Consider the following 230,686-nt stretch of genomic DNA (forward strand, 5'->3'; position numbering starts at 1 on the left):
GTAAGTGAAAATAAATTATTTGATACATTTAACGCATTACAAAAAATTTGCCAAAATAATTAAAAAATAAAGAATACTTTTAGAATTGTTAGGGGGTCTTATGATTAAATTATTAACTTTAGAAGAAATTGAAAAATATAAAAGAGAAATTTCCGATATATACAAAGAAGTTTTTAAAACTGATGATTTTTCTGCTAATTTTTTAATTACTAGAATTGACGGTAGTTTAAAAAATAATATAAAAATTGTTGGAGCCTTTGAGGATGATAAGTTAATCGGATTTGTATATGGCTTTGACTTTTTAAAAGAAAATTGGTGGGCAATGCAAGTAGATTCACAGTTACCAAGTGGAATAGATTGGTATAAAGGCACTTTTGAACTTAATGAATTAGCTGTTATTGAAAAATATCAAGGTAGGGGATATGGAAAAAAATTGATGAAATGTCTAATTGAAAATTTTGAAGGAGATAAAATTTTATTATCCACTAAGAAATTTAATAATGATAAAATAATTAATTTTTACCATAAACTAGGATTTAGAGATTTAGTAAATCCATTTGAATATCCTAATGGAGATTATGAAACGTCAATTATATTATGTTTAAATAAATAGTTTTTTAAAATGATTAGATTAAAGTCTAATCATTTTTTTGCGCAATAAAGCAAAACAATAATAGATATTTATTATCAAATATTTGACAACGATTGCCTATAGTGATAAAATAAAATTAATAAGAAAATAATCATCAAAAATATTTTTTGGTTTTTTCTTATTGAAAATATATTTTAGGAGGTTTTTTATGATTACAGATGGATTTCAATTTGTTGCACTGTTATTTTTTGTTTCAGGTATAGTGATTTACTTGGAAAAGAAGTTTAAAAATGGAGTATTTTTTAAATATATTCCTGCATTGGTTATAATCTATTTTGGGGCTATGATTTTATCAACATTAGGTGTATGGGATATGAACGTAGAAAGTGTATCTAAAGCTAGAAGTGTTTTAAAAGATGCAATATTACCTTCAATGATATTTTTAATGTTGTTGAGAGCTGACCTTAGAGATATAGCAAAATTAGGCCCTAGAATGATAATTTCATTCTTTACTGCAACATTTACTATAATGATTGGTTTTGTTGTGGCATTTCTTATATTCAAGGGAAACCTAGCATCAAATGCACCTTTAACTTTTGGCGCACTAGCTGGAAGTTGGGTTGGTGGAACACAAAATATGGTTGCAGTACAACAGGCAGTAGGACTTGAAGGCTCAGGAATGGGTTATACACTATTGATTGACTCAATAGATTATTCAATATGGATAATGTTCCTATTATTCTTAGTTCCATTTGCAGATAAATTTAACAAGTGGACAAAGGCTGATACTTCAAAAATTGATAATATTAATGAACATTTAACTGCAAAATTTTCATCAATAAGTAAAGAGATAACTTTCCAAGATATATTTTTCTTATTGAGTGTTGCACTTGGAGTTACCGCAGTTACTGGAATAATAGGAAATGAAATGGTAAAAATTCCTGCTCTTGCTTTTATGGGAGCAACAGGTTGGACAATAATCATAACAACAATCTTAGGAGTTATTTTTGCGATGACACCACTTGCAAGAATTCCAGGTTCTCCTGAAGTTTCAAATGTCCTATTATATATGCTAATAGGATTAATTGCATCAAATGCAAATTTCTTAGAACTTACTCAAGCTCCAGCATATATTTTAGCAGGTTTTGTAATCCTTATAATTCATGGAATTTTGATGGCTATAATTGGAAAAGTATTCAAACTTGATTTATTCACTTGTGGTATAGCTTCTCTTTCAAATATAGGTGGAGTAGCTTCTTCACCGGTACTTGCAGCGGCATATTCACAATCATTGGTTCCAATAGCTGTATTAATGGCATTAATTGGGGTTATAACGGGAACTTTCTTTGGTATAGGAGTTGCAAAATTCTTGACGATGTTAGCTTAAAAATTGTTTTAATGGAATGGTCTATTTTATAGACCATTCTTTTTTGTGAAAATACAGATAATAAAAACTTGTAAAAAAAGTTCTTTTGGTATATACTATTTTGTGAATGTTTGAGAAGGAGTTTTATATGAAAAAAGCAATACAAATGTCCGAATCGATTGAAGTTGCAATATTTTTAGCATTAAGCGGTGGACTTATGGATGCATATTCATACCTTTTAAGAGGACAAGTTTTTGCAAATGCACAAACTGGAAATATGCTGTTATTAGGTGTTCATGCTTCTCAAGGAAATTGGGCAATGTGCTTAAAATATGCTTTTCCAATATCATTTTTTACTCTTGGAATTTTTTTAGCTGATTTATTTAGAAAAAAAGGAAATTTTAAATTACATTGGAGGCAAAATGCCGTTATTTTTGAGATATTTTTACTTATTTGTGTGGCTTTTATTCCCGAAAATATGAACGAAACAGCAAATGCAATGACATCTTTCGCTTGTGGAATACAAGTTCAAAGTTTTAAAAAAGTACGTGGAATAGATTTTTCTACAACAATGTGTATTGGAAATTTAAGAGGTGGAACTCACAATTTAGCTGAGTATTTTTATACAAAAAATAAAAAGTTTTTAGAATATAGCTTAATGTATTTTGGAGTTATATTATGTTTTATTATTGGGGCGATTATAGGTAGTAAATTTAGTAATATCTTAGGATTTAAAACTATTTTACTAAGTGCTTTTTCGCTTATTATTTGTGTATTTATTATGTTTATAGATAGAGAAAAATAAGGAGGATATTTTGTTTAATATAGTTTTATTAGAACCGGAAATTCCTTTTAATACTGGAGCTATTGGAAGAACTTGTGTCGCAACCGACACTAAATTACATTTGATAAAGCCTTTAGGTTTTTCGCTTGATGACAAAATGGTAAAGAGATCAGGACTTGACTATTGGGATAAGTTAAAACTTTTTGTCTATGAAAATATTGAAGATTTTTATGAAAAAAATCCGAATGCGAATATCTATTTTGCAACCACAAAGGCAAAAATAACCTATGATAAGGTAGAATATTCTCCAAATGATTATATTATGTTTGGGAAAGAGAGTAAAGGAATACCTGAAGAAATTTTAGTTAAAAACGAAGGACATTGTGTAAGGATACCGATGTGGGGAGAAATTCGTTCCCTAAATTTATCAAATTCGGTTGGAATAGTTTTATATGAAGCGCTAAGGCAACAAGATTTCTCAGAACTTGAAAAGTTTGGGAATCTACATAGATTAAATTGGAGTGAATAATGGACGAAGAATTATATGAATTATTAAAACAAAAAAGAAAAGTAGAAGCTGTAAAGTACGTTAGAAATAAATATGATATGGACTTTAAAAGTGCAAAAGAAACAGTTGATAAGTTGATAGAAAAAGTTGAATATTTTGATGAGAAAAATCTTGAATTATCAGAAGAAGATTTATTGTATAAAAATAGAAGTTTAGAGGAATCTGAAATATCTGATGATGACTTATATGCTTTGGTAAAGGAAAATAGAAAAGTAGATGCTATAAAATACGTAAGAGAAAAATATAATTTTGATTTAAAAATATCAAAAAATATAGTTGATAGTTTAGATATAAATGATCCAAAGACATTTACAGAAAAAAATATCATTTCTGCATCAAAGTCAATAAATTCTAATTATGGAAATGATTATACTAGTGAAGGCTATTCCTATGAAATGAGAAATGGAGAACAACATTACTATGTATATAAAGATGGAGAAAAAAGAGAAGTCAATAGGACTGCAATTCCTAGAGATATACTAAAAGGCTTTGAACAAAACTTTGAAAAATCCTCAGAAGAATATGAAGATAGAAAAACAAAAAGAAAAAATATTATTTTGGGGATTCTGTTAATTATAGTAATAGCAGGAATACTTATTTACTTTAATTAAAATTTGACATTCTAAAAAGAATAAGCTTTGATTATTAAGATAAGTTAAAACTTTTTGTCTGAAGAAATCAAAGTTTTTTACGAAAAAATCCAAATTCAAATATTTATTTTGCAAATACAAAAAGTAAAAATAACCTACGATAATGTAGAATATTTTTCGAAATTTAAAAAGTTTGAAAATTTACTTAGATTATATCGGAGTGAGTAATGGACAAAGTATTATATGATTTATTAAAACAAAAAAGAAAAGAAGAAGCTGTAAAGTATGTTAAAAATAAATATAATATGGATTTTAAAGATGCAAAAGAAACAGTTGACAAGATGACAAAAACCTTGGAATATTTTGAAGGAAAAAACCATGGATTATCAAAAGAAGACTTTCACGATATGTTTAAAAATTCAATTATTTCTAGGATATATGATAATGATTTATATGCACTGATAAGAGAAAATAGAAAAATAGAAGCTATAAAATATGTAAAAGACAAATATAATTTTGATTTAGAAAAAGCAAAAGCTATGGTTGATACTTTAGAGCCGGAGATGTTTACAGAAAAAAGTATTATTTCCACATCAAATTCTAATTCATCTAATTTTGAAAGTGGTTATAGTATTGGAAACTATTCCTATAAAATGATTGATGGAGAACAACTTTACTATACTTATAAAGACGGAGCAAAAAAAGAAGTAAATAGGGTTTCAATTCCAAAAGATATACTTAAAGATTTTGAAGAATCTGCAGATGAATACGAAGATAAAAGAATAAAAAGAAAAAATATTCTTTTAGGAATATTTTTAGTGATTATAATAACTGGAATACTTATTTACTTTAATTAAAATTTGACACTTTAATTTGTTTGTGTTAAAATTTAAATGATGTAGAGATATATCAAAATTAAATTAAAAATCCAGGAGGAAGGAATGTTAATTAGATAACTATTATGAAACAGAAATTTAATAGCTTTTTAGAACTCCTTTTTGAGTTGCAAGTGAATGTTGAAATGGCAATAAGTAGGTTGCCATTTTTTTGTGCTGTTGATTTTACAATGATTGTATTATTATGTATTGACTTTCATATTAATAAATTGTATAATTTAGCTTGATATTAGTGTAAAGAACATAATGCTATGTCATTAGCAATTATATATAAACACTAAAAATGAGGCTATGATTAGGTCTCAATTTTTTTATAATTGGAGTGGAAATTTTGAGGGGATATTTTTTAGCATCAATTTTAACAATTAAAAATTATAAGAGAATGTATTTTTTTGCTTTTTTGATGATTTTTGTAAATGTTTTTTTACAATTATCAGTTATTTATGCATTTCAAAATAATATGTATAGTGATTTTAAAATTATTATATATGTTGTTTTTTCATCATATATTTCTATCACATGTTCAATATATCGTACACCCATATTTTCTGATAAAATTATTAATGGAGATTACATAGTATATGCAATTAGACCTTTGAGATATATATCACAATTCATTTTTGAAGAATTATCTTTTTCGGTAAGTTTTGGAGTAATTTATAGCTTTATTCCAATTGTTTGTGCTTTGTTTTTTTTGAATTCAGGAATACATTTGAATTATATTATATTTTTGTTAAGTTATATATTAAGTTTAATTTTAGCGACAGAATTTACAATTTTTATATATAGTTTAACTGTTTTTACACAAAAAAATAGTGCAATAAAAGCCTTATTTCATTCGGTATGTGCATTGCTTTCAGGTAGTATGATTCCAATTGTTTTTTTGCCTGATGCATATATAAGAATTATACAATATTTACCTTTCGCATCAATAGTAAATACGCCAATTCAATTATTATTTGGTTCACAAAACGGAAATAATTTGATGCTTTGTCAAATTATATGGATTTTGTTATTCTATGTAGTTAATTTAATTATAGGTGAAAAAATATTAAAATTTCAAAGACATATAGGGGGTTAAGATGTTACAGGCATTAAAAGATTATTTTATTTTAATAAAAATTAGTATAAAATGCCAATTAAAGTACAAGCTGGATTTTTTTGTTCAGTTAATAATTTGGTCTATATATGCCTTTATTCCTATAATTGCTGTTGATATACTAATAAAAAAATTTGGAAATTTAGGAAATTGGACTCAATATAATATTTTTATAGGGTATGCGATTATTATGTTATCTTATGATTTTGCAAGAATGATTGCAAGAGGATTTGATAATTTTCACAATTATATTGAAAATGGTTCTTTAGACATAATTCTTGTTAAACCTTTAGGTGTTTTTTTACAGATTATGGGTAACGAATTTTTCTTGAGAAGACTTTCTGGAATTATTTCTTACATATTTTTACTTGTTTTATCTATCTCAAAATTAAATATTGAAATGAATAAATTATATGTTAGTGTTTTTATACTATTTATAGTAATATCCGTTGTTTTACTTTTCATTTCTTTACTTATTTTTTCTTCAATTTTTACACTTATTTTTAAAAAAAGGAATTTAATATCAGAAATACTTGTAGATAAGACAGCTTTTATTTCTTATATACCTACAAATATGTTGAATAAGATGGTACAAACTTTTTTGATTTATTTTATACCAATATATTTTTGTTATTATATACCAATGAATAAAATTTTTGCTTGTGATTTTTATGGAAGTATTATTCTTTCGATTTTTATTTCATTGTTGATTTCGATAAGTTATTTGTATATCATAAAAAAAATATTTATAAAAATTTTAAGAAGATTTTATGTTAGTAAAGGAAATTAGGAGTTAGCATTATGATTGAAATAAACAATTTAAAGTATTCATATGATAAATCTTTTTTTAGAAAAAAATTATCAAATTATAATATTGAAATAGAAAATTTATCCATTAAAAAAGGTTCAAAAATTACAATTTGTGGATTAAATGGTTCGGGAAAATCAACATTTATTAAATTGTTATCAGGAGTTTTGAGTGCAAATGAGGGAAAGATAAATGTTATGGGATTTAATCCTATTAAAGATAGAAAGGAATATGTAAAAAATATTTCAGTGATTTGGGGACAAAGAAGTGGATTGTGGCAGGATTTAACCCCTTTGGAAAATTTTGAAGTTTTTTCTAAGTTATACAGAGTAAATAAATTCGAGGCAAAAAAGATTATAGATAAGAGTATAGCTGAATTAAATTGTGAGAGTTTTGTTAATAGACAAGTTAGAAAACTTAGTTTGGGACAAAGAATTAAAATTGAAATAATTGCATCATTAATTCATAGTCCAAAAATTTTATTTTATGATGAAGCTTTTTTAGGTTTAGACTTTAAATCTAAAGCCAAAATTATAGAATATTTGAATAGATATATAGAAGAAAATGACGTTACTTTATTCTTGATTAGTCATGATATTGAAGATTTGGTTCAAATGTGTGATGAGATGCTTTTTTAGAAAAGGGAAGAGTTATCTTAAGAGATAAAATAAAAAATATTATTAATAAGGATTTAGAAAGAACCAATGTTAAAATAAACTTTTATGGGATGTTTAAATTTGATAATATAAAAGAATATATAGGAAATGAGATAATTATTATAAAACAGGCTGAGAATTTTATAGAATTATCAGTGATTGCATCTTTTAGTCGATCAAATTTAATTAGACTTTTGGCTAATGACAATAACTTGTTGAATATAGAATTTAGTCAGAATAGTTTAGAAAATGTCTTGTTACAAATAGTAAAGTAGAGGATTTAATAGATAAAAATAAAAAATAATTTGACACTTTAATTTGTTTGTGTTAAAATTTAAGTGATGTAGAGATATATCAAAAATTAATAAAAAATTCAGGAGGAAGGAATGTTAATTAGATAACTATTATGAGACAGAAATTTAATAGCTTTTTAGAGCTTAGTTTTTTGTTGCCATTTTAGTTATGCATTCCTTTTTGTGTTCTTTGTAGTACTCCTTTTTGAGTTGCAAAATGAATGTTGAAATGGCAATAAGTAGATTGCCATTTTTTTGTGGCTTAATTTAGGAGGATATATGCTTAGTATAAAAAATTTAACGATATATTTAGTGAAAGATTTAAGAACAGTAATTGAAAATTTTAGTTTTTCTTTAGAAAATGGAATGAAAGTTTGTATAATCGGAGAAGAGGGAAATGGAAAGTCCAGTATTTTAAAGGCGATAGTTGATGATGAGGGCTTAAAAGAATATGCAGAAATAAGTGGATATATAAATAAGTCTAATGAAGTTATTGGATATTTACCACAGATTTTGGAAACCAATATTTTAGATTTTTCAACAAAGTATTATCTTGAAAATAAGATTAAAGAAGAATTTTTTGACTACAATTTATTTTATAAATTGTTAAAGGAGTTAAATTTTGATGAAAATTTAATAAATGAAAAGCAAAAGATAAGTGAATTATCAGGTGGAGAAAGAATTAAATTTATTTTGCTTTGCGAACTTATGAAAGAACCGACTTGTCTTTTATTGGATGAGCCTAGTAATGATTTGGATATAAATTCTATTGAATGGCTTAAGAATTTTATAAAAAATATTGATATTCCAATAATTTTTATTTCTCACGATGAGGATTTGATTGAAAATTGTGCAAATGTAATTATTCATATTGAGCAACTTATGAGAAAACAAAAGCCAAAGATTTCAATTGAAAAGTTGGATTATGAAAATTATGTTGAAAACAGAGATAATGCTATTGAAAGACAGGAGAGAATTGCAAAAAAACAAAGAGAAGAATTTGATAAGAAACAAAGAAAATATCAGAAAATATATGAAAGAGTGCAACATGAAATCAGAAGTACAAAAAATGATTTTTGGGGGACAGAGCTGAAAATAAAAATGCATACTGTAAAATCTATCGGTAGAAAACTTGAAAAAGAAAAGGAGAATTTACTTGATTTTCCCGATTATGAAGAATCTATTTTTGTAAAATTTGATGAAAATGTAAATTATTCAACAAAAAAGGAAATTTTAGATTTGAATTTGGAAAAACTTGTCATCGGTTCTAAAATTTTGAGTGAAAATTTGGAATTAAAGGTATTTGGTACTGATAAAATCTGTATAATCGGAGAAAATGGAATAGGAAAGACAACTCTTTTAAAGATAATTTTGAAAAATGTAAAGAAAAATGTAAAGATTGCCTATATGCCTCAGAATTATGATGATAAAATGAATGTTGATATGAGTATTATAGATTATTTGAGTAAGACTTATGAAAAGGAAGAAACTACAAAGATTAGAACATTTTTGGGTTCAATGAAGTTTACTCCTGATGAGATGTTTCACAATTTAAAATCACTTTCAGGAGGACAAAAGGCGAAAATTTACTTTTTAAAAATGATTTTAGAAAATCCTGAAGTTTTGATTTTAGATGAACCTACGAGAAATTTATCTCCTTTTTCCTCAGTTGAAATCAGAAAATTATTAAAATCATATAAAGGTTCAATAATTTCAGTTTCTCACGATAAAAAATATATTAATGAGGTTTGTGATAAAGTTTATAGACTTAATAAAAATGGATTGGAACTAGTAATTTAAAAGAGAAAATACATTTTAGCAAAATTTTGACTACTTTTTGTATTTATGGTAAAATAAAGTTTGATAAAATCAGATTTTAACATAAAAGCGGAGGATATATGGATAAAATTTTTGATATTTTGGAGGGTATTTTTTCAGTTGAAACCTTTGGAAATTTAAAGCTATATGATTTAATGGCAATTATTTTTAAATATATTTTTGTAATTATTATCTATTATTTTATTTATAATATAATTAAAATGATATATTTTGATATTAGCACAACAAGTGAAATGAGTGAGGTTTCTAATACCTATCTAAAACTTATAAACAGAAAGGAAAGTCTTCCTTTTAAAGTTCATGAACATTATTATATAAATAATGAGACAACTTTAGGTCGTGGTGATTCTAATGATATTGTAATAAATGATAAATTTATTTCTAAGAAACATATGAGAATTATTAAAGAAGACGGAATTTATTATATTGAAGATTTAGGCTCTGCAAATGGGACTTTACTTAATGGAGAACCAATTACAGAGGCTATTGAACTTAAAGATAAGGATTTGATTGACGTTGGTCGAATTGAGTTCTTATTTGTAAATGAGGAAGTTGATGATGATTAGTAAAAAATTAAAGTCAAGATTTAGAACTTTAAATGTAAATTCCTATGTCAGCACAAAGAGCATTCAGGGACTATTGTTGTTCTTTCAGATTTTAGGGCTATTTCTAATTATGGCTAGGGATTTTGCGAATTTTGACAAAACTAAGTTGTTTTTTATGATTGCCTTGATTGGTTTTGTATATATTTCTGGAAAATTGGTACAAAAGTTTACTAGAGGCGATTATTATATAATGCTTATTGCAAATATGCTTTTTTCTATTGGAATTTTAGAAATTTACAGGCTGAATAATAAATTGGCATATAGACAAATTATTTGGTTTTGTATAGGCATTGTAGCCTTTTGGGTTATATATTTAATTTTAAAATATATAAGAATCTGGAGCAAAATGTACTATTTTTATGCTGGAATTTCGTATCTTTTATTTATTGCAACATTCCTATTGGGCAGTAGAATTAATGGGGCAAAAAACTGGATAAGATTGGGGAAAAATTTTGCTTTCCAACCATCTGAGCTTATAAAGATTGCTTTTGTTTTCCTTATTGCAGCTTATTATAAAAATAGAGAAAAGTTTGAAAAAGATATTTTTAAAAAATACAGTTTACATTTCTTTTTCTACACATTTTTAGGATTTCTATTTTTACAAAAAGACTTAGGGACTGTACTTGTGTTTTCAGGGGTGTTTATCTTTGCACAATATATGTACGAGCCACATAGAAAATATATTTTAATTAATCTTTTAGTTCTTTCTTTTGGAGCTATTTTAGGATATATTTTGTTTAAGCATGTTAAAGTAAGAGTAAAAATCTGGCTAGATCCTTTTAAATATGCCGATGGAATGGGATATCAAATAATTCAAGGTTTCTATGCAATTGCAAGTGGTGGATTTTTTGGAAAAGGTCTTGGACTTGGAAGACCTGATTATATTCCATTTGCAGAAAGTGACTATATATTTGCAAGTATTTGTGAAGAAATGGGAATTTTAATGGGAATGGGAGTAGTTATGTTGTTCTTAATCTTAACATATAGAGGGTTAAAAACTTCTATGGAACAACATAATAAATTCTACAAATATGTAGCTTTTTGTCTTTCATTAATTTTCGCTTTTCAGTCATTGATAATGTTCGGAGGAATTTTAAAGCTTATTCCTCTTACAGGAATAACAATTCCTTTTGTCAGCTATGGAGGTTCTTCAATTCTTTCAAGTTTCATCGCTTTGGGAATTTTACAGTATGCCTCTGAAGAGAATATATAGGAGAATATTATGATTGAAATAAAAAGATATAAAAGAGTTTTAACATTTATAAGTTTATTATTTATTTTAATTCTTGGATATATGACTTATTTTCAAGTTGCAAAAGCAGATAAACTTAAAAATGATGAAGATAATAAGAGAAATTGGGTTGATGATAATAAATTAAAAAGAGGAAATATTCTCGATTCTAATGGAAATATTTTAGCAGAAACTAAAACTGATGATAAAGGAGATAAATATAGATACTTTCCTTATGGGGAAGCTTATGCCCATATTGTTGGATATAATAGTAAGAAGTATGGAAAGACGGGAATCGAAAAGAAATTTAATACAACTCTTTTAAATAAACAAGATAAAACTCCTATCGGAGAATTAAAGAAAATCTTGGTTGATCAAAAAGAGGGTAATTCAGTAAAATTGACTACAAATACGGAATTACAACAATATGCCCTTTCTCTTTTGAAGGGTCATAAGGGCTCAATGATTTTGATGAATCCACAAACAGGATCAATAATTACAATGGCTGATATGCCGACTTTTGATCCGAATACAATAGAATCTAATTGGGCAAATATTATTGCTGATGAAGAAAATGCTCCACTTTTAGCAAGAAGTACTTCTGGCCTTTTTACACCAGGTTCTGTTTATAAACTAATAACAGGAACGGCATTACTTGAAAAGCTTAGTGGAAAAGATTTAAATTACAATGATAAGGGGTCAACAACTATCGACCATTACAAAATAAATAACTATGCAAAGGAAGCTAATGGAAATATAGATTTGAGAAAAGCTTTGGTAAAATCCTCAAACACATATTTTGCAGATCAAGTACAAAAAATTGGTGTTGATTCAATGATTGATGTAAGTAAAAGATTTATGTTTGGTCAAGAAATTCCTTTTGAATTAAAAACTGCAATTTCTCCAATACCATACAATGAAAAATCAACAGCTTTAGAGCTTGCTACTGGTGCTTTTGGTCAAGGGAAAGACTTAGTTTCTCCATTACATGTTGCTATGTATACAAGTGCAATTGCCAATGGTGGAAATATGATGAAGCCTCATATTGTAAGTGAAATTTTAGATCCAAGCGGAAAAATAATTGAAAAAATATCACCAGAAGTTTTATCAAAAGTTGCTGATAAACAAGTAATGGATACAATGAAAGATTATTTGAAATCTTCAGGAGATAAAAATTTCGTTGGATTTGTTAAAGGAAAGAAAGTTGCTGGTAAGACAGGAACTGCAGAAAAAACAAAGGATAAAATTCACTCTTGGGTAACAGTTTTTTATCCGGTAGATAATCCTACAATTGTTTGTACTGCATTTTTTGAAGAAGAAAACAAAATTGCTGCTGAAATGATTCCTCTTGTAAAAAAACTTGTAAATAAAGCTATAGAACTTGGATATTAGGAGTAAGAATGAATTATAAGGTGCTATTTAGAATTGAAAGGTTAAAACTTATAGACAAACTAAAGGCAAAAATAGTAAATTACAGAAGATATTGTGAAGAAATGGGAGATACTTGCGAGATTGAAATAGTTTGTGCCGGAAATGTGGTTACACATTTTTTAGAGGAAGATGAGTTTTTTAAGGATGAGAGTTTACAAGTTAAACTATGTAAAAATGCTTTAAATGGATTAAAACCAAATTATGAACAGAAAAATATTCAAATAGTTTCAGCAGGAATTGGAGAGGTAATCAAAAGAAAATCTGAAGGCTGGATTGAATATACAATAGAATAAAAATTTTTTGAAAAAGAATGTGCAAACATTCTTTTTTTTATAAAAATATTGATAAAAAGTGAAAAAAGTGGTAAAATTAATGTGTGAAATTTTAATTTTTTTATTTGGAGGATATGATGGAAAAATATAATTGGTCTTTGGAAAAGATTTACAAGAATTCAGATGAAGCAAGAGCAGAGATAAAACTTTGTGACGAATATGTTGAAAAAATATTAAAAGAAGAAAAAACTATTAAAAACTTAAAAAATATAATGGAATTATCTGAAAAGGCTAATAGACTTTTAGAAAAATTATATACTTATTCATATATGAAAAGAGATGAAGATAGTAGAGTTCCTGAATCTCAAAAATTAGCTTTAGAAGTAAATTCACTAGGAACAAGAGTAGGTTCAGCTATGGCATTTTTTGATCCTTTCTTAATGAGTTTATCTGATGAAGAATTAGAAAACTTTTACAAAGAGGGAGATAACGGAAAGTATAGAGTGTTTTTTGATAATATTTTAAGATTTAAACCTCATACATTAAGTGCAGATGAAGAAAAGCTTCTTGCAAATACTAGTGAAATGATGGGAACAGGTCAAAGCTCTTTTTATATGTTAAGTTTTGCTGATATGGATTATGGTAATATTGATAGCAAAGATGGAGAAAAATTAACTCCTGGAAATTATAATACTTTCCTTTTAGATGAAAACGAAGAAGTAAGAAAAGAAGCATTTGATAAAATGTATGGAACTATTTCAAGTTTCAAAAATACTTATGCAACAACACTATATAGTGCAATTAAGAATTTAACAATACTTGCTAAGGTTAAACACTATCCTTCAGCTAGATATATGGAATTATTCCAAGATTGTGTTCCTGAAAAAGTTTATGATTCTTTGATAGAAAGTATTGAAGAATATTTGCCATCTCTTCATAAATATTATGGATTAAGAAAGAAAGCATTAAAGAAAGATAAACAATATATGTGGGATGTTTCTATCAATTTGGAAAAAGAATTTGACCAAAAATATCCTTATGAAAAAGCAAGAGAACTAATAACTGAAGGTCTTAAACCATTGGGAGAAGACTATATTGAAGTTCTAAATAGAGGTTTTGATGATCGTTGGGTTGACGTTTATCCAAGAGAAGGAAAAGCTGGTGGAGCATATTCATGGGGAAGCTTTGATACAGATCCATATATCCTAATGAATTATACAGATACTTTAGATAGTATGTTTACATTAGCTCATGAATTTGGACATTCAATGCATAGTTATTATTCAAAATCAGACAATGACTATCTATATGCTCAATATAAGATTTTCGTTGCAGAAGTTGCATCAACTTTTAATGAATTAACTTTATTAGACTATATGTTGAAAAATGTTAAAGATAAACACGAAAAAATTTATATTTTAAACTATTATATAAATATGTTTATAGGAACAGTATTTAGACAAACTATGTTTGGTGAGTTTGAAAAGAATACACATTTAGAAGTTGAAGCAGGAAATGCCTTAACTGCTGATGATTTCACAAGAATAATGGGTGAATTAAATGATAAATATTATGGAGAAAATGTTGAAAAGAGTGAATTAGCTAATTACTTATGGGCGAGAATTCCTCATTTCTACACTAATTTCTATGTATATAAATATGCAACAAGTTTCTGTGCTGCAAGTTTCTTATCAAGCAGAGTAGTTAAGGGAGATAAAGAAGCATTAAAGAGTTATAGAAATTTCTTAAAAGACGGATGTAGACATCAACCAATAGAACAATTAATAGCCGCAGGAATAGATATGGAAGATAAAAATTCTATCAATAAAGCTCTAGATGTTTTCAAAGGTTTAGTTGACGAACTAGAAAAAGAATTAGAAGCTTAGAAAGATTTAAGGAGGGTTTTTTTCGTGTCTAAGAAAAATAATAAAAAGAATAAAATTGAAAAAAATTCTTCAAATTTTTCAGAGGGGGGATTTGACAAGTCTATTTTATCAGACTATTCTCAATGGAGAGAAGAATATTCCGAAAAAGAAATTTCTGAAGAAGATGTTCTCGAATCCACTACAGAACCAGAGGATAATATAGTTCAAGAAACGGACAAAGTCGATGATTTAGACTTTAAATCAAATCTTATTAATTCAGAAGTGGAAGACCATACTTTTTCAACTGATGAAGAAAAAGCAGAAATTACATCAAAGGCTGAAAAAGAAAAAGAGAACAAGGAAGAAAAGTACGAAGAAAAAGATAAAGAAGAAAATAATAAAGAAAAAGATAAAGACGACGAAGATGCGATTTTAACAGAAACACAAAGGCTTCAACTAATTTATGGGAATGTCGTTCCTCTACATGAAAGACGTCGTAGAGGAAGTAAATCCTCTAAACATAAAAATAAAGAGACTCATAAGGAAAAAAATGTAGAAGTTTTAAAAGATACTGATGGTGAAGAAAAAGAAATTTCTCAAGAGGAAGAAATTTCTCAAAAACCAATCCAAAGTGTTGAACAAAATGAAGTAGAAAAACCTATTGAAACTTCTGAGCCAGAAGATAAACCTAAAGAAAAAGAGTATTATCAGGCAGTAGATAATAAAGAGAAAAAAGAGACAATTAAGTATGATATGCCAAAAGTGCCAAAGATTTTAAAGATGATTTTTGCTTTTACTATAATTTTGGCAATTTCAACTGTTGGTTTCTTTGGACTTAAGGCATATCATTCACTTGGAGTTAAACTTCCTGGTATTTTATCAGGAGTTGAATCTAAAAAAATAGGATTTTACACATCAAACTTTGTTTTTAATGATAAAGTCATAGATAAGAATCAGGCAGAAAATTTGATTTCTATGTTTGAAGAAGATGAAACGAAGTTAGCTACAATTACAAAATGGCTTAAAGAAGATGCTGAAAATCTAAAGAAAGATGAAAATTACAAGAGTAATAGACCTGTTAGACTTCAAAAAAGTGGAAAAGTTTTAGGACTTTTTGATGATTATAAAATTTGTTTAGATCCGATAAAGTTGAAAGTCGAAAAAAATGAAGAGGTTCAAACTTCTATTTTGTTAAATGGTAAAGAAGAGGCTATTTCAGATAAGGAATATGAACTATTTCCTGGCAAATATACAGTTTTCTATTATGATAATAATGTGAAATTAAAAGAAGAATTTTCTCTTTTCTATGATGAAAAGTCTAGCGTTAAAACTGTGTCCTATGGAGCTGGAACGGAATATCAATTAGCGAATGAAGTTGAAAAACTAGATACTAATTCAAAAGAAAGTTCATTTAAAATTTTAACAAGAGATGAAAATAGTATTTTATTTGTAAATGATAAAAATACAGAGTTAACTGTAAAAGAATTTAATAAATTATCAGGAACTAATATAAAAGAGGGAGATGTTTTAAAAGTAGTAACAAAAATGCCTTGGGGTTATACTATATCAGAGGGAGTAACTTATTCTGGTGAAGGTAAAATAAATGTAAGCACATCTCTTACAGATAAAAGACTTTTAAATGTTGCAATTTCAAGGACTATTGAATTGTTGAGAGAAGATGTTCAATCAAGAGGTAAGAAAGATGCAAGTTTATTGACTATAATGACAGATCCATCATTAGGGGTTGAAAAGAGAAGAGTAGAGTCGTTGATAAATAGTGGAAGAGAATATGTCGGAGGCTATCCATCAATGGAATTTGACCTCAATTCGTTTGAAATTAGAGAACATGGCGACACTTATGAAATGTATATAGGTGGACATTTATTAGTTCAAGAGACAACTTATCCTCAAAATAATAAACCACCACAACTGTCATCAATTACTCCTGTAGAATCTACAGTAGGGTTCCATTTTATCTATGATAAAGAAAAGAAAAATTGGTATAGTAACATTTGGGGTTTCACAACAAGGACAATTACAAGAAATAATATAAAAAGTGTTGACTTATCAAAAGATATGATTGCAAGATAGAAAAACTGTTGAATTAATACAATCTCTGAAAGTTTACAAAAAGCTCATCTAAGTTAATTAGATGAGCTTTAAGTTTTTTTGTGTTTTATTTTTTATAAATTCTGTAATTTTTATTTAATTAATTCTCAATTGGAATTTAACTCTTTTTTATCAGATGCTTTATATTCAAGATGGTTTTTTGTGTCTTTTATTGTTTTGTCATTTATTATTTCTAAATCTAAATCCAAATTATCAGCTGTAATAAATTTTTTTCCATCTTTTTTAGTTATTTTTGCATTTTCATATATCATGTAACCAGCACCAGAGTTTGTTTTCTCATACATAACTAAATGATATTTTTTTGAATCAGAAGAATTTTCATTATCCTTAGTTTCTTCAATGGTAAATGCCTTTTCTTTTGAGATAAAAGATTTATCGCTTAGCTGTTCTATTTTTACTCCTTTTGCTGAACAAGAGCAAAAAATTAAAGTAACTAAAGCAAAGATAAAACATTTTTTAAAAAATTTTATCATATTATTGAATACCTTCAATATTATATTTAGCACTTTTGTACTATAAACTAATTATATCATAAAAAATAATAAATAAAAGACTAATAATTTTTGTGAAAATATGATATAATTATATGATAATAGTATTAGTTTAATAATGAAAAAAGAATTATTAAGCTTTTTTAGTAGTACACATAATTAAATTAGTAAAATTTGATTTTAAAATTAAGTTAGGAGCACTATATGAATATTAATATAGATATTATTTATCAAAATATTGAGTTTCTGATAAAAATGATTCTTGCAACCTCAATGGGAGCAATAATTGGTTTTGAAAGAAAGAGTAGAAATAAAGAAGCAGGTATTAGAACTCATGCAATAGTTTGTTTGGCATCTGCACTTATGATAATAGTTTCTAAATATGGTTTTTTTGATGTAGATGAATACGATGCAGCCCGTGTTGCTGCTCAAGTTGTTTCTGGAATTGGTTTTTTGGGAGCAGGACTTATTTTTATAAAAAACAATGCCGTAAATGGACTTACTACTGCTGCGGGAATCTGGGCGACTGCTGGAATTGGTTTAGCTATGGGAGCAGGACTTTATGGGGTAGCAATTGGGGGAACATTTTTAATTGTGATTATTCAAACTTTGATGCATAAAGATACTTTTTTGAATAAAGATCATTTGACTATTACTTTTGAAATAAGTTTGGAAGACAGTTTTAATACAATCAGAGAAATTCGTAGTTGTTTAGAAAGATTTAGACTTGAAATTCAAAATGTAGAAGTTGTTAAGAAGAGTAGATCTGTAATAGTTAGATTTTATACTGTAGTTCCTCTTGATTTTGAAAGAGAACATTTGGAAGATTTAATTTTTGATGATGATAGAGTTAAAAAGATAGAAATGTAGTTGACTTTTTCGGCTATTTTTTATATAATTATTTCAATATTTAATACTGAGCGTTGATTGTGCTTACAACACAGGAGCTCAAAAGTAATTGTGCTTAAACAATATGAGGCCTATGCGAAGAAAGGTGGTACCACGATAAGTCGTCCTTTCACAGTTTTAGGTCTTTTTTTATAGGAGGATTTTATGGAATACAAGAATATTTTTGAAGAGCTTGTAGATAGAGGATATTTTGAACAAGCTACTTATGAAGATGAATTAAAGGAGTTATTGTCTAAGGAAAGAGTAAAGTTTTATATAGGTTTTGATGCAACGGCAGATAGTTTGACAATTGGTCATTTTATTCAAATTATGGTTATGAAGAGAATGCAAAACTATGGTCATATTCCAATTGCGCTTTTAGGTGGTGGGACTACAATGATAGGCGATCCTTCTGGAAGAAGCGATATGAGAATGGTAATGACTGAAGAACAAATTAATCATAATGCAAAAAGATTTTTTGAACAACTTTCAAGATTTATTGATTTTTCAGATGGAAATGCTATTATAGAAAATAATAAAGATTGGCTTTTGGATTTGAATTTTATAAAATTTATGAAAGAAGTAGGAGTTCATTTTAGTGTAAATAAAATGCTAACTTGTGATGCTTATAAAAACAGAATGGAAAAAGGTCTTACATTCTTTGAATTTTCATATATGTTAATGCAAAGTTATGATTTCTTATACCTATACAGAAAACATGGTTGTAAATTGCAATTAGGTGGTAGCGACCAATGGAGTAATATACTTGGTGGATATGACCTTGTTAGAAAACTTGAACAAGATAAGGTTTATGCAATGACTTTTAAACTTTTAACAACTGCTGACGGTGTTAAAATGGGTAAATCTCAAAAAGGTGCTGTTTGGTTGGATGAAGAAAAAACTTCTCCTTATGAACTTTTCCAATATATGAGGAATGTTGATGATAGAGATGTTGAAAAGTTTTTACTTATGCTAACTTTCCTACCAACTGAAAAATGTAGAGAATTAGGAAAATACAAAGATGAAAGAATAAATGAAGCAAAAGAAATTTTAGCCTTTGAAGTAACTAAGATTATTCATGGTGAAGAAAAGGCTAAAAAAGCATTGGAAACTTCAAGAGCATTATTCAGTGGAGAACTTTTAGATGAAAATATGCCTTCAACAGAAATTAAAAAATCGGATTTTGAAAATGAAGAAATAGGAATTTTAGACTTGATTAGAACTTGTGGACTTTCAAAGTCTAATGGAGAAGCTAGAAGACTTATAGAACAAGGTGGAATTTCTTTAAATGGAGAAAAAATAACAGATACAAACACAAAAGTTTCTCTAAACTTAGAAGAAATTGTTATAAAAAAAGGTAAAAAAGTATATCACAGAGTAATTGCTTTATAGGGGATTTTGATGAAAAAAGAAGATGTTTATGTAGTAGGAATTGCTGGAGGCTCTGCTTCTGGCAAAACTACAATTATTGAAAAGTTGAAAAAACAATTTAAAGATGAAATTGTTATGATTAGCCATGATTTTTATTATTGGCCAAATGACGATAAGACTTTAGAAGAAAGAGCAAAGTTAAATTATGATCATCCTAAGTCTTTTGAAACTTCCAAACTTATTGAAGATATTAAGGTTTTAAAATCAGGTAAGGCAGTAGATTTGCCAATTTATGATTTTACAATTCATACTAGAAGCAAAGAAACTATGAGAGTATATCCAAAACCTGTAATAATCGTTGAGGGAATTTTAATTTTAGAAGATGTAAGACTTAGAGAATTAATGGATTTAAAGGTTTATGTCGATACTGATGCTGATGAAAGACTTATTAGAAGAATTTTAAGAGATACAAAAGAGAGAGGTAGAAGTCTTGAAAGTATTTTGACCCAATATCAAAATACGGTTAAGCCAATGCATGAGGAGTTTATTGAACCAAGCAAAAAGCATGCAGATATAATCATTCCTCGTGGTGGAGAAAACACTCCTGCCATAAAGATGTTGGTTCAACATTTAAAGACTTTTTTGGATAAAAATGAAAAAAAATAGTAAGACAAATGTATGTAGAATTTTAGATAGCAAAAAAATAAAATATGAATTTGTAGTTAGAGAAGAAGACAAAGAATTTGAAGAAATTGGAATAGACAGAAATATTTGTTTTAAAACACTTGTACTAGAGGGAAGTGATAAAAATCACTATGTCTGTGTAATTCCGATTGATGCTCATTTGGATTTGAAAAAGGCGAGTAAATTTTTTAAATTAAAAAGTATTAGGATGATTTTACAAAAGGATTTAGAACCTTTAACAGGATATGTTCATGGAGGTTGCAGTCCTGTAGGAATGAAAACTAAATTTAAAACAGTTTTTGATGAAACTGCAAAGAATATGGAAAAATTTCTTGTAAGTGCAGGTAAGGTTAGAAATTCAATTATAGTAAATCCTGTTGAATTTGCAAACTTTTGTGATGCGGATTTTACTGATTTGGTGGCAGAACAATGATAAATTGTATTATACTAGCAGGCGGAAATTCCAGAAGGATGACTTTTCCTAAAGAATATATAGAGCTTGAGGAAAAGTATTTAGTACACAATTCGATAGAAGTTTTAAAAAATATATTTGAAGATATAGTTGTCGTTTCAAATAATAAAGAGCATTACAAAGATTTAAAAGTTAGAGTTGTTAGGGATATTTTTTACAAGAAAGGTCCAATGGCTGGACTTCATAGTGGACTTTGTTATTCTAATAGTCAATTTTCTTTTTTGACAGCCTGTGATATGCCTAATATGGATGAAAAATTTATTAGATTTTTGATTTCAAAACTTGATGTAAATTTTGAAGGCATTGTTTGTCTTTCTAGTGAAGGAAAAATATTACCTATGAATGGAATCTATAAAAATTCTTTGAAAGAAAATTTAAGAGAAGAATTAATTAAAGATAATCTAAAATTTGTAAAATTTATTGAAGATAGTAATTTTAAATTTTTAGAATATGAAGAATGGAAAAATTTTGACGATAAAAATATATTTGAAAACTTAAATACTATAAAAGAATTGGAAGAATTTAAAAAGAAATTATTGACAATAAATAAAGATTAATGACGGTTTATACCGTCTTTTTTTGAATTTAATTAAAATATATTATCAAAATTAATACATTTTTATACGTTTTTTTAAATTGACAAAATACTGAAAAAGTTGTAAAATAGTAATTGTGAGCAATCACATTTAATTTTAAGGAATAATAATTTGATAATTGTAACTTGAAAATTTAATATGAGGAGGTGTGTAAGACTAATGCCAAAGGAATTTATATTACTTCCTGTTTTTTTGATTGTTGGTACTATTATTGGCTATGTTTTTAGAAAATTTACTTCAGAAAAACTTATAAACGGTGCCGAAAATCACGCAAAAAAAATTGTTGAAGATGCTATAAAAGAAGCTGAAACTAAGAAAAAAGAAAAATTAGTTGAAGCAAAAGAAGAAGCTCATAGAATAAGACAAGAAAGCGATAAGGAAAACAGAGAGAGAAGAAACGAAATTCAAAAATTGGAACGTCGTTTGATTACTAAAGAAGAAAATTTAGACAAGAAAAACGAAAATTTAGATAAGAAAAATGAACGTTTAAATAAAGAATTAAAGGCTTTAGAAGTTAAAGAAACTGAAATTGAAAAATTAGTTGAAAAGCAAAAAGAAGAACTTGAAAGAGTTGCCAATATATCATCTGAAGAAGCTAAAGAAATTATACTTGAAGAAGTTAGACAAGAAAGTATAAAAGATGCTGCAAATATCATTAGAGAAATTGAACAAAATGCTAGGGATAATGCAGAAAAAAATGCAAGATATATTATTGGAACAGCTATTCAAAGATATGCAGCTGATCAAGTTGCAGAATCTACAGTTAGCGTTGTAACTTTACCTAATGACGAAATGAAGGGTAGAATTATAGGTAGAGAAGGTAGAAATATTAGAACATTTGAAAGCTTGACAGGAGTAGATTTGATTATTGACGATACACCTGAAGCGGTTGTTTTATCTTCATTCGACCCAGTTAGAAGAGAAATTGCAAGACTTGCTCTTGAAAAATTGATTAATGACGGAAGAATTCACCCAACAAGAATTGAAGAAATGATTGAAAAATCAAGACAGGAAGTTGAAAATAGTATTAGAATTGCAGGAGAAGATGCTTGCGATCAAACTAATATTCATGGACTACATCCTGAATTGATAAAACTTTTAGGAAGATTAAAGTACAGAACTTCTTATGGACAAAATGTTTTGAAACATTCAATAGAAGTTGCACATTTAGCAGGAATGTTAGCTGCTGATATTGGAGCTGATGTTAAAATTGCTAAAAGAGGTGGTCTATTACATGATATAGGTAAGGCGATAGATCACGAAATGGAAGGAAATCACGTTGAATTAGGTGTTCAAATGGCTAAAAAATATAAGGAAAAACGTGAAGTTCTCCATTGTATTGAGGCACATCATAATGATGTTGAACCATCAACTGTTGAGGCACTTTTGGTACAAGCTGCGGATGCTATTTCAGCTGCAAAACCAGGTGCAAGACGTGAGTCTGTTGAAAATTATATTAAGCGTTTGGAAAATCTTGAAGCAATTGCAAATTCATTTGATGGAATTGAAAAATCTTTTGCAATTCAAGCAGGACGTGAAATAAGAGTATTGGTTAAACCAGAAGTTATTGACGAAGATAAGATGTTATTAACTTCAAAAGAAATTATTAAGAAAATACAAGAAGAACTTGAGTATCCTGGAACAATTAAAGTAAATTTAATTAGGGAAACAAGAGTTGTCGACTACGCTAAATAGTTTTTAAATTTGAAAACAAGAATGTTTATAGAAATATAGACATTCTTTTTTTATGCAAATTGAAAGTTTTTACATTTATGTATCTTAGATACATTCACTTTTGTTTTCAACAAAAGTGTGAGATCTCTCCACTCCACTTCGTTTTGGTCGAGATGACGTATAAGGGAGAGTGCTCATTTTAGAGCTAGACGTGAATGGTAAATAAACTTCAGAAGATAATAAAAAATTATTTAAAATAAAATATTTCACGTCATAGTTCTTTGCAGAGAAGATATCCCGACACGTCATTTCGACCGAAACGAAGCAAAGCGGAGTGAAGTGGAGAAATCTCATAACTTTGTTTACTTGTAAATAGAAGTAGGTCTGACGGGAGTTAATTGTATATATAGTAAAATAATTTACGTCATTTTCTATGCAAAGAAAGTCTCCTAACACGTCATCTTGAGCGTAGTGAAATGAAGTCGAAAGATCTCATATATTTGCTTGTTTACAAGCAAATATATGATGTATCAAAGATACATTTAGTTATAAAATTATTGATATTGTTTTGCAATTATGATATATTTATATTAATCAATCATTTTGTTTACAAATAATAGGAGTAAATTATGAAAAGAGAAAAGTTATCAGTTTTAGGGATTGGTCCGTTATATGTGGGTATTATACTGATTGTAACAAGTATTTTAATATTTTTACAAAATAAGGGTTATTTTAAAAATGGAGAAATTTCTTTTTTAAAAATACCTTTTATAATTATAGGTATTTTATGTATAGTTATAGGTATTGGACTGTGGGTTTCTGCAGTTATTAATTCAAGAATTTCTAAGAATATAAAGGAACTAAAATTGGTAACTACGGGAGTTTTTTCGGTTGTAAGAAATCCGATTTATTCAGCTTTTATGTTTCTTTGTTGGGGAATTTGTTTTGTTTTCAATAATTTATATTTTTTAATTACAATTCCAATTTATTGGGCTCTTTTGTCAATTTTAGTAAAAAATACGGAAGAAATATGGCTTAAAGATATTTTTGGAGAGGAATATCTGGCATATTGTAAGAAGACAAATAGATGTATCCCTTGGTTTTCTAGAAAATCTTGATTAACTTATTATTTAAATTTAGGGGGTAGTATGAGTAATTATTTTGATGAAGTTGCTAAAGTTTGGAATACTGAAGAGAGAAAAAATAGAACTTTTACCATATACGAAAAAATGTTCAAGTATTTAGGAAAAAATCTGAAAGAGAAAAAGGCTCTTGAAATCGGATCGGGAGATGGACTTCTTGCAACTTTATTATCTAAAGATTTAAAACATATTGATTGTATGGATACTTCTTTAAAGATGAGAGATGAGTCTTTAAAGAGAATAAATGAAATGGAAATAGAAAATATCAGTATAAATGATGATAGTTTTTTAGAAAATTCGAATGAAAAATATGATATAATTTACAGTTTAACTGCTTTTCATCATATTGTAGATGTAGATGCAGAGCTTAAGTTGTTAAGAAAACATTTGAAAGAAAATGGGAAAATAATTATAATGGATTTAGATACAGTTTCTCCTGACTTTCATAAGGATTTTCAAAACTTTGATGGACATGATGGATTTTCAAGAGAAGAAATGGAAAATTATTTTAAAAGAGCCTCATTTATTCCGAAAAAATATGAGATTTTATGGAATGGAAGAAGTAAGGAGATTGATTTTAGAATTTTCTTAATGGAAGGGATTTGTGAAAAACAAAATTAATAAGAACCTCCTTTCCATGATGCTTCGTATCAGTTGGGTTACTGTGAACCTTGTTGTTTCACAATAAAAAAGCCGAGTTGAAATTACAACTCGGCTTCTATGTTTAAGAAAAATTTCTATATTAGTTTTTTTCTTTAATATCATTCAAGATATTCTTAATATCTGTTAAGATTTCTTCTTGAGTCGGACCAGCAGGTGCTTCCTCAACTACTTCTTCTTTCTTTCTGCTTAATTTATTCATAGCTTTTACCATCATAAATATACAGAAAGCAATAATTAGAAAATCAATAACATTTTGAATAAATGCACCATATTTAAAAGCAACTTCAGCGATTTCTTTTGATGGATCTGCTGCTTTTAATACAATTTTTAGGTCTGAAAAATTAATTCCGCCTGTTAACATTGAAATTAAAGGCATTAGAACGTCATTAACTAATGATGTAACGATTTTTCCAAAAGCTCCACCAATAATCACACCGACTGCTAAGTCCATTACATTACCTTTTAAGGCAAACTCTTTAAATTCTTTTAACATAAACATCCTCCTAATAAATAAAATATGATAAAATGTGTTATAATAAAATATAAATACATTATTATTATAATTATCAAGTCTAGTATTACCCAATTATATAAAACTTAATCACTTAGGAGATAAATATGTTACAAAAAATTATAGTTAGTAACCGCGCTAGTGTAAAATTTTTTGAACTTTTAGAAAATGAAAATATTAAATATATAAAAAGTTTGAATAATGAAAAATTTAATAAAAATTATAATGACCATCCAGACCTTAGTATTGTAAAGATTGATGAAGATATTTATATAGAAAATTCTGTTTATGATTATTATAGTGAGTATTTGAGTGGATTTAATTTAAAAAAAGTGGAAGTTTCTAATTTTAAAAATGGAGAGAGGGTTTTAAATATTGCAAAAAATAAGAAATATTTTTTTCATAATGAAAAATTTACCACAAAAGAAATTTTTGAAAAACTTAAACTAAATAGAGAATATTTAAAGATAAATCAGGGATATGCAAATTGTAGTATGATTTGTTTTGAAAATCATATAATAACAAGTGATGAGGGAGTATATAAAACATTAAAAGCTGAGAATATCGATGTGGAACTTGTTACAAATGAAGGAATTATTTTAAAAGGATATAAAAACGGATTTATTGGAGGAACTTGTGGTTTTGTTTCCGATGATATTTTATTATTTTATGGTGATGTGACAAAATATCCAGATTATGATATAATTAAACGCGTAGCTGATGAAGAAAATGTGAAAATACTCTATCCTAAAGATGAAACTTTTGTCGATTTAGGTGGAATTATTTCACTCTGGAGGTAATTATGGGATTTATTAAACCGAGCAATGTTGTTGGTGCTATGGAACTTTTACCAAATGAGCAAATTTTGTTCGACAATGTTAAGAATATAATTGAAGATACTTTTAAAAAACGTGGATTTTTACCAATAGATACACCAGTTTTTGAAAAGAATGAAATTCTTTTGGCTAAAGGTGGAGGAGAAACTACAAAACAAATTTTTAAAATTGATTCTGAAAGCAAGGACATTTCTTTAAGATTTGATCTTACTGTGCCTTTAGCAAGATATGTTGCTCAATATTTTAGCGACTTGAATTTTCCTTTTAGAAGATATCATATAGGTAAAGTTTATCGTGGAGAGAGAAATCAAAAGGGAAGATATAAAGAATTTTATCAATGTGATATTGATGTTATTGGAAATGGGAAACTGGATATTAAAAATGATGCAGAGCTTCCTTATATAATCTATGAAATTTTTTCAAGAATCATTAATGAAAAATTTGCAATAAATTTTAGTAATTTAAAAATTATTAATGGACTTTTTGAAAATCTGGGTATAGATAATAAAGCTGATATGCTTCGAATAATCGACAAGATTGAAAAAATTGGTTTTGATAAAGTTGTAGAAGAACTTAAAAATACAGGACTTGATGATAATAGTTTAGAAAAAATTATAGAATTTATAAAAATTTCAGGAAGTAATGAGGAAATTATCGAAAAACTAAATTCACTTGGAATTTCTAATGAACTTTTTGAAAAGGGTGTTGAAGAACTTAAAGAAGTTTATGAATGTATGAAACTTTTTGGAATTCCTGAGGATTTTATAAGGATTAATCTTACAATTACAAGAGGGCTTGATTATTATACTGGAACTGTTTATGAAACATTTTTAGAAAATTATAGACAACTTGGAAGTGTTTGTTCTGGTGGAAGATATGACGATTTGGCAAGCAATTATACAAGTCAGATTTTACCGGGAGTTGGTATTTCTATCGGACTTACAAGATTGTTTTATCAACTACTTGATAAAAACTTATTTAAAGAAATTAAAACTAACAGTATAGATGCTTTGATTATTCCAATGGAAAATTGTTATGATTATGCTATAAAACTATTGAATAAATTTGAAAATAGTGGTAAAATAATACAAATATATTTTGAGGACGCAAAGATGAAGAAAAAAATATCTTATGCGGACAAATTAAATATTCCTTATATAATCATAGTTGGAGAAGATGAAAAGGTTAATAATACTTATACTGTTAAAGATTTAAAGACAGGAGAACAAAATACTGTTGATTTCGAAGGATTATTAAATTTAATATAGACGTTGAAGTAACGAGTAGGACTTAAGCGCTTTAAGAGAGAATGAAACGTGGCTGGAATTTCATTTAAGAATGCTATTTACCGAAAACTATTACTGAGTCTTTTATTTAATTAAGAAGTAATTAGGGTGGAACCACGAGTCATCGTCCCTACAGTTTTGTAGGGATGAGGCTCTTTTTTTATAGGAGGATAATATGGAAATGATTAAAGTTACATTCCCTGACGGGTCTGTTCATGAATTTGAAAAAGGTGTAAAGATTTTAGATGTTGCAATTAGCATTTCTGAAGGCTTTGCAAGAAATGTTATTGGTGCAGTTGTTAATGATGATATTATAAAAGGTTTAAGTGAAACTTTAAAAGAAGATTGTACAGTTAAATTTGTAAAATTTGAAGACAAAGAGGGAAAAGAAATTTTTTGGCATACATCAAGTCACGTAATGGCTCTTGCTATTCAAAGACTATTTCCTGATACAAAATTTGGAATAGGTCCTGCAATAGAAAATGGATTTTACTATGACTTGGATTCTGAACATAAATTCACACCGGAAGATTTAGAAAAAATTGAAGCAGAAATGAAGAAAATCGTTAAGGAAGGTTATTCTGTTGATAGAAAAGAAGTTGATAGAGACTTTGCCTTGAAATATTTTGCTGAAAAAGGACAAGATTATAAAATTGACTTAATTGAAGGCTTCGATAAAGATGCAGAACTTTCTTTCTATGAATTAGGAGAATTTACTGACCTTTGTAGAGGGCCACATCTTGTTGATGTTAAAAAGATAAAAGCAGTTAAACTTTTAAGTATAGCTGGTGCATACTGGAGAGGTAGCGAAAAAAATAAAATGCTACAAAGAATTTACGGTATCACTTTTGAAAAGAAAAAAGATTTGGATGAATATCTTGAATTTTTAGAAGATGCAAAACAAAGAGACCATAGAAAAATCGGCAAAGAATTGGGAATTTTTATGATTAGCCAAAATGTAGGTGCTGGTCTTCCATTCTGGTTACCTAAAGGTGCAACAATTAGACGTGTAGTTGAAAGATATATAGTTGATAAAGAAATTGAATGTGGATATGAACATGTTTATACTCCAATTCTTGCTAATGTTGACCTATATAAAACTTCAGGTCACTGGGATCACTATCAAGACAGCATGTTTCCACCAATGGACTTAGGAAATGGAGAATTATTAGTTTTAAGACCTATGAACTGTCCACATCATATGGAAATTTACAATAATGATGTTCATAGTTACAAGGAATTCCCTATAAGAATTGCTGAACTTGGAATGATGCATCGTTATGAAATGAGTGGTACACTTTCAGGATTACAAAGAGTTAGGGAAATGACTTTAAATGATGCTCATATCTTTGTTCGTCCTGATCAAATTAAGGAAGAATTTACAAGAGTTGTAAATTTAATGAAATCAGTTTATGAAGATTTCGATATAAAGAATTTCAGATTCAGATTGAGTTATAGGGATCCTGAAAATAAAGAAAAATACTTTGATGATGATGAAATGTGGAATAATGCTGAAGCAATGCTTAAGAGTGCAATGGATGACTTAGGATATGAATACTTTGAAGCAAAAGGAGAAGCTGCTTTTTACGGTCCTAAACTTGATGTTCAAGTTAAGACTGCAATTGGTTTAGAAGAAACTCTTTCTACAATTCAACTTGACTTCTTATTGCCGGAAAGATTTGACTTAACTTATGTTGGAGAAGATGGAAAGAATACTCATAGACCTGTTGTAATTCACAGAGGAATTGTTTCTACAATGGAAAGATTCATAGCTTATTTGATTGAAGAATATAAAGGAGCGTTTCCAACTTGGTTAGCCCCTGAACAAGTTAAGATTTTACCTATTTCTGATAAATTTAATGACTATGCAAATGAATTACAAAAAGAATTTGCTAAAAAAGATATAAGAGCAGTCGTAGATGACAGAGCAGAAAAAATCGGATTAAAAATCAGAGACGCACAACTTGCTAAAATCCCATATAGTTTAATCGTTGGAGAAAATGAAGTAAACGAAAGAACAGTTTCCGTTAGAAAACGTGGAGAAGGAGATAAGGGATCAATGAAATTCGAAGCATTCCTTGATAAAATTTTGGAAGAAGTAAATTCTAAAGTTGTAAAATAGTAAAAAATTGTAAACAAAAAAGCTATTGAAGTAAAACTTCAATAGCTTTTTTTGTGAAACAACAAGATTTTTACTAACCCATCCAATAAGATACATCTTGGTAGGTCTTATTCTTATTGAGATAACCCTATGTAAACAATTAGAACAAGTGGGTTAACTGTGTTAACATCATTATTAATGCTATGAAATTATTTATAAAATGACCAAATATACAAGGCAACAAAGATTTTGTCTTTTCGTATATTAAGCACCCTATAAAACTTGGAACTATATACAATGGAACTAAATACAATCCGTCATGAATCATCGCAAATATAAAAGCGGAGATTAATGCTGGTATGTATATTCTTAAAATTTTTCCTTGATCATGAAAAATTTCGTGAAAAAATGTAAATATACCATATTTAAATACAATTTCTTCTCCAATTGGGGCTGAAAATAATAGATTTATTATTAATAATATCTTATTATATTGTAAAGCTCTGAAAATACCTTGGCTATTTTCACTTTTAAAACTTAGTCCAAATAGTCTATAGACTTGTGAGATGATAATATTCCACAAAATCATAAATATGCCTAGTCCAACTCCGAGTAGCAGTAATTTTACTAAAGTAGCTTCAGATTTTTTTGCTGAAATACTATCAGTTCTTTTTCTACTTAATAAAATACCTATTATAAATGTTATAAGTGTTGTAATAGAAATTACTACACTTATAAAGACATCCTTAAATATTTCTTCATCTTCCAATATAAATTTATTGTTTTGAAAGAATTTTATTGCGATTGGTGAATTCATCATACTTCTAGGATAATCTCCATCTACTAAAAAGAAAAAAATTATCGCAGCAATAATAAACGGAGTTATAAAATAGTTTATAACTAAAATTAAAGATTTTAAATTAAACCTTTTTGTTGTGCTATTCGAACTTGATAAATTTACATTTTCTATAGAATTATCCATCGCTTCCACCTATTATTCGTTATCCACACCTTTTTCTTTTGAGTATTCAACTAGATTATCATAATTTTCCTTTGAAATTATAATCTTACCAGTTTTTCTTGAAATACAATTTCTATCTATTAATTCATTCAAATATCTATACATTGTTCTTTCATTAATTCTCAAATAGTCCGAAATTACTTTTTTTGTTAGAGTAATTCTCACAGGAAATTCTACATCGACACATTTTGATAAGAAAAATTCAATTAAGTTTTTCTTTCTTCCGTAATTCTTAGTTAAATCGAATGTAGCAATGGAATGTTTTGCAAAATCTAATAAGAAATGGTTGTAAATTTTTAGAAGTTCAATACTCTCAGCTTCTTGTTCAAATCTTTCAACAGGAATTCTGATAAGTCTTGTATCTTTAAAAAATGCAACACTCTTATAGAAATCGTGTTTATTATCCATAAATTCAAGTAAACCAAATATAGAAGTGTTTGTTATATGATTAAAAACAATTAATTCACCAACTGGAGTGAAATGAACAACATTCGCACTTCCTCTAACTAACAAATATAAATAATCCAATTTGTCGTTTTCTTTTATTATTACAGTCTTTTTCTTAACTTTAAGAACAGTAAATTCTGAATATAATCTTCTGTCAGTTTTTAAATCAAAAGTCTTATCTATTAAAACTTTTCTTAACAATGTAACTAATTTACTCTCCATTAATGTCCCTCCTTAATATTATTGTACAATAATATTATAATATAAAAATGACAAAAAATAAATATAAAAATGCAAAGATTGTGAAAAAAATTTTAGTAAAAAATATTATATTTTGAATGTTTTCAGCAATATCATATCAATAAAAACGATTGAGAATTGATTGATAATTATGATAGTATAATAGTTAAGAGAGATGATTTTTAATTAAATAATTTTTGTTAAAACACTCTCGAAATATAATTAAAAATCAATACTATTATTTTATGTTTTTAGACTGATAATAGTGAATTTTTTTAGAATGAGTCTATTATGAGTAAAAAAACTGCTACTTTAAGTATTTATAGATTTTATTGCAGAGTTGATACTTGTAGTTGTATTGTGGTTAACAAAAATTGATATTACTACTTATGTTAAAATCGTTTCCCCATTTGGTCAAGTTTTGGTTGCAATGTTAAAAATGATTGTAATACCTGTAATATTCTTGTCCTTAATTGACGGGGCGGCTTCAGTTCCAACTAAAGAGTTTGGGAAAGTAAAAACTTTACTTGATATAATTGATGTTGCTATTTATAATCTTACAAAATATGAATCTTTCAGCAGATCAAATATCTATCATGGTTGAACTTGCTCTAGGAATTAATCCTATACTTGATATGTTTGAAACAATGAATAACGTTACAGGAGATATAGTTTGTACATACAGTGTTGCAAAACTTTCAGGCTTGGTCGATGAATAAAATGAATAATAAAATTTATAATTAATCTACGAGGTCACTGAAAAATCATTGGCTTTTTTATGTATTTAAAATTACTATAAATAGAATTGTTATTAACTGTTTCGAAAGGGTATATATTTTGCAAATACATATTGTTTTCAATAATATAGGAGGTGCGATTTGAAAGAAAAAGTTGGAAAAGTATATTCAATAGCCGAAGATAATAAAGCACTAGAAGGATGTACAATATCAAAAGAGGTACATGCAGGAGAAAATTACATAGCATATTTTTCTATGGCAGAAGATACAGATATAAGTGCAGAATTATTCCCTTATTACAAGCTGTTGATTGTAGCAGAGGGAGAGCTTGAAGTATATGGATTTTCTGAAAATATTAAAATAGTAAAAGTAGGAGAATGTATTGTAACACCGATTGAGGTTCCAGTTGGTATGAGAACTAAATCAGGAGCAATATTCACTGAAATTGCAATAAAAAAGGAGGACTTTATGAATAAGTTAGTAAAAGCTGGAGAAGTTTTTAAATTAGGAGAATTACTACAATACCAAGAAGGGAAAATTGTAAATATGGACGTAGTCCACAATGATAAAATGAAATTTGTATTAATGGCATTTGATGCAGGAACAGGTCTTTCAGAACATTCAGCACCGGGAGAAGCAATAGTATTTGCATTAGACGGTGAAGGAATAATCGGATACGAAGGAACAGATAATGTTATAAAAGCAGGAGAATGCTTCCATTTTGCAAAAGCTGGCAGACATTATGTAAAAGCCGAAAAAAATTTCAAAATGGCTTTACTTTTGACTTTGGAATAAACAGAGAAAATGTTAAAATAAATTAAAACGACCGTATGGTCGTTTTTTGTTTAAAATACAGTGGTTTTTTATATTTAAAAAAGTCGTAATCTAGAGCCGATAAAAGTTTTTTGTTTTTTTCAAAAAATCTCAAAATATTTTCTTAAAAAAGACAAATTACAGTATCATTTTGAGGATTATTCATATATAATATGGGTAAATAGTAAATGACTTTTTGACATAAAATTGGAGGTATTTATGATTTCTAAAATAAAAACATTGGAAGAAGCTAGAGAATTATCAATGAATATAATTAAGGCTAAGGATTTAACTTATGAGCAAAAGACTTCACAACTTGCAAAGCTTGCAGAGAATTTGAATGATTTTCCTGAAAGTTCAGTTAATGAGAGAATTTTTGAAATTTCTGAAAATGGAGGTTTCTGCGATTTGTGGGAAGGTCATGCACCTTATGCACCGAGATACATTTGCCCTAATTACCAAAAACTTTTGGATGAGGGCTGTAAGTTTTTACGTCTTGAGAAGGCTGAAACTTTACTTGATGCTATTAATAGTTTATTGATTTTTTATCATCATGTTCCTTCTATAACTAGATATCCAGTTTATATTGGGAAAATTGATAAGCTTTTAGATCCATTTATTACAGATAGAGAAGAGGCTAAAAAATTAATTAAATGGTTCTTAGTTTCTTTAGATAGAACAATTAATGACAGTTTTTGCCATGCAAATATTGGTCCTGAAAAGACTGTTGCAGGTGAAATTATTTTAGAATTACTTCCAACTTTAAATAATGTTACTCCAAATATGACAATTCTTTATGATGAAGATATTACACCTGACGATTTTGGAGAAAAGGCAGTTTATGCATCTCTTTTAACTGCAAATCCTGCTTTTGCTAATGATAAATACTATAGAAAAGATTTTAATGGAGATTATGCAATAGCAAGTTGCTATAATGGTCTTCCAATTTCAGGTGGAGCATTTACTCTTAGCAGATTAAGACTTGGTTCTCTTGCTAGAAGTTCAAGTTCAAAAGAAGATTTCTTTGACAGAGTTTTACCTGAAGCAATAGATTTAATGTGTAATTTCATGGAAGGGAAAATCAGATTTTTAGTTGAAGAAACTCCTTTCTTTGAGGAAAATTTCTTAGTTAAAGAAGGTTTTGTTGAATTAGATAGATTTGTTGGACTTTTTGGAGTTGTAGGACTTCATGAATGTGTTCAAAAACTTTTAGAGTTTGAAAGTAAAGATTTAGTTTATGGAAAAGACGATTACGCCAATGATTTAGGGATAGAAGTAATGGATTTTGTAGAAAATAGAGTAAATTCATTCGAAAGTAAGTATTCTACTTTCTGGAATCATAGATTTATGCTTCATTCACAAGTTGGAGCACAAGATGATATGGAAGATAGTGCGGGTGTTAGAATTAGAATAGGTAAGGAAATTCCTATGTATGACCATATTAAACATTCAGCTTTATTCCATAAGTATTTTCCATCAGGAATTGGTGATCACTTTCCATTTGATGAAACAGCTGAAAAAAATCCTGCTGCTGTTTTAGATATTTTTAAGGCTGCATTTAGATTAAATATGAGATATATTTCCTGCTATGGAGAAAATGGAGATTTGATTCGTGTTACTGGATATTTGGTTAAGAAATCCGATATGCAAAAATTCATTGACGGAGAAAGAGTTAGCTATGATACAGTTCAATATGCAAGAGAAGCCTTTGAAAAGTATCATTTATTAGAACGTAAGGTTAGAGATGTCAAATAAAGGAATTATAAATAAAATAATAGATATGTCGGTAGTAGACGGACCTGGAAACAGGACGTCTATTTTCCTACAGGGTTGTAATTTCAACTGCTTTTATTGTCATAATCCTGAAACTATTAAACATTGTATAAATTGTATGGAATGTATTCCTTCTTGTCCAACAAAGAGTTTGACGAATGTAAATGGAAAAATAGTTTGGAATGATAAGACCTGTATAAATTGTGATGAATGTATAAGGGTTTGTAAACATCTTTCAAGTCCGAAGATATACAATTGGACAGTTGAAGAAACAGTCGAAAGAATAAAAAAGAATATGCCTTTTATTAGAGGAATTACAGTTAGTGGAGGAGAATGTACTCTGCAACATACTTTTTTAACTTCTCTTTTTAAAGAGGTTAGAAAACTTGGTCTTACTTGCTTTGTTGATACAAATGGTGGAATACCTTTAAAGAGACTTCCTGATTTTGTTGAAGTTTCAGATGCTTTTATGCTTGATATAAAGGCTTTTGATAATGAGGAACATCTTTTTATAACTAAAAGTAAGGTTGATGTGGTTTTAGAAAATGCTGATTATCTTGCAAGTATTAATAAACTATTTGAGATAAGGACTGTAACAATTGCCGGAATGGACAATAGAACTACAGTTGATAAAATTACAAAGATGCTTTCCAAATACATAAAAATGGGACATAAAATTAGATATAAAATTATAAAATACAGAAAATATGGAGTTAGAGAAGAATACAGTATGTTTTCTGCTCCAACAGATGAAGAAATGGAAGAATTAAAAGAAATAGCTCTTCAAAATGGATTTGAAGATGTTATTATAGTATAATCAGTAATATAAAAAAGAACTATGTGTTAAGCATAGTTCTTTTTGTATAGAAAATATTAATGTATAGGTGATTTAGAATAAGATATATCTATTATACTTTAAAGTCATTATATGATAAAATAATGTTGTATATTTATTTATAAACGGAGGATATTTATGAAAAATAAAAGCATATTGGCTTTAGCATTGCTCTGTGGATTTTCTTTTTCACAAGTAAGTTATGCTGATAGTGAAACCGTGATTTACAACAAAGATGGAATTGCCGTAAATTTAATCGCTGATGGCGAAGGAATTTTTAAGATTTCTGTTGAAAACAAAACTTCAAAAGACATTGTTGGAGTTAGAGTAAAGACAGAAGATATAAAAGGCCTTAAAATTATTAGTGGAAAAGAACTTGAAATTGGAGATATAAAAGCTGGAGAAAAGAAAGTTTTAGAAAATGAAAAGTTACAATTTGAAGTTGTAGAAGCTATCAAGGATGGAGTTAATAAAGGTAAACTTGCTAAAACTGGAATCTCTGGAGTTTATAAAATCAATGTAACAATAGCAGTTGCAGGAATTATTGGAGTTGTTTGCGTATTAGTTTCTAAAAAGAGAAATGCAAAAAAACTTTTATCATTTGCAGTTGGTACAGGCATTTTGATGTCTTCAGTTTTTGCTTATAATTCTAATGCAGATGGAATTTATAAAAATTCTGCTGATTTATCCGGAAAAATTGAGATAAAAGGAAAAACTTATGATTATGTTGGCGTTTTAATGTGGAATGATGCGTCTTCAAAAGTAGATGAAAATAAACCAAATGAAAACAAACCTGACGAAAACAAGCCAGATGATAATAAACCTGATGAAGAAGAAGATAAAGTTGTTGAATTTGAAGATAAAAATTTAAAACAATTCATTCTTGATAAGTTACATGCTTATAAAGGTGAAGATAGTTTTGAAGCTGAAATGAATGAATACAACTTTAAACTAAACGATAAGTCATATAGAAAAGATAAAAATTCAAATGAAATCTATAAGAATGATTTGGAAAAAATTGAATCTATTGGAATTAGAGGAATGAATGCTGCTGAAGATGACCTTATAGAAGTTAGTAGTATCAAAGGTCTTGAATATTGTAAAAATTTAAAGACTCTTACAATTTCATCCGGAGAAATTCCTGATGATAATGAAGAAATTAGATATTCTGAGGGAGCTATTAAGGATTTAACACCTCTTGCAGGACTTAAAAATCTTAAATTATTAAGACTTTCTCATAATGAAATATCTGATGTTTCTCCTTTAAAGGATTTAACTCAATTGAAACATTTATTTATTTCACATAATAATATTTCTGATATTAGTTCGTTGAAAGATTTAACTAATTTAGAAGATTTTGACTTTGCAGTTAATAAAGTTCCTAATATGAGTATTGTTAAGAACTTTACAAAATTAAAGCTATTAGATGTATATTCAAATAAGATTTCAGATGTTAGTCATGTTAAAAATCTTGAAAAATTAACTTATTTAAGAGCTGACAACAATAATATTGAAGATATTAGTGCTTTAAAAGATTTAAAATTATTAGAAAATTTAGATTTAGGAAATAACAAGATTAAAGATATTTCTGTTATAAATGGATTAACTAATTTAACTAAATTGAGTTTGAAAGGCAATGATTTAGATAGTATTAATTTAGATAAACTTGCAAAACTAGAAGATTTGAATCTTGAAAATAACAAAATTTCGGATATTTCTTTCTTAGAAAAAGTAAATAAATTGACAAGCTTGAATTTGAATAAAAATAATGTAGAAAATATTGAAGCCGTAAGTAATTTAAAAGATTTAGTTTATTTATATTTAAAAAATAATAAAATTTCGAATATTGATGCTTTAAAATCTTTAAATAAACTTTCAAATTTAACTTTATCTAATAATAATGTTTCTGACATTTCTGCACTTAAAGATTTGAATGAACTTTCAAGTGTTAAAATTGATGGAAATAAAATAAAAGATTTTTCACCTATAAACGATAAGAGCAGTATATTTGAGAAAGTTATTCACAATCAAAATATTGATTTAGAAAAAGTTGAAGTTAGCGAAAAAACTTTTGAAGTTGAAAATCCTTTTGTTGGACTTGAGAAGATTGCTAAAGGTGGAAATATTAAGATTAGCAGTGAAACTGAAGGAGTTACAGTAACTTTAGAAAATGATAAATTAAAGTTCAGCTTAACTGATGAAGCTATGGAAAGCATTAAGGAAAGTTTGAATTTAAAAGTTAAGTTTGAATTTGAAAACGAAATGGATTATGCAAATAATCCTACTATATTAAATTTGAATGTAAAATTAGTAAAACCAGCTAAAAAATATGTTGAAATTGAAGATGCAAAACTTTTAAAGGTAATAAATAAAAATTTAGATAAAAATAGAGTTGATAATCAAAAAGTTACGATTGAAGAAATGGAAAGTTTAACAGAATTATCAATCTTTTTAAAGGAAGATGGAAGAGCTGATTTTAGTGAAAATGCAAAATATTCAATACTTGGAAAACCAACAAGTTTAAAAGGAACCAAGGATTTTAAATTTGCTGTTACAAGAGGTATGAAGAGCATTAAAGGCTTGGAATATGCAAAAAATTTAAAGAAGTTAAAATTAAATGAAAATGAAATCTCAGATATTTCTCCACTTAAAAATTTAACTAAATTGGAATATTTGGAAATTCAAAGAAATAGAATTGTTGATATAAATCCGTTAAAAAATTTAACTAATTTAACATTTTTGAAATTATATAACAATTTAATTGAAGATATAACACCACTTTCAAATCTAACTAATTTAACAGGATTGGATTTACATTATAATGTAACTGTTGAAGGAAATGAGAGTCATAAAATAATATCTAAGGGAATTACTGATATTTCTGCTTTAAAAAATTTGAAAAACTTAACATTCTTAGATTTATCAGCTAATAGAATAGAAGATGTTTCAATTCTTAAGGATTTTGATAAAATAGAACACTTAGATTTTTCAGGAAATAGAGTTAAAAACTATGAAGGACTTGGAAATTATATTGCTGAAAGATTGGAAAAAGCTTTAAATGAAGGTATTGGAAGTATTCAATTTTCAGGACAAGGGATTAACTTTGGATCAACTGTTGAAGTTAAGGGAAAAGAAGTTTCTTTTGTAACTCCTTTTAAAGGAATTAAGGAAGTTGGAAATTCATTAGCTAAAGCATTTGGGGAAGATGAAGTGATAAATCTTTTTGACGAAATAAGTTCAGGAGTAGAAGGAATTGAAGCTAGTTATGATTTAGCTACAAACAAGATAAATCTAACTTTTTCAGATGAAGTTATTGCTAGATATAAAGGAAAAGAATTAGATCTAAATTTAAAAATGTCATATGATGAATATACGTGGACATTAAAAAATATAAAATTAAAATTTGCAGAATAAAATAAAAATGGAAAAGGAGATTTAAAAATCTCCTTTTCGTATTTTATCTATTATTAAAACTACTTTTATGATATAATAATTATAGATTTATACCTTGTTATAAAGCTATAATTATTTCATCATAATTACATTAATTTAATTATCAAAAAGAAATTATGATTTAATTAAATGTAATTTATAATTTGAAATTAGGAGGGAAAATTTGTTAGAGATTATTTTAAATTCTTTAGAAGAATGTGATAACTTTTCTAAAAGATTTTCGAAAACTTTAAAAAAAGGCGACGTGATTTCTTTAATTGGAGATCTTGGAGCTGGAAAAACAACTTTTACTAAATTTTTAGGGAAAAATTTGGGAATTGATGAAGATATCACATCTCCAACTTTTAATTTAGTTAATTTATATTCTGGGAAGTTTGAGTTTAATCATATGGACTTATATAGAATCGACTCTCCGGAAGAACTTTATCAAATAGATTATGAAAACTACTTTTATCCTGATGGTATAACAATAATAGAATGGGCTGAAAACGCCGATTATTTATTACCTAAAAATTTAATTGAACTTGAGATTTTAAAAATTTCCGAAAATTCAAGAAAGATTGTAATTAAAGGAAAAAATAAAAGAGAAATGGAAATTATAGAGGAATTAGAATGAAAATTTTAGCGATAGATACTTCAACAACTCATAGTTCATGTGCTGTTATGGAGGATAATAACATTGTTGGGGACTTTAGTATTAATCAAAGTATGAGCCATAATGAGATTTTGCTTGTTATGGTTGATGAAATGCTTAAAAAATTAAATATTGATATAGAAGAGATAGATTTGTTTGTTGCAGTTACTGGTCCGGGGTCTTTTACAGGAATAAGAATAGGGGTTACGGTAGTAAAGGCTTTAGCAATGGCTTTGAATAAGCCGATAGTTGCTGTAAATACTTTAGAAGCTCTTTCTTTTGGAGTGTATTCAGATAAAAAGAAAATTCCTTTAATTGATGCTAGAGGAGAAAGAGTTTATTACGGAGTTTATGAAGGGATAAATAATACAAATATAGTTGCTCCTGCACTTTTAACTATTGATGAGCTTTTGGAAGAGATTTCAGATAAAGGAGAATTTATTTTTGTAGGAGATTGCGTTAATTTATATAAAGATCGAATTTTAAAAAATAAGAATTTTGAAATTACTCCTGCTTGCTTAAACAGTTGTATTTCAAGAAATGCCTGTGTTATTGGTAAACATAAATTTGAAAGTGGAGAGATTTCAGATTGTTTTAATTTAAGTCCTGAATATGTAAGACTTTCACAAGCTCAAAGAGATATGGAAAACAAAGGTAAGTAAATGATTTTATATAGATATGCTGAAAATAAAGATGTGTTTGATATTCTATCTTTAGATAATGAAAATTTTTCCAACAATTTTGATGAAGCATTTTATTTAGAATATATACAAAATCAAAGAGTCATTGTAGCAGAAAAAGAAAAAAATGTAATTGGATATATTCTATTTAATCAAATTTTAGATGAAGCTGAAATATATAAAATAGTTGTTTCTAAAGATTTTAGAAAAAAACAGATAGCTTTTAAAATTATGGAATTTTTTCAAGATGAATTAAAGAAAAATGATGTTAAAAAGATATTTTTAGAAGTTAGAAAAAATAATATTCTGGCTATTAATTTATATAAAAAATGTGGATTTATAGAGATTAGGGAGATTGTTGACTACTATAGCAATCCGAAAGAAAATGGAATTATGATGTTAAAAGAGGTAGTTTGATGGATGATATAAAAATTATGGCGATAGAGAGCAGTTGTGATGAAACAAGTGTTGCTGTCGTCAAAAATGGAAGAGAAGTTATTTCTAATGTAATTTCTTCTCAAATAGATATGCATAAAAAGTTTGGGGGAGTAGTACCTGAGGTTGCAAGTAGAATGCATTTAGAAGTAATCAATAATATAGTAAGAGAGACTTTGGAAGAAGCGAAAATTACTTTAGATGATATAGATGCAATAGCTGTAACTAAAGGTCCTGGTCTTGTTGGAGCTTTGCTTGTTGGAATATCAGAAGCAAAGGCATTATCTTATGCTTGTAAAAAACCACTGGTTGGAGTAAACCATATGAAAGGACATATCTGTGCGGCTTTAATAACTCATAAAGAGCTAGAGCCTCCATTTATTTGCCTTTTAGTTTCCGGAGGACATACTTATTTAGTACATGTAAAAGACTATAATAATATGGAAGTAATTGGAAAGACAATTGATGATGCCTGTGGAGAAGCTTATGATAAAGTTGCTAGATGTTTAGGAATGAATTATCCAGGTGGACCTGAAGTCGAAAGACTAGCAAAACTTGGAAATGATGAAGCGATAGATTTTCCAAGAGTAATGCTTGATAAAAACAGCTATAACTTTAGTTTTAGTGGACTTAAAACCGCTGTACTCAATTATTTAAACAATAAAAAACAAAAGAATGAAGAAATATCTAAAGAAGATGTATGTGCAAGTTTTCAAAGAGCAGTTTTTGATGTGTTGATTTATAAGACTGAAAAACTAATGAAAGAGAAAAACTTAGATACCCTTATCGTATCAGGGGGTGTATCTGCAAATAATACTCTAAGGGAAGAAATAAATAAAATGTGCGAAAACAATGGTTTTAAATCATATTTCCCTGATAAAATACTTTGTACAGATAATGCGGCTATGATTGCATCATCAGGTTATTATGAGTATATATCAGGTGTAAGAAGTGATTTAACATTAAATGTTGAGCCGAATTTAGAATTGTAAAATTATAAAAAAATTTTTTAAAAAAGTGTTGACAATGAAAAAAATAAAGTGTATAATATTCGAGTAACTGTTTGAGAGATACCGTTCAAAGAATGATTTAATCACATTAAAAATTTCAAAAAGGTATTGACAAATCACAAGTTATGATATATAATTATTAGGCAGTCAATTTTAGAGTAAGATTGATTGATGAGGCCCCATGGTCAAGCGGTTAAGACATCGCCCTTTCACGGCGGTAACCCGGGTTCGAATCCCGGTGGGGTCACCATTTTATTTTAGTAGGTTTATTGGTAATATTTGGGCGCATAGCTCAGTTGGGAGAGCATCTGCCTTACAAGCAGGGGGTCATAGGTTCGAGCCCTATTGTGCCCACCAAATATGGCCTGGTAGTTCAGTTGGTTAGAATGCTAGCCTGTCACGCTAGAGGTCGTGGGTTCGAGTCCCATCCAGGTCGCCAATAAATATGCTGGTGTAGCTCAATTGGTAGAGCAACTGACTTGTAATCAGTAGGTTAGGGGTTCAAGTCCTCCCACCAGCTCCAATCTACTTTTAGTAGATTATATGGAGGAGTTCCCGAGTGGCCAAAGGGGACGGACTGTAAATCCGTTAGCTGCGCTTTCAGTGGTTCGAATCCACTCTCCTCCACCAATTGAATTTTTGTTAAGACCATAAAGTTTGAGTTTATATGCGGGTGTAGCTCAGTGGTAGAGCCCCAGCCTTCCAAGCTGGTTGCGAGGGTTCGATTCCCTTCACCCGCTCCATTTTGCACCTATAGCTCAGCTGGATAGAGCAACGGACTTCTAATCCGTGTGCCAGAGGTTCGAATCCTCTTAGGTGCGCCAACCTTTGGGGTATAGCCAAGTCGGTAAGGCACTAGACTTTGACTCTAGCATTCCGCAGGTTCGAGTCCTGCTACCCCAGCCAATTTTATGATTCATTAGCTCAGTCGGTAGAGCACCTGACTTTTAATCAGGGTGTCCGGGGTTCGAATCCCCGATGGATCACCATTCATGGAGAGGTATCGAAGTGGTCATAACGAGGCGGTCTTGAAAACCGTTTGGGTTCACGCCCACGTGGGTTCGAATCCCACCCTCTCCGCCACAATGGAGAAATACTCAAGTGGCTGAAGAGGCTCCCCTGCTAAGGGAGTAGATCCTTTACGGGATGCGAGGGTTCAAATCCCTCTTTCTCCGCCAATAATTTGGGCCTTTAGCTCAGTTGGTTAGAGCGCCCGGCTCATAACCGGTAGGTCCCGGGTTCAAGTCCCTGAAGGCCCACCAAATTATCTGAAGATATTTCTATTTTAGAAATATCTCTTATTTTATAGAGCTAAAAAGGATTGGTATCGTAGGGGTATAGTTCAACGGTAGAATGTCGGTCTCCAAAACCGCTGATGAGGGTTCGATTCCTTCTACCCCTGCCATTTACATAATATAAAGAAATCATAATATTAAATATGCCCAGATAGCTCAGTCGGTAGAGCAGAGGACTGAAAATCCTCGTGTCGGTGGTTCGATTCCGCCTCTGGGCACCAGATCTGTGATTCGAGAAATCTGTTACGGATTGCTATTATTTTCCTGCTAATGCAGGATTTTTTTTGCCCATTTTTAAGTAGTTTTATAATTTTAAGCCCAGATAGCGAAAAGTCGGTATAAGGAAGTGGCAAAAACAACGAAGTTGTTTTTAGGCAATGCCTTAGTTTAGTGCGAAGCACGATAAGATGAGTTATGAAAAGCTAAAAAAGTGAAGATACTAAAAAGTAAATAAAATGAAAGTGTTAATAAATAGTTATCAGCTGGAAGAGTCAGAGGACTGAAAATCCTCGTGTCGGTGGTTCGATTCCGCCTCTGGGCACCAGATCTGTAATTCGAGAATTCTGTTACGGATTGCTATTATTTTCCTGCTTAAGCAGGATTTTTTTTACTCATTTTTAGATTTTTTTAAAACAAATATAAAAGCTGTTGATTTATTCAACAGCTTTTATATTTCTCTATCTTGTAGTTTTAGATTTTTTCTAAATTCTGTAGGTAACATTTTTTGATATTTTAAGAAATTACGATTAAATGTTTTGACTGTGTTATATCCAACTTCAAATGCAATATCGGTTATTTGCATATCTGTTTTTAACAATAATTTTGTAGATTTGTTAATTCTTACAAAATTTAAGAAATTCTTAAAATTTTTCTCTACATAGTATATAAATAGTTTATTAAGTTCTATTAAAGATATTGAAAAATCTTTACAAATTCTTTCTAAGTCAATATCATCACTTGAATTTTTTACTACATAGTTTAATATTCTGTAAAATTTTCTTATATTTTCTATTTGGCAAATTTGTGAAACTCTTTGAAAAGTTTGCCTGTATTTATTAGGATTTTGTCCCGTTCTTGCTGTAAATACTTTTGAAAGATGGGAACGGTCTGAAAATCCCGTTATTTCTGCGATTTCTTCTATGTCCAAATCCGTATATAAGAGCATATCCATTGTCTTTCCAACTCTCATCTCATTTATTAAAGTATTAAAAGAAAGACCAGTTGTTTCTTTTACATATCTATTTATTGTCGATTCACTTAAGAAGAATAATTTTGAGATAGAAGAAATGGTTAGTTTTTCGCTTAGGTGAGCATGTATATATCTAAAAATATTGATTTTATCAAAGTTTTCATCAATCCTTTTTGTTTTTTGTGTATCCTCATTTTGCATTCTTCTATATGTAATAATCAAGTCTATTATTTTATTTAAAACATAAGCTGAAGAAATAGGATTTTCGTTCTTATTATATAATGTAGAATCTTCTCCTAATTCAGCTCTTAGTAAGTCAAAAACATTAGAAAAATATTTAAATTGTTCATTTGTACATTGGATTACAGGCTTATCATAGAACGAATTAATTAAACTTAGGTTTTCAGCATCTACATTGTAAAATGATTTTATTATTTTATTTGCACTATCAAAATTGTATTTTAGAATAAAATATTGTATAGTCTTTGAAACTTCAATAACTTCAGTATATTCCCAAGGCAGAATACATACTAAAGTTCTGTCTTTTATTTCATATATATTATTTTGTATTCTCATCTTTGCAGTGCCTTTTTTTATTAGTAAAAATCTAGCAGATTGATGAAAAAGACCTTTTGTTGGAGATGTTATTATTTCTCTGTCTATACTATACATACTTTCTTCATTTATATATGAATTAGCTTTGTTTTGTATTTCAATTCCTTTTTGTTTACTCATAAATACTCCTATTACAAATATGATAAGTTGTTTTTATATGTACACTATAAGTATAAATCATAATCGAATTTATGTAAAGATAAAAATATAAAAAATGTCTTTTTGCAAAATATTGTATTTAATACAAGCATTTTAAAATTATTATAAAATAACAATTAGATAATATCAAGATATATTAATCATTAAAAGACTATTTATTTATAAATTAGAGTAAAAATAAGTCGTTTTTTGTTGTATAAAAATTTTTAAATTTCAATTTGTAAAAAATAAATTTATAAAAAAATTATGTTGACATATACAGAGCTATCATAATCCTTAAATATAGCTAAATTTATGATGATAAAATAAATAGAAAGTAATACAAATTTTATTAAATAAAATGTCCTGAATTTTTTATAAGATATAGTATAATAAATATGTATTGAATACGTTTGTCGTATCAAAAAATTTTTTTAAAGGAGAAATGTTATGAGCAAAAACTTAAGAGGAAGAAATTTCCTAACATTATTAGACTTTACAAGTGATGAAATTCGTTACCTTTTAGATCTTTCAAGAAATTTTAAAGATTTAAAGAGAAGTGGAACTCCTCACCGTTATTTAGAAGGAAAAAATATAGTATTATTATTTGAAAAAACTTCAACAAGAACTCGTTGTTCTTTCGAAGTTGCAGGAATGGACTTAGGTATGGGAGTTACTTACTTAGATCCAGGTTCTTCACAAATGGGTAAAAAAGAATCTATTGAAGATACTGCAAGAGTTTTAGGAAGAATGTATGACGGTATTGAATACAGAGGATTCAGCCAAGAATTAGTTGAAACTTTAGGAGAATATGCTGGTGTTCCAGTATGGAATGGTTTAACTGATAAATTCCATCCAACTCAAATGTTAGCGGACCTTTTAACTATTGAAGAAAAATTTGGATATTTAAAAGGATTAAACTTTGTATATATGGGAGATGCAAGAAACAATATGGGTAATTCACTTATGATAGCTTGTGCTAAGATGGGTGTAAACTTTACAGCTTGTGCTCCAAAAGAATTATGGCCTGAAGAAGAATTAAGAGAAAAAGCTTTAGAAATCGCTAAGGCTACTCATTGTACAGTAAGATTCGAAGAAGATGTTAAAAAAGGAACTACAAATGCTGATATAATCTACACAGACATTTGGGTATCAATGGGTGAACCAGACGAAGTTTGGGCTGAAAGAATTAAATTATTAAAACCATACCAAGTAAACAAAGAAGTTATGGCAAACGCTAAAGAAACTGCTATCTTTATGCACTGCTTACCTTCATTCCATGATCAAAAAACTGTTATCGGAAGACAAATTTTTGAAAAATTTGGTATTCCTGAAATGGAAGTTACTGATGAAGTTATTGAAGGACCACAATCAGTTGTATTTGATGAAGCTGAAAATAGAATGCATACTATAAAAGCAGTTATGTATTCTACTTTATGGTAAGAGGTACAAATGGGAAAGAGAATAGTTGTAGCTTTGGGGGGTAATGCTTTAGGCAATACCCCTTTAGAGCAATTAGAGAAAGTAAAAATAGCTGCCGATATAATTTCTGATTTAGTTAAAGATGGAAATGATGTTATAATCGGACATGGAAACGGACCTCAAGTTGGAATGATTAATTTGGCAATGGATTATTCAGCAAACGGAAAAGAAAAAACTCCTTTAATGCCACTTGTTGAATGTGGAGCTATGAGTCAAGGATATATAGGTTATCATTTACAACAGGCTTTAGGTCAAGCTTTTAAAGAAAAAGGAATTAATAAAACTGCTGTTTCTGTTGTAACTCAAGTTGAAGTTGCAGAAGATGATAAGGCTTTTGAACACCCAACTAAACCAGTTGGAATGTTCTATACAAAAGAAAAGGCGGATGAACTTGCAAAAGAAAAAGGATTCACTTTTGTTGAAGACTCAGGAAGAGGATACAGAAAAGTTGTTCCTTCACCAAAGCCATTAAATATTGTTGAAATTGATGCTGTTAAGAAAATGGTTGATGCTGGACTTGTAGTTATAACTGTAGGTGGTGGCGGAATACCTGTTGTTAAGAAAAATGGCAAATTAGTAGGAATTGATGCTGTAATTGATAAGGATAAATCAAGTGCGAAACTTGCAGCAGATTTAGATGCTGATTTTCTTTTAATTTTAACTGCTGTTGATAAAGTTTGTATTAATTTCAATAAACCTGATCAAAAAGAATTGGATGAAATAAATGTTGAACAAGCTAACAAATATATCGCAGAAGGACAATTTGGCAAGGGAAGTATGCTTCCAAAAGTTGAAGCTTGTTTGGAATTTGTAAATGGATCAGAAAATAGATGTGCCATTATTACTTTACTTGAAAAAGCATCAGATGCTGTAAAAGGTCTTACAGGAACTAAAATAGTTAAGTAGGAGGGCATTTTGAACAATATATCACATAGAACAAGTTTTTTAGCAAAAGTTGCACTTTTTATTGTAGCGATTTTATGGGGGACTTCGCTTACTGTAGTTAAAAGTGCAGCAGATGTACTTAAACCGAACTTTCTTTTAGGTGTTAGATTTACCATAGCAGGAATTGTTTTAGCAATTGTTTTTCATAAAAAACTATTTAAAGCTAGAAAAGATGAATTGGTTTCAGGAGCTATTATTGGAATATTTTTATTTATGGCTTATTCCAGTCAAACTTTGGGAGTTACATTTACAACACCAGGACGTAGTGGATTTTTGTCAGCGTCATATTGTGTAATTGTACCTTTCTTATATTGGATAACTAACAAAGTTAGACCTGACAAATTTAATGTATCTGCCGCAATTTTTTGTATAGTTGGAATATTTTTTATTGCTATGGCAGGAGAGAGTGGATCTATTTTTAATTCAAGTTGGACAGCAATTTATGGAGATGCACTTGCACTTTTAAGTGGACTTTTGTTTGCAGGCCATATCGTTATGGTTACAAAATTAGGAGTTGGGAAAGATCCTTTTGTGCTTACAATTATGCAATTTTTAGTTGCGGGGGTTCTATCTTGGATAACTACATTTGTTTTTGAAAATAATGCTGGAATGCAACTTACATTAAGACCAATGCTTGAAGTTTTATATCTTTCTGTAATGTGTACTGCTGTTGCATTATTATTACAAAATTTAGGGCAAAAATATACAGATCCAAGTAGCGCAGCTATAATATTAGGCTGTGAGTCAATTTTTGGTGTCGCTTTTCCAGTTGCACTTGGAATTGAAAGTTTAACTGTTAAATCAGTTATTGGTTTTTGTTTGATTTTTATTGCTATAATAATTTCAGAAACAAAATTATCTTTCATATTCAAAAAGAAAGACAAAGAAATTGAAAACAAAGTTTAGAAGTCTTAGGACTTCTTTTTTGTTGCAAAAAAATTTGAAATTCTTGATTAAATAAGAGTGTTACATATAATCTAGGGTAAATACTAAATATTGACTTTTATGCTTTTGTATGCTAGTATAAAAACAAGTTTTAGGGCATTGAATATGTCCTTTTGTCATATAGGAGGGAATATGATTAATATAGATGTTTTATTGATTTTAAATTGTATAGTATATGTCCATGATTTTGAAAAAGACGATGTACAAGAAAAATTAGTTGGAAAAAATATATTTGAAATATTTGATTTTATTAGAAATATAAAGGATGAATCAGGCAATTATCCTGGAGAAATACATGAAAATGAGTTTTTAAGTATTTTAAATACAGTAGATCATAATAGAGCGATTTATGAAAAAATAAAAATAGTAGATATTGATAATTCAGTTTATGGAAATGCTTCAGGTAGTGATAGGGTAGTAAATGTAACTTTTCAGTTTGGAGACAATTTGATTATAGTTTATAAAGGAACCGCTGGAGATTACGAATGGAAGGATAATGTAGAAGGAACATATAATATAACAGATACAAAACAACAAAGAAGAGCATTAAGATACTTCGATGAAATGGTTAAAAAGTTTAAAGATATAAAAAATATATATGTTTCGGGACATTCAAAAGGCGGAAATAAAGCTCAATATATTGGAGTTTTAAGAGGAGATATGTCTAAACTTAAAAATATTTATTCCTTTGATGGACAAGGATTTAATACAAATTTTATAAACAAGTATAGTAAAGAAATTGAAAATAATAAATATAAAATTTTTAATATATGTAATGAATATGATTATGTAAATATCATAATGCATTCGGTATCTAATAAGATTTTTATAAAATCTATTACAAATGTCGGAAATGAAGATAATAGATATTCTAAAATTGTTCATAGATTGGGAGGGGTTCATTCTCCATATTCAATGTTTAAAAAAGAAAATGGAATTTTAACCTTAAATGATGTTGTTGAGCAAAGCGAACTTATGATAAATTTTGAAAAACTTTTTGAATTCTATAATGCTAATATGGAAGAAGAAGATAATAAGTTTATGTATTATAGGATGTCATTATTGATGATGGATTCTGGTAAGGAAGTTTTCGGGACAGAATGTCCTACTCCTCCAAAGGGATTTTTTAAAAGATTTTCAAAGCTTACTAGGGAGTTTACAAAAAACGAGAGTGAACTAAATTCTTCTCAAATCATAAGGCTTTTTAAACCTATTTTTTCAGATATAGGTTCTATAATAATAAAAGGGAAAATTTCAAACTAAGGATTTAAAAATATATTATTTTAGTTTTTTAAAAACTGCTCATTTAGAGTGGTTTTTATTTTTTTACTTATGCTTTATTTTCGACGTATATTATAAATTATTTTTGTGAAAAAAATTAGAAAAATGTTGACTTTTATATATATAAATGTTAAAATATTTAGGTACATTTAATAATGTATAGTTATGTGCATTTTTAAAAAAAGATATTTAAGGAGGTGAAGAAATGCCAACTATTAACCAGTTAATTAAACAAGGAAGACAAAAAGCTGTAACTAAATCAAAAGCACCAGCATTAAGTTTCAATTTTAATACTCTTAAAAAGAGAAGTACTGCTAGTGAATCACCACAAAAAAGAGGTGTATGTACAGCTGTAAGAACTGTAACTCCTAAGAAACCTAACTCAGCGTTACGTAAGGTTGCCAGAGTTAGATTAACAAATGGAATGGAAGTTGCAGCTTATATTCCAGGTATAGGTCATAACCTTCAAGAACACAGTGTTGTGCTTATTAGAGGGGGAAGAGTAAAGGACCTTCCAGGGGTTAGATACCATATAATCAGAGGTACATTAGATACTGCAGGAGTAGCTAACAGAAAACAAGGAAGATCTAAATATGGAGCTAAAAGACCTAAATAATTAAACTGATGTGGCAGAAATGTTTTATTAATTAGAGTTTAACTTTATAATACATACATTTGTGTGCTTATCAGCAAGAAAATCGCTGAGTACCAGTGATACTACTAATATAGTAAGGAGGGAAGAAAGGTGCCAAGAAAAGGACATGTTCCAAAGAGAGAGGTAATGCCAGATCCGATTTATGGTGATGTGGTTGTTACTAAACTTATAAACAACATTATGCTTGACGGTAAAAAAGGAATTGCTCAAGCTATCGTTTACGGTGCATTTGAAATCGTAAAAGAAAAAACTGGCGAAGAACCAACTGAAGTTTTCAGAAAAGCTTTAGAAAACATAATGCCTGTTTTAGAAATTAAAGCAAGACGTATAGGTGGGGCAACATACCAAGTGCCTATTCAAGTTAGACCTGAAAGAAGACAAACTTTAGGTTTAAGATGGTTAGTAACTTACTCTAGAAATAGAGGAGAAAAAACTATGAAAGAAAGACTTGCTAAAGAAATTTTAGATGCTGTTAACAACACTGGAGCAAGTGTTAAGAAGAGAGAAGACACTCACAAGATGGCTGAAGCTAACAAGGCTTTTGCACATTACGGATTCTAATATAGGAATTTTATTTAAAAGGAAAGGGGAAATGCTATTGTGGCAAGACAATATTCACTTGAAAATACAAGAAATATTGGTATAATGGCGCATATCGATGCTGGTAAAACAACAGTAACAGAAAGAATGCTTTATTATACAGGAAAGATCCACAAAATAGGTGATACTCATGAAGGTGCTGCACAAATGGACTGGATGGAGCAAGAAAAAGAAAGAGGTATCACTATTTGTTCAGCTGCTACAACATGTGTATGGAATGATACAAGAATTAATATCATTGATACTCCAGGACACGTTGACTTTACTGTAGAAGTTGAAAGATCTTTAAGAGTTCTTGACGGCTCAGTTGCACTTTTTGATGCGAAGAGCGGTGTAGAACCACAATCAGAAACTGTTTGGAGACAAGCAGATAAATATGGCGTACCACGTATTTGCTTTATAAATAAAATGGATGCTACTGGAGCTAATTATTATGACTCTATCGAAACTATTAAGGATAAGTTAAAAGCTAATCCAGTTCCTGTTCAAATTCCTATCGGAGCTGAATCAGAATTCGTTGGAGTAATTGACCTAGTTTCAATGCATGCCATTATTTATAAAAACGACTTAGGTACAGATATTGACGAAACTGATATTCCAGATGCTTATAAAGACAAAGCAGAAGAATATCGTCAAAACTTATTGGAATCATTAGCTGAAACAGATGAGTTTATTATGGAAAAATATTTAGAAGGGGAAGCTATTTCACCATCTGAATTAAGAGAAGCAATTAGAAGAGCTACTATAAATCTATCAATAAACCCAGTACTTTGTGGTTCAGCTTATAAGAACAAAGGGGTTCAACCTCTATTAAATGCTATCGTGGCTTATATGCCATCTCCATTAGACATTCCAGCTATTGAAGGTGTGGATGATAATGAAGAACCTGTGCAAAGACATGCTTCAGATGAAGAACCTTTCTCAGCATTAGCATTTAAAATCGTAGCTGACCCATTTGTTGGAAAGCTTGCATATTTCAGAGTATATTCAGGAACTTTAGAATCAGGTTCTTATGTATATAACTCAACAAAAGGCAAAAAAGAAAGAATTGGTAGAATTCTTATGATGCATGCTAACAAGAGAGAAGAAGTTGATAGCGTTTCAGCTGGAGACATCGCTGCAGCAGTAGGTCTTAAAGATACTACAACTGGAGATACTCTTTGTGATATGAATAGCCATGTAATTCTTGAAAAAATGGAATTCCCAGAACCAGTTATTTCTGTTGCTATAGAACCAAAAACAAAAGCATCTCAAGAAAAAATGAGTATAGCTTTACACAAATTAGCAGAAGAAGATCCTACTTTTAGAACTTATACAGACGAAGAAACTGGACAAACAATCATTTCAGGTATGGGTGAATTACACTTAGAAATCATCGTTGACAGACTTTTAAGAGAGTTCAAAGTTGAAGCTAATATAGGTAATCCACAAGTTTCTTACAGAGAATCAATTTCTCAAGGTGCAGAAGCTGAAGGAAAATACATCAGACAATCTGGTGGTAGTGGACAATACGGACACTGTAAAATTAAAATTGAACCTCAAGAAGCAGGTAAGGGCTTTGAGTTTGTAAATAATATCGTAGGGGGAGCTATTCCAAAAGAATATATCGGACCTGTTCAAAAAGGTATTGAAGAAGCTACTCAAGCAGGTGTACTTGCAGGATATCCAGTTTTAGATGTTAAAGTTACTTTATATGATGGTTCATACCATGAAGTTGACTCATCTGAAATGGCATTCAAAATTGCAGGTTCAATGGCATTTAGACAAGCAGTTGCAAAAGCTGCACCAGTTCTATTAGAACCAATGATGAAAGTTGAAATAACAACTCCAGATGAATATTTAGGAGATGTTATGGGAGACGTTTCATCAAGAAGAGGTAGAATTCAAGGAATGAATCCTAAAAATGGAGTTCATGTACTTGATGCATATATACCTTTAGCAGAAATGTTTGGATATGCAACAGACTTAAGAAGTAATACTCAAGGTCGTGCAACATATTCAATGCAATTCGATCATTATGAAAAAGTGCCTCAAGCAATTGCTGAAAAAGTAATTGGCGAGAGAGCAAAAAAATAGATTAGGAGGACATTAGTAAAATGGCTAAGCAAAAATTTGAAAGAACTAAACCACACGTTAATATCGGAACTATTGGTCACGTTGACCATGGTAAAACTACTTTAACTGCAGCTATCACTTTAGTATTAAACAAAAGATTTGGTACTGGTGAATTCGTTGATTATGCAAATATCGACAAGGCTCCAGAAGAAAGGGAAAGAGGAATCACAATTTCAACTTCTCACGTTGAATACGAAACTGCAAAAAGACACTATGCACACGTTGACTGTCCGGGACACGCCGACTATGTTAAGAACATGATTACAGGTGCTGCACAAATGGACGGTGCTATCTTAGTAGTAAGTGCTGCTGATGGTCCAATGCCACAAACAAGAGAACATATCTTACTTGCAAGACAAGTAGGCGTTCCTAAAATTGCTGTATTCTTAAACAAAGAAGACCAAGTTGATGACCCAGAATTAATCGAACTTGTTGAAATGGAAGTTAGAGAATTATTAAATGAATACGAATATGATGGAGATAACACTCCAATCGTAGTTGGTTCAGCATTAAAAGCACTTGAAGAACCAGATGGAGAATGGGGAGATAAAATTGTTAAATTAATGGAAGCAGTTGATGATTATATTCCAGAACCAGTTAGAGATGTTGATAACCCATTCTTAATGCCAGTTGAAGACGTATTCTCAATCACTGGTAGAGGTACTGTTGCTACAGGTAGAGTAGAAAAAGGTAAAGTAAAAGTTCAAGATAACGTTGAATTAGTAGGTTTAACAACTGAAAGAAGAACAGTTGTTGTAACTGGTGTTGAAATGTTCAAGAAGATGTTAGACGAAGCTGCTGCTGGAGATAACATTGGTCTTCTATTAAGAGGTGTTCAAAGAAACGAAATCCAAAGAGGACAAGTTCTTGCAAAACCAGGAACAATTAATCCACATACTAAATTCGAATCAGAAGTTTACGTATTAACTAAAGAAGAAGGTGGAAGACATACTCCATTCTTCTCAGGATATAGACCACAATTCTACTTCAGAACAACTGACGTAACTGGTAATATCCAATTAGAAGACGGCGTTGAAATGGTTATGCCTGGAGATAACGCTAAATTCATAATCGAATTAATCACTCCAATCGCTATTGATGAAGGTTTAAGATTTGCCATCAGAGAAGGCGGAAGAACAGTAGGTTCAGGAGTTGTTACTAAGATTTTAGGATAATAATCTGAATATTTAAAGGGGAACTGTATGGTTCCCTTTTTTGTTGTTCAAAAGAATTTGAAATATGAAATTATTGTGGATATTTATTTTTAAAGAGAATAATTATACAATAAACTTTATTTGTTTTCAGTTTTATATACTTCAAATTATCAAAAAAATTAGAAAATATAAAGATGATTTTTTAAGTTACCTTGCCTTGCAAGTTTTTAGTTTTTGTGTTAATATATCTAAAGAAATCGTTTTTATTTTAGGAGGGATTATGAAAAAAGAAATTAGAATAATATTTGTAATAGGCTTTAGCTTATTTGCAATGTTCTTCGGTGCCGGAAACCTGATATTTCCAACATTTTTAGGATATAATTCAGGTTCATATTGGCCTATAGCATTTATTCTATATATGGCGGCTGATGGGCTTTTGGCAATGATATCACTATATACTGTTTTTTGTTGTGGAGGTATAACAGAATTTGTAAAACCTTTGGGAAAATATTTGGGGACAATAATCTTAGTTTGTATCTCTTTGTGTATAGGACCTTTAGTTGCAATACCAAGAACTGGTGCGATTACTTATAATTTAGGAGTTGCTAATTTTGGATTTAAAAACTTAGTTATAACAACTGCAGTATTTTTTATTGTTACATATTTAATTTGTATTAAATCTGAAAAAATAGTTGATTTTATAGGTAGATACTTAACTCCTACTTTACTTGTATTTTTAATTATTATGATTATAACAGGAATTATTTCTCCAGTTGGAGAAATTCTACCAGGTGAAAATTTACAACAAGTTATGTATGACTCTTTTATAAATGGTTTTCAAACCTTAGATGGACTTGGAGCTGGGCTTTTTAATGCCGTTATAGTAAATGCTTTGATTTTCTATAAGATTAAAAAGGAAAGAGAAAAAAAGGTAATTCTATCTTCATCAATTATAGCTTTTATATGTTTAAGTATTGTTTATGGAGGACTTTGTTTCTTAGGTGCAAGTTCAAAACTTAATGTAGAAGGAGCAAAGAACGGAACAGCTATTTTACTAAACTTTACTAATTTATTATTCGGTAGATCTGGAGTTTTAATGCTTTCTGTTATAGTTATTTTGGCTTGCCTTACAACTTCAGTTGCTCTTACAGGTGGAGTTGCGGAGTATTTTTCAGAGTTAATTCCTAAGATTCCATATAAAATTTGGGTCATAATTGTTTGTTTTGCAAGTTTTGTTTTCTCTTGTCTTGGAGTAGATGCAATAATAAAATTGGCAGTTCCACTTTTATTTACTTTGTATCCTCCAATAATAATTTTAATTTTGACAAGTGTAATTAGAAATAAAATTTCTTGTAATAGAGCTATAAAATATTCTGCTATAGTTGCAATAATTATTGGATTTATGACTGTATTAAATGACACATATGGAATTTTAGAATTTATAAAATTATTACCACTTAGTTCCTTAAGTTTTGGTTATTTGATTCCGTCTGCAATAGTTTTTGCTATTGTTGCATTATTTGAAAAGAATACAGGAGATCATATTGATGTTCCTAAAGTATTAAATGCTAGAATAACTTTATATGATGAAGATGTTGGAATGCTTTATTATATATCTGAAAAGATTGACGAACCTAAGTCAGAAGTTATAAGAAAAGCAATCAAAAACTATTATGACGAATTAAAAGATAAAGAATAAGAATAAGAAAAAGAAAAGGTTGAGGATTTTACTCCTCAACCTATTTTCTTGAAAAAATTTACTTTTTCTTCGCTTGATTTGCAACAGAATTTATTTTTGCATTTATTTCATCTTGATTTCCTAAGTAATATTTATCTATAACTCTAAAATTGTCATCAAATTCGTAAACTAAAGGAATTCCTGTAGGAATATTTACAGAAATAATTTCTTCATCTGTTAAATTATCTAAATATTTAACCAATGCTCTTAATGAGTTTCCATGGGCAGCTATTAAGACTCTTTTACCATCTAACATATCCTTTTTTATAACTTCTTCGTAATAAGGAATAACTCTCTCAATAGTATTTTTTAAACTTTCATTGTAAGGCAATTCACTTTTATTAACATTTCTGTAAGGTTCTTGATTATGAGGACATCTTTTATCATCCTTATCAAGTGCAGGAGGTGGAACATCAAAAGATCTTCTCCAAAGTTTTACTTGTTCTTCTCCATATTTTTCAGCAGTTTCAGCCTTATTTAAACCTTGTAATGCCCCATAATGTCTCTCATTTAATTTCCAAGTTTTTATAACAGGCAACCACTGTCTGTCCATTCTTTCTAAAACAATATTTAAAGTGTTAATTGCTCTTTTTAGATAAGAACAGTAGCATACATCAAAGTCGTATTCATTTTCTTTTAGAGAAAAACCTGCTTCATTAGCTTCGATAATTCCTTTTTCTGAAAGGCCTACATCTGTCCAGCCAGTAAATAAATTCAACTTATTCCATTCACTTTCTCCGTGTCTAATTAAAACTAATTTCATTTTCAAAAACTCCTTTAATTTTTCTTATACTAATTATATTATAAAAAACGAAACTTTACAAGAAAAAACTTGTCTAATATCAATTTTAATGATAAAATAATAGTTGGATTTATTTGTTTTATGGAGGATTTATGTTACGAAAACATTTATATAGAATAAGGGCTATGCCATACTTATTATGGACGATTATTTTTACGATAGTGCCTTTGTTTTTTATAATTTATTATTCTTTTAAAGTAAAAGATGAAAGTTTTGTTTTCACTTTGGATAATTACAAAAAGTTTTTCACACCAACTTATGTGAAAATAATTTTAGTATCTTTAAAATTATCCTTGATTTCAACTTTTTTATGTCTAATTTTGGGCTACCCTGCAGGACTTCTTCTAAGTAGGATTAAGTCTCAAAAGAGGAGAAATATTTTAGTTTTACTATTTATTATGCCTTTATGGACTAACTTTTTGCTTAGAACATACTCTTGGATGAGTATTTTTAGAGAACAAGGAATTATAAATCAAATGCTTATAAATATCGGAATTATAGATAGTCCTATAAAGTTTTTAAACAATAATTTTGCAATTATTATAGGAATGATTTATAATTTTTTACCTTTTATGGTACTTCCAATTTATATCGCACTTATTAATATCGATAAAGAATATATAGAATGTGCAAGAGATTTGGGAGCTAGGGGAAAAGATTTATTTTTGAGAGTTATTTTTCCACTAAGTTTTAAGGGAGTAATTTCTGGTTGCATTATGGTCTTTATGCCTTCTGTAACAACTTTCATAATATCAGACTTACTTGGTGGAAGTCAAAATATGCTAGTAGGAAATTTAATTCAAAGAGAGTTCTTACAGGCCAGAAACTGGGAAACAGGCTCAAGCATTTCTCTAATTATGATTCTTATAATTTTTGTAAGTCTTATGATTTTTAGGTTGTTTATAAAGAAATCAGATAATGAATTTGCAGAAGGATTGAAGATATGGTAAAAAAATATACTGGGAAAATATATCTTGCTTTGTGTTATATATTTTTATATATGCCAATTATATTTATGATGGTTTTTTCGTTTAATGAATCCAGATATAATAAAGATTTTACAGGTTTTAGTTTGAAATGGTATGTAGAACTTTTTAAGGATGAATCCGTTATGAGAGTTTTTTTTCAAACGCTTGTAATAACAGCAATTGCAACTATTTTTGCACTTATAATTGGAACTATCGGAGCTTGGTCTATATACCGAGCTTTTAATCCAAAGCTAAGAACTTATTTTACAAATGTAACATATCTTCCACTTATTCTACCTGACATTGTAATTGCAATTGGAATGATAATTTTATATGTATTTTTCCAACTTAATTTTGGATATTTTACTATAATTTTAGCTCATATAATATTTAATGTTCCTTTTGTAGTCTTTGCGATTTTACCAAAATTACTGACTTTTGATAAGAGTCTTTATGATGCAGGAATGGATTTAGGAGCAAGACAGTTTCAAGTGTTTAAAAGAATTGTTTTACCACAATTAATACCTAATATAATCATTGGAGCATTAGTTTGTATAACTATGTCCTTAGATGATTTTACTGTTAGCTATTTTACTTCAGGGAATGGAGTTGCAACACTTTCGGTTAAAATCTATTCGATGACTAAGAGGGGAATTAGTCCTAAAATAAATGCATTATCAACATTGCTTTTTGCAATAATAATTATTATATCAACAATAACTTATGTATTTAAAAATAGAGGAGTAAAAAATGAAAAAATTTAAAAGCTTATTAGCATTATTATTAGTTTTTGCTACGACTATATCATTTACAGCTTGTGGAAAAAGCGAAAAGAAAGAGGATAAAAAGGAAGAAAAGACAGAAGAAAGTACAGAGAAAAAAGTTTTAAATGTAACTAATACTGATCTTTTCATAGATCCTGAAACAATCAAGGAATTTGAAAAAGAATATAATTGTAAAGTAAATTATACTTTTTTTGAAGAAAATGAAGAATATTATACTAAATTAAAAAGTGGTGCAGAAAAATATGATGTAATCGTAGCAAGTGACTATATGGTAGATACTATGATTAAAGAAAATATGTTGGAAAAATTAGATAAAAGTAAAATTCCAAATATGGATAAAGTTAAAAAAGAATATAGAAACTTAGTTTTTGACCCTACGAGTGAATATTCTGTTCCATATACAATAGGAAATATCGGAATTGCGTATGATAAGTCAAAACAAGAAAAAGTTGACAGTTGGGCTGACCTTTGGAGCGAAAAAAATAAAGGTGAAGTTGTAATGTTAGACGGAAGTAGATTTACAATGGCAATAGCGATGATTAAAGAAGGATTAGATCCAAACTCAACAAAAGTTGAAGATATTGAAAAAGCCAAAAACTCTTTAATTGCTCAAAAGAAAATAGTTAAAAATTATGTTGGTGATGATCAAGCAAAAGATAACTTAATAAATGGAGATTCAAAATTAACTTGTATTTGGGGTGGAGAAGCTCTACTTGCAAAAGATGAAAATAAAAATGTAGAATTTGTTTTTCCAAAAGAAGGGGCAATCTTTATCTTTGATAACTGGGTAATCCCTAAAGTTTCAGAAAATAAAGAATTAGCAGCAAAGTTTATTGACTTTATGTCAAGACCGGAAATTTCTGCAAGAAATTGTAACTTTGTAAAATATGGCTCACCAATTGATGGAGCTAGAGAGCTTATGGATGAAAACTTAAAAAATAGCGATATAGTATTTCCTAAAAAAGAAGTATTTGAAAAAGGTTATGTACTAAAAGATTTAGGAGAATCAAACGAAAAATTACAAGATGCTTGGACAGAAATAAAAGCAAAATAAATTAAAATAAGCAAAAGACATCATCTGGTGTCTTTTGTTGAATTGTGATTTACAGAAACGATATAGTGAAGTGATAATATTGTTACAACAAAAACAAAACGTTATCCTATTACAAATACCTTTGACAAGAAGTAATATTTTTGGTATACTGTGTGTGGCTGAAAATAGCTTAGAATTTATATTTTAGGAGGACAGGATGGAAGGTTCCGAAAAGAAAATTAGTTGGCAGTCCCTTGTATTTATGTGTTTCTCAACACTTTGGGGATTTGGAAATGTTTTAAACGGATATATCTACTTTCATGGTACACAAGTTATATTTTCTTGGATACTAATGTTTGCATTGTATTTTGTTCCGTATGCACTTATGGTTGGAGAACTAGGTTCTACATTTAAAGATTTAGGTGGTGGAGTAACTTCTTGGATTCAAGAAACTACTAACTCTAAATTGGCTTACTATGCAGGTTGGACTTACTGGGCAGTACATATTACTTATATTGCTGGTAAAGGTTCAGGTGGTCTTAAAGCTTTAAGTTTTATGATTTTTAGAGATGCTAAAGCATATGATAGTATTCCTACAATCTATGTTCAATTAGCTACATTTGGTGTATTGCTATTATTCTGTTATTTAGCAACAAGAGGTTTAAGCCCTATTAAGAGATTAGCAACACTTGCAGGTTCAAGTATGTTTGTTTTAGGTATTTTATTTATTCTTATGATGTATGCTGCACCTGTAATTAATCCAAATGGTGGATATTTAAAATTGAACTTCGCATGGAATAACTTATTCCCTAAGATTGACTTGAACTATTTAAGTAGTTTATCAATTTTAGTATTTGCTGTTGGTGGTATTGAAAAGATTTCACCATATGTAAATAAAATTGAAGGAGATTCCGCAAAAGAATTCCCTAAAGCAATGATGTTTGCAACTTTAATGGTTGTTATTAGTGCTATCTTTGGTACTGTTGCAATGGGACTTATGTTTGATATCAACGAAATTAATGCAAGTAAAGAAGCGTTTGACTCTTATGCAGCAAATGGTGCTTATTGGGCATTCCAAAAATTAGGACAATACTATGGTGTTGGTGATTTATTATTAATCATTTACTCAGCAGCTAATACTGTTGGACAATTCTCAACATTATTAATAAGTATTGATGCTCCTTTAAGAATGTTATTAGAAGACCCTAATGCAAGTCAATACATCCCAACAAGATTGTTAAAGAAGAACGAAAAAGGTGCTTATGTAAATGGTATTGCATTAGTTGCTATACTTGGTGGAGCAATTATATTAGCTCAATCATTTGTTCCAGGAGCAACTACAGTTCTTAGACAACTTACTCGTCTAAACGGTGTAGTAATGCCAATGAGATATATGTGGGTATTCGTTGCTTACTTTGCTCTTAGATATGGTAAAGAAGAACTTGACAGACATTATAGATTTGTTAAAAACAGAGGAGTCGGATTGTTCTTTGGTGCTTGGTGTTTCTTAGTAACATTAGCTTGTTGTTTACTTGGAATGTACTCAAAAGACAGCTTTGAAATGGTCTTAAAGATTATAACTCCTGCAGTTTTAGTTGCTTTAGGTTTAATCTTACCAGTTCTTAGAAAAAGAGAAGACAATAAATAAATTTAGATAATAAAGGAATAAAGGAACTTTGGTTCCTTTATTTTCTTTAAAATATATTTACTGATTTTAAACCATTTAAATAGGGTAAATTAAATTTTGATAGGAGGTATTGATATGAATGATATTAAAATTTCAAAAGAATTATTAACTTTTATTGATTCAAGTAAAAGTATGTTTCATACTGTTGATACAATGAAAAAATATTTTGACAAAGCTGGATATACATTTTTACCAGAAAATGAAAAATGGAATATCAAAAAAGGTGGAAATTACTATACTACAAGAAATAATTCAAGTATATTAGCTTTTCAAGTAGGAAAAGAACTTAGTGACTATCATTTCCAAATAACTGCTGCTCACAGCGATTCTCCAACATATAAAGTAAAAGCAGTTCCAGAAATGGACGCGCCAGGAGAACATTTAAAATTAAATGTTGAAGGTTATGGTGGAATGATTGACTCAACTTGGTTTGATAGACCTTTAAGTCTAGCTGGTAGAGTTTTGGTTAGAGAAAAAGGAAAAATTGTAAATAAATTATTCTATATCGATAAAGATATTTTAATGATACCAAATGTTGCAATCCATTTAAACAGAGAAATAAACAATGGATATGCTTACAATAAGCAAATTGATTTATTACCTTTATTTTCTGCTGGAGAATTAAAAAAAGGTGATTTTGATAAAATGGTTGCAGATGAATTGGGTGTCAAAGTTCAAGATGTTGTTGCAAAAGATTTATTCTTAGTAAATCGTCAAAGACAATGTATTTGGGGATATAAAGATGAATTTGTTTCAACACCTAAACTTGATGACTTACAATGTGCATTTACATCAATGAAAGCATTTTTAGAAGCAAAAAATTCAAAAGCAATAAATGTTTGTGCAGTTTTTGATAATGAAGAAGTTGGCTCAAACACAAAACAAGGTGCAATGTCAACATTTATGAAAGATGCTCTAAAGAGAATTAATGCTTCTCTTGGATTTGGAACTGATGAATATCATCAAGCAGTGGCAAAATCTTTCTTAGTAAGTTGTGATAATGCTCATGCTGTTCATCCAAATCATCCTGAACTTTATGATCCAACAAATGTAACTTTTATGAACAAAGGTATCGTTATAAAAGAAGCTGCAAATCAAAAATATACAACAGACGCTTTCAGTAGAGCAGTATTTTTAGAAATTTGTAAAAAAGTAAAAGTTCCAACACAATTCTTTGCAAATAGATCCGATAAAGTTGGTGGTTCAACTCTTGGAAACCTATCAAATATTCAAGTTAGCTTACATGCTCTTGATATTGGGGTTGCTCAACTTGGAATGCACTCAAGTTTTGAAACTTGTGGAATTAAAGATACAGGATATATGGTTACAGCATTAAAAGAATTCTTCTCAACAAATATTAAAATTGATGGTTCTGATGGAGTGATTTTTGAATAATGGCAAGAAGAATTACACCGAAGGAAATGTCAGAAGATAAAGCCAAAATATCACTGACAGGATTAACCATTATTATGATGGGAACTTTGTTTATATATTTTTTATGGGCTGTTATAAATAGTAAATTTTTAGTTAATTTTAGTATAGATGCATTAGTTGGAGTAGTTGCTCTTGTTATTTTAATTAGAAATTTAAAAATAAAATACAGTATAATAAAAAAATATACAAGTGAAAAACAATTTATGATTTTAGATTTAGTCGCTTTTGCTCTATGCCTTTTAATAAAAGTTGTAGTGCAAATTCCTTTTGATTTTTCTTTAATCATTTTGTTAATTTCACATTATGCTACAAAGCAAATATTTAATAAAATGGTAAAATAAATCACATGGTTATATTGTTTTTACAGAATAAAAATTAGAGAGGATTGTTTTGAATAATTCTCTCTTTTTGTTTTCTCAAGTTAAAATAAGGGTATTCTTTAACTAGATATAGAGGAGAGGTAAAATTAATTTAGAAGTATTAAAAATAAATTTAAAGGAGGATTTTTATGAAACCATTTATTTACAATATTCCTGTTAAGGTATATTTTGGAGAAGGACAACTTTCCAATCTTGGAAGAGAATTGTCAAAATATGGAAAAAAAGTTTTATTAACTTATGGAGGAGGTTCCATTAAAAAGATAGGACTTTACGATGAGGTTATAAAAGAAATAAGAGATGCAGGACTTGAAGTTTTTGAACTTTCAGGGATAGAACCTAATCCTAGAATAGAATCTGTTAGAGAGGGTGCTAGAATATGTAAGGAAGAAAATATTGATGTGGTTCTTGCTGTTGGTGGAGGCTCAACGATTGATGCCTCAAAATTTATTTGTGCCGGAGCGAAAGTTGATTTTGACCCATGGGATTTTCTTGATTTAGAAAAAAGAGCAGAAATAGAAGATGCACTACCTCTTTTAACTATATTAACACTTTCAGCAACCGGTTCTGAAATGGATAATGATGGAGTTATTTCAAACCTTAAAACAAATGAAAAATTAAGCAATGGTTCAATGTGTATGTTACCAAAAGTTTCATTTCTTGACCCCAAAAATACATACAGTGTAAGTGAGTATCAAACTGCTTGCGGTTCAGCAGATATTTTAAGTCATATACTAGAAGTTTATTTTACAACAGAAAATGATTTGTTTATGCTTGATTGTGTTATGGAAGGTCTTATGAAAACAGTTATAAAATATGCTCCGATAGCTATGAAAGACCCTACAAACTATGAAGCTCGTGCTAATTTAATGTGGGCATCTTCCTGGGCAATAAACGGTTTTATAAATGGAAGTAAATCAACTGCTTGGAGTTGTCACCCAATGGAACATGAACTTTCAGCTTTTTATGATATTACTCATGGACATGGACTTGCAATATTAACTCCACGTTGGATGCAATATTGCTTAAATGATGAAAATATATACAAATATGTTCAATTTGGAGTTAATGTTTTTGGCATAGATAAAAATCTTTCTGATAGAGAAATATCAGAAAAAGCCATTGAAAAACTTTCAGAATTTTTATTTAATGACTTAAAATTACAAAGTACATTAAAAGATGTAAATATTGATGATAAAAATTTTGCTATTATGGCTAAGAAGGCTTGTAAGGGAAAAGAAAGTATAAAAGGCTTTAGAGAATTAACCCCTGAAGATATAGAAAATATTTATAGAATGTGCTTGTAAACTTTAGTAAAATTTTTAATAATAATTAAACAAAAACTCGTCTAACATGTTTAGATGAGTTTTTTTATACAATATAGAATATTCGATATGAAAATAATTTAATAAAAATTTTTTCATAATAAAAAGCTCCATAAATAATAAGTACAATATTTTAAAATTACAGTTATACAATCTTAAATTATCTTGCTATATAATATAATTTTATTTTATATCAATATAAGATGAAAAATACTAGTTATTATATTTGACAAATAATAATAATTATGATATTCTTGTGATAACGATTTACCAAGAGATAAAATTAAATAGATAAATTATTTTTTTCGAGATATATCTTATATATAAGCTTTTAGTGATTTTTGTTTTGGGAGGTAGTTATGTGTAATTTGTTTTTTAAATATTTTATAAAACAGAAGAAAAATATTTTATTTCTTATTATAATTATAATTATTGGAACTGTTATATCTTCTGTTTCAAAAATTGAAAATAATAAAAATAAGGAAGAACGAATTTATTCTAAAGAAAGAGCTATAGAGATATTTAAACAGGACATTAAAGAGGTTGATAAAGATTTAGAAAATGATAATATTTCAGATGAAGAAAAAACAGAATTAAATAATATGAAAAAAAGAAATATTGCCAATATACATAATTATGAAAAAACAATCCAAGACATTAAAACAGAAAATTGGCAAGCATTATATGAAAGTGAATTAAAGCATTCTTTAGATTCCAATGGAAATTTTGCTTTAAAAGGGTTTAGTACAAATGGAATAGATTATACTGCAAATCAATTGACAGTAGAGATAACTTATAAAATATTAAAGTATTTAACAGAAAATGACCTTCCTTCAGCTCATCCATTATATTTAGAGAAAACAGAGTTTGAACAACCTCGAACTTCAGAAGAAAGTAAACTTCTTGACTATTATAGCAAAAAAACATTAATTGGAACTTCACATAGATTATGGGACTTTTTTACAAATAATTTAGTATTAATCTATACTTTTATAATTGTAGTAACTTTTGGTATTTTATTTTCAAAACTGGAGGAGAGTCAAAATAAAACAATTAGATTTTTAAAGACATCGGGGGCAAGTAAATTTAGGATTGTATCGTCGGGGCTTTTCATAGGTGGAATTTTAACTATTTTGCTTGGACTGTTGATACCTGCAATATTTTTTGGAATAGAATTTTTAATAAGCGGGTCATCATCTTTTAAATATCCGATTACAACTTATATTGTAAAAAGTGATTATTTTTCACTTATGAGTTTTGGATATAAGATTGTTCCAATATCTGATGTTTTAATAAAAAGTTTGATTTTGTTCTTGCTCTATGGATTATTTATTTTCCTTATCACAAGTGCAATTTCAACTTTTGTAAAATCAAGTGTAAAATCCGTTATTTTATCCTTTGGACTGATAGCGACTTTGCAGATGTTTAATCAATGGTATAATCCGTTTTCATACTGGAGAGTTGGAAAAATAGCTGATGGTAGTATAAATTTTTTATTTAAAACTATTACTTACAGTTTTGATAAATCTTGTAAAATTTTAGCAATTGGAATTTGTATTTTAACAATTTTATTGATTTGTATAGCATTTGTTCAAGATAAAATAACTCGAAAATATGTATAATATATTTGACATATTAATTAAAATATGATATAAGTACATTAGAGAGTTTATTGGGTAAAACACATAATAATCATAATTAAAAAAGGAGATAATATTATGAAAAAAATATTAAAAAAATTTTGTTTGGTTTTATGCTTAATGGTAACGATTTTTTCTGTAATGTCTGTATCTATTACAGCAGAAGAAATTAAACAAAACAAGGAAGTTGTTCATCAATTAAGAACAGATGTTCTTCCTAGAAGAATATATATCAAAGATAAAATTTTTTACAATACAGGTGGATTGCCTAAAAAATACCGTTATCATGAAGAAACACACGATGGAGTCGTTTATAGCGGTAAGTTGACATTGACACAGTATCAAAGTACAGGTGATGGATATTTAGGTTTATATTCTGGATATATTTATAGATAAAAATACTGCTCAATAAACTCTCCCTATTTCTAGGAGGTAGTTATGTATAATTTGTTTTTTAAATATTTTATAAAGCAAAAGAAAAATATTCTATTCCTTATTATAATTATAATTATTGGAACTTTTATATCTTCTATTTCAATAATTGAAAATAATAAAAATAAAGAAGAGCAAATTTCTATCAGAGAAAGAGCTATAGAAATATTTAAAGAAGATATTAAAGAGGTAGATAAAGATTTAGAAAGCGATAATGTTTCTGATGAAGAAAAAACAGAATTAAATAATATGAAAAAAAGAAATATTGCCAATATACAGAATTATGAAAAAACAATCCAAGATATTAAAGATGGAAATTGGCAAGTATTATATGAAGATGAATTAAATAGTTTTTTAGACTCCGATGGAAATTTTATTTCAAAAGGATTTAGCTCAAAAGGTATAAGTTATACTGTAGATAAGTTGACAGTAGAGATAACATACGAAACATTGAAGTATCTAAAGGAAAATAACATTCATTCAGCTCATCCTTTGGATATACAGAGAACAGAGTTTGATCAACCTCGAACTTTAGAAGAAAGTAAACTTCTTGACTATTATAGCAAAAAAACATTAGTAGGAACTTCACATAGATTATGGGACTTTTTTACAAATAATTTAGTATTAATATATACTTTCATAATTGTTGTAACTTTTGGTATTTTATTTTCAAAGCTGGAGGAGAGTCAAAATAAAACTATTAGATTTTTAAAGACATCGGGGGCAAGTAAATTTAGGATTGTATCGTCGGGACTTTTTACAGGTGAAATTTTAACGATTATACTTGGATTATTGATACCTGCAATGTTTTTTGGAATAGAATTTTTAATAAGCGGGTCGTCATCTTTTAAATATCCGATTACAACTTATATTGTAAAAAGTGATTATTTTTCACTTCTGAGTTTTGGATATAAGATTGTTCCAATATCTGATGTTTTAATAAAAAGTTTGATTTTGTTCTTGCTCTATGGATTATTTGTTTTCCTTGTTACAAGTACAATTTCAACTTTTGTAAAATCAAGTGTAAAATCCGTTATTTTATCCTTTGGACTGATAGCAACGTTACAGATGTTTAACAAATGGTATAATCCGTTTTCATACTGGAGAGTTGGAAAAATTGCAGACGGTAGTATAAATTTTTTATTTAAAACAATTACTTACAGTTTTGATAAATCTTGTAAAATTTTGATAATTGGAATTTTTATTTTAACAATTTTATTGATTTGTATAGCTTTTATTCAAGATAGAAGGAGGAGTAAATATGCCTAGTTTGAGTATAAAAAATCTTACTAAAAGATACGGGGAAAATATAGTTTTAAATGATTTGTCTTTAGAACTTGAAAATGCAGAGGTTTGGGCTTTGGTTGCACCTAACGGAACGGGAAAAACTACTCTTTTAGATTGTATTACAAATTTGATTAGCTATCAATCAGGACAGATTGCTGTAAATGGTATAGATAATAGGGATAATGCTATTTTTAAAAAATTGTCGTATTTGCAAGATGCAAGTATATTATTTCCTAATTTAACAGGACTTGATCATTTGAAATTTGTAGCAAATATACAAAAATTACCAAAGACTAGAATAAAAGAAATTGTGAGTCTAACTAAGATTGAAAAATTTTATAAAAGACCTGTAAAGACATATTCTTTGGGAATGAAACAGAGATTACTTTTGGCTATTGCACTTATTAATAATCCTGAAGTTTTATTGCTTGACGAACCATTTAATGGACTTGATCCAAGCAGTCAAATTGAGCTTAGAGTAATGTTAAAGGAAATTTCGAAAAATGGAACTCTTGTAATTTTATCAACACATTTTTTAGGAGAAATTAGCCAATTAACTGATAATCTTCTATTCATAAAGGATAAAAAAATTGTAAAAAAGATTGTGGAAGATGAATTTCTGATCTATGCTATTGATACTACTTCTAATGAGCAATCTTTAGAAATTTTATCTCCATTTGTAGTAAGTGTTGAAATTGAAAAAGATATGATAATTTGCCAGTTTAAAAAGAATTCTTTTGACGATGCAATTAAGGCAATACAGGATAAAGGCATAAAATTAATTAAAATAAGAGAGCATATAAATGCGTCTGAACAGATGTATCAAAGACTGTTTGCTGAGTAGGTGAATGTTATGAATACTTTGATATTAGAATGTAAAAAATTTATAAGAAGTAGAGTATTTGTAGTAATTTTAGGAGTTATACTAGTTTTATTAGCTTCTCTATTTTATAAAAATTATTTAAATTATCAGCAAGTCGATGCCGATAAAAAGCATGAATTACTCATGATAAAAAAAGAAATAGGAGAAATTTTATATCCTGCTGACGGAAAGTCTCCTAGTATATATTCTGGTGATAAAGATAAAATGGATTTGTTAAAAAAATCTCTTGAAATATCAGAAAAGACTTTAAAGCTAAAGCATAGCGGAGACGATAGAGCTTATATGGAAAGTGCAATTTTGATGTACGAAAAAATCATTGAAATCAAAGAAAATGAAATAAATTTTTCTATGTCAAAAAGTTATGCACAACATGAAAAAGAAAGGCTATCCGAAATAATTAAAGTAAACGGAACTTATCAATATGAAGAAGCTCCGTTGGATGGAGTTTTAGTTGAATACAATAATATAAAGTATATTCTATCTGTAATTTTTTTGATGGCTCTATCTTATTTCTTTATAACAACTTATTTAGATTTTTACTATCATAAGGGATTTTTATTTACACTTCCTATAAAAAAGACGAGTTTTATAGTTTCGAAGGCTATTATTTCTTTTATTATTAATATTGTATTAATAATAAGTCAGTTTGGATTAAGTTTAGTTTTTTCATACTTTTGGAAGTGGAAAATTGCTTTTGATTACCCTGTTTTTCACGAGTTGGCTGGTGGATTTTTGCCTGTAAAAAAGGCTTTACTTAATTATATTGAAATAGAAATTGCAGTATGTTTTATTGCATTGCTTATTTCTACTGTTTTGTACAGTTTATATATTAAAATAAAAAAATAAATTTTTTTACTGTGAAATAGTTTGAAAATCATTTTACAGTATTTTTTTACTTTAATATTTTTTGATTTTGATAAAATTGTTTTATAAATTTTATGTATTTTATAGGGAAAATTTGTGAATTTATTTTTCTAAAGTGTTTTATTTTATTAAAATCTATGATATAATAATGTTGGAGTTTGTAAACGATTTAATTGTAATTATAAATTTATTTTTAAAGGAGTGATAAAATGTCAGCACCTACTATAAAAGATGTAGCTAAATTAGCAGGAGTTTCAATTTCTACTGTTTCAAGAGTTATGAATGAATCAAAACCTGTTAGTCCAGAATCAAGAAGAAAAGTTTTAGATGCAATAAAAAAATTGGATTTTAAGCCTAATGAATTGGCAAGAAGTCTTGTAATGAGAAAATCAAATATGATTGGGGTAATTGTTAAAGATATTGGTATTTCTTATATGGCTCAAATTATTAGAGGAATTGAAGAAATTGGAAGAATGTACAATTACGATATTTTGCTTTCTAGTACATATGGAGATATTGAAGTAGAGCATAAGATTATCGAATTTATGTGCACTAAACAGGTTGAAGGAATAATTATGATTAGTGAAAAAATTAATCCTGAAATTCTGTTTAAGTTGAAAAGTAAAAAAATTCCTTTTGTAAGACTTGATAAATTTTACGAATATACAGATGAACATACTGTAAGTATAGACTATAAATCAACTTGTAATAAAATGACTAATTATCTTATAGATGAAGGTCATGAAAGTATAGTTTTTATAAGCGAAGATGTTACAAGTAGAATTGGTAGAGAAAAACTTGCAGGATTTAATGAAGCTGTTGCACAAAGAAAAGTAAAATCAGCACTTATAAATGCAAAAGATATAACAGTTCAAACAGGATATGATATGGGAGAAGAAATTTTCAAACTTATCAAAGAAAATAATTCAACTGTTGTTTTTGCAAGTGAAGATGCTTTAGCTATCGGTTTTATTAGTTATTGTTACGATAATGGTCTTAAAGTTCCACAAGACATTTCAGTTGCAGGGTTCGGTGATGATATAATTGCATCAATTTATAGACCTGCCCTTACAACGATAGAAGAACCATATTATGATATGGGAGCAATCTCTATGAGAAAGTTGATTAAGGAACTTAGAAACGAAGAAAAATTAAAAGATGTTACAATCTTGCCTTCAAGAATAATTGAAAGAGGTTCGGTTGCAACATTCACTAAGAAAAATAAGTAAATAAATTTTAAAAATGCTCTTCTTTTTGAAGAGCTTTTTTTGAAATGAAAGAAGGTGATAGAATGGGGATATATTGGGCTGTTCGAGATGGCTTTAAAAAGGCAAAAACTAGATTTTTATTTGGATTAATTTTTGATATTCTTAGTAGTTTTATTTTGATATATATAATTACTCTTTCTGGAACTATTGTAGATTTGTTTAAAAGTCCAAATTTTGAAGCTGTTAAAGTTTATAAATATGTGGGTTTAATGGTTTTTTTAGGAGTAGTAAACTTCTTTGGCTTTATGACTTTTTCATATTTAGCCTATGGATCAGGTGCAAAGCTAAAAATGTATTACAAAGATATAATCTTTAGAAAAATCTTAAAAAAGTCTCCTGACTTTTTTCAAAAAAATACTGCAGGTGATGTAATCGGACTTGCAGATAACGAAACAAAGTATATATACGACTATTTTACTTTTGGAATTCTATTAGCTTGTGATTCTATTGTTATGCCTTTAATATGTGCAAGTTATTTGGTGTTTTTTATTTCTTGGGAGCTTACAGTTGCTGTTATGTTGCCATTTGTTTTTACTGCAATAATCACAAATAAAATTAGTAATAAAGTAGGAAAAGTTAATGAAGAAATGAATTTGACTTTTGGAAAGTCAAGTCAAGAGATTTTGGAAATAATTGAAGGAATAAAACTTATTAAAAGTTATGTAAATGAGGAAGTAAGACAAAAGAATATTTCTAAAATCATTAAATATTATTTTGACTTAGCTTTTATGGAAGTAAATCTTTGGATGTTATCATTTCTTTCAAACTCCTTTATAAGGTCAATTTCTATGGTTATTGGACTATTCTATGGAGCGTTTTTAGTAAGAAATGGTAGTATTACAGTTGGGAAACTTGTAACATTCTTTGGATTAGCTGAGATGTTGGCTTGGTCTTTTTGGGGACTTGGAGATTGTATAAATACTTATAAAAGAGCTTTAGTTTCTATAAATAGAATAAATCTTTTGCTAGATGATAAGACAGAAATAGAAAATGGGGATAAGATTTTAGATGATTTTTCTACTATGGAATTTAAAAACTTTTCTTTTAGTTATCCGGAAGATAAAGAAATTTCACTTAAAGACATTAGCTTTAAGTTAAATAAAGGGGAAACCCTTGGAATAGTTGGAAAAAGTGGAAGCGGAAAGAGTACATTAGTTAAACAGATTTTAAGATTTTATAATTTCGATAAGAATAAAATCTTTATAAATGACATTCCATATGAAGATTATGACATTACATCTGTAAGAAATAAATTTGGATATGTAAGTCAAGAGAATATTTTACTTTCTAAAACAGTCAGAGAAAATATTTTATTTGGAAGTATTGCAGAAAATGATGAAAAAATAATAAATGTTATAAAAAAGGCAGACTTTTACAAAGATATACAAAATTTAGAAAAAGGACTAGATACAGTTGTTGGAGAACGTGGTCTTGGACTTTCAGGAGGACAAAAGCAAAGAATTTCTCTTGCTAGAGCTTTGTATAGAGATCCTGAAATACTGATTTTAGATGATTCTTTTTCCGCCATTGATGCGAATACTGAAAGTAAAATTGTAAATTCTCTTAAAGAAAATAGGAGAGATAGGACTAATATAATTATTTCTCATAGAATTTCTGCAGTTGAACATTCTGATTTAATTTTAGTTATGGACAATGGAGAAATAATCGACAGAGGTACTCATGAAGAACTTATTTCAAGAGATTCTTGGTATAAGGAGCAGTTTGAGTATCAAAGTTTAGATAAGGAGGAAGATGATGAAAAATAGTAAATTAAAATTTTTAACTTCCTACCTTTTAGAAGAAAAATTTCTATTCTTTACAGGATCAATCTTTACTATATTTAGAGTTTTTCTCGATGTGTATTTACCAACTGTAATTTCATCAATTATAGATGCAGATTTAATGCATATGGAAAATTTTTACTCTTTTGTCGTTCAAAAAGCACTATTATATCTAGGACTTAATATATTAATTTTAGTGTTTTTATTTATTGTAAGAATTTCTTTTAACAAATTATCTTGCAATATCGCTTATAAGATACAATCTAGTTTAATAAGACATATGCAAAATTTCAAAATGCAATATTTTGATAGCTCTTATGCGGGAGATTTAGTTTCAAGATTTACAACAGATACTAATACAATTAAAGAATTATATCAAACACTTTTAAATGATTTGTTAGCTTTCGTACTAAATTTAGGAATGATGTTAACAGTTATGTTTTATATCAGTCCTTATTTATTATTAATAGTTTTGCTTTACTTACCTTTGATGTATATTGTAACTAAATATTATGGGGAAAAACTTACAGCAGTTACTAAAACAATAAGAAAGCATGAGGGGATAACAAGCTCAATTTATAATGAAACAATTAAATCATTACCTGTAATTCAAGTATATGGAAATGAAGATTTGATGATTGAGTCTTTTGAAAAAGAAAATAAAGAAGTTGAAAAGAATTATATTAAGAGGACTATTTTAAATGCTTTATTCTCATGGAATTTAATTGATTTTACTATGATTTTTACAAATGCCATGATAATCTTAGTCTTTACAATTCTAAAAATTAATGGATTGGGATTAAGTGTTGGTATCTTATATGTTTTAATTGAGTATAATAAAAGAATTTTAAGACTTTTTATGAACTTTTTATCACAAATAAATAGATATAAGACAGCACTCGTTTCTTGCGATAGAATAATTAAAATTTTTGAAATAGAAGAAGAAAAAACAACAGATAGAGCAATTGAACTTGAAGGAAATATCGAATTTAAAAATGTCGGCTTTGAATACAAAGAAAATGTTCCGGTTTTAAAAGATGTTAATTTTAAACTTGACAAAGGGAAATCCATCGCTTTTGTAGGAGCTACTGGAAGCGGAAAGTCAACTATAATGAATTTGATTTTAGGATTTTACGATAATCAAAAAGGAGAAATTTTACTTGACGGACAAAACATAAAAAATTTAAGCAAAGCTTCTTATAGAAAACAAATGGCAGTGGTTCTTCAAGACCCATATATTTTCACAGGAAGTATAAGAGATAATATAACACTTAAAGATGAAAGTATAATAGAAAGTGAAGTTTTAGATGCAATAGTAAAAGTTGGTGGTAAAAATCTTTTACAAAAAAGAAATAACAATTTAGATTATGAGTTGGCAATAAGCGGATCAGACTTATCTCTTGGAGAAAAACAAATCATTTGCTTTGCTAGAGCCATAGTAAGAAACCCAAAAGTTTTAATCTTGGATGAGGCAACTGCAAACATCGATACAGAAACAGAAAAAATAATTAATTATGGAATTGAAGTTCTAAAACAAGGTAGAAGTACGATGATTATTGCACATAGATTGTCCACTGTAAAAAATTGTGATACAATAGTTATGATAGAAAATGGAAAAGTTTTAGAAACAGGTACACATGATGAGCTTATCGCTCTAAATGGTAAATATAAAACTTGGTACGAAATTCAATCTGCAAAAGGGGACAATAATGAAGCAAGAGTATTATGATTTATATGATATAGTTATTAAAGATATAAATGCGGAAGGATATTTTGTTTATTCAAAAAAAGCAAAAAAACTCATCAAAGAAAAAACAAATATGACTGTTGATCAACAAAAAAGAGCATTTCAATTTTTTGAATTTATGGGCTATTTTAATCAGCATGATAAATTTCCAAAGATTTATATAAGAAGTAAAAAATTAAAAGGTGGTTGTTAATTAAAGAGAGCTGTGAAAACAGCTCTTTTTTGTTGGGGAAGATATAGTAAAAAACATAAATGGTATTTTATAAATAGAAAAGACGAAATTTTTTACGTTATAATACTTATCAAAGAAAAATCCAGAACACTTCATTTAGGACAAAATAAGTGAAGTGAATCTAGCCCTAACTTAGATTATTTACTTGTAAATAATCAATAGTAGGTCTGACGCAAAGATTGTCCAAATCTTGATTTGGGTACAATCGACTGCGGAAATCTCATACTTTTGCTTTAGCAAAAGTAAATGTATCGAAGATACATACTAAAATTATTATAGAGTTTCTTTCATAAATACTATTTTTTGTAAACAAGCAATAGTCGAGAAATCTCCTAAAGCCCCTGTTTTTTGCAATAAAAAAAGCAGATTGCTCTGCTTTTTACTAGTCCATATTATATCTTTTCTTGAATTTTTCAATTCTACCACCTTTTTCAACAAATCTTTGACGACCTGTGTAGAATGGATGTGAATCAGAACTGATTTCAATTTTAATTAATGGATAAGTGTTACCATCTTCCATTTCTATTGTTTCATTTGAAGTTTTTGTTGAACCACAGATGAATTTATATCCACTTGTTGTATCCATAAAAACTACTTTATTGTATTCTGGATGTATTCCTTTTTTCATTGTATTCACCTCGCTTAAATATTATAAATTAATCACTTCGCATATTATATCATATCGTAAAATATAAATCAAGTATTTTTAATATATAAATTAAAAATATTTTGAAATATACAATATCATACAAGAAATATTTTGTAAAACTACTTTAATGAATTTGCGTTTTTGTTTTAAAAATGTTATTCTTATTGTAGTATGATTTTAGGAGATAATTATGAGTAGAGCAGATGATATATTTATTTCAATGTGTAAAGATATACTTGAAAATGGAGTAGATACAAAGGGAGAAAAAGTTCGTCCTGTTTGGGAAGATGGAACAAAGGCATATACGATAAAAAAATTCGGAGTTGTAAATAGATACAATTTAGCCGAAGAATTTCCTGCATTGACACTTAGAAAAACAGCCATAAAATTATGTACTGACGAAATGCTTTGGATATGGCAAAAGAAGTCCAATAATATTAAGGATTTAAAGAGTCATGTTTGGGATGAATGGGCTGATGAAAATGGAAGTATCGGAAAGGCTTACGGTTATCAGCTTGGAGTTAAACATAAATATAAGGAAGGAATGTTTGATCAGGTTGACAGAGTTATTTATGACTTGAAAAACAATCCTTATAGTAGAAGAATAATTACAAATATTTACGTTCATGAAGACTTATCAGAAATGAATTTATATCCTTGTGCATATAGTATGACTTTTAATGTTACAGGTAATAAGCTAAATGCTATTTTAAATCAAAGGAGTCAAGATATTTTAGCAGCGAATAATTGGAATGTTTGTCAATATGCAATTTTGATTCATATGCTTGCTAGAGAATGTAATTTGGAAGTTGGAGAGCTTGTTCATGTAATAGCTGATGCTCATATCTATGATAGACATGTTCCGATTATAAAAGAACTTATTACTAGGGAAAAATTTCCTGCGCCAAAGGTTACTTTAAATCCAGATGTTAAAAACTTTTACGATTTTACATCAGATGATGTTATAATAGAAAATTATAAATGTGGAGAACAAATAAAAGATATTCCAATTGCAATTTAGGAGAAAATTATGAAAAGAAAAATTAATGTTTTTGATTATGCAAAAGAAATAATGTTAGCAGTTGAAAAAGGTGTCTTGCTTACTACAGAGTCAAAAGAAAAGATAAATACAATGTCAATTTCTTGGGGAACTTTGGGGATAGAGTGGAATAGACCGATTTTTACAGCATTTGTTAGAGAAAGTCGTTATACAAAAAAACTACTTGATGAAAGTGGAGAATTTACTGTAAATATTTTTTTAAATAATTTTGATAAAAATATAATTGGAGTTTGTGGTACAAAGTCAGGAAGAGATACCGATAAAATTAAAGATTTGAATTTAACTTTAGTTGAATCTGAAATTGTAGATGTTCCAGCTATTAAAGAATTGCCTTTAACTTTGGAATGTAAGGTTATTTATAAACAAAAACAGGATGAAAATGCAATACCAAAAGAAATAAAGGAAAAAAATTATCCTGAAAATGTGTCAGGAGAATTTTATGGAGCAAATAGGGATTATCATACAGCTTATTATGGAGAAATTGTAAGTGCATATATAATAGAATAAAATTAAATTTTTGTGTCAATTTTTTAAAATTGACACTTTTTTAATTGTGAAATTATAAAAATATATTGACAAAATTAATTAAATTATATAACATATAGAGAGTTTATAGATTATACGGAGATGTTTTTATGGAATATAGAATATTAAAAAGCGAAGAAATGGGAAAGGCATTCGCTTTGCGAGAGGAAGTTTTCGTAGATGAACAAAAAGTTCCACTTGAATATGAAGTTGATGACAGAGATAGTTTAGAAGATACAATTCATGTTGGAGTTTTTGAAGGAGATGAGCTTCTTGCAACTGCAAGGATTATGAATATAAATAAAGACATTGTCTATTTTGGAAGAGCTTGCGTAAAGAAATCTTGCAGAGGAAAGGGAGTAGGAAAGTTTTTATTTATAAGTATGGAAGAAACTGTAAAAAAATTTAAAAAAGAAAATGAAAAGAAGACAATTAGATTTTCAGCGCAATATCATGCAATGACCTTTTATGAAATGTTAGGTTATACTAAAGATAATGATAATATTTTTGTTGAAGTTGGAATAGAACATATTTCAATGAGTAAGATTGTGTAAGGAGTTAGTTTTGCATAAAAATTTAGTTATAGTAGAATCTCCAACAAAGGCTAAAACAGTTAGCAAAATGCTTGGAAGTAATTATAAAGTTGTAGCAAGTGTTGGACATATAAGAGATTTACCTAAAAGTAAAATGGGGATAGATATAGAAAATAATTTTGAACCTGAATATATAAATGTAAGGGGAAAAGCTTCTAAGATTAAAGAATTAAAAGAGCTTTACAAAAATTCAGAAAATATATATCTTGCAACCGACCCCGACAGAGAGGGGGAAGCAATTTCTTGGCATATTGCCTACCTTTTAGGTCTTGATATTAATGATAATAACAGAATAGAATTTCATGAAATTACTAAAAAGAGTATCAAAGAATCTATAAAAAATTCAAGAAAAATAGATATGAATTTAGTAAATTCACAACAAGCCAGAAGAGTTTTAGACAGACTTGTAGGTTATAAACTATCTCCAATTCTTTGGAAAAAAATAAAGAGTGGACTTTCTGCTGGACGTGTTCAATCTGCGACTTTAAAAATTATCTGTGAACGTCAAGAAGAAATAGACAATTTTGTTCCTGAAGAATTTTGGAAGATCGAAGGGATACATAATGTCCAAAATATAGAGTTTAAATCACTATATTATGGAGAATATGAAAATAAAAAAATAGTAAAAAAAGAAATAAAAAATGAAAAAGAGGCTTTAAAAGTTGTAGAAAAAACAGATAAAGATAATTTTATCGTAGAAGATGTAAAAAAGGTAAAAAAAGAGAGAAAACCACAACCACCTTTTACTACAAGTACATTACAACAAGAAGCGGGAAGAAAATTAGGTTTTTCAAGCTCAATGACCATGAGTATTGCTCAACAACTTTATGAAGGGATTAATGTTGGTAAAGAAGGCTCTGTCGGTTTAATTTCATATATGAGAACTGACTCAACTAGAATTTCATCAGAAATAGTTGCAGAGGCAATTGAGTATATTACCGAAAATTATGGGAAAAATTATGCAAGTAAAGGTAATGAGTACAATTTAAAGAAAAAGAATTCACAAGATGCTCATGAGGGTGTTAGACCTAGTAGTATTTTTAGAAGTCCTGAAAAAATAAAAAGCTATTTAACTGCAAATCAATATAAATTATATAAATTGATTTGGGAAAGAACAGTTGCTTCTCAAATGAAAGCTGAAAGTTATGAAAGCACACAAATAGTTTTAAATTCAAATAATTGTATCTATAAATTAAATGGAAGATACACTTTATTTGACGGATTTTCAAAAATATATACTTCAAGCGATATTAAAGATGAACCATTACCTAAATTAGAAGCTAAAGATGTAATAAAAGCTGAAAAAATAGAAAAGAGTCAACATTTTACAAAACCTGTTGCCAATTTTACAGAAGCTACTTTAGTTAAAAAACTTGAAGAAAACGGAATTGGAAGACCAAGTACCTATGCAAGTATTATAAACAGTTTGACAAGCAGATTTTATATTCTAATTGAGAATAAAAAAATCATTCCAACAGATTTAGGAAAAAATGTAAATAAGTTTTTAGTTTCTAACTTTGAAACAATTATAAATGAAAAATTCACTATGGAAATGGAAGAAAAACTTGATGAAATAGCTGAAAATAAAAAGGATTGGAAAAAAGTTATTTCAGATTTCTATGCCGTTTTTGAAACATTTTTGAAAAAGTCTGAAGGAGATTCTGAAGATTATAAAATAAAAGATGAAGTCCTTGACGAAAAATGTCCACAATGTGGTAAAAATTTAGTTATTAAAAAGACAAAATTTGGTAAATTTATTGGTTGTAGTGGCTTCCCTGATTGTAATTATATAAAAAAGGAAGTTAAAGATACTGGGGTAAAATGTCCTAAATGTGGTGGAAGAATAATAGAAAAAATATCCAAAAAGAGAAAAGTTTTTTACGGTTGTGAAAATTATCCTGAATGTAATTATGCAATTTGGGACAAGCCTATAGCTGATAAAAAATGCGATAAATGTGGGAAATTCTTAGTGGAAGTTAAAAACAGATTTAAACATGCACTAAAATGTTCCGACGAAAATTGTGATTTTGAGATTGATTTAAAGAAAAAGAAAAATGAAAAATAAAAGATTAGAACTTAACAAATTCGCTTTTCCACTTATGGTAAATTTTATTTTAAGTTATATTTTGGAGTTATCCGATATTGCTATCGTTGCAAGAGTTTCAACACCTGCATTTAATGCGGTAAATTTGATTTCTTCAACATTATATACAATAAGTGGAGTTTTAGGGGCGACTGCAATAATTATAAATACAAAACTTGGAGAAAAACTGGGACAGGGAGATGAAAAAGGTCTAAATTATGAATTCTTTTCATCTCTTGCTATCAATATTTTTATGGGAATTTTATTCTTATTATTGATGTTGCTCGGAAAGACATATTTTTTAAAAATATTCTATAATTTGTCTGGAGAAACTTTGGAACAGGGGATTTTGTTCTCATATCCTATGAGTTTTTGTGTCTTATTACAACTATGTTTATTTACATTTGGGGCATATTTTAGAATTTCAAATATGACAAAGTGGATTTTAATAGGATCTACTGTTTCTTCAGTTTTAAATTTGGGTTTAGATTATTTGTTCGTTCTTGGAAAGTTTGGTTTCCCAAAATTTGGAATTACTATGGTCGGATTTAGTACTGTTTTTTCAATGTTTGTAAATCTTTTAATTTATATTTTTGTATTGAAAAATAAATTAAATTTAAAATTTGAATTACTAAAAAGCTATTTTATAAATGGAATTAATCATTTTAAATTAGCTTTTCCTATTATGATACAGGAAATTTTTGACGGAACTATTTTTGTTATTATTTTCAATATGATTGTTATTAGAATAGGAAATAACGAATTTGCTGGATATTCAATAATTACAAATTTGATTATGTTTTTATTTACTTTTAAACATATCTATGGTTCTGCGACTTTGAGTTTAATAAGCATAAGTTCTGGAGAGAAAAACATTAGAAATTTGATAGATTATCCTAAAATTTCTGTTAAGATTACAACTGTATTATTTATCTTTGGAAGTGCATTATTCGTTATTTTTAGAGAATATTTACCTAAACTTATTACAGATGACGTTTCTGTACAAAATATTGCTACAAAATTTTTGATTTTTTTCTTAATTGCAAATATTTGTAGTTCATATTCATACATATATAAATGTGCTTTACAGGGTTTGAATAAAAATATGTTTTTATTAAAAACAACAGCAGGGGTAAATATCATAAGTCTTATTTTAATGTTGATATTAACACAAGTTTTTGATTTATCTCTATTTGGAGTAGCATTTTCACAATTTGTGAATGAATTTATCTTGAGTGTAATATTTTTGAAATATTATAGATATATTGTAAATGATAAATTTTATAATTTGACAAAAGATTAAATAATGTATATAATTTATTTGGTTAAAATATTTAGATTTTTTTATAAAAAACTTTTGGAGGCTGGTTATGAAAATATTAGTTGTTATTGATGTTCAAAATGATTTTGTTGATGGTAAGTTGGGAACTCAAGAGGCTATAAATATGATTCCTAAATTAAAGGAAAAAATTAAAAACTTTGACGGAGAAATTATTTATACAATGGATACGCATGATGATAATTACTTAAATACTCAAGAGGGAAGAAAACTTCCTTTGAAACATTGTATAAAGGGGACTGATGGTTGGGAAATTAGAGAAGGTATTTATAAAGAAAACTGTAAAATTTTTGAAAAACCTGGTTTTGGATCCAGCGACTTGGTTGAGTATTTAAAAAGCATAAACGAAAAAGAGAAAATTGAAAGCATAGAATTTGTTGGAATTTGCACAGATATTTGTGTGATTGTAAATACTTTAATGATTAAGGGCTTTTTACCTGAAGTTGAATTAATTGTAGATAGTAAATGTTGTGCGGGAGTTACTCCACAAAGTCATAACACAGCATTAGAAGCCATGAAGATGTGTCAAGTTGATATTTTGTAAAAAATAAATTATTTACTTAAGCAAAAAAACGCAAAAACACGATATGCAATAATATACTATTGTAATCGTGTTTTTTCTTGAAAATAGAGGTTGTATATGGTATAATAGACAATAATTAAAATAGAGCTTATCTATTTTGATTTTGATACATTTACTATATGGAGGTGAGATAATGGACTGTATATTTTGCAAAATTGTTAATGGAGAAATTCCGTCTAATAAAATTTATGAAGATGATGATATAGTTGCATTTAACGATTTATCACCTCAAGCTCCGATTCATTTTTTAGTAATCCCTAAAAAACATATAGAATCTTGTAATTTTGTAGATAAGGAAAATGTAGAAGTAGTTGAGAAAATATTTCTAAAAATTTCTGAACTTGCTAAAGAAATGGGATTTGATAAATCAGGTTATAGAATAGTTAATAATTGTAATGATGATGGTGGACAAACCGTTAAACACTTACATTTTCACGTTCTTGCAGGACGTAGTTTAAATTGGCCACCAGGTTAAAATTAAATATATTATAAAAATTTATAAATTTTATTAATTATACTAAAAAATATAGTGAATTTACTTGAATTTATATCAATTTTGTTGTATAATATGAATGATTATTTCTCAAGACAGTTTGTCTATATAAGAGAGGGGGGATATCATGGCAGAGATCAGAGTTGGCGAAAACGAATCTTTAGATAATGCGTTGAAAAGATTTAAAAGACAATGTGCACGTGCTGGAGTGCTTTCAGAATATAGAAAAAGAGAACATTACGAAAAGCCAAGTGTAAAGAGAAAGAAAAAATCAGAGGCAGCAAGAAGAAAAAAGAAAAAATTCTAAGCTGTTTAAAATTTAATTTTTTGAATTAAACTAAAGTCCTTTATTTAAAGGACTTTTTTTATTGCGAAGCAACAAGGTTCTCAGGCACCCACCCGATGCAAAGCATTGAGGAAGGGTGAGGTTCTTATACGTTTTTTAAATTTTATAGAAAATACAAAAGTGCACGTCATAATACTTAGTAAGGAAAAGCCCCTAACACGTCATCTCGACCGTAGTGAATCTAGCCCTAACTTTGTTTACTTGTAAACAAAAGTAGGTCTGACGGGGTAATTGTATCTTTAGATACAATTTGCTCTGGAAATCTCCTAAAGCTCTTTTACCATGAGACGTATATATTAGATGTATCTTCGATACATTTACTTTTGATTGTAAACAATCAAAAGTATGAGATTTCTCCGCTCCGTTTCACTACGGTCGAAATGACGTATAAGGGGTAACACTTTGTTTAATAGCCAGACGTTAAAGGTAAATAAACAATAATAATTTTAATCTTTATAGAAAATAAAAAAGTTCACGTCATAATACTTTGCAAAGAGAATCTCCCAACACGTCATCTCGACTGGAGCAGAGCGAAACGGAGAGATCTCATACTTTTGCTTTAGCAAAAGTAAATGTATCGAAGATACATAAAAAAATTATTTTATAATTTCTTTCATAAATGCTGTTGCTTGTTATAAGCAAAAATAAGTTTTAAAGAACTTTTATAAATACTTAATTTTGGAATAATCAACTACATAAATCTAGTTCTACGTAACGGAACTTTATGAGATTTCCATAGTCATTGTATTAGATAATACTACAATGACTATGTCAGACCTACTATTGAATATTTACAAGTAAATAATCAAAGTTAGTGCTAGATTCGCTCCGTTTCACTTTGATCAACTCAGGTCGAGATGACGTATAAGGGAGAAAACTTTATTTAATATTCTGACGTTAAAAGTAAATATCCTAACAACTTATTTTTAATTTATTTTCTTATTTAAAATATTGATTTTTATATAAACACTTGATATAATATAATAAACTGTTGTTTAAGGAGGTACTATGACAAAAAGAGAACAAGAACTTTTGGATATAATAAAAGAAAATCCTTATATTTCTCAAAACGAACTGGCTGATTTACTTAATATCAAGAGATCATCAGTTGCAGTTCATATTTCAAATTTGATTAAAAAGGGATATTTGGTCGGAAGAGCCTATGTGATTAACTCTAATTTATCAAAAGAAGTTTGTGTTATTGGTGGATGTAATATTGATTTTATTGCAAAAAGTTTTGAAAAAATTAATATGAAAGATTCCAACCCTGGAACTTTGGAATATTCTTTTGGAGGAGTTGCAAAAAATATCGCTGAAAATTTACTTAAAATGGGAATAGATAATAAATTTATTTCTGTATTTGGTGATGATGTCTATTCAAGAGAAATCAAAGATTATCTTAAAAAAATCGGATTAGATTTTTCAAACAGTAAATTTTTAACAAATAGAGGTATGTCAAATTATATTTCTATTTTGGATGAAAACAATGATTTATTTACTGCCATTTCTTCAATGGAAGTTTTGGATGAAATCAATATTGAATTTATCTCTAAACTTATTGATTTAATTAAGAGTTATAAATATATAGTTATGGATACAAATTTAAGAGAAGATGTCCTTGAATATATCTGTAAAAATTGCCCTAATTCAAAGATAATTGTAGATTGTGTTTCAAGAAAAAAAGCTTTAAAAATAAAGAAGTTATTGAAATATATTTACCTTATAAAGCCGAATATTTATGAAGCAGAAGAATTGACTGATATTCCTTATGAAAATGAAAGTGATTTAGAAAAGATTGTGAATGTATTTTTAAAAAAAGGGGTTAAAAAAGTTTTTATTTCGATGGGCGAAAAGGGAATTTTATATGCTGACAAAAATGAGAACGGAATTGTAAGGATAAATGAAAAACCAAAGATTGAAAATACTTCTGGTTGTGGAGATGCAGCTATGAGTGGAATAATCTTTGGAGTTGTTAATGAAAAAGATATTTTAGAATGTGCAAAACTTGGAAATATAGCAGGATTTATAACTGCACAATCTGTGGATACAGTAAGTGAAAATATAAGCGAAAAAAATCTATTAAATTTTGGAGGAAGTTATGAAATTAGAAAAATATTTAACAGTTAGTGAAGAAGTAAAAAATGCAATTAAAGAAAATAAACCTGTTGTAGCTTTGGAATCAACAATAATATCACATGGTATGCCTTATCCTAAAAATGTTGAAACAGCACTTGAAGTTGAAAAAGTTGTTAGAGAAAATGGAGCAATTCCTGCTACAATAGCTATTATAAATGGAGAAATTAAAGTTGGGCTAACAAAAGAAGAAATTGAAGTAATCGGAAAAGCAGGACTTAGTGTAACAAAAACTTCAAGAAGAGATTTAGCTTATGTTGTTGCTAATAAATTAAATGGAGCAACAACTGTTGCCGCAACAATGATTTGTGCAGAAATGGCAGGAATTAAAGTTTTTGCAACTGGTGGAATTGGTGGAGTTCATAGAGGAGCAGAAACTACTATGGACATTTCAGCAGACCTTGAAGAACTAGGAAATACAAATGTTGCAGTTATTTGTGCAGGTTGTAAATCAATTTTAGATATGGGACTTACTTTGGAATATTTAGAAACAAAGGGAGTTCCTGTTTATGGATACCAAACTAATATATTACCAGCATTTTACACAAGAGAAAGTGATTTTAAAGTTAGTAAAATAAATTCAGAAGAAGAAATTGCAAAAGTTTTAAAAGCTAAATGGGATTTAAATCTTAATGGTGGAGTTGTAATTGCAAATCCTATTCCAGAAGAATTTTCAATGGATAGGAAAGCAATTGACAAGACAATTTTAGATGCCTTAAAAGAAGCAGATGAAAATGGAATAAAAGGAAAAGATACAACACCATTCTTACTTGATAAAGTTCAAAAACTTACACATGGAAAGAGCTTAGAAGCTAACATCAGATTAGTATTCAATAACGCAAAACTTGCAAGTAAAATAGCAATAGAATATTCAAAATTAGCATAAAAAAGTCGGGGAATCCCGACTTTTTTTATACCTAAATACATTATAAATATTTGCATTTTTTTATGGATAATGATAGTATTTAAGTAGAAAATAAGTAATTTTTTTAGGAGGTTATTATGGCATCAAGTAAAGAATATTTAGAATATATTTTAGAACAGTTATCTGAACTTGAAGATATAAAATATAGGGCGATGATGGGAGAATATATTATCTATTATAAAGAAAAAGTTATAGGTGGAATATATGATGACAGATTTTTAGTAAAAGCCACAAAGAAAGCTATTGACTATGTTTCTGACGTACAATTTCAATTGCCTTATGAAGGAGCAAAGGAAATGCTATTAGTTGACGATATGGAAGATAAAATGTACCTAAAAGGCTTATTTGATACAATGTATGATGAATTACCTTTCCCTAAAGTAAAAAAGAAAAAATAAAAAGTAAAAATTTTGTTATAAATTAAAATGGATAGCATTTCGCTATCCATTTTGTTTTTTATTTCTCTTAGTTAAATTTTATTTACTTTGTTTAATTTTTGCTTGTGCCGCTGCAAGTCTTGCGATTGGCACTCTGAAAGGAGAACATGATACATAATCAATTCCTACAGAATTTAGGAATTCAATTGTATCAGGATCACCACCATGTTCACCACAAATTCCTACATGAAGATGAGGGTTTGTTTCTCTTCCAAGTTTGAAAGACATTTTTACTAATTTACCAACACCTTTTTGATCCAATTTTGCAAATGGATTAAAGTCGAATATTTTTTTGTTTTCATATTCATTTAAGAATTTTCCAGCATCATCTCTTGAAAAACCGAATGTCATTTGTGTTAAGTCATTTGTACCATAACTAAAGAATTCAGCTTCTGTTGCGATTTCATCAGCAAGTAGGGCAGCTCTAGGAATTTCAATCATTGTTCCAATTTTGTACTTAATGTTTTCATTTAATTCTTTTAAAGTCATTTCGATTTCTTCAACGATTTCTCTTTTAACATATTTTAATTCTTCAAGTTCTCCAACTAATGGAATCATTATTTCAGGAGTAATTGAAATATTCAAGTCTTTTTGTGCTTTTATTGCAGCATTTATTATGGCTTTTGCTTGCATTCTATATATTTCAGGATAAGTAACTGCTAGTCTACAACCTCTGTGTCCAAGCATTGGATTTACTTCTTCCAAATCTGTAATTACATCTCTTAGATGAGCTTCGTCGATATTCATTTCCTTTGCTAAGTTTTTAATATCTTCGTCTTCATAAGGTAAGAATTCATGTAGAGGTGGATCAAGCAATCTGATTGTTACTGATTTTTCTTTTAATACAGAGTAAATATCATAGAAATCTTTTTCTTGCATTGGTCTGATTTTTTCTAATGCTTCAACTCTTTGTTCAGTATTTTCTGAAAGAATCATTTGTCTTACAACAGGGATTCTATCTTTGTCAAAGAACATATGTTCAGTTCTACAAAGTCCAATTCCTTCAGCTCCAAATTCAACAGCTTGTTTTGCATCTCTAGGGTTATCTGCATTTGCTCTAACTCCTAAAACTTTAATTTCATTTACCCAATCCATAAAGATTTTAAAGTTTCCAGTTAATTGTGGATTTAATTTTTCAATTGCTCCTTTGTAAATAATTCCTGTTGTTCCATCAAGAGAAATTACATCTCCTTCTTTGATAACTTCGTTTTGAGTTTTTATAACTCTTTCGATTTCATCAACCTTGATTTCACTTGCTCCAGCGATACAACATTTACCCATACCTCTTGCAACTACTGCAGCATGAGAAGTCATACCACCTCTTGCAGTCAAGATACCTTCAGCTTCAACCATTCCTTCGATGTCTTCAGGAGAAGTTTCTTGACGAACTAAGATTACTTTTTCTCCTGCTTTAACTGCATCAACTATATCTTTTGAGTGGAAATAAACTTTACCACTTGCAGCTCCAGGAGAAGCGGCTAGTCCTCTTGCTAATATAGGTGTGTTTTTCACCATTTCAGCATTGAATATAGGGTGAAGAAGTTGGTCTAAACTCTTTGGTTCAACTCTTAAAATAGCTTCTTCTTTAGAAATCAATCCTTCATTAACTAAATCTACTGCTACATTGATTGCAGCATCTGTAGTTCTTTTTCCATTTCTTGTTTGTAATAAGTATAATTTACCTTTTTCAATAGTAAATTCCAAGTCTTGCATATCTTTGTAATGTTTTTCTAAAGTTTTTGCAATTCTTAAGAATTCATCATAAACTTCTGGCATAATTTCTTTTAGCTTTTCAATTGATTCAGGAGTTCTAATACCTGCAACAACGTCTTCGCCTTGTGCATTCATTAAAAATTCTCCGAATAATTTATTTTCTCCAGTACTTGGGTTACGAGAGAAAGCTACACCAGTACCACTTGTGTTACCCATATTACCAAATACCATTGCTTGAACATTTACAGCAGTTCCTAGTGAATCGTCAATACCGTTTAATTTTCTATAAACGATAGCTCTAGGATTCATCCAAGATTTGAAAACTGCTTTAATAGCTATGATTAATTGATCAATTGGATCTTGTGGAAATTCTTTGCCTGTTTCTTGTTTAAAAATTTTCTTAAATTTTTCAACTAAAATTTTTAAATCTTCAGCAGTTAATTCAGTATCCATTTTTACATTTTTTTCTTCCTTGATTCTGTCAAGTTCATTTTCAAAGTAAATTTTTGGAATTTCCATAGCAACGTCACTGAACATTTGGATAAATCTTCTGTAGCTGTCAAATGCAAATCTTTCATTGTTTGTAGAATTTGCAAGACCGATAACTGATTTATCGTTAAGACCTAAGTTAAGAATAGTATCCATCATACCAGGCATTGATATAACGGCACCACTTCTTACAGAAAATAATAGAGGATTTTCTGTACTTGAAAAACTTTTTTGTAGCTTGCTTTCACAGTCTTTAATATGAGTTTTAATTTCTTCAATTAGACTTTCAGAAATTTTTTCATCATTTTTGTAAAAATTATTACAAGCTTCTGTAGTAATAGTAAAACCAAAAGGAACATTTAGTCCAATGTTAGTCATTTCGGCAAGGTTGGCACCTTTACCGCCCAATAAAGCTCTCATATCTTTATTGCCTTCATCAAAATTGTAAACAAATTTGCTCATTTTTTTCCTCCAATTACTTATTAATTTTTAATAGATGTTTTAAGATAATGTCAGCTGTTTCTTCGATAGCTTTTGCTGATACATCTATTACAGGACAGCCTATTTTTTTCATTATTCGGCTAGAATATTCAAGTTCTTCAAGTATTCTATTTGAATTTGAATAAATACTATTATCAGGGAGACCTAAAGATTTCAGTCTTTCCTTTCTTATGCTTTCCAACTTTTCGGGTGTATTAGTTAGACCTATAACTTTTTTAGGCGAAACTTGGAATAATTCTTCAGGTACAGGTGTTTCTGGTACCAGAGGAATATTTGCAACTCTAATATTTTTATTTGCAAGATACATTGACAACGGTGTTTTGGATGTACGAGAAATTCCAATTATTACAAGATCTGCAATCAAAACTCCTCTTGGGTCTTTTCCATCGTCATAACGAACTGCAAATTCAATAGAGTCAATTCTTTTAAAATATTCTTCATTCAGTTTTCTAAGAGCACCCGGATTATTTCCCGGAGCGATGTTACTCACTCTTTGGATTGCTAAAATGGACGCAGAAAGTAAATCTACATTTGTTATAGAATGTAATTCTGAAAACTTTTTAACATAATCCAAAAGTGGAGCGTCAACCAAAGAATAAAATAAAATAGAATTCTCAGTTTCTTTACATTTGTTTAGTATCTCAGAAAGATCCGAAAATTCTCTTATATGAGAAAATCGTTCAAGAGAATACTCAATGTTGTTAAACTGAGCAAGAGCGGCACGTGCAAGTTGCTCCGCTGTTTCTCCCGTAGAGTCGGAAATTAAAAAAATGTTAAGCATTTATCTTCCTCCTTACTAAATATATTATAAACTTTTAACTAAGGAAATACAAGTTTTTTAATGATTTTACTTTTAAAATTAAATATGATAAAATTAGAAGATAATATTGATTAATAATTCTTTTGATATATTAATCCAATTATTTGAAATGATTATAATAACAAGTTTTATGGTATATAATAGATTATTAATTAGATATTTTCGTAAAAATGGAGGTGTATTTTTTGATGGAAGATACCAAAAAAGTAAATTCAGGAAAAAAATTAGCTAAAAAGATATGTATATTTGTCGGAGCGTTAATTTTATCAATTTATTTATTAGGTGTTATAATATTTTCTTTTATTGCTCTGCCTAACACTAAAATAAATGGTAATGATGTAAGTTATGTAATGATTGATGATGTTTTTAATAAAGACTGGACAGATGTTTCTATTAAGTTAAATCGTTCTGATGGAAAGAGTGATTTTTTTAAACCTGAAAAGATAAATTATAAGGAAGAATATTTAGCGGATAAGAAAATTTTACAAAATCAATTCACTTGGCCTATGGCATTTTTCACAAGTCGTGATTTTAAATTGGAAGTAAATATAAGTTATGATAATGATAAGTTTGAAGAATTTTTACAAAATACTTTAATTTTAAAGGGTATGAAACATCCAGAAGATGCTAAGATAGTATATAAAGATGGCAAGTATAGTATTCAAGATGAAGTTATGGGAACTTATACAACAAAAGAAAAATTGAAAGAAGCCATTTTACTTGCTCTCTCTGAGAGAAAAGAAAGTATTGATATGAATACTATTTCTGAACAACCAAAACTTAAAAAAGATGATAAATCTTTACAAGATGCTCTTTCAAAATATGAAAAAATTTCAAAGTTAAAATATGAAATTAATATCGGTTCAAATAAAGAAGTATTAGATGGTGAAATTTTAGCAAATATTTTTACTTTTGTAGATGGAGAATTGAAACCTGATGAACAAAAGGCAAGAGATTATGTAAGAAGACTTGCAATTAAATATGATACTTTTGGAATGGATAGAAAATTCCAAACTACTGGAAAGGGAGAAGTTGTGATTCCTGGAAAAGATGGAATATATGGTTGGCAAATTGATGTTAATAAGACTAAAGATGTTTTAGTTGAAAAACTATTAAAATTTGAATCTGATACAATTGATCCAGTTTTCTTGCACCAAGGATTATATTATGATAAAGAGGATGATATAGGTAAAACTTACATTGAAATTGACCTTACTAGACAACATATGTGGTTTTACAAAGAGGGGAAACTTCTTTTAGATACTGATATAGTTACTGGGGATTTAAGCAAAAACGTTGAAACACCTGTAGGTGTAATGAAAGTTTGGAGTAGAGAAAAAGACAGAAATCTTAAAGGTCTTTCTCCACAAGGATATGATTATGTTGCACATGTTGATTACTGGATGCCAATAAATTGGAAAGGTGTAGGAATTCACGATGCTACATGGAGAAACGGAAAATTCGGAGGAGAAATATATAAGACATCGGGAAGTTATGGTTGTATAAATACTCCGCTAGAAAAAGTAAAACAAATTTACGATAATGTTGAAATAAATACTCCAGTTATAATTTATAAGAGTAATTAGAAATGAATTTAGTTTAGTGATTAAGGCTGATTTTTTCAGTTTTAGTTACTAAACTTTTTTTGTTTATTATAATTTTTAAAAATAAATCGTAAGCTGATTTGCTAGTAACGGTAAGCTATCTAACAAAGGAACTTCCTTATCCGTCATCTTGAGCGTAGCCGAAATATCTCAACTATTGCTTGTTTACAAGCAATAGTATTTCTGAAAGAAATTCTAAAAATATTTTTGATGTATTTTCGATACATTTACTTTTGCTAAAGCAAAAGTATGAGATTTCCTAAAGCTTTTTTATTAAGAAATTATGTTTTTAGGTCCTATTGAGCCATTTTCTTTTTATATAATCAAAATTACTAATATTTGACTGTTGACTTTTTACTTTAATTATATTATATATTATAGTGTAAGAATAAATAGAAGGGAGATTTAGTTATGGATTTGCTAATAAAAAAATTGACTAACAGTATTATTCAAATTATTGCATTTTCACTAATACCATTTTTATGGTGGTTAGTTACTTCAAGAAAAAAGATGAGTTTTTTTGAATGGATTGGATTAAAGAAAGTAAAAAATTTAAAAGAAAATAAACTTTTTACATGGATTCTTATGGTAATAGTTTTAGTTTCAATTTTCTCAGTGTTTATCTTCTATATACTTAAAAATGTGAATGTTGCATATTCTGAGTATACAGGATTAGGAATTAAGGCTTTGCCTTCAATATTAGTTTATGCATTTTTTAACACTTCTTTTCCTGAAGAAATATTATTTAGAGGTTTTCTTTTAAAAAGAATTGGAAATAAATTTGGATTTACAGTAGGGAATCTAATTCAAGCACTATTATTTGGTTGTATTCACGGAATTTTGTTTTTCTCTGTTGTTGGAATTTTAAAAAGCATTATAATAACATTGTTTACAGGAATGATTGGTTGGATAATTGGTTACATAAACGAAAGAAAAGCTGGAGGCTCAATATTACTAGGTTGGGGAATGCATGCATTTTTCAATACTGTTTCGGGTATCTGTTATGCTTTTTTAGTATAATAGTATAATTTATAGGAGGAGTTAAAAAACAATGGAAAATATACAGGAAAAAAAGTGGTATGATAATGTCTTGTGGATTTGTATAATAAGTTATGCAATTATATATATTACTCAAATTGTTGGAGGATGGATTACACCTAGATTACTTAGACTATTATTTACATCTGGATTGTTCAAAGCTAATGAATTTAGTTATACATTTATTATGTATATTCTATCCATTTATATATGGTTTGGAGTTCTTTTTGTATTGTTCGTTTTTAAGAGCAATCATTATATAATCGATAAAATAACAACTAAGACTAAAGGAAATACTATAGCATATTTATTTTTAGGATTATTATTAGGCTTTGTGTTAAATGGATTTTGCGCTTTAATTGCTATGATAAATGGAGATTTTCCTTTACGATTTAGTCTGTTTGAAATGTTTCCTGCAATTGGCTTGCTATTTGCTGTTTTTGTTCAATCTTCGGCGGAAGAGCTTTTATGCAGAGGCTTTATGTATCAAAGATTATTAAAATCTACTAACTGTCCAGCTTTTGTTATCATATTCAATTCATTATTCTTTGCAGCTTTACATTTGTTCAATAATGGAATGTCTATTTTGCCATTTTACTGTATATTTATTTTTGGAGTTTTCGCATCCATGATTATATATTATTTTGACAGTTTATGGATGGCAATGGGATTGCATGCAATGTGGAATTTTACTCAAAGCATATTACTTGGATTACCAAATAGTGGAAATAATGTTCCATATTCAATTTTTAAAATTGGAGGTTCAGTAAAAGGAAGTTTTGCTTATAATCCAACATTTGGACTAGAGGGAACAATCTTATCATCTGTTTTGATGACAATTTGTTGTTTGGCATTATATCTTTGGAAATCAAAGAAAAATAAAGAAGGAGTAGTTTTAAATTAACAATTAATAAAGTTTAGCTTTTAAGATAAAATAATTTTTTCTTAAATACTAAACTTTTTTTGTTGACTTTTTGTATTATCTGTATTATAATATATAATACAAGGAGATGAGAGAAATGTTTTTTATTGATACTTTGTCTGAAGTTCCTATTTACACTCAGATTTGTAATGGAATCATCAAAGAAATTGCAGAGGGAAATTTAAAAAATGGAGATGAATTACCATCTGTTAGACAGCTTGCAAAAGATTTTGGAATAAATCCTATGACTGTAAATAAGGCTTATGGAATTTTAAAAAGTGAAAATATTATAGAGATTGACAGACGTGTAGGTTCAATTGTATATGTTAGGTGCACGGAAAAAAATATTGAAAACATAAAAGAGAATTTACAAAATTTAATTAATGAGGTTAAGATGAGAAAGCTTGGAAAAGAGTTCTTGCTTCAGCTTATAGAAAGGAGTTTTTAGTATGATTTACGATTTTATTTTGATTGGATGTCTATGGATGATTTTTGCTATAAGTTATTTTTCTCAAAAGAAAGGATTTTCTTATAATAATGGGAAAATTTTACTTACTACAATTCCTATAAATGAGGTAGATAGTCAGAAAGTTCAAGAGATTAGAAAAAATGGTTTAAAGAGTTTTAAATTACTTCATTTAGTGTTTTTTATAATTTCATTTTCCCTATTATTTACTAATACTGATATAGAAATTATACTCCTTCTTGGAATATTATTTGCTTATTTAATTTCAATTGGGGTGTTATCAGATAAATATATAAAACAAATGAGAAAATTAAAAAAGGAAAAGAACTTTGCGAGTTTTACGAGAAAGTATGTTGACATAACAGTTAATAGAGAAATTGATAAGCAAAAACTTCCTATTTTAGTATGGTTAATTCCTTTGTTGGTTTTTATTGGAGGATTTTCTATTTTTGGAACTTTTGCTGATATGGAATTAATTTTGTTTATAAGTTTAGCTACAACATTAGTAGCAATGATATTTATTGGACTTTTTTGGAGAAAGACTAGGATATCAGTTATAAGCGATGATAGAGAGAAAAATTTAAATATAAATAAAATGAAAATTATAAAATTTCAAAATAAAGTTTTTACTTTGGTAAATTTATATTCTGTTTTATTTTTAGTTTTAATATATTTACAAAAAATGGATAAATACTCTTTTCTTCCTTTTGTGGGATATATCATTTTTACTACATTATTCTTATTTTATCTTATATATACAATTAATAAAATTGACAGAGAAATAAGTAGTAATATTGAAGATGATAAATTTATTGAGGATCAAGATGAGTACTATGACATTTTTGGATATAAAAATCCTAATGATCCAAGACTTTTAGTATCTGACCCGATGAATAGTAGTAGTACAGTTATTAATCGAGGAAATAAAAAAGGGAAAATATTATTTGCTTTTACTAATATGCTTATCGCATTTGTAATTATATTAGCGCTAGCGCTAATTTTTGAAAAAGAATGGAAAGTTGAAATTTCTGATACTGTTAAGATTTCAACAATGCTTTATAAAGATAATATAAAATCTAGCGATATTGAAAATTTAGAATTGCTTAATAAATTTCCTAATAAAAGAGCTGTTAGGATGAATGGTGGAGCTACTAAAGAAAAATCTTATGGTAATTTCTCTTTAGAGGGAGAAGGAAATGTTAGGCTTTATGTTTTCAACAAAACAGATAAGGTCATAAAGATAAGCAGAAAAAATGAAAAAACAGTTTATATTAATATGAGAACAAATGAAGAAACCGAAGAACTTTTTGAAAAGTTGAAGAATTTTGTGGATAAATAGGAGGAAATTATGGACTTTTTAAGAGAACATTTTTTAATTTTATTGCCAATTATTATTATAAATATAACATTATTAGTAGTTGCACTAAGACATTGTTTAAAACATCAAAATTATAGATGTGGAAATAGATTGATATGGATTTGTGTGATAATTCTTATTCAAACTATTGGACCTATTTCATATTTTGTATTTGGAAGTGAAGAATAATGAATATTTTAACTGTAAATAGTTTAAGAAAAACTTTTAATGGAAATGATGTTATCAAAGATTTGACTTTTAGTATCAAAGAAAAACAGATTTTTGGATTTCTAGGGAAAAATGGTGCTGGAAAAACAACCACTATGAAAATCATTTTAGGCTTTTTAAAAGCTGATTGTGGGGAGATTTTAGTTTTTGATGAAAAAGTCCATTTTGGAAATACGAAAACTAATAGATTTATTGGATATTTGCCTGATGTTCCGGAATTCTATGATTATATGACTTCAAAAGAATACCTTAATTTATGTGGAGAAATCACGGGATTATCAAAATCAGAAATTAAAGAAAGAACTGAAGAAATGTTAAATTTAGTTGGCTTAAAAGACGAGAATAAAAGGATTGGAAAATTTTCAAGAGGCATGAAACAACGTCTTGGAATTGCTCAGGCTTTGTTTAATAGACCTAAATTACTAATCTGCGATGAGCCGACTTCAGCTTTAGATCCAATCGGTAGAAAAGAAATTTTGGATATACTATTAAAGATTAAGGAGCATACAACGGTCTTATTCTCAACTCATATCCTACAAGATGTTGAAAGAGTTTGTGATGAGTTTTTGATATTGAATGAAGGTGTTAATTGTTTAAATGGAAATATATCCGACATCAAAAATATGGGATTAAAAGATAAAATTTCAGTAGAATTTTTTAATATTGAAGATAGGGATTTATTTTTAAATAAATTTGAAACTAATAATATTAAAGTTGAGTTAAAGGATTGCTCTGTGATATTTTCTTCTTTTGAAAATTTGAAATATATAGAAAATAGAATATTTAAAACTGTTTTGGATAATAATTTGCTTATTGGTAGCTACAATATAATTAAGCCTTCATTAGAAGATTTATTTATAGAGGTGATAAAATGAAAGTATTTATAGCATTGTTAAAGAAAGAATATCTTGAAAGTGTTAGAAATAAAAAATTATTTATAATGTCTTTTATATTTTTATTTCTTGGTATTCTAGGTCCTGTTACAGCAAAAATATCTCCTGAAATTTTAAAATCATTTTTAGGAGAAGAACTAGCTAAAGGGCTTCAAGAGCCTACATTTATTGATTCATGGGCACAGTTTTTTAAAAATGTAACTCAACTTGGCTTTATATTTATAGCTATAATTTTCAGTAATTATATAGTAAATGAGTTTTCTAAAAAAACATTAGTAAATTTAGTTGCAAAGGGATTACCTAGATTTCAGATAGTAATTTCTAAAATGATTTTTGCTTCTTTACTATGGACAGTATCTTTCATTATTTACTGTTTAATCTTTAATATATATACAGTTTATATATTTAAAGAAAATGTTGAGATATTACTTGAAATAAAAGCATCAATCCCAATTTGGATATTTGGAATATTTTTAATAATCTTGGAATGTTTTGCAGGTTTTGTGTTTAGAAATACTGTAGGTGCTTTATCAACTTTAGTTATAACAGTTGCATTACAATTTTTACTTGGAATGTATGATAAAATAGCTAAGTTTTTACCAATGTTTTTAATCTCGGACAATATTAATTTCATTAAGGGAAGTATGTCATTTTCGGATTATAAATACTCAATTATAACTACAATATTACTTACAATTTTGATGATTTTTACATCTATTTTTGTATTAAATAGAAAAGAAATTTAAAAATGCATTGTCTATTTGACAATGCATTTTTTAAATTATTTTAACAGTTCTAATATATGTTTTTCAATATCTTTTGGTTCAGTTTGCGGAGCAAATCTTGAAACGACATTTCCATTTTTATCTATAAGAAATTTTGTGAAATTCCATTTTATTTTATTTCCCAAAAGACCAGATTTTTTTGCTTTTAAAAACTTATATAATGGGTGAGTGTCTTTTCCGTTAACTTCTATTTTTTCAAACATAGGGAAAGTTACTCCGTAGTTCATACTACAAAATGTTTTAATTTCTTGATTAGATCCAGAATCTTGATTTTTAAATTGATTACAAGGGAATCCTAAAACTACAAAATCCTTATTCTTATATTCGTCATATAATTTTTGTAATCCCTCAAATTGAGGAGTAAAACCACAACTGCTAGCTGTATTTACTATAAGTAAAACTTTGTTTTTAAATTCTTCCATTGAAACTTCATTTCCGTCAATGTCATTTACTTTAAAATCATAAATATTCATTTCTACCTCCGATAATATGTATAAGATATATTTATTTTAATACCCTTAAAATAATAATAACAAACATAAATCAACTTATTTTAATAAGAAAAATTTAATATAAATAAATATTTTTAATAATTTTATAATTATTAAAAGAGAAATATCGAAAAATAAACAACTTTTATAAATTGTTTAAAATAAAAAGTTAATTTGAATGTTTATTAAATGAATTGAATAAAATATTTGACTTTTTTATGCTTTTATAGTACAATAATACTCGTATTTTATAATAAACGATGAAGAGGATGGAGCTTGTGAATTAACTCAGAGAGATAGTGTCAGGTGCAAACTATTTTATGAAGCAAACTCGTATCAACTTGGAGTTTTTTGGTTAATCCCGTTAAAGATTTTTGAGTGATTTAAGATTTTTTTAATCTTAAATAATTTGGGTGGTAACACGGAAAAATTTCGTCCCTAAGATTTTATCTTAGGGATTTTTTTATAGAAAAAATGGAGGTATATATGGCAAAGTTTAGAGAACTTTCAAAAGAGTCCGTTAAGGATAGAGAAATGAAAATATCTGATTATTGGAATGAGATAGATTTGTTGCATGAATCTGTAAATTCAAGAGAGGGACATGATAATTATATTTTTTATGATGGTCCTCCTACAGCAAATGGTAAACCTGGTATTCACCATGTTATAAGTCGTACTTTAAAGGATATGACTTGTAGATATAAAACCATGAAAGGTTTTAAGGTAAAGAGAAAAGCAGGTTGGGATACTCATGGGCTACCTGTTGAAATTGAAGTTGAAAAGAAATTAGGACTTACAAGTAAAAAAGATATTGAAAATTATGGAGTAGAAAAATTCTGTAAGGAATGTAGAGATTCTGTTTTCGTTTATGAAAGTAAATGGAGAGAAATGTCTGAAAGAATGGCTTTCTTGGCGGATATGAACAATCCTTATATCACTCTTAATAATAACTATATTGAATCAGTTTGGAATCTTTTAGATGAGATTTTTAAAAAAGGTTTAATGTATGAGGGAGCAAAGATTCTACCATATTGTCCACGTTGTGGAACTGGTCTTGCATCTCACGAAGTAGCTCAAGGTTATGAAATGATTAAGACTACAACAGTTTATGCAAAGTTTAAGAAGAAAGACGAAGATGCTTATTTTATTGCTTGGACAACAACACCTTGGACTCTTCCTTCAAATGTTGCTTTGACTGTTAATCCTAATGTAACTTATGTTAAGGTAAAATATAAAGATGAATTTTTCTATTTAGCTGAAAATCTAGCAACTAAAGTTTTAGGAGAAGATTATGAAGTTGTAGAAAAATTTTTAGGAAAAGATATGGAATATTGGGAATATGAACAACTTATTCCTGAAATTGAAACTAAACAAAAAGCATTTTTTGTAACTCTTGCTGATTATGTAACAGTAGAAGACGGTACTGGTATTGTTCATACTGCTCCAGCATTTGGGGAAGATGACTATCAAACAGGAAGAAGATACAATCTTCCTTTGATTAATCCTGTTAATGAAGAAGGAAAATTCAGCACTACAAGATATGAAGGTAGACCTGTTATGGAATGTGATGCTGATATTATCACATATCTTTTTGAAAATAATAAGGCATTGAAAAAACAAAAGGTTGAACATAATTATCCACATTGTTGGAGATGTCATACACCTTTAATTTATTATTCAAAACCATCTTGGTATATTGAAGTTACTAAATATAAAGATAAATTAATTGAAAATGCAAAGGTTGTAAATTTCTATCCTGACTTTGTTGGAGAAAAGAGATTTGCAAACTGGCTTGAAAACTTAAATGACTGGGCAATTAGCCGTTCAAGATATTGGGGAACTCCTTTTAATGTTTGGAAATGTGATTGTGGACATTGTACAAGTGTTGGTTCAAGAAAAGAATTAGCTGAAAGAAGTATAGAAGATATTGATGAAAATATTGAATTGCATAGACCTTATGTTGATAATGTTCATTTAAAATGTGAAAAATGCGGTGGCACAATGACAAGAGAAAAAGACGTTATCGACGTTTGGTTTGACTCCGGAGCAATGCCTTTCGCACAACATCATTATCCTTTTGAAAATAAAGAAAACTTTGGAGAATTATTCCCTGCAGATTTCATTAGTGAAGGAATTGACCAAACTCGTGGATGGTTCTATTCATTACTTGCAATTTCAACATTAATAACTGGAAAATCTCCATATAAAAATGTTTTGGTAAATGATTTAATTTTGGATAAAGATGGCAAAAAGATGAGCAAATCTCGTGGAAATACAATTGATCCGATTGAATTATTTGATAAATACGGTGCAGACGCAGTGAGATTTTATTCACTTTATGTTTCACCACCTTGGGTTCCAACTAGATTTGACGTTGAAGGACTTAGAGAAATTGAAAGTAAATTCTTCAGATCTTTCAAGAATACTTACAATTTCTTCCAACTTTATTCTGGAACAGATGACATAGATCCAAGAGAGTTCTTTGTAGAGTATAATAAGAGACCTGAAATAGACAGATGGATACTATCTCGTTACAATAATCTTTTGAAAATGTATAATGAAAATATGGATAAATTTGAAGTTACAAAGGTTGTTCGTGCAATTTCTGATTTTGTAATTGAAGATTTATCAAATTGGTATATCAGAAGAAATAGAAGAAGATTTTGGAATACAGAAGTTGATGATGATAAAAAAGCTGTCTACAATACAACTTATGAAATTTTACTTGGAATTTCAAAGATTATTGCACCTATTACGCCTTTTGTTGCAGAAGAAATGTATCGTAATTTAACTGACAAGAAGAGTGTTCATTTAGATTTCATTCCTGAATGTGATGAAAGTCTAATTGATGAAGCATTGGAAGAAAAAATGGATATCGTTAGAAATCTTGTAACAATTGGCCGTGCAAGTCGTGAAAAAGTTAAGATTAAAGTTAGACAACCACTTTCTGAAATAGTTGTTGATTTTGATTTAAAAGAAAAAATTGGCGATTTAGAAGAATTGATTAAGGAAGAACTTAATGTTAAAAAAGTTGTATTCGAAAAAGATTTATCAGGCTTTATGAATTATATGTTAAAACCGGATTTCAAAGTTTGTGGTAAAATTTTAGGAGCTAAAATTAAAGAATTTGGAAAATTCTTAAATGAAATAAATCCAAAAGAATTTTTAGAAAAACTTGAAAAAGAATCTGTTTTTGTAAATCTAAATGGAGAAGAAACTGAAATCTTAAAAGAATATGTTGATGTAAAAGTTAGTGCAAAAGAAGGCTTTGACGTTACTATGGAAAATAATCTTTTCGTAATTTTAGACACAACTTTAACTGATGAATTGCTTGACGAAGGCTTTGCAAGAGAAGTAATTTCAAAAATACAACAAATGAGAAAATCTGCTGATTTTGATGTTCTTGATGAAATTAGAATAAAATGTGCATGTTCAGAAAGATTGAAAAAAGCAGTTGAAAACTACAAAGAATTTATAATGAAAGAAACTTTAGGTGTTGAATTGACTTTTGTTGACAATTTGAATACAGAGGAAGTTGATTTTAATGGAGAAGTTGGAAAATTATTTGTAGAAAGAGTATAATAAAAAACATTGAAAAACAACGGGTAAAAATCCGTTGTTTTTTTGGTGCAAAAATAGGAAATAGAAAAAGCACAGAAATTCTGTGCTTTAATTTAAATTTTTTATAAGTTTTCTCTAAATAGAGGCATACTCATACATCTTGGACCTCCACGTCCTCTAGATAATTCACCTGAATCAATCTTATGAAGTTTTACTCCTTTTTCTTCAAGTAATTGATTTGTTATAGTATTTCTATCATAAACGATAGCTTCTCTAGGTGCTATAGCTAAAGTGTTATATCCGTCAGACCATTGTTCTCTATGAGTATCTAAAAGTCCGCCTTTTCCTTCACGGATAAAGTCAATTTTATCAACATGTAGATACTTTTTTAATACAACTTCTATATCAGTTGATTCAACTTCAACTTTTATTTTTCCATCAACTAATTTTAGTGAATAAATCTCTAATGTCTTTTCAATTTCAGGGTGTAGAGTGAATAAATCTCTATCAACTGAAGTTAAAACAGTATCAAGATGCATAAAAGCTCTGTTGTTTGGAATTACCAAAGCTAATACGGTTTTTACTCCATTTTCATCTTCAAGAAGTCTTTTCGCAATAGTTTCAATAGCCATTGGTGTTGAACGTTGAGAAACACCGATAGCAACAACATCTTCAGATAAAACTAAAATATCTCCGCCTTCAATTGAAGGAATATCTGTTCTATCATACCATTTTTTAATTCCTTTAAATTCTTTATGATGTTCAAATATTTGTTTTCCAAAAAGAGTTTCTCTTCTTCTTGTAACGGACCACATTGTATGAAGACTTACTCCGTCTTTAATGAATGAAAAAGGATCTCTTGTAAAATACAAATTAGGAAGTGGTTTTGAAATGAAAAAATCATTCTTTGAAATAAGTTCGCTTAAAGTTGAAGGTTCTTTCAAATCTACTTCGTTTTTTCTAACACCTTCCATCATTTTTAAAACTAATTCCTTATTGTCTTTGATAGAAAATAAATATTCTTTTAATAATCTTTTTTCGTTTTCTACATGCACATCTGCATTATCAAGGAATTCTTCAATAAAAGCAGTTCTTATACCGTCATCATAAAGACTTTCAGCACACAAATCTTCAAGATAGAACACTTCACATCCATTTTGTCTAAAAATGTTTGCAAACATATCATGTTCTTTTTGTGCATTATCCAAAAACGGAATTTCATCAAAAAGAAGCTCATCAAGTAAATAAGGTGTCAAGTTTAAAAGTTCTTTATGAGGTCTGTGAAGTAAAACTGATTTTAATTTTCCAATTTCAGAATTTACATTAATTTTCATAGCTCCCTCCTTAAACTTATTAAATATATTATAACAGATAAAATATTTAAAGACAATACATTTTTATAGATATATTGACAAATACGAAACAAAGTTTTACATTTTCTGTATTATATTTTTTTTGTAAGTTTAAATAATAAATAAAATATATTTTATTTGAAAAAAAAGTAAATTTATTACGTGAAAACAATTAGCAAAGTAATGCTACTAACACGTCATCTCGACCGAAATGAAGGGGAAGTGAAACTAGCCCTAACTTTGATTATTTACTTGTAAATAGAATAAACTAGTTAACGTCAAAATACTTAGCAAAGTAAATCTCCTAATACGTCATCTCGAGCGTAGACAATCTAGCCCTAACTTTGATTATTTACTTGTAAATAGAATAAACTAATTCACGTGAAAACAATTAGCAAAGTAAAGCCCTTAAAACGTCATCTCGAGCGAAGTCGAGAGATCTCATACTTTTGCTTTAGCAAAAGTAAATGTATCGAAGATACATACAAAAATTATTGTAGAATTTCTTTCAGAAATACTATTGCTTATAACTAAGCAATAGTTGAGATTTCTCCACTTCACTTCGCGTTGCTTCGTTACGGTCGAAATGACGGGTAAGGAAGTACCCTCGTTTAATAGTTTACCGTTAATAGTAAAACAGCTTTTGATTTATAAAAAAATTTTAACATACAAAAAAACTCAGGTCAAAGTAGTTAGAAAAGTAATGCCCCTAATTCGTCATCTCAACCGAAGTGAAACGGAGTGGAGAGATCTCATACTTTTGCTTTAGCAAAAGTAAATGTATCGAAGATACATAAAAAATATTTTAGAATTTCTTTCAGAAATACTATTGCTTGTAAATAATCTATAGTAGGTCTGACGCAAAGATTGTCCAAATTTTGATTTGGATACAATCGACTGTGGAGATTTCATACTTTTGTTTACAAGTAAACAAAAGTAAAATGTGTCATAGACACATTTCTACTCACAAAAAAACTGACTACCATTGCAGTCAGTTTATAATTCGTGTTTATGATTTTTCTTAATTTATTTTTATCTGTATGTTTTTTTTATTCTTGTAGTTAAAACTAAAAGTGCAACAAATGTAATTCCCATTTGGATTAAATTTGGCAATGTTCTTGAAACAACATAGTACCAAAATCCTTTACCTCTTGTTACAGAAAGCCAAAAGCTGTCTAAAAAGATTGTAACAACAAAAGAAAGAATACAAATAAGTGCAACTTTTAAAGTTATAGAAAGTTTACTTTCTTTTTCAATATTTTTTCCAAGTATAAGTCCTGGGAAAAATCCCATTATCATATTTGTAAACATATATCCCGGAAAATACATTCCAGGAGAACCTAAGGTCATGAAATATATCAATGGATCAGAAGCACCACCGATTATAGTTCCAAGTGTAGGCCCTAATAATATACCAGAAAATAGCATCGGTATAAATCTAAGTGTTATTCTTCCACTTCTAGGTGGGAATAAATAAATATTTTGATAAGACAAAATAACTGTTAAAGCTATCATAAGTCCTGCGATAGCTAATTGTGTGGTTGTAAACCTATTTTTTTTCATTTTTCTCCTTTCAAAAATCAATGCCAACAGTGGATGCGAAAACTAACCACGAGAAATCTCTTCGTTTACAAGCAACATCCCATCTTGTAACACTTAATGCAAGTTTCCTACTCTGCCTAAAAAAATAGGCTACTATTGGTATCACACGAATACTATAATATTTTATAAGATTTTTAGAATAAAGTCAAGATTGAAACAGTAAACAAAAAATTATAAGTTGTTTTTCTATTATAATTTGTAAATTTTGAGTATTTATGGTAAAATATCACTTGTGAGAAAATATATTTTTTAGATAGAGGTGAGTTATGGGATTTTTTAGTGATATTTTTAATTCTTCTTCAAAGAGAGTTAAAAAGATAAATCCAATCGTAGACAAAATAATGTCTTACGAAGAAAAATATTCAAAATTAACAGATGATGAACTTAGAAATAATACAGAAATATTTAAAACTAGATTAGCAAATGGAGAAACTTTAGACGATATTTTACCTGAAGCTTTTGCAACAGTTAGAGAAGCGGCTTATAGAGTTTTAGGTATGAAACATTATAGAGTACAGTTAATTGGTGGGGTTGTTCTTCACGAAGGAAGAATTGCCGAAATGAAAACAGGTGAAGGAAAAACTTTAGTTGCAACTTTACCTTCATATTTAAATGCTCTTACAGGTAAGGGTGTTCATATAGTAACAGTAAATGATTACCTTGCAAAGAGAGATAAAGAGTGGATGGGTAAAATTCACGAATTTTTAGGGTTAAAAGTTGGTTGTATTTTACATGGTCTTACAAATGATGAAAGACGTGAAAACTACAATTGTGATATTACTTACGGAACTAACTCAGAATTTGGTTTCGACTACCTTAGAGATAATATGGTTGTTTACAAGGAAGAACTTGTTCAAAGGGGACTTAATTATGCAATCGTCGACGAAGTTGACTCGATTTTAATCGACGAAGCTAGAACTCCACTTATTATTTCAGGTGAAGGAGATCAATCAACTGATTTATATGCACTTGCTGATAGATTTGTAAAGAGTTTAAAGGGAAGAATTGCAGACCCAAGTGAAGAAAATGAAGACTTTTACAACAGAGAACTTAGAGAAGAAACTGTTGATTTTGTAGTTAATGAAAAACATAAAACTGCAAACTTAACTGAAATAGGTACTGAAAAAGCAGAAGAATTTTTTGGACTTGTAAATCTTTCAGATCCAGTTAATATGGAAGTAGCACATCATATAAACCAAGCATTAAAAGCTAACAATACAATGCAAAGAGATGTTGACTATGTTGTAAGTGAAGATGGAGAAATCCTAATCGTAGATGAATTTACTGGACGTATAATGGAAGGTAGAAGATACAGTGAAGGACTTCACCAAGCTATTGAAGCTAAAGAGGGTGTTGAAATCAAGTCTGAATCTAGAACTCTTGCAACAATCACTTACCAAAATTACTTCAGAATGTATGAAAAACTTGCTGGTATGACAGGAACTGCAAAGACTGAAGAAGATGAATTTAATGAAATTTATCACATGGACGTTATTGAAATTCCAACAAATAAACCAGTTATAAGAATAGATCATCATGATAGAGTTTATTTAACTGAAGAAGCTAAATTCAAAGCAATTGTTGAAGAAATAGAAAGAATTCATTCAACAGGACAACCTGTACTTGTTGGTACAATTTCAATTGAAATTTCTGAATTACTAAGTGCAATGCTTAAGAAAAAAAGAATAGAACATGATGTATTGAATGCTAAATTCCATGCAAGAGAAGCTGAAATAGTTGCCCAAGCTGGGGTTTATGGTAAAGTTACAATTGCGACAAACATGGCAGGCCGTGGTACCGATATTCTTTTAGGTGGTAATCCTGACTTTATGGCTAAACATGAAATGAAGAAAAAAGGAACACCACAATATGTTTTAGATAATTTAGATGCTTTCTGGGAAACTGATGATGAAGAAATCTTAAAAGCTAGAGAAGAATTTAAAAAATTGTATGAAAAATATAAAGCTCAAACCGATGAAAATGCTAAAAAAGTAATTGAAGCTGGTGGACTTTTCATTGTAGGTACTGAAAGACATGAATCAAGACGTATCGACAATCAGTTGAGAGGACGTGCTGGTCGTCAAGGAGACCCTGGTGAATCAAGATTTTTCGTTTCACTTACAGATAACTTAATGCGTCTATTCGGTGGAGAAGCTATTCAAAGATTTGCTATGAATAGAAATTATGACCCAGACGAAGTGTTAGAATTTAAATCTGTTACTAGAGGAATTGAAAGATCTCAAGAAAGAGTTGAAGCAAATAACTTTGGTATCAGAAAGAATGTATTAAAATATGATGACGTTATGAATGTTCAAAGAAATGTAATTTACAAAGAAAGACGTGCAGTTCTTGACGGAGCAGATATGAAAGATACTATTCAAGAAATGTTAATTGAATTCATAGATGCAACTGTTGAACAATATTCTAACGGAAAAAATATTGAATTAAATGATTTGAAAATGGCAATTGAAAATGCATATTTACCACATGGTATCTTGAATTTTGAAGAAATGAAAGGACTAAACAAACAAGAATTAAAATCTTACATTACTGATGTTTCTCAAAAATTCTATGCTGAAAAAGAAGAACAAATCGGTGAAGAACAAATGAGAGAAATCGAAAGAGTAATTATGCTTATGGTTGTCGATAGAAAATGGATGGATCATATAGATGCTATGGATCAATTAAGACAAGGTATCGGAATAAGATCTTATGGACAACAAGACCCTGTAAGAGCATACGGAGCAGAAGGCTTTGAAATGTTTAACGAAATGAATGAATCAATCAAAGTAGACGTTCTAAAAGGATTATTCAACATTCAACCTGCAGGAGCTGAAATCGAAAGAGAAAGAGCTGCAAAAGAAGTTTCTACAAATGTTCAAGACGAACAAACAACAGTTGTTAAAGGAAAACAAGTTGGAAGAAATGACCCATGTCCTTGCGGAAGTGGTAAAAAATATAAAAAATGTTGTGGAAGAAATAAATAGATAAGTTAGAGGAAAGAGTGAAGTTATTTCGCTCTTTTCTGCTAATAGAAAGGAAATATATGTCAAGAAGAAAGAAAAAATATATAGAGGGAGTAATTGAAAAAGTTAATTTTCCAAATATGTCTGAATTTACTTTTGAAGATAAAAAAGTAAATTTCAAAGGTGGTATTGAAGGACAAAAAGTTTCTGTAGTTGTTGGAAGAAAAAGAAAAAAACATATGGAAGCAAAACTTTTGGAAATTTTAGAAAAAAGTCAACTTGAAACAAATCCAACTTGTCCAAACTATTTGGAATGTGGAGGTTGTAGCTATCAAAGTGTTCCCTATGAATACGAACTTAAACTAAAACAAAGACAGATAAAGGAACTTTTTGAAGATGTATATTCAGAAGAACCTGAAATATTTGAAAGTCCATTAAAAACTGCATATAGAAACAAAATGGAATACACTTTTGCCGATATGTATAAAGACAGTCCAATAATGCTTGGCATGCATAAAAAGAATAGATTTTATGAAGTTGTAGATACGAAAGAATGTAATTTAGTACATAGAGATTTTGAAATAATAAGAAATGCAATTATCGACTTTGTAAGAGAAAAAAATATTCCGTTTGTTAAAAAGAGAACTCACGAGGGACTCTTAAGACATTTAATCATTCGTTATGCACTGACAACCGGAGAAATAATGGTTAATATCGTAACTACAACACAAAGCGAATTTGATAAAAAGAGTTTTGTAGATATACTTTTAGGATTGAAACTTGAAGGGAAAATAAAATCAATTGTGCATACTGAAAACGACTCACTTGCAGATGCAGTTGTTCCTGAAAAAATAAATATAATTTTTGGAAAAGAATACATAACAGAAAAAATATTTGACTTGGAATTTAAAGTAACACCATTTTCATTCTTCCAACCAAATGTATTTGGAGCAATAAATCTATACTCAAAAGCAATTGAACTCTGTGGAGACATAGAAAATAAAGTAGTCTTTGACCTATATTCAGGAACGGGAACAATAGGGCAAATTGTAGCTAGAAAAGCAAAAGCAGTCTATGGAATTGAAATCGTAGACGAAGCAGTTGAAAGTGCAAACAAATCTGCAAAAGAAAATGGACTAACAAATTGTACTTTCATAGCCGGAGATGTCTTAGAAGAAATTGAAAACAGAAAAGAAATGGTAGATGTAATCATCGTAGATCCACCAAGAGACGGAATAAACCAAAAAGCATTGGAAAAAATAATCTCTTGCGGTGCAAAAACAATGGTATACATTTCTTGCAACCCAAAAACACAAAAAAGAGATGTTCAAATTCTACTTGAAAATGGCTACGAACTAAAAACATTAAAAATCTTTAACCAATTCCCAAGAACAGTTCATTGTGAGACAGTTGCGTTATTGTCCAAGCTTAATTAAGGGAAACATTATATTAGTAAACTACATCTCTATATCTTGAGGATGAGATGTGTAATTATAGTATGGATTTAAAGAAGATCATTGCTAAAAATGAGAAAGAAGGATATTATGCGAGAAATGAGAATTATTCAAACATTGACAGAGTATCAAATGATTAAAGAGAAAGAGAAGTTTAGTTTATTTTTGTTTGGTTCACAGGCTTGTGCTCCGTGCAAAGCACTTAAGGAAAAAATTACAATTTGGAGTGGGACACATCCTCAAGTGTTCACTGGCTATGTATCAATAGAGAATAATATTTCACTTGCAGCACAAGAAAACATTCTGGGAGCACCTGCAGTACTAGCTTTTGTTGAAGGGAAAGAAGCAATACGAAAAATTGGATATTTCAGCCTTGAAGAAGTGTTTACCGCATTGGATAGATATATATCATACAGTGATTAAAGTAAGCCAAACTTATTTTGTTATCAAAGAAATTATCAGAATTAAAGAAAAAAGTTAATATTTGATAAATTGTTTATTAAGATTTGGAGGTTTGTAGATGCATATATTGGAATTATATCAAAATAATTATTCAAAAGATTTAGTAGTATTTGATTCTTTAGAAGAAGGAAAAGACTTTGTATCAAAAATACCTGGATATACTATAGAAAAAGAAGATAATATAGAATATGAATATTTTAATCCTAAAAACATACCTGATTATATGGAAATTATCTATAATGAAAATATTGTACCGCTATCCAGATTTATGTTTGATTCTGAAGAGAATGTTGAAATTGTTTGGAAAGAAATTTCCAATCTATCAGTTAAAAAAGATAAAATTATAGATGGATATTCAAAAATAGATGCCTATGTAATTAACAATGAAGAAGTAAAAGCATATATAAAAGAAAGAGAAACTAAATACAACATGATAAAAGATTTCTTAGAAACAAATGGCTATGAAGTAGATAGAAGCTTTTTCAGAAGTGAAGATGGCGAAGCAATTATATACAGAAAAAAAGAAACCAAAGATTGGCACTTCCTATGCCACTTAGATCCATCATTTTTAGATATAGAAAATTTAGATGGATATGTTAATGAAATAATAGAGGATTTGTTGTAAGGAATTGAAGAGGATATAAAAAATTTTTAATGAATAGTTTATTGTGAGTTTAAGGTGTTGTTGGAGAGTAGATGTAAATTAATAAAAAATTAAAAATTTCAAGTGTATTAAAAAGTTGTACATAGAATTGTGAGGTGTTTTATTTTGATTTTCTATAAAGATATTTATGAATATAATATTTTTATAATGAAGGATATTATTAAAAAATATGGAACAAATGAATATGCGTGGAGATTATTTAAGTCCTTTTACAAAGATCCTGATGGATTTTGTATTAATGAAAAAGGATTCGAATATAAGAATGGAATTAAGTGTACTGCAGATGCTGTTTTATCAATTAATAGAATTTATGAACACGAAGGATTTAATAGCGAATTTGTTGAGACTTTTATCACTTATAGAAAAACGTCAATTTTGTTTTTTCCTAGTGAAAGAAAAGGAATTAACACTTCTAGATATCGCGTATTTGGAGATAGAATAGATTATACACTATTTGATTTAAAACAGTTTTTTGAGAATAAAGAATGTAAACTAAAATCAGCTTATGAATTGCCAAAAACTAAAAAGTGGTTGGAGTCTTTTAAAAATTTTGGAGAAATGATTGAATACTTTCAAATTAAAGGGATTTTTACTGATGAGGATAATAATATATTTGACTTGAAAAAAAATAATGGAGATATAATCAACGATTATTGTAATTCATATAATAAACATTGGGAAGAAATATATTATAAAAATGTTAAAGAAAAAATAAATATTTTTTTAAAAAATGTAAATAATAAGCTAACAACGATAAAGTAAAGTTTAATAGGTTGAAGAATCTTTTAATTTGATAAATTTCTAAAAATAACAATAATATATGACTATAAATACTCTTTGTAATATTGTTTAATTGTTAGTTATGGAGATATAAATATTTGAGTTAATTGAAAAAATAAAATTAGCAGTATAAAAATTTAGAGTACAGTTTAATTATTTTAAAAAACTTTATATAAAAAGGAGATATTAAAATGACAAAATCAAATGAAACAAATTTAGAAACTAATGTAAATGAAGACCTTCTTAAATTTTTAAAGTTTTCCTACTTTGGAGATTTAAGTAATCCAATCCATGCAGCTAGTAAGAGAGCATATCGTGATATGAATCGAACAATAAGGTTCAATGAGTTATCAACTGATGAGATTAGATTGGAATTAAGAGAAAAAGTGAATAATGTTTTTGAAAATGAAATTAAAAAACTTATAGGGAACAATATTACAAATCAGAAAGAATTTGATGCATGGCATTGTGATGTATGTAAAACGATAAAATCTTTTTATCTAAATGAGGGAATTGAATTTACTTATGGACAAGCACAGAAATGGATTAATATGACTATAAAGTATTTATATATTCTTAAGGTATATTCATTTGATAATGTTCTTAAGTATTTGCATATACCAGTTGACAATTATATTTTTGATGCAGTCGAAAAGGAACTTGAAATAGATAGACCAAAGGAAGCCTGGAGCAGATGGAACAATGATGAGGAGTATAAAGACTATCAAAAAAATATTAGAAAAGAACTTAAAAGAAAAAAATTTGTACCAATTCGCTGGGAGTTTGAAAATTGGTTAAATGAAGCAGAAAAAGAGGCACAAAAAGTTAAGAAGTAAATATTAGGGTTGTATATTTTTGTACTTAAACCTTGAATCAAAAAGGAATAAAAATGTTAAACAAAATTAAATCATACTGGCACAAATTAAAAACAGAATATGAAAATAGATACAATAAACCATTTTTAAAAGATTTTGAAACTTCAAACGAATATCTTGAGAGAATGAAAAGTTATCTTTTGGAAAAGCAAAGTGAATGTCCATCGAATGTTGATGTTATTTGTACTCTTGCTTCTGTTGAGTTGGAACTTAGAGATGAGAATTTTGATTATGTAGAATTTTTATTGAAATTCTTAAATGAGTTTGAAAATTTTTTAAGTGATAATGATAAATCCAGAATTTATACCAATCTTGCTTTTGGAGATGATTTTTCTAAGGACAGTTTAATTTATTTGAACAAAGCTAAAGATTTAAATTCTCCATTTGTTGAAACTTATACGGGTCTTGGTTTGTATTATTTTAGTGAGTTTGAATATTCTAAAGATGAAAAAAAATTATTATTAAGTCATAATTATTTTAAAGCGGCAAAAGAAATGGAAGAAAGTTATGTAACTTCTTTCAATTTTGCTGTATCTTTATTTGAACTGAAACAATATGAAAAAGCAAAGGAAATATTCTTAGACTTACTTGAAATTTATCCTAATAGAATGCGTATGTTATTATGTTTAGCTTATTGTGAAGTGTATCTTGGAAATAAAGATAAGGCAATTTCTTATGTTGAGAAAGTAAAGCCTGGTCAAGATGTTAATTATAATTTAAACACAGATGATATTTCAGAAGACCAAATTATTGATGTGTATTATGCTCTTGAAGAGTATGACATATTTTTAAAACTTTGTGGCGATTGTGTTGAGTACTATTATATCGCAGAGTGGGAAGAATATTTTTATGTTCTTTGGTTAAAAAATCAAAAGGAAAGATTTTTTAGTCTTGAAGAAAAGAATCGAAAGTATTTTGAAGAAGCTATAAATGAAGCTATAGCTGATGAAGATTATGACAGTGAAAAAGAGAAACAAGAAACTATTGCTAGTTGGGAAGAGGATAAAAGAAATTTTGAAGAAATGATTTCTAAAATAAAGAGTGGAGCTTCAAGACCTGAGGTAAAATTAAAGCTATATCCCGAGTATTCTTGCTTTATGGTTGATTGTGTTAGACATAAATTTATTTAAAATAAGTTAACGAGGTATAGATTGTAGGTATATTTTAGAAATGTATAGAGGGATAGTATGTGTAGAATTACTTTAGATTTATAAAAACTAAAAATATTATATAAATCGGAGGTAAGCATGAATTTTAAAATAAGAGAATTAAAAAAATGTGAAATAAAACTGTTGAACACGTTTTTATATGAAGCTATTTTTATTCCTGAAGGAGTTCCAGAACCATCTAAAGATATTATAAATCACCCTGATTTACAAATATATATTTCAGATTTTGGAAAGAAAGATGATATTTGTTATGTAGCAGATGTTGAAGGGATTGTAGTAGGAGCGGTTTGGACTCGTATAATAAATGATTATGGTCATATTGATGATGAAACTCCATCACTTTCAATTTCACTTCTAAAAGAATATAGAAATTTAGGCATTGGAACAAAATTAATGAAGCAAATTATTTTAGCTCTAAAAGAGAAAGGGTATAAGCAAGTTTCTTTATCAGTGCAAAAAGTAAATAATGCAGTTCGTATGTATAAGAAAGTTGGTTTTGGAATAATTCATGAAAATGAGAAAGACTATATTATGGTCTGTAAACTTTAACCTTGTAAATTCTAGTTTATAGAATTGATGAAGATATAATTTTCTTAAACAAAAAAATTTGAAATAATTAAAAAGATAAATAGTTAATAATTAATAATTAATTAATAAAATATAGAGGAAAATATGGAATTTAAGATTGAAAATAAAGAATCAGCAAAATCAAAAGAACTGGCAAACTTAATTAAATCATATAATAAATCAAAGAGAGAACCATCAATAAGTGAACCACTAAATATTTATTTGGAAGATTATCAAGGTAATTTAATTGCTGGAATAGTCGCAGAAACTTTTGGAAATTGGCTTGAAATTGAGTACTTATATGTAAGTGAGAAGTTACGTGGGCAAGGACTTGGTTCAGAAATTTTGAAGAGAGCAGAAATTGAGGCTAGAAAAAGAAATTGTAAATATTCATTTGTAGATACTTTTAAGTTTCAAGCTCCGGATTTTTATAAAAAGCATGGCTATAAAGAAGTGTTCGTATTGAAAGAGTACCCATTTGTTGGAGAAAGATATTATTATACAAAAGATCTATGATTGAAGTTTAGTATTAAAATATAAAGTAAATATCACAAATTCGTTGTAAAGCTATGTGTTTGTTGAGAAGTATTTATGCATAGATTAATAAATATATATAACAGATTATGAATATAAAAAGTAGAATTTATTTATATAGTAAGGAAATATATTATAATTTTAAATAGATTTTATAGAATTACATTTTTAAAAGGAGTATTATGGAATTAATTAGATATTTGAATGCGTATTTTGCATTTAGTGTTTTAGGCTGGATATGGGAAAGTATATACTGTACAATCGACCAGAGAAAATGGCAAAATCGTGGATTTTTATATGGACCATTATGTCCGATTTACGGTTTTGGTTCAATTTTAGGATTGGTTTTTTATGATCTTATTTCAATGGGTAAGATTTCTCATCTTTCATGGTGGCAAATATTTATTATGGGATTTTTTGCTAGTATGATATTAGAATATCCAACATCTTACGTGCTTGAAAAATTATTTCATGCTAGATGGTGGGATTATAGTGATATGCCACTTAATATAAATGGAAGGACTTGTGCGATTACTTCTATTGGTTTTGGTATTGGAGCAATTATTATAATGGAATTTTTTATTCCGCTTTTTGAAAAAATTTATGTAACAATTCCAAATAATTTTGCAATAGCTATTGCTGTTGTTTTACTGGCTATACATTCTTCCGATTTTACTCTTACGGTTTCAGGATTGACTAATTTCCAAAGAAATATTGCTGAACTGGAAGAAGAATTCCAAGATAGAATGACTTCTACTGTAGATAAAATTTTTGAAAGACATAGCAGATTATATGGTAGAACATTGAGTAGAATTGCTTCTTTTAGGATGAGTGAGTCTCGTAATATGATTGCAGATAGATTAGTAAAAATAAGACGTGATTTGAAAAAGAAAAAATAATTTTTTATTATTTATATATGTTTATGTATAGTTATAAAAAATTTTTAAAAAAAATTCATTTTAGGTATTGACAAATTGTTTTTTGTCCTTTATAATTTATAGCAAGACGTTGAAGAGAAGAGTAGAAAGTTATTCAATCAATACAGAGACATTTCGTTTGGTGAGAGAAATGAGAGAGAAGCTTTCGAACATGGCCTTGGAGTCATCACATCGAGATTTATTTATAGATTTAGGTTGTGACGGGTGTGCCCGTTATAGCATTGCGAGTATGATAGTACTCAATAAGGTCTTTTTAGTGATAAAAAGATGAATTAAGGTGGTAACACGTGAGTTTTCGCTCTCGTCCTTTGTTGGACGGGAGTTTTTTTTATTTTTAGCTCATAACTAGGTGCGCAACTGGTTACTTAATTTTTGATTTACTTATCATTCTCTTTCAGCAATATCAGTGTAATTAAAAAGGAGAAGATTATGAACAAACAAAAGAAAGATATTTTAATAGTAGGATTAGCTTTATTTGGCTCCTACTTCGGTGCAGGAAATCTTATATTTCCACCTTTATTGGGATTTATTTCGGGAAGTCAATGGTCATTAGCTGCAATAGGATTTTGCATTTCTGCTGTCTTAATGCCGGTTGTGGGACTTTATGTCATATCTAAAAATGGTGGTTCGCTTGAAGCTATGACAGAAGATATACATAAAAATTTTGCTAAGTTTTTATTATTATTTATAATGGTTTTTGCAGGATGCATTTCTGTACCACGTACAGGAGCAGTTGCATATGAATTAGGATTTAAATCACTTTTTCCAAGTGTATCAATCGTAGCATTTATTATTGGATATTTTGCTATAGCACTATATTTTTCATTGGATATCAACAGAATGATTAACAGTGTAGGAAAGTTTTTAACGCCAATTTTAGTTATAGTATTACTTGGAATTATTATTAAAGGAATTTTTACTCCAATTGGAGTTCCAACACTTCCACAACAAAGTGATGTTTTTACTAATTCATTTTTAGAAGGTTACCAAACAGGAGATTTAATAGTAAGTTACCTTATAGGAACTGTTTTTATAGGAGATATTGTTTATAGAGGATATCGTGCAAGCAGAGAAAGAAATAAACTTACAGCATATTGCGGAGTAATTGCTTTAATTCTTTTAGCAGTTATTTATGTAGGATTGATATATCTTGGAGCTTCAGTAAGTAGCTATTATCCAAAAGATATAGAAAGAAGCCAATTATTATTAGCTATAGCAGAAAGAGTTTTAGGAAAGAATGGAATGTTATTCCTTTCAATAGCTGTAGTTTTGGCTTGTGTAACAACTGCTATTGGACAAATTACATCAATAGCGAACTTCTTCCAAGGCTTTTCAAATGGAAAGATTCCACATAAAGTAGCAGCTGTAGTTTCATCAGTTGTTGGTGCTACAATTGCAGTACTCGGAGTTGAAAAAATTGTTTACTACGCAACACCAATTTACAAGGGAGTTTATCCAAGTTTAATAGTATTAATGATTTTAGGAATATTCCGTAAATTTATACCTAATAAACAAAGTTTTAGATATGCATTAATTTTTACATTGGCAGTAAGCGTATTAGAAGCAATTTTATCTGTAGCTAATGTCCCTAGTATCAAGGCATTTATTGATATACTTCCATTAAGTGGTCTTGGATTTGCCTGGGTATTACCTGCTACACTTGGACTTATTGTAGGAGCTGTAAGTGGCAGTGAACCTATAACACAATTTGAATAAATAAATTATAAAGGAGAAACATTATGACAAAAAAATATAATATAAGCACAATCTGTGTACAAGGTGGTTATGACCCAAAAAATGGAGAATCAAGAGTAGTTCCAATAGTACAATCAACAACTTTCAAATATGAATCATCAGAAAAAATGGGAGATTTATTTGATTTAAAAGATTCAGGATATTTTTATACAAGACTTGCAAACCCTACAAATGATGCAGTAGCAAATAAGATTTGCCAACTAGAAGGTGGAGTTGCAACAATTTTGACATCATCAGGACAAGCAGCAAATTTCTATGCAATATTAAATATAGCTAGTGCAGGGGATCATATAATTTCAACTTCTGCTATCTATGGTGGAACTTATAACCTTATAGCAAATACAATGAAAAATTTAGGAATTGAATCAACTTTTGTTGACCCTGATATCTCAGTTGAAGAGTTAGAATCAAAGTTTAAACCAAATACTAAATTAATTTTTGGCGAAACTTTATCAAATCCATCACTTAATATTTTAGATATAGAAAAATTTGCAAAAGTTGCTCATAAAAATGGAGTACCTCTAATAGTTGATAACACATTCCCTACACCAATTTTCTGTAGACCTTTTGAATGGGGAGCAGATATTGTCACTCACTCAACTACAAAATATATGAACGGTTCTGCAAATGCAGTTGGTGGAGCGGTTGTGGATTCAGGTAATTTTGATTGGACAAAGTATAGTGAAAAATATCCAGGACTAACAACTCCGGATGAAACATATCATGGAACAGTATATACCGAAAGCTTTGGTAAGGGTGCATATATTACAAAAATGACAACTAACTTAATGAGAGATTTAGGTTCTATTCCTTCACCACAAAACTCATTCTATCTTGGAGTTGGACTAGAAACTTTACACTTAAGAATGGAAAGACATTTTGAAAATGCTCTAGCACTTGCTAAACATTTAGAAAAACATCCTAAAGTAGCTTGGGTTTCATTCTCAGGTTTAGAAAATGATAGCCAACATGAATTGGCACAAAAATATCTTCCAAATGGTTCTTGTGGAGTAATATCTTTTGGAATCAAAGGTGGTAGAGAAGCTGCAGTTAAATTCATGGACTCTCTAAGACTTGCTGCAATTGTTACTCACGTAGCAGATACAAGAACTTGTGTTCTACATCCTGCTTCAACAACTCACAGACAAATGAATGATGAAGAATTAATAGCAGCGGGAGTATCTCCGGACTTAATTAGACTTTCAGTAGGTATAGAAGATATTCGTGATTTAATAGAAGACATTGACCAAGCATTAGAAAAATAAATTAAATATAATACTCTAAAAGAGTTGTTATAGTTGATTAGATTATCAATTATAGCAACTCTTTCTTATTGCTATTATTTATGGTTTGGAATATAATATATTTAATAAAATAACTATGGGAGATGATGTTATTTGGATAGAAAAGAGAATGAAAGTACTCGATCAAAAGTTTTGGGTATTTGTTTAATTTTAGTTAGTTTAACAATTGTTTTTTTTACATTTAGTCAGCTTCTCGTAAGAGATGATACTTATGTCAATATTGAAAGAAGTGGACAGAGAATTGGAAATAGCATTTTTTATAAATATGATAATAAGATTTATGCACTTGTTCCAAGTGGGGGATATTATATTGTAGAGGATGCAGATGTAGATTCTTTTAGTGTTATTAATTCAGATAATACATATGATTCTCGTGTTGTTGGAATTGATAAAAATCATGTTTATTTTGGAAATGAAAAAATTGAAGACCTTAATCCAAAGGAAATAACTAATGTTGGAAATGGATATTATACTGATGGTAAAAGTACTTATTTTTGTTCTTCACTTTCTGAGAGAAATGATGAGATTTCTTATGTTTCAGAAATTTTTGGACATATAGTTCATGCTTTTTTTAAGGATAAAAAGCCTAAGTCATATATTTATCCATATCATAAATTAAATACTGAAAAGAAAATTTCGAAAATTAATAATTTAATATATTTTGCAACAGATGGAGATGTGCTCTATTACAAGGGAAAGCCACTTGAAAACGCAGATGTAAATACTATAAAGCAGGTTTCTAAACATGGAGAGTATTTTTGTGATAAAAATAATGTCTATTACAAAAATGAACTTTTACCAATTAAAAATAGTGGAGAATTAGAAGTCGTTTCAGTTGAGCAGGGGGACGATTTGCTTTATGATAAAAAGAGTGGAGAAGTTTTTAAAGGTAATCTTAGATTTGAAGAAAATTTCACTCCTTATAGAGTAATTGGAAATAGTAGTTCTCATATTTATAATCTATTTTTTGCTTCAAAAGATGGAGTATATTTTTATAATCAAAGAAAAAATAAGCAAATAAAAATTGGAGAAAATAATTTTAAAGGAAATGTTGAATTTTTAGATAAAAATGTATTTTGTGATGAGGAAAATATCTATTTTTTAAATTCTTATGAAACGTATATTGTTAGATTTAGAGTTCCACATATTAGACGATTGTATTCAAGAAATTCTCAAATAGTTAGCTTTGATAAAAAAGAAGGTTGGGAAAAAGTAAAAGACATACAAAGTAATGTAATAGGCTCCGTTTGGACAAAAAATGGGAAATACTATTACTTTGACAATTTAGGAAATAGCCAACTTATTAACGATACAGTTTTTGAAATTACTGACAAAGAAGTATTGAATGAATTATTATCAGATGAAGGCAAAACAACTATCGATAGAATTAGAGAAATAATAAAAGACGAAAAAATGCAAGCTGTATCAGGAGAAGTCAAATACACAGCAACTGTAAAATATAGTTATTACTACCTTTATATGATTTTATTATTTCCTTTTGTAATTGTTGGAAGCATATTAAAACAAAAAGGAAGAAGAAAATTGTTTAGACAAAATGGAAGATATAAATACGATATTTATAGCAACAAATACCATTAATTTCTATATGAAATGTTTGTTCAGTATTACATATAAATACAATGATAAATGTTGATTTGTATAATTAAAATAATTTTTCTGTAATCTAAATAAATTTATAAGGAGGATATTATGGGAATAATTTATTTTTTTGACAAACATTTTAAAAAGTATCTTTTGAAGGGTACCAAGGCGCTTAATCCATCTAATACCGGTATTTTCCCAAAGGGAATTTCATGTATTAGAGAAGCTGATGTAAATATATGGTTTTATACTAAAGATGGTAATACTATTGCTTTTGATTCAGGGCATATGAATTTTCCAAATGTCAATTTTGAGTTTGAAAAAATTAATATAAATCCAGATAATATTAAATATGTTTTTTTAACTCATGTTGACGTAGATCATGCCGGCGGGATTGATAAGAATGGAAAGAATATTTTTCCAAATGCTCAAGTATATATTGGTGAAAAAGATGAACAATATTTAACAGGACAACTTCATAGAATGAAGAAATTAGGATTTTTAAAGCTTAATATCGGTGTAAGTTTATCTTCTGGTTATAAACTAATTAAAGACGGAGACGTTTTTAATATTGAAGGTATAAAAATTGTTGCTATTCATATTCCTGGACATACAATTGGACATATGTGTTATATTGTTGATGACAAAATTCTTATAAGTGGAGATTGTTTAGCTATTAATAAAAAAGGTGGTTATCCGTTCTTTGACTTTTTCACACAATTTCCAGAAATGAATAAAAAATCCTTAATTAAATTAAAAGAAAAAGTTAAGGGTTACAACATAGAAGCTGTATGTACTGGTCATAGTGGATATAGAGAATTTGACAATAATACTTTTGCTCATATTACGGAGACTGCAGACTTTGGCAGAAAAAATCATTTTGATGAAGATGCTCCTGATGACTGTATGAAATACTAATTACAATGCTAAATTTTATTATAAAGATAATTATCTATTTTTATTTTAAATAATATAAAATTAAATTAATAGGCTTTAGAGTTAATTAATGGTATTTCTAAGGAACTTTTTAAAACAAATTTGACTTATATTTAGAGAAAATCTTAACAAAATATAGTATATCATAAGGAGTACAAGATGGAATTAAAAAGTATTGTTGAAAAGCAGAGAAAATTTTTTACTACAAATACAACAAAATCTGTCGAATATAGGATTAGTATGTTACAAAAACTTGAAAAAGTAATTCAAACTAATGAAAAGCAAATATTATCCGCTCTCTATGAAGATCTTTCAAAATCAGAGGCAGAAGGTTATCTTACTGAAATTGGAATAGTATATGGTGAAATTCATGAGGCATTGAAAAAAGTGAAGAAATGGAGTAAGCCTAAAAGAGTGAGAGAAAGTCTTGGGACATTTTCTGCTAAAAGCTATGTCTATTCAGAACCTTATGGAGTTGTGTTAATAATGGCACCGTGGAATTATCCTTTTAATTTGTCACTTTCCCCACTGGTTGCTGCTATTGCAGCAGGAAATTGTGCTGTTATAAAATGCTCAAAAGAGAGTAAAAATACATCAAAAATTATTAGAGATATAATAAATAAAACATTTGAAGAAGAATATATTTACTGTGTAGATTCTGACCTTGATTATGACGAAATTCTTCATCAAAGATATGATTTTATATTTTTTACCGGAAGTGCAAGAGTTGGAAAAATCATAATGCGTGTTGCAAGTGAAAATTTAATTCCTGTATCTTTGGAGTTAGGGGGAAAGAGTCCTTGTATTATTGACGAAACCGCTGATATAAAACTTTCTGCAAAACGTATAATATGGGGGAAACTTTTAAATGCAGGACAGACATGTGTTTCAATAGACTATATTGTTGTTCATAGAAATGTAAAAGAAGAACTTATTAAATATTTGCAAAAAGAAATTGAATTAAGATATCCAGATGCTGTAAATAACAAATCTTATCCAAAAATTATTAATACTCGTCATTATGAACGTCTTTTAAATTTAATAAAGACTGAGTCAAAAGTAATTGGTGGGAAAAGCAATGATAGCGAAAGAAAGATTGAACCTACTATTTTTCCTGATGTAGATTTTAATCACGAGATTATGAAAGATGAAATTTTTGGACCTTTGTTACCGATTATTGAGTATGATGATATAGATAAAGTAATTGATATAATTAAAGAAAGAGAAAAACCATTAGCATGTTATATTTTTTCTCAAAGAAAGGAAAATGCAGAGTATATTATTAACAGCCTTTCTTATGGAGGAGGTTGTGTGAATGACACTATAATGCAACTTGCAAATAGTCATATTCCTTTTGGTGGTGTAGGAAATAGTGGTATGGGTTCATATCATGGAAAACATGGTTTTGATTTATTAAGTCACAAAAAAGGAATTGTAAAAAATAAAAAGATTTTTGATTTGCCATTTAGATATGCACCTTTTGATTTGAAAAAATTGAATATATTTAAAAAGATAATGTAGCAAATAAATAAAAAACGGTTAGAATAGATATATTTATTTTTTGACAGTTTTAATTGATAAAATATTTGCATTGTGATAAAATAATAGTAAGAATAGGAGAGTGATACTTTGGAAAACCTAGGAAAAATGTATTATGATTCGTTAGAGTCTCTTGATTTCGCTGGTTTAAGTAAGTTTTTTTTCGAACATAGTATTATTTCTTATATTGTAGGAATTTTATTAATTATTTTAGTTTTTAAATTACTAAAGTTCCCTTTAAAGATTTTAAAAAAGATTATTGTGAATTCTATAATCGGATATGTAATTTTATATATTTTAGCGATTTTTAAAATAGTTATTGTTCCATTTACTTATTTGAGCTACTTTTTAGTTGGTAGCTTCGGAATAGTTGGAATAATTTTATCATATTTATTTTATTCATTCTAAGGAGTTAAATAATGGGTTTATTTATTACTTTTGAAGGTCCCGACGGGTGTGGGAAAACTTCGATAATAAATTTAATTAAGAAATACTATAAGGATAACGAAAAAATAATTTTTACAAGAGAACCAGGTGGAACAAAAATATCAGAAGAAATTAGAGAACTTATTTTATCTAATGATAATGTAAATATGTCGCCACGAACAGAAGCATTACTTTATGCAGCTAGTAGAGCTCAACATATTGATGAACTTGTAAAGCCGAATTTGGAAAAGGGTAATATTGTTATTTCAGATAGATTTGTTTTAAGTTCACTTGCTTATCAAGGTGGTGGCAGAAAACTTGGGGTTGAAAATGTTAAAAGAATAAATGATTTTGCTATTAATGGAGTTAATCCAGATGTGATTATTTTCTTTTATGTTGACCCTTTGACAACTTTGAAAAGAAAGTCTTTAAATGAAAATGCTGATAGACTTGAACTTTCGGGAGATGATTTCCATAGTAGAGTTTATGATACATATATGGAACTTCTTGAGGAAATGAAAGATGATAAAGTCTTAAGAAAAGTCGATGCTACTAAAAGCATGGAAGAAGTTTTTGAAGATGTAAAAAAAATAATAGATGAAAAAATGGAGGAATTGCTATGAAGATGATTATTGCAATAGTTCAAGATCAAGACTTGAACCCACTACAAGAAGATTTAACTGAAAAGGGATTCAGAATGACAAATCTTGCTTCAACAGGTGGATTTTTAAGAGCTGGAAACTCAACTCTTTTAATTGGGGTTGAAGAAGAAAAGTTAGATGAATGTTTGAAAATTATTGAAGAAAATTGCAAGTCAAGAGAAATTACAACATCTGTTTTGAGTGTTACAATGCCAGGCGACGCTTATATTCCTTTCCCTATGGAAGTTCTAGTAGGTGGTGCTACAATTTTTGTACTTGATGTTGTAGATTTTGTAAGAATGTAGGTGATTTTATGAAACTTATTTTAGCAATTATACAAGACCATATAGCTCAGGACGTTTTAAATGAGCTTTCTGAAAATAAAGTTAGAGCTACAAAACTATCTTCAACAGGTGGATTTTTCAAAAAAGGAAATACTACAATATTGATAGGTATTGAAGAAGAAAAATTAGATAGAGTTAAAGAAATGATTTTAAATATTTCAAAAAATAAGGAAACAGTTGATGATAAAACAGCTAATACTGTAATGTTTGTTCTAAATATGAATCAATTTATTAGGGTGTAGTTTATGAATTACACTCTTTTCAAAGAAAAGATTGATTTCTTTGATTTTTCCCAAAACTATATTGTTGAGGGAAGCGAAGATTTTTTAGATAAAGTTTCTAAAGAATTAACATTAAAGGTTTTAAATCCTGAAGATGATTTTAAAATTTCTAGAGAAATTGAAGAGCAAACACATCCTGATTTGATGATAATTGAAAGCGAAAGGAATAATATTCCTATTGATTCAATTAGAGAGATGATTAAATATGTCCAAAAAAGACCTTTGGAATCAAAGTATAAATTGGTTATCATAAAAGGTGGACAGTTTTTAAGAGCAGAATCATCAAATGCTTTATTAAAAACTCTAGAAGAGTCTTTTGACTATGTCATAATCTGTATTTTAGTTGATTCAAGATATAAACTATTGTCAACAATAAGAAGTAGATGTATTTTTGTTTCAGAAGTAAATTCCTCAGAAAACTTTGATTATTCAGATTATGGTAAATTGTTGGAAATTTTATCCATTGCACTTAAAGGTGACTTTTTGGCAATTTATGATTCGAAAAATAAGGAATATCTTTTGAGTTTAAAAGAGGATAGAAATTTTATACCTTTATTGTATAATTTTTTTAAAGAATTTTATATTTTTTTAGAAACGGGTCAAGATGTTTCAAATAAAGATATTTTGAAAATATTTAAAAATAATGTTGATTTTGATAAAAAGAAATTATCAAAAATTTTAGAAACGATAGAAATTGTTAGAGAAAATTTGTATAATAATGTGAATTTTCAATTGTCTATTGAGAAAGTATTTATAACAATTTTGAGGTAGTTGGAGGTTTGTATGGGAGAATATACTAATCTTATTTCATTTATGAATATTGATAGTAGTAAGAATCTATTTTTAATAATAGGAGTTTTAAGTTTAATAGCCATTATAGTTGTATTAGTTATGAAGAGAAGAAATAAATAACTTTTTATGGATATATTTAACTGTAGATATTCTTATAAAATATCTACAGTTTTTTGCTTTTTTATCAAAGTTTTCTAATTTGACTTTATTTATTTTTTATGTTAAAATATATATAAAAGGCGGTGCTGTTATGGATACAAAAGAGAAATTAGCTATGATTAAAAGAGTTTTGGGAAACAACATTGGAAGAAAAGTATTGATTACTATTAAACGAAGCAAAGAAGAATATGTTGAAATTAAGGGAGTAATTGGAGAAGTATTTACTTCATTCTTTACTGTTGAAATTGAAACAGAAGAACATAAAACAAGAACTTGTTCATATTCATATTTTGATGTTTTGACATCTCAAGTAAGTTTAAAGGCAAGCTAAAATAGATTATTAGAACTTTGATTTTTCAAAGTTCTTTTTTTGTGTATATAAGAAATGAGTGATTAATAATCACCCATTTTTGCTAAAATTTTAAAATTTTTTGTAAACTCTTGTAAATTATAGGAACTAATGCAGAACATACTATTATTTCAGGAATTCCATTTGAAATTGCAACTCCAAATAAAAATTTTGCAGGATTGACTTTTAAAACATCATATATTTGATTAGCACAGAATATGTATGCCATAGAAAGAACTCCAAATGTGTTTATCATTGTTCCTACCATACTTGCAAGTACAACATTAAAAATATTTTTAATGTATTTTTTTATAAAATTAAATGTATAATATGTTCCAACCCCTATCAGCGCTCTTGGAAGTATTGATACCATCGGATTTATAAACATAAAAGATAGAGGACTTATTCCTGATAAATGTTGAAAAAATGAGAATAATCCAAAAATTAATCCAACAAAAAACGATACTGTTGGTTTCTCTATTAATGCGATTAAAACTATTGGTATATGTACTGTAGTAATTCTAACTACTCCTAATGGAATAAATCCTATTGGAGAAAGTGATAAAATAATTACAATTGCACTTAGTATTCCGATTTTTGTTACGGATTTTGTTGAAATATCTTTCATAAATTCCTCCTTATAGTTTTGAATATTAAAGCCTTGTTTATTATAACAAAAATAATAGAAAAATTCCATAATTTTCAATTTCTTTTGTTTTTTTTATGCAAATTTGGTATAATTATAGTCAATGATAGATGTATTTTTGTTATATTAGATTTTTATATAAATGGAGAAATAATGAAAAGAATAACTTTAATTGCCACTTGTGCTTTTGGTTTAGAGGCAGTTGTTAAAAGAGAGATAATCAAACTTGGTTTTGATGATATAAAAGTTTCTGATGGAAAAGTAGAATTTTTAGCAAATGTAAATGATATTGCGAAAGTTAATTTATGGGTTAGATGTGCAGAAAGAATTTTACTTAAATTGGATGAATTTAAAGTTTTAAGTTTTGAAGATTTGTATCAAGGAATAAAGAAAATAAAATGGGAAGATTTAATTTCAGTAAATGATAAATTTCCTGTAAATGCTAATAGTGTAAAATCAAAACTTTTTAGTTTATCAGATATTCAAAAGATTACAAAAAGAGCAATAGTTGATAGACTTAAAAATGTTTATGGAGTTGAATGGTTTGATGAAACTTCAGATGCATTGTACTATATAGAAGTATCTATTTTAAAGGATATTGCAACTGTTACCGTTGATACTTCAGGAGAGGCTTTACATAAAAGAGGATATAGAAAGAGAGCAGGAGATGCACCACTTAAGGAAACTTTAGCAAGTGCTATGATTAGTTTATCTTTTTGGGAACTGAGTAGAGTTTTTTACGATCCTTTTTGTGGAAGTGGAACTCTTTGTATTGAAGCCTATATGATAGGAAGAAATATTGCTCCTGGTATAATGAGAAATTTTGCTTTTGAAAATTGGAATTTATTAGATAAAGATGCTTTAAAAAACGAGAAAAATATAGCAAGAGCATTAATAGATTATGATAGAGATTTAAAAATTTTAGGGTCGGATATAGATAGACATTCGATTTTAATAGCTAGAGATAATGCTGATATTTTAGGCGTGGATGATGAAATTTCATTTTTTATAAAAGATATGAGAGATGTTGATCTTTATAATGAATATGGCGTTGTTGTTACCAATCCTCCATATGGAGAACGTATGGGAGATATGGAAGAAGTTGAGAGGCTTTATAGAGATTTTGGGAAAAAATTTAAGGAATTAGATACTTGGTCTGTGTATTTAATAACAAGTATAGAAAGTTTTGAAAGATTATATGGGAGGAAAGCTGATAGAAAGAGAAAGCTCTTTAACGGAAGAATTAAAGTCGATTTCTATCAATTTTATGGACCCAAACCAAAATAACGGAGAACAGAATGTATATGGACAAGATTACACATTTAAATTTTGAACTGGCAGATTTTATGGAAGATTTAGTTCGAGTTTTCGATAAAACTGGACGAATTGTATATACTAATGCCAGCATGAAAAAATTTTTAGAAAATGAAGAAGGAAAGTTTTGTTTGTTTTCAGATGATTACATACATAAGAATGATAAAATTTTTTCTTCTTTAAAATGTGTTGCACCCATTGGACACAAGGAAGATGTAGAAACTGAATTATTATCAGTTGGAGAAAGAGACTTTTTAGTAAAGAGTAGTCCTATTTTTGATGACAAAAAGGATTACTGGGGTAGTATTGAAGTTTTTAGAGATATTACAGAAGGTAATAGACTTCAAAAAGACCTAATCAAATATCAAAAAATGATAAAAAATGATATGTTAACTGCATCGGATATACAAAAAAGTTTATTATCTAAATTGAGTCATATTGATGGACTAAATTTAGAATATAAATATATATCATCTGATCAGTTATCAGGAGATTTTTTTGATGTCATAGAATTACCTAATGATAAAACTTGTGTATATATAGCTGATGTTATGGGTCATGGTATTTCTGCAAGTATGATAACAATGTTTATAAAATTTTCCGTTAGGATGTTAGTTCATGGACGAAAAATAGAACATCCAAGAGAGATATTAAGAGCCTTATCAAAGGAGTTTTCAAAACTTAATTTAGAAATGTATTTTACAATATTTTTGGGGATTTACAATAGAGAAACTTGTGAATTTGAGTATTCAAATGCAGGACATAATTCTATCCCAATTTTATTTAATAAGGATAAAAATGTTCGATTAGAATTAAGTGGTTTACCAATATCTTGGTTATTCCAAGATAGTAGATATTCTGTTGGTAAAGCAAAACTATGTCATGGAGATTGTGTGCTATTTTATACAGATGGACTCACTGAAACAAAAAATGAAAACAGAGAAGAATATGGAGAAGAAAGATTTTTTAATGTAGTAGATAAATATAAAAATTCACTTTCTGATAAGGAACTTTTGAACAAGTTAGTTGAAGCTGTTTCTGAATTTAGATGTGGAATTCAAGAAGATGATATTGCATTACTAAGTATGAGGGTTTTATAATGATAAATAATTTTGAGCTAGATTTCTCAGAAGATTTATGTTTTACTAATTATAAAGAAGATGCTTTTAAAGCATTAGATTTTATTTTAAATAAAAATGGTTTGGGGAGTAATTTTTTAGGTTGGGTAACTCATCCAGAAGTTTATGACAGAGAAGAATACTCAAGAATGAAAAAACTTTCTGAAAAAGTAAAAAAGTCAGAAGTTCTTGTTGTTATTGGTGTAGGAGGAAGTTTCCTAGGATCTAAAGCTGTTATAAAAGCCCTTAAACCTTATTTCAAACAAGATAGCTTGGATATTGTATTTGCAGGGAATAATCTAAGCGGAGATTATTTGAGTGAATTGGTTGAATATATAAAAGATAAGGACTTTTTCATAAATGTAATTTCAAAATCAGGAAGTACATTTGAAACTGCTGTAGCTTTTAGAGTTTTAAAAGAATTATGTGAAGAAAAATATGGAAAAGAATCGATAAATAGAATTATTGTTACAACTGATTCAGAACGAGGATTGTTAAAAGAACTTAGCAATAAAGTCGGTTACGAAACTTTTAATGTACCTGATGATATTGGTGGAAGATTTTCAGTTTTAACAGCGGTTGGTTTATTTCCTATTATGTGTGCAGGAATTGATGCTGATGCGCTTTTACTTGGAGCAAATGATGGCTTAGAAGAATATACTAAGAAAAGTTTGGATAATATTTCTTTAAAATATGCAATAATTAGAAATGCAATGTTTAAAGATGAAAAAAAGGAAATAGAATACTTAGTTGCACATGAATTTAAACTAGCTTATCTTCAAGAGTGGTGGAAACAATTATTTGCTGAAAGTGAAGGAAAAAATGGAAAAGGACTTTATGTAGAAAGTGCAATTTTCACAAGAGATTTACATTCTTTTGGTCAAATGATTCAAGATGGAAATAAAATCACTTTTGAAACTATAATTGAAGTTGAAGATTTAAAGAATGACATTATCATTCCTCTTATCGATGAAGATTTTGACAATTTAAATTATTTAGCAAAAAAATCACTTAATGAAATAAATAAGGTTGCTGTTACAGCTACAAGGAAGGCACATACAGATGGTGATGTTCCAACTATTAAGATTACTGTTCCAAAATTAGATGCATACAATATTGGAAAGTTAATTTACTTTTTTGAAATGTCTTGTGCTATTTCTGCTTATATGTTGGACGTTAACCCTTTTGATCAACCTGGAGTAGATAATTATAAAAAAAATATGTATCAATTATTAGAAAAGATGTAAAGGAGGAAGAAATATGTATGTAAGCTATATAAAAGCTATGCTTAAAAAATGTAGAAAAACTTTAAGTTTTTATTTAAAAGTACAAGGAATTCTCGTTTTGTTAGCAATGCTTACTTCATTAATTGCTGTTTACCTAATGGGTTATCCTGGGAAATTTAAAGCTGGTTTAATTATGGGTATTTTGGAAATTGTTCCAATAATAGGTAATGGACTTTATTTGGCTTATCAAATTGTAGTTAATTTGATTAATCACGAAGTCGTAATTTCAGCTAATTTAGCAATATTGTACCTTACAATATTATGTGTTAGATTAGTCTTAGAACCAATTTTATTAGGAAGAAAACTTAATTATAAAATTGGAGTTATAATCTTTTTAGCAATTATATCTAAAATTATCGGCGGAAATAAAGGACTTTCAATAATGACTGTAATAATATTTATTTTGAATACTTTGATAAATATTAACGATATTTACTCTTTTGATCAAAAAAGAAAGATGAAAGAAAGAAAAGAAAAAAGACTTAGAGAAAGAGAACTTAGAAAAAAATACGATTATGAAAGTATAGGAGATGACCATGATAATTAATAATTTTTCACCTATTGAATTAAAAGAAGCTAGAAAAATAGTTGATGAAGTCAAAGTTGAAGAAAAAATTGAAAAAGTATACTTCAATGATGCTTTAGAAAAAGTTATCGCTGAAGATATAATTTCAAAAGTTAATATTCCTAACTTTGATAAGTCACCATTGGATGGCTATGCTTTTAGGGAAGAAGATGTCGTAAATGCAAGCAAAGAAAATCCTGTTGTTCTAGAAGTTATAGATGTAATAATGGCAGGGGACGTTTCTGAAAAATCAGTTTCTAAAGGACAAGCAGTTAGATTGATGACTGGAGCAAAAGTTCCGAGTGGTGCAAATTGTATCGTAAGATATGAAGAAACTGAATTTAACGACAAAGAAGTTAAGATTTTTTCTCCAATAGGGAAAAATAAAAATATAATTGGACTTGGTGAAGATGTAAGAAAAGGCGATGTAATAATAAAAAAAGGTACATTTCTAACTCCTGCAGAAATTGGTGTTTTAGCTAGTCTTGGAATTCCTTTTATTAAGGTCTATAAAGCGCCTCTGTTAAGTGTTTTTGCTACAGGAAGTGAGCTACTTGATGTTACTGATAAGATGGAAGATGGAAAGATAAGAAATAGTAACAGTTATACTATTGAACAACTTGGTAAAATGTACAATGCCGATGTTATCCAATATGGAAAAGTTGAAGATGATTTGGATTCCTTGGTTGATATGTATAGAAAGGCTATAAGAAATAGCGATATTGTTATTTCTACAGGAGGAATTTCCGTTGGAGACAGTGATTTTGTTTTAACTGCATTAGATAAAATAGGAGTAAAGACTATTTTTACAAGAGTTATGGCAAAACCGGGTGGACATGTTTTCTTTGGAGAATATGAAGGTAAATTTATATTTGCTTTATCTGGAAATCCTGCAGCATCTTTTATGAATTTCTACCTTTATGTAAGACCAATAATTTTAAGATTACAAAACAGAAATGCTAATATGCTTAAAGTTCAAAGCGAATTAATTAACGGATTTAACAATAAAGCAAAAGTTAGTAGAATTTTAAGAGCAACAACATTATACAAAGATGGGAAATTCTTTACAGAAATTGAAGAAGGACAAAAATCAGGAGTTTTATCTACAATGGTTTCAAAAAATTCCATAGTTATTGTCCCAAGTCAAACTGAAATTTCTAAGGGAAAAATAATTGAAGCGGAGTTTTTGTATGAACAATAAAGCAATTTCCATAGTTGGAGAATGTTCTAATATTGGAAAGACAACTTTAATAAAAAATTTGTTAAAAATATTTTCTAAAGAAGGATTGAAAGTAGGAGTTGTAAAACATCATCATAGAGAATTTGATTTTGATAGAGAGGGAAAAGACAGTTATATATTCTCACAGTCTGGAGCAAGTTGTGTAAAAATGGTTAGCCCAAATAGAGTAATAACAGTCGAAAACTTGAATTATGAAAAATCTTTGAATGATGTTTTAAAAACAATGACTGAATATGATTTTGTTTTAGTTGAAGGATATAAATGGGAAAACTTAGATAGAATTGAAATTTATAGAACAGGATATTCGACAAAAATAATTTCTGAAAAAGAAAAACTAATTGCAATTGTTTCAGATATAGAACATGATTTGGATGTAGATCAATTTAAATCAAATGAATATGTAAAAATTGCAGAAAAAATAAAAGATTACTTTAGTATTTAATTGAGATGTTTTACGTCTCAATTTTTTTGCCTACTTGAAAGTGTTATATAAAAATGACTAATTAAAAATATCAAGAAAGTAGAGCTTTGTCCTATAAAAAATATTGTAAAGTACTTGACAAATTAAAATAAATGATTTATACTATTTAGGTATCAAATATGCACCTTTAGCTCAGCTGGCAGAGCACCTGACTCTTAATCAGGGTGTCCAGGGTTCGAACCCCTGAAGGTGCACCAATTAATTTTTAGGTTATAAAATAAGTCCAGATGGTGAAAGTAAGTATAAAAATTTCAAAAGTTTTTAAAAAATTCAATATTATATGCCCAGATAGCTCAGTCGGTAGAGCAGAGGACTGAAAATCCTCGTGTCGGTGGTTCGATTCCGCCTCTGGGCACCATTTGCGGGAGTGGCTCAGTGGTAGAGCATCGCCTTGCCAAGGCGAGGGTCGCGAGTTCGAATCTCGTCTTCCGCTCCATTTCGATTTGGCGACATAGCCAAGTGGTAAGGCAGAGGTCTGCAACACCTTCATCTCCAGTTCAAATCTGGATGTCGCCTCCAAGGTCTCTTATGAGACCTTTTTTGTTTATGTAAAGAATAATAAAATAATTAGAGTGTTAATTGGAGTTTTATAGATAGGAGTAAGATATGTTAGCTAGTGAATTGTTATCTTATTTAAAGGTAAAAAAAATTTGCGGAAATATTGAAAATATAAATATAGAATATATTTCACAAGATAATAGAAATATAAAAGAGAATACTGTTTTTATTTGCATAGAAGGTAATACTGTAGATGGACATTCATTTGTTGAGAGTGCTGTAAAAAATGGTGCAAAATTATTGATAGCATCAAAGGATGTATCTGATAAGTCAGGGAATGTTCCAGTTGTTTATGTTAAAGATACATTAAAAGTTATGGGACTTCTAGCTAATGTGCTATATAAATGTCCAAGCGAAAAACTATTTATGGTTGGAATAACTGGAACTAATGGAAAGACAACTACAAGTTATTTAATTAATCATATTTTTGAAACTTGTAATATGAAAACAGGATTAATAGGAACAATACATCATAAAATAGGAAATAAAGTAATCCCTACTAAAAATACAACTCCTATTTCTGTTGATTTGCAAGGATTTTTAAATGAAATGGTTATTGAAAATTGCAAATGTTGTGTAATGGAAGTTTCATCACATGCACTGGCTTTAGATAGAGTTTTAGGTTGTGATTTTGATTGTGCAATTTTTACAAATTTATCCCATGAACATTTAGAATTACACAAGACAATGGAAAATTATGCAAATACAAAGGAGCTTTTATTTACACAATTAGGTCATAATTTAAAGAATGGAAAGTTAAAAACAGCTATTTTAAATAGCGATGATGATTATTCAAAAAAATTTGCTGAACATATTCCATCAGAAATTATTACTTATGGTTTAAATAATAAAAATGCTGATTTTTTTGCTGATAATATTTCATTTGATGATTGGAAAATGAGATTTGATTTACATTTTTTAGATGAAGTATATAGAGTTGAAACTAATTTAGTTGGAATTTTTAATGTATATAATGTGTTGGCTTCAATTTGTGCTGGATATGTTAAAGGAATTTCAATCTCAGATATATTAGATGCTTTAAAGAGTTTTACAGGTGTAAGTGGTAGAATGGAAATAGTAGAATCAAATAGAAATTACAAAATAATAATTGATTTTGCTCATACTCCAGATGGACTTATAAATGTACTTGAAACTTTGAATAAAGTTCCTCATAGTAGAATTATTACTATGATTGGTCATAGTGGTGGTAATAGAGATTCCAGTATGAGACCTGATTTAGGAAAAATAGCTTTAGAAAATTCTGATGAAGTTGTATTTACAGCAGATAATCCTAGACATGAGTCAATTAGCAAAATTGTAAGAGAATTGGTTTCTGAATGTGACAAGGGTAATTATACTGTTGTTGAAGATAGAAAAGAAGCAATAGAATATGCTTTTAAAATAGCAAAAGAAAATGATATTGTATTACTTGCAGGAAAGGGTGCAGAGCCATATCAAGTAATTGGTGATGAATATTTTCCTTATAGTGAGATAGATACAGTTAAGGAAATTTTAAAAAATTAGAAATAAATTGTTCTATATGATATAATTAATTAATAATTTGTTAATTCTTTTAAGTAGTATTTAAGGAGAAATTATGTGTGGATTTGTAGGATTTTACAGTAAAGATATAAAAGATGAAAATATAATAAAAGAGATGAATAATCAAATTATCCATCGTGGTCCAGATAGTGACGGATATTATTTTGATAAAGGAATTAATTTTGGGTTTAGAAGACTTAGTATAATTGATTTACACGAAGGCTCTCAGCCGATTTTGAATGAAAATAATGATGTGGCTATTATTTTTAATGGAGAAATTTATAATTATCAAGAAATTAAGGATGATTTGTTAGAAAAGGGATATAAATTTAAAACAAATACTGATACCGAAGTTATTTTGCATGGATATGAAGAATATGGTGAAGAAGGCATTTTAGCTAAATTAAGAGGAATGTTTGCTTTTACTATTTGGGATAGTAAGAAAGAGAGACTTTTTGGAGCAAGAGATCATTTCGGAATAAAACCATATTATTATACAATGATTGACGGAGATTTTATTTTTGGTTCAGAAGTTAAGTCATTCTTAAAATATCCAAAGTTTAAAAAAGAAATTAATGAAAAAGCATTAAAGCATTATTTAGTTTTTCAATACAATCCTTTAGAAGAAACATTTTTCAAAGGTGTAAAGAAACTTAGACCAGGACATTATTATATTTTTGAAAATGGGAAACTTGAAATAAAGAGTTATTACAATTTAACTCTTGATTATAAGGAAATGACTTTTGATGAAGCTGTAAGCAAGATAGAAAAAGAAGTTGAAGAATCAGTTAAATATCACAAGATTAGTGATGTTGAAGTTGGCTCTTTCTTGTCAGGCGGTGTTGACTCAAGTTATGTTGTTGCAACAGCTATGCCTAACAAAACTTTTTCAGTAGGTTTTGATAATAAAGGCTTTGATGAAACAGTTTATGCAAAAGATCTTTCAGATAGATTAGGGATTGAAAATTTTTCAAAAATAATAACGCCTGATGAGTTTTTTGACGGAATAAATAAAGTGCAATATTATTCAGATGAGCCACATGCAAATCTTTCTTCTGTTGCTCTATATTTCTTGTCAAAACTTGCATCTGAACAAGTTAAGGTAGTTTTGTCAGGAGAAGGAGCTGATGAATTATTTGCAGGATATAATGAATATGCAGAGGCTCTTCCACAAAGAATTTACAAAAAATTACCATTTAGTTTAAGAAATAAGTTATATAACAAGTACAAAGATAAAAAGCATTTTAGTGGAAAGACTATTATAATGAAGTATGGTCGAAAGGTTGAAGATAGATATATTGGACCTGCAGAAATAATGACTGATGAACAAGCCAATTTACTTTTAAAAGAAAAATATCAAAATTCTGAAACATCAAGAGATTTAACTAAAAAATATTATGATGAAGTTAAAGATATGGATGATGTTTCTAAGAGATTATATCTTGATATGAAAATGTGGATAGTTGACGATATTTTGCTTAAAGCAGATAAGATGACTATGGCAAATTCTATTGAGCTTAGAGTTCCACTTTTAGATAAAAAGATGTGGGAACTTGCAAGAACGATTCCTGTAAGACATAAAGTTCATAATGAAATAACAAAATATGCTTTTAGAAAAGCTGCTTTGAACAAATTGCCTGATGATTGGGCTAAGAGAAGAAAGTTAGGTTTTGTTGTTCCTTTTGTTTTATGGATTAAGGAAGAAAAATATTATAATATTGTTAAAGAAACTTTCAATAAGGATTTTGTAAGTGAATTTTTTGATGTGGAAAAAATCAATTCACTTCTTGACGATCACTTTAATAATAAAAACAATAATGGTCGTAAAATTTATACTATTTATACATTTTTAAAATGGTATGAACAATATTTTAATTAAGAGGTAAAAGAATGAACAAAGCTGTTGTTTTAGGTTGTAATTACTATATAGGACTTAGCATAATAAGATGCTTAGGACGTGAAGGAGTTCATGTTGTAGCTTGTGATTATGACTTTGATAATTCCTATGGAGCAAAGTCTAAATACATTTCTGAATTTTTAAAAATTGATGATTTGAATAAATTTGGAGAAGAGGCTTTTGTAGGATTAATTGAATATGGAAAAAAACAAGATGAAAAACCTGTTTTGCTCCCAACTCATGATAAATATGTTGAACTTATAGATAAATATTATGACGAATTAGAAAAATATTATTTAATTAGTCAAGCAAAAGGACTTAATTCAAAATTATTGGATAAGTGGACTTTACATGATATTGCTAAAGAAAATGGAGTAAAAATTCCAGCAACAATTAATGCAAACGATGAAAATTTAGTTGAAAAAGTAAAAAATGAAGTGGGATTTCCTTGTATTATCAAGCCTTTTGACACTGTAGATTTTACTAAGGTCTTTAGAAATAAAGTTTTTATCTGTAATAATGTCGAAGAGATGGAAAATGGAATAAAAAAAGCAAAGGACAATAATATAGAAATCTTTGTTCAAGAAATTGTTCCGGGATTTGACGATTGTATGTTGACTTACGATTATTATATCGATAGAAGCGGAAAGACAACTCATTATATGACTGCTCAAAAGCAAAGGCAATGGCCAATTAATTTTGGTGCATCTGTTTTTACAATTCAAAAATACAATCAAAAATTGATTGATATATCAAGACCTTTCTTAGAAAATATAGGTTATAGAGGTTTTGGTGAAATAGAATTTAAAAGACATGAAAAAACAGGAGAAATCTATCTAATAGAAATAAATGCAAGGACTACTAATTTTAACAATTTGATTTATAAAGTTGGAATTAATATGCCTTATATTGCATATATTGATTTAACCGGAAATTTAAAAGATAGTGATTGTAAATATATCGACTATGATACAAACTATGCTTTTATTTACGGTTTTGAAGATATGGTTGCAATTTGGCATTATAAGAAAACTAAACAAGTTGGAATTTTTAAATCTTTAAAGATTTCATTTTCAAGAAAGTGGGCTCCTGCAATTTTTGCTACTGATGATTTAAAACCTTGGTTTTTCTTTAATAAAATTTTATTAGGAAAAGTTTTTAGAAAAATATTTAGGAGGAAATAGTGTACAAATTAGGAGTTATCGGAGGTATGGGACCTTTAGCAACTGTTAAGTTCTACGATAAAGTCGTTTTAAATACTGAGGCGCATAATGACAATGAACATATTGATTTAATAGTGTTAAATCATTCAACAATGCCTGATAGAACAAGATGTATTATAGAAAATAAAGATACTGAATTTCTAAATGAAATAAAAAAAGATTTGGAAATTCTGGATAAAATTGGTGTAGATGTAGTTGCTATTCCTTGTAATACAAGTCATTATTTTTATGATGAATTTAAAAACTTCGCAAATTTAAAAATTATAAATATGATTGAAGAAACAATTTTAGAAATAAAAAGAAGAGGAATAAAAAAAGTCGCAGTCTTTGGAACACTTGGAACACTAAATTCAAAAGTTTATAATAAATATGCAGAAGAAAACGGCATAGAAGTAAAAGAATTGTCCATAGAAGATAAGAAAACTGTTATGGATATTATTTACAAGATTAAAGAAACAAATAATTTAGAGAATAAAGAATTTGTAGAAATTCTAAATAAATACTGTGATAACGAAACTATTGGAATAATAGCTTGTACTGAACTTAGTCTTTTAGATATATGTAAAAATATAAATACGATTGATGCTTTGGATGTTCTCGTAAATAAGAGTATTGAATACAGTGGAGCAAAGCTTAAAAAATAAATGTGATTCTAATCATATATTCTCAAAAAAATAAAAAAAATTATAAAAAAACTTTATTTTTAAAATATTTGGGTATATAATGGTTGTGAATGATAAAATAATAGGAGGAATGAAAAATGAAAGATTTTAAAAGTTTAAATGTTTATTTATCAGACATCGCAGTTATGACAACTAAATTGCATAATTTGCATTGGAATGTAGAAGGAAGAAATTTCTATCAAACACATATTTTTACAGAAGGATTATATGATAAATTCTTCGAATGGTATGATGAAGTTGCTGAAGCAATTAAAATGAGAGGTGGATTCCCATTCGCATCATTAAAAGAATATGTTGCTAATGCTACTGTTAAAGAATTAGAATCTAAGAAGGTAACAGTTGATGAAGTTAACGAAATAGTTATGAATGATTTAGCTGCTCTTAAAGAAGAAGCTACTAAAATTAGAGAAGAAGCTGATAATGATGGAGATTTCATAATTGTTTCAATGTTAGAAGATCAAATTGGAGAACTAGAAAAGAATATTTGGTTCTTAAGAGCTTCAAAACCTTGCTGTAAATAAGAAATGATATTTTAGAGTGATTTAGGTTGAGGAATTAGTCCTCAACCTTTTTTTGTGAAATAACAAGGTTATCAATAACCCACATGATGTAAAATATTGTGGAATGATAAGGCTCTTATTTAAAATTTAATTCTTTACAGTTGACTTTTTTTACTAAATTTAATATAATTTATTCATCAAATATTTCGTGATGATAAGAAATAGTAGATTATTTATGTATATGTAGAGAGAAGTTGTTTGGTGAAAAACTTTTATACAGGTAATCGAACCTATCTTTGAACTTGTATTAAAATTACAGGGTTGTGCCTTATAGCTTTTGAGTATAAATTAGAGTGGTACCACGGCTTTCGTCTCTTGGAGATGATTGCCGTTTTTTTATTAATTATAGAAGCCATTTTATAAAAATCATCACAAAAAATTAATTTATAATTACGGAGGAAATTTATTATGAAAATGAAAAGATACTATATGCCAACACTTAGGGAAGATCCACAAGAGGCAGAAATTATAAGTCATAAATTGCTTTTAAGAGCAGGAATGATTAGAAAGAGTGCTGCAGGAATTTACTCCTATCTTCCTCTTGGTTACAGAGCAATTAGAAAAGTAGAAAATATTGTAAGAGAAGAAATGGATAGAATGGGTGGATATGAAATTTTAATGTCTGCACTTCAACCAAAAGAAATATGGGAAGAATCAGGAAGATGGCAAACTTTTGGACCAGAAATGTTTAAAGTTAAAGATAGAAATGAAAGAGAATTTTGCCTAGGACCAACTGCTGAAGAATATTTTACAACTTTAATTAGTGGAGAAATAAAAAGCTATAAACAATTACCATTAAATATTTATCAAATTCAAACAAAATATCGTGATGAAAAAAGACCTCGTTTTGGAATTAACAGAGCCAGAGAATTTTCAATGAAAGATGCTTATACTTTTGATGTAAGTCCTGAAATGATGATGGAATCTTACAAAGAAATGTGGATAGCATATGAAAAAGTATTTAATAGATTAGGACTTAATTATAAAATTGTTGCTGGAGATGCCGGAGCAATGGGAGGAAACAGCTCACATGAATTTATCGCTCTTTCTGATGTTGGAGAAGGAGTTATCTGCTACTGTGATGAAAGCGGATATGCTGCTACAGATGAAAAAGCAGAAGTTATTTACAAAGTTGACGAAAGTGGAGATGAAAAGGAACTTGAATTGGTTTATACTCCAAATTGCAAGACAATAGAAGATGTTGCAAACTTTTTAAAACAAGAGGCTTCAAAATGTATTAAGGCGATAGATTTGATTGTTGCAGGAGAACCTATTATAGTATTTGTTCCGGGAGATAGAGAGCTTAATATGACAAAACTTTGTTCTTATCTTGGTGTTCCAGAACATGAAATTGAAATGATGGATGATGAGACAATTTTAAAAATTGGTACATTTGCTGGATATACAGGACCTGTTGATTTAAAGGTAAGAAAAATTTTAGATAAGAGAGTTACTCTTATGAAAAATACTGTAGTTGGTGGAAACAAGGAAGATCATCACTATATAAATTGTAATTTTGGAAGGGATTTTGACGGAGAAATCGCAGAAGATTTACTTATGGTTCAAGAGGGAGATGTTTGTCCTATAAGTGGACATCCTTTGAAATTTGCAAGAGGAATAGAAGTTGGAAATATCTTCCAGCTTGGAACAAAATATTCTAAGGCTTTAAACGCGACTTTCTTAGACGAAAATGGAGTTAGCCAATACTTTTGGATGGGAAGCCATGGTATTGGTATTACAAGAAGTATTACTGCAATTATAGAGCAAAATAATGACGAAAAAGGAATTATTTGGCCAATTCAAGTTGCACCATATCACGCAATAGTTACAGTTGTAAATATTAATGATGAAGAACAAATGAAGCTTGGTGAAAAAATCCATGATGAATTGGAAGCTCAAGGTGTTGAAGTTATGCTTGATGATAGAAAGGAAAGAATAGGTGTTAAATTTAATGATAGAGATTTAATTGGTATTCCTTTAAGAATAACTGTTGGTAAAAAAGCTAATGAAAATATAATTGAATTTTCAACAAGAAGAGAAATGGAAAATGTTGAAATGTCTTATGAAGATGCAATTAATAGAGTTGTAGAAGAAGTTAAAAAAATAAAATAATATTTAAATACCACAATATGTGGTATTTTTTCAGGTATATATTGAGATTGATTATATTTTTAATTTTCTATTTAATTGGGTATCCTATAAGCATTAAGTATTATTTTTAATAAGGAGTTTTTTATGGATAGTGATTTCAGTACAAAAATTCAAAAACAAAAAATAAGTCGTGAAAGACGAAAAGAATTAAAAAATAGGTTAAAAAAAGAGTTAGGAGATAGAATGAGATTTGTCTATATAGCTTCTTTTTTGTCTTGGATTCAGTTCTTGATGAGAATTATTTCTTTTGGATTTATAGCAAAGGGATTTTCTAATTTATATAATAAAATAGATTTTAATCTTTTTGCTTATGTTGTAATTGCAATCGGATTAAATATATTTGGTTTTTGGATTTCTATTTTTGCTAAGAGATATCAAGGTGTTGCATCTCAGTATGCAAGAAATAATTTAAAAGTTAAATTTTTTGATGCCTTTTCCAAAGGTAATGAGGAAGTTTTTAAAGGCTATTCAACAGCAGATGTACTTACAGTTGCATCTCAAGGAATTGACAGCTTAGATACTTTTTACAGTAATTATTTAACAACAACTTTAAGAACATATTTTAATTGTGCAACAATTTTATTAATTGTAGCTTTTATATATCCTTTAGGTGGTTTGGTCTTTTTAGTTAGTATTCCTTTTATTCCTGTTTCAATAGTGTTAATACAAAAGCGTTCAGCAAAGATTATGCAACATTATTGGTCAACTTATATGGATGTAAGTAATTTGTTTATGGACGATTTAAAGGGATTGAATACTCTTTATTCTTATAGTGCTGATGCTATTTATGAGAAAAAATTTAATGAATCTGCTGAAAACTTTAGACTTTCCACTATGGAACTTTTGAAATTTCAACTTCAATCAGTTGGATATATGGACGGAGTTATGTATCTTGGAATTGCAATTTCAGGATTTTTAGCGGTTTTATCAGTTTCAAAAGGCAATATGTCAATCTTTAATTTTATATTCTTTGTTTTGATTGCAACTGAATTTTTTACTCCAATTAGAGAATTGGGATATTGTATGCATTTACTTATGATGAATACTAAAATGGCAGATAGGATTTTTACTTTTTTAGATAGTGTAAAGAATGAAAAGAAAACAGAAGTTTCAAATATTAATTTAGAAAGTATAGATAATATTGAATTTAAAAATTTATCTTTTTCATATGAGAATAGAGATGTTTTAAATAATATTAATTTAAGTATAAGTAAAGGTAGTTTATTCGCAATAGCAGGAGAGAGTGGACTTGGAAAGAGTACTTTTGCAAAAATCTTGTTTAAAAATCTTGAAGATTATTCTGGAGAAATATTAATTGATGGGAAATCTTTAAGAGATTTCTCGAAGTCAGATATAAATGTATTAGGTTTTTATGTATCTCCTGATTCTTATGTCTTTAATGAAAGCATTATGGATAATTTGAAAAAAGCTACAAAATTATCTGAACACGAAATTTTAGAATGGATTGAGGAGAAAAATATTCTAAAATTTGTAAAGACTTTGCCTGACGGTTTTAATACAATTATTGGAGAAAACGGAAGATTGATTTCTCCGGGGCAAAGGCAACAGATAATTTGTGTTAGAAGTTTACTTGCAAATAGAAAAATTTACATTTTTGATGAAATGACATCAAGTGTTGATACCGAAAATGAAATAGCAATTTTGGATTTAATCAAAATGATTTCTAAAAATTCTATTGTTATGTTTATTTCTCATAAGATGAAGCAAGTTAATAAAGCTGACTTTGTTTTATTTATGGGAAAAGAAAAAAGTTGGGATTTTGGGAAACCGGAAGATTTATACAATTCAAACTTTGAATATAGATTATTATTAGATAAACAAAATGAAATGGAGGAAATTTTAAATGAAAGATAGTTTAAGATTAGTAGCTAGACTTATAAATTTTATGAGAAAATTACTCCCAGTAATTTTGTTAGCTGTATTTTTTGCAGTTTTTGGATTTTTAATCACAGTTTATATTCCTGCAAAAATTATTTCATTGGGATTTGATGCACTTAATGGAGAAAAGCTAAAAATAATATCTTTAATAATTTTAGTTGTTCTTGCAATTTCAAGAGGGCTTTTCAGATATGGAGAACATTATTTTGGACATTACGTTGCTTTTAAAGTTTTAGCAGATTTTAGAAGAGAAATTTTTTCAAAACTTAGAAGACTTGCTCCGTCAAAACTTGATTCTCAAGATAGTGGAGCTCTGTTGAAACTAATAGGCGAAGATGTAGAAGCTTTAGAAGTTTTCTTTGCTCATACTTTAGCACCTATTACAACAGGGACTATTGTTTCAATAATTTTAATTATTTATTATTTACAATATAATATACTTTTAGCTTTAATTGCAGTTATAGTGTATTTTACACTTGCTGTTATTATACCTAATATATTTTCAAACAAATTAAAACCACATCTTGAAGTTCAACAAAAATATAGAAAATCATATACTTCATATTTTTTGGAAAGTTTAAGAGGTATGAAAGATTTACTTCAACTTGGAGTTGAAAAAGAAAGATTTAAAAACTTATCAAAAGAAAGTCGAATTGTAAATAAAAAAGAAAGAAATGTTGCAAAATTAAATTTCTTACAATTTTCATACAGTTTTTTAACAATAGGTTTCGGAGTTTTAGCCTTTGCTTTTGTAGATTTTATACTTGTAAATAAAAATGTAATTAGTGTAAAAGATGCAGTAATTACATTGGTAGTTTTCAGTTCATCATTTGCTCCATTTTTAGAACTTAGCAGACTTCCTTTAGGACTTGGTCGTGCATTACAAGCAGCAAAACAAACTTTTAGTTTATTAGATGAAATCGAACCACTTGGAAATGACGGAAATAAAGAAATTGAAAAAATAAATGAAATAAAATTTGATAATGTTGGTTTCTCTTATCCTAAGAGAAATAAGATGATTTTTGAAAATTTGAATTTGCATTTTGAAGATGAAAAAATTGTAGGTCTTGTCGGAGAGAGCGGATCAGGGAAAAGTACATTGATGAAAATGGTGATGAAATGGTATATTGCAAAATCAGGAAAAATATCTTTAAATGAGGAAGATATTCTAGAAATAGATAGTAGAAAACTACAAGAAAAAATTGCTTATATTCCACAATTTCCACAAATTTTTTCTCAAACAATCAGAGAAAATTTAGTTTTAGGAAATGATAAGATTACTGATGAAGAAATTTTAGAAATTGCTGAAAAATGTAGATTAAAGGATGTAATTTTATCAACTGAAAATGGACTTGATACTAAAATAAATTCTGAAAAAATAATTTTTTCAAGTGGAGAAATGCAAAGACTTGAACTTATGAGAGCATTATTAAAGAGGGCTGATGTTTATATTTTTGATGAGCCTACAAGTAATTTAGATACTTTAAATGAATCAATAATTTTGAATTTGATTAAAGAAAATTGTAAGGGAATGGTATTTTTGATCTCTCACAGAATGAGTACTGTATCATTTTCAGATGTTGTGTATAGAGTTGAAAATGGTAAATGCTTTAAAATATAGCCTTGAAGATTAAGATGAAATATGTTATCATTACCATATTAAAGATATGAGGGGTAATATATGAAAATAAAAATTGTAAGATATACTTGGATTATAATAGGACTGATATTTTTTGCAATAGGAACTATTGGAGCTTTTTTACCAATATTGCCTACGTTTCCATTTTACATTGTAACATTATTTTGTTTTGCAAGAAGTTCTGAGAAATTGCATACTTGGTTTGTTGGAACAAAATTATACAAAAATAATATTGAAAAAATTGCAAATAGAAAAGGACTTCCACTAAGACAGAAAGTAAAGATTATAATATTTTTCACCTTGACAATGGGAATTGGATTTTATTTTATGAAAAATACAAAAATTGGAAGAATAATTTTGGGAATAGTTTGGTTTTGTCATGTCATATATTTTGTCTTTGGGATTAAAACAATAAAAAGTAATGAAAATGAAATAGAAAATATAAAAGCTGATATGAATTAAGAAATTCATATCAGTTTTTTATTGTGAAACAACAAGGTTCCCGGGAACCCACCGATGCGAAGCATCGTGGAAGGGTGGGGTTCTTATTGTTAAAAAAATTTTTTTAAAAAATTTAAAATTTTTTTGTTCTACTTATTGATATAAAAATAATTACAATGGATTTCAGAAGAGAAAATGGGTAAATATACTATATATAGTTGCTATATAGTTTGTTGACAATATATATTGTTGATGATATAATCTTACTATCGAGCATTTATGAAGTATTTTTGGAGGTAGTTATGATTAAAGTAATAAAAAGAAATGGTCAAGAAGTAGATTTTGATGCTAATAAAATTGCAATAGCGATAAATAAAGCTATGCATAGCAGTACAGGAGTATATGAAGAAGGATTGGCAGAAAAGATTGCATCAGAGATAGAAACTTTTGCAACAACAATCGGAAAGAAGATGAGTATATATGATATAGAAGATCATGTTTACTACAGCTTAATTAAATATGGAAATCCTGCAACCGCCAGAGCTTATGAAAACTATAAGGCTGTGCAAACTTTTAAAAGACTTAAAAATACTACTGACGAAAGTATTTTAGGTCTTCTGGATAAGACGAATTTGGATGTTATAAATGAAAATTCAAATAAAAATGCTATTCTTGCATCAACTCAAAGAGATTTGATTGCTGGAGAAGTTTCAAAGGATATAGCAAGAAGAATGTTAATTCCTGTGGATATTGTTCAGGCTCATGACGAAGGAGCCATACATCTTCACGATATGGACTATTTAATTCAACCTATGTTCAATTGCTGTCTAGTTAATATTGGAGATATGCTTGATAATGGAACAGTAATTAATGGTAAAATGGTTGAAACTCCAAAATCTTTCCAAGTTGCTTGTACAGTTATGACTCAAATAATTGCACAAGTAGCATCAGGTCAATTTGGTGGTCAAAGCTTAAATGTTGCTCATCTAGGAAAGTATCTAAGAAAGAGTTATGAAAAACATTTAAAACTTGCAAAAGAAATTTTAACTGATGAAAAAGACATTGAAAATATTGCAAGAGCAATGACTAAGAAAGAATTGGAAGCAGGTATTCAAACTATTCAATACCAAATAAATACTTTGATGACTACAAATGGACAAAGTCCTTTTGTTACTCTTTTTATGTATGTTGAAGATGGTTTTGAATATGAAGATGAAGTTGCGCAAATTGTTGAGGAAATAATAAAACAAAGATTAGAAGGAATTAAAAACGAAAAAGGTGTTTATATCACACCTGCTTTCCCTAAATTGATTTATGTTTTAGATGAAAACAATGTAAGAGAAGATAGTAAGTACTATTATTTAACAAAACTTGCTGCAAAATGTACTGCAAAGAGAATGTATCCTGATTATATATCTGCTAAAAAACTTAGAGAACATTATGAAGGAAATGTATTCGGACCTATGGGTTGTAGATCGTTCTTAGCGCCTTATAAAGATGAAAATGGAAACTATAAATTTGAAGGTAGATTTAATCAAGGTGTAGTAAGTTTGAATTTACCACAAATAGGAATTTTAAATACGGGAAATGAAGAAGGTTTCTTTGAAATGTTGGATAAAAGACTTGAAATTGTAAAAAAAGCACTTTTATTCAGAAATTCACTTCTTCAAAATGTAAAGAGCGATAATTCTCCTATTCATTGGCAATATGGAGCAATTGCTAGACTTAAAAAAGGTGAAAGTATTAAAAAATACCTTGAAAACGGATATTCAACTCTTTCTGTAGGATATATCGGATTATATGAAGCTACTATGTGTGTAAAAGGTGTTAGCCATACAACTGAAGAAGGAAAAGAATTTGCTCTTAAGGTTATGAGAAAAATAAAAGAAGCAGCTGACAGTTGGAGTGAAGAAACAGGAATGACATTTTCATTATATGGAACTCCTGCTGAAAGTTTAACTCACAGATTTTGTTCTATAGATAGAAAGAAATATGGAGAAATAAAGGATATAACAGATAAGGGATATTATACAAATAGTTATCATGTTGATGTTAGGGAAAATATTTCAGTTTTTGATAAATTCAGATTTGAAGAAGATTTCCAAAAATTGTCAACAGGAGGTTGTATTTCTTATGCGGAAATTCCTAATATGAACCATAATGTTGAAGCTGTTGAACAAATGATTAGATTTATCTATGATAATATTCAATATGCTGAATTTAATACAAAATCAGATTATTGCCATGTTTGCGGATTTGATGGCGAAATAATCATAAATGAATATAATGAATGGGAATGTCCTCAATGCCATAATAAAGATAAGCAAAAAATGAATGTAACTAGAAGAACTTGTGGCTATCTTGGAGAAAACTTCTGGAATGAAGGAAGAACAAAAGAAATAAAGTCAAGGGTTCTTCATATATAGTGAGGGATTAAAATGAGATATGGTCAGATAAGATCTTATGATGTTGCAAATGGTGTTGGTATCAGAACTAGTATTTTCGTAACTGGCTGTACACATAATTGTAAAGATTGTTTTAATAAAAAATATATGGATTTCAATTTTGGGGAGCTTTGGACTAAAGAAACTACTAATTTAGTCATAGACTATTTGCGTGATAAAAATGTTTCTGGTCTTACTTTGCTTGGCGGAGAACCAATGCAAAACGCAAAAGAACTCCTTGAAATTGTAAGAGATATTAAGAAAAGTGTAAATAAAAATATTTGGATTTATTCAGGATATACTTTTGAAGAAATTCTTGAAGATGATGATAGATTCGAGCTTTTAAAAGAATGTGATGTTTTGGTTGATGGAAGATTTGATTATAGATTAAAAGACTTAACTTTGAAATTTCGAGGTTCTTCAAACCAAAGAATTATAGACATAAAAAAGACAATTGAAACCGGAAATATTGTACTGTTTATGGAGTAAATATGTTAGAGAAAAAAATATTAAATATTTCGAAAATTGAAAATACAGATAAATATGATAGAAAAAAAGTCGGATATCTTTCAGGAATGATAGGAACATTTTTAAATGTTACTTTGGGAGTGTCAAAATTTGTAATCGGAATTTTAGCAAATTCAGTTTCAATAACAGCTGATGCAGTAAATAATTTTTCGGATGCTATTTATTCCTTTGCAACAGTTTTAGGCTTCAAATTTTCTTCTGCACCTCCAGATAAGGATCATCCTTATGGACATGGAAGAGTTGAATATATAACTACCTTAATAATCTCAATGATGGTTATGATTGTAGGAGTTCAATTTGCAAAGACATCTATCGAAAGAATTATAAATCCTGAAAAAATTATAATGGGTAAAATAGGAATTGCTTTTTTAGTGATTTCTATTTTTGTAAAACTTTGGATGAGTTTATTCAATAGAAAACTTTCTAAAGCAATAGATTCAAGTATTTTGAAGGCTACCTCAATTGACTGTTTGAGCGATGTTTTTACAACTTCAGTTGTTTTAATTGCAATGATTTTTGCAGATTATACTACTTTTCCTGTTGACGGAGTTGTGGGTCTAATAGTTTCTGCATTTATTCTATTCTCAGGTTTCTCTTTGGCAAGGGAAACAATAAGTCAACTTATTGGAGAAGCACCAAGTGTAGAATTGATAAAGTCAGTTTTGTCAGATATAGAAAAGCACAAAGAAATTTTGGGAATACACAATTACACTTTTCATAGATATGGACATCTTAAAACAATTGCAACTGTTGATGTTGAAGTTGATGCTGAAATGAGTTTAATCAAAGCACATAATCTTATGAGCCTTATTGAAAAAGAAATTTATGAAAAATATGAAATTGTATTGGTAATCCATGTTGAACCGGTAGGGGGAAACTTTACGGAAAGAGAAATTGAATTAAAAGAAATTACTGAAAATTGGAAAAATCAGTTTAGTTATATAAAATCAATGCATGACTTTGCAATTTACAAACAGGGAGATAAGTACTTTGTAGGATTGCAATTAGCATTAGATGGAAACAAATTGGATAAAAATTTTGATGAAAATAGTTTAAAATCAGAGCTTGAAGAACTGATAAAAAATTATGATGAAGAATTAAAAACTTCAATAACAATTTTATATGAATATTTTTAAAATAGCACTTCGGTGCTATTTTTTGTATAAGTTGACGAGTAGGTAATTTTTTTATATAATCAGGGTAGTAATTTATTTGGAGAAAATTTATGAAAAATTTAGTATTACCTTTTATTAGAAAAAATATTTTTAAAATTTTAATTTATAATATTTGTTTTATAGTTGCATATTTTTTAGATGCTTATTATTTTGGATATATTTTTTCTTTAGTCGAAAATAAAATATATAGTTATAATAAATTTATCGTTATTATACTTTTTTTGTTTGCTATAATTATATTTTCTAAAATTATGTCAAGTATTTTATTTTCAAAGCTATCTTATGAAGTAGTTCGTTTTAGATTTAAGTTAGCAAGAAAACTGAACAACTCAATTTTACAAAAGAATATGGAAGATATTGAAAATCCTAAATTTGAATATTCAATGAATAGAGCTTGGAATTTTTTAGCTTATGATAATGCAGGTTTTAGTGCAATTTTAATGGATTTAATAAATTTTATTCCTATTTTTGTGTTGCTTATTTTTTCAGGCTTTATTATTTTGAAAACTACTTTTTACATTGTTGTTTTTACATTTTTAATTCAACTTGGAGCATATCCTTTAAGAGAAAAAATTAATGAATTTGACTTAGACACAGATTTAGAACAGGGAAATGTATTAACAAAACTTGAATATTACAATAATTTTAGTATGAGAAATGAATATGGAAAGGATATTCGTATATTTAATTTAGGAAATCTAATTTTAAAGAGATATGAGAAAATTGTTAATGAAGCGATGGCTATTATAAGAAATAAAACTAATTTAGGTATAAAATTAGGTATAAATTCAATATTTTTGGAAATTTTAACTGATATTTTTACAATTGGAATGTTGATATACTTATTTAGTATTAATTCCATTTCTATATCTACGATTTTTATAGTTTTCAGTATGTATCAACTTTTTGTAACTAATGAAAAGGAGTCTTTAAGAATTATATCCGATTTAAAGAAAAATATCAAAATGTTTGATAAATACCTTTTGCATTTAGAAGAAAATAGTTTAAAAAGTAAAAAAGCTAATATAGAAAATAATGATGTATTCTTTGAACTTAAAAATATTTACTTTAAATATCCAAATACTGATAAATACAGTTTAGAAAATATAAATATGGAGTTTTCATCTTTCGATAAAATTGGAATAATTGGAGAAAATGGTGCCGGAAAGAGTACACTTATAAAAGTAATTATGGGAATTTACAATCAAACAAGTGGAAAAATTCTCATTAATGGGAAAGAAGTTTCAGCAAAAGAAAGACTTGCTTATTTTTCAGCCGTTTTTCAAAATTCACATTTTTTTGCAGGGACACTTAAAGAAAATTTATTCGGATTTGATAATGTAAAAAGTAATGAAGAAAAATATGTCGAAGAATATTTAGAAAGTTGTAAACTTGACAATGTAAATGGGAAATTGATAGATTTGAATACTAGATTTGGAAAAGAATTTTTTGAAGATGCTTTTGAACCGTCAGGTGGTCAATTACAAATGCTAACTATTCTAAGAGCATTGGTTAAAAGTGGAACAATGTTAATTTTAGATGAGCCTACATCTGCACTTGACGCTAAAAAAGAAATGGACTTTTATAAAAGATTATCTCTTGAAGAAAAGACAAAAGGATTTATTATTATTTCTCATAGATTGGCTATTTCTAATATAGTGGATAAAATTTATATTTTAAATAATGGAAAAATATTAGATTCAGGTTCTCATTTTGAATTAATTGAAAGATCTGAATATTATAGATATTTAAAAGAATTAACTAAAAGTATGTTTAAATTGAAAGTAGGTGATAAAAATGATTAATTCATTTAAAACTATTTTCAGATTTTTAAAACTATCTTTTAAAATAGATAAGAGATTTGTCTATAGAATTTTAATTGATATTTTAATTAATATTCTATTGACTTTACTAGCTTTATTTATGGTTAGAGATTTTACAGAATATTTACAAATTGGAAATATTAAAAATCTATCTATTAAATTGATTTTTGAGTCTATTGTTTTTGTTGTATTAAGGATTTTTAAAGAAGTATTAAAGTGGAGAGTTCAATACTCTGCAAGAGAGTATTTACTTAAAATGGAAAAAGAACTTTTGAAAAAATCAACGGAAATAGACTATTCTAATTTAGAAAGTCCTGATTTTCATAATTTACAAGAAAGGGCAAGATTTTCCCTTAGAAATCAATATTGTCTTGAAAATTTATTAGAGGCAATTGTAAAAAGCATAGAACATATTTCAATTATGTTAACAACTTTTATTGCCATAGGATATTTTTCTTTCTATCTAAGCATAGTATTACTTATCCTATTTGTTATAAATATATTTGCAAAGAAAAAATACAGTAAGGAAGAGAGTAAATTTTATGAAAACTTATCTCCGATAAATAGAAAATACTGGTATTATAGTTATATGGTTTTGAACAGAGATGATATATTAGATATAAAATCAAATGAATTTGAAACTTTTATAGATAATAAATTTTCTAAAACTATAAAAGATATATTAAAATGTTTTAAACCTTTTTATAGGAATAAGGCTATTGTAAATATAATTGAAGTGATAAATTCAATTATCTGTACCTTATTTGTAATAATTTTTAGTGCAAGTAGGGTTTATAAAAATGAAATCAGCTTTTCTGATTTTAGTTTTACTGTTGTAGGCATATTAAAATTTACAAACAGTATGAATGAATTTTCTGAGAATATAATTGATTTAGACAGATTTTCAAAATATACCATTCCTGTTTTGGATTTCATTGAATTTGACATTGTAAAAAATATAGAAAGAATTGTTGAGAATAAGGATTTTGGATTAATCGCAAAAAATATTTACTTTAAATATAGAGATTCTGAAAATTATGTTCTAAATGATATTTCATTTGAAGTAAAAAAACCTAAAATTATAGTAATTATTGGAGAAAACGGAGCAGGGAAAAGTACTTTAATAAAACTTATTTCAGGACTTTATGAGGCTTCAAAAGGAAGTTTAACTTATGATGGAAAGTCTATTTATGAAACTGAAAATAAGTATATAAGTACAATTTTCCAAGACTTTAAGTTGATTGATGATATAACTTTAAGAGAAAATATTTGCTGTAAATTAATTGAAAATGAAGGCGAAAAGGAAATTGTGGATGATGAAATTTTTAAAATTATTGATAAACTTGGGATAAAAAAAGAAGATTTTAAAATTAATTTAGATGATAAACTCGGAGTTGAACTTGATGATGGAAATATTGAATTGTCAGGAGGTCAAGCTCAATTAATCGCAATCTTAAGAGCAATTTATAAAAATAGTCCAATACTGGTTTTAGATGAACCTACAGGAAGTCTTGATATAGAAAAAGAAAATTCTGTTTATAAAATTTTAAAAAATATAAAAGAAGATAAAATAATATTTATGATTTCTCATAGAATGGCATCAGTTCATATTGCAGATAAAATATGGTTTATGAAAGATGGAAAAATAATTTTTGGGAATCATAATGAACTCATTGAAAATTCTCGGGAATATAAGGAGTTATACTTATCACAGTCAGAGAAATATATTTAAAATAAAGTCTAGATTCTATTTAGAATTTAGACTTTTTTGATAAAATTATTTTAAAAATACTATATTGATATTGAAAATTTGAGATTTCAAACGATAAATTGACTTGTATTAAAGTCAAGTGTTATAATACTATTGCGATTAATATTATATAATACTTATAATTTAAAGAAATGGGAGATGCTATGAATAGTATAAAAAATTATTTAAAACTTATGTCTTACATAGGAGAATATAGAGTTAGAAGGTTCAAAATAACTTTACTTTGTGCATTTTCTGTTATTTTGTATGCTGTTGCTCCATATATGATAGGAAGACTGGTTAATATGGTTCAAAATAGAGAAGATTTTTCTAAAGTTTTAAATTTTGGAATTTTACTTATAGTTTTGGGAATACTGCAAGCATTTTTTGATTCGTATCAGAATTATAAGTGGCACACATATAGGGTTGAATACATGAATTATTTTAGAAGTATTATGTTAAAAGGAGCTTTGGATAAGTCTCCGGAGTATTATAAACAAAATCCAAGTGACTTAACTTCAAGAATTTTACATGATTGCGAAACTGTAAGTGAAGATATTAGTATAGGACTTCCTATGCTATTTTTAAACGTTCTTAATATTTCAATAGTTTTGGGACTTATGTTCTATATGTCTTTTAAACTTGCAATTATTGTTTTGTTTGTAATTCCGATTTATACAATATTTTTTAAAAAGGTTGATAGTGCCATAAGAAAGAACAGTAAAGATGAAAGAGAACATTTTGCATTAGTAACGGAAAGTGTAAAGGAATATACTGATGGAATTTTCCAAATAAAAATTTTTGGTAAAGAGAAATTCTTTTTGAATAAGTTTAGAGAAAATATAAAAAAATATGAAATTTATTTAAAGAACATTAAGAAATATACTGCAATAGGATATGGACTTACAGGACTTATTGTAGTACTTTTACCAATTGTAATATTACTTTTTGGAGCAATGGAAGTGAATTCAGGAAATATGTCTTTAGGTTCATTGTTTGCGTTTTATTTTTATTTGGGATATCTTTATGAGCCAATGAGAAATTTATCAGATTGGGTTTCAGGAGTTCAGGTAACTCTTGGAATGAGTGATAGAATTTTAGAATTTGTTGATAGTGCAGAAGTTGAAGATAAAAAAGAGGCTATTTCAAGCATAGATACTATAAAAGTTGAGAATCTCACTTTTTCTTATGACGAAAAAAATTATATATTTAAAAATTTTAATACAGAAATGGAAAAGGGAGATATTATAGGAATTATAGGTCCGTCTGGTTCGGGGAAAAGTACTTTAATAGATTTGCTCTTAAAGAGAATTTTAAACTACAATGGTAAAATTACAATAAACGGGATAGATTTAAAAGATATAAACAGAACTTCTTACTACAATTTGATTTCATATCTTGAACAAGATGCCTTTTTATTTAAAGGTTCATTAAAAGAAAATATAGCTTTTGATAGTTTTGATGAAGATAATTTTGAAATTTCTACTGAATTATCACAGGTTAAAAAGTTTAATGGGAAAAAAGATGGAGATTTTGAAATTGAAATTAAAGGGAAAAATGTTTCAGGTGGGGAAAAGCAGAGAATTGCACTTGCGAGAGCTTTGTATAAAAATTCTAATTTGTTGATTTTAGATGAATTTACTTCTGCTTTAGATTTCGAAACAGAACAGGAAGTTGTTAAAAATATTGAAAAAATCAGCAAAGATAAGATAATATTAATAATAACTCATAGAAAATTACCATTATCTATTTGTAATAAGTTGATAGATCTTGAAAAATAGATTTAAGGAGAGAAATATGAAAATAATTTTATCACCTGCAAAGACAATTTCTAAAATTTGTGAAAGATTTTCTTTGGGAGTTGAATTTTCTAATAAAACAAATGAAATTTTAAAGAATGTTCCTGAAGTTTTGGGTTCAAAAGATTATTGCAAGGCTTTTTATATGTATGATGGAATGTGTTATAAAAATATAAAAAGAGAAGAGTTTGATGAGTGTGATTTAGAGTATATAAGAGAGCATTTAATTATAATTTCTGCACTATATGGTGCGCTTAAACCTTTTGATTTAATTAATCCATATAGACTCGATTTTCTTATGAAAACAAAAATGGGAAATTTATATAATTTTTGGGAAGATGATATTGCTAAGAACATTTTAAAAGATACAGATTTTATTGTTAATCTTGCAAGTGATGAATTTTCAAAAACAGTTAGAAAGTACATTTCAGAGAATCAAATTTTGGATTTTGAATTTTATGAAAAAGTCAATGGAAAACTAAAAAAACATTCTACAATTTCGAAGAAGGCTAGAGGAATGATGCTTAATTTTATGACTAAAAATAAAATTGAAAATATTGAAGATATAAAGAAATTTGACAAAGATGGATATGGTTTTGTTGAAGAAATGTCTTTAGAAAATAAATTTGTATTTGTGAAAAATAGCTAGAAATATTATTATATGAGATCTCTCCGCTTCGTTTTGCATCGCTCAACTTCGGTCGAGATGACATATTGAGGATTTGAAATGAACGTCAACACGATATGAATATTTTTGTAGTGATAGAGTGAAAATATGGTTTTAAGTTTATTAACTTTTAACATTATGCTATTAAATTAGGTTTCCTCTTTGCACGTCATTTCGACCGAAGCGAAGTGTCGCGAATCTAGCCCTAACTTTGTTTGCTTGCAAATAAAAGTAGGTCTGACAAAGAATTGTATCATTAGATACAATTGCTTTGGAAATCTCATAATTTTGTTTTTTTACAAGGTAATATTAAGTGAATATTTTTTATATTTTAATTAGAACTTCAAAAGTGTAAAAACTTTTGGAGTTTTTTATATTAAAAATATTTTTATAGAAATGTTTGCATATAGATATATAGTAAATTTTATATTAGCTTTTTATAAATAAAATTAATAAATAATTTTTTGATTAAATAAAAAATACTGTTTTTTCAATAATTATATTTTATGATAATTAGTATTTTTATTGTTTTACAATATTTTGTTATTTCATCTTGACAAATACGTTTTCTTTATGGTATCATTACTTTGCATAGTGATTATTATACTGCATTTACACTTTCTTTAGATGAATTTTAATATATTGTTATTCAATAAAATATATGGTCAAGGAGTTTTTATGGGAAAAACTAATTTATTAAATAGTAAAAACATTAAAAAATGGATATTACCAATTATTTTATTAATTTCTTATAAATTTATATTTGATAAGATGATTTCTTATATTGTAATAAATAGGGCAGGTAATTTTTCTAAATCGATATTAATTGGTAATTTTATTGTTGCAATTATATTGTTTTTGTTAATTAAATTTATATTTAAAGGAAAATTAAATTCGATTGATAGTTCTGAAAAAATGGACTTAAAAAAATCTATTATTATTTCAATAGTTGTGTTATTTTTAACTATAGGAATTATATATGGGGTTATGTGGGTACAATCTTTTCTTTTTAGTCATATTAGCTTAAATAGTTCTAATGCAGATGCTATTACAAAAGAATTTAAATCTAATCCCTTATCAGTAGTTGGGCTTTCTTTTGTAACATCAACACTTGAGGAACTAGTTTATAGACAACTGTTGTTTGGATATTTGTATGATTTATTTTTAGGATGTAATAAATATATTAGATATATAACTTCAGCACTAATATCTGCAATTATATTTGGATCAATACATGATGGTTTATTCCATCCTGCAATGCTTCAATACATAACTCATGGATTTATTTTATCTGGACTTTATTTATATACAAAAAGAATATCATCTCCAATAATTGTACATGTTTTATTTAACTTACTTTTAGACTTTAGGAGATTTATAATTTATTTCTAATATTATGAAAATATAATAAAGGAGAAAATAATGCTAGATACTAATTTATTAAATATAAAAAACTTTAAAAAATGGATATTACCAATTTTGATGTTTTTAGTTTATGAATGTTACAGCAAAATATCTAAAAAACTTTTTATAAAATATGGGACAAAGGATTTTGCATTTATACATTTTTTTGCTCATATTGTATTAATAATTTTCTTTATATGTTTAATTCATTTTGTATATAAGGATAAATTTAATTCGATAGATGATTCTAAAAAAATGAATTTACTAAAATCAGTACTGATTTCAGTAGTAGTATTTGTAATTAGTTTTTATCTTGATAAGATTATCTCCGTTATTGTGTATAATGTATTCGGAAATGTTAATAGCATTAATGATAATGCTATAAAAACAGCAAAAGAAGTTAGTATTTATAGAAATTTTGATAGCGTATTTGTAGCTCCTATATTTGAAGAGATTGTGTTTAGGCAGATATTGTTTGGATACTTATATGATTTACATTCAGGATGTAATAAATATATTAGATTTATTACTGCATCAATTGTATCTTCAATAGTGTTTGGGTCAATACATAATGGAGTTTTTCATCCTTATATGTTATTTTATGTTACTTCTGGTATAATTCTATCTAGTTTATATGTTTATACTAAAAGATTATCGTCACCTATTATTGTCCATATTTTACATAATCTTTTCTAATTTTTTTAAAAATTATTATTGAGAAATATAAATTAGGGTTTTAAGAACAAGGAGATAATTATGGAAAAAACAAATATATTAAATAAGCAAAACTTTAAAAAGTGGATATTACCGATTTTAATGTTCATTTTTTGCGAATTCATTTTTAAAAGAAAAATTTTACCTATTTTTAGGAAGTTCGTATTGACTGGAGATTATTTTTTTGATGGTATTTTATTTGATGGATTAGGATATATTTTTATAATTTTATCTGTATTGTTAATTTCTAAGTATGTATATAATGGAAAATTTAATTCAATAGATGCTTCTTCAAAAAAAGGATTGAAAGAGAGTCTTTTATTTTCTATTGTAATCTTGATTTTAACTATAATATTTTTATTTATGCTCAAGAATTTTTTAGTAAATGTTTTAGGTATTGTTAGAAAAAGTAAGAACACCATTATTACAGTATTTTTTTTGAAAAAAACATTGTTTTCTGTATTTACTATAGTATTTACAGGACCTATGTTTGAGGAAATTGTATATAGAAAAATCTTATTTGGATATTTATATGATTTACTTTCAGGATGTAATAAATATGTACGATTTATAACATCTGTCCTTGTGTCTTCAATAATATTTGGAGCAACACATGATGGAGTTTTTCATCCTGCTATGATTACATATGTAGTATATGGAGTGGTTTTTTCTAGTGTATATTTTTATACGAAAAGAATTTCTGCATCTATGACGGTGCATGTTTTAAATAATTTGTTTTTAGCAATGATGGATATTTTTGGAATTTAATTATAATAAAATTTTTAAGAAAATTATAAATAGTATAAAAAATATTGCAGAGGTGAAATTGTGGGAAATATAAAAAATTCAAAAAAATGGATAGCTCCTATTTTAATGTTTGTTTTTTGTGAATTCATTTTTAGGCAAAGAATATCAAAAAAAATATTTTATGATGATTTATTAGTTTTTGCTTTTTTTGATAATACTGTAGTAAATAAATATTTTTCGTTGGGATTATGGTGTTTTGTTGTTGCTTGTATTATTTTATTAATTTCTAAGTTTGTATTTAATGGAAAAATGAATTCTATAGATAATTCTGAAAAAATGGATTTAAAAAAGTCTATAATTATTTCAATTTTATTTTTTGTATTTACTATGATATTAGTTTATACTACTAAGTATATTGAATATTATATTTTTAATATATCTAACATAAGTTTAAATACTAAAAATATTCTTGCTATCGAAAAACTTAATTTTTCTGTGAGTATATTTTCAAGTATTTGTATATCTATTTTTGAAGAACTGGTGTATAGGCGAATATTATTTGGATATTTATATGATTTACATTCGGGTTGTAATAAATATATTAGGATAATAACATCTATAGTAGTATCATCAGTAATTTTCGGTTCAATACATGATGGTGTTTTTGCTTATGCTATGGTTAGATATATTATATATGGAATATCTTTTTCAGCAGTATATCTATATACTAAGAGAATCGGTGCTTCCATAACAGTTCATGTTTTAATTAATATATTTTTAATAGTTAAAGATACATTTTTGTAATTTAATCAAAATAACTTTTTTTAGAAAAAATAATTCATATTAAAAAAATATTGCAAAGGAGGATATTTTGATAAATGTAAAAAACTTTAAAAAGTGGGGCTTCCCTGCTTTAATGTTTCTATTTTTTGAATTCATCTTTAGACAGAAAATTTTAAATTCTTTATTTTTTGGGAAAATATTTGTTTTTAAATTTTTTGAAAATCCAATTGTAAATAATTTCTTTGTTGGTGGGATTTGTTGCCTATTTGGGAATTGTATAATTTTTTTGATTATAAAGTATATATTTAATGGAAAATTAAATTCTATAGATAATTCGGAAAAAATGGACTTAAAAAAATCTATAATTATTTCGATATTAGTTTTTGTTTTTACTATGTTGATTATATATTTAGCTTCATACATTGAAAGTATTTTCAAACTTGAGGTTTATAGTTTGAATGCAAAAAATACTAGGGGTACTGAAAGACTTAATTTGTTTGTAAGTTTATTTTCAATAGCTTCGGTAAATATATTTGAAGAACTGGTGTATAGACGAATACTGTTTGGATATTTGTATGATTTACATTCGGGTTGTAATAAATATATTAGGATAATAACATCTATGATAATATCATCGATAATTTTCGGCTCAACACATGATGGTGTATTTCATTTGGCTATGATTCAATATATAATTTATGGAATATCTTTTTCAGCAATATACTTATATACTAAGAGAATCAGTTCAGCTATAACAGTTCATATTTTAGTTAATATATTTATAATAATTATGAGATTTTTCTAATTTAAACATATAAAAAAACTTATTATATAAAATAAAAATTTTAGGAGGAAGTTATGAGTGTTAAGACAAAAAATTTTATTGTATCATTATTAATATCATTAGTTTATTTTTTAGGGATTTTAAGATTTTCTACTTTGGTAAATAAATATTTAAAATCAGAATTTGTACTTAAAAACCTATCAAATATAAATATGGTTTTACTTTTGATTTTTGGAGTTTTAGTATATTTGTTTTGTAAAAAGTTTCCAACAAATTCAATATCCAAAGGTAGTAAAAAGGAACCTTTAGTAAAATCAATTTTGATTGGGGTATGTTATGGGATAGCTTTACTAGTTGTAATTCAAATTTTATTTAAAATTTTAGGATTTTTAGGTTATCCCTATGATATGACTGGAGAATTTATTAGAATTAAAAATCTGGTTTCTAATAATAAAATTTCCTTAATAAATATGGTGTTTATTATTCCATTTGTAACTGAAATAGTCTATAGAAGTATAGTATTCGGCCACTTATATGATTTATATGAAGGTGGATACAAATTTGTCAGATTATTTACACCAGCTTGTTTATCAGGAATTTTGTTTGCACTTATAAATGTAAAACATGCACTTCCTGTCGTAGTAGAAGCTGTAATTATATCCTTGACTTTTGGATATGTTTATTTAAAGACAAAAAGAATAGAAAGCGCGATAATTGGACATATTGTATTTAGTACAGGTATTGTAATACTTTCATTTATTGTAAAGACAAGTGTTTTATAAAATGTATTATATTAATTATTGATTGTTTTATTTAAAATGATGTTACTTTAAAAAAATATTTTAAATTTAGTAAAGTTTACCCAAAAACTTGAAAAAAAAGTATTTTTGATATATAATTTTAAGTGAGTGAAAACTTAAAATAAAATAATTAAGGAGTGTGTTTTATGACTAAAATAGCTGTTATTGGAGCAGGCCCAGGAGGATATGAGGCTGCTATTAGAGCTGCACAAATGGGAGCAGAAGTTGTACTTATTGAAGCAGATAGACCAGGTGGTACTTGTTTAAATAGAGGATGTATCCCTACAAAAACACTTTGGAAAAATGCTGAAATTATGGAAAACATTCATAGAAAAGCAGAATTCGGTTTACTTATGGATGAATGTAAAATTGATCCAATAAGACTTAATGAAAGAAAATGCGAAGTTGTTGAAAAAATCGTAGGTGGGGTAGAATTCTTAATTGGTTCTTATCCAAATATTGAATACCTAAAAGGTTTTGGTTCTTTTGTTGATCCTCATAAAATTCATGTTAAATTAAATGATGGTTCAGAAAAAGATGTAACAGCTGATTACATAATCATTGCTACAGGTTCTAAACCAAGTGTTCCACCAATTGCAGGAACTGATTTGCCTAATGTAATTACTAGTGATGAGTTCTTAGATTTAAAAGAAATTCCTGAAGAACTTATAGTTGTTGGTGGTGGAGTTATCGGAATGGAATTTGCAAGTATTTATGCTCAATTCGGTTCAAAAGTAACTGTAATGACTAATGGTGTTTTACCTGCAACTGATGGAGAAATTCAAAAGAGAATTCCAAGTATTTTCAAAAGAGCGGGAATTAAGATTGTAAATAAAGTTCGTGCAAGTGAAATTACACAAGAAAACGGGAAATTAAAAGTTACAGCTAAGAGAGTTGATAAAGATAAAGTTGAAGAAGCTGAAGGTACAATGGTTCTTTTAGCAACAGGAAGAAAAGCTAATATCGATGGATTAGAAATCGAAAAAGCAGGAGTTGTTACTGAAAGAGGAGCTGTAGTTACTGATAAAGAATTTAAGACAAATGTTGACCACATTTATGCTATTGGTGACGTTGTTTATGGAAATGTTCAACTTGCTCACGTTGCAAGTGCACAAGCAATTCATGTTGTTGAAAAATTAATGGGAGAACATCCTGAAATTAATTTAGATATTGTTCCTGCTTGTACATTTACTTTACCAGAAGTTGCTCAAGTTGGTTTAACTGAAGAAGAAGTTATTGCTCAAAATATTCCTTATGTTAAGAGTAAATTTATGTTCAGCGGAAATGGTAAAGCTGTTTCATTAGGAGAAGCTGATGGATTTGTAAAAGTTCTTGCAACTGAAGACTTAAAGAGAATTTTAGGTATCCATATTATTGGACCTCATGCAAATGACTTAATTCATGAAGGAACAGTTGCTATGGCAAATGATATGGGAGTTGAGTCAATAGGCAAGATGATTCACGCTCACCCAACTCTATCAGAAGCATTTATGGAAGCTATTCACCAATTAGAAGGAAAATCAATCCATAGTGCACCTGCAAAATAATTATTTTGTTAGAATTTTAGGGAGCGTTAGCTCCCTTTTTTATTAAAGAGGTAAGAATGAATATTTTTGAACAAATTGCAAAAGAATTAAATATAAAAGTAGGTCAAGTTGAAAATACTGTAAAACTTATAGATGAGGGAAATACTATCCCTTTTATCGCAAGATATAGAAAAGAAGTTACAGGAAATTTAGATGATGAAATACTTAGAAATTTAGAACAAAAATTACAATATTTAAGAAATTTAGAGCAAAGAAAAGAAGATGTTATAAGATTAATTGACGAGCTTGGAGAGTTGACAGATGAATTAAAAAAGGAAATTTTAAATGCTGAAACTCTTTCAAAAGTTGAGGATATATATCTTCCATTTAGACCTAAAAAGAGAACTAGAGCAACTATTGCAAAGGAAAAAGGATTAAAACCGCTTGCTGACTTGATTTTAGATAGAAAGCTTAAGGAAAATAATTTTGAACAAAAGGTTTCTGAATTCATAAGTGAAGAAAAAGAAGTTTTAAATATTGATGAAGCTATGGCTGGTGCTTTAGATATTATTGCAGAAATGATTTCTGAAGATAAAGATTTTAGAGATATTTTAAGAAAAGATGCTGAGAAAAATGGAATTTTAGTCTCTGAAAAGGGGAAAGAAGAAAATAATGTTTATGATATGTATTATGAATTTTCTGAAAAGATTTCTAAACTTCCAGCGCATAGAATACTTGCTATAAATAGAGGAGAAAAGGAAAAAGCTCTAAAGGTTTCTATAAAGTTAAGTGACGAAAAAAATATTGGTGAAATTTTATTTTCACTATGTATGGATGATGAAAATTTCTGTCATAAATTTTTAAAAGAAGCTGTTATCGATAGTTATAACAGACTTCTATTCCCACAAATAGAAACTGAAATAAGAGCAAATTTGAAGGAAAAAGCAGACACACAATCTATTGAAGTTTTTGGTAAAAATTTAAAACCCTATATTATGCAATCTCCAATTCTTGACAGAGTTGTTCTAGGAATTGACCCTGGTTATAGAACGGGTTGTAAGGTAGCTGTTATTTCAAAAACTGGATCAGTTTTAGATCATGTAAATATATATCCTACAAAGCCACAGGAAAAAATAAAGGAAAGCAAGGAAATTTTAGCAAAGCTTATTAAAAAATATGATGTAAGTTTAATTGCAATTGGAAATGGTACTGCAAGTCGTGAAACTGAAAAAGTTGTTGTTGAATTGTTAAATGAATTGAAAAAAGAAGACTTATTCTATTCAATTGTAAATGAAGCGGGAGCTTCAATTTATTCTGCTTCAAAACTTGGACAAGAAGAATTTCCGGATTTAGATGTAACTGTTAGAGGTGCAATATCAATAGCAAGACGTATTCAAGACCCAATGGCTGAGCTTGTGAAGATTGAACCAAAACATATTGGTATAGGACAATATCAACATGATGTAAATCAAAAACAATTGACAGAAACATTATCTGATGTTATTGAAGATTGTGTAAATAAGGTTGGAGTTGATGTTAATACTGCATCATTCTCTCTTTTATCTTATATTTCAGGTATGACAAAAACTATGGCTAAAAATTTAGTTTCATATCGTGATGAAAATGGAGCCTTTAAAAATAGAGATGAAATAAAAAAAGTAAAAGGAATAGGACCTAAAGCATATACTCAATCCGCGGGATTTTTGAGAATTAGAAATGGTGAAAACCCACTTGATAATACAGCTGTTCATCCTGAAAGTTATGAAATTGCTGAAAAACTTTATGGTAAAGATTTAGATAAGATTAATATTTCAAAACTTTCAAAAGAATTAGAAGTTGGTGAATTAACATTAAAGGATATAATTCAAGAGCTTAAAAGACCTGGTCGTGATATTAGAGAAGATATGCCAAAACCAATTTTAAGATCTGATGTTCTTTCTATTGAGGATTTGGAAGTTGGAATGGAATTAAAGGGAACTGTAAGAAATGTTGTAGATTTTGGGGCATTTGTAGATATTGGAATTAAAAATGATGGACTAGTTCATATTTCACAAATTTCAAATAAATATATAAAGCATCCTTCAGAAGTATTAAAAGTTTCTGATGTAGTTAAGGTTAAAATTTTAGAAATTGACCTTGAAAAGCAAAAAGTAAAATTGACAATGAAGTAAAAAGAAATGCGATAAAACGCATTTCTTTTTTTGTATAAAAATAAAGTAATTATCAATGCTAATGTTGTGTAAAATCTTTAAAAAAATAGTGAATATTTTATCATAAGAATTTTTATGGTTTCATAAGGTTGTTAAATGTTTAAAAATGAAGGAATATATTTTATAATAAAAAATAATTATTAATAATGCTTATCCATAGAAAAAAAGTATTAGACTTATTTATAAATGTGTGATAATATGGCTATGATTATATTTGTTTGTGATTTTACAAAATCTTTTATCAAATATAAATAGTAAATATATAGGAGGTTATTATATGGATATTCAAGAAAGTGTAAAACTTGTAGATTCATATTTAGATTTGAATCGTAAAGTAGTAGGAGTAAAGTTTTTTCACGATGAAGAAAGTTATGAAAAGTTTGAAGTTCCTGAAAGAGAAAGTAAAGTTACATATTGTAACGCTGTTAATTTGGCGTCAAAAGGAGCTAATGTAAAAGTAAGAAAAGTACATCAAGGGTGTCCAAATGGTTCAGTTGCTTTTGGTTTTAATCAAGCGCCACCTAAAATGGCATCTGGAGAAGCTAGATTTAGTAAAAATATTTATAAAGATGTTGAAACATCAAAAAGTGTTTCTGATGAAATGATATTTTTGAAGGAACCAATCTATGGTATAGTAGTGATGCCTTTAGAAAATTTTAAAGTTGAACCAGATGTTGTTGTTATGATTGAAAAAGCATATAACATAATGAGAGTTGTTCATGGATATTCTTATTTTAATGGATACTCTCCAGAAATGAAAACTGTTGGTTTACAAGCGGTTTGTCATGATCTTACAACTCTTCCTTATGAACATGGAACAATAAATATCACATTCTTATGCCCAGGTACAAGACTTATGGCAAATTGGCATCCTGATGAGTTAGGAATTGGAATGGCGTGGAAACATTGGTACAATGTTGTTCAAGGTATAGTTGAAACTACAAATCCTTTTGAACGTAATGGAAATAAGAGAAAAATAATTAAGAAGATGAAAAAGAATCATATGGATGATTCTGTAATTGAATTAAATAAAAATTATGATACAGGATCATATTTAGGTGGACCAATAGAAAAATAAATTCAAAATAGTTAGGGATTTCTTTTTAGAAATTCCTAACTTGAATTTTTTAAAAAATTTAGTAAAGGAGAATTTTATGGATTTATTAAAAAAATTACCTATTCCCATTGCGGGATTGATTTTAGCTATGTTTGCGTTAGGAAATTTGTTACAATCTTATAGTAATGTTGTTAGATTATGTATAGGTGGCGTTGCACTTATTTTATATATTATTTTTGTTTTAAAAATTGTTTTATTAAATTCAAAATTAAAAACTGTTTTAGATAATCCAGTTCCTGCAAGTGTACTTTTAACAATTACAATGGCTACTATTTTACTTAGTAGCTATGCAAAGCCTTATTCTTCAGGCTTAGCTGCTGCATTTTGGTTTGTTGGTGTAATCTTACATGCTTTGTTAATTATTTGGTTTAGTATGAAATTTTTACCTAATTTTTCAATTAAGAAAGTATTCCCATCTTGGTATATTGTTTATGTAGGAATTGCAACAGCTAGTGTTACAGCAGGAGCAGCGAGGCAATTAAAATTAGGACAAATTTGTTTTTGGTTTGCTTTAATTTCATATTTTATTTTAATACCTGTTGTATGTTACAGAGTATTTAAAGTTAAAGAAATTCCAGAACCATCTAAGCCAACATTTGCAATTTTATCAGCACCTGGTTCACTTGCACTTGCAGGATATTTGAATACTTTTCCTGAAAAGAATTTTACTTTCGCTGCTGTTTTGTTTGGATTTTCACTATTTTTCTATTTAGTAGTTTTAGTTAATTTACCAAAATTATTGAAATTAAAATTTTCTCCGGGTTTTTCTGGTTTTACATTCCCACTTGTAATAAGTGCAATTTCAAGTAAATTATTTAGTGGATATGTAACAAAATTATATGGAGCAAATTCGGTTTTAAAATTATTTGTAAATTTTCAAGAAATAGTAGCAACGTTGATTGTACTATATGTTTTTATTGGATATATGAAATTTTTATTTTCAAAAGAGAATTAAATTATTATAAAAATTGCTTGACTATTTAATTAGTATATGTTAAAATATTTGAGTAATATGATGAATGAAGTAGAGTACTCGCTCTCACCTTGTTACTATTTTGTTTCAGGTTTATGTTAATAATTTAAGTTTTGTAATTATTATGGCGGGTGTTTACTCGCCGTTTTTTTATGGAGGTGTTATTATAAAAGAGCTTTTAATTAATGAAGAGATTAGAGCAAAAGATGTTAGGTTAATTGATGCAGAAGGTAATCAAATTGGAGTAGTTCCAATTTCGAGAGCATTAGAAATGGCAAATGAAAAGAAATTGGATCTTGTTAATATTTCTCCTAATGCTAATCCACCTGTTTGCAAAATTTTAGATTATGGAAAATATAGATATGATTCATTAAAGAAAGAAAAAGAATCAAGAAAAAAACAAAAAGTTATAAATGTTAAAGAAATTAGACTTACTCCAAGTATTGATAAACATGATATAGAAGTTAAGGCAAAACATGCGAATAATTTCTTAAAAGGTGGAGATAAGGTAAAAGTTTCTGTAAGATTTAGAGGTAGAGAGTTGGGACATACTGATATTGGTAAGGTAGTTTTAAATCAATTTAAAGAACTTACTGCAGAATATGGAAATGTAGAAAAAGATTCCGTAATGGAAGGTAGAAATATGACAATGTTTTTATCACCAAAACAAGATTAATAGGAGGTTTTAGATATGGCTAAAATGAAAACACATAGAGCGTCAGCTAAGAGATTCAAGAGAACTGGTACTGGAAAAATTAAAAGATTTAAGGCATATAAGAGCCATTTAACAAGTAAGAAATCACCAAAGAGAATTAGAAATTTAAGAAAATCATCAGTTATCAGTAGTGGAGATCAAAAAAGAATCAATAATATGATTCCTTAATAATGGAGGTAAAGAGTAATGGCAAGAATAAAACGTAGTTTAAATGCAAGAAAAAAACATAGAAAAGTATTAAAACAAGCTAAAGGTTATTATGGTGCAAAGTCAAAATTATTCAAAGTTGCTAATCAAGCAATTATGAAATCAATGACTTATTCATTCATAGGAAGAAAGAGAAAGAAAAGAGATTTTAGAAGCTTATGGATTGCAAGAATTAATGCCGGAACAAGACAATATGGTTTAAGTTATAGCAAATTTATGTATGGACTAAAGAAAAATAATATAAATATGAACAGAAAAATGCTTTCTGAAATGGCTATAAATGATCCAGAAGGATTCAAAAAATTAGTTGAATTAGTAAAATAGAGAAAATGTCCCTTCATAATTGAAGGGCTTTTTTTTGGAGGTTATTTTGAGAGATTTTATAAAGCAGTTAAAAAATAAGCTTGAAACTAATCCGCCTGCGGTATTAACTTTAGGTTTCTTTTTAATAATAACTGTTGGATCTATTCTGTTATTTTTACCTTTTTCATCTAAAAATTTAAATTTTACAAATTTTATAGATTGTGTATTTATATCAACTTCTTCTGTTTGTGTAACGGGGCTTTCAACTATAAATATAACTAATGAATTTAATTATTTTGGAAAAACTATTATAATGCTTTTAATTCAAGCAGGAGGATTAGGCTTTATGACAATGGCTACTATGGTAGCTATGATTTTAGGCGAAAAGATAACTTTAAAAGATAGACTTGTAATTCAAGAACAAATGGGATCAACAAAACTTAGTGGAATGGTTAAACTTATAAGATATGTAATTTTTTCAACCTTTTTGATTGAAGGTTTGGGTGCAATATTACTTTCTTTTACATTCGTTCCTAAGTTTGGGTTGAAAGGAATTTATTATTCTATTTTTCATTCAATATCAGCTTTTTGTAATGCAGGTTTTGATGTTTTAGGAGAAAATAGTTTAGAGAGTTTTAATACAAATCCATATTTACTTTTAATAGTTTCGTTTTTAATAATATTAGGAGGTCTTGGATTTCATGTTTATATTGATATAAGTAATTTTAGATTCAATTATAAAAAGTATTCATTGCATACTAAGATTGTTCTAGTAATGACTTTAGGACTTCTTATATTTGGAACAATTGCTTTTTTTGTCTTAGAATATTCTAATGCAAAAACTTTAAAAAACTTAAACTTTTTTGATAAAATTACAAATTCATTTTTTCAATCTGTTACTACAAGAACTGCAGGTTTTGCATCTATAGATCAAACTGGTTTTACGGAATCTTCAACGATTCTAAGTGTATTTTTGATGTTTATAGGAGGCTCTCCTGCAAGTACAGCTGGTGGTATAAAGACAACTACAATATTTTTATTGATAGTAACAACTATATCTTTCATTCAAAATAATAATGAGATAGAAGTTTTTAAAAGGAGAATTTCTTTTTCTTTAGCAAAAAGAGCAATTGGAATATTTGTTATATCTTTGTTACTAGTTAATACTGTAGTTTTTATTTTAACTTTGATTGAAAATGTAAGATTTATAGATTTGCTTTTTGAAACTGTTTCAGCTTTTGCGACAGTTGGACTTAGTAAAGATTTAACTCCACATTTAAAAGATATTACAAAAATATTATTAATTATATTGATGTTTATTGGAAGAGTAGGTCCGCTTACAATTATTTTCTCTTTTTATAAAAAGGTTAATAAAAAGAAATTTAAGTATTCAAGTGGAAATGTTATTGTTGGATAGGAGATAGTATGAAACAAATTGCTGTTATAGGTTGTGGAAGATTTGGAATGAGTTTAGCCATAACCTTGGGAAAACTTGGAAATGAAGTAATGGTTATAGATAAAGATGAAGAGATTATAAATTCTATTGCAGACAAGGTTACACATGCTATAATTTGTGATGTTAGTGTAGATGGAAGTCTAAAGGAATTAGGACTTGCTAACTTTGATATTTGTGTTGTTGCAATAGGTTCTGATTATAAAACTTCAATTATTGCAACTGTAGAAGCAAAAGAGCTAGGTATTCCAAAAATTATTGCTAAGGCGACTGACGGTGTTCAGGCTATGGTTCTTAGAAAAATAGGGGCAGATAGAGTTATAATTCCAGAAAAAGATATGGGAGTAAGAGTAGCAAATAATATAAGTAATTCAAATATTTTAGACTCTATCAATTTATCTGATGAATATTCTCTTGTTGAAATTTCGCCAATGGAAGTTTGGGTTGGAAAATCAATAAAGGATTCTGAAATTAGAAATAGACATCATGTAAATATAGTTGCTATAAAGAATAAAGATGGCTTGGAGATAAATGTAGGAGCTGACTATGTTATAAAGAGCAGTGATATTCTTTTAGTTGCTGGTAGAAATGACTGGATTGGTAAGCTGGTATAATATGGAATTTAAAGTTATAGATAGTAAAGATAATAAAAGGTATAAATTATTTAAGAGTCTGTATTTGAAAAAAAATAGAGATAAATATAAATTATTTTTGCTAGAAGGAAAAAAACTCTTATTAGAGGCTATTGGCGAAGAACTTGATATAGAAAATATAATTTGTACTGAAAAATTTATTGAAAACTTTGATTTTAATGAAAAATATTTAGATAAAGTTATAATCTTATCTGAAAAATTATTTAAAAACTTGACTGAACTTACAAATTCTGAAGGAGTTATTACTGTTGTAAATTATATTGAGGATAAAAAAATTTCTTCTAAAAATATAATTTGTTTAGAAAATGTAAGTGATCCGGGAAATTTTGGAACAATAGTTAGAACTGCAAATGCTTTTGGAATTAAGGATATATTGACTATAAATTGTGTAGATAAATATAATTCAAAAGTTTTAAGAGCGACTATGGGTGCAATGTTTAGAACAAATATTGTAGATTGTGAAATTGAAAAAATAAAAGAATTACAAAAAGATGGATATAGATTAATTTCTACGACATTAAGTGAAAATTCAAAAATTTTAGAAGATTTTAAATTTGATGGAAAAAATATTGTAGTTATGGGAAATGAAGCAAATGGAGTTTCAGCTGAAATGCTAAGAATTTCAAATGCACATTTAAAAATAGATATGGACAATTCAATGGAGTCTTTAAATGTATCAATAGCAGCTGCAATAATAATGTATAAAATATATAAAAATTAAAGGAAGTGTTTATAAGCACTTCCTTTTTTGTACTATATATTTTTGGGACAATTTTTCAATTATTTTAATCTTGCCAATGCACCAAATGGATCCCATGGTTCAAGTTCTATTGTTTTTTCATCAAGAGCTTTTAACCATTTTTCATCAATGTATTTTTTGTCAACCATTACTTCATAGTTGTATTCATCAAACCATTCATCAGTCATTGAAAAAATACCTTTATCTCCAACTGCATCTCCCCAAGAGTTTTCAACTTGCCATTCTAATGGTTTTCCATTTTCATCAAGATTTACTCCTGTAAACACCATTGCATGAGTTAATACACTTTCGTGATAATCAAGTCTTTCTGCTTTTGTAAAGTTTTCTAAAGTAGGGAATATGTCATCATACAAGAACATATCTAAGTCCATAATTCCTTTTTGCTTTTCCAAAAACTTAATTACATCACAGCCAAACCATACAGGTTCCCCAGCTTTAATTGACTTTATAGCACTTTCTTTTAATACTTCTATAGGAACATTTAAGTATTTTATTTTGTCAGCTTCTTTAACTGTTCCTAAGAATTTTACTGTATAAACTTTTCCGTAAGGTTTGTCATCAGTTGGAGCATTGATTAAACTTATTTTATCTTTTAAATTCCAACCAACATATTTATCGAAAAATTCTTTAGGAGTAATATTTGATATTCTGTGGAATTTTTCGTCTTTATCTCTGTATTCATAGGTGAAAGTTTCAGGAATTTCTCCCAAACATTTAGTTAAAATATTGTAAACTGTATAAAGAGTTTCATTTTTTAAATCTTCAATTTCTTTTAATGGTTTGCCAGCTTTATGAAGATTTCTCATATCACAAGCTGCTTTTCTAAGATATTTAGTTAGTATTGCTTCCATATCTCTTGTGTTTGAAGAGTGGAATGTTTCTGGCATAATTCCTTTAGGAACGACACCATATTTTTCTAAAAGACCTCTAAACATATCCCATTGACCACCATCTTGTACAGGTGCAGTTAAAAGATGAGAAACAACTCTTGAATCAGTTTTTTCGTCTAATGTTTCAATTATACTTTCTAAAAAGAAGTTTGCTTTTTCAAGTTTATCCCAAAATAGAGTATATGTTTGTGAGTATTCCATAGATTTTATGTTTAATTTTTCCATAGTTGAAACTCTTGCAACATTTAATGCAGAGAACATCCAACATCTACCACTTGATTTTTGGTTTGTTATTTCACCTTTTTTTGTAACATCAGAAAACTGAAAATTATGTCTTTTATAGACTTCATGATTTGTAGATGCTTCGTGTAACCCCACTTTTGCAACACTTGCAGCTACGATTTTGTTTGTTTTACAAGAATTAAATCTTTCTTTAAATGACTTAAGAATTTCATTTGTTAATGCCATTTGTATCACTCTCCTTAAAAAAATTTTTTGTGAGAAACCTCACAATTACATTGTAACATAAAATTATAATAAATAAAAGATAATTATTATCAAAAATGATAAAAATTATAAGTTTTTAAATATATTATATATTAAGATAAAATAATAAGTAACCTAAAAAATGATATTATAACAATAGTTTTTTATTATAAATATTATAAATTTTTAATAGTTTTTAAAATATAGAAATAGGAAATATTGGACTAAAAAAATTCTTGAAATATTGATAAAATGGTAATAGATCATATTAATCGCTATAACATTAGAATAATTACAGATAATTAAAAAGGAATGTTTCCTGATAATTACAGGTCACATTCCTTAAAGTAATTAATTTATTTGTATTATGAAAATCTAATATTAATCATTTAAGAATTATTTTAAAACTTCTCTTAGTTTTTCAAGAATATATTCATCAATTGGTTTTCCATCAATAAATGCATTTTCTCCATCTGGTAACATAATTCTAAAGAAGTTGATAATTAAATTTCCATCAACTATATAGTAATCATCTAAATGTAATGGAGCAATGTAAACTTTCAAGATTTCTTTATTATTGTTTGGAAATTCTTTGTTTAATTCTTCAATAAGATGATTTACATTAAGAACTTTTATAGGTTTTGCCATAAGTTGTGGAAGTTCAAGGTCTTCCATCATCCACATATTATTATTCCAAAATCTTTTTTCTTCTTTAGTAGCTGTAGAAAGTAATTCTCTATTTTGGATAGCAGATAAAACTCTTCTTACTGATTCTTCATTAAAATCTTTAGTCTTTATAGCTTGTAGTGGATATTGTTTAGCTACATCAACAAAAAAGCTTTCAGCAACTTTTTCTTTTTCAGCTAATGCAGTCCATAAATATAACATGGATTCGATAGTTTCTAAGTTTAATTCAATTTGTTTAATCATATAAGCCTCCAATAAATTATTAAAATTTACAATAAATATGTAAAAAATTTCATTTCTATATTTTGCATAAAAAATTTTTATGAACAATGTAAAATATAGTATAAATTAATTGTAAACTTTTTTTGTAAAAAAATCAATACTTATGTAATTTACTTGTTGTAAAATTTGAAAAGTTTTGTTATACTTGTACGGTAGATTATAGGAGGGGAGATTATGAATTATAGTACATTAAGAAAAGTTATTATTACAACATTTGCATCTGTTATAGTATCTGCAGGGGTTTATTTCTTTATGGTTCCTTATAATTTGACTATTGGAGGAACAGCAGGGCTATCAATAGCATTAGCAAAATTTATTCCTGGTATACCTGTTGGGGTATTTCAACTTGGAATTAATATTATTTTGTTTATTTTAGCATTTTTACTTGTAGGAGCAGAGTTTGGTGGACTTAGTATATATGCTACAATTGTATTATCTATTTCACTTATTGCTTTCGAAAAAATATTTCCAAATATTCAACCATTAGTTGATACTCCGTTTATGAGTATGATTATAGGAGTTGGTGTTACGGCTTTTGGTATTGCTCTATCATTAAATCAAAATGCCTCAACTGGTGGAACTGATATCGTTGGAAAAATATTGAATAAGTATATTCATGTAGATTTAAGTGTTGGAGTTTTTATAGCTGATTTCTCTGTTGTAGTTATGGGTTATGCTGCTTATGGAATTAATGCTGCAATGTATGCTCTAGTTGGTATTTTATTTAATGCAGTAGTTATAGATAAAGTTCTTACTGGATACAAGACTAGAATTAAAGTTTATATTAACTCAAGAAAATGGGAGGGTATTAATGATTATATCCTTAATGAGATTGTTAGAGGAAGTACATTGTATGAAGTAAAAGGAGGTTTTAATAAGAGTCAAAGAGTTATGATTGAAACTATTCTTACAAGACCTGAATACATAAAACTTATGAATTTTATTAGAGAATTTGACAATAACGCATTTGTAAATGTTGCAACAGTTAGTGAAGTTTCTGGAGAAGGATTTAGTTACCTTACTGAAGAAAATAAAAAAGTTTTAAAAGAAAAGAATAAAACTAGAAAAATGTAATTGTAAAACTGTTATGGAGATTTGTTTCATAACAGTTTTTTATATGAAATAAACACAGTAAACATCGATTTCTTATTGACTTTTTACATAAAATTTTATATACTATAATTAGGATGATAACTATATGTTTTAAATTAAAATATATTTAATTTGATAGTATGTCTATCAAAATTAATAGTGTTTATTTATTTTTATAATTTTAATAAAGGAGGAGCTATGAAAAGAAAATTTTTATCAAGAGTTTTGTTGATTTTATCTTTATTTATGGTAAATATTCTTGTTTTAGATAATTATGAAGATAAAAATATTGTTGTTGCTGAAGGCTTTAGTGGTTGGAAAGAAGAAGACAATCAAAAGTATTTTTACCAAAATGGTAAAAAATATACTGGAAAATATCAAGATAAATATTTTGTAAATGGAAAATATGCCAATGGAATTTATGAAGGAATTCTATATAAAAATGGTGTAGAGCAAAAAGGTAAGGTTTATGTAAACAACATTTTTTATGATCCTGATGGTAAACCTGCAAATGGCTGGTATGATGATGGCACAGCATGGTATTTTTTCCAAGATGGTAAAAAACATACAGGAAAAGCTGTAGATGCAAATGGCGAAATGTATTTCGTAAATGGGAAATATGCTAATGGATATATAGATAAACTTTTCTATAAAGATGGTAAGTTAGCAGATTGGTGGTGTGATGATGGCACAGCGTGGTATTTTTTCCAAGGTGGTAAAAAACATAACGGAATTGGAAAAGATGCTAATGGAATAAGATTATTTGTAAATGGAAAATATGCCAATGGAATATATAATGATAAATTATATAAAGATGGTGTAGAGTCAAATGGTAAAATTTATGTAAATGGAATATTTTACGGATATGATAAAAAACCAGCAAATGCATGGTATGACGATGGTACAGGTTGGTATTTCTTTAAGGATGGTAAAAAGCTCACTGGAAAAGGAATAGATGCAAATGGTGAAATGTATTTCGTAAAAGGAAAATATGCCAATGGTTATGTAGATAAACTTTTTTATAAAGATGGGAAATTAGCTGATTGGTGGTGCGATGACGGAACAGCATGGTATTTTTTCCAAGGCGGGAAGAAACATAATGGAAATGGAAAAGATGCTAATGGAATAAGATATTTTGTAAACGGAAAATATGCTAATGCCTATATAGATGAGATTTTTTATAAAGATGGAGAAATCGCGAATTGGTGGTGTGATGACGGAACAGCATGGTATTTTTTCCAAGGTGGGAAGAAACATAATGGAAATGGAAAAGATGCTAACGGAATAAGGTATTTTGTAAATGGAAAATATGCCAACGGAATATATGATGATAAATTATATAAAGATGGTGTAGAGTCTGATGGTAAAACTTATGTAAATGGAATATTTTACGGATATGATAAAAAGCCAGCAAATTGGTGGTATGATGATGGAGAAGGATGGTACTTCTTTAAAGATGGTAAAAAATACACAGGAAAAGCAGTAGACGGAAATGGCGAAATGTATTTCGTAAATGGAAAATATGCAAATTGTTATATAGACGGATTGTTTTATAAAGATGGAGTAATAGCCAACTGGTGGTGTGATGATGGTACAGCATGGTATTTTTTCCAAAATGGAATAAAACATAATGGACTTGGAAAAGATGCAAATGGAACAAGATTATTCGTAGGTGGAAAATATGCCAATGGAAGATATAATGAAAAATTATATAAAGATGGTTTAGAATCTGCGGGGAATACTTATATAAACGGATTGTATTATGCCGAAGATAAATATTTAGCAAATGGTTGGTATGATGATGGAACTGCATGGTATTTCTTTAAAGATGGTAGAAAGCATACAGGAAAAGCTGTTGATGGAAATGGCGAGATGTATTTTATAAATGGTAAGTATGCTAATGATTATGTTGGAGGAATTTACTATAGCGAAGGTAAAATTGCAGAATGGTGGTGCGATGATGGCACAGCATGGTATTTTTTCAAGAACGGAAAAAAACTTACAGGTTTTGGAGTAGATGCCAATGGAAGAAGATATTTTGTAAATGGAAAATATGCCAATGGAAGATATAACGGAAAGTTATATAAAGATGGTTTAGAATCTGAAGGCAATACTTATATAAACGGTTTATATTTTGGAGGAGATAAATATCTAGCCAATGGTTGGTATGATGATGGATATGATTGGTATTTTTTCCGAGATGGAAGAAAACATAATGGATATGCAACAGATGAAAATGGATCAAGATATTTTGTAAACGGAAAATACGCAAATGGATATTATGGCGGAAAATCTTATATTGATGGAGTTGAAGTAGGCTTGGCGGATTCTGATTGGTACGTTTCAAATGGAATTTGGAGGTCCAAAAATACAGGTAGAAGTTGCCATGTAAATGGAAATTTTATAGTAGTAAGTTTGAGTGATCAAAAGTTATGGCTTGTTAGAAATGGAACTATAATTTCTAAAGTAGGTATTGTAAGTGGTAAGCCTTCTACACCTACTGTAACAGGAATTTTCAGTGTGCTTTCAAAGGAATATTCAAGAATTCTAAAAGGACCCGGATATGCTTCTTGGGTTCAATATTGGATGCCATTCCATGGAAGTTATGGAATTCATGATGCAAATTGGCAACCAGGTTATGCTTTTTCAGATTATTACTACTATAGAAGAGGTGGCTCACATGGTTGTATAAATGTTTATCCTGGTTCAATGGGATATATTTACAATAATTCTTATATTGGAATGAGAGTTATAGTCTATTAGTATTGATTTTAAAAAACAAATATGTTAGAATTATCTTGTTAATACTTACGTTGAACGATAAAAAATAATATGAAAATTTTAGAGAGTAGTTGTTTGGTGCAAAATTACATTTTTGTATTATGGGGAAATCGGGAGTAATTTTTTTAGAGTGATGTTTTTAACATAATTAGGGTGGAACCACGGTCATATCGTCCCTTGCGATATGGCCTTTTTGTTTATTTATTTTTAGGAGGAATATTATGAAATCAGAAAAGAGTATGGAAAAAATTGTTTCTTTATGTAAAAGTAGGGGAATAATATATCCAGGGTCAGAAATTTACGGAGGACTTGCTAACACTTGGGATTATGGTCCTTTAGGTGTTGAATTTAAAAATAATGTAAAAAAAGCTTGGTGGCAAAAATTTGTTCAACAATCTAAATATAATGTTGGTCTTGACAGTGCAATTTTGATGAATCCGGAAGTTTGGGTTGCTTCAGGTCATGTTGGAAGTTTTAGTGATCCTTTAATTGACTGTAAAGAATGTAAATCTCGTTTTAGAGCTGATAAACTCATTGAAGATTTTTATTTTGAAAACAATCTTGGAGATATAAATGTTGATGGTTGGGAAAATGAAAAAGTTGAAGAATTAATGAAAGAAAAAAATATTTGTTGTCCAAATTGTAAAAAACAAAATTTTACAGGAATAAGAAGATTTAATCTTATGTTCAAAACTTTCCAAGGTGTAACTGAGGATAGCAAATCTGAAATTTATTTAAGACCGGAAACAGCACAAGGTATTTTTGTTAATTTTAAAAATATTGCCAGAACTTCTCGAAAGAAAGTTCCTTTTGGTATTGCTCAAGTTGGAAAATCTTTTAGAAATGAAATTACTCCTGGTAATTTTACTTTTAGAACTCGTGAATTTGAACAAATGGAATTGGAATTTTTCTGTAAACCTGGAGAAGATTTAGAATGGTATGACTATTGGAAAAACTATTCTTTTAATTGGTTATTGTCTTTAGGAATGAATGAGGAAACTTTAAGACTTAGAGACCATGAACAAGAAGAATTGAGTTTTTACAGTAAAGCTACTTGTGATATAGAATTTTTATTCCCATTTGGTTGGGGAGAACTTTGGGGGATTGCAGATAGAACAGATTATGACTTATCAAGACATATTGAAGTTTCCGGCGAAGATTTGAGATATATAGACCCTGTTACAAATGAAAAATATATTCCATATTGTATTGAACCTTCACTTGGAGCAGACAGAGTTGCGTTAGCATTCTTATGTAATGCTTATGATGAAGAAGAGATAGGAGAAGGAGATGTTAGAACTGTTTTAAGACTTCATCCCGCTTTAGCTCCATTCAAGGCTGCAATTTTACCACTTACTAAAAAATTGTCAGATAAGTCTGATGAAATTTATGATGAACTTTCAAAATATTTTATGATAGATACAGATGTTTCAGGAAGTATTGGAAAAAGATACAGAAGACAAGATGAAGTTGGGACTCCTTTCTGTATAACTGTCGATTTTGATACTTTGGAAGATGATTGTGTAACGGTTAGATTTAGAGATACTATGGAACAAGAGAGAATAAAAATCTCAGAACTAAAAGATTTTATTGAAAAGTCTTTAGAATTTTAGGAGGAATTATGGTTAAGAAAAAAGTTGTTTTTGGCTCAAGTATGTGTCCTGATTGTATTGTTATGAAAAAAGCACTTGATGAAAGAGAAATTAAGTATTTGTATTTAGATATTACTGAAAATTTAGCAAATCTTAAAAAATTCTTAAAATTTAGAGAAAATCCTGCATTTGATTTTGCTAAGGAAAATGGCTCAATAGGCATTCCTGCAATGGTGATAAATGATGGAGAAAAAATAATTTTTAGCATAGAAGAATTTGATGAATATAATAAGTAGGAGGCAATTATGTTAGAAAATTTAAAACCTGAAAGAGTTTTTTATTATTTTGAAGAGCTAACTAAGATTCCAAGAGAATCTGGAAATGAAAAGGCAGTTAGCGATTATTTATACGGTGTTGGAAAGTCTTTAGGATTAGAAACTATTCAAGATGAAAGCAATAATATTGTTATAAGAAAACCTGCATATAAAGGTTATGAAGATCACGAACCTGTTGTTATTCAAGGACATATGGATATGGTTGCAGAAAAGGCTGACGGAGTTGAACATAATTTTCTAGTTGATCCTATTCCTGTTATTGTGGATGGAGATTGGGTTAAGACTAAAGGTACAACTCTAGGAGCTGATGATGGAATAGCAGTTGCAATGGGACTTGCCATTTTGGAAGATAAAGAAGCTAAACATCCTGCACTTGAATTACTTGTAACTACTGATGAAGAAAGAACAATGGCAGGTGCAAGAGCAGTAAAGAGAGAACTTTTAAATGGAAGAAAGCTTTTAAATATTGATGCTGAAGAAGAAGGAGTACTTTTATCAGGTTGTTCAGGTGGACATAATATTATGGGTACTTTGAAAGTTAAATTTGAAGAAAATAATAAGAAAAATACTTTTGTTTTATCTGTAAATAATATGCTTGGTGGTCACTCCGGAATGGAAATTCATCAACAAAGAGGAAATTCTTTAAAATTTGCTCTTAGAGCAATGGATTTGGTAAAAGAAATTGCTGATTACAGATTGGTTAGTATTGAAGGTGGAACAAAACATAATGCAATTCCTAGAGATGCAAAAGTAATTTTTACAAGTGATGCTGACGAATTTAAAATTGATTTTTCTAAATTAATTAGTGAATATCCACTTGATAAAGATATGAGAGTTTCTATAGAAAAAGTTGAAAATACAAAAGAAGTTTTATGTAAGGGATGTCAAGAAAAAATTGAAAATGTAATTAGAAATATTCCTCATGGAGTGTATTCAATGATGGAAGAATATCCATCAATCGTTGAATGTTCTGACAATTTTGCCATGATTAAATTTGATGGAAATTTTGTTAGATTTACACTTTCATTAAGAAGTTCAAATCCTAAGACTTTTGAAGAATATACAAATATAGTTAAAAAAGTTTATGAAGAAAATGGTGTTGAATATACATTAGAAGATTATTATAAACCATGGGAGTTTGCAAAAGTTTCAAAATTAAGAGATACTGCTTTAGAAGTTTATAAAAATTTAACAGGAAAGAAAATGAAAGTTGAAGTTGTCCATGCCGCTTTAGAACCAGCAGTTTTTGTTGATACATTCCCTGAAATGGAAATGATATCAATAGGACCTACAATGAAAGATGTTCACAGTCCTGTTGAAAGATTGAATATTTCTTCAACTCAAAGAACTTTTGAATTTGTAAAAGAATTATTAGAAAAATTATAAAAATTATAAAAAATAAGTATATAATATATAAAAAATCGCGATAACTTTACTCGCGATTTTTTTATGTACTACTCACCGAACACTTTTGTGAAAGGTGAGGAATAGTTTTAATTTGAATTATTTTCGTTTAAGACTTCAAGAAGTAAATCTAAATTTAGTCCATGAACCATTGTAGCTTCTTCAAGAGTCTCCATTTGACTTGCAGGACAACCAACACAAGAAAGTCCAAAATTAAATAGAATTTCAACAGCATCCGGATGAATTTGGATAATGTCTCCAATTAGCATATCTTTTGTTATTTTCATAACTGCACCTCCTAGTTATCTTATACCCATATAATACAGGTAATTGAGAAAAAAATCAAGTTATATTTGACTCTAAAAAATAAAATTGTTAAGTTGTAAAATATCGTGGTAATTATAGAATGAATGATTAGACTATTATTATTTTTTATGATAAAATAATTAAGTTATATGGAGGCTTATATGAAATGTTGTGATAATAAAAAAGCAATAGATAATCTATATAAAAATATTGCTGTAAACGATAGATTAAGAGAAAGTGAAAATAGTAAAGAGCTTGAAAAGAAGATTGCTTTAAGTCTAGGTTATACTTTAGAAGATATAGAAAATGGCGCAAATCTTGGCTTGGGTTGTGGAAATCCAATTGAAAATGCAAATTTAAAATCCGGAGAAACAGTTTTAGACTTAGGTTGTGGAAAGGGAATGGATGTCTTTAAGGCTTGTAAAATAGTTGGAAAAGAAGGCTTTGTTATTGGAGTTGATAGACTTTCTGAAATGATTGAAAGAGCAAATTACATAAGAGAAAAAAAGAAGTTTTTAAATACTAAATTTATGGTTTCAGATATAGATAATCTTAAAGTTGAGAGCAATACTGTTGATTGTGTAATTTCAAATTGTGTAATAAATTTATGTGAAGATAAGGAGAAAGTTTATTCTGAAATTTTTCGAGTTTTAAAATCAGGGGGAAGAATTTCAATTTCAGATATTGTTCAATTTAATGAATTGCCATCATGGGTCAAAGATGAACCGATTTTTCATGCAACTTGAGTCGCTGGCTCAATAACTTCGGAGAAGTTAAAGAATATTTTAAAAACGGTAGGTTTCGAACTTTATACTATAATTGAAGAGGAATTAACTGAAGAATATCTTGCAAAATGGGGACATAAAATAGATTTAAAGAAATATATAAGACGTGGTAAAATTTTAGCTTTTAAGCCAAAAAATTAGGAGAGAAAAATGGAAAAACTATATTCATCAATTTTTATGATTGTTTTAACTTTTGTAATTATATATTTTATTTCAAAGAAATACGATTTGGATAGAAATCAAAAGTTAATATTTTGGTTGTTTGTACTTTTTTGGAGTGGAATAACAGTTGTAAGAGCATATAGAAAGCTCTATGCTATAAGTCCCATGGAAGAGGGGGGGCTTGGTTTTTCGATTGTTTTGGCTGCACAGATAACTTCAGCATACGGACTAATAAGTTGCTTTATCAGACTGCCAATTTTTATACTGAGTGATATTTTTAATAGAAAAAAAATATTTATTCAAATTGCACTTTTTATTTTAACATTAGCATCTTTAATTGTAGTTTTAAAACCAAGCTATAATACTCTTTATTTTTCATCAATAGCTATGGGAATATGTGCATCTATGCTTGCAGTTTTCAATGTGTTGTTTTCAGAGACTTTTTCTAAGGAAAAAGCTGCAATTTCAGCGTCGATTCTATCAATAGCACCGCTTTTAGCAGAATTTATAGCAGCTCCAATACAGTATTTGTCAACTTATGGTACATATAAGAATTTTAAATTGCTTTGGACACTTTCTGCTACAATTTCAATTGTAGCTTTGATATTAAGTTTTTTTGTTAAAGATGTTTCTTATTCTGCAAAGAGATTTAGCCTTGAAAAAGTTAAAAAAGTTTTTGAATTTAAAGGCTATTTATATATCTGTTTAATTGCAATTTTAGTTTCATTTATAAAGTTTTCAACGTCAGGAGCAAATATGATTGCTTATGCAAAAGTTAATTTAAATATGCCACCTATATGTTTGGCTTATATTGACGTACTATTTGCTTTTCCACAACTTATTGCAAGTGTATTAGCAGGAACTTATTTTGCAAAGAAGATAGGAATTGAAAAAACTTTAATCTTAGGTTTAGTTTCAAATCTAATATTTTATATAATTATTTTATTAACTAATTCATATATCCCTGCATTTTTTGGATATATTTTTAATGGTTTTGGCTATGGAATTGCGTATACTTGCTTGATTTCAATGGCTATGCAATATTTTGAAAAAGAAGATAGAAATGTAAGTATGGGAATTTTTCAATTGTTCTTTGCTATGGGAGTCTATTTTGGAGACAGAGTTTATCTATGGATTTCAAAGTTAATACCAGAGGGAATTTTAGGATTTGAACAGAACAAATCAATTTACCTTATAGTTGTTGTCATTACTTTATTAAGTATAATAATGGCACAATTTAAAATAAAAGAGAAAAATTAAAAAAGTATTGTACTTTATTTATATTAGTATGAGAAATTTAAATTTAGTATGATAAATATAAATACATTGTTTTTTGCTATAATTAATGATTTTTTTCTTTGTTTATGATATAATTATTGTGATTATGTGTGTAATCAAGAATAAATTTAGAAAATAAAATAGGAGAAAAAATGGGTAATTATTTTGGAACAGATGGTGTAAGAGGAGTATATGGAGAAAATTTAACTGACGAACTTGCATATAAACTCGGAAAATCTGTTGGATATATTTTAAAAGATAAAGAAGAAAAGTTATTTATAATAGGTAGAGATACTAGAGAAAGTGGAAAAAATCTTGAGAGTAGTTTAGCTAAAGGCTTATTAGAAATGGGCTTTAATGTAGTTACTATTGGAATAGCGCCAACACCAACAGTTGCTTATTTAATTAAATATTTTAAAGCAGTTGGAGGAGCTGTTATTTCTGCTTCACATAATCCTTTTAAATATAATGGAATTAAGATTTTTAATGAAGATGGCTTCAAACTTTCTGATGAAATAGAATTTAAAGTTGAAAATATTTTAGATGATGAAAATTTTGACTTTGGAGAAGTTCAAGAAGGAATTTTCACTGAAGAAAAAGAGGCGGTTTCTATTTATGCGGATTATTTAAAATCAAGAGTAGATGCAGATTTTTCAAATTTAAAAATAGCAGTAGACTTTGGAAATGGGGCAAGTTATAAAATTGCAAGAAAATTATTTGAAGAGTTAGGAATGGAAGTTATTTCTTTAAATACTGCTCCTGATGGAAAGAATATTAACTTAAATTGTGGTAGTACAAATATGGAAGTAATAAGAAAAGCCGTTTTGGAAAATGATGTTGATATGGGATTTTCTTTTGATGGAGATGCAGATAGATGTTTAGCTGTTGATGAAAAAGGAAATATTATGGATGGAGATCATATTTTAGCAGCTATGGCTAAGTCATATAAAGAAAAAGATGAACTTACAAATAATGCTGTTGTTGGAACAGTTATGAGTAATATTGGACTAAAAAAATATTTAGACTCAATAGATGTAAATTTTGTTGCAGCAAAAGTTGGAGATAGGTTCGTTCTTGAACAAATGCTTGAACATGATTACATTCTTGGAGCTGAGCAATCTGGACATATGATTTTCCTAAATGATAGTACAACGGGAGATGGGACTTTTACAGCTTTAAAGATTTGTGAACTAGTTGCAAGTAGTATAAATAAATTGTCTTATTTTAATGAGCTTATGGTTTCATATCCACAAGTTTTAGTAAATGCAAAAGTTAAGCTTGAAAATAGAAATGCTTATGCACAAGATAAGGAAATAGTTGCTGAGATAAAACAAATTGAAGAAAAATTTTCAGGTAATGGAAGAGTTTTAATAAGACCTTCTGGAACTGAACCTTTAGTTAGAGTTATGATTGAAGGAGAAAATCAAGAAGAATTGGAAGTTGAAGCTAAAAAACTTGCCAAATTTATTGAAGAGAGGTTAGGATAGTATGAAAGATAGATTGATAGTTGCTGACAGTTGTTGTGATTTAACAGAGGAGATGAAAAGCAAACTAGATATCGAATTAGTTCCTTTGACATTACAACTGGATGATGTTGATTATTTAGATGATGAAAATTTAGATGTAGATAAATATATAGAAGCTATGAGAAATGCAAGTTCTATAAAAACAGCTGCTCCATCTCCTAAACTTTTTATGGATAAATTTGAAGAGGCAAAAGAAGTTTTTTGTGTAACTTTATCTGGAAAATTAAGTGCAACATATTCTAATGCATGTTTAGCAAGGACAATGGTACTTGAAAAGGGAGAAAGATTAATTCATGTTTTTGATACTAAGTCTGCTGCCTCTGGAGAAACTTTAGTTGCCTTGAAAATTCAAGAATGTATAGATAAAAAAATGACGTTCCAAGAAATTGTTGATAATGTAACAAAATACATTTCAGAAATGAATATATTTTTTGTTTTGGAAAGTCTTGATAATTTAATAAAAAATGGAAGAATTTCTAAATTAAAAGCTATGATTGCTTCTGCTTTTTCTATAAAGCCTGTTATGCAAGGTGTTAATGGTGAAATAGATATTTATAAGAAAGTTAGAGGCTTAAAAAAAGCATATAGTGAATTAATTGATGCAATAGCTGAAAATAGTTCAAATATTGAAGAAAAAATATTGGTAATAACTCATTGTAATTGTTTGGAAAGAGCAAAAGAAATAAAGAATAAAATAGTTGAAAGATACAATTTTAAGGATATTTTGATTGTTTCTGCAAGAGGATTATCTTCTACTTACGAAAATGAGGGTGGAATAATTATCAGTTATTAGTGAGGTAATTTTGAATAAGAGAGTTATTTTAGGAATGAGTGGCGGGGTCGACAGTTGTGTTGCCTGCCATTTGTTATTGGAAGAAGGTTATGAAGTAATTGGAGTTACTATGAATTTAGTACCTAAAGGACATCTTTATGATGAAGAAAAAGGCTGTTGTTCTTTATCCTCTGTTATGGATGCAAAAATTGTTGCTGAAGCTATGGGAGTAAAGCATTATACAATGAGCTTTAGGGAAGAATTTGATAGAAAAGTAATTGAAAATTTTGTAAGAGAGTACTCTCTTGGTTACACTCCAAATCCTTGTGTTGCTTGTAATAAATACATTAAATTTAATAGCTTTGTAGAAAAAATAAAGCCTCTAAAGGCTGATTTTATTTCTACTGGACATTATGCAAAAGTTGAATTTGATAAAAATTATAATAGATACTTATTAAAAAGAGCTAAAGACTCTAAAAAAGATCAAACTTATTTTTTATACAATACAAGTCAAGAAGTTTTATCAAAGACTTTATTTCCACTTGCAGATTTAGAAAAGGAAGAAGTAAGACAAATTGCTAAAGATGAAAATATTTTGACTTATTCAAAAAAAGATAGTGAAGAAATTTGTTTTGTTCAAAATAGAGATCATGGTCTTTTTATTAGACAAAGAAATCCTGAATTGATTAAAGAAGGATACTTTATTGATGAAAAGGGAAATAAATTAGGAAAGCATAATGGCATAGTCTATTATACTGTTGGTCAAAGAAAAGGTCTTGGAATTGCATTGGGTAAAAGAGTATTTGTATCTAAGATAAATGCAATAGATAATACGGTAACATTATCGGATGAAGATGCACTTTATAAAGATAAAATAAAAATAAGGGAAGAAAATTTTATACCCTTTGATACTTTAGAAAAGCCCTTGGAAGTTAGTGTAAAAGTAAGACATGGTCAAAATGAAACTAAAGGATTATTATTCTATAAAAATAATGAGTTATTTGTAGAATTTGAAAAACAAGTAAGAGCTCCGAACAAAGGACAATCAGCTGTGTTTTATTTGGATGATATTGTAATAGGTGGCGGAATAATCGATGAAGTATACTAAAAAAGAGTTGCGATTGCAACTCTTTTTTTTTATGGATTGTTATTTTCATTTGTGTTAGTATTAGTATCGTTGGTATTACTATTACTATCGTTATTATTGTTGTTATTATTACTGTTATTATTACTGTTATTATTACTGTTATTATTATTGTTATTGTTATTTGTATTTGGATCATCTACTATATCAGATACATCTGATGGAGGTGGATTAATAAAGTCATCTCTAGAATAATCAGTTTTACCTGGTTTATAAGCACTAGCTTTAATATAATATTTTCTCTCTTCAACATATTGCTTTGGAGTAGATTCAGTAGCTAATTTTCCATTTCTTTTATCAATCTTATAATAAACAAAATATGATTGTTCAAATTTTGTAGGTTCAGTACCTTTTACAAAATATTCATAAACAGCTTTTCCTGATCCTTCTGTAGCTAACAATCCTGATCTGACTGAAATGTATTTCTTAATTACATTTTCAGGAGGTGGGTCAAATTTCTTTGCCTTTTTACCTTCTAAGACTATCTTATTAACTTTTCCCCAAAGAGTTGCTGCCATAGAATTATTATTATTTAGTTCTATATTTTGATTATCAAATCCAATCCATGTTCCAATAGTATAATAAGGTGAAAAACCAACGAACCAAGAGTCTCTAAGGTCACTTGTAGTACCTGTTTTACCAGCAACTTCTATTGTTGGATGTTTAGCACCAGGTGCCATAGCATCAGGTACCCCTTTAAGTATATCTCTCATAATAAAAGCATTAGCATTTGACGTAACTTCTCTTTGCTTTTGATCTGGTTCTAAAATCACTTTACCTGTAGAGTCGACTACTTTTGTAAATGAAATAGGTTCAAGGTATTTTCCATCATTTGCTATTGAGGCATAAGCAGCAGTCATTTTTAAGTTAGTCATACCTCTTGTCATACCACCTAAAGCCATACTTGATAAGTTTTCGTCATTATATTCAATATTTTCTGACCTTGAAACATAAGTATCATCTAATTCATTTTCTTCATTTATTAAACCAAATCTTTTCAAATATTCTTTTGATTTTTCAATTCCAATTTTCTCTAGCGTTTTAACTGCATTTACGTTTATAGACTGAACAATACTTTCTCTAAGCGTTTGAAGACCTCTATAACCATTATACCAGTTTTTTGGCCACAATTCGTGCTTATCATTATAGTGTGGAGCATCTTCAATTCCAGTAGCAGCAGTATATCCATTATCAAGTGCAGGTGTATATACTCCGATAGGTTTCATAGTAGAACCTGGCTGTCTCGGAACTCTATAAGCTCTATTTAGAGGATTACCTTTTGTTTCTCTACCTCCAATTATTGCAATTAATTCGCCTTTAGTATGGTCTATTACTACAGAAGAGGATTGTGGTTGAACTGTTCCATCTTCATCTATTTGGAAGTATTTTGAGTTTAAAGTTAAATCTCCATTATCATTTACATTATAAAAATCTTTATAAGTTTCAAAGAAACTTGCAGAAATTTTAAAAGTTTTTTCATTTTCAATAGTTAAATTTTCCTCAGGAACTTGAAAACTTCCTATTCCATGGGTTACAAGATTGTTTTGGTTATTAATAGTATAGAAACTTGATACCGCTAAAACATTTTGGTACATGGAAATTCTATTACTCTTAATTTCCAAAGATTTATCTTCGTTTATGGTAAATTCTCCTTTTGGAATTATAATATTATTATTTCCATCGATAATATTAGATTTTTTATATAATATTATCTTTCCGTTAGAATCAGTTATATTATTCGATCTATCTCTTTTAAATGAGGCAAATGCAGGTCCACCACTTTTTGGGGCCTTCATAACATTTGCAAAATCACTATAAAGATTTTCTAAATTTTTCTGAATAGTTTGATCCATTGTAGAATGAATAGTCAAACCACCATTGTATATTTTATTCCAGGCTTCTTCTTTTGTATAATTATACTTTTTCATTAGCTTTTCAGCAACTTGGTATTTAACGTATTCTGTAAAGTAAGTTGAAACCTCTCTCTCAAATCCCTTATTAGGCTTGATAGCAGCAAATACATCTTCTTTAAGAGCTTCTTCATATTCTTCTTTAGTTATTTTCTTAAGTTGATACATTTTTTTCAAAACATATTTTTGTCTATCTAGTACTTTAGGATTATATACTGCTTTATAAACTTGACCATTGATGTTTAAATCTTTTATAACAGAAGATTCATCATTTACATTTTCTGGCTTAATAGTCTTATATAGAGAATAGTTTGATGGACTTTGAACAATAGCTGCAAGAAGTGCAGATTCTGCAATAGTCAAATCTTTTACATCTTTTGAAAAATACCCTTGACTTGCTGATTGCACACCATAGGAATGCTGTCCTAAGAAAACTCTATTTAAATAGGCTTCAAGAACACCTTCTCTTTTTAAACTATCTGTAATTTTAATTGCAAGATATGCTTCTTTTAATTTTCTTTCTATTTTCTTTTCATTGGAAAGGTATAAGTTTCTAGCTAATTGCTGAGCAATTGTTGAACCACCTCTAAGTCTACCTTTAGCAGTATCGAAAAGACTCTTTGCAATACCAATAGGGTCAACACCTTTATGTGTATAAAATCTTTCGTCTTCAATAGAAATAAAAGCATTTACCAAATGTTCAGGAACATCGCTTAGTTTTACAATTGTTCTATTTTCTAAGTTTTCTATTTTTTCAACTACATTTTCATCTCTATCTAAAATTTTAGAAGATTGAATCATTAGTTCATTTATATTAGACGTATCAACAACTGGAGCATCCTTCATAATATCTACGAATGTTGTTGCAAAAATTCCTGTAATTCCTGCTCCAAGCATAAGAATAGTCAATATAGTTATAGTTAAAATTTTGAAAATTGATTTTCCAGAACTTTGCTTCTTATTTTTAGGATTTGATTGTATACTTCTTATTTTTTTCTCTGACATAAAAAACCTCCTCAAAGAACAATCATTTTGATTTTTATATAATTACTTTTATCTTATTTTTAAAAGTAAAATAAATCACCATATTACAAAATTACCTTATGATAATTGAATTATTGTAGTTTTGATGCAATAAATACAGTCTAGCGCCTTATGGCTAGACTTTAATAATTATATCAAAATTCCTTTTTGATAATTGAATTATTGTAATTTTGATGAAATTATTGTAGTCTTGTCATAGTGCACAAGACTACAATAATTATACCATAAAATTAAAATAATATAAAATTTTTTGAAAAATCTTGATTTTTTGTTATTTTTATGATATACTACTTGTTGTGTTACCGCACGGATTAGGTTTTTAAAGCATAGCACCTAATTTCGGCGAGACTTAAGAATGAGGAGGTGCACTATGTACGCAATAATTGAAACTGGTGGTAAACAATACCAAGTTGAAGAAGGACAAAGCATTTTTGTTGAAAAATTAAATGTTGAAGAAGGTTCTAAAGTATCTTTTGATAAAGTTCTTTTAGTTTCTAAAGATGGAGATATTAAAGTTGGTTCTCCATTGGTTGAAGGAGCTAAGGTTGAAGGAACTGTTGAAAGACATGGAAGAGGAAAGAAAGTTATAATTTTCAAGTTCAAAGCTAAGAAAAATTATAGAAAGAAAAAAGGACATCGTCAACCATTTACAAAAGTTAAGATTGAAAGTATTGCATTTTAATGACTGATATTTATATTTTTAAGAAAAAAGATTTATATTATGGATTTGAAATGGATGGACATGCTGATTTTAGTAAAGAGAATGATATTCTCTGTGCGTCATTATCCGTTTTATCAATAAATACACCAAATTCTATTGAAAAGATTTGTGCCATAAACCCTAAGTGTATGGATATAGATGTAGGAGATGGATATTTAAAGATGATGATAGATATTGAAAATTTAGATGAAGCTAAGGTTAGAGATGTTCAGACAATAATAAAAACTTTTGAAGTTGGCATTATATCATTGAAAGAAAAATATAATAAATATATTGAGATTTATTATAAGGAGGTGTAGAGTATGTTAAAAATGAATTTACAACTTTTTTCTAGTAAAAAAGGTTTAGGTAGTACTAAGAACGGTCGTGATAGTAGAGCTAAAAGATTAGGCACTAAAAGAGGGGATGGACAATTCGTTCTTGCAGGAAATATTTTAGTTAGACAACGTGGAACAAAAATACACCCAGGAGTAAATGTTGGTAAGGGTGGAGATGATACACTTTTTGCTAAAGTTTCTGGTGTTGTAAGATTTGAGAGAAAAGGTAGAGATAAAAAACAAGTTTCTATTTATCCAGTATAATAATGAGCTCCTTTAGAGGAGCTTATTTTTTTAAATAACAAAATATGTTAAAATATATTAAGAAAGTGGAGGTGAATTTATGGAAAGACCTTTAGTTTGTGTAGTTGGACGACCAAATGTTGGGAAATCAACACTTTTTAATAAACTTATAAATAAAAGAATTGCTATTACTGAAGATACTCCAGGTGTTACAAGAGATAGATTATATCAAGATGCCGAATGGCAAAATAAACATTTTATTCTTTGCGATACAGGAGGACTTGAGCCTAATAGTGATGATATTATTTTACAAAAGATTAAAGCTCAAGCAGATGTTGCAATGGAAAATGCTGATGTAATTTTATTTGTAGTGGATGGGAAAAGTGGCTTAATGGATGAAGATAGAGAAATTTCAAACTATTTAAGAAGAACTAAAAAGCCAGTTGTTCTAGCTGTAAATAAAGTTGATACTCATAAAATGCCTGCAGAAGTTTACGAGTTTTACGAACTTGGTTTTGAAAATTTGAGTATTATATCTGCGACTCAAGGTTTCGGACTTGGAGATTTGCTTGATGAAATTATAAAAGAATTTCCTGAAAATAAATATACAGGGGAAGAAGATGAAGTAACAAAAATTGCATTAATTGGGAAACCTAATGTAGGTAAGAGCTCTTTAATGAATAGAATTCTTGGGGAAGAAAGAATGATTGTTTCTGATATTGCCGGAACTACAAGAGATTCTATAGATTCTAGAGTTGAAATTGATGGAAAAACTTACATTTTCACTGATACTGCTGGGCTAAGAAGAAAAAAGAATATAACTGAAAACTTGGAAAGATATAGTGTAGTAAGAACTTTAAATGCAGTTGAAAGATCAGATATTGCAATTCTTTTGATTGATGCTACAGAAGGTGTTACAGAACAGGATACAAAGGTTATTGGTTTTGCTAAAGAACAGAATAAATCTTTAATCATCGCAGTTAATAAATGGGATTTAATAGTTAAAGATAATAAAACTTATAAAGCCTTTGAAGATGATATAAGAACTAAATTAAGTTTCGTTCCTTATGCGCAACTTGTTTTTATTTCGGTTAAAACAGGTCAAAGAATAGATAAATTGTTTGAGGCAATTAAAATTGCAGATGAAAATTATAGTACAAGAATTTCAACAGGAATTTTAAATGATATTATAAATGATGCAGTTGTTCATAATTCACCACCTACTGATAAGGGACAAAGACTTAAAATATTTTATGCAAGTCAAGTTTCAGTCAGACCGCCAAAATTTGTAATATTTGTAAATAAAGTGGAGTTGATGCATTTTTCTTATTTGAGATATTTGGAAAATCAAATTAGAAAGAATTTTTCATTTACTTCTTCTCCAATAGTTTTTGAACTTAGAGCAAGAGGAGAAGATAATGTTTAAATTAATATTTTGTATAATTATTGCTTATTTTTTAGGTAATATATCTGGTGGAATGATTTTTGGAAAATTATTATTTAATAAAGATATTAGAGATTATGGAAGTAAAAATGCAGGAACGACAAATGCATTAAGAGTTTTTGGTATTAAGGCAGGAGCTCTAACATTTATTGTTGACCTTTTAAAATCAATTTTAGCTTGTTTTATAGGAATGAAGCTATTAGGATTAAATGGTGTTCTATTAGCTGGAATTTTTGTGGTTATAGGGCATAATTGGCCTGTGTTTTTGAATTTTAAAGGTGGAAAGGGTATTGCATCCTCTTTTGGATTTATTATATTTTTAGACTATAAAATTGCAATTGTAGCAATATTGATATTTGTAACAATAGTTATACTTACTAAATATATTTCATTAGCATCAATGATTACAACAACTTTAGTATTACCAATATCATATATATTTTTTAAATATAGAAATATTTATGTACTATTAACATTATTATTTCTAGCAAGTTTAAGTATATATAGACATAAAAGTAATATTGTAAGACTTATTAATGGTAATGAAAATAAAATAAATTTTAAAAAATAATATTATAGAAGGCAGAGATTAAAAAAATTTCTGCTTTTTTTATTGTGAAACAATAAGAATCTCTTAATAAAATATCCTATTATTGCTGATTTTACTATATTTTACAAATAAAAAATTTTTTTATTAAAGTGTTGACAACTATTACGTTTTATGATATACTTTAATTACGATATATCATAAAACGTAATAGAAAGGAGAAATAATGGGAAGACAAACTAATAGTGGAGCTTTAACAGAATCTGTTTTTTATATTTTACTTCGTCTTCATAACCCAGCTCATGGATATGCTTTAATGAAAGATATTGCAGAGATGACTGATAATAGAGTAAATCTTGGAGCAGGAACACTTTATGGGGCATTAGACACACTACAAAAAAAGAACTGGATTAGACAGTTGGATAATGAACCTCAAGATAGAAAAATAGAATATATTATAACAGATACAGGAAAAAAATATTTTGAGTTAGAACTTATTCGTTTAGAAGAATTATTGAAAAATGCGAGAACAGTAAAGGAGAAAAACAATGAAAACAACAGTTAAAAAAACTTTTTTGGACATTAGTAAAGAAGAAGAATGGTTAAATGAACAGGGAGAAAATGGACTTATGCTTATAGGATATAGCAATGGAAATTATGAATTTGAAGATGTTTCACCTGCTAAGTATCAATATAAGATTGATATTCCAAACTATTCTGGAGAAAAGAAAAAAGAATATCTTAATTTTATAGAACAAAGTGGAATTACTATAGTTGCAGAATATGCAGGAAGAGTATATATGCGAAAAAATAAAGCTTATGGAGAATTAGAGTTATATTCAGATAGTAAAGATATTAATAAACAAGTTAGAAAAAGATATTCAATGTTTATTTCTATTGGAGTTTCACAGTTTGCTATTGGAATTATGTTACTAATTTCAATGTTAAAATATATTAAAGAAAAGAATGCGCCATTTTGGATAACTGCAATTTTCGGAACAATTTTTGTTATTTGTGGTACTGTATTTTTTATCATGGGAATTCTTAAGCAAAGAAAAAATACCATTAAAAAAGAAAAAGTTGATATTTTCGAAGAATAATAGCTGGTGATTTTAGATTATAATAAAAAATTGTATTGACTTATTCAGCTCAAAATAGTAAAATATCTATGTATGTAAAATATGCTTTTTTAAAAATTAGGAGGAAATTAATGAAAATTTTAGTTATTAACTGTGGAAGTTCATCTTTAAAATATCAATTATTTGATATGACTGATGAAAGTGTATTATGTAAGGGATTAGTTGAGAGAATTGGAATTGAAGGTTCAAAATTAACTCACAAAGTTGGAAGTGAAAAATTAGTTGTTGAAGAAGCAATGAAAGATCATACAGCAGCTATCAAACATGTATTTGATGCTTTAGTTCATGAAAAATTTGGAGTTGTTAAGAGCTTGGACGAAGTTAATGCAATTGGACATAGAGTACTTCATGGTGGAGATAAATTAACAGCATCATGTATAATTGATGAAAATGTAAAAGCAAAAGTTAAAGAATTTATTAAATTTGGACCACTACATAACCCAGCAAATTTAATGGGTATTGAAGCTTGTGAAAGCCTAGTTCCTGGAAAACAAAATGTTGCAGTATTCGATACAGCATTCCATCAAACAATGCCAGCAAGAACATTTATGTATGCGATTCCTTATGAATACTATGAAGATTATAGACTTAGAAAATTTGGTTTCCATGGAACAAGCCATAGATATGTAACTTTAAGAACTGCTGAATTGTTAAATACAGATAAGAAAAACTTAAATATTATTACTGTTCACTTAGGAAATGGATCATCAATCGCCGCAATTAAAAACGGAGAATGTTATGATACAACAATGGGATTAACTCCGTTAGAAGGACTTGTAATGGGAACAAGAAGTGGAGATTTAGATCCTACAGTTATGACATTCTTAATGAATGAAAAAGGATATTCAGCTGATGAAATGAATCAAATTTTAAATAAAAAATCTGGAGTTCTTGGAGTTTCAGGATTAAGCTCAGACTTTAGGGACTTAGAAGAAGCAGCTGAAAAAGGAAATGAAAGAGCACAACTTGCTTTAGATATGTTTATCACAAGAGTAAGAAGATATGTTGGTGGTTTTATGGCTGAATTAGGTCATGTAGATGCAATTTCATTTGCTGGTGGTATTGGAGAAAATTCAGCTTCAATGCGTAAATTAATATTAGAAAACATGGAAGAATATGGAATTATTATTGATGATGCTAAAAATGATACAAGAGAAGAAGCTGTTATTTCAGCTGATAACTCAAGAGTAAAAGTCTTAGTAGTTCCTACAAATGAAGAATTAATGATTGCAAGAGATACTATGAATTTAGTAAAATAATGTTGACAAATTAATATTTTTGTAGTATAATATTTTTGTTATCCGTTTAAAACGGAGGTATATGTTATAAGAATTCAGAGGAGGTGTTATAATGGCAGTACCTAAGAGAAAAACTTCAAAAGCAAGAAGAGATAAAAGAAGAGCATCTTCATATAGACTACCTAAAGTGGCTCTAGTTAGAGATCCTGAAACTAATGAATTGGTTGTACCTCACAGAGTTAATCCTGACACAGGAATGTATAAAGGAAGAAAAGTATTAGATGTTGAATAAAAAGTAGTTTAAAGGGATTTAGATTTCTAAATCCCTTTAATTATGTATTAAGATATAATAAGATAGAGGGTAATTTTGAAAAAGACAAAAAGTAGAAGACTTATTTTTATAGTAGCAATTTTTGTATTAATTATTTCCTATGTAGTATTTTCATTATATACTAAAAATAAAAATAAAAAGTCGGAAATAGAAAAAGATTTACCTTATAATTTTGAAAATTTATCTTTGCCTGAAGTTACAGATTTTTCAGATATTTTAACGAATTATGCAAAAACTTTGGAAAAAACTCCTATTTATGAAAATGCAAATCTTTCTATTCAAAAAGGTAAAATTGATAAGGAAAAGTATCTTGAAGTTTATGGCTATAAAGATGGAGTAAGTAAAATAAAATATAATGATAATTTTTATTTTGTTAAGAGTAAAAATATTGAAGATGTATCCAAAGATAAAAATTTTAAAGTTATAAAGGGAATACTTTTAGTAAATACTGAATATGGATTGCCAAGTGATTTTAATCCACAAATGGATAAATTTGTTGAAAAGCAATTTGAATTAATGAAAGTAGATGCAAATAGAGAAAAAATAACTCTTAATTTATCTAAAGATTATGTAAGTTATGAAGAGCAAAAAGAAATTCATAAAAATGCACCAAAATCTGATGGAGCCGTTATTTATGCAATGTATGCTGCACCAGGGCATAATGAATCACAAATAGGACAAAGTTTAGATATAATTGGCAAAGATGAAGAAAAAAATTTAACAGAAGCATTTAAAGAAACTGAAGAATTTCACTGGCTTATAAAAAACGCTCATAAATATGGATTTATTCTTCGCTATCCTGAAAATAAGGAAGATATAACAAATTTTAAGTTTGCACCATGGCATTTTCGTTATGTTGGTGTAGAAAACGCAAATAAAATATTAAAAAATAATATCACATTAGAAGAATTTTTTAGACTTGATTAAAATTAAATTAAGAAAATTATTAATTAAATATTAGAATAAAAAATAGACAATTTCATATATTGTCTATTTTTTTATTGTGAAACAACAAGGTTCCCGGACACTCACCCGATGCGAAGTGTCGTGAAAGGGTAGGGTTCTTATGTTAATTTGATTTTATCGAGCAAAAAATAAAAAATATATTGCATAACCAATAATTAAAGCCATAACTATTGAGCCGATTCTGGAATACCATTTATATTTTTCATAAGTTCCATTATTTTTCATAGTCGGTATAACATACTTCTTATAAATATATATATTTTGTACTATAAGAATAATAAGTAATATCCTAAAATGTAATTCTCTTGATATCATAATAGCACCTCCTATTTTTTATGCGATGTACTCCTTACAATAAGTATATTTGAAACTTTTATAACTGTCAAGCTTTTATGTGAAAAAGTTTGTTAATAGTTATGATATCTTATATCGATAGGAACCACAACTTTACACGATGTTTTGTATAGAGAGAGTGTCCAAGAACCTTGTTGCTTCACAATAAGAACCTCACCCTTCCACGATGCTTTGCATCGGGAGGGTACCCGAGAACCTTGTTGCTTCGCAATAAAAATCAATTCATTAAAGGTTGTAAAAAAACAGTAAATCATCAAATTGTTTTACTGTTTTTTTGTTTAAAATTTTGACTTTACTACATAGTTAGCCATAAACAAAGACTGAAATTCGTTGACTTTTTCATATTAATAATTTATAATTTATATAACGTTATATTTTTTGGAGAACATAGTTATGATTGATAAAAAAATAAGGATTAAGTTCTTATTTTTAGTAATTTTTTTAGTTTTAGCTTTTATTTTTTCTTTTAGTATTGGTCGATATCCAATTAAATTTTTGGATGTAATAAAAGTGATAACAGATAGATTTTTTTATGGAATAGTTGATAATTCACCTGCAAGCACGGTGATATGGAATATAAGGATTCCTCGTGTTTTATGTGCAATTTTAGTAGGAGCGGGAATTTCTACTAGTGGAGCATTATATCAAGGACTTTTAAAAAATCCCATGGTTAGTCCTGACATTTTAGGAACAACTCAAGCTGCTGCATTTGGTAGTGCATTTGGAATACTTATGTATTTTAATTTTTTTGAAATAACACTATTATCTTTTAGTTTAGGTATTCTTTCAGTTTTTGTAACTTACACTTTAAGTAAAATTTTTAGAAGTGATAGAATTTTAGGTCTTATTTTGACTGGAATGATGATAGGAAGTTTATTTTCTTCTTTAATTTCCTTTGTAAAACTTGTTGCAGATACAGAGAACCAACTGCCAAGTATAACATATTGGCTTATGGGTTCTTTGGCTTCTGTAAAAATGATAGACTTTAAATTTATCTTTTTCCCAATTGTAACAGGACTTATTGTATCTAATCTTTATAAAGTAGAAATAAATATTTTTACAATGGGTGAAGAAGAGGCGAAAACACTTGGACTTAATACTGAAAAAATAAGATTTATTATAATATTTTTTGCAACACTTATGACTGCTTCAAGTGTTGCGGTTACAGGTATAATAGGTTGGATTGGACTTGTAATACCACATTTTTCAAGACTTATTTTTGGGGATGATTATAGATTTGTAATTCCCGCATCTGGACTTTTAGGAGCTAGTTTTTTACTTGTTGTCGATATTTTATGCAGAAATATTACTACTTCTGAAATTCCAATTGGAATAGTTACTTCTTTTATCGGTGCTCCAATATTCTTGTATTTGATTTATAAAAAAGGTAGAGATTATGATAGAGGTTAAAAATTTAAATGTTTTTTATGGGAAGAATGAAATATTAAAAAATATTAGTTTTTCATTAAATAAAGGAGAAATAATCTGCATTTTAGGAGAAAATGGAGCTGGAAAATCAACTTTATTAAAAGCACTTTTAAAACTTATTCCTATAAAAAATGGAAATGTAATTATTGATGATTTTGATTTAAAAGAATTAGATAGTAAAAAACTTTCAAGATTTATTTCATATATTCCACAAATTCATTTTCCAGCTTTTGACTATAAAGTTATTGATGTTATCTTAATGGGAAATTATTCTAAAAAAGATGGATTTTTATATAAAACAACTAGGGAAGATTATGAAAAATCTGTTGAAATTTTAAAAACTTTAGGAATTTCTTATCTAAAAGATAAAAATTATAGACAAATTAGTGGTGGGGAAAGACAGCTTGTGTTAATTGCTAGAGCATTGTTACAAGCTAATAACTACATTTTTATGGATGAGCCGGTTGCAAACTTAGATTATGGCAATCAACTTAAGATAATGGAGATTTGTAATTCATTAAAGGAAAAAAATATAGGATTTTTAATTACTACTCATAATCCAAATCATGCATTAACTTATGCAGATAAAATTTTGATTGTTAAAAAAAATAAGGAAAGTCATTTTGGAGATATTTCAATTTTAAATAAAGAAATTTTAGAAAAACTATATAATGTTCCTATAAATTTAATTGAAACTGAAAATGGGAAATTCTGTATTCCTGATTATAAGGAGGTTAGACAAGATTATGTTTTGGAATGAAGATAGAATAAAATGGTATTTAGTTGCTTCTGAATACACAAAATACCACGACAATATGACTTCAGAAATAAAGAAAATCATTCCAAAAGGAGAAAGTCTCGTTGATCTTGGTTGTGGATTAGGAATTTTACCAATGAAATTATCTAATTATTTCAGCGATATAGTCGGCGTTGATTATGATGAGCATGTTTTAAAACTTTTGGAACAAAGCATAACTAAAAATAAAATTAAAAATTTTAAAACAATTTGCTCTGACTGCTATAATGGGGAACTTATAGAAAAAATCGGGAAGAGGGACAATATTTTATTCTCTCATTTTGGAAATATTGAAGATTATTTTTATAATTTTTATAATTTATTTTCTAAAAGAATGATTATAATTCGAAATGATGTCGAAAAAGAGATAGTACATAATCCGAAAAAAAATACAATTCAAGATATTTGTAAATTTCTTGAAGAAAGAAAAGTTCCATATAAAATTTACAGACAAACTTTTGAATTTGGACAACCTTTAAAAGATAATGAAGAAGTTATGAAGTATTTAAAAAAATGGTATGGCGAAGAAGGAATTAATATGATATCTAATGTAAAAGATATAGATTATAGTTACAATGGAGAAGTTTTTACAAAATATTATTGTAAACCTAAAAACACAGCAATTGTGGTAGTGGAAAAGGAGGAAATATGAAAAAGCTTAAAAGAATTTTGGCGCTTTGTTTAGCTTTTGGATTTCTGTTTACTGCTTGCTCTAATAGTACTGAAAAGAAGGAAGAAAAACAACAAACAGAAACAAAAGAAGAAACAAGAGTTTTTAAAGATGACTTAGGCAGAGAAGTTACTTTAAAACAAAATATAACAAAAGTTGCACCATCAGGGAATCCCGCACAAGTAATGTTGCATATTTATGAGCCTAAAAAGCTGGCTGGAATTGCATCAAAATTTTCTCAAAGTACAGAAAAATACATTTCAGATGATTTAAAAAAATTGCCAGAATTTGGTGCTTTTTATGGCAAAAAGGCAAATCTAAATATGGAAGCAGTTATTAATGCTAAACCTGATGTAATAATTGATATGGGTGAAAAGAAAAAAGGAATTGAAGAAGACTTAAATAAGCTTCAAGAACAATTAAAAATTCCTGTGGTTTTTATAGAATTAACTCTTGATAAATTACCTGAAGCTTTTGAAAGACTTGCTGAAGTTCTAGGTAATAAAGAAAGAGGAAAAGAGCTTTCAGATTATATAAAGAAAACATATAAGGAAATTGAAGAAAATAAAGCGAAGATAAAAGATGTTAAGAAAGTTTACTATGGTGGAGGAAAAACAGGATTATTTGCGAATGCAAAAGGTTCTATTCATGCTGATATCATAGAATTCATAGGAGCAGAAAATGCAATTACTGTTGAAAAAGTTCAAGGTGGTTCAGGAAATGAAATTCCTTTTGAAAAATTATCAGAAGTAAATCCTGATTTCTTAATTTTTGAGTCAAAAGAATTGGCTGATCAAATAAAAGGTGATTCAACTTTTAAAAATCTAAAAGCTGTAAAGGAAAATAAAGTTTTTTATGCACCTAGTGGACCTTATAACTTTTTCGGAAGACCGCCTGCAGCAAACAGAGTAATCGGAATGAAATGGCTTGGTAATTTAGTTTATCCTGATATATATAAATATGATATGGAAAAAGAAGTAAAAGAATTCTATAAATTATTTTATAATTATGAATTAAAAGATGAAGAAGTAAAAAGTATTTTAGGAAAATAACAAATATTATAAGAAAAGACTGTGTTCTAACACAGTCTTTTCTATTACATAATAATTTTATTATTGATTCACAAAATAGTAAGTATTGTAGAATAGTAAAGTAACAATACTATTTTGAAAAATTATCTTCTATAATTTGACCATTCTTCAAAGATAATAATATTTTACTATCATCAGGATATAAAATATTTATTACCATATCTGATAAAACTTTATTTATAAGATTTGATGAATATACAAAGTATTCACAGGATTTTTTCCATGTTTCTTGAGCTTTTTGAGTATCTTTGAATTTTAACATTTGGATAAGCCCTTCTTTTGCTTGACCTTTTAGTTTAACATTTATAGCATCTTGTTCTTCGTTATATTCGACATCTCCAGCTTGTTTTATTTCTTTTTGAAAAATTTCTATAAATTTAGATAAAGTTTCTTTTTTTGTTTGAGATTTAATTTTTTTTATTTCGTCAGCAGTTAAAACTTCAGAAGAAATTTTATCTTCTCCTTCAATCTTTTGTTCATTAATATTTAATTCTTCTTCTACTTTTGTAACTTCTCCATTTTTATAAATTAAAGCTACAGTATCAGGTTTTTCTGGATTTAAAAAGTATAATTTAACATTTGGAAATAAGTCATCTATTTCGCTTTTTTTAAGATTATCTCCAAGCGCTTTTAATTCTTCGTCAAGATTATCACTATTTAATGATTCAATTAATGATTGTTTCATTTCTCCAACAGCAAGAAGTGTTATTGCATCGGCATTTATATTATAATCTATTTTAAATTCATTCTCTGAATTTTCAGATAAAAATTCTATAAATTTAGATAAAATTTCTTTATGAACTTCTGCTTTTATCTTATTAGTTTCTCTTTCTTTAACTTTTTTAGTAATTTCGCTTTTTTGTTCTTCAGTAATTGTTGACTGGGCATTTTCTTTTTCTTTCGTATTTTCTTCATTCTTTCCGCAGCCTACAATAGTTGTCAATACTAACAACATTAATAATAATTTTTTTCTCATTTTTAATCCCCTTATTTATTATACATTGAATCTGAAGTAAACTACATCTCCATCTTGCATAATATATTCTTTTCCTTCAAGTCTTACAAGTCCTTTTTCTCTAGCTGCAACCATACTTCCAAGGGAAATTAAATCATCATAATTTACAATTTCAGCTCTGATAAAGCCCCTTTGAATATCTGAATGTATTTTTCCAGCTGCATTTACAGCATTTGTTCCAATTTTAATTGTCCAAGCTCTTGTTTCTTCCGGTCCTGCAGTTAAAAAGCTCATAAGTCCTAAAAGATTATAGCTCTCTTTTATTAACTTTGAAACACCGCTTTCAGAAATACCTAAATCGTTTAAAAATTCAATTTGTTCATCTTCTTCAAGTTCTGAAATTTCTTTTTCAATTTGTGCGCTGATTACTACGATTCCAGAATTTTCTTTCTTGGCAAAATCATCAAGTACTTTTACATACTCATTATTTTTTCCTTCATCAAGCATATCATCTTCATTTACATTTGCTACATAAATAATAGGCTTAACACTTAAAAGAGAGAAGTTTTTTAAAATTGCTTTTTCGCTATCATCAAAACTTAAAGATCTAATGGATTTTCCTTCTTCTAAAACAGGTAATATTTTTTCTAAAAGGTCAACTTCCTCTTTAAAACTTTTATTTCCCTTTAGTGACTTTCTGGCTTTTTCTAATCTCTTTTCAACGAGTTCAAGGTCTGATAGTATAAGTTCTAAATTTATTGTTTCAACATCTCTTAGAGGATTAACTTCTCCATCTACATGAACAATATTTTCGTCTTCAAAACATCTTATAACTTCAACAATAGCATCAACTTCTCTAATATGAGATAAGAATTTATTTCCTAGACCTTCGCCTTTACTAGCTCCTTTTACGAGACCGGCAATATCGTAAAATTCAATAACTGCAGGGATTGTCTTTTTTGAATTGTAAAGTTCTGTCAATTTATTTAATCTTTCATCAGGTACATTAACTAGACCTACATTAGGATCTATAGTACAGAAAGGGTAATTTGCTGATTCAGCTCCTGCTTTAGTAATTGCATTAAATAATGTACTTTTACCAACATTTGGTAGTCCAACTATTCCTAATTTCATTTATTATCTCCTTTATAAAAAATCTTTTTTATCTTAAAATACACAAGACATATTATATCATAATTCTTCTAAGATAATCAATCGTAATTTTATTGTTCAAAGCAAAATTTTAAGAAGTAACAATCTTTACTTGAAACTTGTAATTTGAATGTGATTTCATTTCGTGTTATAATATTAAGAAGATATGAGATACGACAATAGGAGGGTTTATGCTAGAAGTTAGTGCCGGTGGAGTTGTTATTCATAATGGTGAATTTCTGCTGTTGAAGAAATTTAGCAATGAATGGGTTTTGCCAAAGGGTAGGCTTGAAAATAATGAAACTAGAGAGATTGCCGCTATTAGAGAAGTTCAAGAAGAATCAGGAATACGAGCTAGAATTATCAAGTATTTAGGATTCGTAAAATATGATTATCAACATAATGACGGAGAAAAAGTGAAAAAAACAGTTCATTATTTTTATATGGAACCTGAGGATTTGAATTTAATTCCACAAAGAGAGGAAGGTTTTGTAGAAGCAATATTTTTACCATATGATAAAGCTATGAAATTAGTAAAGCATGATGCTGAAAGAAATATGTTAAAGAGTGCCAATTATTTTTATGAAAAGAGAAAAAGAAAATAATGGCTTTTTCAACTGATTTAAAAAATGAACTTTCAAGAAGAGAAATAGTAGAAAAAGATTCTGCTATTTCTGAGCTTTCTGCTTTTATAAGAACTAATGGAACTATAGTTTTCAGTAACTTTGCTTTTATAATTCGTTTTGAAACTACAAATAATTCAATTATAAGAAGAATTTTTAAACTCTTTAAATTTCTATATTCTTATGATGGGAAAATAATGGTTTCAAAGATTTCCAATTTAAGAAAAAACAATGTGTATAAAATTGTAATAGAAGATGAAGAAATTTCAAAAAGATTTTTACAAGATACTTTTTTCTCTGACTTGGATAGTCTTTTTCTAAAAGATGATTTATATGAAGATTCAGCTAAAAGTAAAAATTTTATTAAAAATTTTTTATGTGGAATTTTTTTAGGTGCTGGATCAATTGCAAATCCTGACAAGAGTTATCATCTTGAATTTACTTTGAATTCAAATGAATTGGCAAAACTTGTAATAAAATATTTGAAGCTATTTGGAATAAAGGCAAAAAGTATAGAAAAAAAGGATCAATACATTGTATATGTAAAAGATAGTACAATGATTTCTGACTTTCTTTCATTAATTGGAACTGTAAATAGTTTGTTCAAGTTTGAAGAAACAAAGATGATAAAGGAAATAAAGAATAATACGAATAGACTTACAAATTGTGAAACGGCAAATTTTGATAAAACTTTAAATACTGCATTTGCACAAATAGATGCAATAAATAAAGTTTATAAAATATATGGTAAAAAGAATTTAGATAAAAATTTACTTGAACTTTGTGAGTTAAGATTAAAAAATCCAACTCTTTCATTAAAAGAGTTAGCTGAAATCTTAAAAATAAGCAAATCGGGAGTAAATCATAGATTTAAAAAAATAATGGATATGGCGAATAAAATTTAATTTTGTTCGCTTTTTTATTGTGAAACAACAAGGTTCTCGGGAACCCAACCGATGCGAAGCATCGTGGAAGGATGGGGTTCTTATTAAATAAATTGAACTGTAGTTTTGCTATTTTCGTATTTGAAATCTTCAAATGAAAAAGAATTAATATTTTCTAAATTTGTATATTTGAAATAGTATTTTAAAGTTTTTGAATTGCTTATAGAATAGTAAAGGGTTATATTTTGTGAATCTTCTGAAAGATTTTTCAAATCTTCTTTACTAATTGCGAATTTTTTTAAAGAATTAAATAAAATATTTTCGTTATTTTCTAAAAAATTATTAGTTTTTAAATTTTCTAATTCTATGTATGCTCTTATGAATCTTTTTGTAGGAGTAAAAATATTTCCCTTTAATTCTCTTTTTTCTAAATATTTTTCTAAATTTCTTATATGTTTTGTAAAGCTAGGACTGTTTGTCATTATATTATATTTATTTTCATAAACTTTTAAATTTCCGTCTTCAATTTCAACAATCAAACTTTTATTGTTTTTGTCTGTAAACATATAATGATAATGTCTTGAATAGTTGTTTTCATCAACAAGAGATTTTTCAATTATATAAATTTTTGGAGCAAGATTTTTTATATCTTCAAGAGTTTCACAATTTGTCAAAAATACATTTAAAATCTTTGTGGATGTTAAATTAATTTTTGACTCTACAGGCTCTTTTTTAAAATGAATAGCATTTCTAAAGGAGTTGGTACAACCTAAAAGTCCTTTTTCATTTATTCCATCAATTAAATGGTCATAATCTTTAAAAGTTGCTCCCATTATTTTGTATTTTGTATATAATTTATTTCCAAAGACATCTTCTTCGTAGTTAAAATCTTTTGGAAAATACTTAAATTCATATCTATGATAAGATCTTAAATCCATAGTTCTTCCAAGTAGTGTTTCTCCATTTCTAAAAATAGAAAAAGTTGTACACATAAAATCACCTCTTAAAGTATTATAACAAAAAAACTTTACAAATCCAAATAAATTTGCCTTTTTTCCTAATTTAGATTAAAATATATGTAAGTATTTTATGAGGTGGTATGTTGAAAGAAATTAGACTTTTTTGGAAGATTTTAAAAAACAATAGACTAACTTATTTTCTTTCTATGATTTCTACAATTTTTATACAAATTTTTTCCGGACTTACACCTATTGTAATTATGATTACAGTAGATTCAATAATTGGAAATAAAGAGTATAAATACAATATTTTAGAAAAAGCTGTTAATCTTATAGGTGGTAGAGATTATCTTAGAGAAAATATTTACATATTAGCTTTTGTAATTGTTATTTTAACAGGTATTAGTTGTATTTTTATTTTTTTAAGAAATTATTATTCTAATGTAGCCTGTGAAAATTTAATATATAATTTAAAAGAAAAAATGTATCATAAATTTTTAAATTTAGATATGAGATGCTTGAATGATTATTCTACAGGAGATTTAATTCAAAGAAGTTCTTCGGATATTGAGACTGTAAGAAAACTCTTTTCAGCACAACTTGTGAATGCCTTTGGCTCCATTGCCACAATAGCTTTGGTTATAGTTGTTATGTCTTTAATAAATTTAAAGCTCGCTACAATAAGTATAACTCTTTGTATTGTAATTGCCATTTTATCATCAGTTTTTTATAAAAAAATTGGTGAAATTTTTAAAAAGACAGATGAAGCAGAAAGCGAGCTTATGGTATTTATCAAAGAAGCTCTATTTAATATAAGAGTTATAAAGGCTTTTAATAGAGAAGATTATATTTTAAATCTATTCAGAGAAAAAAATGAAGAATTTAATATAACTCAAAATAATTTTATGAAGACTTTTGCAAGATTTAGAGCTGTAAATGACTTTTTAACTTTCCTACAACTTGCAATTATTTTAGTAGTTGGAGGATATGAAACTATTGCTGGAAGAATGAATTTTGGAGATTTAATTGCTTTTGTTATCTATATTAATATGATTATTTGGCCTATTAGACAAATGGGACAATTACTTAGTGATATGGCGAGGGCAAGTGTTTCAATTTCAAGAATTTATGAAGTTTTAGATTTACCAGAAGAGGATTATGATTATGGAATAAGAGATGTTTCATTTTCTAAAAAGATTGAATTTAAAAATGTTAGCCTAAAAATAAATGATAATACTGTTTTGGATAATATTAGTTTTGTTCTAAATTCAGGAGAAAGTTTAGGCATTATCGGATCTACTGGTAGTGGGAAAAGTATGATAGTATATTTATTACTTGGATTTTTTGAGGCTACAAGTGGAGAAATTTTAATTGATGGTATTAATATAAAAGAGATAAATAAAAAATATATTAGAGAAAAAATTTCTGCAATTATGCAAGATAGTGAACTCTTTAATATGTCTATTTTGGATAATGTAAAGATTGTAAATAATGATATCGAAGAAAAAAGTGTTTATGATGCGACAAAGATTTCTTCTATACATAATGAAATTTTGAATTTTTCTTCTAAGTATGATACCGTCGTAGTAGATAACGGTATAAATCTTTCAGGAGGTCAAAAGCAAAGAATTTCTATTGCTAGAAGTTTATTAAAACCTTTTGAAGTTTTGATTTTGGATGATAGCTTAAGTGCAGTTGATATGAATACTGATTTAAAAATAAATAATGCACTAAAGTCTATGGATAGAAAATTTACTTCTATTTTAATTTCTCATAGAATTTCAACGATAATTAATTGTGACAATATAATTGTTATGGATGGTGGAAGAATAGTTGAAAGCGGAAAACATAGTGAGTTGATTAAGAAAAATGGGATGTATAGTAAAATTAATGAAATTCAAAGTAAGGAATATGATGTAAATAATGAATAAAAAGAAAGTTGTAAATATAAATGTTTTTAGAGATTTAATAAAATTTTATAAAATAGAATACAAAAAACTTTATATGCTTATGTTTGTAGTTTTGATTTCTGGAATTTTACAAGCAGTTGTACCTTTATCTATAAAATTATTAACTGACGATTTTATCACAAAACAGAATTTAAAGGGTTTTATTTTTGCGGGGATTGGATTTTTTTCACTTGTAATAATTTCAACTCTTGCAATTTATAGCTTCTATGTTTTTGGAGGTAAGCTTGAATATCAAGTATCAAAGGAAATAAGAAAATCAGTTTTTGAGAAAATTGAGAAATTTTCAGTAACTAATATAAAGAAATATGAAACAGGCGAATTGATTTCCAGATTAACTTCAGATGTTCAAAAACTAAGCGAAGTTTTTAGTTGGGGAGTTATAGATGCCTGTCATAGTATAATTGTCTTGCTAATATCAATAATAATAATGCTATATCTAAGTTATACATTGACTTTGATGTTATTTTTGATATTACCAGCAATCTATATTGTAACTTTAATTTTTCAAAAAAATATTTTGAGATTTCAAAGAAAGGTAAGGGATTATAACTCTAAAATTATAAGAAGCTATACGGAGTCATTAAGTTATATAAAGACAATTAAAGCACTTGGAATTGAAGACAAAAAGAAAAAAGAATTTAAGGTATTTAACGAAAAGTATAGGAAATACAATTTAAGATCTATACTTATTTCAGCAATTTTTGTGCCTGCTGTTATGTTTGTTGCAAGTATTGGTGTCGGTTTTGCTTTTAATTTTTCATCAATTTCAGTTATGAAAAATGTTATGACCTATGGAGCTTTTTTGAGTTTTTTAACTTATAGTTTTCAAATATTTGAACCATTTAAAATGCTTGCACAGATTTTTACTGATTTAAAATCTGCACAGGCATCTGCGGAAAGAGTTTTTCAAATTTTATATGAAGAAGATGAAATTATTGAAAATCAAAAAAGTGATTTAAACTTTGAAGGAAATATAAAATTTGAAAATGTAAGTTTCCATTATTTTGATGATGATAAATTAATTTTAAAAGATTTTAATTTTGAAATTAAAAAAGGAGAAAGTGTTGCTTTTATCGGTAGTACTGGAAGTGGAAAATCAACAATAGTTAATTTGATTTGTAAATTTTATAATCCAACTTCTGGAGATATTTATCTTGATGGAATAAATTACAAAAATATTGATAAAACTAGTTTGTACAATAATTTAGGTTATGTATTACAACAACCTCAGCTTTTCTCTATTTCTATTAAAGATAATATTAAGTTTGGAAACGAGGATGCTTCTGATGATGAGATTTTAGAAGTTTGTAGTTTGTTGGGAATAGATGATTTTGTTTTTAAATTACCTGACGGGATAGATACGGTCATTGGAGAAAATGGGTATAATATATCAAACGGTCAAAAGCAATTAATATCTTTTGCAAGAGCTTTGATAAAAAATCCTAAATTGTTAATACTCGATGAGGCAACTTCTTCAATAGATACTGAAACTGAAAAAATTATTCAAAATAAGATGAAGGATATTTTAGAAGGAAAGACATCTATTATTGTTGCTCATAGATTATCAACAATTAAGCATTGTGATAAAATTGTTTTGATTGAAAATGGAAATATTCTTGAACAAGGAACACATTTAGAATTATTAGACAAAAAAGGAATTTACTATAAAATGTATATTTCTGAAGAACTGAAAATATAGGAGGATGTTATTATGAGTGATAGTTGTAGTTCAGGAGGATGCTCAGGATGCCCTAGTGCATCAAGCTGTGGAGTATCAGAAGAGTTTGAAAGCTTATTGGTTGACCAAAACCAATTTAGTGATATAAAAAAAGTTATTGGTGTTATAAGTGGTAAAGGAGGAGTTGGAAAATCTTTAATAACTTCTATGCTTGCTACAGGAATGATGAAGAGAGGTAAGGAAGTTGGTATTTTAGATGCTGATGTTACTGGTCCATCAATACCTAAGTCATTTGGGATTGACAGAAAAGCTCAAATCGATGAAAGAGGAATCATTCCTTGTACAACTGAAAATGGAATTAAAATAATGAGTATAAATTTATTGCTCGAAAAAGAAACTGATCCAGTAATTTGGAGAGGACCCGTTATAGGTGGAGTAATAAAACAATTTTGGACAGATGTAGTATGGGAAAATGTTGATTATATGTTTGTAGATATGCCACCAGGAACAGGTGACGTTCCTCTAACTGTTTTCCAATCTTTACCTGTAGATGGAATTATAATTGTAACATCTCCTCAAGATTTAGTTTCTATGATTGTCGAAAAAGCGGTTAAGATGGCAAGAATGATGAATATTCCAATTATAGGAATAGTTGAAAATATGAGCTATTTTAAATGTCCTTGCTGTAATGAAGAAGTAAATATATTCGGTGAAAGTGATTTACCTTATATTTCAAGAAAATTTGGTCTTACAAATGTTGCAAAGATACCTCTAAATAAAAATATACCTGAAATGGTTGATGAAGGTGAAGCAGAAAAATTAGATACTGATTGCTTATCAGATATATTAGATGCAATAGAAAAATTATAGAGAGAACGCGTTCAAAACGAACGTGTTTTTTTATGTGGTAAAAATAAGATTTTTTATAGACTTAAAGGACTTACGATTTCTAAAATTGAAATTAAGTACTTTTTGTTGTATAATTATTGTAAAATATGGATTAAATAAGAGGTTTTTATGGAGCATTTTAAATTAAATTTGGAAAGTGATTTTAAATTTGATGACATTGTTGTAGCTCTAGGAAATTTTGATGGCTTTCATAGAGGACATCAAAAATTGATTTCGGAATTAAATAATGTAAAATTAGATAAAGGTTATAAGAGTGCAGTTTTTCTCTTTGAAAACCATACAAAAGATTTGATTTTTCATCAAAACGCAAGTAGGATAATGTCTTTTGAGGATAAATTAAATAAACTTGAAAGTTTTAAAATAGATTATGTTTTTAGTATTGAATTTTCTGAAAAAATTAAAAATCTTTCACCAAAAGAATTTTTAGATTTTTTAACTATTAATCTAAATATAAAACATATTGTGGTTGGAAAAGATTATAGATTTTCAAAAAATCGTGAAGGGAATACAGATTTTATAAAGTCCTATATGAAAGAAAAGTGTCTATCTTGTACCATTATTGATAAATTACGCTATGATAATATTGAGATTAGTAGTACAAAAATAATTGAATACATAAAATCAGGAAAAATTGAATTGGCAAATGATTTGTTAGGAGATAATTATTCAATTAAGGGAAAAGTAACTCACGGCTTTCAAAGAGGAAGAAATCTTGGCTATCCTACAGCAAATTTGGAGATTTCTTTTAATTATGTTATGGTAAAAGAGGGAGTCTATTTTACCAAAACTATAGTAGATAAAAATGAATATTTTAGTTTTTCAAGTGTTGGATATAATCCAACTTTTGATAACAAAAAATCCACGATAGAATCGCATATATTTGATTTTGATAAGGATATTTACGGAAAAGATATTGAACTTTGCTTTTTAGAAAGATTAAGAGATAATATAAAATTTAATTCTGTTGAGGAACTGATAGAACAATTAAAAAAAGATGAAATTAGATGTAGAGAATTAATTAAGAATATAAAATAGGAGATAAATATGAAACAAATTTTAGTTACCGGGGGAGCTGGATATATTGGCTCTCATACTTGTATAGAACTTTTAAATGAAGGATATGAAGTTGTAATAATAGATAATTTTTACAATTCCAGCGAAAAAGTTTTAAGAATAATTGAAGAGCTCAGTGGGAAAAAATTCAGATTCTATAAAGGCGATATTAGAGATAAAGAAATACTTAGAAAAATTTTTTCAGAAAATGATATTTATGGGGTAATTCACTTCGCAGGACTTAAGGCTGTTGGAGAATCTGTTGAAAAACCAATAGAATATTATGATAATAATATTAATGGAAGTATAAAACTTATAGAAGTTATGAGAGAGTTTAATGTAAAAAATATAATTTTTAGTTCTTCTGCAACAGTTTATGGGAAGCCAAAATCAGTTCCTATAAAAGAAGATTTTTCACTTTCTGTAACTAATCCTTATGGAAGAACAAAATTATTTTTAGAAGAAATTTTTACAGATTTATATATTTCTGATAATGAATGGAATGTTATTCTTCTTAGATATTTTAATCCAATTGGAGCTCATAAGAGTGGTAGAATAGGAGAAAATCCGAATGGAATTCCTAATAATTTAGTTCCATATATAACTCAAGTAGCGGTTGGTAAATTGGATTATGTTAGAGTCTTTGGAGATGACTATGAAACAAAAGATGGAACAGGTGTAAGAGATTATATTCATGTTTTAGATTTAGCATTAGGTCATATAAAGGCAATTAAAAAGTTTGAAGATAGTAAGGCTGTTAGAATTTATAATCTTGGAACAGGTGAAGGTTATAGTGTTCTTGATATGATTAAAAATTTTGAAGAAGTTACAGGTAAAAAGATAAAATATGTAGTTACTCCAAGAAGAAGCGGAGATATTGCAGAATGTTATGCTGATTCTACTAAGGCAAAGGAAGAGCTTGGCTGGGAAGCTAAATATGGAATAAGAGAAATGTGTGAAGACAGTTGGAGATGGCAAGTGAATAATCCAAATGGATATGAGGATTAAAGAGGTTTAAAAATGGACACGAAAAGTATTTACTACGAAACTAATATAGTTAAGGCGATATTACATTTTGCAATACCGGGAATTTTGAGTATTCTTATTGCGGAATTATATAATATGGTTGATACATTTTTCGTTGGTAGATATGTCGGAGCCGATTCGATTGGCGCTTTAAGTGTAGTTTTTCCTCTACAAAGACTTGTTATTGCAATTTCTGTTTGTCTTGGAATAGGAGTTTCAAATTTAATTTCCAGAAGACTTGGAGAAAAAAGAAATAAAGATATAACAAAATATACAACAGCGGTAAATGGACTAACTTTACTTATTATATTTGCAGTTACAATTATAACAATTCTGTTTGTTAAGGATATTTGTATGTTTTTAGGGGCTAGAAATGATATTCTAACTTATTCTATAAGGTATCTTAGAATAGTTATGTTTGGTAGTATATTTTTAGCTTTTACAACGGTTTTCGGTTATATGAACATAGCTTACGGAAATATGAAAGTTATGTTAATTGCTTCAAGTATCGGAGCTTTAATAAATATATTTGTAGATTATATTTTAATTAAAAATTTGAATATGGCTGTTGAAGGAGCGGCGATTGCTACTATTTCGAGCCAATTTATATCTTTTTTATTTTCACTTATCTTTGTAAAAAAATTACAAAGAGAAAATAATTTTTCTTTAATTCCAAGACTTGACCCCAAAATTTCATTTAATATTTTGACGATAGGTTTTTCTTCATTTATAATAGAATTTTCAGATGCCATTTTAATTAGTGTACTTAATCATTTACTTTTGCCGGTTGGCGGTAATGATGCGATTATTCTAGTAGGAGTAATAACAAAAGTTTCTATGTTTATGTTTGTTGCAATGATAGGAGTAAGTAGTTCAATTCAACCACTTATTTCATTTAACTATGGAGCGAAAAATTTTGTTAAAATCAAGAAAATTTTAAAAACAGGATTTATTTTTGTATTTTCATTATCCACTCTTATATGGATATTTATGAATTATAATGTTAGATTTATTATAGGTTTATTTCTAAAAGACGAAAGACTTTTACAAATGGCTGCAGATAGTTTTAAATATGTAATTCTGGTTTTTCCGATTTTAAGTTTTTATTATATTTGTATATACTTTTTCCAATCAGTCGGAAAGGAAAAATATAATTTTTTCTTATCAATTTATAGAGAAACACTTCTATATATTCCGATAGTTATAATTATGGTAGGAAGATTTGGTGTTTTAGGAGCATGGATTAGTTATCCGATAGTTGATTTTATTTCTGCTGTAACAGGATTAATCTTGCTTTTAAAAACTGTTAAAAAGATTAGTACTTTTTAGGAGGTCGTTATGGATTTAGGTAAAATTAGAGAAGATTTAGAAATTTGTATGGATGAACTTATCGAAAAAGCTAAATTTGAAGAGGGAGACATCTTTGTTTTAGGTTGTAGTACAAGTGAGGTAAAAGGAAAATATATAGGAAAAGATACTGATATTGAAGTAGGAAAGCTAATTGTTGAGACTATAAAAGAAAAGTTAGATAAAATTAAAGTTAATTTTGCAGTTCAATGTTGTGAACATTTGAATAGAGCAATAGTTATAGAAAAAGAAGTTGCGATTAAAAATAATTTTGAAATAGTTAATGTAGTTCCACAAAAAAATGCAGGTGGTGGAGTAGCTACTTCTGCATACGAATTATTTAAAAATCCTGTGGTTGTAGAAAAAATAGTTGCAAAAGCAGGACTTGATATAGGAGATACATCAATCGGAATGCATGTTAAATTTGTTCAAGTTCCCGTTAGATTATCAATAAAAGAAATAGGAAATGCACATTTAACTGCGTTAACTTCAAGACCAAAATTGATTGGAGGAAGTAGGGCAGTATATCAATAGTTAATTGGAGAATATATGTTTGAATTTTTAAAAGGTATAAAAGAATTAGAAAACATAGAGAGTGTTGAAAAGATAAATAAAGGATATTCTAAAGATAAAAAGTTTAAGATAAAATTGAAAAATAAAGATGAGTATTTGCTTTTAAGATTATCCGATATTTCTCTTTATGAACAAAAAAAAGAAGAATATGAAGTTATTTCAAAATTTTCTAAACTAGGCTTTGAAATGTCAAAGCCTATTAGTTTTGGAATATGTAATGATAAAAAGAATGTCTATATGCTCTTATCTTGGATTAACGGAGTTGATTTAAGTGAGGAACTTCCAAAATTTTCAATAGAAGAGCAATATTTACTTGGAAGAAAAGCAGGGAGAATTCTAAAAGCTATTCACAGTCTAAAAGTTGAGGATAAAAATTTTGATGATAGGCTGAAAATAAAATTGTTGGATAAAATAGAAAAATATGAGTCATCTGATGTGAGAGTTGAAAATGACGATAAATTTATTGAATATGTTAAAAGAAGTGTAGATAAAGTTTGTAGAAATTATTCTTATTTACATGGAGACTTTCATCCTTCAAATTTAATTTTAATGGAAAATAATGAGATAGGTGTTATAGATTTTAATCGTTGGGAAATATCCAACTCTTATGAGGAATTTTATAAATTAGAAAGTTTCGGGATAGAGTTTAGTATTCCATACTGTGTAGGGCAGATTGACTCTTATTTTGAAGATAATGTTCCAAATGAATTTTGGAAAATTCAAGCAATTTATGTCGCTTGTTATACCTTATATTCAATTAAATGGGCTGAAAAATTTGGAGAAAAAGAAATTCTTGGAATGAAGAGAAGATTTTATAAGACTTTTGAAAATTATGAGAATTTTAAAACAATTATACCTAAATGGTATTCTGATTATAAAAATAATAAAGGCTATTCGATTTAAATCGAATAGCCTTTTTCTCTATTTAGAATAGTTTGGAGCTTCTTTAATTATTTGAACATCATGTGGGTGAGATTCAATAAGTCCAGCACCTGTCATTTTGACAAATTGTGCAGTATCTCTTAAAGTTTGTAAGTCTTTAGCGCCTGTATATCCCATGCCTGCTCTAATTCCACCTACGATTTGATAGATTGCATCTGCTAAAGTTCCTTTATAAGGAATTCTTCCTTCAATACCTTCCGGAACAAGTTTTTTACCTTCTTCTTGGAAGTATCTATCTTTTGATCCTTTTTCCATTGCAGCAAGAGAACCCATACCTCTATAAGTTTTAAATCTTCTTCCTTGGTAAATTTCAAATTCTCCCGGAGATTCATCAGTTCCTGCAAGCATTGAACCTAACATTACAACATTTCCACCTGCAGCAAGAGCTTTAACAACATCTCCTGAATATTTTAATCCACCATCTGCAATAATTGTTTTTCCCATTTCTCTTGCAATAGTAGCGCAATCATAAACAGCTGTAATTTGTGGAACTCCTACACCTGCAACAACTCTTGTTGTACAGATTGAACCAGGACCAACACCAACTTTAACAACATCAGCACCTGCTTCAAAAAGTGTTCTTGTTGCTTCTGCTGTTACAACATTTCCTGCAATAATATCAAGATCTGGATATTTTTCTCTAATTTCTTTAACTTTTCTTACAACTCCCATAGAATGACCATGAGCAGTATCTATAACTAAAGCATCAACACCAGCATTTACAAGAGCTTCTACTCTTTCAAAAGTATCGGCACCAGTCCCAACTGAAGCTGCTACAAGAAGTCTTCCTTGTGCATCTTTTGCAGAATTTGGATATTTAACAACTTTTTCTATATCTTTAATAGTTATTAAACCTGTTAAAATTCCTTTTTCATTTACAAGAGGTAATTTTTCGATTTTATGATTTCTTAAAATTTTTGTAGCATCATCTAAAGTAGTATTAGAAGGAGCTGTTACTAAATTTTCTTTTGTCATTACAGAATCAATTTTAACTGAATAATCTTCTAAAAATCTTAAATCTCTATTAGTTAAAATTCCAACTAATTTTTTTTCTTCCATTGAATTAACTATTGGAACGCCTGAAATTCTATATTTTCTCATCAAATCTTCAGCTTCTTGAACTCTATGATTTGGAGTTAAGAAAAATGGATCATTAATTACACCACTTTCTGAACGTTTAACTTTTTTAACTTCTTCTGCTTGCAGTTCAATAGGCATATTCTTATGTATTACACCAAGTCCGCCTTCTCTTGCCATTGCAATAGCCATCTTATGTTCTGTTACAGTATCCATTGCAGCAGAAATAATAGGAATATTTAACTTGATTTTCTTTGTAAGTTGTGATGATAAATTAACATCCTTAGGTAGAACTTCACTCTTTGCTGGAATTAAAAGTACATCATCAAATGTTAAGCCTTCTTTTTGGAATTTTGTTTCCCACATAATATTTTCTCCTCCTAAATTAAATTATTTATTATAAACATACTTTTAAAAATTTTATTCATGACAATAAAAATTTTACAATATACAAATTTGTATTTTTTTGTTATATAAAAAATTCATTGTCTAACAACAAAATTTACTAAAAAAATATATTAACATATATTATACAACAAATTATAAAAAAATCAATTAAAAACATTAAAAAACAAAAGTTTTCCCAAAAAAATTTTTAAAAAATTTAAATAAAAAAATTATATACTTTAAAAAAGTAAAAATATATAGCTAAAATTTATGTTAAAAATTCATACTATTTTATTTTTTACTATGCTTTATTTGGTACGAAATATAATGCAATTATACTTTTTAATATAAATAATTAAAAATTTTTGAAATTTTTTCGAATAAATTTCAAAAAAACACTAAAAAATTAATAAAAGGTATTGAAATTTTTTTCAATCTACACTATAATTTAAGTATACTATAATATTATAGTGGATGTCCAATAGAATAGTACATAATTGGATGTATTGTTATAGTAAAAATTTTAGGAGGTATATTAGAATGAGAGTAGAAAAAGGATTACTTTATACTGAAGATCATGATTGGGTAAAAGTTGAAGGAAATGTAGTAACAGTTGGACTAGCTGATTATGCACAAGATCACTTAGGAGATATTGTTTACGTTGAACTTCCAGAAGTTGATGATGAAGTAGAAGCTGGCGAATCTTTAGCTTCTGTTGAATCAGTAAAAGCTGCTAGTGATATTAACGCTCCTGTTTCAGGAAAAGTTATAGAAGTAAATGAATTATTAGACGATGAACCAGGTGAAATTAACAAAGATTGTTATGCTGCATGGGTTTGCAAAATTGAAATGTCTAATCCAGCTGAATTAGAAAAATTAACTAATGACGCTGATTATGAAGCATCATTATAATAATTTCTTAAAATTATATTTTTAATAAATGCCACTTGCGTGGCATTTATTTTTTTAATAAGGAGGTATTATGGTAGATAATTCCAAAAATAAAAATTTAAAATTAGGTATTATTTTTATGATTATTTCTACACTTGGTTTTAGTTTTATGCAGATTTTTGTAAAGCTAACATCAGGTCAATTTACACTTATGCAACAAGTTTTTATGAGAAATTTTGTAATGCTTATTATTTGTACTATATATATTCTTATAAGAGGTAGTAGATTTTTAGGCGAAAAAAAGAATAGAAAATTACTACTAATGAGATCAGCTTTTGGATATATGGGAGTTATTTTTAATTTTTATGCTATAAATCATATGGTTGTTGCAGATGCAGGAATATTGCAAAGAACTAGTCCTATTTTTGTAGTTTTAATTGCTTGTTTTATATTTAAAGAAAAGTTTACATTAGAAAGATTTTTAACATTAACATTTTCTTTCATTGGAGCAATTTTTGTAGTAAGACCACAATTTAATTCTAGATTATTTCCCGCATTAGTTGCAATGAGCTCTGCTCTTAGTGCATCTATCGCATACATGTGTGTATCAAGAATAGGAAAGGCTGAAAGAACTGAGACTATAATCTTTGTATTTTCTTTGTTTTCAACTATTTGTAGTTTTCCTTTTATTTTTAATAATTTAAATATTCCTGATTTTAAGATGTTAATTTATTTGATTTTAATTGGAATTGCATCTGCAGTAGGTCAGTTTGGATTAACTATTAGTTATCAATATGCAAATGCTTCTGAAGTAAGTATATTTAATTATTTAGGAATTGTATTTGTAGTTGTTTTGGGAAAAGTAATACTTGGAGAGTCAGTAAGTATTTATAGTTTAATAGGAATTGCCCTTATTTTTTCTATGTCATTGATGTCATATATAGTAAATACGAGAAAAAATAGAGATAAAAAAATGTAAAAAAATAGCAGATATTACATTTTTTTAATATTTTTTAGTTTTCGCTTGGGAAAACAGGTCATTTTTTGTAACCATTCTGTAACCTTTGAAAACTAGGGAACTATATTTCTCAAAAAATTACAAAAATGTTACAAACACTCATTTTGAATTAAAAATATTGTTAAATTTTTATTTTTTTTTGAAAAATTCATTGAAAAATAGGAATTTTGTTGACGATTTTGGAGAAAATCATTATAATTCTATTGTCAGCTTATTGCTGATTAATTTAATTAAGGAGTGATTATTTGAAAAGAGCAATATTTAGAAGTGTTTTAGCATGTTTGTGTGTTTATGCTACATTTTCTGGATTTTCATCTAAGTCACTTGCAGACGAAAAGGTTAAAGGATTTGTAATCTCATCAGAATCCGATTCCAAAACTATTGAAAAGGTAAACGACAGAATTTTAGATAACACTAAAGGTAGTGCATCTAAGATATCTTATGTAGTTAATATAGACGATAAAATTAGCTTCAGTTTGGCAGGTTTACTTTCATTAGATAAGGGTGGAGTTGTTATTCCTGTAAAGAATAATAATATTGATGACGTTTCGAAAGCTATTTTAAAAAATAGTGAGCAAGTGTATGTTGTTGGAGATAAAAGTTCAATTTCAGATGATATTTTGAATGGTTTAGACATCAAATTCGAAAGAATTGGTTCCGATAATCCAGACGATACAAATTATCACGTAAATAAGGTTTCAGAAAAACGTGATCTTTTGGTTGTAGATTCAGGAAATGATTCTGATATTTTAGGAGCTATTCATTATGCACGAATTTATAATATGAATTTGTACATTTATGATTCAACTAAGGAAATTGATGAAAATATAATTTCAGAAGTGAAAAACGAAAAAAACATATACTTTTATGATGGAGTTAACTCTGTTACAGAAAAGTTAAAGTCAAAAATATATGATTTATCTGGTAAAGATAAGAAAGACATAAAAAGTTATTCATTGGATGGAAAAGATTTATTAAAAACATTCAAGGATAGATTCTCATTAAGAAAGAATGACAATGTTGTTTTATCAGAAAATAAAAATTTAACAGATATGGTAAGTTCTTATATTTTGGCTGATAAGAGTGGATATAACTATTTAGTTATGGATTCAGATTCTATGAACTTGGATATTGAAAAACTTGTTACAGAATCAGAAGCTAAAAATTTATATTATGTTTCTACAGATAAATTAGAAAAATATGTAAATTTTAGATCATTGTTATCCTCAATAAATAAAGAAGAAGTAACAGGATTTGAAGTTAATGATTCTAAGGGAGAAATTACTGTTTCAGATTCAAATTCAGATAAAAAGAACGAAAATGCTGTTTCAGAACAAGTTACTTTAAAAGATAATGAGAAGTTAGTAGACGGCAAAGTAGTTCCAAAAGAAGAAAAGAAAGAATCTGAAGAATCAAGTACTGCAAAATCCACAGCAGAAAAATCTACTAGTGAAAAATCAAAAACTGAATCATCTAGTGCTAGCACTAGTAATAATAGTAGTAGTGATGGAAGCTTTAACTATAGTAAGGTTCTAGTTATGAATGCAACTTCATATACTAATGATCCAGCAGAAAATGGTGGATATAGCACAACAAGATTGGGAACAAAGCTTAGATATGGGGTAGTTGCCGTAGATCCTAGAGTAATTCCTTTAGGAACAAAATTATATATTGAAGGTTATGGCTATGCTGTTGCTGAAGATACAGGTGGAGCTATAAAGGGAAATAGAATTGATCTTTGCTTTACAAATAGATCTCAAGCTGCTAAATTCGGAAGAAGAAATGTAAAAGTTTATATTTTAAAATAATGAACTTATTAGAGAAGAAATTAATAAATTTCTTCTCTTTTTTATTGTGAAATAACAAGGTTCCTGGGAACCAACCCGATGCGAAGCATCGTGGAAGGGTGGGGTTCTTATTTAACTATTTATACAATAATGATATAATAATAGGAATGTTGTATGACAATTTTTTGTAAAAATATAAAATGCTCTTATTAAGCAAAAAGAAAGTATATATGAAAGGATTAAAAAATATGTTTCGTAAATTAAAAGAATTTTTTAAAAAGACAGAATTTAATACAGAATTTATAAAAAATGCGGGAGCATGTATAGTTTCAAAAAATATTTTAGAAGGTAAAGGTAGATTAACTTGGATTTTAAGAGAGAAAGGGGCTCATCCATCAGATACAGGATGGAGATTTTTTTCAAATATAGATACAGATGAGTATATAAATAATCCAAATAATATGGTGGTTTGTGATTTTAATACAGTGGCAGAAATAGAACCAGCAATAATAGAAATCTATACTTTACCAGTTGGAACTGATTTACAATTAGTAAAAATAGATGGTAAAATTAAATTTTTTGACAATATAACAGAAAAAGAAATAGACTTGGATTATAAATAGAAGTTAAAAAATAAAAAATTTAATAAAAAGGAGATATTATGGCAGTAGGACTTAAAATAGATTTTTTATGGTATTCAATTGGACAACCTGATTTTCTTCATTCTTTTTTCTCAACAGTTTGTGTTAATCTTGAAAATTCAAATTGGGGAAGTAAATTTCCAATATTGATGAAAGAATTATATGAAGGGAAATTAAAGTATGAGAATATTGATTCTGCAATTCGAGAATTAAATGAAATTGAGTTATTATTTAGAAAGTTTGGCACTGATAAAGTAGTTTGGGATATAGATAATCTCAAATTAACTCCACCATGGGGAGATAATATCAGCTCTGATATTCATAATTTATCTGAATATTTTTGGACTAGTGATGGATATAATCTTTTTGAGATAATAAGAGAAGCATTAGAAGAAGGAAAAAAAGAACGAAAAAAAGAACGAATAGGTGTTGAACTTAAAAGCATCTAAATGATTTTATTAATAGTCCATTAGATTTACAAGAAAAAATTAGAAAATATTTTGTTGAACTTGCTGAATCAGTAAAAGTAACTAAAATCTAAATTATATTATAAGGAAGGAGTTGAAATTATTTCTTCTTTTTTCTTTATTTTTCAGCTAGTTATTATTAGTTTTTGACAATAGACAATCGTTTTTAAATATGATATAATAGTTTTGGCAAAAAATTAAGAATAGATAACGAATTAAAAGGAATTTAGTTATAAAAATTAAGAGTTTACATCTGTTAATTTAAATTTATTTTTGAAATGAAAATCTAGTTTATTTTAATTTTTTTGTTATTATAATTTTTGGAGGAAATATATGTTTGGTTATTCAAAAAAAGAATTAAGCTGGATTTTATATGATTGTGCAAATTCTGCTTATTCTATGGCGATTACTACTGCATTATTCCCGATTTATTTTGGAATGGTCGGTGGAAACGAAATGAATTTAGGTTATTACAATTCATTTGCCAGCATTATTATTGCTGTTCTTAGTCCTGTACTTGGAACTATAGCTGATTTTAAGGGTATGAAGAAAAAGTTATTTACTTTATTCTCATTAATTGCAATTTTTTCAACATTATTTTTATCATTTGCAGGAGAGTTTGGCTTACCTTTATTAATGTCTTTTTTTGTTTTGGGAAGTGTAACTTTTGCAGGTTCTAATATCTTTTATGATGCATTTTTAGTTGATGTTACTCATGATGATAGAATGGACAAAATTAGTACGGCAGGATTTGCCTATGGATACATAGCTAGTGTTATACCTTTTATTTTTTGCTTAGGAGCTGTTTTGCTTTTTGGAATGAAAAATCCTTTAGGTTATCAAATAGGATTTGTTATTACATCTGTTTGGTGGTTAGCACTTACAATACCAATGTATAAAAATGTTGATCAAGTTTATGGAGTAGAACCTGTTCCAAATCCGGTTAAAGAAAGTTTTAGTACGGTTCTTCATACTTTAAAAAATATTGAGAAAAATAAGGTTGTAGTTATATTTTTATGTTCTTATTTTTTATATATTGACGGAGTAGATACTATCATAAAGATGGTTATACCTTATGCTACATCTGTTTTAGATGCAGATAAGTTTAATACACTTGTACTTTTGGGAATTTTGATTTATGTTCAAATAGTGGCTTTTCCTTTTGCTATTATTTATGGAAGATTAGCTAGTAAATTTGGAACTAGAACTATGATTAAAGTTGGAATTATAACATATATGGTTTCAGTAATATTTGCTTATTTTATGAGCAATTTGGTTCATGTTTTCGTGTTATCAACATTTATAGCATCTGCTCAAGGTGGAATACAAGCATTGAGTAGAAGTTATTATGCAAAAATTATTCCAAAAGAAAATGCAAATGAATTTTTTGGTTTCTATAATATTTTTGGTAAATTTGCTGCAATAATTGGACCATTTATTATGAGTTTAATAACTACTTTAACACATAATCCAAGATATTCTATATTAGGTATAATTCCATTATTTGTTGTAGGTTATTTAATAATGTTACAATTACCAAAGGAAGAAAAATAATGGTTTTTAAATTTAGTTCTGGAAATACTTGGAAAATGAAAAGTGAATATAAAAAGCAAAAGTTTGATATAGATTTTGAAGCATTAAAGAAAAAAGAATTAGAAATTTTACAAAATTTTATTTCTTGTTGTGAAAAAATGAATTTAACTTATTATATTGGCTTTGGAACTTTACTTGGTGCAATTAGACATAAAGGTTTTATTCCGTGGGATGATGATGTAGATGTCTGTATGCCAAGAGGGGATTATGATAGATTTGTAAAAGAGGCTAGTGAATATTTACCGGAAAATTATTTTATTCAAACAATGGAATCAGATCCAAAATATGCTTTAAATTTTGCAAAACTTCGAGATAGCAATACTGCTCTTTTTGAAAAACATGTTTTAGATGTAGATATTAATCATGGAGTATTTATTGATGTTTTTCCGCTTGATGGATACATTAAAGGTCAAAATAAGGTATTAGATTTAAGAGTTAAGGAAAAACCAGTTTTTGAAGAGGCAGATACTAATGCTTTTTCAAATGCATTAAGTGGATTTGGCAAAAAATTTGTTTATAAATTAGGAGAAACTATACCTAATAAATTAAAAACTGATATTTCAAAAATGTCAGTTCCAAAAGATAATCCAAAGTTTGAAGATTGTGAGTATGTAGCATGTATGGTTGATAATTTTTATATTATGCCATTTAAAAGAGATTTTTTTGGAAAAGGAGTAAAAGTAGACTTTGAGAATTTGAAAGTTAATGCTCCAGAAAATTACGATGAATACTTAAAGGTTTTATATGGAGATTATATGAAGTTACCGCCAGAAGATCAGAGAGAAAATCATCATAATTTTCATTTAGCAGATGTAAATAAAAGTTTTAGAGAATATCAAGAAAAAAATTAAGCTATGATTACATAGCTTTTTTTATTGTTTTGTAGAATTTTTTTTTATTTTTTGATATAATAGTTACAGTTTTGCACTATTTATTAATTAAGGAAACAAATAGTATTTTAATTTTTTATTAATAATAAAGATTTTAAGGAGGTGTATTATGAAAGAAGTTGTTGATAAACTTGTTGAATGGCTTAGGGATTCTGTTAAGGAAGCTAATTGTAAAGGTATTGTCTATGGCCTTAGCGGTGGAGTTGATTCAGCTGTTATTGCTGCGCTTTCAAAACTAGCCTTTGATGATGAATCTTTAGCTATTATGATGCCAATAAATAGTTCTTTAGAAGATGAAAAAGATGCTAAGTTGGTAATAGATAAATTTAAACTTAATGCAATTAAGGTTGACTTATCTAAGACTTATTCTATTTTTGTAGATTCTGTTGAAAAAGGGGATAATTCAATGGCTTATGCTAATGTTAAGCCAAGACTTAGAATGACTACTTTATATTATTATGCACAACTAAAAAGATATTTAGTAGTTGGAACAAGCAATAAATCAGAATTTACTGTTGGATACTTTACTAAATATGGGGATAGTGGTTCTGATCTTATGCCACTTGTAGATTTTACAAAGAGAGAAATTTTTGAACTTGCAAGATTTTTGGGTGTTCCCGATAAGATAATTCAAAAGCCTCCAAGTGCAGGGCTTTTCGAAAATCAAACTGATGAAGATGAAATGGGATTTTCCTACGATGATTTAGAAAAATTTATAAATAATGAAAAATTAGATAAAAATATAGAAGAAAAAATAAAAAGAATGGTTAAAATCTCAGAACATAAGAGAAATTTTGCCAAAGGGTTTAGGAGGTAATTATGTCAGGACATAATAAATGGAGTACGATTAAACATAAAAAAGGAAAAGAAGATGCAAGAAGAGGAAAAATATTTACAAAACTTGCACGTTATATAATTGTTGCAGTTAAAGAAGGAGGAGCAGACCCTGAATATAACCCAGCTTTAAAAACTGCGATAGAAAAGGCTAAAGCTGAAAATATGCCTAATGATAATATCGAAAGAGCATTAAAAAAAGCTGCTGGAGATGGAGATGCAAGCAACTATGAAACTATAATTTATGAAGGTTATGGTCCTGAAGGAATTGCAGTTGTAGTTGAATGTTTAACAGATAATAGAAATAGAACAGCTGCAGATGTAAGACATGCATTTGATAAACATGGTGGAAATCTAGGGCAAAATGGTTCAGTGCTATTTATGTTTGAAAAAAAAGGTGTTGTTGTTATCTCAAAAGATCAAGCTGAAGAAGATGATTTAATGGACTTTGCTTTAGAAAATGGTGCAAGTGATTTTGAATCTGATGATGAAGTTTATACAATTTATTCTGAAGTTTCTGACTTCATTACTTTAAGAGATGCTTTACAAGAAAAGGGATATACTTTTAGTGCTTGTGATTTAGAATATGTTCCAAGTAATAATTCTCAAATTTCAAATCCTGATAATATTAAGAAAATGGTTAAGATGATAGATCAACTTGAAGATAATGACGATGTTCAAAATGTTTATCATAATTGGGATATACCAGAAGATTTAGATGTAGAATAATATGAAAAAAATATTTGCTTTTTTGATTTCTTTAAGCATAATTTTGTTTATTTTATTATATTCAATAGATTTTATGGCTAAGGATATTTCTTACTATAACAATTTTCATAATGAATATAAAATTGAGGAGGAGTCAGGACTTTCTAAAGAATGGATAGAAAGTGCAAGTAATTCTCTGGTTGAATTTATTAAAAATGGTGATAAAGAAGTATTAAAAAATCATTTTAATGAAAAAGAAATTTCTCATATGGAAGATGTGTATAAACTATTTAAACTTGATAGGGTTGTTTATACATCTTTATTTATAATTACTTTGATAGTATTTATATATAAATTAATAAAAAATGATAAGTTATTTTTTAAATATATTAGAAAGTATATACTCATATCATATATAGCTGTAATTTCTTTTTTAGGAGTCTGTTCTATGTTTTTTTCTGAGAGTTTTATTTATTTTCATAAGTTGTTTTTTAACAATGATTTATGGCTTTTAGATTATAAAACAGATTTAATGATAAGAATTTTACCGGAAGAATTTTTCTTTGTCTTATTTTTAAATGTACTTGTATTATCTACAATATGTATTCTTTTAATTTATATTTTTCTTAAATTTAAAGATAATAAGTATAGTTAGGAGGAAATATGGAAGTAAAAATTGATAGAGTTGCTTTTTCTTTATTTGGAATTGATATAATGTGGTATGCAATTATCATCTGTTTTGGTATTATGGCAGGACTTTTTGTAGCAACAAAAAACTCCAAACTTAGAAATATTGAAGAGGATGAAATTTCAAACCTTTTGCTTTTTGCTTTACCTATTAGTGTAATTGGGGCAAGAATATATTATGTAATATTTGAATGGGAAAGCTATAAAGGCGATTTTTTATCTATAATTAATATAAGAGAAGGTGGACTTGCAATATATGGAGCTGTAATAGCTTCTGTTATTGTAGTTTACTTTTTTGGTAAATATAAAAAAATTGATTTTAGAGATTTAGCTGATGTTTGTGCTCCAGGATTAATACTTGGTCAAGCAATTGGAAGATGGGGAAATTTTATTAATCAAGAAGCTCATGGAACTGAAACTACTTTACCTTGGGCTGTTATTATAGATGGTAAAAAATATCATCCGACATTTTTATATGAATCAATTGGAAATTTTCTAATTTTTATATTTTTAATGATATATATGAGAAAATATCAAAAGAAGAAAGGTGAGATTATTTTGCTTTATGCAATTTTATATGGAATTGTAAGATTCTTCGTAGAAGGTTTGAGAACTGATAGCCTAATGTTTTTAGGATTTAGGGTTTCTCAAGTTCTATCACTTGTTGGTGTAATTGTTGGAACTATACTTTTCTTTTTGAATAGAAAATATGGAAAGGACATTAATAATTTATAATTTATTACTTTAAAAAATTTTTTAACTACATAGATTAAATCTATGTAGTTTTTTTGTGAAAAAAATACTAAAAAAACTAAAAAAAATGGAAAATTCACTCCACTTTTTTATAGCTTTTTTAAAATTATTGAAATTTACACATTTCTTTGTGATAAGATTTATAAAAATTTTCAAAAAAAGGGTTGCAAAATATGAAAAAATGGTGTAAAATATAAGTGTAATAAAAAATGTGGGTTAATATGGAGTAAAATGGAGTTACAATTTTAGGGGGTGATGGCATTGTTTATTGGAGATTTTCCACATACTTTAGATGATAAAGGCAGATTAATTATGCCATCAAAATTCAGAAATGAGTTAGGATCTAATTTTGTAGTAACTCGAGGTCTTGAAGGCTGTCTATTTGTATTTACGGAAGAAAAGTGGACTGAATTTACAGAACAACTTAATTCAAAAGGTTTTAGCAAAAAAGATGTTCGTTCAATTACAAGATTCTTTTGTAGCTGTGCAATGAATGCAGATTTAGATAAACAAGGGAGATTTTTAGTAAATAAAAATTTACGTGAATTTGCTGAAATTGAAAGAGATGTTATGATTATCGGTGTTTCTGACAGAATTGAAATATGGTCTAAAGAAAAATGGGATGAATACAGTGAATCAGAATATAGTGACGATACTATTATGTCTGAAAGATTCGATGGTCTTGATTTTTAAGGAAATTATTTATGGAATTTAATCATATACCTATAATGTTAGATGAAGTAATAGATAATTTAGATATTAAACCTAACGGAATATATGTTGATCTGACTGTTGGAGGTGCTGGGCACTCAACAGAAATTTTAAAAAGAATAAAAAATGGAAAACTGATTTGTGTTGATCAGGATGAAGAAGCGTTGGTAGTTGCCAAAGATAGACTTTTAAAGATTTCAGATAATGTTTTATTTTATAAAAGTAATTTTGAAAATTTTAAAGAAATACTAGATTATTATGGAATTGACAAAGTTGATGGTGTTTTATTAGACATCGGTGTTTCTTCTTATCAAATAGATAATGGTCAAAGAGGTTTTTCTTATATGATAGATGCTCCATTGGATATGAGAATGGATAGAGATCTAAAAAAAAGTGCATTCGATGTTGTGAATTATTATAGTTCTGATGAATTAGAATATATTTTTTACAACTATGGCGAAGAAAAATGGACAAAAAGAATTGTAGAATTTATTGTTAATTATAGAAAAGAAAAGTTAATAGAAACTACTTTTGAATTGGTTGATATTATCGAAAGAGCTATTCCAAAATCTGTTAGAGCTAAGGGAGGACATCCTGCAAAAAGAGTTTTTCAAGCAATAAGGATTGAGGTTAATAGAGAATTAGAAGTAATAAAGAAAGTTATTCCAGATATAGTAGAAAGACTAAATAAAGATGGTAGATTATGTATTATAACTTTTCACTCTTTGGAAGATAGAATTGTTAAGGAATCATTTAAAGAATTGGCAAGAGGTTGTATTTGCCCTAAGGAATTATATGTTTGTGTTTGTAATCACAAGCCAAAAGTAAAAATCTTAACAAAGAAGCCTTTGGTGCCTTCCAAAGAAGAAATGAATGATAACCCTAGATCGAAAAGTTCAAAATTGAGGGTTTGTTCAAAAATTTAGGAGGATGATTTATATGAGTATGGCTCAAGTAAAATATATGAATGTTTCAGGCGAGAGAATTTCGGAGAAAAATAAAAAAGCCTACGGAATTACCAGAGAATCCAGTTTATATAAAAATATTACACTTTTTATATTCACTTTTATTACATTAACTTTTAGTGTAGTAATTTTATATGGATATCTAAATATTGCTCAACAAAATAGAATGATAAATACACTTAACTCTGAAATTCGCTCGTTAGAAACAGAAAGAGATGATAATTATATGAAACTTGAGCCTTATAAATCTGTAGATAGAATTGCAAAGATTGCAAGACTTAATTACAATATGGATTTTCCTAAGAAGGAACAAGTTAAATATTTGGATAAGATTGATTAATTTCTTAAACTTAGACAAGGGGAGTTTAAATGAATAAAAAGAAATATAGTATTAAAAATAAAACAGTCTCTTCTCGTTCGGCTGTTTTATTTTTTATTTTTATCATACTTTTTAGTGTAATAATTGTTAAATTGGCATATTTACAATTATATTCAAAAAATAAATATAGTGTTGAACAATTTAAAGATTCTGTTAGTTATACACCTCTTGAGGCAAAAAGAGGAACAATCTTTGATAGGAACGGGAATACTTTAGCTAAAAGTATTAGTGTTTATAATGGATATTTTTCTACTCTTGATTATAACCGTTATAAAAAATCTAGTGGGAAGATTAAAGATACAGAAACACAAAAACTAGATAAAATCTTTGAATTATTACAATTAAATAAAGAAGAAATTATAGAAAAAGCTGATCAATATAACAATTTATTGATACAAAAGAATATTACAGAAGAACAAAATTCAATTATAAAATCTAAAAATTCAATTATAATTAGTGTTAATAATAATAGAGAAGTTTATTTCTCAGTATTAGAATATGATAAGTTTAAACAATATTCACAAAAGGCTAAAGAAGCTGAAGAGAAAAAATTAGATGAAATTTTTGCAGCTCTTGAACTGGATAAGAAAAAAGTTTTTGACAGAGCTGATAGAGGAACGAATTTTAAAATAAAAAAGAGTATTAGTCCTGAATTGGCAAAAGAAATTAAAGAAATAAATTCATCAATAATTAGTGTTGAAATTGAACAAAGCAGAAACTATATAGATGGAACTTTGGCACCTTTTATTGTTGGTCATGCAAATGAAAACGGTGGACAAAGTGGAATTGAAAATTATTTAAATGATTCTCTTTCAGGAACTGATGGATCTAAAAGAGTTATTAGAGAAAGTCTTAATAAGTCAGTTGAAGATGTTGTTGAGGCAAAAGATGGTAAAGATTTATATTTAACTATTGATAGTACCATTCAAAAATATGTTTCAGAATATGCTAAGCAATATTATGATCAAGAAAAACCTATAAAGATGAGTGTAATTGTTTCAGATGTTACAAATGGGGATATTTTAGCAATGGATAGTTATCCAAAATATGATACCAACAATCCTAACGTTCCTCTTGACGATAATACTCTTAAAAGTTTTGAAAACTTAGATGAAAAAGAAAAGTTAAAAAAGATATTTTCTATGTGGAGAAATCCTGCTGTAAGTGATGCTTATGAACCAGGTTCTGTATTTAAACTTATAACAGCATCTTCATCTTTAGAAGAAAAGACAGATACTTTAGATTCAACTTTCTTTTGTAATGGATTTATAAGAGATATACCAGGGGTTACTCTTAGATGTTTTAATTGGCAGAATCCACATGGAAAAGAAACATTTACTGAAGCCTTAGATAATAGCTGTAACCCAGCTTTAGTTCAAATGGTTAGACATTTAGGAAGAGACAAGTTTTACAGATATATAAATGGTTTTGGATTTGGAACTAAAACAGGAATTAATTTACCTGGGGAATCTAATGGACAAATTCCAAAGTCTGTATCCGATATAGGAGCGGCAGAACTTGCAACAATGAGTTATGGGCACGGCATTTCCGTAACACCTATTCAAATGATTATGGCTGCAAATGCAGTTGTTAATGGAGGTTATTTATTAGAACCTCAAATCAACATTAAGAATGTTGAAAAAGATGAAGATAATAAAATTAAAGTAAAAGATAATGAAGCTATCGTTAAAAATCAGATTATCTCAAAAGAAACAAGTGACAAAATGAGAGTAATCATGGAACATGGTGTAACAAATGGCATCGTAAAAAAAGTATATTCTAATAATGTAAGAATCGGTGGGAAATCTGGTACGACAATAAAAGCGGTAAATGGTAAATACGATGATCAAAAGACAATTGCTTCATTATATATAGCTTTTCCAATTGAAAATCCAAAATACAGCATTTTAATTGTATTTGATGAGCCAAAGGTGAATGTAGGTGGTACAAGCGCGTGTGCTCCTTTGGCTAAAAAATTAGCAGAAGAAATTGCTGAATATAAACAAATAACTAAAACAAATGATAATACTGGAATCGTTAAAAGAACAAAAGTTCCAGATGTTAAAGGTCTAACTTTAGAATATGCATCCGAAATTTTAAAAGGACAATTTTTAAATTATAGTGTAGAAGGTTCTAGCTCACCAAAATCAATTGTGACTGCTCAAAGTGAAGAACCAGAAAAAAACTTAGTTGAGGGTAGTACAGTAAATTTAACTCTATCGGATGATGAAAAGGAAAAATTGTTAGTTGTTGATTTTTCGAAAATGAATTATGATCAAGCGATGGATGTTGTAAATAAAATGGGATATAAATACAAAACTTCAGGTGGTAAAGGAAAATTCGTCTCCTCTAATAAAGAAATTGGAAGTTATATTTCAAAAGACGAAGAGCTAGTTTTAACCTTTGAAGATTAATTTAGGAGATGAAATAAATGAGAATAACAAATTTTACAATATGGAGTATTTTAGTTAGTTTTTTTCTAACAATTTTTATAGCAAAAGTTTCTATTCCATATTTAAGAAAATTTAAACTGGGTCAAAATATTAGAGATGATGGTCCGCAAAGTCATTTGTCTAAAGCAGGAACACCTACAATGGGTGGAGTATTTTTTGTAATTGCAATAATTCTTACAACATTTTGTTTAGGTAATTTTTCTAAAGAAGTATTTGCAGTATTGATTGGAATGTTAGGTTTTACATTAATAGGATTTTTAGATGATTTCTTTAAACTTATTATGAAAAGATCATTAGGTCTTACTGAAATTCAAAAATTAGTAATTCAATTTATAATAAGTATAGCTGTAATTATATTCATAGAGAAGGTAGTAGGAACAGATTTAAGATATCAATTAATTCCTTTTGTAAAAGGTGCGGTTAATTTTGGATGGTTTATTTATCCTATATTAATTTTTGTAATGATAGGAACAGCAAATGCGACTAATTTAACAGATGGATTAGACGGCCTTTCATCTTCTGTTTCAATACCTGTATTTTTAGGACTAGCTGTTATAAGTGCATCAAGATTTCCGGACGTTGGGGTTTTCTCACTAGTATTTATGGCAAGTTTAATGGGATTTGTTATGTTTAATTCTTATCCAGCTAGAGTTTTTATGGGAGATACTGGTTCAATGGCCTTAGGCGGTGCAATAGCCACAATATGTATATTAAATGGAATGATTTTTTATTTACCTATTATTGGTGGAATATATGTGATGGAAGCACTATCAGTTATCATTCAAGTAGTTAGTTATAAAACTAGAAATAAAAAAAGAGTTTTCTTGATGAGTCCGATACATCATCATTATGAATTAAAGGGATATAAAGAACCTCAAATTGTTACAGCTTTTGCAGTAATCAGCGGACTATTGTCAATTATAGCTGTCTATCTTTTCTTTCGTATTTAATTAGGAGTGTTTTATGGAAATTTTAAATAAAAAAGTTTTAGTTATTGGATTAGGTTTATCAGGTATTTCAACTATAAAAACACTGTGCTCATTAAATGCGGACGTTTACTGTTATGATGATAAGGAAAAATCAGAATTACAAAATGTTTTTGAAAATCTTAAAGGGTATAATTATAAATTCATAAAAAATTATAAAGATTATACATTTGATTTTATAGTTAAAAGTCCCGGAATTAAACCTTCTAATGAAATAATAGAATATTTTACTTATAGAAAAGTTCCTGTTTATACTGACTTGGAATTAGCATATACACTATTTCCAAAAAGAAAAATAATTGCGATAACTGGGACAAATGGAAAAACTACTACAACAACTTTAGTTGGAGAAATTTTTAAAACTGCAAATATTAAATCAAGAGTGGTTGGAAATATCGGAATAGGAATGCTTTGGGAGATTTTTAATTCAGATGATGAAACTGTAAATATTATAGAAGTTAGCAGTTTTCAGCTACATAATATTGAAAATTTTAAACCTTATATTGCTTCTATAGGAAATATTACTCCAGATCATATTGATTGGCATGGAAGTTTTGATAACTATATAGAAGATAAATTAAAAATATTTAAAAATATGGATAAAAATGGAAATCTTATTTTAAATATTGATGATGAAATTTTAGGTAAGATTAATGTAGAAAATACTAATGTAACAAAAATTTCTTTAAATAATAAAAATGCAGACTTTTATTTAAGTGAAAATAATTTTTATCACAATGATAAAAAGCTATTTTCTATGAAAGATTTAAAAATTTTAGGAAAGCATAATGCTCAAAATGTTTTAATTTCTTTGGCAATCTGTTATAATTATGGTATAATTATGGATACCATAATTTTTGCATGTAAAAATTTTGGTGGCGTTGAACATAGAATTGAGTTCGTTAGAGATTTTAATGGAATAAAATTTTATAATGATTCTAAAGGAACAAATGTAGATTCAACTATAAAAGCTATTGAGGCTTTAGAAAAACCTATAATATTAATTTTA

At 28.0% G+C, this 230,686-nt stretch carries 216 protein-coding genes, 19 tRNA genes, 1 riboswitch and 1 other annotated feature (2 of these 237 only partly in view); of the genes, 213 read left to right on the top strand and 22 right to left on the bottom strand.

Annotated elements, in window-relative coordinates:
- The 17 genes from VJI77_RS02800 to VJI77_RS02880 form a co-directional block, all read left to right on the top strand.
- Positions 1 to 63, top strand: the 3' end of a protein-coding gene (locus VJI77_RS02800; RefSeq protein WP_323988185.1) for a ClC family H(+)/Cl(-) exchange transporter. Its footprint begins 1,470 nt before the window's first position; the window shows 63 of its 1,533 coding nt (coding positions 1,471-1,533); its start codon lies beyond the left edge, outside the window; the stop codon is at positions 61 to 63.
- Positions 64 to 100: 37 nt separating this feature from the next.
- Positions 101 to 613 carry a GNAT family N-acetyltransferase gene (locus VJI77_RS02805; RefSeq protein WP_323988186.1) on the top strand — a complete coding sequence of 171 codons (513 nt, stop codon included), beginning with the start codon at positions 101 to 103 and terminating at the stop codon, positions 611 to 613.
- Between the two features lie 187 nt (positions 614 to 800).
- Entirely contained in the window at positions 801 to 1,979 is a 1,179-nt protein-coding gene (locus VJI77_RS02810; RefSeq protein ID WP_293440379.1) for a DUF819 family protein, read from the top strand.
- 127 nt (positions 1,980 to 2,106) lie between these two features.
- Positions 2,107 to 2,763 (top strand): YoaK family protein, encoded by a 657-nt coding sequence (locus VJI77_RS02815; RefSeq protein WP_323988187.1) that lies wholly within the window; start codon positions 2,107 to 2,109, stop codon positions 2,761 to 2,763.
- 10 nt (positions 2,764 to 2,773) lie between these two features.
- Positions 2,774 to 3,271, top strand: coding sequence for a tRNA (cytidine(34)-2'-O)-methyltransferase (locus VJI77_RS02820; RefSeq protein ID WP_323988188.1), 498 nt, complete (start codon positions 2,774 to 2,776; stop codon positions 3,269 to 3,271).
- Entirely contained in the window at positions 3,271 to 3,921 is a 651-nt protein-coding gene (locus VJI77_RS02825) for a hypothetical protein (protein ID WP_323988190.1), read from the top strand. Before VJI77_RS02820 ends, VJI77_RS02825 begins: the two co-directional genes overlap by 1 nt.
- 206 nt (positions 3,922 to 4,127) lie before the next feature.
- A complete protein-coding gene (locus VJI77_RS02830; protein ID WP_323988192.1) occupies positions 4,128 to 4,757 on the top strand; it encodes a hypothetical protein in 630 nt (209 codons plus the stop codon).
- Positions 4,758 to 5,127: 370 nt separating this feature from the next.
- On the top strand, positions 5,128 to 5,877 hold the full coding sequence (locus VJI77_RS02835; protein WP_323988193.1) for an ABC-2 family transporter protein: 750 nt from the start codon (positions 5,128 to 5,130) through the stop codon (positions 5,875 to 5,877).
- A gap of 1 nt (position 5,878) precedes the next feature.
- Positions 5,879 to 6,685, top strand: coding sequence for an ABC-2 family transporter protein (locus VJI77_RS02840; protein WP_323988195.1), 807 nt, complete (start codon positions 5,879 to 5,881; stop codon positions 6,683 to 6,685).
- An 11-nt stretch (positions 6,686 to 6,696) separates the two neighbouring features.
- Entirely contained in the window at positions 6,697 to 7,341 is a 645-nt protein-coding gene (locus VJI77_RS02845; protein WP_323988196.1) for an ATP-binding cassette domain-containing protein, read from the top strand.
- Positions 7,342 to 7,931: 590 nt separating this feature from the next.
- Complete coding sequence (locus VJI77_RS02850) at positions 7,932 to 9,452, top strand: ATP-binding cassette domain-containing protein (protein ID WP_323988197.1); 1,521 nt, start codon at positions 7,932 to 7,934, stop codon at positions 9,450 to 9,452.
- A gap of 98 nt (positions 9,453 to 9,550) precedes the next feature.
- A complete protein-coding gene (locus tag VJI77_RS02855; RefSeq protein WP_004831845.1) occupies positions 9,551 to 10,057 on the top strand; it encodes an FHA domain-containing protein in 507 nt (168 codons plus the stop codon).
- Complete coding sequence (locus VJI77_RS02860) at positions 10,050 to 11,309, top strand: FtsW/RodA/SpoVE family cell cycle protein (RefSeq protein ID WP_009354763.1); 1,260 nt, start codon at positions 10,050 to 10,052, stop codon at positions 11,307 to 11,309. Before VJI77_RS02855 ends, VJI77_RS02860 begins: the two co-directional genes overlap by 8 nt.
- Before the next feature lie 9 nt (positions 11,310 to 11,318).
- Positions 11,319 to 12,719 carry a peptidoglycan D,D-transpeptidase FtsI family protein gene (locus VJI77_RS02865; RefSeq protein ID WP_009354989.1) on the top strand — a complete coding sequence of 467 codons (1,401 nt, stop codon included), beginning with the start codon at positions 11,319 to 11,321 and terminating at the stop codon, positions 12,717 to 12,719.
- A gap of 8 nt (positions 12,720 to 12,727) precedes the next feature.
- Positions 12,728 to 13,051, top strand: a complete 324-nt coding sequence (locus tag VJI77_RS02870) for a DsrE family protein (RefSeq protein ID WP_009355095.1) — start codon at positions 12,728 to 12,730, stop codon at positions 13,049 to 13,051.
- 116 nt (positions 13,052 to 13,167) lie between these two features.
- Complete coding sequence (pepF, locus tag VJI77_RS02875; RefSeq protein ID WP_323988200.1) at positions 13,168 to 14,916, top strand: oligoendopeptidase F; 1,749 nt, start codon at positions 13,168 to 13,170, stop codon at positions 14,914 to 14,916.
- A gap of 24 nt (positions 14,917 to 14,940) precedes the next feature.
- Entirely contained in the window at positions 14,941 to 16,986 is a 2,046-nt protein-coding gene (locus VJI77_RS02880; protein WP_313961171.1) for a TcaA second domain-containing protein, read from the top strand.
- Between the two features lie 125 nt (positions 16,987 to 17,111).
- Here the strand turns inward: VJI77_RS02880 and VJI77_RS02885 are convergent, their stop codons facing one another.
- On the bottom strand, positions 17,112 to 17,498 hold the full coding sequence (locus tag VJI77_RS02885) for a hypothetical protein (protein WP_323988202.1): 387 nt from the start codon (positions 17,496 to 17,498) through the stop codon (positions 17,112 to 17,114).
- Positions 17,499 to 17,720: 222 nt separating this feature from the next.
- On the opposite strand from VJI77_RS02885, the gene VJI77_RS02890 reads away from it, so the two are divergent.
- The 8 genes from VJI77_RS02890 to VJI77_RS02925 all read left to right on the top strand — a co-directional run bounded on the left by VJI77_RS02890 (position 17,721) and on the right by VJI77_RS02925 (position 24,964).
- Positions 17,721 to 18,386, top strand: coding sequence for an MgtC/SapB family protein (locus tag VJI77_RS02890; protein ID WP_323988203.1), 666 nt, complete (start codon positions 17,721 to 17,723; stop codon positions 18,384 to 18,386).
- A 183-nt stretch (positions 18,387 to 18,569) separates the two neighbouring features.
- The gene (gene tyrS, locus VJI77_RS02895) at positions 18,570 to 19,796 is read left to right on the top strand and encodes a tyrosine--tRNA ligase (protein WP_313961169.1); all 1,227 of its coding nucleotides are present in this window, start codon (positions 18,570 to 18,572) and stop codon (positions 19,794 to 19,796) included.
- Positions 19,797 to 19,805: 9 nt separating this feature from the next.
- Positions 19,806 to 20,441 (top strand): uridine kinase, encoded by a 636-nt coding sequence (gene udk / locus VJI77_RS02900; protein ID WP_009354834.1) that lies wholly within the window; start codon positions 19,806 to 19,808, stop codon positions 20,439 to 20,441.
- Complete coding sequence (locus VJI77_RS02905) at positions 20,428 to 20,892, top strand: aminoacyl-tRNA deacylase (protein ID WP_323988204.1); 465 nt, start codon at positions 20,428 to 20,430, stop codon at positions 20,890 to 20,892. Before udk ends, VJI77_RS02905 begins: the two co-directional genes overlap by 14 nt.
- Entirely contained in the window at positions 20,889 to 21,488 is a 600-nt protein-coding gene (locus VJI77_RS02910; protein ID WP_323988205.1) for a molybdenum cofactor guanylyltransferase, read from the top strand. The genes VJI77_RS02905 and VJI77_RS02910 overlap by 4 nt, the downstream gene beginning before the upstream one ends.
- 198 nt (positions 21,489 to 21,686) lie before the next feature.
- Positions 21,687 to 23,222: a ribonuclease Y gene (gene rny / locus VJI77_RS02915; protein WP_323988206.1), complete on the top strand. Its 1,536-nt coding sequence runs from the start codon at positions 21,687 to 21,689 to the stop codon at positions 23,220 to 23,222.
- A gap of 608 nt (positions 23,223 to 23,830) precedes the next feature.
- Positions 23,831 to 24,319, top strand: a complete 489-nt coding sequence (locus VJI77_RS02920) for a methyltransferase family protein (RefSeq protein ID WP_323988207.1) — start codon at positions 23,831 to 23,833, stop codon at positions 24,317 to 24,319.
- Positions 24,320 to 24,349: 30 nt separating this feature from the next.
- A complete protein-coding gene (locus VJI77_RS02925; RefSeq protein WP_323988208.1) occupies positions 24,350 to 24,964 on the top strand; it encodes a class I SAM-dependent DNA methyltransferase in 615 nt (204 codons plus the stop codon).
- 121 nt (positions 24,965 to 25,085) lie between these two features.
- Here VJI77_RS02925 and mscL read toward each other — a convergent pair whose 3' ends face one another.
- Positions 25,086 to 25,499, bottom strand: coding sequence for a large-conductance mechanosensitive channel protein MscL (mscL, locus tag VJI77_RS02930; protein ID WP_083816251.1), 414 nt, complete (start codon positions 25,497 to 25,499; stop codon positions 25,086 to 25,088).
- A gap of 125 nt (positions 25,500 to 25,624) precedes the next feature.
- On the opposite strand from mscL, the gene VJI77_RS02935 reads away from it, so the two are divergent.
- The 3 genes from VJI77_RS02935 (at position 25,625) to thrS (ending at position 29,761) form a co-directional block, all read left to right on the top strand.
- Positions 25,625 to 26,317, top strand: coding sequence for a DUF6873 family GME fold protein (locus VJI77_RS02935; RefSeq protein WP_323988210.1), 693 nt, complete (start codon positions 25,625 to 25,627; stop codon positions 26,315 to 26,317).
- Positions 26,318 to 26,319: 2 nt separating this feature from the next.
- A complete protein-coding gene (gene hisS, locus VJI77_RS02940; RefSeq protein WP_323988212.1) occupies positions 26,320 to 27,621 on the top strand; it encodes a histidine--tRNA ligase in 1,302 nt (433 codons plus the stop codon).
- 193 nt (positions 27,622 to 27,814) lie between these two features.
- Positions 27,815 to 29,761: a threonine--tRNA ligase gene (gene thrS / locus VJI77_RS02945; RefSeq protein ID WP_323988213.1), complete on the top strand. Its 1,947-nt coding sequence runs from the start codon at positions 27,815 to 27,817 to the stop codon at positions 29,759 to 29,761.
- 139 nt (positions 29,762 to 29,900) lie between these two features.
- Here thrS and VJI77_RS02950 read toward each other — a convergent pair whose 3' ends face one another.
- On the bottom strand, positions 29,901 to 30,722 hold the full coding sequence (locus tag VJI77_RS02950) for a CPBP family intramembrane glutamic endopeptidase (RefSeq protein ID WP_323988214.1): 822 nt from the start codon (positions 30,720 to 30,722) through the stop codon (positions 29,901 to 29,903).
- Between the two features lie 12 nt (positions 30,723 to 30,734).
- Positions 30,735 to 31,430, bottom strand: coding sequence for a Crp/Fnr family transcriptional regulator (locus VJI77_RS02955; RefSeq protein WP_009354786.1), 696 nt, complete (start codon positions 31,428 to 31,430; stop codon positions 30,735 to 30,737).
- A gap of 376 nt (positions 31,431 to 31,806) precedes the next feature.
- Here VJI77_RS02955 and VJI77_RS02960 point away from each other — a divergent pair, with 376 nt between their 5' ends.
- The 25 genes from VJI77_RS02960 to VJI77_RS03080 all read left to right on the top strand — a co-directional run bounded on the left by VJI77_RS02960 (position 31,807) and on the right by VJI77_RS03080 (position 43,657).
- The gene (locus VJI77_RS02960; protein WP_323988215.1) at positions 31,807 to 32,052 is read left to right on the top strand and encodes a cation:dicarboxylate symporter family transporter; all 246 of its coding nucleotides are present in this window, start codon (positions 31,807 to 31,809) and stop codon (positions 32,050 to 32,052) included.
- Positions 32,045 to 32,167 (top strand): cation:dicarboxylate symporter family transporter, encoded by a 123-nt coding sequence (locus VJI77_RS02965; RefSeq protein ID WP_323988216.1) that lies wholly within the window; start codon positions 32,045 to 32,047, stop codon positions 32,165 to 32,167. The genes VJI77_RS02960 and VJI77_RS02965 overlap by 8 nt, the downstream gene beginning before the upstream one ends.
- Before the next feature lie 159 nt (positions 32,168 to 32,326).
- Positions 32,327 to 32,980, top strand: a complete 654-nt coding sequence (locus VJI77_RS02970) for a cupin domain-containing protein (RefSeq protein WP_323988217.1) — start codon at positions 32,327 to 32,329, stop codon at positions 32,978 to 32,980.
- Positions 32,981 to 33,217: 237 nt separating this feature from the next.
- Positions 33,218 to 34,753, top strand: a complete 1,536-nt coding sequence (locus VJI77_RS02975; protein ID WP_323988218.1) for a YjjI family glycine radical enzyme — start codon at positions 33,218 to 33,220, stop codon at positions 34,751 to 34,753.
- Positions 34,743 to 35,588, top strand: coding sequence for a YjjW family glycine radical enzyme activase (locus tag VJI77_RS02980; protein ID WP_323988219.1), 846 nt, complete (start codon positions 34,743 to 34,745; stop codon positions 35,586 to 35,588). The genes VJI77_RS02975 and VJI77_RS02980 overlap by 11 nt, the downstream gene beginning before the upstream one ends.
- A gap of 156 nt (positions 35,589 to 35,744) precedes the next feature.
- On the top strand, positions 35,745 to 39,020 hold the full coding sequence (locus VJI77_RS02985; protein WP_323988220.1) for a leucine-rich repeat domain-containing protein: 3,276 nt from the start codon (positions 35,745 to 35,747) through the stop codon (positions 39,018 to 39,020).
- A gap of 202 nt (positions 39,021 to 39,222) precedes the next feature.
- Positions 39,223 to 39,675, top strand: coding sequence for a tRNA (adenosine(37)-N6)-threonylcarbamoyltransferase complex ATPase subunit type 1 TsaE (gene tsaE / locus VJI77_RS02990; protein WP_323988221.1), 453 nt, complete (start codon positions 39,223 to 39,225; stop codon positions 39,673 to 39,675).
- Positions 39,672 to 40,355, top strand: coding sequence for a tRNA (adenosine(37)-N6)-threonylcarbamoyltransferase complex dimerization subunit type 1 TsaB (gene tsaB / locus VJI77_RS02995; protein ID WP_323988222.1), 684 nt, complete (start codon positions 39,672 to 39,674; stop codon positions 40,353 to 40,355). The genes tsaE and tsaB overlap by 4 nt, the downstream gene beginning before the upstream one ends.
- Complete coding sequence (rimI, locus tag VJI77_RS03000) at positions 40,356 to 40,790, top strand: ribosomal protein S18-alanine N-acetyltransferase (protein WP_323988223.1); 435 nt, start codon at positions 40,356 to 40,358, stop codon at positions 40,788 to 40,790.
- The gene (gene tsaD, locus VJI77_RS03005; RefSeq protein WP_323988225.1) at positions 40,790 to 41,800 is read left to right on the top strand and encodes a tRNA (adenosine(37)-N6)-threonylcarbamoyltransferase complex transferase subunit TsaD; all 1,011 of its coding nucleotides are present in this window, start codon (positions 40,790 to 40,792) and stop codon (positions 41,798 to 41,800) included. Before rimI ends, tsaD begins: the two co-directional genes overlap by 1 nt.
- Positions 41,801 to 41,993: 193 nt before the next feature.
- Positions 41,994 to 42,068 (top strand) — tRNA-Glu (locus VJI77_RS03010).
- Positions 42,069 to 42,099: 31 nt separating this feature from the next.
- A tRNA-Val gene (locus VJI77_RS03015) sits at positions 42,100 to 42,175 on the top strand.
- Between the two features lie 5 nt (positions 42,176 to 42,180).
- A tRNA-Asp gene (locus VJI77_RS03020) sits at positions 42,181 to 42,257 on the top strand.
- Positions 42,258 to 42,265: 8 nt separating this feature from the next.
- Positions 42,266 to 42,341 (top strand) — tRNA-Thr (locus VJI77_RS03025).
- A 22-nt stretch (positions 42,342 to 42,363) separates the two neighbouring features.
- Positions 42,364 to 42,448 (top strand) — tRNA-Tyr (locus VJI77_RS03030).
- A gap of 39 nt (positions 42,449 to 42,487) precedes the next feature.
- Positions 42,488 to 42,561: transfer RNA gene (locus VJI77_RS03035), tRNA-Gly, on the top strand.
- A gap of 4 nt (positions 42,562 to 42,565) precedes the next feature.
- Positions 42,566 to 42,642, top strand: a tRNA-Arg gene (locus VJI77_RS03040).
- A 5-nt stretch (positions 42,643 to 42,647) separates the two neighbouring features.
- A tRNA-Gln gene (locus VJI77_RS03045) sits at positions 42,648 to 42,724 on the top strand.
- 7 nt (positions 42,725 to 42,731) lie between these two features.
- Positions 42,732 to 42,807, top strand: a tRNA-Lys gene (locus VJI77_RS03050).
- A 5-nt stretch (positions 42,808 to 42,812) separates the two neighbouring features.
- A tRNA-Ser gene (locus VJI77_RS03055) sits at positions 42,813 to 42,901 on the top strand.
- 4 nt (positions 42,902 to 42,905) lie between these two features.
- Positions 42,906 to 42,996: transfer RNA gene (locus VJI77_RS03060), tRNA-Ser, on the top strand.
- Between the two features lie 7 nt (positions 42,997 to 43,003).
- Positions 43,004 to 43,080: transfer RNA gene (locus VJI77_RS03065), tRNA-Ile, on the top strand.
- A gap of 69 nt (positions 43,081 to 43,149) precedes the next feature.
- A tRNA-Trp gene (locus VJI77_RS03070) sits at positions 43,150 to 43,223 on the top strand.
- 35 nt (positions 43,224 to 43,258) lie between these two features.
- Positions 43,259 to 43,334, top strand: a tRNA-Phe gene (locus VJI77_RS03075).
- 250 nt (positions 43,335 to 43,584) lie between these two features.
- Positions 43,585 to 43,657, top strand: a tRNA-Phe gene (locus VJI77_RS03080).
- Positions 43,658 to 43,780: 123 nt separating this feature from the next.
- On the opposite strand, the gene VJI77_RS03085 is transcribed toward VJI77_RS03080, so the two are convergent.
- On the bottom strand, positions 43,781 to 45,037 hold the full coding sequence (locus VJI77_RS03085) for a helix-turn-helix domain-containing protein (RefSeq protein WP_293440711.1): 1,257 nt from the start codon (positions 45,035 to 45,037) through the stop codon (positions 43,781 to 43,783).
- A gap of 468 nt (positions 45,038 to 45,505) precedes the next feature.
- On the opposite strand from VJI77_RS03085, the gene argF reads away from it, so the two are divergent.
- From argF to brnQ (VJI77_RS03130), 9 genes are all read left to right on the top strand, one after another.
- On the top strand, positions 45,506 to 46,498 hold the full coding sequence (argF, locus tag VJI77_RS03090; protein WP_009354542.1) for an ornithine carbamoyltransferase: 993 nt from the start codon (positions 45,506 to 45,508) through the stop codon (positions 46,496 to 46,498).
- A 9-nt stretch (positions 46,499 to 46,507) separates the two neighbouring features.
- Entirely contained in the window at positions 46,508 to 47,443 is a 936-nt protein-coding gene (gene arcC / locus VJI77_RS03095; protein ID WP_281703228.1) for a carbamate kinase, read from the top strand.
- A gap of 9 nt (positions 47,444 to 47,452) precedes the next feature.
- On the top strand, positions 47,453 to 48,388 hold the full coding sequence (locus VJI77_RS03100; RefSeq protein ID WP_009354601.1) for a DMT family transporter: 936 nt from the start codon (positions 47,453 to 47,455) through the stop codon (positions 48,386 to 48,388).
- A gap of 171 nt (positions 48,389 to 48,559) precedes the next feature.
- The gene (locus tag VJI77_RS03105; protein WP_323988227.1) at positions 48,560 to 49,690 is read left to right on the top strand and encodes an Mbeg1-like protein; all 1,131 of its coding nucleotides are present in this window, start codon (positions 48,560 to 48,562) and stop codon (positions 49,688 to 49,690) included.
- Between the two features lie 223 nt (positions 49,691 to 49,913).
- Positions 49,914 to 50,324 (top strand): 30S ribosomal protein S12, encoded by a 411-nt coding sequence (gene rpsL / locus VJI77_RS03110; protein WP_009355082.1) that lies wholly within the window; start codon positions 49,914 to 49,916, stop codon positions 50,322 to 50,324.
- A gap of 129 nt (positions 50,325 to 50,453) precedes the next feature.
- Positions 50,454 to 50,924 (top strand): 30S ribosomal protein S7, encoded by a 471-nt coding sequence (gene rpsG, locus VJI77_RS03115; RefSeq protein WP_004831806.1) that lies wholly within the window; start codon positions 50,454 to 50,456, stop codon positions 50,922 to 50,924.
- A gap of 39 nt (positions 50,925 to 50,963) precedes the next feature.
- Positions 50,964 to 53,039, top strand: coding sequence for an elongation factor G (fusA, locus tag VJI77_RS03120; RefSeq protein ID WP_323988229.1), 2,076 nt, complete (start codon positions 50,964 to 50,966; stop codon positions 53,037 to 53,039).
- A gap of 20 nt (positions 53,040 to 53,059) precedes the next feature.
- Positions 53,060 to 54,253: an elongation factor Tu gene (gene tuf, locus VJI77_RS03125; protein ID WP_313961151.1), complete on the top strand. Its 1,194-nt coding sequence runs from the start codon at positions 53,060 to 53,062 to the stop codon at positions 54,251 to 54,253.
- Positions 54,254 to 54,512: 259 nt separating this feature from the next.
- A complete protein-coding gene (gene brnQ, locus VJI77_RS03130) occupies positions 54,513 to 55,931 on the top strand; it encodes a branched-chain amino acid transport system II carrier protein (RefSeq protein WP_009354802.1) in 1,419 nt (472 codons plus the stop codon).
- Positions 55,932 to 55,989: 58 nt separating this feature from the next.
- Here the strand turns inward: brnQ (VJI77_RS03130) and gpmA are convergent, their stop codons facing one another.
- The gene (gene gpmA, locus VJI77_RS03135) at positions 55,990 to 56,733 is read right to left on the bottom strand and encodes a 2,3-diphosphoglycerate-dependent phosphoglycerate mutase (protein ID WP_323988230.1); all 744 of its coding nucleotides are present in this window, start codon (positions 56,731 to 56,733) and stop codon (positions 55,990 to 55,992) included.
- Positions 56,734 to 56,864: 131 nt separating this feature from the next.
- Between gpmA and VJI77_RS03140 the strand changes: the two genes are divergently transcribed.
- The 16 genes from VJI77_RS03140 (at position 56,865) to VJI77_RS03215 (ending at position 74,476) form a co-directional block, all read left to right on the top strand.
- Entirely contained in the window at positions 56,865 to 57,722 is an 858-nt protein-coding gene (locus VJI77_RS03140) for an ABC transporter permease (RefSeq protein WP_323988231.1), read from the top strand.
- Positions 57,716 to 58,504: an ABC transporter permease gene (locus VJI77_RS03145; protein WP_323988232.1), complete on the top strand. Its 789-nt coding sequence runs from the start codon at positions 57,716 to 57,718 to the stop codon at positions 58,502 to 58,504. Before VJI77_RS03140 ends, VJI77_RS03145 begins: the two co-directional genes overlap by 7 nt.
- Positions 58,491 to 59,579, top strand: coding sequence for an ABC transporter substrate-binding protein (locus VJI77_RS03150; protein ID WP_323988233.1), 1,089 nt, complete (start codon positions 58,491 to 58,493; stop codon positions 59,577 to 59,579). Before VJI77_RS03145 ends, VJI77_RS03150 begins: the two co-directional genes overlap by 14 nt.
- Before the next feature lie 196 nt (positions 59,580 to 59,775).
- A complete protein-coding gene (locus VJI77_RS03155) occupies positions 59,776 to 61,206 on the top strand; it encodes an APC family permease (protein ID WP_009354454.1) in 1,431 nt (476 codons plus the stop codon).
- Positions 61,207 to 61,320: 114 nt separating this feature from the next.
- Positions 61,321 to 62,640 carry a M18 family aminopeptidase gene (locus VJI77_RS03160; RefSeq protein WP_323988234.1) on the top strand — a complete coding sequence of 440 codons (1,320 nt, stop codon included), beginning with the start codon at positions 61,321 to 61,323 and terminating at the stop codon, positions 62,638 to 62,640.
- On the top strand, positions 62,640 to 63,020 hold the full coding sequence (locus VJI77_RS03165) for a hypothetical protein (RefSeq protein WP_039868482.1): 381 nt from the start codon (positions 62,640 to 62,642) through the stop codon (positions 63,018 to 63,020). The genes VJI77_RS03160 and VJI77_RS03165 overlap by 1 nt, the downstream gene beginning before the upstream one ends.
- Before the next feature lie 167 nt (positions 63,021 to 63,187).
- Positions 63,188 to 64,363 carry an iron-containing alcohol dehydrogenase gene (locus VJI77_RS03170; protein ID WP_323988235.1) on the top strand — a complete coding sequence of 392 codons (1,176 nt, stop codon included), beginning with the start codon at positions 63,188 to 63,190 and terminating at the stop codon, positions 64,361 to 64,363.
- A 377-nt stretch (positions 64,364 to 64,740) separates the two neighbouring features.
- Positions 64,741 to 66,003 carry an ABC transporter permease gene (locus tag VJI77_RS03175; protein ID WP_323988236.1) on the top strand — a complete coding sequence of 421 codons (1,263 nt, stop codon included), beginning with the start codon at positions 64,741 to 64,743 and terminating at the stop codon, positions 66,001 to 66,003.
- A 96-nt stretch (positions 66,004 to 66,099) separates the two neighbouring features.
- Positions 66,100 to 66,417: a hypothetical protein gene (locus VJI77_RS03180; RefSeq protein ID WP_323988237.1), complete on the top strand. Its 318-nt coding sequence runs from the start codon at positions 66,100 to 66,102 to the stop codon at positions 66,415 to 66,417.
- A gap of 42 nt (positions 66,418 to 66,459) precedes the next feature.
- Positions 66,460 to 67,722: an ABC transporter permease gene (locus VJI77_RS03185; RefSeq protein ID WP_323988238.1), complete on the top strand. Its 1,263-nt coding sequence runs from the start codon at positions 66,460 to 66,462 to the stop codon at positions 67,720 to 67,722.
- Positions 67,715 to 68,584: an ABC transporter ATP-binding protein gene (locus VJI77_RS03190; RefSeq protein WP_323988239.1), complete on the top strand. Its 870-nt coding sequence runs from the start codon at positions 67,715 to 67,717 to the stop codon at positions 68,582 to 68,584. Before VJI77_RS03185 ends, VJI77_RS03190 begins: the two co-directional genes overlap by 8 nt.
- Positions 68,585 to 68,593: 9 nt before the next feature.
- Entirely contained in the window at positions 68,594 to 69,469 is an 876-nt protein-coding gene (locus tag VJI77_RS03195; RefSeq protein WP_323988240.1) for a hypothetical protein, read from the top strand.
- A gap of 227 nt (positions 69,470 to 69,696) precedes the next feature.
- Positions 69,697 to 70,716 carry a LacI family DNA-binding transcriptional regulator gene (locus tag VJI77_RS03200; RefSeq protein WP_248110585.1) on the top strand — a complete coding sequence of 340 codons (1,020 nt, stop codon included), beginning with the start codon at positions 69,697 to 69,699 and terminating at the stop codon, positions 70,714 to 70,716.
- A 44-nt stretch (positions 70,717 to 70,760) separates the two neighbouring features.
- Complete coding sequence (locus VJI77_RS03205; RefSeq protein WP_323988241.1) at positions 70,761 to 72,521, top strand: ABC transporter ATP-binding protein; 1,761 nt, start codon at positions 70,761 to 70,763, stop codon at positions 72,519 to 72,521.
- Entirely contained in the window at positions 72,511 to 74,265 is a 1,755-nt protein-coding gene (locus VJI77_RS03210; protein ID WP_323988242.1) for an ABC transporter ATP-binding protein, read from the top strand. Before VJI77_RS03205 ends, VJI77_RS03210 begins: the two co-directional genes overlap by 11 nt.
- Positions 74,246 to 74,476 carry a hypothetical protein gene (locus VJI77_RS03215; RefSeq protein WP_323988243.1) on the top strand — a complete coding sequence of 77 codons (231 nt, stop codon included), beginning with the start codon at positions 74,246 to 74,248 and terminating at the stop codon, positions 74,474 to 74,476. Before VJI77_RS03210 ends, VJI77_RS03215 begins: the two co-directional genes overlap by 20 nt.
- Before the next feature lie 421 nt (positions 74,477 to 74,897).
- On the opposite strand, the gene VJI77_RS03220 is transcribed toward VJI77_RS03215, so the two are convergent.
- Positions 74,898 to 75,143 (bottom strand): type B 50S ribosomal protein L31, encoded by a 246-nt coding sequence (locus VJI77_RS03220; protein ID WP_004832367.1) that lies wholly within the window; start codon positions 75,141 to 75,143, stop codon positions 74,898 to 74,900.
- 211 nt (positions 75,144 to 75,354) lie between these two features.
- On the opposite strand from VJI77_RS03220, the gene thyA reads away from it, so the two are divergent.
- The 11 genes from thyA to VJI77_RS03275 all read left to right on the top strand — a co-directional run bounded on the left by thyA (position 75,355) and on the right by VJI77_RS03275 (position 85,642).
- Positions 75,355 to 76,185, top strand: a complete 831-nt coding sequence (thyA, locus tag VJI77_RS03225; protein ID WP_009354911.1) for a thymidylate synthase — start codon at positions 75,355 to 75,357, stop codon at positions 76,183 to 76,185.
- A gap of 9 nt (positions 76,186 to 76,194) precedes the next feature.
- Positions 76,195 to 76,731 (top strand): flavin reductase family protein, encoded by a 537-nt coding sequence (locus VJI77_RS03230; protein WP_323988245.1) that lies wholly within the window; start codon positions 76,195 to 76,197, stop codon positions 76,729 to 76,731.
- Positions 76,732 to 76,859: 128 nt separating this feature from the next.
- Positions 76,860 to 77,303, top strand: coding sequence for a GNAT family N-acetyltransferase (locus VJI77_RS03235; protein ID WP_323988246.1), 444 nt, complete (start codon positions 76,860 to 76,862; stop codon positions 77,301 to 77,303).
- A 10-nt stretch (positions 77,304 to 77,313) separates the two neighbouring features.
- A complete protein-coding gene (topA, locus tag VJI77_RS03240; RefSeq protein ID WP_323988247.1) occupies positions 77,314 to 79,407 on the top strand; it encodes a type I DNA topoisomerase in 2,094 nt (697 codons plus the stop codon).
- Entirely contained in the window at positions 79,397 to 80,728 is a 1,332-nt protein-coding gene (locus tag VJI77_RS03245; RefSeq protein ID WP_323988248.1) for an MATE family efflux transporter, read from the top strand. Before topA ends, VJI77_RS03245 begins: the two co-directional genes overlap by 11 nt.
- A 67-nt stretch (positions 80,729 to 80,795) precedes the next feature.
- On the top strand, positions 80,796 to 81,308 hold the full coding sequence (locus VJI77_RS03250) for a cysteine hydrolase family protein (RefSeq protein WP_323988249.1): 513 nt from the start codon (positions 80,796 to 80,798) through the stop codon (positions 81,306 to 81,308).
- A 172-nt stretch (positions 81,309 to 81,480) separates the two neighbouring features.
- Entirely contained in the window at positions 81,481 to 81,822 is a 342-nt protein-coding gene (locus VJI77_RS03255; protein ID WP_323988252.1) for a histidine triad nucleotide-binding protein, read from the top strand.
- Positions 81,823 to 81,967: 145 nt separating this feature from the next.
- The gene (gene rpsU, locus VJI77_RS03260) at positions 81,968 to 82,147 is read left to right on the top strand and encodes a 30S ribosomal protein S21 (protein WP_004832359.1); all 180 of its coding nucleotides are present in this window, start codon (positions 81,968 to 81,970) and stop codon (positions 82,145 to 82,147) included.
- Positions 82,148 to 83,194: 1,047 nt separating this feature from the next.
- Entirely contained in the window at positions 83,195 to 84,313 is a 1,119-nt protein-coding gene (locus tag VJI77_RS03265) for a carbohydrate kinase (RefSeq protein ID WP_323988253.1), read from the top strand.
- Positions 84,285 to 85,205, top strand: coding sequence for a pseudouridine-5'-phosphate glycosidase (locus VJI77_RS03270; RefSeq protein WP_323988254.1), 921 nt, complete (start codon positions 84,285 to 84,287; stop codon positions 85,203 to 85,205). The genes VJI77_RS03265 and VJI77_RS03270 overlap by 29 nt, the downstream gene beginning before the upstream one ends.
- Before the next feature lie 116 nt (positions 85,206 to 85,321).
- Positions 85,322 to 85,642, top strand: coding sequence for a TfoX/Sxy family protein (locus VJI77_RS03275; RefSeq protein WP_323988256.1), 321 nt, complete (start codon positions 85,322 to 85,324; stop codon positions 85,640 to 85,642).
- A 78-nt stretch (positions 85,643 to 85,720) separates the two neighbouring features.
- Here VJI77_RS03275 and ppdK read toward each other — a convergent pair whose 3' ends face one another.
- Positions 85,721 to 88,345 (bottom strand): pyruvate, phosphate dikinase, encoded by a 2,625-nt coding sequence (gene ppdK, locus VJI77_RS03280; RefSeq protein ID WP_323988257.1) that lies wholly within the window; start codon positions 88,343 to 88,345, stop codon positions 85,721 to 85,723.
- 13 nt (positions 88,346 to 88,358) lie between these two features.
- Positions 88,359 to 89,165, bottom strand: coding sequence for a pyruvate, water dikinase regulatory protein (locus tag VJI77_RS03285; protein WP_009354535.1), 807 nt, complete (start codon positions 89,163 to 89,165; stop codon positions 88,359 to 88,361).
- Positions 89,166 to 89,392: 227 nt separating this feature from the next.
- On the opposite strand from VJI77_RS03285, the gene VJI77_RS03290 reads away from it, so the two are divergent.
- From VJI77_RS03290 to VJI77_RS03325, 8 genes are all read left to right on the top strand, one after another.
- Positions 89,393 to 90,790, top strand: coding sequence for a L,D-transpeptidase family protein (locus tag VJI77_RS03290; RefSeq protein WP_323988259.1), 1,398 nt, complete (start codon positions 89,393 to 89,395; stop codon positions 90,788 to 90,790).
- 429 nt (positions 90,791 to 91,219) lie between these two features.
- Positions 91,220 to 91,828, top strand: a complete 609-nt coding sequence (locus VJI77_RS03295) for a CPBP family intramembrane glutamic endopeptidase (protein ID WP_323988260.1) — start codon at positions 91,220 to 91,222, stop codon at positions 91,826 to 91,828.
- A 31-nt stretch (positions 91,829 to 91,859) separates the two neighbouring features.
- Positions 91,860 to 92,750, top strand: coding sequence for a CPBP family intramembrane glutamic endopeptidase (locus tag VJI77_RS03300; RefSeq protein ID WP_323988262.1), 891 nt, complete (start codon positions 91,860 to 91,862; stop codon positions 92,748 to 92,750).
- Positions 92,751 to 92,865: 115 nt separating this feature from the next.
- On the top strand, positions 92,866 to 93,216 hold the full coding sequence (locus VJI77_RS03305) for a GntR family transcriptional regulator (protein ID WP_323988263.1): 351 nt from the start codon (positions 92,866 to 92,868) through the stop codon (positions 93,214 to 93,216).
- A 1-nt stretch (position 93,217) separates the two neighbouring features.
- Positions 93,218 to 94,573, top strand: coding sequence for a hypothetical protein (locus tag VJI77_RS03310; protein ID WP_323988264.1), 1,356 nt, complete (start codon positions 93,218 to 93,220; stop codon positions 94,571 to 94,573).
- A 9-nt stretch (positions 94,574 to 94,582) separates the two neighbouring features.
- Positions 94,583 to 94,780, top strand: coding sequence for a PLD nuclease N-terminal domain-containing protein (locus VJI77_RS03315; RefSeq protein ID WP_009448946.1), 198 nt, complete (start codon positions 94,583 to 94,585; stop codon positions 94,778 to 94,780).
- Positions 94,780 to 95,694, top strand: a complete 915-nt coding sequence (locus VJI77_RS03320; protein WP_323988265.1) for an ABC transporter ATP-binding protein — start codon at positions 94,780 to 94,782, stop codon at positions 95,692 to 95,694. Before VJI77_RS03315 ends, VJI77_RS03320 begins: the two co-directional genes overlap by 1 nt.
- Positions 95,691 to 96,458, top strand: a complete 768-nt coding sequence (locus tag VJI77_RS03325) for an ABC transporter permease subunit (protein ID WP_323988266.1) — start codon at positions 95,691 to 95,693, stop codon at positions 96,456 to 96,458. Before VJI77_RS03320 ends, VJI77_RS03325 begins: the two co-directional genes overlap by 4 nt.
- A gap of 35 nt (positions 96,459 to 96,493) precedes the next feature.
- Here the strand turns inward: VJI77_RS03325 and VJI77_RS03330 are convergent, their stop codons facing one another.
- Entirely contained in the window at positions 96,494 to 96,970 is a 477-nt protein-coding gene (locus tag VJI77_RS03330) for a glutathione peroxidase (protein ID WP_323988267.1), read from the bottom strand.
- A gap of 504 nt (positions 96,971 to 97,474) precedes the next feature.
- On the opposite strand from VJI77_RS03330, the gene ileS reads away from it, so the two are divergent.
- Entirely contained in the window at positions 97,475 to 100,570 is a 3,096-nt protein-coding gene (gene ileS, locus VJI77_RS03335; protein WP_323988268.1) for an isoleucine--tRNA ligase, read from the top strand.
- Between the two features lie 101 nt (positions 100,571 to 100,671).
- Here the strand turns inward: ileS and VJI77_RS03340 are convergent, their stop codons facing one another.
- Together VJI77_RS03340 and VJI77_RS03345 are read right to left on the bottom strand one after the other, a co-directional pair.
- The gene (locus VJI77_RS03340; protein WP_323988270.1) at positions 100,672 to 101,883 is read right to left on the bottom strand and encodes an arginine deiminase; all 1,212 of its coding nucleotides are present in this window, start codon (positions 101,881 to 101,883) and stop codon (positions 100,672 to 100,674) included.
- Positions 101,884 to 102,933: 1,050 nt separating this feature from the next.
- Positions 102,934 to 103,464, bottom strand: a complete 531-nt coding sequence (locus VJI77_RS03345) for a folate family ECF transporter S component (protein ID WP_323988271.1) — start codon at positions 103,462 to 103,464, stop codon at positions 102,934 to 102,936.
- 25 nt (positions 103,465 to 103,489) lie between these two features.
- A riboswitch (THF riboswitch) is annotated at positions 103,490 to 103,581 on the bottom strand.
- A 188-nt stretch (positions 103,582 to 103,769) separates the two neighbouring features.
- Here VJI77_RS03345 and secA point away from each other — a divergent pair.
- The 22 genes from secA (at position 103,770) to VJI77_RS03455 (ending at position 124,022) form a co-directional block, all read left to right on the top strand.
- Positions 103,770 to 106,490, top strand: a complete 2,721-nt coding sequence (gene secA, locus VJI77_RS03350; RefSeq protein ID WP_323988272.1) for a preprotein translocase subunit SecA — start codon at positions 103,770 to 103,772, stop codon at positions 106,488 to 106,490.
- 59 nt (positions 106,491 to 106,549) lie between these two features.
- Positions 106,550 to 107,905, top strand: a complete 1,356-nt coding sequence (rlmD, locus tag VJI77_RS03355; RefSeq protein WP_323988273.1) for a 23S rRNA (uracil(1939)-C(5))-methyltransferase RlmD — start codon at positions 106,550 to 106,552, stop codon at positions 107,903 to 107,905.
- 150 nt (positions 107,906 to 108,055) lie between these two features.
- Positions 108,056 to 108,346, top strand: coding sequence for a thioredoxin family protein (locus VJI77_RS03360; RefSeq protein WP_323988274.1), 291 nt, complete (start codon positions 108,056 to 108,058; stop codon positions 108,344 to 108,346).
- Positions 108,347 to 108,443: 97 nt separating this feature from the next.
- A complete protein-coding gene (locus VJI77_RS03365; protein ID WP_323988275.1) occupies positions 108,444 to 109,010 on the top strand; it encodes a hypothetical protein in 567 nt (188 codons plus the stop codon).
- Positions 109,011 to 109,154: 144 nt separating this feature from the next.
- A complete protein-coding gene (locus tag VJI77_RS03370; protein ID WP_323988276.1) occupies positions 109,155 to 109,811 on the top strand; it encodes a DUF6994 family protein in 657 nt (218 codons plus the stop codon).
- A 209-nt stretch (positions 109,812 to 110,020) separates the two neighbouring features.
- A complete protein-coding gene (locus tag VJI77_RS03375; RefSeq protein ID WP_323988277.1) occupies positions 110,021 to 110,665 on the top strand; it encodes a hypothetical protein in 645 nt (214 codons plus the stop codon).
- A 53-nt stretch (positions 110,666 to 110,718) separates the two neighbouring features.
- Positions 110,719 to 111,834 (top strand): tetratricopeptide repeat protein, encoded by a 1,116-nt coding sequence (locus VJI77_RS03380; protein ID WP_323988278.1) that lies wholly within the window; start codon positions 110,719 to 110,721, stop codon positions 111,832 to 111,834.
- Positions 111,835 to 111,951: 117 nt separating this feature from the next.
- A complete protein-coding gene (locus VJI77_RS03385) occupies positions 111,952 to 112,422 on the top strand; it encodes a GNAT family N-acetyltransferase (RefSeq protein WP_323988279.1) in 471 nt (156 codons plus the stop codon).
- 123 nt (positions 112,423 to 112,545) lie between these two features.
- Complete coding sequence (locus VJI77_RS03390; protein WP_323988280.1) at positions 112,546 to 112,956, top strand: GNAT family N-acetyltransferase; 411 nt, start codon at positions 112,546 to 112,548, stop codon at positions 112,954 to 112,956.
- 200 nt (positions 112,957 to 113,156) lie between these two features.
- Positions 113,157 to 113,873, top strand: coding sequence for a putative ABC transporter permease (locus tag VJI77_RS03395; RefSeq protein ID WP_323988281.1), 717 nt, complete (start codon positions 113,157 to 113,159; stop codon positions 113,871 to 113,873).
- A 100-nt stretch (positions 113,874 to 113,973) separates the two neighbouring features.
- Positions 113,974 to 114,224: a binding site (T-box leader), on the top strand.
- A 117-nt stretch (positions 114,225 to 114,341) separates the two neighbouring features.
- On the top strand, positions 114,342 to 115,628 hold the full coding sequence (brnQ, locus tag VJI77_RS03400; protein WP_323988282.1) for a branched-chain amino acid transport system II carrier protein: 1,287 nt from the start codon (positions 114,342 to 114,344) through the stop codon (positions 115,626 to 115,628).
- Between the two features lie 23 nt (positions 115,629 to 115,651).
- Positions 115,652 to 116,932, top strand: a complete 1,281-nt coding sequence (locus VJI77_RS03405; RefSeq protein WP_323988283.1) for an O-acetylhomoserine aminocarboxypropyltransferase/cysteine synthase family protein — start codon at positions 115,652 to 115,654, stop codon at positions 116,930 to 116,932.
- 132 nt (positions 116,933 to 117,064) lie between these two features.
- Positions 117,065 to 118,570, top strand: a complete 1,506-nt coding sequence (locus VJI77_RS03410) for a DKNYY domain-containing protein (RefSeq protein WP_323988284.1) — start codon at positions 117,065 to 117,067, stop codon at positions 118,568 to 118,570.
- 111 nt (positions 118,571 to 118,681) lie between these two features.
- Positions 118,682 to 119,491: an MBL fold metallo-hydrolase gene (locus VJI77_RS03415; RefSeq protein WP_323988285.1), complete on the top strand. Its 810-nt coding sequence runs from the start codon at positions 118,682 to 118,684 to the stop codon at positions 119,489 to 119,491.
- A 177-nt stretch (positions 119,492 to 119,668) separates the two neighbouring features.
- A complete protein-coding gene (locus VJI77_RS03420) occupies positions 119,669 to 121,030 on the top strand; it encodes an aldehyde dehydrogenase (protein ID WP_323988286.1) in 1,362 nt (453 codons plus the stop codon).
- Positions 121,031 to 121,138: 108 nt separating this feature from the next.
- The gene (locus VJI77_RS03425) at positions 121,139 to 121,456 is read left to right on the top strand and encodes a pro-sigmaK processing inhibitor BofA family protein (protein WP_293440097.1); all 318 of its coding nucleotides are present in this window, start codon (positions 121,139 to 121,141) and stop codon (positions 121,454 to 121,456) included.
- An 11-nt stretch (positions 121,457 to 121,467) separates the two neighbouring features.
- Entirely contained in the window at positions 121,468 to 122,097 is a 630-nt protein-coding gene (gene tmk / locus VJI77_RS03430; RefSeq protein ID WP_323988287.1) for a dTMP kinase, read from the top strand.
- Positions 122,094 to 122,420, top strand: a complete 327-nt coding sequence (locus VJI77_RS03435; protein WP_293440093.1) for a cyclic-di-AMP receptor — start codon at positions 122,094 to 122,096, stop codon at positions 122,418 to 122,420. The genes tmk and VJI77_RS03435 overlap by 4 nt, the downstream gene beginning before the upstream one ends.
- An 8-nt stretch (positions 122,421 to 122,428) precedes the next feature.
- Positions 122,429 to 122,701 carry a cyclic-di-AMP receptor gene (locus VJI77_RS03440; RefSeq protein WP_009354493.1) on the top strand — a complete coding sequence of 91 codons (273 nt, stop codon included), beginning with the start codon at positions 122,429 to 122,431 and terminating at the stop codon, positions 122,699 to 122,701.
- A 3-nt stretch (positions 122,702 to 122,704) separates the two neighbouring features.
- Positions 122,705 to 123,511, top strand: a complete 807-nt coding sequence (locus tag VJI77_RS03445; RefSeq protein WP_323988288.1) for a hypothetical protein — start codon at positions 122,705 to 122,707, stop codon at positions 123,509 to 123,511.
- Positions 123,512 to 123,523: 12 nt separating this feature from the next.
- Positions 123,524 to 123,652, top strand: coding sequence for an LPXTG cell wall anchor domain-containing protein (locus VJI77_RS03450; protein ID WP_293440089.1), 129 nt, complete (start codon positions 123,524 to 123,526; stop codon positions 123,650 to 123,652).
- 130 nt (positions 123,653 to 123,782) lie between these two features.
- Positions 123,783 to 124,022 carry a Veg family protein gene (locus tag VJI77_RS03455; protein ID WP_323988289.1) on the top strand — a complete coding sequence of 80 codons (240 nt, stop codon included), beginning with the start codon at positions 123,783 to 123,785 and terminating at the stop codon, positions 124,020 to 124,022.
- 82 nt (positions 124,023 to 124,104) lie between these two features.
- Here VJI77_RS03455 and VJI77_RS03460 read toward each other — a convergent pair whose 3' ends face one another.
- Positions 124,105 to 124,668, bottom strand: coding sequence for an ECF transporter S component (locus tag VJI77_RS03460; RefSeq protein ID WP_009354650.1), 564 nt, complete (start codon positions 124,666 to 124,668; stop codon positions 124,105 to 124,107).
- Positions 124,669 to 124,839: 171 nt separating this feature from the next.
- Here VJI77_RS03460 and VJI77_RS03465 point away from each other — a divergent pair, with 171 nt between their 5' ends.
- From VJI77_RS03465 to VJI77_RS03670, 42 genes are all read left to right on the top strand, one after another.
- Positions 124,840 to 125,973, top strand: a complete 1,134-nt coding sequence (locus tag VJI77_RS03465; RefSeq protein WP_323988290.1) for a THUMP domain-containing class I SAM-dependent RNA methyltransferase — start codon at positions 124,840 to 124,842, stop codon at positions 125,971 to 125,973.
- 17 nt (positions 125,974 to 125,990) lie between these two features.
- Positions 125,991 to 127,100 (top strand): SpoIIE family protein phosphatase, encoded by a 1,110-nt coding sequence (locus tag VJI77_RS03470; RefSeq protein ID WP_323988291.1) that lies wholly within the window; start codon positions 125,991 to 125,993, stop codon positions 127,098 to 127,100.
- Entirely contained in the window at positions 127,100 to 128,365 is a 1,266-nt protein-coding gene (locus VJI77_RS03475; protein ID WP_323988292.1) for a glucose-6-phosphate isomerase, read from the top strand. The genes VJI77_RS03470 and VJI77_RS03475 overlap by 1 nt, the downstream gene beginning before the upstream one ends.
- Before the next feature lie 13 nt (positions 128,366 to 128,378).
- Positions 128,379 to 128,951, top strand: coding sequence for an AI-2E family transporter (locus VJI77_RS03480; RefSeq protein WP_323988293.1), 573 nt, complete (start codon positions 128,379 to 128,381; stop codon positions 128,949 to 128,951).
- A complete protein-coding gene (locus VJI77_RS03485; protein ID WP_323988294.1) occupies positions 128,941 to 130,170 on the top strand; it encodes a molybdopterin molybdotransferase MoeA in 1,230 nt (409 codons plus the stop codon). The genes VJI77_RS03480 and VJI77_RS03485 overlap by 11 nt, the downstream gene beginning before the upstream one ends.
- On the top strand, positions 130,160 to 130,651 hold the full coding sequence (gene mobB / locus VJI77_RS03490) for a molybdopterin-guanine dinucleotide biosynthesis protein B (RefSeq protein ID WP_323988295.1): 492 nt from the start codon (positions 130,160 to 130,162) through the stop codon (positions 130,649 to 130,651). The genes VJI77_RS03485 and mobB overlap by 11 nt, the downstream gene beginning before the upstream one ends.
- 160 nt (positions 130,652 to 130,811) lie before the next feature.
- Positions 130,812 to 130,887 (top strand) — tRNA-Lys (locus tag VJI77_RS03495).
- An 85-nt stretch (positions 130,888 to 130,972) separates the two neighbouring features.
- A tRNA-Phe gene (locus tag VJI77_RS03500) sits at positions 130,973 to 131,048 on the top strand.
- A gap of 3 nt (positions 131,049 to 131,051) precedes the next feature.
- A tRNA-Gly gene (locus tag VJI77_RS03505) sits at positions 131,052 to 131,126 on the top strand.
- Positions 131,127 to 131,135: 9 nt separating this feature from the next.
- Positions 131,136 to 131,209: transfer RNA gene (locus tag VJI77_RS03510), tRNA-Cys, on the top strand.
- Positions 131,210 to 131,296: 87 nt separating this feature from the next.
- Positions 131,297 to 132,772, top strand: a complete 1,476-nt coding sequence (locus VJI77_RS03515; RefSeq protein ID WP_323988296.1) for a UDP-N-acetylmuramoyl-L-alanyl-D-glutamate--2,6-diaminopimelate ligase — start codon at positions 131,297 to 131,299, stop codon at positions 132,770 to 132,772.
- 73 nt (positions 132,773 to 132,845) lie between these two features.
- Positions 132,846 to 134,669, top strand: a complete 1,824-nt coding sequence (asnB, locus tag VJI77_RS03520; protein ID WP_323988297.1) for an asparagine synthase (glutamine-hydrolyzing) — start codon at positions 132,846 to 132,848, stop codon at positions 134,667 to 134,669.
- A gap of 11 nt (positions 134,670 to 134,680) precedes the next feature.
- Positions 134,681 to 135,871 carry a carboxylate--amine ligase gene (locus tag VJI77_RS03525; RefSeq protein ID WP_323988298.1) on the top strand — a complete coding sequence of 397 codons (1,191 nt, stop codon included), beginning with the start codon at positions 134,681 to 134,683 and terminating at the stop codon, positions 135,869 to 135,871.
- Positions 135,871 to 136,554 (top strand): aspartate/glutamate racemase family protein, encoded by a 684-nt coding sequence (locus VJI77_RS03530; protein WP_323988299.1) that lies wholly within the window; start codon positions 135,871 to 135,873, stop codon positions 136,552 to 136,554. Before VJI77_RS03525 ends, VJI77_RS03530 begins: the two co-directional genes overlap by 1 nt.
- Positions 136,555 to 136,670: 116 nt before the next feature.
- Positions 136,671 to 137,114, top strand: a complete 444-nt coding sequence (locus tag VJI77_RS03535; RefSeq protein ID WP_150262688.1) for a Dps family protein — start codon at positions 136,671 to 136,673, stop codon at positions 137,112 to 137,114.
- Positions 137,115 to 137,561: 447 nt separating this feature from the next.
- On the top strand, positions 137,562 to 139,265 hold the full coding sequence (locus tag VJI77_RS03540; RefSeq protein WP_323988300.1) for a proline--tRNA ligase: 1,704 nt from the start codon (positions 137,562 to 137,564) through the stop codon (positions 139,263 to 139,265).
- 123 nt (positions 139,266 to 139,388) lie between these two features.
- Positions 139,389 to 141,179, top strand: a complete 1,791-nt coding sequence (locus VJI77_RS03545; protein ID WP_323988301.1) for an ABC transporter ATP-binding protein/permease — start codon at positions 139,389 to 139,391, stop codon at positions 141,177 to 141,179.
- On the top strand, positions 141,169 to 142,824 hold the full coding sequence (locus VJI77_RS03550) for an ABC transporter ATP-binding protein (protein WP_323988302.1): 1,656 nt from the start codon (positions 141,169 to 141,171) through the stop codon (positions 142,822 to 142,824). Before VJI77_RS03545 ends, VJI77_RS03550 begins: the two co-directional genes overlap by 11 nt.
- 60 nt (positions 142,825 to 142,884) lie before the next feature.
- Positions 142,885 to 143,304 carry a YbaN family protein gene (locus VJI77_RS03555; RefSeq protein WP_323988303.1) on the top strand — a complete coding sequence of 140 codons (420 nt, stop codon included), beginning with the start codon at positions 142,885 to 142,887 and terminating at the stop codon, positions 143,302 to 143,304.
- 281 nt (positions 143,305 to 143,585) lie between these two features.
- Entirely contained in the window at positions 143,586 to 145,709 is a 2,124-nt protein-coding gene (nrdD, locus tag VJI77_RS03560) for an anaerobic ribonucleoside-triphosphate reductase (protein ID WP_323988304.1), read from the top strand.
- A 12-nt stretch (positions 145,710 to 145,721) separates the two neighbouring features.
- The gene (gene nrdG, locus VJI77_RS03565) at positions 145,722 to 146,216 is read left to right on the top strand and encodes an anaerobic ribonucleoside-triphosphate reductase activating protein (protein ID WP_009354965.1); all 495 of its coding nucleotides are present in this window, start codon (positions 145,722 to 145,724) and stop codon (positions 146,214 to 146,216) included.
- Positions 146,217 to 146,218: 2 nt separating this feature from the next.
- Positions 146,219 to 147,391: a cation diffusion facilitator family transporter gene (locus VJI77_RS03570; protein WP_323988305.1), complete on the top strand. Its 1,173-nt coding sequence runs from the start codon at positions 146,219 to 146,221 to the stop codon at positions 147,389 to 147,391.
- A gap of 89 nt (positions 147,392 to 147,480) precedes the next feature.
- Entirely contained in the window at positions 147,481 to 149,235 is a 1,755-nt protein-coding gene (locus VJI77_RS03575; protein ID WP_323988306.1) for an ATP-binding cassette domain-containing protein, read from the top strand.
- Positions 149,228 to 150,985: an ABC transporter ATP-binding protein gene (locus VJI77_RS03580; RefSeq protein WP_323988307.1), complete on the top strand. Its 1,758-nt coding sequence runs from the start codon at positions 149,228 to 149,230 to the stop codon at positions 150,983 to 150,985. Before VJI77_RS03575 ends, VJI77_RS03580 begins: the two co-directional genes overlap by 8 nt.
- Before the next feature lie 182 nt (positions 150,986 to 151,167).
- Positions 151,168 to 152,784 (top strand): ABC transporter ATP-binding protein, encoded by a 1,617-nt coding sequence (locus VJI77_RS03585; RefSeq protein ID WP_323988308.1) that lies wholly within the window; start codon positions 151,168 to 151,170, stop codon positions 152,782 to 152,784.
- A gap of 16 nt (positions 152,785 to 152,800) precedes the next feature.
- Complete coding sequence (locus tag VJI77_RS03590; protein ID WP_323988309.1) at positions 152,801 to 153,451, top strand: YaaA family protein; 651 nt, start codon at positions 152,801 to 152,803, stop codon at positions 153,449 to 153,451.
- Positions 153,452 to 154,147: 696 nt separating this feature from the next.
- Positions 154,148 to 154,861: a CPBP family intramembrane glutamic endopeptidase gene (locus tag VJI77_RS03595; RefSeq protein ID WP_323988310.1), complete on the top strand. Its 714-nt coding sequence runs from the start codon at positions 154,148 to 154,150 to the stop codon at positions 154,859 to 154,861.
- A 30-nt stretch (positions 154,862 to 154,891) separates the two neighbouring features.
- Complete coding sequence (locus VJI77_RS03600; RefSeq protein WP_323988311.1) at positions 154,892 to 155,569, top strand: CPBP family intramembrane glutamic endopeptidase; 678 nt, start codon at positions 154,892 to 154,894, stop codon at positions 155,567 to 155,569.
- A 60-nt stretch (positions 155,570 to 155,629) separates the two neighbouring features.
- Positions 155,630 to 156,355 carry a CPBP family intramembrane glutamic endopeptidase gene (locus VJI77_RS03605; RefSeq protein WP_323988312.1) on the top strand — a complete coding sequence of 242 codons (726 nt, stop codon included), beginning with the start codon at positions 155,630 to 155,632 and terminating at the stop codon, positions 156,353 to 156,355.
- Between the two features lie 60 nt (positions 156,356 to 156,415).
- Positions 156,416 to 157,138, top strand: a complete 723-nt coding sequence (locus tag VJI77_RS03610) for a CPBP family intramembrane glutamic endopeptidase (RefSeq protein WP_323988313.1) — start codon at positions 156,416 to 156,418, stop codon at positions 157,136 to 157,138.
- A gap of 67 nt (positions 157,139 to 157,205) precedes the next feature.
- Positions 157,206 to 157,922, top strand: coding sequence for a CPBP family intramembrane glutamic endopeptidase (locus tag VJI77_RS03615; protein ID WP_323988314.1), 717 nt, complete (start codon positions 157,206 to 157,208; stop codon positions 157,920 to 157,922).
- Between the two features lie 53 nt (positions 157,923 to 157,975).
- Positions 157,976 to 158,683: a CPBP family intramembrane glutamic endopeptidase gene (locus VJI77_RS03620; RefSeq protein WP_323988315.1), complete on the top strand. Its 708-nt coding sequence runs from the start codon at positions 157,976 to 157,978 to the stop codon at positions 158,681 to 158,683.
- A gap of 164 nt (positions 158,684 to 158,847) precedes the next feature.
- The gene (gene lpdA, locus VJI77_RS03625; RefSeq protein ID WP_323988316.1) at positions 158,848 to 160,248 is read left to right on the top strand and encodes a dihydrolipoyl dehydrogenase; all 1,401 of its coding nucleotides are present in this window, start codon (positions 158,848 to 158,850) and stop codon (positions 160,246 to 160,248) included.
- Positions 160,249 to 160,304: 56 nt separating this feature from the next.
- Positions 160,305 to 162,398 carry a Tex family protein gene (locus VJI77_RS03630; protein ID WP_323988317.1) on the top strand — a complete coding sequence of 698 codons (2,094 nt, stop codon included), beginning with the start codon at positions 160,305 to 160,307 and terminating at the stop codon, positions 162,396 to 162,398.
- A 316-nt stretch (positions 162,399 to 162,714) separates the two neighbouring features.
- Complete coding sequence (locus VJI77_RS03635; RefSeq protein WP_323988318.1) at positions 162,715 to 163,515, top strand: DUF169 domain-containing protein; 801 nt, start codon at positions 162,715 to 162,717, stop codon at positions 163,513 to 163,515.
- A 76-nt stretch (positions 163,516 to 163,591) separates the two neighbouring features.
- Positions 163,592 to 164,509, top strand: a complete 918-nt coding sequence (locus VJI77_RS03640) for a TDT family transporter (protein ID WP_323988319.1) — start codon at positions 163,592 to 163,594, stop codon at positions 164,507 to 164,509.
- Positions 164,510 to 164,651: 142 nt separating this feature from the next.
- A complete protein-coding gene (gene infC / locus VJI77_RS03645; protein WP_009354441.1) occupies positions 164,652 to 165,203 on the top strand; it encodes a translation initiation factor IF-3 in 552 nt (183 codons plus the stop codon).
- Positions 165,204 to 165,218: 15 nt separating this feature from the next.
- The gene (gene rpmI, locus VJI77_RS03650) at positions 165,219 to 165,410 is read left to right on the top strand and encodes a 50S ribosomal protein L35 (protein ID WP_009354463.1); all 192 of its coding nucleotides are present in this window, start codon (positions 165,219 to 165,221) and stop codon (positions 165,408 to 165,410) included.
- An 18-nt stretch (positions 165,411 to 165,428) separates the two neighbouring features.
- Positions 165,429 to 165,773, top strand: coding sequence for a 50S ribosomal protein L20 (rplT, locus tag VJI77_RS03655; protein WP_009354971.1), 345 nt, complete (start codon positions 165,429 to 165,431; stop codon positions 165,771 to 165,773).
- A gap of 46 nt (positions 165,774 to 165,819) precedes the next feature.
- The gene (locus VJI77_RS03660; RefSeq protein ID WP_323988320.1) at positions 165,820 to 167,169 is read left to right on the top strand and encodes a TrkH family potassium uptake protein; all 1,350 of its coding nucleotides are present in this window, start codon (positions 165,820 to 165,822) and stop codon (positions 167,167 to 167,169) included.
- An 8-nt stretch (positions 167,170 to 167,177) separates the two neighbouring features.
- A complete protein-coding gene (locus VJI77_RS03665; protein WP_313961069.1) occupies positions 167,178 to 167,819 on the top strand; it encodes a potassium channel family protein in 642 nt (213 codons plus the stop codon).
- A gap of 1 nt (position 167,820) precedes the next feature.
- The gene (locus VJI77_RS03670) at positions 167,821 to 168,579 is read left to right on the top strand and encodes a TrmH family RNA methyltransferase (RefSeq protein ID WP_323988321.1); all 759 of its coding nucleotides are present in this window, start codon (positions 167,821 to 167,823) and stop codon (positions 168,577 to 168,579) included.
- 59 nt (positions 168,580 to 168,638) lie between these two features.
- On the opposite strand, the gene VJI77_RS03675 is transcribed toward VJI77_RS03670, so the two are convergent.
- Together VJI77_RS03675 and VJI77_RS03680 are read right to left on the bottom strand one after the other, a co-directional pair.
- Complete coding sequence (locus VJI77_RS03675) at positions 168,639 to 169,976, bottom strand: aminopeptidase C (protein WP_323988322.1); 1,338 nt, start codon at positions 169,974 to 169,976, stop codon at positions 168,639 to 168,641.
- Between the two features lie 414 nt (positions 169,977 to 170,390).
- Positions 170,391 to 170,924, bottom strand: a complete 534-nt coding sequence (locus tag VJI77_RS03680) for a TDE2712 family protein (RefSeq protein ID WP_009354522.1) — start codon at positions 170,922 to 170,924, stop codon at positions 170,391 to 170,393.
- A 213-nt stretch (positions 170,925 to 171,137) separates the two neighbouring features.
- On the opposite strand from VJI77_RS03680, the gene VJI77_RS03685 reads away from it, so the two are divergent.
- The 5 genes from VJI77_RS03685 to VJI77_RS03705 all read left to right on the top strand — a co-directional run bounded on the left by VJI77_RS03685 (position 171,138) and on the right by VJI77_RS03705 (position 178,149).
- Positions 171,138 to 172,037: a YitT family protein gene (locus VJI77_RS03685; protein ID WP_009355037.1), complete on the top strand. Its 900-nt coding sequence runs from the start codon at positions 171,138 to 171,140 to the stop codon at positions 172,035 to 172,037.
- Between the two features lie 216 nt (positions 172,038 to 172,253).
- Entirely contained in the window at positions 172,254 to 174,818 is a 2,565-nt protein-coding gene (locus tag VJI77_RS03690) for a L,D-transpeptidase family protein (RefSeq protein ID WP_323988323.1), read from the top strand.
- A gap of 239 nt (positions 174,819 to 175,057) precedes the next feature.
- Positions 175,058 to 176,449, top strand: a complete 1,392-nt coding sequence (locus tag VJI77_RS03695) for a glycine--tRNA ligase (RefSeq protein ID WP_323988324.1) — start codon at positions 175,058 to 175,060, stop codon at positions 176,447 to 176,449.
- A gap of 8 nt (positions 176,450 to 176,457) precedes the next feature.
- Positions 176,458 to 176,724 carry a glutaredoxin domain-containing protein gene (locus VJI77_RS03700; RefSeq protein WP_323988325.1) on the top strand — a complete coding sequence of 89 codons (267 nt, stop codon included), beginning with the start codon at positions 176,458 to 176,460 and terminating at the stop codon, positions 176,722 to 176,724.
- A 9-nt stretch (positions 176,725 to 176,733) separates the two neighbouring features.
- A complete protein-coding gene (locus VJI77_RS03705; RefSeq protein WP_323988326.1) occupies positions 176,734 to 178,149 on the top strand; it encodes an aminoacyl-histidine dipeptidase in 1,416 nt (471 codons plus the stop codon).
- 107 nt (positions 178,150 to 178,256) lie between these two features.
- On the opposite strand, the gene VJI77_RS03710 is transcribed toward VJI77_RS03705, so the two are convergent.
- Positions 178,257 to 178,454, bottom strand: a complete 198-nt coding sequence (locus VJI77_RS03710) for a DUF1858 domain-containing protein (protein ID WP_009354496.1) — start codon at positions 178,452 to 178,454, stop codon at positions 178,257 to 178,259.
- Between the two features lie 180 nt (positions 178,455 to 178,634).
- On the opposite strand from VJI77_RS03710, the gene VJI77_RS03715 reads away from it, so the two are divergent.
- The 5 genes from VJI77_RS03715 (at position 178,635) to mnmA (ending at position 184,104) form a co-directional block, all read left to right on the top strand.
- Complete coding sequence (locus tag VJI77_RS03715; RefSeq protein ID WP_323988327.1) at positions 178,635 to 179,219, top strand: methyltransferase domain-containing protein; 585 nt, start codon at positions 178,635 to 178,637, stop codon at positions 179,217 to 179,219.
- 189 nt (positions 179,220 to 179,408) lie between these two features.
- Positions 179,409 to 180,680: an MFS transporter gene (locus VJI77_RS03720; RefSeq protein ID WP_323988328.1), complete on the top strand. Its 1,272-nt coding sequence runs from the start codon at positions 179,409 to 179,411 to the stop codon at positions 180,678 to 180,680.
- 170 nt (positions 180,681 to 180,850) lie between these two features.
- Positions 180,851 to 182,185 carry a phosphoglucosamine mutase gene (gene glmM / locus VJI77_RS03725; RefSeq protein WP_313961060.1) on the top strand — a complete coding sequence of 445 codons (1,335 nt, stop codon included), beginning with the start codon at positions 180,851 to 180,853 and terminating at the stop codon, positions 182,183 to 182,185.
- Between the two features lies 1 nt (position 182,186).
- Entirely contained in the window at positions 182,187 to 183,017 is an 831-nt protein-coding gene (locus VJI77_RS03730) for a DegV family protein (RefSeq protein ID WP_323988329.1), read from the top strand.
- A gap of 10 nt (positions 183,018 to 183,027) precedes the next feature.
- Positions 183,028 to 184,104 carry a tRNA 2-thiouridine(34) synthase MnmA gene (gene mnmA, locus VJI77_RS03735; RefSeq protein WP_323988330.1) on the top strand — a complete coding sequence of 359 codons (1,077 nt, stop codon included), beginning with the start codon at positions 183,028 to 183,030 and terminating at the stop codon, positions 184,102 to 184,104.
- Positions 184,105 to 184,133: 29 nt separating this feature from the next.
- On the opposite strand, the gene VJI77_RS03740 is transcribed toward mnmA, so the two are convergent.
- Positions 184,134 to 187,055, bottom strand: a complete 2,922-nt coding sequence (locus VJI77_RS03740; RefSeq protein ID WP_323988331.1) for a transglycosylase domain-containing protein — start codon at positions 187,053 to 187,055, stop codon at positions 184,134 to 184,136.
- A 409-nt stretch (positions 187,056 to 187,464) separates the two neighbouring features.
- On the opposite strand from VJI77_RS03740, the gene rplU reads away from it, so the two are divergent.
- The 10 genes from rplU (at position 187,465) to VJI77_RS03790 (ending at position 194,001) form a co-directional block, all read left to right on the top strand.
- Positions 187,465 to 187,776, top strand: a complete 312-nt coding sequence (gene rplU, locus VJI77_RS03745; protein ID WP_004832219.1) for a 50S ribosomal protein L21 — start codon at positions 187,465 to 187,467, stop codon at positions 187,774 to 187,776.
- Entirely contained in the window at positions 187,776 to 188,114 is a 339-nt protein-coding gene (locus VJI77_RS03750) for a ribosomal-processing cysteine protease Prp (protein ID WP_323988332.1), read from the top strand. The genes rplU and VJI77_RS03750 overlap by 1 nt, the downstream gene beginning before the upstream one ends.
- A 3-nt stretch (positions 188,115 to 188,117) precedes the next feature.
- Positions 188,118 to 188,396, top strand: a complete 279-nt coding sequence (rpmA, locus tag VJI77_RS03755) for a 50S ribosomal protein L27 (protein WP_009354966.1) — start codon at positions 188,118 to 188,120, stop codon at positions 188,394 to 188,396.
- Between the two features lie 79 nt (positions 188,397 to 188,475).
- The gene (der, locus tag VJI77_RS03760; RefSeq protein WP_323988333.1) at positions 188,476 to 189,801 is read left to right on the top strand and encodes a ribosome biogenesis GTPase Der; all 1,326 of its coding nucleotides are present in this window, start codon (positions 188,476 to 188,478) and stop codon (positions 189,799 to 189,801) included.
- Positions 189,794 to 190,390 (top strand): glycerol-3-phosphate 1-O-acyltransferase PlsY, encoded by a 597-nt coding sequence (gene plsY / locus VJI77_RS03765; RefSeq protein ID WP_323988334.1) that lies wholly within the window; start codon positions 189,794 to 189,796, stop codon positions 190,388 to 190,390. The genes der and plsY overlap by 8 nt, the downstream gene beginning before the upstream one ends.
- Positions 190,391 to 190,592: 202 nt before the next feature.
- Entirely contained in the window at positions 190,593 to 190,931 is a 339-nt protein-coding gene (locus tag VJI77_RS03770) for a PadR family transcriptional regulator (protein WP_313961053.1), read from the top strand.
- Positions 190,915 to 191,466, top strand: a complete 552-nt coding sequence (locus VJI77_RS03775) for a DUF2812 domain-containing protein (protein WP_313961052.1) — start codon at positions 190,915 to 190,917, stop codon at positions 191,464 to 191,466. Before VJI77_RS03770 ends, VJI77_RS03775 begins: the two co-directional genes overlap by 17 nt.
- A gap of 110 nt (positions 191,467 to 191,576) precedes the next feature.
- Positions 191,577 to 192,764: an acetate kinase gene (locus VJI77_RS03780; RefSeq protein WP_323988335.1), complete on the top strand. Its 1,188-nt coding sequence runs from the start codon at positions 191,577 to 191,579 to the stop codon at positions 192,762 to 192,764.
- 91 nt (positions 192,765 to 192,855) lie between these two features.
- Complete coding sequence (gene rpmF / locus VJI77_RS03785; protein WP_004832204.1) at positions 192,856 to 193,035, top strand: 50S ribosomal protein L32; 180 nt, start codon at positions 192,856 to 192,858, stop codon at positions 193,033 to 193,035.
- Between the two features lie 75 nt (positions 193,036 to 193,110).
- On the top strand, positions 193,111 to 194,001 hold the full coding sequence (locus VJI77_RS03790) for a M15 family metallopeptidase (protein WP_323988336.1): 891 nt from the start codon (positions 193,111 to 193,113) through the stop codon (positions 193,999 to 194,001).
- 153 nt (positions 194,002 to 194,154) lie between these two features.
- Here the strand turns inward: VJI77_RS03790 and VJI77_RS03795 are convergent, their stop codons facing one another.
- The gene (locus tag VJI77_RS03795; RefSeq protein WP_004832200.1) at positions 194,155 to 194,355 is read right to left on the bottom strand and encodes a hypothetical protein; all 201 of its coding nucleotides are present in this window, start codon (positions 194,353 to 194,355) and stop codon (positions 194,155 to 194,157) included.
- A 432-nt stretch (positions 194,356 to 194,787) separates the two neighbouring features.
- Here VJI77_RS03795 and VJI77_RS03800 point away from each other — a divergent pair, with 432 nt between their 5' ends.
- From VJI77_RS03800 to VJI77_RS03815, 4 genes are read left to right on the top strand one after another with little or no spacing between them, the layout of a single operon-like run.
- Positions 194,788 to 195,804, top strand: a complete 1,017-nt coding sequence (locus tag VJI77_RS03800; RefSeq protein WP_323988337.1) for a FecCD family ABC transporter permease — start codon at positions 194,788 to 194,790, stop codon at positions 195,802 to 195,804.
- Complete coding sequence (locus VJI77_RS03805; RefSeq protein WP_323988338.1) at positions 195,791 to 196,582, top strand: ABC transporter ATP-binding protein; 792 nt, start codon at positions 195,791 to 195,793, stop codon at positions 196,580 to 196,582. Before VJI77_RS03800 ends, VJI77_RS03805 begins: the two co-directional genes overlap by 14 nt.
- Positions 196,569 to 197,270, top strand: a complete 702-nt coding sequence (locus tag VJI77_RS03810; RefSeq protein WP_323988339.1) for a class I SAM-dependent methyltransferase — start codon at positions 196,569 to 196,571, stop codon at positions 197,268 to 197,270. The genes VJI77_RS03805 and VJI77_RS03810 overlap by 14 nt, the downstream gene beginning before the upstream one ends.
- Positions 197,267 to 198,340 (top strand): ABC transporter substrate-binding protein, encoded by a 1,074-nt coding sequence (locus VJI77_RS03815; RefSeq protein ID WP_323988340.1) that lies wholly within the window; start codon positions 197,267 to 197,269, stop codon positions 198,338 to 198,340. The genes VJI77_RS03810 and VJI77_RS03815 overlap by 4 nt, the downstream gene beginning before the upstream one ends.
- A 109-nt stretch (positions 198,341 to 198,449) precedes the next feature.
- Here VJI77_RS03815 and VJI77_RS03820 read toward each other — a convergent pair whose 3' ends face one another.
- A complete protein-coding gene (locus tag VJI77_RS03820; RefSeq protein ID WP_323988341.1) occupies positions 198,450 to 199,355 on the bottom strand; it encodes a hypothetical protein in 906 nt (301 codons plus the stop codon).
- An 18-nt stretch (positions 199,356 to 199,373) separates the two neighbouring features.
- The gene (ychF, locus tag VJI77_RS03825; RefSeq protein ID WP_293439139.1) at positions 199,374 to 200,468 is read right to left on the bottom strand and encodes a redox-regulated ATPase YchF; all 1,095 of its coding nucleotides are present in this window, start codon (positions 200,466 to 200,468) and stop codon (positions 199,374 to 199,376) included.
- A gap of 209 nt (positions 200,469 to 200,677) precedes the next feature.
- On the opposite strand from ychF, the gene VJI77_RS03830 reads away from it, so the two are divergent.
- Both VJI77_RS03830 and whiA read left to right on the top strand, forming a co-directional pair.
- Positions 200,678 to 201,091 carry an NUDIX hydrolase gene (locus tag VJI77_RS03830; RefSeq protein ID WP_009354350.1) on the top strand — a complete coding sequence of 138 codons (414 nt, stop codon included), beginning with the start codon at positions 200,678 to 200,680 and terminating at the stop codon, positions 201,089 to 201,091.
- On the top strand, positions 201,091 to 202,014 hold the full coding sequence (gene whiA / locus VJI77_RS03835; protein WP_323988342.1) for a DNA-binding protein WhiA: 924 nt from the start codon (positions 201,091 to 201,093) through the stop codon (positions 202,012 to 202,014). Before VJI77_RS03830 ends, whiA begins: the two co-directional genes overlap by 1 nt.
- A gap of 83 nt (positions 202,015 to 202,097) precedes the next feature.
- On the opposite strand, the gene VJI77_RS03840 is transcribed toward whiA, so the two are convergent.
- The gene (locus VJI77_RS03840; RefSeq protein ID WP_323988343.1) at positions 202,098 to 202,985 is read right to left on the bottom strand and encodes a linear amide C-N hydrolase; all 888 of its coding nucleotides are present in this window, start codon (positions 202,983 to 202,985) and stop codon (positions 202,098 to 202,100) included.
- Positions 202,986 to 203,092: 107 nt separating this feature from the next.
- Here VJI77_RS03840 and VJI77_RS03845 point away from each other — a divergent pair, with 107 nt between their 5' ends.
- The 8 genes from VJI77_RS03845 (at position 203,093) to VJI77_RS03880 (ending at position 212,411) form a co-directional block, all read left to right on the top strand.
- The gene (locus VJI77_RS03845; RefSeq protein WP_323988344.1) at positions 203,093 to 204,883 is read left to right on the top strand and encodes an ABC transporter ATP-binding protein; all 1,791 of its coding nucleotides are present in this window, start codon (positions 203,093 to 203,095) and stop codon (positions 204,881 to 204,883) included.
- Positions 204,876 to 206,621, top strand: a complete 1,746-nt coding sequence (locus VJI77_RS03850; RefSeq protein WP_323988345.1) for an ABC transporter ATP-binding protein — start codon at positions 204,876 to 204,878, stop codon at positions 206,619 to 206,621. Before VJI77_RS03845 ends, VJI77_RS03850 begins: the two co-directional genes overlap by 8 nt.
- A 12-nt stretch (positions 206,622 to 206,633) precedes the next feature.
- On the top strand, positions 206,634 to 207,470 hold the full coding sequence (locus VJI77_RS03855) for an Mrp/NBP35 family ATP-binding protein (protein ID WP_313961042.1): 837 nt from the start codon (positions 206,634 to 206,636) through the stop codon (positions 207,468 to 207,470).
- 147 nt (positions 207,471 to 207,617) lie between these two features.
- Positions 207,618 to 208,544 (top strand): bifunctional riboflavin kinase/FAD synthetase, encoded by a 927-nt coding sequence (locus tag VJI77_RS03860; RefSeq protein ID WP_323988346.1) that lies wholly within the window; start codon positions 207,618 to 207,620, stop codon positions 208,542 to 208,544.
- Between the two features lie 9 nt (positions 208,545 to 208,553).
- Positions 208,554 to 209,570, top strand: a complete 1,017-nt coding sequence (galE, locus tag VJI77_RS03865; RefSeq protein WP_323988347.1) for a UDP-glucose 4-epimerase GalE — start codon at positions 208,554 to 208,556, stop codon at positions 209,568 to 209,570.
- A gap of 12 nt (positions 209,571 to 209,582) precedes the next feature.
- Entirely contained in the window at positions 209,583 to 210,917 is a 1,335-nt protein-coding gene (locus tag VJI77_RS03870; RefSeq protein ID WP_323988348.1) for an MATE family efflux transporter, read from the top strand.
- Positions 210,918 to 210,926: 9 nt separating this feature from the next.
- Positions 210,927 to 211,469 (top strand): TIGR01440 family protein, encoded by a 543-nt coding sequence (locus tag VJI77_RS03875; protein WP_323988349.1) that lies wholly within the window; start codon positions 210,927 to 210,929, stop codon positions 211,467 to 211,469.
- Positions 211,470 to 211,484: 15 nt separating this feature from the next.
- Entirely contained in the window at positions 211,485 to 212,411 is a 927-nt protein-coding gene (locus VJI77_RS03880) for an aminoglycoside phosphotransferase family protein (RefSeq protein ID WP_323988350.1), read from the top strand.
- 18 nt (positions 212,412 to 212,429) lie between these two features.
- Here VJI77_RS03880 and guaB read toward each other — a convergent pair whose 3' ends face one another.
- Entirely contained in the window at positions 212,430 to 213,893 is a 1,464-nt protein-coding gene (gene guaB, locus VJI77_RS03885) for an IMP dehydrogenase (protein WP_313961038.1), read from the bottom strand.
- A 561-nt stretch (positions 213,894 to 214,454) separates the two neighbouring features.
- Here guaB and gcvH point away from each other — a divergent pair.
- From gcvH to murD, 17 genes are all read left to right on the top strand, one after another.
- Positions 214,455 to 214,826: a glycine cleavage system protein GcvH gene (gene gcvH / locus VJI77_RS03890; RefSeq protein ID WP_009354933.1), complete on the top strand. Its 372-nt coding sequence runs from the start codon at positions 214,455 to 214,457 to the stop codon at positions 214,824 to 214,826.
- A gap of 70 nt (positions 214,827 to 214,896) precedes the next feature.
- The gene (locus VJI77_RS03895; RefSeq protein WP_323988351.1) at positions 214,897 to 215,784 is read left to right on the top strand and encodes a DMT family transporter; all 888 of its coding nucleotides are present in this window, start codon (positions 214,897 to 214,899) and stop codon (positions 215,782 to 215,784) included.
- A gap of 284 nt (positions 215,785 to 216,068) precedes the next feature.
- Entirely contained in the window at positions 216,069 to 217,631 is a 1,563-nt protein-coding gene (locus VJI77_RS03900; protein ID WP_323988352.1) for a 3D domain-containing protein, read from the top strand.
- A 209-nt stretch (positions 217,632 to 217,840) separates the two neighbouring features.
- Entirely contained in the window at positions 217,841 to 218,233 is a 393-nt protein-coding gene (locus tag VJI77_RS03905) for a DUF2185 domain-containing protein (protein WP_323988353.1), read from the top strand.
- Between the two features lie 38 nt (positions 218,234 to 218,271).
- Complete coding sequence (locus tag VJI77_RS03910) at positions 218,272 to 218,700, top strand: Imm70 family immunity protein (RefSeq protein WP_323988354.1); 429 nt, start codon at positions 218,272 to 218,274, stop codon at positions 218,698 to 218,700.
- 351 nt (positions 218,701 to 219,051) lie between these two features.
- On the top strand, positions 219,052 to 220,272 hold the full coding sequence (locus VJI77_RS03915; protein WP_323988355.1) for an MFS transporter: 1,221 nt from the start codon (positions 219,052 to 219,054) through the stop codon (positions 220,270 to 220,272).
- Complete coding sequence (locus tag VJI77_RS03920) at positions 220,272 to 221,162, top strand: LicD family protein (protein WP_323988356.1); 891 nt, start codon at positions 220,272 to 220,274, stop codon at positions 221,160 to 221,162. The genes VJI77_RS03915 and VJI77_RS03920 overlap by 1 nt, the downstream gene beginning before the upstream one ends.
- 148 nt (positions 221,163 to 221,310) lie before the next feature.
- Positions 221,311 to 222,018 (top strand): NAD(+) synthase, encoded by a 708-nt coding sequence (gene nadE, locus VJI77_RS03925; protein WP_323988357.1) that lies wholly within the window; start codon positions 221,311 to 221,313, stop codon positions 222,016 to 222,018.
- A gap of 2 nt (positions 222,019 to 222,020) precedes the next feature.
- Positions 222,021 to 222,764, top strand: a complete 744-nt coding sequence (locus VJI77_RS03930) for a YebC/PmpR family DNA-binding transcriptional regulator (RefSeq protein WP_009355148.1) — start codon at positions 222,021 to 222,023, stop codon at positions 222,762 to 222,764.
- Between the two features lies 1 nt (position 222,765).
- Positions 222,766 to 223,398: a TIGR01906 family membrane protein gene (locus VJI77_RS03935; protein WP_323988358.1), complete on the top strand. Its 633-nt coding sequence runs from the start codon at positions 222,766 to 222,768 to the stop codon at positions 223,396 to 223,398.
- 8 nt (positions 223,399 to 223,406) lie between these two features.
- The gene (gene lgt, locus VJI77_RS03940) at positions 223,407 to 224,165 is read left to right on the top strand and encodes a prolipoprotein diacylglyceryl transferase (protein ID WP_323988359.1); all 759 of its coding nucleotides are present in this window, start codon (positions 223,407 to 223,409) and stop codon (positions 224,163 to 224,165) included.
- Positions 224,166 to 224,438: 273 nt separating this feature from the next.
- The gene (mraZ, locus tag VJI77_RS03945; protein ID WP_416383256.1) at positions 224,439 to 224,876 is read left to right on the top strand and encodes a division/cell wall cluster transcriptional repressor MraZ; all 438 of its coding nucleotides are present in this window, start codon (positions 224,439 to 224,441) and stop codon (positions 224,874 to 224,876) included.
- An 11-nt stretch (positions 224,877 to 224,887) separates the two neighbouring features.
- Positions 224,888 to 225,820, top strand: a complete 933-nt coding sequence (gene rsmH / locus VJI77_RS03950) for a 16S rRNA (cytosine(1402)-N(4))-methyltransferase RsmH (RefSeq protein WP_313961031.1) — start codon at positions 224,888 to 224,890, stop codon at positions 225,818 to 225,820.
- Between the two features lie 13 nt (positions 225,821 to 225,833).
- Positions 225,834 to 226,199: a septum formation initiator family protein gene (locus tag VJI77_RS03955; protein WP_009354459.1), complete on the top strand. Its 366-nt coding sequence runs from the start codon at positions 225,834 to 225,836 to the stop codon at positions 226,197 to 226,199.
- Between the two features lie 29 nt (positions 226,200 to 226,228).
- A complete protein-coding gene (locus VJI77_RS03960; RefSeq protein ID WP_313961030.1) occupies positions 226,229 to 228,652 on the top strand; it encodes a penicillin-binding transpeptidase domain-containing protein in 2,424 nt (807 codons plus the stop codon).
- A gap of 17 nt (positions 228,653 to 228,669) precedes the next feature.
- Positions 228,670 to 229,641 (top strand): phospho-N-acetylmuramoyl-pentapeptide-transferase, encoded by a 972-nt coding sequence (gene mraY, locus VJI77_RS03965; protein WP_323988360.1) that lies wholly within the window; start codon positions 228,670 to 228,672, stop codon positions 229,639 to 229,641.
- A gap of 13 nt (positions 229,642 to 229,654) precedes the next feature.
- On the top strand, positions 229,655 to 230,686 hold the 5' portion of the coding sequence (gene murD / locus VJI77_RS03970) for a UDP-N-acetylmuramoyl-L-alanine--D-glutamate ligase (protein WP_323988361.1). The gene runs 294 nt beyond the window's last position; the window shows 1,032 of its 1,326 coding nt (coding positions 1-1,032); the start codon lies at positions 229,655 to 229,657; its stop codon lies beyond the right edge, outside the window.

It is taken from the genome of Parvimonas sp. D2 (genome assembly GCF_035282635.1).
Classification (GTDB): domain Bacteria; phylum Bacillota; class Clostridia; order Tissierellales; family Peptoniphilaceae; genus Parvimonas.

Coding starts and splice junctions, on each gene's coding strand:
- VJI77_RS02805 (WP_323988186.1), top strand. CDS start 101: ATGATTAAATTATTAACTTTAGAAGAAATTGAAAAATATAAAAGAGAA.
- VJI77_RS02810 (WP_293440379.1), top strand. CDS start 801: ATGATTACAGATGGATTTCAATTTGTTGCACTGTTATTTTTTGTTTCA.
- VJI77_RS02815 (WP_323988187.1), top strand. CDS start 2,107: ATGAAAAAAGCAATACAAATGTCCGAATCGATTGAAGTTGCAATATTT.
- VJI77_RS02825 (WP_323988190.1), top strand. CDS start 3,271: ATGGACGAAGAATTATATGAATTATTAAAACAAAAAAGAAAAGTAGAA.
- VJI77_RS02830 (WP_323988192.1), top strand. CDS start 4,128: ATGGACAAAGTATTATATGATTTATTAAAACAAAAAAGAAAAGAAGAA.
- VJI77_RS02840 (WP_323988195.1), top strand. CDS start 5,879: ATGTTACAGGCATTAAAAGATTATTTTATTTTAATAAAAATTAGTATA.
- VJI77_RS02845 (WP_323988196.1), top strand. CDS start 6,697: ATGATTGAAATAAACAATTTAAAGTATTCATATGATAAATCTTTTTTT.
- VJI77_RS02850 (WP_323988197.1), top strand. CDS start 7,932: ATGCTTAGTATAAAAAATTTAACGATATATTTAGTGAAAGATTTAAGA.
- VJI77_RS02855 (WP_004831845.1), top strand. CDS start 9,551: ATGGATAAAATTTTTGATATTTTGGAGGGTATTTTTTCAGTTGAAACC.
- VJI77_RS02860 (WP_009354763.1), top strand. CDS start 10,050: ATGATTAGTAAAAAATTAAAGTCAAGATTTAGAACTTTAAATGTAAAT.
- VJI77_RS02865 (WP_009354989.1), top strand. CDS start 11,319: ATGATTGAAATAAAAAGATATAAAAGAGTTTTAACATTTATAAGTTTA.
- VJI77_RS02870 (WP_009355095.1), top strand. CDS start 12,728: ATGAATTATAAGGTGCTATTTAGAATTGAAAGGTTAAAACTTATAGAC.
- pepF (WP_323988200.1), top strand. CDS start 13,168: ATGGAAAAATATAATTGGTCTTTGGAAAAGATTTACAAGAATTCAGAT.
- VJI77_RS02885 (WP_323988202.1), bottom strand. CDS start 17,498: ATGATAAAATTTTTTAAAAAATGTTTTATCTTTGCTTTAGTTACTTTA.
- VJI77_RS02890 (WP_323988203.1), top strand. CDS start 17,721: ATGAATATTAATATAGATATTATTTATCAAAATATTGAGTTTCTGATA.
- tyrS (WP_313961169.1), top strand. CDS start 18,570: ATGGAATACAAGAATATTTTTGAAGAGCTTGTAGATAGAGGATATTTT.
- udk (WP_009354834.1), top strand. CDS start 19,806: ATGAAAAAAGAAGATGTTTATGTAGTAGGAATTGCTGGAGGCTCTGCT.
- VJI77_RS02905 (WP_323988204.1), top strand. CDS start 20,428: ATGAAAAAAAATAGTAAGACAAATGTATGTAGAATTTTAGATAGCAAA.
- VJI77_RS02910 (WP_323988205.1), top strand. CDS start 20,889: ATGATAAATTGTATTATACTAGCAGGCGGAAATTCCAGAAGGATGACT.
- rny (WP_323988206.1), top strand. CDS start 21,687: ATGCCAAAGGAATTTATATTACTTCCTGTTTTTTTGATTGTTGGTACT.
- VJI77_RS02920 (WP_323988207.1), top strand. CDS start 23,831: ATGAAAAGAGAAAAGTTATCAGTTTTAGGGATTGGTCCGTTATATGTG.
- VJI77_RS02925 (WP_323988208.1), top strand. CDS start 24,350: ATGAGTAATTATTTTGATGAAGTTGCTAAAGTTTGGAATACTGAAGAG.
- mscL (WP_083816251.1), bottom strand. CDS start 25,499: ATGTTAAAAGAATTTAAAGAGTTTGCCTTAAAAGGTAATGTAATGGAC.
- VJI77_RS02935 (WP_323988210.1), top strand. CDS start 25,625: ATGTTACAAAAAATTATAGTTAGTAACCGCGCTAGTGTAAAATTTTTT.
- hisS (WP_323988212.1), top strand. CDS start 26,320: ATGGGATTTATTAAACCGAGCAATGTTGTTGGTGCTATGGAACTTTTA.
- thrS (WP_323988213.1), top strand. CDS start 27,815: ATGGAAATGATTAAAGTTACATTCCCTGACGGGTCTGTTCATGAATTT.
- VJI77_RS02950 (WP_323988214.1), bottom strand. CDS start 30,722: ATGGATAATTCTATAGAAAATGTAAATTTATCAAGTTCGAATAGCACA.
- VJI77_RS02955 (WP_009354786.1), bottom strand. CDS start 31,430: ATGGAGAGTAAATTAGTTACATTGTTAAGAAAAGTTTTAATAGATAAG.
- VJI77_RS02965 (WP_323988216.1), top strand. CDS start 32,045: ATGGTTGAACTTGCTCTAGGAATTAATCCTATACTTGATATGTTTGAA.
- VJI77_RS02975 (WP_323988218.1), top strand. CDS start 33,218: ATGATTTCTAAAATAAAAACATTGGAAGAAGCTAGAGAATTATCAATG.
- VJI77_RS02980 (WP_323988219.1), top strand. CDS start 34,743: ATGTCAAATAAAGGAATTATAAATAAAATAATAGATATGTCGGTAGTA.
- VJI77_RS02985 (WP_323988220.1), top strand. CDS start 35,745: ATGAAAAATAAAAGCATATTGGCTTTAGCATTGCTCTGTGGATTTTCT.
- tsaB (WP_323988222.1), top strand. CDS start 39,672: ATGAAAATTTTAGCGATAGATACTTCAACAACTCATAGTTCATGTGCT.
- rimI (WP_323988223.1), top strand. CDS start 40,356: ATGATTTTATATAGATATGCTGAAAATAAAGATGTGTTTGATATTCTA.
- tsaD (WP_323988225.1), top strand. CDS start 40,790: ATGGATGATATAAAAATTATGGCGATAGAGAGCAGTTGTGATGAAACA.
- VJI77_RS03085 (WP_293440711.1), bottom strand. CDS start 45,037: ATGAGTAAACAAAAAGGAATTGAAATACAAAACAAAGCTAATTCATAT.
- argF (WP_009354542.1), top strand. CDS start 45,506: ATGAGCAAAAACTTAAGAGGAAGAAATTTCCTAACATTATTAGACTTT.
- arcC (WP_281703228.1), top strand. CDS start 46,508: ATGGGAAAGAGAATAGTTGTAGCTTTGGGGGGTAATGCTTTAGGCAAT.
- VJI77_RS03105 (WP_323988227.1), top strand. CDS start 48,560: ATGATTAATATAGATGTTTTATTGATTTTAAATTGTATAGTATATGTC.
- rpsL (WP_009355082.1), top strand. CDS start 49,914: ATGCCAACTATTAACCAGTTAATTAAACAAGGAAGACAAAAAGCTGTA.
- tuf (WP_313961151.1), top strand. CDS start 53,060: ATGGCTAAGCAAAAATTTGAAAGAACTAAACCACACGTTAATATCGGA.
- brnQ (WP_009354802.1), top strand. CDS start 54,513: ATGAAAAAAGAAATTAGAATAATATTTGTAATAGGCTTTAGCTTATTT.
- gpmA (WP_323988230.1), bottom strand. CDS start 56,733: ATGAAATTAGTTTTAATTAGACACGGAGAAAGTGAATGGAATAAGTTG.
- VJI77_RS03140 (WP_323988231.1), top strand. CDS start 56,865: ATGTTACGAAAACATTTATATAGAATAAGGGCTATGCCATACTTATTA.
- VJI77_RS03145 (WP_323988232.1), top strand. CDS start 57,716: ATGGTAAAAAAATATACTGGGAAAATATATCTTGCTTTGTGTTATATA.
- VJI77_RS03150 (WP_323988233.1), top strand. CDS start 58,491: ATGAAAAAATTTAAAAGCTTATTAGCATTATTATTAGTTTTTGCTACG.
- VJI77_RS03155 (WP_009354454.1), top strand. CDS start 59,776: ATGGAAGGTTCCGAAAAGAAAATTAGTTGGCAGTCCCTTGTATTTATG.
- VJI77_RS03160 (WP_323988234.1), top strand. CDS start 61,321: ATGAATGATATTAAAATTTCAAAAGAATTATTAACTTTTATTGATTCA.
- VJI77_RS03165 (WP_039868482.1), top strand. CDS start 62,640: ATGGCAAGAAGAATTACACCGAAGGAAATGTCAGAAGATAAAGCCAAA.
- VJI77_RS03170 (WP_323988235.1), top strand. CDS start 63,188: ATGAAACCATTTATTTACAATATTCCTGTTAAGGTATATTTTGGAGAA.
- VJI77_RS03175 (WP_323988236.1), top strand. CDS start 64,741: ATGTGTAATTTGTTTTTTAAATATTTTATAAAACAGAAGAAAAATATT.
- VJI77_RS03180 (WP_323988237.1), top strand. CDS start 66,100: ATGAAAAAAATATTAAAAAAATTTTGTTTGGTTTTATGCTTAATGGTA.
- VJI77_RS03185 (WP_323988238.1), top strand. CDS start 66,460: ATGTATAATTTGTTTTTTAAATATTTTATAAAGCAAAAGAAAAATATT.
- VJI77_RS03190 (WP_323988239.1), top strand. CDS start 67,715: ATGCCTAGTTTGAGTATAAAAAATCTTACTAAAAGATACGGGGAAAAT.
- VJI77_RS03195 (WP_323988240.1), top strand. CDS start 68,594: ATGAATACTTTGATATTAGAATGTAAAAAATTTATAAGAAGTAGAGTA.
- VJI77_RS03200 (WP_248110585.1), top strand. CDS start 69,697: ATGTCAGCACCTACTATAAAAGATGTAGCTAAATTAGCAGGAGTTTCA.
- VJI77_RS03205 (WP_323988241.1), top strand. CDS start 70,761: ATGAAAGAAGGTGATAGAATGGGGATATATTGGGCTGTTCGAGATGGC.
- VJI77_RS03210 (WP_323988242.1), top strand. CDS start 72,511: ATGAAAAATAGTAAATTAAAATTTTTAACTTCCTACCTTTTAGAAGAA.
- VJI77_RS03215 (WP_323988243.1), top strand. CDS start 74,246: ATGAAGCAAGAGTATTATGATTTATATGATATAGTTATTAAAGATATA.
- VJI77_RS03220 (WP_004832367.1), bottom strand. CDS start 75,143: ATGAAAAAAGGAATACATCCAGAATACAATAAAGTAGTTTTTATGGAT.
- thyA (WP_009354911.1), top strand. CDS start 75,355: ATGAGTAGAGCAGATGATATATTTATTTCAATGTGTAAAGATATACTT.
- VJI77_RS03230 (WP_323988245.1), top strand. CDS start 76,195: ATGAAAAGAAAAATTAATGTTTTTGATTATGCAAAAGAAATAATGTTA.
- VJI77_RS03235 (WP_323988246.1), top strand. CDS start 76,860: ATGGAATATAGAATATTAAAAAGCGAAGAAATGGGAAAGGCATTCGCT.
- VJI77_RS03245 (WP_323988248.1), top strand. CDS start 79,397: ATGAAAAATAAAAGATTAGAACTTAACAAATTCGCTTTTCCACTTATG.
- VJI77_RS03250 (WP_323988249.1), top strand. CDS start 80,796: ATGAAAATATTAGTTGTTATTGATGTTCAAAATGATTTTGTTGATGGT.
- VJI77_RS03255 (WP_323988252.1), top strand. CDS start 81,481: ATGGACTGTATATTTTGCAAAATTGTTAATGGAGAAATTCCGTCTAAT.
- rpsU (WP_004832359.1), top strand. CDS start 81,968: ATGGCAGAGATCAGAGTTGGCGAAAACGAATCTTTAGATAATGCGTTG.
- VJI77_RS03265 (WP_323988253.1), top strand. CDS start 83,195: ATGACAAAAAGAGAACAAGAACTTTTGGATATAATAAAAGAAAATCCT.
- VJI77_RS03270 (WP_323988254.1), top strand. CDS start 84,285: ATGAAATTAGAAAAATATTTAACAGTTAGTGAAGAAGTAAAAAATGCA.
- VJI77_RS03275 (WP_323988256.1), top strand. CDS start 85,322: ATGGCATCAAGTAAAGAATATTTAGAATATATTTTAGAACAGTTATCT.
- ppdK (WP_323988257.1), bottom strand. CDS start 88,345: ATGAGCAAATTTGTTTACAATTTTGATGAAGGCAATAAAGATATGAGA.
- VJI77_RS03285 (WP_009354535.1), bottom strand. CDS start 89,165: ATGCTTAACATTTTTTTAATTTCCGACTCTACGGGAGAAACAGCGGAG.
- VJI77_RS03290 (WP_323988259.1), top strand. CDS start 89,393: ATGGAAGATACCAAAAAAGTAAATTCAGGAAAAAAATTAGCTAAAAAG.
- VJI77_RS03295 (WP_323988260.1), top strand. CDS start 91,220: ATGGATTTGCTAATAAAAAAATTGACTAACAGTATTATTCAAATTATT.
- VJI77_RS03300 (WP_323988262.1), top strand. CDS start 91,860: ATGGAAAATATACAGGAAAAAAAGTGGTATGATAATGTCTTGTGGATT.
- VJI77_RS03305 (WP_323988263.1), top strand. CDS start 92,866: ATGTTTTTTATTGATACTTTGTCTGAAGTTCCTATTTACACTCAGATT.
- VJI77_RS03310 (WP_323988264.1), top strand. CDS start 93,218: ATGATTTACGATTTTATTTTGATTGGATGTCTATGGATGATTTTTGCT.
- VJI77_RS03315 (WP_009448946.1), top strand. CDS start 94,583: ATGGACTTTTTAAGAGAACATTTTTTAATTTTATTGCCAATTATTATT.
- VJI77_RS03320 (WP_323988265.1), top strand. CDS start 94,780: ATGAATATTTTAACTGTAAATAGTTTAAGAAAAACTTTTAATGGAAAT.
- VJI77_RS03325 (WP_323988266.1), top strand. CDS start 95,691: ATGAAAGTATTTATAGCATTGTTAAAGAAAGAATATCTTGAAAGTGTT.
- VJI77_RS03330 (WP_323988267.1), bottom strand. CDS start 96,970: ATGAATATTTATGATTTTAAAGTAAATGACATTGACGGAAATGAAGTT.
- ileS (WP_323988268.1), top strand. CDS start 97,475: ATGGCAAAGTTTAGAGAACTTTCAAAAGAGTCCGTTAAGGATAGAGAA.
- VJI77_RS03340 (WP_323988270.1), bottom strand. CDS start 101,883: ATGAAAATTAATGTAAATTCTGAAATTGGAAAATTAAAATCAGTTTTA.
- VJI77_RS03345 (WP_323988271.1), bottom strand. CDS start 103,464: ATGAAAAAAAATAGGTTTACAACCACACAATTAGCTATCGCAGGACTT.
- secA (WP_323988272.1), top strand. CDS start 103,770: ATGGGATTTTTTAGTGATATTTTTAATTCTTCTTCAAAGAGAGTTAAA.
- rlmD (WP_323988273.1), top strand. CDS start 106,550: ATGTCAAGAAGAAAGAAAAAATATATAGAGGGAGTAATTGAAAAAGTT.
- VJI77_RS03360 (WP_323988274.1), top strand. CDS start 108,056: ATGATTAAAGAGAAAGAGAAGTTTAGTTTATTTTTGTTTGGTTCACAG.
- VJI77_RS03365 (WP_323988275.1), top strand. CDS start 108,444: ATGCATATATTGGAATTATATCAAAATAATTATTCAAAAGATTTAGTA.
- VJI77_RS03375 (WP_323988277.1), top strand. CDS start 110,021: ATGACAAAATCAAATGAAACAAATTTAGAAACTAATGTAAATGAAGAC.
- VJI77_RS03380 (WP_323988278.1), top strand. CDS start 110,719: ATGTTAAACAAAATTAAATCATACTGGCACAAATTAAAAACAGAATAT.
- VJI77_RS03385 (WP_323988279.1), top strand. CDS start 111,952: ATGAATTTTAAAATAAGAGAATTAAAAAAATGTGAAATAAAACTGTTG.
- VJI77_RS03390 (WP_323988280.1), top strand. CDS start 112,546: ATGGAATTTAAGATTGAAAATAAAGAATCAGCAAAATCAAAAGAACTG.
- VJI77_RS03395 (WP_323988281.1), top strand. CDS start 113,157: ATGGAATTAATTAGATATTTGAATGCGTATTTTGCATTTAGTGTTTTA.
- brnQ (WP_323988282.1), top strand. CDS start 114,342: ATGAACAAACAAAAGAAAGATATTTTAATAGTAGGATTAGCTTTATTT.
- VJI77_RS03405 (WP_323988283.1), top strand. CDS start 115,652: ATGACAAAAAAATATAATATAAGCACAATCTGTGTACAAGGTGGTTAT.
- VJI77_RS03415 (WP_323988285.1), top strand. CDS start 118,682: ATGGGAATAATTTATTTTTTTGACAAACATTTTAAAAAGTATCTTTTG.
- VJI77_RS03420 (WP_323988286.1), top strand. CDS start 119,669: ATGGAATTAAAAAGTATTGTTGAAAAGCAGAGAAAATTTTTTACTACA.
- tmk (WP_323988287.1), top strand. CDS start 121,468: ATGGGTTTATTTATTACTTTTGAAGGTCCCGACGGGTGTGGGAAAACT.
- VJI77_RS03435 (WP_293440093.1), top strand. CDS start 122,094: ATGAAGATGATTATTGCAATAGTTCAAGATCAAGACTTGAACCCACTA.
- VJI77_RS03440 (WP_009354493.1), top strand. CDS start 122,429: ATGAAACTTATTTTAGCAATTATACAAGACCATATAGCTCAGGACGTT.
- VJI77_RS03445 (WP_323988288.1), top strand. CDS start 122,705: ATGAATTACACTCTTTTCAAAGAAAAGATTGATTTCTTTGATTTTTCC.
- VJI77_RS03450 (WP_293440089.1), top strand. CDS start 123,524: ATGGGAGAATATACTAATCTTATTTCATTTATGAATATTGATAGTAGT.
- VJI77_RS03455 (WP_323988289.1), top strand. CDS start 123,783: ATGGATACAAAAGAGAAATTAGCTATGATTAAAAGAGTTTTGGGAAAC.
- VJI77_RS03460 (WP_009354650.1), bottom strand. CDS start 124,668: ATGAAAGATATTTCAACAAAATCCGTAACAAAAATCGGAATACTAAGT.
- VJI77_RS03465 (WP_323988290.1), top strand. CDS start 124,840: ATGAAAAGAATAACTTTAATTGCCACTTGTGCTTTTGGTTTAGAGGCA.
- VJI77_RS03470 (WP_323988291.1), top strand. CDS start 125,991: ATGGACAAGATTACACATTTAAATTTTGAACTGGCAGATTTTATGGAA.
- VJI77_RS03475 (WP_323988292.1), top strand. CDS start 127,100: ATGATAAATAATTTTGAGCTAGATTTCTCAGAAGATTTATGTTTTACT.
- VJI77_RS03480 (WP_323988293.1), top strand. CDS start 128,379: ATGTATGTAAGCTATATAAAAGCTATGCTTAAAAAATGTAGAAAAACT.
- VJI77_RS03485 (WP_323988294.1), top strand. CDS start 128,941: ATGATAATTAATAATTTTTCACCTATTGAATTAAAAGAAGCTAGAAAA.
- mobB (WP_323988295.1), top strand. CDS start 130,160: ATGAACAATAAAGCAATTTCCATAGTTGGAGAATGTTCTAATATTGGA.
- VJI77_RS03515 (WP_323988296.1), top strand. CDS start 131,297: ATGTTAGCTAGTGAATTGTTATCTTATTTAAAGGTAAAAAAAATTTGC.
- asnB (WP_323988297.1), top strand. CDS start 132,846: ATGTGTGGATTTGTAGGATTTTACAGTAAAGATATAAAAGATGAAAAT.
- VJI77_RS03525 (WP_323988298.1), top strand. CDS start 134,681: ATGAACAAAGCTGTTGTTTTAGGTTGTAATTACTATATAGGACTTAGC.
- VJI77_RS03535 (WP_150262688.1), top strand. CDS start 136,671: ATGAAAGATTTTAAAAGTTTAAATGTTTATTTATCAGACATCGCAGTT.
- VJI77_RS03540 (WP_323988300.1), top strand. CDS start 137,562: ATGAAAATGAAAAGATACTATATGCCAACACTTAGGGAAGATCCACAA.
- VJI77_RS03545 (WP_323988301.1), top strand. CDS start 139,389: ATGGATAGTGATTTCAGTACAAAAATTCAAAAACAAAAAATAAGTCGT.
- VJI77_RS03550 (WP_323988302.1), top strand. CDS start 141,169: ATGAAAGATAGTTTAAGATTAGTAGCTAGACTTATAAATTTTATGAGA.
- VJI77_RS03555 (WP_323988303.1), top strand. CDS start 142,885: ATGAAAATAAAAATTGTAAGATATACTTGGATTATAATAGGACTGATA.
- nrdD (WP_323988304.1), top strand. CDS start 143,586: ATGATTAAAGTAATAAAAAGAAATGGTCAAGAAGTAGATTTTGATGCT.
- nrdG (WP_009354965.1), top strand. CDS start 145,722: ATGAGATATGGTCAGATAAGATCTTATGATGTTGCAAATGGTGTTGGT.
- VJI77_RS03570 (WP_323988305.1), top strand. CDS start 146,219: ATGTTAGAGAAAAAAATATTAAATATTTCGAAAATTGAAAATACAGAT.
- VJI77_RS03575 (WP_323988306.1), top strand. CDS start 147,481: ATGAAAAATTTAGTATTACCTTTTATTAGAAAAAATATTTTTAAAATT.
- VJI77_RS03580 (WP_323988307.1), top strand. CDS start 149,228: ATGATTAATTCATTTAAAACTATTTTCAGATTTTTAAAACTATCTTTT.
- VJI77_RS03585 (WP_323988308.1), top strand. CDS start 151,168: ATGAATAGTATAAAAAATTATTTAAAACTTATGTCTTACATAGGAGAA.
- VJI77_RS03590 (WP_323988309.1), top strand. CDS start 152,801: ATGAAAATAATTTTATCACCTGCAAAGACAATTTCTAAAATTTGTGAA.
- VJI77_RS03595 (WP_323988310.1), top strand. CDS start 154,148: ATGGGAAAAACTAATTTATTAAATAGTAAAAACATTAAAAAATGGATA.
- VJI77_RS03600 (WP_323988311.1), top strand. CDS start 154,892: ATGCTAGATACTAATTTATTAAATATAAAAAACTTTAAAAAATGGATA.
- VJI77_RS03605 (WP_323988312.1), top strand. CDS start 155,630: ATGGAAAAAACAAATATATTAAATAAGCAAAACTTTAAAAAGTGGATA.
- VJI77_RS03620 (WP_323988315.1), top strand. CDS start 157,976: ATGAGTGTTAAGACAAAAAATTTTATTGTATCATTATTAATATCATTA.
- lpdA (WP_323988316.1), top strand. CDS start 158,848: ATGACTAAAATAGCTGTTATTGGAGCAGGCCCAGGAGGATATGAGGCT.
- VJI77_RS03630 (WP_323988317.1), top strand. CDS start 160,305: ATGAATATTTTTGAACAAATTGCAAAAGAATTAAATATAAAAGTAGGT.
- VJI77_RS03635 (WP_323988318.1), top strand. CDS start 162,715: ATGGATATTCAAGAAAGTGTAAAACTTGTAGATTCATATTTAGATTTG.
- VJI77_RS03640 (WP_323988319.1), top strand. CDS start 163,592: ATGGATTTATTAAAAAAATTACCTATTCCCATTGCGGGATTGATTTTA.
- infC (WP_009354441.1), top strand. CDS start 164,652: ATGGCGGGTGTTTACTCGCCGTTTTTTTATGGAGGTGTTATTATAAAA.
- rpmI (WP_009354463.1), top strand. CDS start 165,219: ATGGCTAAAATGAAAACACATAGAGCGTCAGCTAAGAGATTCAAGAGA.
- rplT (WP_009354971.1), top strand. CDS start 165,429: ATGGCAAGAATAAAACGTAGTTTAAATGCAAGAAAAAAACATAGAAAA.
- VJI77_RS03665 (WP_313961069.1), top strand. CDS start 167,178: ATGAAACAAATTGCTGTTATAGGTTGTGGAAGATTTGGAATGAGTTTA.
- VJI77_RS03670 (WP_323988321.1), top strand. CDS start 167,821: ATGGAATTTAAAGTTATAGATAGTAAAGATAATAAAAGGTATAAATTA.
- VJI77_RS03675 (WP_323988322.1), bottom strand. CDS start 169,976: ATGGCATTAACAAATGAAATTCTTAAGTCATTTAAAGAAAGATTTAAT.
- VJI77_RS03680 (WP_009354522.1), bottom strand. CDS start 170,924: ATGATTAAACAAATTGAATTAAACTTAGAAACTATCGAATCCATGTTA.
- VJI77_RS03685 (WP_009355037.1), top strand. CDS start 171,138: ATGAATTATAGTACATTAAGAAAAGTTATTATTACAACATTTGCATCT.
- VJI77_RS03690 (WP_323988323.1), top strand. CDS start 172,254: ATGAAAAGAAAATTTTTATCAAGAGTTTTGTTGATTTTATCTTTATTT.
- VJI77_RS03695 (WP_323988324.1), top strand. CDS start 175,058: ATGAAATCAGAAAAGAGTATGGAAAAAATTGTTTCTTTATGTAAAAGT.
- VJI77_RS03700 (WP_323988325.1), top strand. CDS start 176,458: ATGGTTAAGAAAAAAGTTGTTTTTGGCTCAAGTATGTGTCCTGATTGT.
- VJI77_RS03705 (WP_323988326.1), top strand. CDS start 176,734: ATGTTAGAAAATTTAAAACCTGAAAGAGTTTTTTATTATTTTGAAGAG.
- VJI77_RS03710 (WP_009354496.1), bottom strand. CDS start 178,454: ATGAAAATAACAAAAGATATGCTAATTGGAGACATTATCCAAATTCAT.
- VJI77_RS03715 (WP_323988327.1), top strand. CDS start 178,635: ATGAAATGTTGTGATAATAAAAAAGCAATAGATAATCTATATAAAAAT.
- VJI77_RS03720 (WP_323988328.1), top strand. CDS start 179,409: ATGGAAAAACTATATTCATCAATTTTTATGATTGTTTTAACTTTTGTA.
- glmM (WP_313961060.1), top strand. CDS start 180,851: ATGGGTAATTATTTTGGAACAGATGGTGTAAGAGGAGTATATGGAGAA.
- VJI77_RS03730 (WP_323988329.1), top strand. CDS start 182,187: ATGAAAGATAGATTGATAGTTGCTGACAGTTGTTGTGATTTAACAGAG.
- VJI77_RS03740 (WP_323988331.1), bottom strand. CDS start 187,055: ATGTCAGAGAAAAAAATAAGAAGTATACAATCAAATCCTAAAAATAAG.
- rplU (WP_004832219.1), top strand. CDS start 187,465: ATGTACGCAATAATTGAAACTGGTGGTAAACAATACCAAGTTGAAGAA.
- VJI77_RS03750 (WP_323988332.1), top strand. CDS start 187,776: ATGACTGATATTTATATTTTTAAGAAAAAAGATTTATATTATGGATTT.
- rpmA (WP_009354966.1), top strand. CDS start 188,118: ATGTTAAAAATGAATTTACAACTTTTTTCTAGTAAAAAAGGTTTAGGT.
- der (WP_323988333.1), top strand. CDS start 188,476: ATGGAAAGACCTTTAGTTTGTGTAGTTGGACGACCAAATGTTGGGAAA.
- plsY (WP_323988334.1), top strand. CDS start 189,794: ATGTTTAAATTAATATTTTGTATAATTATTGCTTATTTTTTAGGTAAT.
- VJI77_RS03770 (WP_313961053.1), top strand. CDS start 190,593: ATGGGAAGACAAACTAATAGTGGAGCTTTAACAGAATCTGTTTTTTAT.
- VJI77_RS03775 (WP_313961052.1), top strand. CDS start 190,915: ATGAAAACAACAGTTAAAAAAACTTTTTTGGACATTAGTAAAGAAGAA.
- VJI77_RS03780 (WP_323988335.1), top strand. CDS start 191,577: ATGAAAATTTTAGTTATTAACTGTGGAAGTTCATCTTTAAAATATCAA.
- rpmF (WP_004832204.1), top strand. CDS start 192,856: ATGGCAGTACCTAAGAGAAAAACTTCAAAAGCAAGAAGAGATAAAAGA.
- VJI77_RS03795 (WP_004832200.1), bottom strand. CDS start 194,355: ATGATATCAAGAGAATTACATTTTAGGATATTACTTATTATTCTTATA.
- VJI77_RS03800 (WP_323988337.1), top strand. CDS start 194,788: ATGATTGATAAAAAAATAAGGATTAAGTTCTTATTTTTAGTAATTTTT.
- VJI77_RS03805 (WP_323988338.1), top strand. CDS start 195,791: ATGATAGAGGTTAAAAATTTAAATGTTTTTTATGGGAAGAATGAAATA.
- VJI77_RS03810 (WP_323988339.1), top strand. CDS start 196,569: ATGTTTTGGAATGAAGATAGAATAAAATGGTATTTAGTTGCTTCTGAA.
- VJI77_RS03815 (WP_323988340.1), top strand. CDS start 197,267: ATGAAAAAGCTTAAAAGAATTTTGGCGCTTTGTTTAGCTTTTGGATTT.
- VJI77_RS03820 (WP_323988341.1), bottom strand. CDS start 199,355: ATGAGAAAAAAATTATTATTAATGTTGTTAGTATTGACAACTATTGTA.
- ychF (WP_293439139.1), bottom strand. CDS start 200,468: ATGAAATTAGGAATAGTTGGACTACCAAATGTTGGTAAAAGTACATTA.
- VJI77_RS03830 (WP_009354350.1), top strand. CDS start 200,678: ATGCTAGAAGTTAGTGCCGGTGGAGTTGTTATTCATAATGGTGAATTT.
- whiA (WP_323988342.1), top strand. CDS start 201,091: ATGGCTTTTTCAACTGATTTAAAAAATGAACTTTCAAGAAGAGAAATA.
- VJI77_RS03840 (WP_323988343.1), bottom strand. CDS start 202,985: ATGTGTACAACTTTTTCTATTTTTAGAAATGGAGAAACACTACTTGGA.
- VJI77_RS03845 (WP_323988344.1), top strand. CDS start 203,093: ATGTTGAAAGAAATTAGACTTTTTTGGAAGATTTTAAAAAACAATAGA.
- VJI77_RS03850 (WP_323988345.1), top strand. CDS start 204,876: ATGAATAAAAAGAAAGTTGTAAATATAAATGTTTTTAGAGATTTAATA.
- VJI77_RS03855 (WP_313961042.1), top strand. CDS start 206,634: ATGAGTGATAGTTGTAGTTCAGGAGGATGCTCAGGATGCCCTAGTGCA.
- VJI77_RS03860 (WP_323988346.1), top strand. CDS start 207,618: ATGGAGCATTTTAAATTAAATTTGGAAAGTGATTTTAAATTTGATGAC.
- galE (WP_323988347.1), top strand. CDS start 208,554: ATGAAACAAATTTTAGTTACCGGGGGAGCTGGATATATTGGCTCTCAT.
- VJI77_RS03870 (WP_323988348.1), top strand. CDS start 209,583: ATGGACACGAAAAGTATTTACTACGAAACTAATATAGTTAAGGCGATA.
- VJI77_RS03875 (WP_323988349.1), top strand. CDS start 210,927: ATGGATTTAGGTAAAATTAGAGAAGATTTAGAAATTTGTATGGATGAA.
- VJI77_RS03880 (WP_323988350.1), top strand. CDS start 211,485: ATGTTTGAATTTTTAAAAGGTATAAAAGAATTAGAAAACATAGAGAGT.
- guaB (WP_313961038.1), bottom strand. CDS start 213,893: ATGTGGGAAACAAAATTCCAAAAAGAAGGCTTAACATTTGATGATGTA.
- gcvH (WP_009354933.1), top strand. CDS start 214,455: ATGAGAGTAGAAAAAGGATTACTTTATACTGAAGATCATGATTGGGTA.
- VJI77_RS03895 (WP_323988351.1), top strand. CDS start 214,897: ATGGTAGATAATTCCAAAAATAAAAATTTAAAATTAGGTATTATTTTT.
- VJI77_RS03905 (WP_323988353.1), top strand. CDS start 217,841: ATGAAAGGATTAAAAAATATGTTTCGTAAATTAAAAGAATTTTTTAAA.
- VJI77_RS03910 (WP_323988354.1), top strand. CDS start 218,272: ATGGCAGTAGGACTTAAAATAGATTTTTTATGGTATTCAATTGGACAA.
- VJI77_RS03915 (WP_323988355.1), top strand. CDS start 219,052: ATGTTTGGTTATTCAAAAAAAGAATTAAGCTGGATTTTATATGATTGT.
- VJI77_RS03920 (WP_323988356.1), top strand. CDS start 220,272: ATGGTTTTTAAATTTAGTTCTGGAAATACTTGGAAAATGAAAAGTGAA.
- nadE (WP_323988357.1), top strand. CDS start 221,311: ATGAAAGAAGTTGTTGATAAACTTGTTGAATGGCTTAGGGATTCTGTT.
- VJI77_RS03930 (WP_009355148.1), top strand. CDS start 222,021: ATGTCAGGACATAATAAATGGAGTACGATTAAACATAAAAAAGGAAAA.
- VJI77_RS03935 (WP_323988358.1), top strand. CDS start 222,766: ATGAAAAAAATATTTGCTTTTTTGATTTCTTTAAGCATAATTTTGTTT.
- lgt (WP_323988359.1), top strand. CDS start 223,407: ATGGAAGTAAAAATTGATAGAGTTGCTTTTTCTTTATTTGGAATTGAT.
- mraZ (WP_416383256.1), top strand. CDS start 224,439: ATGGCATTGTTTATTGGAGATTTTCCACATACTTTAGATGATAAAGGC.
- rsmH (WP_313961031.1), top strand. CDS start 224,888: ATGGAATTTAATCATATACCTATAATGTTAGATGAAGTAATAGATAAT.
- VJI77_RS03955 (WP_009354459.1), top strand. CDS start 225,834: ATGAGTATGGCTCAAGTAAAATATATGAATGTTTCAGGCGAGAGAATT.
- VJI77_RS03960 (WP_313961030.1), top strand. CDS start 226,229: ATGAATAAAAAGAAATATAGTATTAAAAATAAAACAGTCTCTTCTCGT.
- mraY (WP_323988360.1), top strand. CDS start 228,670: ATGAGAATAACAAATTTTACAATATGGAGTATTTTAGTTAGTTTTTTT.